188 protein-coding genes, 9 tRNA genes, 1 pseudogene and 1 riboswitch are annotated in these 190,216 nt (G+C 61.3%); of the genes and pseudogenes, 64 read left to right on the top strand and 134 right to left on the bottom strand.

All coding sequences use genetic code 11. The features are described from left to right. Positions 1-614 precede the first annotated feature (614 nt). Complete coding sequence (locus Q8X51_RS21430) at positions 615-1,466, top strand: GNAT family N-acetyltransferase (protein ID WP_407694365.1); 852 nt, start codon at positions 615-617, stop codon at positions 1,464-1,466. Between the two features lie 22 nt (positions 1,467-1,488). Beyond that, a complete protein-coding gene (locus tag Q8X51_RS21425; protein ID WP_407694366.1) occupies positions 1,489-2,202 on the top strand; it encodes a cupin domain-containing protein in 714 nt (237 codons plus the stop codon). A 1-nt stretch (position 2,203) separates the two neighbouring features. Here Q8X51_RS21425 and Q8X51_RS21420 read toward each other — a convergent pair whose 3' ends face one another. Next, complete coding sequence (locus tag Q8X51_RS21420) at positions 2,204-3,088, bottom strand: LysR family transcriptional regulator (protein WP_407694367.1); 885 nt, start codon at positions 3,086-3,088, stop codon at positions 2,204-2,206. 95 nt (positions 3,089-3,183) lie between these two features. Between Q8X51_RS21420 and Q8X51_RS21415 the strand changes: the two genes are divergently transcribed. The 4 genes from Q8X51_RS21415 to Q8X51_RS21400 all read left to right on the top strand — a co-directional run bounded on the left by Q8X51_RS21415 (position 3,184) and on the right by Q8X51_RS21400 (position 7,493). Beyond that, a complete protein-coding gene (locus tag Q8X51_RS21415; RefSeq protein ID WP_407694368.1) occupies positions 3,184-4,320 on the top strand; it encodes a DSD1 family PLP-dependent enzyme in 1,137 nt (378 codons plus the stop codon). Further along, positions 4,310-4,717: a RidA family protein gene (locus tag Q8X51_RS21410; RefSeq protein WP_065948053.1), complete on the top strand. Its 408-nt coding sequence runs from the start codon at positions 4,310-4,312 to the stop codon at positions 4,715-4,717. The genes Q8X51_RS21415 and Q8X51_RS21410 overlap by 11 nt, the downstream gene beginning before the upstream one ends. Then, positions 4,714-5,886 (top strand): NAD(P)/FAD-dependent oxidoreductase, encoded by a 1,173-nt coding sequence (locus Q8X51_RS21405; protein ID WP_407694369.1) that lies wholly within the window; start codon positions 4,714-4,716, stop codon positions 5,884-5,886. The genes Q8X51_RS21410 and Q8X51_RS21405 overlap by 4 nt, the downstream gene beginning before the upstream one ends. Positions 5,887-6,029: 143 nt before the next feature. Next, complete coding sequence (locus Q8X51_RS21400) at positions 6,030-7,493, top strand: aldehyde dehydrogenase family protein (RefSeq protein ID WP_407694370.1); 1,464 nt, start codon at positions 6,030-6,032, stop codon at positions 7,491-7,493. A gap of 207 nt (positions 7,494-7,700) precedes the next feature. Here Q8X51_RS21400 and Q8X51_RS21395 read toward each other — a convergent pair whose 3' ends face one another. After that, a complete protein-coding gene (locus Q8X51_RS21395; protein ID WP_065948050.1) occupies positions 7,701-8,189 on the bottom strand; it encodes an Hcp family type VI secretion system effector in 489 nt (162 codons plus the stop codon). Between the two features lie 187 nt (positions 8,190-8,376). Between Q8X51_RS21395 and Q8X51_RS21390 the strand changes: the two genes are divergently transcribed. The 3 genes from Q8X51_RS21390 (at position 8,377) to Q8X51_RS21380 (ending at position 10,852) form a co-directional block, all read left to right on the top strand. Next, positions 8,377-9,291: an NAD synthetase gene (locus Q8X51_RS21390; RefSeq protein ID WP_407694371.1), complete on the top strand. Its 915-nt coding sequence runs from the start codon at positions 8,377-8,379 to the stop codon at positions 9,289-9,291. Then, a complete protein-coding gene (locus Q8X51_RS21385) occupies positions 9,288-9,860 on the top strand; it encodes a hypothetical protein (protein ID WP_315872267.1) in 573 nt (190 codons plus the stop codon). Before Q8X51_RS21390 ends, Q8X51_RS21385 begins: the two co-directional genes overlap by 4 nt. A gap of 263 nt (positions 9,861-10,123) precedes the next feature. Beyond that, positions 10,124-10,852 carry a class I SAM-dependent methyltransferase gene (locus Q8X51_RS21380; protein WP_407694372.1) on the top strand — a complete coding sequence of 243 codons (729 nt, stop codon included), beginning with the start codon at positions 10,124-10,126 and terminating at the stop codon, positions 10,850-10,852. Between the two features lie 35 nt (positions 10,853-10,887). Here Q8X51_RS21380 and ribD read toward each other — a convergent pair whose 3' ends face one another. From ribD to Q8X51_RS21345, 7 genes are all read right to left on the bottom strand, one after another. Further along, positions 10,888-11,991 carry a bifunctional diaminohydroxyphosphoribosylaminopyrimidine deaminase/5-amino-6-(5-phosphoribosylamino)uracil reductase RibD gene (gene ribD / locus Q8X51_RS21375; RefSeq protein ID WP_256097778.1) on the bottom strand — a complete coding sequence of 368 codons (1,104 nt, stop codon included), beginning with the start codon at positions 11,989-11,991 and terminating at the stop codon, positions 10,888-10,890. Then, positions 11,988-12,644 (bottom strand): SAM-dependent methyltransferase, encoded by a 657-nt coding sequence (locus Q8X51_RS21370; RefSeq protein WP_074847278.1) that lies wholly within the window; start codon positions 12,642-12,644, stop codon positions 11,988-11,990. The genes ribD and Q8X51_RS21370 overlap by 4 nt, the downstream gene beginning before the upstream one ends. A gap of 17 nt (positions 12,645-12,661) precedes the next feature. Next, the gene (locus Q8X51_RS21365; protein ID WP_407694373.1) at positions 12,662-14,350 is read right to left on the bottom strand and encodes a WD40 repeat domain-containing protein; all 1,689 of its coding nucleotides are present in this window, start codon (positions 14,348-14,350) and stop codon (positions 12,662-12,664) included. A gap of 28 nt (positions 14,351-14,378) precedes the next feature. Next, the gene (ribA, locus tag Q8X51_RS21360) at positions 14,379-14,975 is read right to left on the bottom strand and encodes a GTP cyclohydrolase II RibA (RefSeq protein WP_027607438.1); all 597 of its coding nucleotides are present in this window, start codon (positions 14,973-14,975) and stop codon (positions 14,379-14,381) included. Between the two features lie 10 nt (positions 14,976-14,985). After that, on the bottom strand, positions 14,986-16,017 hold the full coding sequence (locus Q8X51_RS21355; protein WP_027607437.1) for a formylglycine-generating enzyme family protein: 1,032 nt from the start codon (positions 16,015-16,017) through the stop codon (positions 14,986-14,988). A gap of 76 nt (positions 16,018-16,093) precedes the next feature. Beyond that, positions 16,094-16,987: a VOC family protein gene (locus tag Q8X51_RS21350; RefSeq protein WP_407694374.1), complete on the bottom strand. Its 894-nt coding sequence runs from the start codon at positions 16,985-16,987 to the stop codon at positions 16,094-16,096. Then, a complete protein-coding gene (locus tag Q8X51_RS21345; protein ID WP_065927307.1) occupies positions 16,987-18,042 on the bottom strand; it encodes a class I SAM-dependent methyltransferase in 1,056 nt (351 codons plus the stop codon). Before Q8X51_RS21345 ends, Q8X51_RS21350 begins: the two co-directional genes overlap by 1 nt. Positions 18,043-18,385: 343 nt before the next feature. On the opposite strand from Q8X51_RS21345, the gene Q8X51_RS21340 reads away from it, so the two are divergent. Then, on the top strand, positions 18,386-19,039 hold the full coding sequence (locus tag Q8X51_RS21340; RefSeq protein ID WP_065927306.1) for a helix-turn-helix transcriptional regulator: 654 nt from the start codon (positions 18,386-18,388) through the stop codon (positions 19,037-19,039). 35 nt (positions 19,040-19,074) lie between these two features. Then, positions 19,075-19,812 carry a nitroreductase family protein gene (locus Q8X51_RS21335; RefSeq protein WP_065927305.1) on the top strand — a complete coding sequence of 246 codons (738 nt, stop codon included), beginning with the start codon at positions 19,075-19,077 and terminating at the stop codon, positions 19,810-19,812. Here Q8X51_RS21335 and Q8X51_RS21330 read toward each other — a convergent pair. The 22 genes from Q8X51_RS21330 to Q8X51_RS21225 all read right to left on the bottom strand — a co-directional run bounded on the left by Q8X51_RS21330 (position 19,779) and on the right by Q8X51_RS21225 (position 44,132). Continuing rightward, complete coding sequence (locus Q8X51_RS21330; RefSeq protein WP_407694375.1) at positions 19,779-21,221, bottom strand: efflux transporter outer membrane subunit; 1,443 nt, start codon at positions 21,219-21,221, stop codon at positions 19,779-19,781. The two genes, Q8X51_RS21335 and Q8X51_RS21330, sit on opposite strands and share 34 nt — an antisense overlap. Further along, positions 21,218-24,301, bottom strand: coding sequence for a MexW/MexI family multidrug efflux RND transporter permease subunit (locus Q8X51_RS21325; RefSeq protein ID WP_407694376.1), 3,084 nt, complete (start codon positions 24,299-24,301; stop codon positions 21,218-21,220). The genes Q8X51_RS21330 and Q8X51_RS21325 overlap by 4 nt, the downstream gene beginning before the upstream one ends. Before the next feature lie 21 nt (positions 24,302-24,322). Beyond that, positions 24,323-25,429, bottom strand: a complete 1,107-nt coding sequence (locus Q8X51_RS21320) for an efflux RND transporter periplasmic adaptor subunit (protein WP_065948042.1) — start codon at positions 25,427-25,429, stop codon at positions 24,323-24,325. A 36-nt stretch (positions 25,430-25,465) separates the two neighbouring features. Further along, a complete protein-coding gene (locus tag Q8X51_RS21315; RefSeq protein WP_323147364.1) occupies positions 25,466-25,966 on the bottom strand; it encodes a DUF2165 family protein in 501 nt (166 codons plus the stop codon). A gap of 224 nt (positions 25,967-26,190) precedes the next feature. Beyond that, positions 26,191-26,613 (bottom strand): RidA family protein, encoded by a 423-nt coding sequence (locus Q8X51_RS21310; RefSeq protein ID WP_027607428.1) that lies wholly within the window; start codon positions 26,611-26,613, stop codon positions 26,191-26,193. Positions 26,614-26,624: 11 nt separating this feature from the next. After that, positions 26,625-28,208 (bottom strand): flavin monoamine oxidase family protein, encoded by a 1,584-nt coding sequence (locus Q8X51_RS21305; protein WP_407694377.1) that lies wholly within the window; start codon positions 28,206-28,208, stop codon positions 26,625-26,627. A gap of 12 nt (positions 28,209-28,220) precedes the next feature. Continuing rightward, on the bottom strand, positions 28,221-29,144 hold the full coding sequence (locus Q8X51_RS21300) for an ABC transporter substrate-binding protein (protein ID WP_074847285.1): 924 nt from the start codon (positions 29,142-29,144) through the stop codon (positions 28,221-28,223). Positions 29,145-29,162: 18 nt separating this feature from the next. Next, entirely contained in the window at positions 29,163-29,936 is a 774-nt protein-coding gene (locus Q8X51_RS21295) for an amino acid ABC transporter ATP-binding protein (RefSeq protein WP_090406292.1), read from the bottom strand. Then, positions 29,929-30,894 (bottom strand): amino acid ABC transporter permease, encoded by a 966-nt coding sequence (locus Q8X51_RS21290; RefSeq protein ID WP_065927297.1) that lies wholly within the window; start codon positions 30,892-30,894, stop codon positions 29,929-29,931. Before Q8X51_RS21290 ends, Q8X51_RS21295 begins: the two co-directional genes overlap by 8 nt. Positions 30,895-30,909: 15 nt before the next feature. Further along, complete coding sequence (locus Q8X51_RS21285) at positions 30,910-33,303, bottom strand: TonB-dependent receptor plug domain-containing protein (protein WP_407694378.1); 2,394 nt, start codon at positions 33,301-33,303, stop codon at positions 30,910-30,912. 577 nt (positions 33,304-33,880) lie between these two features. Continuing rightward, on the bottom strand, positions 33,881-36,103 hold the full coding sequence (gene gspD / locus Q8X51_RS21280) for a type II secretion system secretin GspD (RefSeq protein ID WP_407694379.1): 2,223 nt from the start codon (positions 36,101-36,103) through the stop codon (positions 33,881-33,883). After that, positions 36,100-36,624 carry a DNA utilization family protein gene (locus Q8X51_RS21275; RefSeq protein WP_065927294.1) on the bottom strand — a complete coding sequence of 175 codons (525 nt, stop codon included), beginning with the start codon at positions 36,622-36,624 and terminating at the stop codon, positions 36,100-36,102. The genes gspD and Q8X51_RS21275 overlap by 4 nt, the downstream gene beginning before the upstream one ends. After that, entirely contained in the window at positions 36,621-37,232 is a 612-nt protein-coding gene (gene gspM, locus Q8X51_RS21270) for a type II secretion system protein GspM (RefSeq protein WP_024076406.1), read from the bottom strand. The genes Q8X51_RS21275 and gspM overlap by 4 nt, the downstream gene beginning before the upstream one ends. After that, positions 37,207-38,250: a type II secretion system protein GspL gene (locus tag Q8X51_RS21265; RefSeq protein WP_065948036.1), complete on the bottom strand. Its 1,044-nt coding sequence runs from the start codon at positions 38,248-38,250 to the stop codon at positions 37,207-37,209. Before Q8X51_RS21265 ends, gspM begins: the two co-directional genes overlap by 26 nt. Beyond that, positions 38,247-38,972, bottom strand: a complete 726-nt coding sequence (locus tag Q8X51_RS21260) for a general secretion pathway protein GspK (protein WP_065927292.1) — start codon at positions 38,970-38,972, stop codon at positions 38,247-38,249. The genes Q8X51_RS21265 and Q8X51_RS21260 overlap by 4 nt, the downstream gene beginning before the upstream one ends. Beyond that, positions 38,969-39,598: a prepilin-type N-terminal cleavage/methylation domain-containing protein gene (locus Q8X51_RS21255; protein WP_407694380.1), complete on the bottom strand. Its 630-nt coding sequence runs from the start codon at positions 39,596-39,598 to the stop codon at positions 38,969-38,971. Before Q8X51_RS21255 ends, Q8X51_RS21260 begins: the two co-directional genes overlap by 4 nt. After that, entirely contained in the window at positions 39,595-39,963 is a 369-nt protein-coding gene (locus tag Q8X51_RS21250) for a type II secretion system protein (RefSeq protein ID WP_074847292.1), read from the bottom strand. Before Q8X51_RS21250 ends, Q8X51_RS21255 begins: the two co-directional genes overlap by 4 nt. Beyond that, positions 39,960-40,391, bottom strand: coding sequence for a type II secretion system protein (locus Q8X51_RS21245; RefSeq protein ID WP_027607416.1), 432 nt, complete (start codon positions 40,389-40,391; stop codon positions 39,960-39,962). Before Q8X51_RS21245 ends, Q8X51_RS21250 begins: the two co-directional genes overlap by 4 nt. A gap of 9 nt (positions 40,392-40,400) precedes the next feature. Beyond that, on the bottom strand, positions 40,401-40,826 hold the full coding sequence (gspG, locus tag Q8X51_RS21240; protein WP_027607415.1) for a type II secretion system major pseudopilin GspG: 426 nt from the start codon (positions 40,824-40,826) through the stop codon (positions 40,401-40,403). A gap of 20 nt (positions 40,827-40,846) precedes the next feature. Further along, the gene (gene gspF / locus Q8X51_RS21235) at positions 40,847-42,049 is read right to left on the bottom strand and encodes a type II secretion system inner membrane protein GspF (protein ID WP_027607414.1); all 1,203 of its coding nucleotides are present in this window, start codon (positions 42,047-42,049) and stop codon (positions 40,847-40,849) included. Next, positions 42,046-43,776 (bottom strand): type II secretion system ATPase GspE, encoded by a 1,731-nt coding sequence (gene gspE, locus Q8X51_RS21230; protein WP_065927289.1) that lies wholly within the window; start codon positions 43,774-43,776, stop codon positions 42,046-42,048. Before gspE ends, gspF begins: the two co-directional genes overlap by 4 nt. A gap of 128 nt (positions 43,777-43,904) precedes the next feature. Next, positions 43,905-44,132 carry a hypothetical protein gene (locus Q8X51_RS21225; protein ID WP_065927288.1) on the bottom strand — a complete coding sequence of 76 codons (228 nt, stop codon included), beginning with the start codon at positions 44,130-44,132 and terminating at the stop codon, positions 43,905-43,907. Positions 44,133-44,639: 507 nt separating this feature from the next. Here Q8X51_RS21225 and Q8X51_RS21220 point away from each other — a divergent pair. Then, entirely contained in the window at positions 44,640-47,390 is a 2,751-nt protein-coding gene (locus Q8X51_RS21220) for a beta-glucosidase (protein ID WP_065948033.1), read from the top strand. 456 nt (positions 47,391-47,846) lie between these two features. Here the strand turns inward: Q8X51_RS21220 and Q8X51_RS21215 are convergent, their stop codons facing one another. Both Q8X51_RS21215 and Q8X51_RS21210 read right to left on the bottom strand, forming a co-directional pair. Further along, the gene (locus Q8X51_RS21215; protein ID WP_407694381.1) at positions 47,847-48,461 is read right to left on the bottom strand and encodes a TetR/AcrR family transcriptional regulator; all 615 of its coding nucleotides are present in this window, start codon (positions 48,459-48,461) and stop codon (positions 47,847-47,849) included. 29 nt (positions 48,462-48,490) lie between these two features. After that, positions 48,491-49,513, bottom strand: coding sequence for a LacI family DNA-binding transcriptional regulator (locus Q8X51_RS21210; protein WP_407694382.1), 1,023 nt, complete (start codon positions 49,511-49,513; stop codon positions 48,491-48,493). 209 nt (positions 49,514-49,722) lie between these two features. On the opposite strand from Q8X51_RS21210, the gene Q8X51_RS21205 reads away from it, so the two are divergent. From Q8X51_RS21205 to Q8X51_RS21195, 3 genes are read left to right on the top strand one after another with little or no spacing between them, the layout of a single operon-like run. Next, positions 49,723-51,906 carry a TonB-dependent receptor gene (locus Q8X51_RS21205; RefSeq protein WP_407694383.1) on the top strand — a complete coding sequence of 728 codons (2,184 nt, stop codon included), beginning with the start codon at positions 49,723-49,725 and terminating at the stop codon, positions 51,904-51,906. Further along, complete coding sequence (locus Q8X51_RS21200) at positions 51,899-53,239, top strand: LLM class flavin-dependent oxidoreductase (protein ID WP_407694402.1); 1,341 nt, start codon at positions 51,899-51,901, stop codon at positions 53,237-53,239. The genes Q8X51_RS21205 and Q8X51_RS21200 overlap by 8 nt, the downstream gene beginning before the upstream one ends. Next, positions 53,236-54,168, top strand: a complete 933-nt coding sequence (locus Q8X51_RS21195; protein ID WP_407694384.1) for a sulfonate ABC transporter substrate-binding protein — start codon at positions 53,236-53,238, stop codon at positions 54,166-54,168. The genes Q8X51_RS21200 and Q8X51_RS21195 overlap by 4 nt, the downstream gene beginning before the upstream one ends. 111 nt (positions 54,169-54,279) lie before the next feature. On the opposite strand, the gene fecE is transcribed toward Q8X51_RS21195, so the two are convergent. The 13 genes from fecE to Q8X51_RS21130 form a co-directional block, all read right to left on the bottom strand. Then, positions 54,280-55,071, bottom strand: coding sequence for a Fe(3+) dicitrate ABC transporter ATP-binding protein FecE (gene fecE / locus Q8X51_RS21190; RefSeq protein WP_407694385.1), 792 nt, complete (start codon positions 55,069-55,071; stop codon positions 54,280-54,282). 4 nt (positions 55,072-55,075) lie between these two features. Next, a complete protein-coding gene (locus tag Q8X51_RS21185) occupies positions 55,076-56,044 on the bottom strand; it encodes an iron chelate uptake ABC transporter family permease subunit (protein WP_407694386.1) in 969 nt (322 codons plus the stop codon). Further along, positions 56,041-57,030, bottom strand: coding sequence for an iron-dicitrate ABC transporter permease FecC (gene fecC / locus Q8X51_RS21180; protein ID WP_223015333.1), 990 nt, complete (start codon positions 57,028-57,030; stop codon positions 56,041-56,043). The genes Q8X51_RS21185 and fecC overlap by 4 nt, the downstream gene beginning before the upstream one ends. A gap of 2 nt (positions 57,031-57,032) precedes the next feature. Continuing rightward, on the bottom strand, positions 57,033-57,953 hold the full coding sequence (locus tag Q8X51_RS21175; RefSeq protein WP_065948026.1) for a Fe(3+) dicitrate ABC transporter substrate-binding protein: 921 nt from the start codon (positions 57,951-57,953) through the stop codon (positions 57,033-57,035). Positions 57,954-58,260: 307 nt separating this feature from the next. Further along, positions 58,261-60,666 (bottom strand): TonB-dependent siderophore receptor, encoded by a 2,406-nt coding sequence (locus Q8X51_RS21170; RefSeq protein WP_407693506.1) that lies wholly within the window; start codon positions 60,664-60,666, stop codon positions 58,261-58,263. 122 nt (positions 60,667-60,788) lie between these two features. Beyond that, positions 60,789-62,399 carry a gamma-glutamyltransferase family protein gene (locus tag Q8X51_RS21165; protein ID WP_065948024.1) on the bottom strand — a complete coding sequence of 537 codons (1,611 nt, stop codon included), beginning with the start codon at positions 62,397-62,399 and terminating at the stop codon, positions 60,789-60,791. 22 nt (positions 62,400-62,421) lie between these two features. Beyond that, complete coding sequence (locus Q8X51_RS21160) at positions 62,422-63,201, bottom strand: amino acid ABC transporter ATP-binding protein (RefSeq protein ID WP_053129053.1); 780 nt, start codon at positions 63,199-63,201, stop codon at positions 62,422-62,424. A gap of 2 nt (positions 63,202-63,203) precedes the next feature. Then, complete coding sequence (locus Q8X51_RS21155; RefSeq protein WP_027607402.1) at positions 63,204-63,980, bottom strand: amino acid ABC transporter permease; 777 nt, start codon at positions 63,978-63,980, stop codon at positions 63,204-63,206. 12 nt (positions 63,981-63,992) lie between these two features. Beyond that, positions 63,993-64,799 (bottom strand): ABC transporter substrate-binding protein, encoded by an 807-nt coding sequence (locus Q8X51_RS21150; protein WP_330214891.1) that lies wholly within the window; start codon positions 64,797-64,799, stop codon positions 63,993-63,995. A 64-nt stretch (positions 64,800-64,863) separates the two neighbouring features. Continuing rightward, positions 64,864-65,532: a GntR family transcriptional regulator gene (locus tag Q8X51_RS21145; protein ID WP_065927276.1), complete on the bottom strand. Its 669-nt coding sequence runs from the start codon at positions 65,530-65,532 to the stop codon at positions 64,864-64,866. Between the two features lie 255 nt (positions 65,533-65,787). Beyond that, a complete protein-coding gene (locus tag Q8X51_RS21140; RefSeq protein WP_065927275.1) occupies positions 65,788-66,225 on the bottom strand; it encodes a hypothetical protein in 438 nt (145 codons plus the stop codon). A 57-nt stretch (positions 66,226-66,282) separates the two neighbouring features. Beyond that, complete coding sequence (locus Q8X51_RS21135) at positions 66,283-67,566, bottom strand: HAMP domain-containing sensor histidine kinase (RefSeq protein ID WP_407693505.1); 1,284 nt, start codon at positions 67,564-67,566, stop codon at positions 66,283-66,285. Continuing rightward, positions 67,563-68,246, bottom strand: a complete 684-nt coding sequence (locus tag Q8X51_RS21130; RefSeq protein WP_407693504.1) for a response regulator — start codon at positions 68,244-68,246, stop codon at positions 67,563-67,565. Before Q8X51_RS21130 ends, Q8X51_RS21135 begins: the two co-directional genes overlap by 4 nt. A 196-nt stretch (positions 68,247-68,442) precedes the next feature. On the opposite strand from Q8X51_RS21130, the gene bamA reads away from it, so the two are divergent. The 9 genes from bamA to Q8X51_RS21085 all read left to right on the top strand — a co-directional run bounded on the left by bamA (position 68,443) and on the right by Q8X51_RS21085 (position 77,284). Further along, positions 68,443-70,809, top strand: coding sequence for an outer membrane protein assembly factor BamA (bamA, locus tag Q8X51_RS21125; RefSeq protein ID WP_065927272.1), 2,367 nt, complete (start codon positions 68,443-68,445; stop codon positions 70,807-70,809). Between the two features lie 165 nt (positions 70,810-70,974). Continuing rightward, positions 70,975-71,832, top strand: a complete 858-nt coding sequence (locus tag Q8X51_RS21120) for a lipopolysaccharide biosynthesis protein (RefSeq protein ID WP_407693503.1) — start codon at positions 70,975-70,977, stop codon at positions 71,830-71,832. A 353-nt stretch (positions 71,833-72,185) separates the two neighbouring features. Continuing rightward, on the top strand, positions 72,186-72,806 hold the full coding sequence (locus Q8X51_RS21115) for a DUF1566 domain-containing protein (RefSeq protein ID WP_407693502.1): 621 nt from the start codon (positions 72,186-72,188) through the stop codon (positions 72,804-72,806). A 59-nt stretch (positions 72,807-72,865) separates the two neighbouring features. After that, complete coding sequence (locus Q8X51_RS21110; protein WP_065927269.1) at positions 72,866-73,222, top strand: four helix bundle protein; 357 nt, start codon at positions 72,866-72,868, stop codon at positions 73,220-73,222. A 212-nt stretch (positions 73,223-73,434) separates the two neighbouring features. Further along, on the top strand, positions 73,435-74,595 hold the full coding sequence (locus Q8X51_RS21105; RefSeq protein ID WP_407693501.1) for an RNA-directed DNA polymerase: 1,161 nt from the start codon (positions 73,435-73,437) through the stop codon (positions 74,593-74,595). Between the two features lie 311 nt (positions 74,596-74,906). Further along, the gene (locus Q8X51_RS21100) at positions 74,907-75,152 is read left to right on the top strand and encodes a hypothetical protein (protein WP_065927266.1); all 246 of its coding nucleotides are present in this window, start codon (positions 74,907-74,909) and stop codon (positions 75,150-75,152) included. After that, on the top strand, positions 75,149-75,550 hold the full coding sequence (locus Q8X51_RS21095) for a hypothetical protein (RefSeq protein ID WP_256097777.1): 402 nt from the start codon (positions 75,149-75,151) through the stop codon (positions 75,548-75,550). Before Q8X51_RS21100 ends, Q8X51_RS21095 begins: the two co-directional genes overlap by 4 nt. Before the next feature lie 265 nt (positions 75,551-75,815). Beyond that, positions 75,816-76,217 (top strand): hypothetical protein, encoded by a 402-nt coding sequence (locus Q8X51_RS21090; RefSeq protein WP_256097776.1) that lies wholly within the window; start codon positions 75,816-75,818, stop codon positions 76,215-76,217. Beyond that, positions 76,103-77,284 (top strand): tyrosine-type recombinase/integrase, encoded by a 1,182-nt coding sequence (locus Q8X51_RS21085; protein WP_256098191.1) that lies wholly within the window; start codon positions 76,103-76,105, stop codon positions 77,282-77,284. The genes Q8X51_RS21090 and Q8X51_RS21085 overlap by 115 nt, the downstream gene beginning before the upstream one ends. A 69-nt stretch (positions 77,285-77,353) precedes the next feature. On the opposite strand, the gene Q8X51_RS21080 is transcribed toward Q8X51_RS21085, so the two are convergent. The 9 genes from Q8X51_RS21080 to thrS all read right to left on the bottom strand — a co-directional run bounded on the left by Q8X51_RS21080 (position 77,354) and on the right by thrS (position 84,809). Further along, a tRNA-Pro gene (locus Q8X51_RS21080) sits at positions 77,354-77,430 on the bottom strand. 90 nt (positions 77,431-77,520) lie between these two features. After that, complete coding sequence (locus Q8X51_RS21075; protein WP_003174972.1) at positions 77,521-77,877, bottom strand: MerR family transcriptional regulator; 357 nt, start codon at positions 77,875-77,877, stop codon at positions 77,521-77,523. Continuing rightward, the gene (ihfA, locus tag Q8X51_RS21070) at positions 77,858-78,160 is read right to left on the bottom strand and encodes an integration host factor subunit alpha (protein WP_002553164.1); all 303 of its coding nucleotides are present in this window, start codon (positions 78,158-78,160) and stop codon (positions 77,858-77,860) included. The genes Q8X51_RS21075 and ihfA overlap by 20 nt, the downstream gene beginning before the upstream one ends. 3 nt (positions 78,161-78,163) lie before the next feature. Next, the gene (pheT, locus tag Q8X51_RS21065; RefSeq protein ID WP_407693500.1) at positions 78,164-80,542 is read right to left on the bottom strand and encodes a phenylalanine--tRNA ligase subunit beta; all 2,379 of its coding nucleotides are present in this window, start codon (positions 80,540-80,542) and stop codon (positions 78,164-78,166) included. Positions 80,543-80,568: 26 nt separating this feature from the next. Further along, positions 80,569-81,585, bottom strand: coding sequence for a phenylalanine--tRNA ligase subunit alpha (gene pheS / locus Q8X51_RS21060; RefSeq protein WP_065927263.1), 1,017 nt, complete (start codon positions 81,583-81,585; stop codon positions 80,569-80,571). 109 nt (positions 81,586-81,694) lie between these two features. After that, positions 81,695-82,051 carry a 50S ribosomal protein L20 gene (gene rplT / locus Q8X51_RS21055; RefSeq protein ID WP_003174975.1) on the bottom strand — a complete coding sequence of 119 codons (357 nt, stop codon included), beginning with the start codon at positions 82,049-82,051 and terminating at the stop codon, positions 81,695-81,697. 29 nt (positions 82,052-82,080) lie between these two features. Continuing rightward, positions 82,081-82,275: a 50S ribosomal protein L35 gene (gene rpmI, locus Q8X51_RS21050; RefSeq protein WP_002553160.1), complete on the bottom strand. Its 195-nt coding sequence runs from the start codon at positions 82,273-82,275 to the stop codon at positions 82,081-82,083. 60 nt (positions 82,276-82,335) lie between these two features. Continuing rightward, a complete protein-coding gene (infC, locus tag Q8X51_RS21045; protein WP_015884933.1) occupies positions 82,336-82,887 on the bottom strand; it encodes a translation initiation factor IF-3 in 552 nt (183 codons plus the stop codon). Next, positions 82,887-84,809, bottom strand: coding sequence for a threonine--tRNA ligase (thrS, locus tag Q8X51_RS21040; RefSeq protein ID WP_048719014.1), 1,923 nt, complete (start codon positions 84,807-84,809; stop codon positions 82,887-82,889). Before thrS ends, infC begins: the two co-directional genes overlap by 1 nt. 367 nt (positions 84,810-85,176) lie before the next feature. Here thrS and Q8X51_RS21035 point away from each other — a divergent pair, with 367 nt between their 5' ends. Next, positions 85,177-85,491: a hypothetical protein gene (locus tag Q8X51_RS21035; RefSeq protein WP_027604109.1), complete on the top strand. Its 315-nt coding sequence runs from the start codon at positions 85,177-85,179 to the stop codon at positions 85,489-85,491. A gap of 289 nt (positions 85,492-85,780) precedes the next feature. Continuing rightward, entirely contained in the window at positions 85,781-85,993 is a 213-nt protein-coding gene (locus Q8X51_RS21030) for a cold-shock protein (protein ID WP_003234260.1), read from the top strand. 73 nt (positions 85,994-86,066) lie between these two features. On the opposite strand, the gene Q8X51_RS21025 is transcribed toward Q8X51_RS21030, so the two are convergent. Both Q8X51_RS21025 and Q8X51_RS21020 read right to left on the bottom strand, forming a co-directional pair. Further along, positions 86,067-86,387, bottom strand: coding sequence for an I78 family peptidase inhibitor (locus tag Q8X51_RS21025; RefSeq protein ID WP_027604108.1), 321 nt, complete (start codon positions 86,385-86,387; stop codon positions 86,067-86,069). 142 nt (positions 86,388-86,529) lie between these two features. Next, positions 86,530-86,835 carry a hypothetical protein gene (locus tag Q8X51_RS21020; RefSeq protein WP_065927262.1) on the bottom strand — a complete coding sequence of 102 codons (306 nt, stop codon included), beginning with the start codon at positions 86,833-86,835 and terminating at the stop codon, positions 86,530-86,532. Positions 86,836-86,989: 154 nt separating this feature from the next. Between Q8X51_RS21020 and Q8X51_RS21015 the strand changes: the two genes are divergently transcribed. After that, on the top strand, positions 86,990-87,202 hold the full coding sequence (locus Q8X51_RS21015; RefSeq protein WP_027604106.1) for a hypothetical protein: 213 nt from the start codon (positions 86,990-86,992) through the stop codon (positions 87,200-87,202). A gap of 26 nt (positions 87,203-87,228) precedes the next feature. On the opposite strand, the gene Q8X51_RS21010 is transcribed toward Q8X51_RS21015, so the two are convergent. Genes Q8X51_RS21010 through Q8X51_RS20980 form a run of 7 tightly spaced genes read right to left on the bottom strand, consistent with a single transcriptional unit; the run spans position 87,229 to position 94,196 of the window. Continuing rightward, entirely contained in the window at positions 87,229-88,257 is a 1,029-nt protein-coding gene (locus Q8X51_RS21010; RefSeq protein ID WP_407693499.1) for a nucleoside hydrolase, read from the bottom strand. 26 nt (positions 88,258-88,283) lie between these two features. Continuing rightward, complete coding sequence (gene rbsD, locus Q8X51_RS21005) at positions 88,284-88,688, bottom strand: D-ribose pyranase (protein WP_407693498.1); 405 nt, start codon at positions 88,686-88,688, stop codon at positions 88,284-88,286. After that, on the bottom strand, positions 88,685-89,602 hold the full coding sequence (gene rbsK, locus Q8X51_RS21000; protein WP_065927259.1) for a ribokinase: 918 nt from the start codon (positions 89,600-89,602) through the stop codon (positions 88,685-88,687). Before rbsK ends, rbsD begins: the two co-directional genes overlap by 4 nt. A gap of 23 nt (positions 89,603-89,625) precedes the next feature. Beyond that, positions 89,626-90,648 carry a LacI family DNA-binding transcriptional regulator gene (locus tag Q8X51_RS20995; RefSeq protein ID WP_065927258.1) on the bottom strand — a complete coding sequence of 341 codons (1,023 nt, stop codon included), beginning with the start codon at positions 90,646-90,648 and terminating at the stop codon, positions 89,626-89,628. Positions 90,649-90,651: 3 nt separating this feature from the next. Then, entirely contained in the window at positions 90,652-91,629 is a 978-nt protein-coding gene (locus Q8X51_RS20990) for an ABC transporter permease (RefSeq protein WP_065927257.1), read from the bottom strand. Further along, on the bottom strand, positions 91,626-93,179 hold the full coding sequence (locus Q8X51_RS20985; protein WP_137212876.1) for a sugar ABC transporter ATP-binding protein: 1,554 nt from the start codon (positions 93,177-93,179) through the stop codon (positions 91,626-91,628). The genes Q8X51_RS20990 and Q8X51_RS20985 overlap by 4 nt, the downstream gene beginning before the upstream one ends. Before the next feature lie 57 nt (positions 93,180-93,236). Further along, complete coding sequence (locus tag Q8X51_RS20980; RefSeq protein ID WP_027604099.1) at positions 93,237-94,196, bottom strand: sugar ABC transporter substrate-binding protein; 960 nt, start codon at positions 94,194-94,196, stop codon at positions 93,237-93,239. Positions 94,197-94,751: 555 nt separating this feature from the next. Between Q8X51_RS20980 and Q8X51_RS20975 the strand changes: the two genes are divergently transcribed. The 3 genes from Q8X51_RS20975 (at position 94,752) to Q8X51_RS20965 (ending at position 96,977) form a co-directional block, all read left to right on the top strand. Beyond that, positions 94,752-95,840 carry an asparaginase gene (locus Q8X51_RS20975; RefSeq protein ID WP_010209102.1) on the top strand — a complete coding sequence of 363 codons (1,089 nt, stop codon included), beginning with the start codon at positions 94,752-94,754 and terminating at the stop codon, positions 95,838-95,840. Between the two features lie 191 nt (positions 95,841-96,031). Further along, positions 96,032-96,283, top strand: a complete 252-nt coding sequence (locus tag Q8X51_RS20970; RefSeq protein ID WP_174562738.1) for a DUF1654 domain-containing protein — start codon at positions 96,032-96,034, stop codon at positions 96,281-96,283. A gap of 4 nt (positions 96,284-96,287) precedes the next feature. Further along, the gene (locus Q8X51_RS20965; protein WP_027604097.1) at positions 96,288-96,977 is read left to right on the top strand and encodes an endonuclease; all 690 of its coding nucleotides are present in this window, start codon (positions 96,288-96,290) and stop codon (positions 96,975-96,977) included. A 30-nt stretch (positions 96,978-97,007) separates the two neighbouring features. Here Q8X51_RS20965 and Q8X51_RS20960 read toward each other — a convergent pair whose 3' ends face one another. Continuing rightward, positions 97,008-97,373, bottom strand: a complete 366-nt coding sequence (locus tag Q8X51_RS20960) for an SPOR domain-containing protein (protein WP_407693511.1) — start codon at positions 97,371-97,373, stop codon at positions 97,008-97,010. Positions 97,374-97,635: 262 nt separating this feature from the next. Here Q8X51_RS20960 and csrA point away from each other — a divergent pair, with 262 nt between their 5' ends. From csrA to Q8X51_RS20945, 3 genes are all read left to right on the top strand, one after another. Then, positions 97,636-97,830: a carbon storage regulator CsrA gene (gene csrA, locus Q8X51_RS20955; protein ID WP_027604095.1), complete on the top strand. Its 195-nt coding sequence runs from the start codon at positions 97,636-97,638 to the stop codon at positions 97,828-97,830. A 212-nt stretch (positions 97,831-98,042) separates the two neighbouring features. Next, entirely contained in the window at positions 98,043-98,288 is a 246-nt protein-coding gene (locus tag Q8X51_RS20950) for a hypothetical protein (RefSeq protein ID WP_108574062.1), read from the top strand. A gap of 101 nt (positions 98,289-98,389) precedes the next feature. Then, positions 98,390-98,686: a hypothetical protein gene (locus Q8X51_RS20945; protein WP_027604093.1), complete on the top strand. Its 297-nt coding sequence runs from the start codon at positions 98,390-98,392 to the stop codon at positions 98,684-98,686. Between the two features lie 19 nt (positions 98,687-98,705). On the opposite strand, the gene Q8X51_RS20940 is transcribed toward Q8X51_RS20945, so the two are convergent. From Q8X51_RS20940 to Q8X51_RS20920, 5 genes are all read right to left on the bottom strand, one after another. After that, positions 98,706-99,383: an HAD-IA family hydrolase gene (locus tag Q8X51_RS20940; protein WP_065927253.1), complete on the bottom strand. Its 678-nt coding sequence runs from the start codon at positions 99,381-99,383 to the stop codon at positions 98,706-98,708. Positions 99,384-99,516: 133 nt separating this feature from the next. Then, positions 99,517-99,963 (bottom strand): anti-virulence regulator CigR family protein, encoded by a 447-nt coding sequence (locus Q8X51_RS20935; protein WP_065927252.1) that lies wholly within the window; start codon positions 99,961-99,963, stop codon positions 99,517-99,519. 62 nt (positions 99,964-100,025) lie between these two features. Continuing rightward, on the bottom strand, positions 100,026-100,631 hold the full coding sequence (gene pcp / locus Q8X51_RS20930) for a pyroglutamyl-peptidase I (RefSeq protein ID WP_065927251.1): 606 nt from the start codon (positions 100,629-100,631) through the stop codon (positions 100,026-100,028). A 7-nt stretch (positions 100,632-100,638) separates the two neighbouring features. Next, positions 100,639-101,589 (bottom strand): DUF979 domain-containing protein, encoded by a 951-nt coding sequence (locus tag Q8X51_RS20925; protein WP_407693497.1) that lies wholly within the window; start codon positions 101,587-101,589, stop codon positions 100,639-100,641. Further along, positions 101,586-102,302 carry a DUF969 domain-containing protein gene (locus Q8X51_RS20920; RefSeq protein ID WP_065927249.1) on the bottom strand — a complete coding sequence of 239 codons (717 nt, stop codon included), beginning with the start codon at positions 102,300-102,302 and terminating at the stop codon, positions 101,586-101,588. Before Q8X51_RS20920 ends, Q8X51_RS20925 begins: the two co-directional genes overlap by 4 nt. A 348-nt stretch (positions 102,303-102,650) precedes the next feature. On the opposite strand from Q8X51_RS20920, the gene Q8X51_RS20915 reads away from it, so the two are divergent. Beyond that, a complete protein-coding gene (locus Q8X51_RS20915; protein ID WP_407693496.1) occupies positions 102,651-104,081 on the top strand; it encodes a DHA2 family efflux MFS transporter permease subunit in 1,431 nt (476 codons plus the stop codon). A gap of 30 nt (positions 104,082-104,111) precedes the next feature. On the opposite strand, the gene Q8X51_RS20910 is transcribed toward Q8X51_RS20915, so the two are convergent. Next, positions 104,112-104,552, bottom strand: coding sequence for a hypothetical protein (locus tag Q8X51_RS20910; protein WP_065948011.1), 441 nt, complete (start codon positions 104,550-104,552; stop codon positions 104,112-104,114). Positions 104,553-104,716: 164 nt separating this feature from the next. Next, positions 104,717-104,793, bottom strand: a tRNA-Val gene (locus Q8X51_RS20905). Between the two features lie 184 nt (positions 104,794-104,977). On the opposite strand from Q8X51_RS20905, the gene Q8X51_RS20900 reads away from it, so the two are divergent. Next, positions 104,978-106,261, top strand: coding sequence for an NAD(P)/FAD-dependent oxidoreductase (locus Q8X51_RS20900; protein WP_065927247.1), 1,284 nt, complete (start codon positions 104,978-104,980; stop codon positions 106,259-106,261). Between the two features lie 157 nt (positions 106,262-106,418). Here the strand turns inward: Q8X51_RS20900 and Q8X51_RS20895 are convergent. From Q8X51_RS20895 to leuC, 19 genes are all read right to left on the bottom strand, one after another. After that, positions 106,419-106,495, bottom strand: a tRNA-Asp gene (locus Q8X51_RS20895). A 104-nt stretch (positions 106,496-106,599) separates the two neighbouring features. Beyond that, positions 106,600-106,676 (bottom strand) — tRNA-Asp (locus Q8X51_RS20890). Between the two features lie 55 nt (positions 106,677-106,731). After that, positions 106,732-106,807: transfer RNA gene (locus Q8X51_RS20885), tRNA-Val, on the bottom strand. A gap of 107 nt (positions 106,808-106,914) precedes the next feature. Further along, on the bottom strand, positions 106,915-107,679 hold the full coding sequence (locus tag Q8X51_RS20880) for an SDR family oxidoreductase (protein ID WP_027604081.1): 765 nt from the start codon (positions 107,677-107,679) through the stop codon (positions 106,915-106,917). 11 nt (positions 107,680-107,690) lie between these two features. Next, positions 107,691-108,902: an O-succinylhomoserine sulfhydrylase gene (locus Q8X51_RS20875; RefSeq protein WP_065927246.1), complete on the bottom strand. Its 1,212-nt coding sequence runs from the start codon at positions 108,900-108,902 to the stop codon at positions 107,691-107,693. A gap of 65 nt (positions 108,903-108,967) precedes the next feature. Continuing rightward, positions 108,968-110,473, bottom strand: a complete 1,506-nt coding sequence (gene purF / locus Q8X51_RS20870; RefSeq protein ID WP_027604079.1) for an amidophosphoribosyltransferase — start codon at positions 110,471-110,473, stop codon at positions 108,968-108,970. Between the two features lie 41 nt (positions 110,474-110,514). Further along, entirely contained in the window at positions 110,515-111,072 is a 558-nt protein-coding gene (locus Q8X51_RS20865) for a CvpA family protein (protein WP_003192538.1), read from the bottom strand. Positions 111,073-111,233: 161 nt separating this feature from the next. Continuing rightward, a complete protein-coding gene (locus Q8X51_RS20860) occupies positions 111,234-111,893 on the bottom strand; it encodes an SPOR domain-containing protein (protein ID WP_065927245.1) in 660 nt (219 codons plus the stop codon). Then, positions 111,877-113,184, bottom strand: a complete 1,308-nt coding sequence (gene folC / locus Q8X51_RS20855) for a bifunctional tetrahydrofolate synthase/dihydrofolate synthase (RefSeq protein ID WP_330216273.1) — start codon at positions 113,182-113,184, stop codon at positions 111,877-111,879. Before folC ends, Q8X51_RS20860 begins: the two co-directional genes overlap by 17 nt. Then, the gene (accD, locus tag Q8X51_RS20850; protein ID WP_027604076.1) at positions 113,181-114,101 is read right to left on the bottom strand and encodes an acetyl-CoA carboxylase, carboxyltransferase subunit beta; all 921 of its coding nucleotides are present in this window, start codon (positions 114,099-114,101) and stop codon (positions 113,181-113,183) included. The genes folC and accD overlap by 4 nt, the downstream gene beginning before the upstream one ends. Before the next feature lie 243 nt (positions 114,102-114,344). After that, complete coding sequence (locus Q8X51_RS20845; protein WP_074847320.1) at positions 114,345-114,977, bottom strand: phosphoribosylanthranilate isomerase; 633 nt, start codon at positions 114,975-114,977, stop codon at positions 114,345-114,347. A 64-nt stretch (positions 114,978-115,041) separates the two neighbouring features. Then, entirely contained in the window at positions 115,042-115,866 is an 825-nt protein-coding gene (gene truA, locus Q8X51_RS20840; protein WP_027604074.1) for a tRNA pseudouridine(38-40) synthase TruA, read from the bottom strand. Positions 115,867-116,006: 140 nt separating this feature from the next. Then, complete coding sequence (locus tag Q8X51_RS20835; RefSeq protein WP_407693495.1) at positions 116,007-118,568, bottom strand: FimV/HubP family polar landmark protein; 2,562 nt, start codon at positions 118,566-118,568, stop codon at positions 116,007-116,009. Between the two features lie 163 nt (positions 118,569-118,731). Beyond that, on the bottom strand, positions 118,732-119,742 hold the full coding sequence (locus tag Q8X51_RS20830; RefSeq protein ID WP_065947094.1) for an aspartate-semialdehyde dehydrogenase: 1,011 nt from the start codon (positions 119,740-119,742) through the stop codon (positions 118,732-118,734). Between the two features lie 247 nt (positions 119,743-119,989). Next, the gene (gene asd, locus Q8X51_RS20825; RefSeq protein WP_027604071.1) at positions 119,990-121,102 is read right to left on the bottom strand and encodes an aspartate-semialdehyde dehydrogenase; all 1,113 of its coding nucleotides are present in this window, start codon (positions 121,100-121,102) and stop codon (positions 119,990-119,992) included. A 64-nt stretch (positions 121,103-121,166) separates the two neighbouring features. Then, positions 121,167-122,249, bottom strand: a complete 1,083-nt coding sequence (leuB, locus tag Q8X51_RS20820) for a 3-isopropylmalate dehydrogenase (RefSeq protein ID WP_017530190.1) — start codon at positions 122,247-122,249, stop codon at positions 121,167-121,169. A 52-nt stretch (positions 122,250-122,301) separates the two neighbouring features. Next, positions 122,302-123,066, bottom strand: a complete 765-nt coding sequence (locus Q8X51_RS20815; RefSeq protein WP_065947093.1) for a class I SAM-dependent methyltransferase — start codon at positions 123,064-123,066, stop codon at positions 122,302-122,304. A gap of 47 nt (positions 123,067-123,113) precedes the next feature. Beyond that, positions 123,114-123,758, bottom strand: coding sequence for a 3-isopropylmalate dehydratase small subunit (gene leuD, locus Q8X51_RS20810; protein ID WP_065925092.1), 645 nt, complete (start codon positions 123,756-123,758; stop codon positions 123,114-123,116). 10 nt (positions 123,759-123,768) lie between these two features. Continuing rightward, positions 123,769-125,187 carry a 3-isopropylmalate dehydratase large subunit gene (gene leuC / locus Q8X51_RS20805; RefSeq protein ID WP_027604068.1) on the bottom strand — a complete coding sequence of 473 codons (1,419 nt, stop codon included), beginning with the start codon at positions 125,185-125,187 and terminating at the stop codon, positions 123,769-123,771. A gap of 140 nt (positions 125,188-125,327) precedes the next feature. Between leuC and Q8X51_RS20800 the strand changes: the two genes are divergently transcribed. Together Q8X51_RS20800 and Q8X51_RS20795 are read left to right on the top strand one after the other, a co-directional pair. Continuing rightward, a complete protein-coding gene (locus Q8X51_RS20800) occupies positions 125,328-126,218 on the top strand; it encodes a LysR family transcriptional regulator (RefSeq protein WP_065925091.1) in 891 nt (296 codons plus the stop codon). Between the two features lie 66 nt (positions 126,219-126,284). After that, positions 126,285-129,563 carry an EAL domain-containing protein gene (locus Q8X51_RS20795; protein WP_065947092.1) on the top strand — a complete coding sequence of 1,093 codons (3,279 nt, stop codon included), beginning with the start codon at positions 126,285-126,287 and terminating at the stop codon, positions 129,561-129,563. A gap of 3 nt (positions 129,564-129,566) precedes the next feature. On the opposite strand, the gene Q8X51_RS20790 is transcribed toward Q8X51_RS20795, so the two are convergent. The 13 genes from Q8X51_RS20790 to uvrB all read right to left on the bottom strand — a co-directional run bounded on the left by Q8X51_RS20790 (position 129,567) and on the right by uvrB (position 141,433). Further along, entirely contained in the window at positions 129,567-130,823 is a 1,257-nt protein-coding gene (locus tag Q8X51_RS20790; RefSeq protein ID WP_407693494.1) for a hypothetical protein, read from the bottom strand. 70 nt (positions 130,824-130,893) lie between these two features. Beyond that, positions 130,894-131,850, bottom strand: coding sequence for a hypothetical protein (locus Q8X51_RS20785; protein WP_330216266.1), 957 nt, complete (start codon positions 131,848-131,850; stop codon positions 130,894-130,896). A 97-nt stretch (positions 131,851-131,947) separates the two neighbouring features. Continuing rightward, a complete protein-coding gene (locus Q8X51_RS20780; RefSeq protein ID WP_407693493.1) occupies positions 131,948-133,303 on the bottom strand; it encodes a hypothetical protein in 1,356 nt (451 codons plus the stop codon). A 489-nt stretch (positions 133,304-133,792) separates the two neighbouring features. Beyond that, a complete protein-coding gene (locus Q8X51_RS20775; RefSeq protein WP_407693492.1) occupies positions 133,793-134,752 on the bottom strand; it encodes a tRNA dihydrouridine synthase in 960 nt (319 codons plus the stop codon). 55 nt (positions 134,753-134,807) lie between these two features. Next, positions 134,808-135,242, bottom strand: coding sequence for an acyl-CoA thioesterase (locus Q8X51_RS20770; protein ID WP_065925086.1), 435 nt, complete (start codon positions 135,240-135,242; stop codon positions 134,808-134,810). Between the two features lie 39 nt (positions 135,243-135,281). Continuing rightward, entirely contained in the window at positions 135,282-136,115 is an 834-nt protein-coding gene (locus tag Q8X51_RS20765; RefSeq protein ID WP_065925085.1) for an alpha/beta hydrolase, read from the bottom strand. A 14-nt stretch (positions 136,116-136,129) separates the two neighbouring features. After that, positions 136,130-136,669 carry a TetR/AcrR family transcriptional regulator gene (locus Q8X51_RS20760; RefSeq protein ID WP_027604060.1) on the bottom strand — a complete coding sequence of 180 codons (540 nt, stop codon included), beginning with the start codon at positions 136,667-136,669 and terminating at the stop codon, positions 136,130-136,132. A 182-nt stretch (positions 136,670-136,851) separates the two neighbouring features. Beyond that, positions 136,852-136,927 (bottom strand) — tRNA-Glu (locus Q8X51_RS20755). Between the two features lie 80 nt (positions 136,928-137,007). Further along, positions 137,008-137,083, bottom strand: a tRNA-Ala gene (locus tag Q8X51_RS20750). Between the two features lie 50 nt (positions 137,084-137,133). Beyond that, positions 137,134-137,209: transfer RNA gene (locus Q8X51_RS20745), tRNA-Glu, on the bottom strand. Positions 137,210-137,287: 78 nt separating this feature from the next. Further along, positions 137,288-137,363, bottom strand: a tRNA-Ala gene (locus tag Q8X51_RS20740). Positions 137,364-137,510: 147 nt separating this feature from the next. After that, positions 137,511-138,992 (bottom strand): glutamate--tRNA ligase, encoded by a 1,482-nt coding sequence (gene gltX / locus Q8X51_RS20735; RefSeq protein WP_065925084.1) that lies wholly within the window; start codon positions 138,990-138,992, stop codon positions 137,511-137,513. Between the two features lie 425 nt (positions 138,993-139,417). Beyond that, positions 139,418-141,433: an excinuclease ABC subunit UvrB gene (gene uvrB, locus Q8X51_RS20730; RefSeq protein WP_065925083.1), complete on the bottom strand. Its 2,016-nt coding sequence runs from the start codon at positions 141,431-141,433 to the stop codon at positions 139,418-139,420. A gap of 342 nt (positions 141,434-141,775) precedes the next feature. Between uvrB and Q8X51_RS20725 the strand changes: the two genes are divergently transcribed. Next, positions 141,776-142,972 (top strand): amino acid aminotransferase, encoded by a 1,197-nt coding sequence (locus Q8X51_RS20725; protein WP_065925082.1) that lies wholly within the window; start codon positions 141,776-141,778, stop codon positions 142,970-142,972. A gap of 101 nt (positions 142,973-143,073) precedes the next feature. After that, positions 143,074-143,283, top strand: a complete 210-nt coding sequence (locus Q8X51_RS20720; RefSeq protein WP_016970937.1) for a hypothetical protein — start codon at positions 143,074-143,076, stop codon at positions 143,281-143,283. Here Q8X51_RS20720 and ptrR read toward each other — a convergent pair. After that, entirely contained in the window at positions 143,280-144,152 is an 873-nt protein-coding gene (gene ptrR, locus Q8X51_RS20715) for a putrescine utilization regulator PtrR (RefSeq protein ID WP_065947088.1), read from the bottom strand. The two genes, Q8X51_RS20720 and ptrR, sit on opposite strands and share 4 nt — an antisense overlap. A 103-nt stretch (positions 144,153-144,255) precedes the next feature. Between ptrR and Q8X51_RS20710 the strand changes: the two genes are divergently transcribed. The 3 genes from Q8X51_RS20710 to Q8X51_RS20700 all read left to right on the top strand — a co-directional run bounded on the left by Q8X51_RS20710 (position 144,256) and on the right by Q8X51_RS20700 (position 147,543). Beyond that, entirely contained in the window at positions 144,256-145,647 is a 1,392-nt protein-coding gene (locus Q8X51_RS20710) for an aldehyde dehydrogenase family protein (RefSeq protein ID WP_407693491.1), read from the top strand. Between the two features lie 73 nt (positions 145,648-145,720). Next, positions 145,721-147,163, top strand: a complete 1,443-nt coding sequence (locus tag Q8X51_RS20705; protein ID WP_407693490.1) for an ATPase domain-containing protein — start codon at positions 145,721-145,723, stop codon at positions 147,161-147,163. Between the two features lie 23 nt (positions 147,164-147,186). Then, on the top strand, positions 147,187-147,543 hold the full coding sequence (locus tag Q8X51_RS20700) for a response regulator (protein ID WP_027604054.1): 357 nt from the start codon (positions 147,187-147,189) through the stop codon (positions 147,541-147,543). A 2-nt stretch (positions 147,544-147,545) separates the two neighbouring features. Here the strand turns inward: Q8X51_RS20700 and Q8X51_RS20695 are convergent, their stop codons facing one another. Next, a complete protein-coding gene (locus Q8X51_RS20695; protein WP_027604053.1) occupies positions 147,546-147,851 on the bottom strand; it encodes a protealysin inhibitor emfourin in 306 nt (101 codons plus the stop codon). A 14-nt stretch (positions 147,852-147,865) separates the two neighbouring features. Next, complete coding sequence (locus tag Q8X51_RS20690; protein WP_065925078.1) at positions 147,866-148,927, bottom strand: M4 family metallopeptidase; 1,062 nt, start codon at positions 148,925-148,927, stop codon at positions 147,866-147,868. A 129-nt stretch (positions 148,928-149,056) separates the two neighbouring features. Between Q8X51_RS20690 and Q8X51_RS20685 the strand changes: the two genes are divergently transcribed. The 4 genes from Q8X51_RS20685 (at position 149,057) to Q8X51_RS20670 (ending at position 153,105) form a co-directional block, all read left to right on the top strand. Further along, positions 149,057-149,986, top strand: a complete 930-nt coding sequence (locus tag Q8X51_RS20685; protein ID WP_065925077.1) for a DNA/RNA non-specific endonuclease — start codon at positions 149,057-149,059, stop codon at positions 149,984-149,986. 36 nt (positions 149,987-150,022) lie between these two features. Next, a riboswitch (cobalamin riboswitch) is annotated at positions 150,023-150,216 on the top strand. 116 nt (positions 150,217-150,332) lie between these two features. Then, positions 150,333-151,343, top strand: coding sequence for an ABC transporter substrate-binding protein (locus Q8X51_RS20680; RefSeq protein WP_065947085.1), 1,011 nt, complete (start codon positions 150,333-150,335; stop codon positions 151,341-151,343). Next, on the top strand, positions 151,340-152,344 hold the full coding sequence (locus tag Q8X51_RS20675) for a FecCD family ABC transporter permease (protein ID WP_065925075.1): 1,005 nt from the start codon (positions 151,340-151,342) through the stop codon (positions 152,342-152,344). The genes Q8X51_RS20680 and Q8X51_RS20675 overlap by 4 nt, the downstream gene beginning before the upstream one ends. Continuing rightward, positions 152,341-153,105, top strand: a complete 765-nt coding sequence (locus Q8X51_RS20670; RefSeq protein ID WP_330216258.1) for an ABC transporter ATP-binding protein — start codon at positions 152,341-152,343, stop codon at positions 153,103-153,105. The genes Q8X51_RS20675 and Q8X51_RS20670 overlap by 4 nt, the downstream gene beginning before the upstream one ends. A 527-nt stretch (positions 153,106-153,632) precedes the next feature. On the opposite strand, the gene Q8X51_RS20665 is transcribed toward Q8X51_RS20670, so the two are convergent. From Q8X51_RS20665 to Q8X51_RS20645, 5 genes are all read right to left on the bottom strand, one after another. Then, positions 153,633-154,085 (bottom strand): GNAT family N-acetyltransferase, encoded by a 453-nt coding sequence (locus Q8X51_RS20665; protein ID WP_407693489.1) that lies wholly within the window; start codon positions 154,083-154,085, stop codon positions 153,633-153,635. Beyond that, complete coding sequence (locus Q8X51_RS20660) at positions 154,082-154,621, bottom strand: hypothetical protein (protein ID WP_074847333.1); 540 nt, start codon at positions 154,619-154,621, stop codon at positions 154,082-154,084. Before Q8X51_RS20660 ends, Q8X51_RS20665 begins: the two co-directional genes overlap by 4 nt. Positions 154,622-154,829: 208 nt before the next feature. Continuing rightward, positions 154,830-155,756, bottom strand: a complete 927-nt coding sequence (locus Q8X51_RS20655) for an alpha/beta hydrolase fold domain-containing protein (protein WP_065946497.1) — start codon at positions 155,754-155,756, stop codon at positions 154,830-154,832. After that, positions 155,756-156,196, bottom strand: a complete 441-nt coding sequence (tspO, locus tag Q8X51_RS20650; RefSeq protein WP_065925072.1) for a tryptophan-rich sensory protein TspO — start codon at positions 156,194-156,196, stop codon at positions 155,756-155,758. The genes Q8X51_RS20655 and tspO overlap by 1 nt, the downstream gene beginning before the upstream one ends. Before the next feature lie 68 nt (positions 156,197-156,264). Then, positions 156,265-156,837, bottom strand: a complete 573-nt coding sequence (locus Q8X51_RS20645) for a nucleotidyltransferase family protein (protein WP_407693488.1) — start codon at positions 156,835-156,837, stop codon at positions 156,265-156,267. Positions 156,838-156,966: 129 nt separating this feature from the next. Here Q8X51_RS20645 and chrA point away from each other — a divergent pair, with 129 nt between their 5' ends. Further along, positions 156,967-158,175, top strand: coding sequence for a chromate efflux transporter (gene chrA, locus Q8X51_RS20640; protein ID WP_330216250.1), 1,209 nt, complete (start codon positions 156,967-156,969; stop codon positions 158,173-158,175). A 35-nt stretch (positions 158,176-158,210) separates the two neighbouring features. Here the strand turns inward: chrA and Q8X51_RS20635 are convergent, their stop codons facing one another. Continuing rightward, the gene (locus Q8X51_RS20635; RefSeq protein WP_074847337.1) at positions 158,211-158,444 is read right to left on the bottom strand and encodes a hypothetical protein; all 234 of its coding nucleotides are present in this window, start codon (positions 158,442-158,444) and stop codon (positions 158,211-158,213) included. Positions 158,445-159,126: 682 nt separating this feature from the next. Here Q8X51_RS20635 and Q8X51_RS20630 point away from each other — a divergent pair. Then, positions 159,127-159,951 carry a DUF6602 domain-containing protein gene (locus tag Q8X51_RS20630; protein WP_315872299.1) on the top strand — a complete coding sequence of 275 codons (825 nt, stop codon included), beginning with the start codon at positions 159,127-159,129 and terminating at the stop codon, positions 159,949-159,951. A 282-nt stretch (positions 159,952-160,233) separates the two neighbouring features. On the opposite strand, the gene Q8X51_RS20625 is transcribed toward Q8X51_RS20630, so the two are convergent. The 3 genes from Q8X51_RS20625 to Q8X51_RS20615 all read right to left on the bottom strand — a co-directional run bounded on the left by Q8X51_RS20625 (position 160,234) and on the right by Q8X51_RS20615 (position 162,554). Continuing rightward, a complete protein-coding gene (locus Q8X51_RS20625; RefSeq protein WP_174562739.1) occupies positions 160,234-160,920 on the bottom strand; it encodes a tetratricopeptide repeat protein in 687 nt (228 codons plus the stop codon). Between the two features lie 14 nt (positions 160,921-160,934). Continuing rightward, a complete protein-coding gene (locus tag Q8X51_RS20620) occupies positions 160,935-161,600 on the bottom strand; it encodes a hypothetical protein (protein ID WP_083221118.1) in 666 nt (221 codons plus the stop codon). Between the two features lie 345 nt (positions 161,601-161,945). Continuing rightward, positions 161,946-162,554: a LysE family translocator gene (locus tag Q8X51_RS20615; protein WP_065925066.1), complete on the bottom strand. Its 609-nt coding sequence runs from the start codon at positions 162,552-162,554 to the stop codon at positions 161,946-161,948. Positions 162,555-162,666: 112 nt separating this feature from the next. Between Q8X51_RS20615 and Q8X51_RS20610 the strand changes: the two genes are divergently transcribed. From Q8X51_RS20610 to Q8X51_RS20595, 4 genes are all read left to right on the top strand, one after another. Next, a complete protein-coding gene (locus tag Q8X51_RS20610; RefSeq protein ID WP_407693487.1) occupies positions 162,667-163,530 on the top strand; it encodes a LysR family transcriptional regulator in 864 nt (287 codons plus the stop codon). Positions 163,531-163,571: 41 nt separating this feature from the next. After that, positions 163,572-163,943 (top strand): hypothetical protein, encoded by a 372-nt coding sequence (locus tag Q8X51_RS20605; protein WP_407693486.1) that lies wholly within the window; start codon positions 163,572-163,574, stop codon positions 163,941-163,943. Positions 163,944-164,021: 78 nt separating this feature from the next. Then, the gene (locus Q8X51_RS20600; protein ID WP_065925063.1) at positions 164,022-164,453 is read left to right on the top strand and encodes a YeeE/YedE family protein; all 432 of its coding nucleotides are present in this window, start codon (positions 164,022-164,024) and stop codon (positions 164,451-164,453) included. Between the two features lie 2 nt (positions 164,454-164,455). Next, complete coding sequence (locus tag Q8X51_RS20595; protein WP_065925062.1) at positions 164,456-164,875, top strand: DUF6691 family protein; 420 nt, start codon at positions 164,456-164,458, stop codon at positions 164,873-164,875. Positions 164,876-164,913: 38 nt separating this feature from the next. Here the strand turns inward: Q8X51_RS20595 and Q8X51_RS20590 are convergent, their stop codons facing one another. Continuing rightward, a complete protein-coding gene (locus Q8X51_RS20590) occupies positions 164,914-165,636 on the bottom strand; it encodes a hypothetical protein (RefSeq protein ID WP_315872301.1) in 723 nt (240 codons plus the stop codon). Positions 165,637-165,778: 142 nt separating this feature from the next. On the opposite strand from Q8X51_RS20590, the gene Q8X51_RS20585 reads away from it, so the two are divergent. The 3 genes from Q8X51_RS20585 (at position 165,779) to Q8X51_RS20575 (ending at position 168,304) form a co-directional block, all read left to right on the top strand. Continuing rightward, positions 165,779-166,159 (top strand): cupin domain-containing protein, encoded by a 381-nt coding sequence (locus Q8X51_RS20585; protein WP_065925060.1) that lies wholly within the window; start codon positions 165,779-165,781, stop codon positions 166,157-166,159. Positions 166,160-166,321: 162 nt separating this feature from the next. Beyond that, a complete protein-coding gene (locus Q8X51_RS20580; protein ID WP_407693485.1) occupies positions 166,322-167,578 on the top strand; it encodes a hypothetical protein in 1,257 nt (418 codons plus the stop codon). A 99-nt stretch (positions 167,579-167,677) separates the two neighbouring features. Beyond that, on the top strand, positions 167,678-168,304 hold the full coding sequence (locus Q8X51_RS20575) for a glutathione S-transferase family protein (RefSeq protein ID WP_065925058.1): 627 nt from the start codon (positions 167,678-167,680) through the stop codon (positions 168,302-168,304). Between the two features lie 29 nt (positions 168,305-168,333). On the opposite strand, the gene Q8X51_RS20570 is transcribed toward Q8X51_RS20575, so the two are convergent. Next, on the bottom strand, positions 168,334-170,073 hold the full coding sequence (locus Q8X51_RS20570) for an OPT family oligopeptide transporter (RefSeq protein WP_407693484.1): 1,740 nt from the start codon (positions 170,071-170,073) through the stop codon (positions 168,334-168,336). A 131-nt stretch (positions 170,074-170,204) separates the two neighbouring features. After that, a complete protein-coding gene (locus tag Q8X51_RS20565; RefSeq protein ID WP_315872305.1) occupies positions 170,205-170,663 on the bottom strand; it encodes an REP-associated tyrosine transposase in 459 nt (152 codons plus the stop codon). Between the two features lie 421 nt (positions 170,664-171,084). Between Q8X51_RS20565 and Q8X51_RS20560 the strand changes: the two genes are divergently transcribed. Next, the gene (locus tag Q8X51_RS20560; RefSeq protein WP_407694976.1) at positions 171,085-171,624 is read left to right on the top strand and encodes a hypothetical protein; all 540 of its coding nucleotides are present in this window, start codon (positions 171,085-171,087) and stop codon (positions 171,622-171,624) included. Between the two features lie 160 nt (positions 171,625-171,784). On the opposite strand, the gene Q8X51_RS20555 is transcribed toward Q8X51_RS20560, so the two are convergent. Next, positions 171,785-172,693 (bottom strand): hypothetical protein, encoded by a 909-nt coding sequence (locus Q8X51_RS20555; protein ID WP_065946535.1) that lies wholly within the window; start codon positions 172,691-172,693, stop codon positions 171,785-171,787. 126 nt (positions 172,694-172,819) lie between these two features. Here Q8X51_RS20555 and Q8X51_RS20550 point away from each other — a divergent pair, with 126 nt between their 5' ends. After that, the gene (locus Q8X51_RS20550; protein WP_407693483.1) at positions 172,820-173,941 is read left to right on the top strand and encodes a lactonase family protein; all 1,122 of its coding nucleotides are present in this window, start codon (positions 172,820-172,822) and stop codon (positions 173,939-173,941) included. A gap of 59 nt (positions 173,942-174,000) precedes the next feature. On the opposite strand, the gene Q8X51_RS20545 is transcribed toward Q8X51_RS20550, so the two are convergent. The 4 genes and pseudogenes from Q8X51_RS20545 to Q8X51_RS20530 all read right to left on the bottom strand — a co-directional run. Next, entirely contained in the window at positions 174,001-176,058 is a 2,058-nt protein-coding gene (locus tag Q8X51_RS20545; RefSeq protein ID WP_065925053.1) for a methyl-accepting chemotaxis protein, read from the bottom strand. A 311-nt stretch (positions 176,059-176,369) separates the two neighbouring features. Then, complete coding sequence (locus tag Q8X51_RS20540; RefSeq protein ID WP_065925052.1) at positions 176,370-177,065, bottom strand: tRNA (adenine(22)-N(1))-methyltransferase; 696 nt, start codon at positions 177,063-177,065, stop codon at positions 176,370-176,372. 13 nt (positions 177,066-177,078) lie between these two features. Then, positions 177,079-177,789, bottom strand: coding sequence for a FadR/GntR family transcriptional regulator (locus Q8X51_RS20535; RefSeq protein ID WP_065925051.1), 711 nt, complete (start codon positions 177,787-177,789; stop codon positions 177,079-177,081). Between the two features lie 61 nt (positions 177,790-177,850). Beyond that, a pseudogene (locus Q8X51_RS20530) lies at positions 177,851-177,940 on the bottom strand (outer membrane lipoprotein carrier protein LolA); the annotation flags it as partial. A gap of 275 nt (positions 177,941-178,215) precedes the next feature. On the opposite strand from Q8X51_RS20530, the gene Q8X51_RS20525 reads away from it, so the two are divergent. Both Q8X51_RS20525 and gudD read left to right on the top strand, forming a co-directional pair. Beyond that, the gene (locus Q8X51_RS20525) at positions 178,216-179,577 is read left to right on the top strand and encodes an MFS transporter (protein WP_407693482.1); all 1,362 of its coding nucleotides are present in this window, start codon (positions 178,216-178,218) and stop codon (positions 179,575-179,577) included. A gap of 19 nt (positions 179,578-179,596) precedes the next feature. Continuing rightward, on the top strand, positions 179,597-180,922 hold the full coding sequence (gene gudD / locus Q8X51_RS20520; protein ID WP_065947638.1) for a glucarate dehydratase: 1,326 nt from the start codon (positions 179,597-179,599) through the stop codon (positions 180,920-180,922). A gap of 186 nt (positions 180,923-181,108) precedes the next feature. Here the strand turns inward: gudD and Q8X51_RS20515 are convergent, their stop codons facing one another. Together Q8X51_RS20515 and Q8X51_RS20510 are read right to left on the bottom strand one after the other, a co-directional pair. After that, entirely contained in the window at positions 181,109-181,498 is a 390-nt protein-coding gene (locus tag Q8X51_RS20515) for an addiction module antidote protein (protein ID WP_407693481.1), read from the bottom strand. Between the two features lies 1 nt (position 181,499). After that, the gene (locus Q8X51_RS20510) at positions 181,500-181,802 is read right to left on the bottom strand and encodes a type II toxin-antitoxin system RelE/ParE family toxin (RefSeq protein ID WP_407693480.1); all 303 of its coding nucleotides are present in this window, start codon (positions 181,800-181,802) and stop codon (positions 181,500-181,502) included. Positions 181,803-182,027: 225 nt separating this feature from the next. Here Q8X51_RS20510 and Q8X51_RS20505 point away from each other — a divergent pair, with 225 nt between their 5' ends. After that, positions 182,028-182,669, top strand: coding sequence for a hypothetical protein (locus Q8X51_RS20505; protein WP_407693479.1), 642 nt, complete (start codon positions 182,028-182,030; stop codon positions 182,667-182,669). A gap of 88 nt (positions 182,670-182,757) precedes the next feature. Next, on the top strand, positions 182,758-183,204 hold the full coding sequence (locus Q8X51_RS20500) for a hypothetical protein (protein WP_065925046.1): 447 nt from the start codon (positions 182,758-182,760) through the stop codon (positions 183,202-183,204). 14 nt (positions 183,205-183,218) lie between these two features. On the opposite strand, the gene Q8X51_RS20495 is transcribed toward Q8X51_RS20500, so the two are convergent. From Q8X51_RS20495 to Q8X51_RS20480, 4 genes are all read right to left on the bottom strand, one after another. Then, on the bottom strand, positions 183,219-183,461 hold the full coding sequence (locus Q8X51_RS20495) for a hypothetical protein (RefSeq protein WP_407694975.1): 243 nt from the start codon (positions 183,459-183,461) through the stop codon (positions 183,219-183,221). Positions 183,462-183,473: 12 nt separating this feature from the next. After that, positions 183,474-183,953, bottom strand: coding sequence for a hypothetical protein (locus tag Q8X51_RS20490; protein WP_065925044.1), 480 nt, complete (start codon positions 183,951-183,953; stop codon positions 183,474-183,476). 138 nt (positions 183,954-184,091) lie between these two features. Continuing rightward, complete coding sequence (gene msrA, locus Q8X51_RS20485) at positions 184,092-184,598, bottom strand: peptide-methionine (S)-S-oxide reductase MsrA (protein ID WP_407693478.1); 507 nt, start codon at positions 184,596-184,598, stop codon at positions 184,092-184,094. A gap of 93 nt (positions 184,599-184,691) precedes the next feature. Further along, positions 184,692-185,273, bottom strand: coding sequence for a CGNR zinc finger domain-containing protein (locus tag Q8X51_RS20480; protein WP_065925042.1), 582 nt, complete (start codon positions 185,271-185,273; stop codon positions 184,692-184,694). Positions 185,274-185,369: 96 nt separating this feature from the next. Between Q8X51_RS20480 and Q8X51_RS20475 the strand changes: the two genes are divergently transcribed. Then, positions 185,370-186,305 (top strand): alpha/beta fold hydrolase, encoded by a 936-nt coding sequence (locus Q8X51_RS20475; protein ID WP_407693477.1) that lies wholly within the window; start codon positions 185,370-185,372, stop codon positions 186,303-186,305. A gap of 443 nt (positions 186,306-186,748) precedes the next feature. Continuing rightward, positions 186,749-187,093, top strand: a complete 345-nt coding sequence (locus Q8X51_RS20470; protein ID WP_407693476.1) for a DUF6124 family protein — start codon at positions 186,749-186,751, stop codon at positions 187,091-187,093. A gap of 136 nt (positions 187,094-187,229) precedes the next feature. Here the strand turns inward: Q8X51_RS20470 and Q8X51_RS20465 are convergent, their stop codons facing one another. Then, positions 187,230-187,820, bottom strand: a complete 591-nt coding sequence (locus tag Q8X51_RS20465; protein WP_407693475.1) for a hypothetical protein — start codon at positions 187,818-187,820, stop codon at positions 187,230-187,232. Positions 187,821-188,190: 370 nt separating this feature from the next. On the opposite strand from Q8X51_RS20465, the gene Q8X51_RS20460 reads away from it, so the two are divergent. Next, positions 188,191-188,475: a DUF6124 family protein gene (locus Q8X51_RS20460; RefSeq protein ID WP_407693510.1), complete on the top strand. Its 285-nt coding sequence runs from the start codon at positions 188,191-188,193 to the stop codon at positions 188,473-188,475. A 214-nt stretch (positions 188,476-188,689) separates the two neighbouring features. Here Q8X51_RS20460 and Q8X51_RS20455 read toward each other — a convergent pair whose 3' ends face one another. From Q8X51_RS20455 to Q8X51_RS20445, 3 genes are all read right to left on the bottom strand, one after another. Further along, positions 188,690-189,025: a hypothetical protein gene (locus Q8X51_RS20455; protein WP_407693474.1), complete on the bottom strand. Its 336-nt coding sequence runs from the start codon at positions 189,023-189,025 to the stop codon at positions 188,690-188,692. A 4-nt stretch (positions 189,026-189,029) separates the two neighbouring features. Then, on the bottom strand, positions 189,030-189,605 hold the full coding sequence (locus Q8X51_RS20450; RefSeq protein WP_407693473.1) for a hypothetical protein: 576 nt from the start codon (positions 189,603-189,605) through the stop codon (positions 189,030-189,032). 135 nt (positions 189,606-189,740) lie between these two features. Continuing rightward, complete coding sequence (locus Q8X51_RS20445; RefSeq protein ID WP_407693472.1) at positions 189,741-190,022, bottom strand: hypothetical protein; 282 nt, start codon at positions 190,020-190,022, stop codon at positions 189,741-189,743. Positions 190,023-190,216 lie beyond the last annotated feature (194 nt).

Here is a 190,216-nt window from a genome sequence, read left to right as displayed (position 1 = left end):
TGGGTAACCCGGCAGGACGCCGGGTTAGCCGCGCTGGGCCATGGATGGCCCATCGCGGCGGCCCACGCTCCAAAGCCGGAGTGAGGGCACACCGAGCCTAGGCGAGGTGCCGAGTGTTGGGGCGAAGACCTTTTGGTTACTTTTGGGTCTTTCCAAAAGTGACCCGCTGTAAGAGCGGAACCATAGGTGGCCGTGACCGCAGCAACGGATATGTACTCCACCCCAAAAAAAGCGGTCGGCCCAAAGGCCGCCACGGAACCAAGCGCCCTCGCCACAGACCGCTGAAAAAAATTGTGCAGATACTTATGCCCCCGATGGCAGCAGCTCAGCTACAGATGCATCCACTGACACTGCCTCATCGGGGGCAAGTCGAACCGTCGCACCGCCCCTCCCACATTTTTAACCGTGTACCCCCGCCCTACTCCAGTTGGCTCCAACGCCAACCCCATGGCATTTGCTGCTGCCCCCCAACCCCAATTAAGTAGTAACTGTGGTCTCGCCCCGCACACCGCGAGGAATCTACCGAATATTCCCGGCCCTCTTGCCAGCCTCTAACCCAGGTGGGATACAAGCACCCTGACGCGACACAACACAACGCTCTACGGAGGCTCGCCATGTCCGCCCTGCCACACCCTGCTTACACCTACCGCCCAATGACCGCAGCCGACCTCCCGGCCGCCCACGATTTGTCGGTGCAACTCAAATGGCCCCACCGCCTGGAAGACTGGGCAATGTTGCAACGGGTCAGCGACGGCTTCGTGGTCATGGATGGCGAGCGGCTGATCGGCAGCGCGTTCACCTGCCCCCAGGGCGACTACGCCACCATCGGCCTGGTGATCGTCAGCAATGACTACCAGGGCCAGGGCATCGGCCGGCGCTTGATGGAGAAGGCCATTGCCGCCTGCGATACGCGCACGCCGGTCCTCAACGCCACCCTCGCCGGCGCGCCGTTGTATGCCAGCCAGGGGTTCGTCGAGTTCGGGCGAGTGCAGCAACACCAGGGCCAGGCGTTGGTGCCCGCCCTGCCGACGCTTGCCGACGGCGAAACCTGCCGGGCGCTTAACGCCGATGATCATGCCAGCCTGCTCGCGCTGGCCAAGGCCGCCAGCGGTATGGACCGCCGTGAAGTGCTGCGTGACCTGCAGGTGGAGCACGCCGTGGGTATCGAACGCGACGGCCGGCTACGCGGCTTCGGCCTGCTGCGGCCGTTTGGGCGTGGGCGTTGCATCGGCCCGGTGGTGGCGGAAAATATCGAGCAGGCCAAGTACCTGATCGCCACCTTGCTGGCCCAGGTGCCGGACACCTTTGTGCGCATCGACATTCCCGTCGCCTGTGGCCTCAGCGACTGGCTCGAACAGGCCGGCCTGAAGAACATCGACACCGTCGCGCAAATGGCCCTGGGTACGCCGCCCCAGGCCAGCCAAGGCGTACACCCCTTTGCCCTGATCACCCAGGCGATCGGCTGACTTTTCTCCCGGAGCACTCCCCATGTCATCTCCCCGTATCCTGCTGTTGGCACGCGCCGACGGCAGCCGCGTTGCCACGTCTTTCAACAAGGCCGCCTTGAGCGCGCTGGACCCGTTCGGCGACAGCCGCCAACTTGCCTGGATGGGCGACGATGGCGTGTCCGCAGGCGTGGTGTCCTTCAGCGGCGAAGCGGTGATCGAAGAGTTCCCTCACAGCGAAACGCTGGTGGTACATGCAGGCCATGTCGTGCTCAGTGCCGCGGAACAGACCTTGGAATTGGACGTCGGCGCCAGCGCCGTAATCGGCTTCGGCACACGCCTCACGGTGCAGGCCAGTGCAGGCAGCGAATGGGCGTTCTGCGCGGTCGACCAGGCCGATGCCCCGGTGTGCCCCGGCCTGACCCTGCTCGACCCGCACACCCTGCTCAACCCCTCCGCCGCGCCGGAACCCCAGATACTGATCGGCCCCACCCCGCAGTGCCGCGCATTCAACCTGTTCGACGATGCCGTGACCGAGCTGCGCGTCGGCATCTGGGACTCGACGCCCTACGCCCGCCACGGCCGCCCGCACAAACTGCACGAACTGATGCACCTGCTCGAAGGCCGCGTCACCCTGCAGGGCAACGAAGGTGGCGAAGTCACGGTGAATACCGGCGATACCGTGTTCGTGGCCAAAGGCGCGCCCTGCGCCTGGACCAGTACGGTGTACGTGCGCAAGGTCTACGCGGTGAAGTGACTCAGGCCTTCAACGCCTCTTCCAGAAACGTCACCAACGCCTGTACGCGCGGGCTGCGCAGTTTGCGCGACGGCACCAGCAGCAGCACCGGTGCGCTGTCAAAGCTCCAGTCCGCCAACACACGTACCAGGCTGCCGCTGGCCACGGCGTCACTCACGTCCCACTGCGAACGCAGCACCAGCCCCAAGCCTTGCTCGGCCCAACGCCGGGCAACGCTGCCATCGTTGCTCAACAACGCAGGTTCCACGCGCAGGGTCTTGCGGCTCTGGCCTTTGCGCAGGTGCCACAGGGTCACGTCCTCATCATTTTCGCGAATGCAGATGCAGCGATGGGACGCCAGCTCATCCGGCGCAGACGGCACGCCGTGGGCGTGCAGGTAGGCCGGGCTGGCGCACAACCAGCGCTCGTTTGGTGTCAGTTGCCGCGCGGTCCACAGGCTGTCATTCAGATGGCCGATGTGAACCACCGCATCGCTGTCATGGCGATCGGGCCAGGGCGTCTCGCGCAAATCCAGCTGCAAACACAGCTGCGGGTGCAGTTTGGCAAACCGCGCCAACAGCGGTGCGATGCGCTGGCGGCCATAGCCAAACGGCGCCGCCACCCTCAAGGTGCCCACCAGGGTTTCATCCTTGTGCCGGAACGACTCCGGCAGCGCCTCAAGCTGCTCCAGCAACAGCGCGCTCTCCCGCGAAAACCGCTCGCCATCCGCCGTCAGGCTGAGGCGCCGCGCATCGCGATTGGCCAGGCTCAGCCCGAGCAGCGTCTCCAACTTGCGCAGGCGCATGGACAACGCCGGCGGCGACACATTCAGGGTGCGGGCGGCGGCGCTCAGCGACTCCGAGCGGGCCAGGGTCACGGCAAGGCGAAGGTCTTCGATGGAAATCATTCAATTTTACTTAATGATTGATGAGCGCTGATTGAACCACACGTTAACAACAGCTGAGTAGAGTGCAGCCTGTCCCCCGCCACACGAGTTCCGCCATGTCCACGCCGATTGCTTCCCTCGACACGCCCGCCGCGCTCGTCGACATCCCGCAGATGCAGCGCAATATCCAGCGTATGCAACAACGCATGAGCAGCCTGGGCGTGCGTTTGCGCCCGCATATCAAGACCAGCAAGTGCCTGCCGGTGATCCACGCCCAGATCGCCGCCGGGGCCAGCGGTGTGACGGTGTCCACCCTCAAGGAAGCCGAGCATTGTTTCGCCGCCGGTATCCGCGATGTGTTCTACGCCGTGGCGATGGCCCCGGGCAAACTGCCCCAAGCCCTGGCCCTGCGGCGCAAAGGCTGTAACCTCAGCCTGCTCACCGACAGCGTCCCGGGCGCCGAGGCCATCGTCGCTTTCGCACAGCAGCATGACGCACGCTTCGACGTGTGGATCGAAATCGATTGCGATGGCCATCGCTCCGGCCTGGCCGCTCACGACCCGGTACTGATCGACGTCGCACGCATCCTCAGTGACGGCGGCCTGCACCTGCGTGGGGTGATGACTCACGCCGGTTCCAGTTACGAGCTCGACAGCCTTGAGCCCCTGCAAGCACTGGCCGAACAGGAACGCACACTGTGCGTGCACGCCGCAGACACCCTCCGCGCAGCCGGGCTGGCGTGCCCCGAGGTCAGCATCGGCTCCACCCCCACGGCCCTCTCGGCGCTGAACCTGGACGGCGTCACCGAAGTACGCGCAGGTGTGTATGTGTTCTTCGACCTGGTCATGCGCAACATCGGCGTGTGCCAGGCCGATGAGTTGGCGTTGAGCGTACTGACCACCGTGATCGGCCATCAGCCGGACAAAGGCTGGATTATCACCGACGCCGGTTGGATGGCCATGAGCCGCGACCGTGGCACCCAGCGCCAGCGCCAGGACTTCGGTTACGGCCAAGTGTGCAGCGAAGCGGGCGACTGGATCGACGGCGCGCGGGTCACCGCTGCCAACCAGGAACACGGCATCGTCACCCTGGGCGCTGCCCACAGTGACGCGCTTGTCACGCGCTTCCCCATCGGCAGTCGGCTGCGCATCCTGCCCAACCATGCCTGTGCCACCGGCGCGCAGTTCCCGGATTATCACGCCGTGGAGGCCGATGGCAGCGTGCACACCTGGAGTCGCCTGCATGGCTGGTAATCGCATCCACTCGATTCATAGCACCCACGCGGCACCGCCGGGCGGGCACTATTCCCAGGCAGTGGCACACGGCGGCGTGCTGTATGTATCGGGGCAACTGCCGGTACGCGCCAATGGCGAGCACAGCGCCGGGCAACCGTTCGCAGTGCAAGCCTCGATTGCCTTGGATAACCTGGTGGCGATCCTCGGTGAAGCGGGCCTGAGCCCCGGCGACCTGCTCAAAGTGACGGTGTACGTGGTCGGCATAGAACACTGGCCCGCCTTTGATCAAATTTATGCGCGCTACCTGGGTGAACATAAACCGGCCCGCGCCGTGGTGCCCGTGCCGGTGTTGCACCATGGCTACCTGATCGAAATCGACGCAGTGGCCCGTACCGCACAGGAGCAGCCTGCATGAACCCGCAAAAAAGCGCTGTACTGATCATCGGCGGCGGCATCATGGGCGCCTCGTCGGCGTTTTTCCTGCGCCGCCACGGCTGCTCGGTCACGCTGCTGGAACGCGACCAGATCGGTCAGTACGCCAGCGGTGTGAACTTCGGCAATGTGCGCCGCCAGGGCCGCTACCTGGGGCAACTGGAACTGGCCAACCGTTCGTGGGCGCTGTGGAAACGCCTGCCGGAGTTGATCGACGACGACCTGGAATTCATCCCCAGCGGCCACATGCGCGTGTGCTATCGCGAAGATGAAATCGCTGAACTGGAGGCCTACGCCGCCGCGCCGGAAGCCGCGCAACTGGACCTGAAAATCTATCGCGGCGCCGAGTTGCACCAGCGTTTCGGTTTCCTCGGCCCCGAGGTGAAAGGCGGCTCCTACGCGCCCCACGACGGCCACGCCAATCCTCGCCTGGCGGCACCGGCATTTGCCCGCGCCGCACAGCGCCTCGGGACGCGAATCGAGGAAAAAACCGAAGTCGCCGACGTGGAAAAGGTCAACGGCCTGTTCCACGTCACCACCACCGACGGTCAGTTGTTTGTTGCCGAGCAACTGTTGATTACCGCCGGCGCCTGGGCCGCGCGCCTGTCCGAGCGCTTCGGCGAGCCGGTGCCGCTGGAGCCCAACGGCCCGCAGATGTCGGTGACGGAACCGGTGCCCTACGCCTTGCCCACCGTGATCGGCGTGTTCACCAAGATCAAGGAAGAGGTGATCTACTTCCGCCAGATCCCGCGCGGCAACATCATCATCGGTGGCGGTGCCCGCTGCACGCCGGACATGCTCAACCGCCGCGCGTTTTTCAAGCCCGAGAGCCTGCTCAACCAGATGCGCCAGATGAAACGGCTGTTACCGGGCGCCGAGAAGCTGAACATAATCCGAGTGTGGAGCGGCATCGAAAGCTACACACCCGACTCCCTGCCGGTGATGGGCCCCAGCGGCAGCGTGGACGGGCTGTTTTATGCCTTCGGCTTCTGCGGCCACGGCTTCCAGCTCGGCCCGGGCGTGGGGGATGTGATGGCCGAACTGATCAGCACCGGCAGCACCAGCACCTTGATCAGCCCGTTCGATATCCGGCGCTTTACCCAACCTTCGACGGTGCCGGCAAACGCCCCCACCACAGGAAAACTCATATGAGCCTCACCCGCCTGCCGGATTCAGCAGATTATCCCTTGCAGCGTTGAATAACGGCATCTTTGCGCGGGAGCCTTTTGCTAGCTTATCCGGACACCGGGCCGTGCTGTTTGCAGCGCCTATTACCGCTCCAGGGAGCCAGTTGGATGACCACTCAATCTTCAAACAGCTACAGCGTTGATGCGCAAACGGCTCACCAGTTTTACATCAACGGTCGTTGGACGTCCCCGGCGATCCCGGCGACGCTGCCGGTGGTCAACCCGGCCAATGAAGCCGTGGTTGCCGAGGTGGCACGCGGGTCTGCCGAGGATGTCGACCGGGCCGTTGCGGCGGCACGCGGGGCGTTCGCCGGTTGGTCTGCGACCCCGGCTGCTGCGAGAGCCCAGGTGCTGGGGAAAATCCACGAACTGATCCTTGAGCGCAAAGAGCAACTGGCACAGGCGCTGTCCCTGGAAATGGGCGCGGCCATCGGTTTTGCGCGGGCGATGCAAGTGCCGCTGGCGGCCGAGCACGTCCGAGTCGCCCGGGACCTGCTGTCCAGTTATCGCTTCCAGACCGTGGAAGGCGGCACCGCCATCGAGCGCGAGCCCATCGGCGTGTGCGGGCTTATCACGCCGTGGAACTGGCCGCTGTATCAAATCACCGCAAAAGTCGCCCCGGCCATCGCCGCCGGCTGCACCGTGGTGTTGAAACCCAGCGAACTGTCGCCATTGAGCGCCCTGCTGTTTGCGCAACTGGTGCATGACGCCGGCCTGCCGCCTGGGGTGTTCAACCTGGTGAACGGCAGCGGTGCCGAAGTCGGCGCGGCCATGGCGGCCCACGTGGACATCGACATGATCTCCATCACCGGCTCCAACCGCGCAGGCGCGTTGGTTGCCCAAGCGGCCGCGCCGACAGTCAAGCGGGTCACCCAGGAACTGGGGGGCAAGTCGCCGAATGTGCTGCTGCCCGACGCCGACTTCGCCAAGGCTGTGCCGCTGGGGGTGATGTCGGCGTTTCGCAACGTCGGCCAGTCGTGCAGCGCGCCGACCCGCATGATCGTGCCGAGAAACCGCCTGGCCGAAGTCGAAGCCCTGGCGGCGGCTACCGCAAATGCATTGATCGTGGGCGACCCGCAATCGGAAGAAACGCAGTTGGGCCCGATTGCCAACGAAGCCCAGTTCCATCGCGTCCAGGCCATGATCCAGGCCGGCCTCGACGAGGGCGCCAAACTGCTGTGCGGTGGGCCGGGACGGCCGGCGGGTTTTGACAAGGGCTTCTATACGCGGCCGACGGTTTTCTCCGACGTGGACAACGCCATGCGCATTGCCCAAGAGGAAATATTCGGCCCGGTGCTGTGCATCATTGCCTATGAGACGGTGGATGAAGCCGTCGCCATCGCCAACGACACGGTCTACGGGCTGGGTGCTCACGTTCAGGGGCAGGACCTAGATGTTGCGCGGGCGGTGGCTTCGCGTATACGGGCGGGCCAGGTGCACCTGAACCATCCGGCGTGGAATCCGATGGCGCCATTTGGGGGCTACAAGCGCTCAGGGAATGGCCGGGAGTATGGTGTGCAGGGGTTCGAGGAGTATCTGGAAACCAAGGCGATTATTGGATTTGGCGAGTGAGTGATAGGCCTTTATCAAGATAAAAATAACTTATTGATTTTAAAGGGTTAAATTTTCACTCTAAAATCTTGAGTCTTGCATAAACAATTTCAGGCGACCGCATTCTTGTGGTGAGCGGGCTTGTCGAATCGTCGCACCGCCCGCTCACCACAGAGAGATGTGTCAGGGTTTGAAAGGCTGTGTGGATACCTATGCCCTCTCAGCGCATCACACCTTGACGTTCTGCCGGATATTCCAGCCAAACTTCACCGGCCCACCGTCCTTGGCGCCGTCGGCTTTCTGCGGCTGATAGCTGACGTCGACGGTGGCGAAGTTCAAGGCGATGCTGTCGTACAACACATCATCGGCCGTTTCAGCGCGGGTGCTGTAGGACACCACCATGACCTCCTTCAAGGTGATCACCAGATATTCCACCGGGCTGGCTCCGCCGGCCTTGCGCACCACCAATTTGGCTTCGGGGTAATGCTTGCCGGTGGCGCAGGCCATCATCAGGTTGGGGCTGGATTTATCCAGGGGTTTGGTCAGGTTCAGGTTGGCAAAGTCGGCCTTGCCCGAGCCGCCTCCCGTGCCGGAATGCATCGAGCCCGTTTGCGATAAACCCCAGCCCCAGTTGGTAATGTCGATCTCGTCACGATGGGCCTGGTCCCGCGATTCACCCTTGATATCGCCCAGTTTCAAAAACATATCGACTGCCATGTTGGCTCCTTGTCCTGTTGTGCGTCGGGAGTGACGTGGGGCGCACTGTTCCCGAATCGAGACGGTGCTCACAAGATGGCAAAGCGGGATCGGGAAGTGCCTGCCTTGAAATGGCGAAACGTCCGACATTAATTTGCGCCACTACGTCTTTACCCTCTCGACTCCCCAAAAACCCAGGAGTTAAGGAATGACGACCGCCTTGTTCAAGGATGGATTCCCCTCGGCCCACCGCACCACCCGCCAACGCATTGAAAGCAGCATCGACCTGCGTCGACTGTTCTTCGCCATCGACAGCGACCCGGTGCTGATTGGCGCGGGCGTGGTGTATATCGATGAGGACTTCAACGTGGTCACGCTGCGTGAGTTCCAGGCGATTTGCAGTGTGCGGCCGATTAAGGTGGTGTTGCGTGAGGCGCCCCGGTATGTGGGGGCGGTGGAGTTCAAGCGGATGTTGGAGCATGAGCCGCGGGAATCGCGGTTGGTGAGTGAAGCGTTAAATACGGCGGTGACGTGTGCGGGGGCGATACTGAGTTGGATGGTGGTCTGGAGCGGAGTTGCGTTTATGCCGTTCACTGCGGGGGCAAGTGTGGTGATTTCCTTCGTAGGCAAAGCAGCTGCTGTGGCCAGCTCTGCGCAATGTCTTATCGGATTAGGCAGAACCAGTGTTGAAGCATTCAGCCCGCAGACTATTGATCGTCTCGACAGCGAGGATTGGTATCAAGCTGCAGTCGCTGTACTGGACGGTATCGCATTGCTAGGAGTCGCTACATCTGCCTTAACGACAGTAAAAACTATCAATCTAAGTACGAAAGTAACGGGAAAACCCATTCAGCAAGTGTTGAGAGGGCTTACCCGGCAAGAAAGAGTAAAGCTGAATGATGCACTGCTCAGAATCCAGGACCCGCGACTGACAACGAAACTGCTCAAACTAAAAAAAGCCGCAGGAACCACCAGCAAGCGCATCAGTGCGGCACAAATAAAACAAGCCACCATCAATCACATAAGAGATTCATTGGCTGCGACCTCAGGGTTCATGAGCAGCGCGATGTCAGGCAATGTTCGTACGCTCACTGTCGGTCTCTATGAGGAGTTCGATCAATGAAAAAGCAAAGAGCGCTAAAGGCCCTGGAGAAGTTGGGCCATGACACCAGCGTTAGCTTGCCTGACTGGAAAACGATGAGTGGGAAGGATTTTTTCTACTCTATTTTTTATATAGAAGATCCACGACCGTGGCGCAAACGTTACATGCCAGTCATCGGAGGGTGGATGCTTGCCGGGTGTTTTAGCATTGCCCTGACTGGCGTCCTGATAATGGTTACCTATCTTTCAGGAGCCCCAGAAGCTTCTACGTTGCGTAATTGGTTTTTTGGCGGAGTAGCGATAAGCGCGGTGTTTTCCATTGCGCAAATTGAAGTGCTCTACGGCCGCATCCATTGGGTCTGGATAAACGTCGCGGTCTACCTCCTCTGCCTGCTGATATCCCTCCCCGCCATCCTCTGGCGCCCCAACACCTATCTCTATGCACTGGCCCTGCTCTGCCCACTTGTCGGCCTGCTCATTCTCAACAGCAACCGCTGCCGCGAACTGCGGCAAAAGTCGGTGGAGTTACGCCACAAACGCCTAGCCATTATCGCGACCCTGAAACAACAGGGCCGCTGGAAATGGTGGTGACCCTCAGGCCGCCTCGCTCCTTGCAGCCGTATGCCGATTCACCGGCACCGGCAAGCCCAGATGCCCACGAAACGTGCTGTGGCTGTACTCACTGCGAAACAACCCGCGCTCGCGCAACAACGGCAGCCCCTGGTCGGTAAACCACCCACTAAGCCGTTTGTTAAATCGAGGCGTTTCGCCTAATATCGCAAGCAACACCTTGCATAAAAACCACCAAGGCTTGCTCATCACCCAGCCCGCATATTCGAAGGAGTGGCATGCAGATGAAAGAATCCAAAGAAGTGTACGAACGCATCAGTGAACAGTTCGAGGATTTCACCGCCAGGGCCTCTCAGCGCAAGGTCGAGGTCGACACCTTCCGTAGCATGGTCGGCAATGTCGAGGGCCTGCATATCCTGGACCTGGCCTGTGGGCATGGTTTCTTCAGTCGCCAGTTGAAGGACTGGGGGGCAGCCAAGGTGCATGGCGTGGATATTTCCGAAAACATGATTTACCAGGCACGGCAAGCCAACGACGGTATCGCCTACGAAGTGCGGGATGTGGCGAAGATGGGCCGTATCGGTGCCTACGACATGGTGACGGCGGCCTGGCTGTTCAACTATGCCAGCAGTGTCGACGAACTGAGCAAGATGTTTCAGTCGGCCGCCGACAACCTGAAGCCCGGCGGCCAATTGGTGGCCTACACCGCCAACCCGTCGTTCGAACTGCAAAAAGGCAATTTCACTCGCTATGGGATTGAGGTGTTCGATGAAACCCCGGTCGCCGGCGGGTTTCGCTGCAACGCGCAGTTCATGTCATCGCCCCCCGCACCGTTTACCTACTATCGCTGGGAGCAAGGCGTGTACGAAGAAGCCGCACGGGTAGCCGGTTTCAACCAGCTCACCTGGGTCGCCCCGCTGATCAGTGAACACAGCCGCACCTCCATGGGTGCGGGGTACTGGCAACTGTTCGAGCGCAACAGCCTGCAGATCGGTTTGACCTGCCGCAAATAATCGCGCAGTGATCGTTTCCACGCGCGTGGGAACGATCACGCCAGGGCGCCGACCGGCCGCAATCGCACCCGGATGTCCGCCCCCACCAGGCATTGCTCGATGATCGACAACGGTTGCGCCTGCCCCAGATCGGTCAAGCCATCCAACGCCAGCAACGGCCGTGCATCACTGCCCAGGAACAGCGGGGCGATGTAGACCAGCCACTCATCCACCAGGCCTGCCGCCGCAAAGGCGCCACACAATACCGGGCCGGCCTCGACCTGGACCTCGTTGCACCCCTCCTCAGCCAGGACCGTCATGACCTCTCGCAGGTCAAGCCCTTCGCCGTCCACCCCGACCTGCCGGAAACGCACACCCGCAGGTGGTGGGTGCGCCGGCTGGACGCCGGGCCCATGAAACACCAGGGTCGGTGCCGCGCCATCCAGCACATGGGCCTGGGCATCGCCCTTGAGATGCTGGTCGAGCACCACCCGCAGCGGAACGGAAAACGCCGCGTGCGGGTCGGGCAGGCGCACCGTCAGGCGCGGGTTGTCCGCCAGCAGCGTGCCACTGCCGGTGAGCACCGCGCAGGCCCGGGCGCGCCACACTTGCACATCGTCCCGGGCCTCGGGCGAGGTGATCCATTTGGATTGCCCGTTACCCAGGGCCGTGCGACCGTCCAGGCTCATGGCCAGTTTGATCCGCAACCATGGCCGCTTGCGTTCGGTACGTGAAAAAAACCCCTGGTTCAACTCGCGCGCCTCCGGACACGGCAAGTGTTCGACCAGCACACCCGCCGCCTCAAGCCGCTCAATGCCATGATGCTCATGCTGGGAGCGGTCGACACTGGCAATCACCACCCGCGCCACCCCGGCCCTGATCAACGCGTCGGCACAGGGCGGCGTGCGCCCATGCCCGCCGCACGGTTCCAGGGTGACGTAGGCGGTGGCGCCCCGCGCATCGGCGCCCGCCTCGCGTAGGGCATTGACTTCGGCGTGTGCCTGCCCCGCCCACTCGTGCCAGCCCTGGCCAAGCAGCAAGTCGCCCTTGGCGATCACGCAACCGACCCGGGGGTTGGGTGCCGTGGTAAAGGCGCCCCGGTCGGCCAGTTTCAGGGCGAGCCGCATGAAGTGCATGTCGCGCGCCAGCGCCAGGCTCATGTGCGAACCAGCGCCAACAGGTACACCGCCTCACCATGCTGGCGCTCGATCACCACCAGGTCCTGCCAGGTGAAACCAAACGCTTCCAGGGTGTCGCGCACGCCCTGTTCGGTGAAGAAATAACCTTGACGCTGGTTATCCATCTCGCGCCAGCCCGGCTCCGGGTTGCTCGCGTCGACGCCGAAGACGTTGAGCCCGATCAGCGCGCCAGGGCGCGCGTACTGGCGGATATTGGCCAGGTAACGGCCCCACTCGTCCGGATGCTGGTGATGGAAGCAGCCATTGTCGAGTACACCGTCAAACGCCTCCCCCGCCGGTGGCTGCCAATCCTGCAGGGCACTGCACACCAGGCTGAGACGCTCGCCCCAGCGTTTGCGCAGCAGCGGCCAGCTGGAATTCTCGACGATGTCCAGGCCGGTCACCCGGTGCCCTGCCAGGATGAACTCCGAGGCATCCCGCGCACGGCCGACTCCCACGTCGAGGATATGCTGGTCCGGCGTCGGCCCCAGTGCCTCGAGGAAAACCCGGGCGGCCTTGGCCATGCCAATGTCCCAGGACCACTCATCTTCACCATGGCTGTAGCGGTGGACAAATGAGGTGTCGAGCGCCCGGCGGTACGTCGATACGTCCATGAATTGCGCTTGCTTGCTCATATCAGGCAGTCCTTGGGTCAAGAGGCGCGACGGGTGGCGATCCCGTAGATCTGGCCATCGTAGGAACTGGCCAGGAAATCATCGCTGGCCGTGCTGTGGGTGATGCAGGAGATACCACTGGCGGTGGGACGCTGTACTTGCTGCCAGGAACGGCTGGGCAAGTCGAACAGCGCGATGGTGCCGCTGTAGTTCGCGGTGGCAATCACTTCGCCGTCGGCCGAGGCACAAATGCACTTGATGGAATTGCGGTGCGGCGTGTCATAGACCTCGTCACCGGACTCCAGCCACAGGCGCAGTTTCAGGTCGCGACCAATGCTGGCGAAACCGCCGTCGACCCGGCAGCAGCCGTTGGAGATACGCGTGTGGGCATTTTCGATATGCCGCGCGCAACTGAAGTCGCTGATAGTGTGCAGGGCGGCGGCGGCCGAGGCGCATACGCTGAACAGGTGATGCTCGTTGGCCGCCACGCCTTTGATCGCGTTGTCGTGCATCAGGATCGACGCCACCAGCTCCAGGCTGTTATCGCCGGCGATGACAAACACCAGGCCTTCGCCGGTGTAGGTTCCGATCAATGCATGAAGCTGGCCATTGCGCTGGAACGTGGTGCCGCAATTGAGCGGCGAGCGATGTTGATACAACAGGCGCCCGCTGAGGGCGTCGAACACCTGGCCCATCTGCCCACCGGTCAGCAGCAGTGGACCGAACGGCAGCAGGAAGTTGCACAGGCTGCCGACGCCGCTCACGGGCTGGTTATCGCGAAACAGCAGGCCCGCGTCACCGATGCTGTATTGCCCGCCCTCGGTGGTCACCACGGCGTTGATGCTCACCGCCGGCTGAATGCCGTCCACGGTCCACTGATCGTGTTCATAATCCCAGGTGGCGTAGCGCGAGCCGAAGGTGGCGAACACCAAGGCGTCACTGCCGACGAACGCACAGCTGCGCGGCCAGACGATGCTCGGCAAATTGGTGCTGCGCAGGCGCTCCAGCTGCGTGCCATCGAAGCGCCAGAGGATCGCCAGGCGGTCATAACTCAAGGTCACCAGCAGCTGTTTTTCATCATTCCAGACAATGCGCTTGATACCAGCATCGTGGGCAGGAACGGAGCGGATCTCGCCTCCATGGATGATCGAGATACGCCCTTCGTCGTCACCGGCAAACACTACGCCGGCGCGGGTAATGGCGACGGTATCGGTCTCGACGCCACCGATGTCGACTTCATCGCATTGCTCGAAGGTGCTGGTGTCCCACTGGCGCACCGTGCCGTCGTCGCTGCTGGAAATCAGGCGTTTGCCATCCGGCGACCAGACCACGGAAATCACATCGGCCTGATGCCCGCGGCAGGTGCCCTTGAGGTTGCCGTCGAGGTCGAAGAGGCGCAGTTGATGATCGCGCGAGCAGGTCGCGATTGACGCACCGTCCGGCGAGAACACCGCCATTTCCACGTCGTCGTCATGCCCCGACAGCACGGCCTTGAGGCGCATGCTCGGCACTTCCCAGACGCGGGCGGTGTAGTCGCTGCTGGCGCTCACCAGGTACTTGCCATCGGCACTGAACGCGCACTGGTTGGCCAGGTGGTCATGGCTGACGCGGTGGATCGAATGCCCGGTCTGGGCGTTCCACAGAATGACTTGGTTGTCGTAGCCGGCGGTGGCGATGAACTCACCAGCATGGGCGGCGACGCCGCTGATAGGGCCTATGTGTCTCATCGAAAAGTCCTTTTCCTGGAGAATGAAATCAAAGCTTGATGGTGTGGCTCGACTTGCTGACTTTTGATCGCAGGTAGTTGTGGTTGTGCTTGGTCAGGAACACCCCGGTCGGCACTGAGCTGACCACGTCGATCCCGCCATCGCGCAACTGCTTGACCTTGTCCGGGTTGTTGGTCAGGAGCCGGCAGCGATGCACATCCAGGGCCCGCAGCATGGCGACCGCCGGGGCGAAACTGCGCGAGTCTTCCGGGTGGTTGAGCTTCACGTTGGCCTCGTAGGTGTCCATGCCGGCGTCTTGCAGCAGGTAGGTTTCGAACTTCGAATACAGGCCGATACCGCGACCTTCCTGGCGCAGGTAGATCAGGTAGCCGCCTTCGGCATCGAGCGCCTTCAGGGCTTCCTGCAGCTGCGGGCCGCAATCGCAGCGCTGGGAACCGAACACATCACCGGTGATGCATTCGGAATGCACGCGCACCAGGGGCACATCGGCATCGGGCTCACCGGCTCTGACGGCAAAGTGTTCATTGTTCTTGTCAAAGCCCTTGAACCCGTAGAAGTGGGCGTTGACCTCACCGCCAAGAATGGAGATGGGAACTTGCGTATGAAGCGTTACTGGAGTGTCCATGGCATAGCCTCTATGGAAGTGTCGCGTTCTGGCCAGAGTGGTTTTCTACCAAACGGAATCCCATGACATAGATGGGTCTTGGATAACGTCCATGTCGGCGCTGATTGCGCGCAAGATCCCTGAAGCGGGTGAAACTGCCGCCACGGGCTACCCGGTGCCTACCAACATCCAGCACCAGGTCATCGTTGATCTCAGGCCCGCCCGGATAGGCCCGATAATCGTCGGCAACGTACTCTTCCACGTTGCCGGCCATGTCCAGCGCGCCAAACATCGAGGCGCCCTCGAGGAACACCCCGACGGGTGTCGACGTGAGCAACCCCAACTCGATGGTGTTGGCGTACTCGACATTGAAGGTTTCGCCCCAGGGAAACTGAGAGCGCTGCGGCCCTGCCGCGGCGTATTCCCACTGTGCTTCGCTGGGCAGCGCAAACGCGCGCCCGGTGCGTCGGCTCAGCCATTGGGCGTAGGCGTCGGCATCCACGTCGCTGACGCTGTAGACCGGGTGGTTGGCCTGGTGCTGGGGAAAGCGGCCAAAGGCCCAGCCGGTCGGCAGGAACGGATAACCGGTATCCAGCAGGAAGGCGCGATATTCGCTGTTGGTGACCGGGTAGCGACCGATGCGAAAGCTCGCCAGGTCGACCCGATGGTTGGGGGTTTCTTTCTCGATCCAACTGCGGTCCAGGCCCAGCCCGGCGTAGGCGGTCATGACCGCGTCGACGCGCTGCGGCTCCAGGCCGATCTCGACCTGGGCGGCAGGAACGTCGCACATGGCGGGGCTGAACACGTCGATGCGCGGGTCGCCCTTGTAGCCCAGCACTTCACCGGCGGCGATACGCCGCACCAGGGGTTCGGCAACCGACTCGACCACCCGTAGCAGTTGCTCGATGGGCGCACTCATCAGCTGTCCGGTGGCGTCGGCGATTTGCCGGGTCAGTTCATATTCGACGTAAGCCTGCGGGTAGCCCATCAATACCCGATCAGACACGTTCTTTGGCAAAGGGCTCGGCAGCGTCGGCCAATGCCAACCGTATTGATTCGTCATAGGTACACCTTTATTCCGAGCGAACACATCCACGACCGAGCGCGAAACCGCTCGGCGTGTGGGGATCAGTCAGGTATCAGAGTCGGTCGAGCAGCAACCTTCGATTGGTCTCGATCATCTCGATTTCGGTGGAGTACACCTCAACCACCAGGCCATCGGGGTCTTCGAAGTACACGGCCGTGCGGACGTTGTCCGGACCGTGGTGATAACCCGGCGCGGGGCCATTGCCCTTGACCAGGGTGATGTTGTCGTCGGCAGCCACCTTGTCGGCGATGCGCTTGACATCCTCCGGCAGCGCACGAATGCCGATGTGGTAGCCCGGCGGGTAGACAAAGTCGGGATTGTGTTCGATGAAGAAGTCGAATCCATTCAACTCCATCACCACTTTGCGCGGCCCCAGGTTGTAGCAATAGTGGGCGCCGAAGATGTCGCGATAGAACGCCTGGGAGGCTTCCAGGTCGCGGGTGAGGATGTTGATATGGGTCAGTTGCGGGCGCTGGGACTCCAACGCGGCAGCCTCGATGGATACACCTTCCAGGGACCGCCACATTTTGATCGCGGCGGCGAATTTGGAGAAACCGGCCAACCAGTTTTTCACCGTGTCCGGGGATACGCCCGCGTCAGTGATCGCCAGGCCATGGGGGTAAATGAAACAGGCCGTGCGTTGCAGCAATGCCGCGTTAAGCGGATCGCCGGCAGGTTGCCCGGTGCGACCTTCGGCAAGGCGCACGATGCTGACGGCCTTGTTGTGGTAACCATCGGCCAATGCCGCGAGCCGAGTCGTGAGGGTGTCGAGGCTGTCTGCCGCCGACACCAACAGGATAAACCCGTCGGCCTGGGGTAATTGCGCGCCCTCCACGGCCGCGCACAGTTCAAAACCGGCGGCTTTCGCGCAGGTGTTCAACGGCTCGAGAAAGCCGTTCAGACGTGCGGCCGTGTCGGAGCTGTACAAGGTAATAAAGCGCAGCATCAGGCAACCCTCCCCTCGGTACGGCGACCTATCAACAGGCTGTAGCGCCCGATAGGTTCCTGCACCACCTCAAAGCCCTGGGCAACCATCTGTTCGGCAATCCAACGGGTGGGATGCAGTTCGCCGTGCACCGTGTTGACCATCATGTGCAGGGAGAAATCCGCCGACAGCGCCGGGTGAATTTCATCGTCTTCCAGGGTCATGCTCAGCACCAGCAACGAACCGCCGTCGTTGACCAACTGGGCAGCCGAGCGGATCAGCGTGCTGGTTTCTTCGCGGGTGAAGTAGTGCAGGCAGTCATTGACCATGATCACGTCGGCGCTTTCACCTTCGTAACGGGCCAGGTCCAGCAGGTTACGTTCCTTGAACGTCAGGCGCCCCGCCAACTGGTACTTCTCGACGGTGCTTTCGGCGGACTGGCGCGTGGCGGCCAGGTCCCAGATTTCGCCCTGGACCTGAGGGTGCCGCCGAGCGATTTCGGCGATATAGGTGCCGTGTCCACCGGCCAGGTCGATGACCTTGCTGGCGGTATCGAACACCGGCAATTCCTTGAGCACATCGACCATGGGTTGACTGAAGCGCACCATCGCATCGTTGAAGGCATCACGTGCGGCGATGTCGTGCTTGAAGCGGTTCTCCTGCTGGAAATCCATGGACTCGGCGCTGCTCAGGATCTCCCCCAGGCGTGGCCAGTTCTGCCACTGCAAGCGCTGGTGGGCAATGATCGGGCCGATGAACTCGGCGCTGCGGCTGACCAGGAAACGCTCGGCCAGGGGCTGGTTGGTATAGGTGTCGGCGGACTTTTTCAACAGACCCAGGGCAACCAGGCCATTGAGAAAGATCTTGGCCTTGTTGGGCACCCAGCCCAATTGCTGGCTGATTGCGTCGGCGGTAGCCGGGCGGGTGGTTTGATCGAAGAGGTGCTGCGCTACAGCGAAGTGAAGGATGGCGGATTGTCGATACTGGTCGGAGAGTTTCACCAGGTCGACCACGCTGGACAGAGCAGTTACTTCATCAGCGTGCTCATAGATGGTCGTCGGCTTTTGCGCATTCATACAGATTCTCTTCCTTGAATGTTTTTGTCTTCGCTGACGTCGGCAAGCAATCAGTGTTTGAGACGTAGCGTGTTTTCTAACGGTCCGGAGTCGTGTGCAAATGAATGTTCTGGAGCAGCTTCCAAAAAAGCTAGCTACGATCCTAGCCCTAAGTCCTACAAAAGCAAGTCAAACCTTTTATAATTATTCGCTATTTATAATTAATTATTAATTCATTTTATTTATTATTTTCCTGAGCGGCAAAAATGACTATGCTCATGCCCACTACCCCTTACGCAATGGATGGCGCCAAAGGTCGACGAACTCCAGTGATGCCCTCACTCCCCATGGTTACACGCGATTTATGACCTCCAAACCTGCCGACGATACCCAGTCATCCACCGCCGAACGCATCCTGTTTTTGCTCAAGACCCGTGGCCCGTTGAAAACCACCGAACTGGCTTCGCTGCTGGAACTCACGTTTGAGGCGACCCGGCAACAAATCCAGAAATTGCAGGCATCGGAGTTGATCGTCGGCGTTTCGGCACCCACTTCCGGGGCCGGCCGCCCTTCGTTGAAGTGGGCGCTGACGGACACCGCACACAACAAATTCCCCGATTCCCACAGCGTGCTGACCCTGCACCTGATCGAATCCATCGAGGGGGTTTTCGGCAGTGATGGCATCGAGAAAATCATCACCAGCATGGAAGCGACCAATCGCCAGGAATACGTCCAGGCGTGTTCGCAAGCCTCGTCCCTGGAAGAAAAAGTCGCCATCCTGGTGCGCATCCGCGAACTCGCCGGCTATATGGCGCACATGGAACCCGCGGGTGAAGGTTGGCTGCTGATCGAAAACCATTGCCCGATCTGCGCTGCCGCGCGCAAATGCCAGGGTTTCTGCCGCTCGGAGTTGCAGATATTTCGTGCAGCCATGGGCGACGACACCCTTGTCGAACGTTGCGAACACCTGATCTCCGGCGACCGACGTTGCGTCTATAACATTCAACCGCGCACCTGACCGCCCCACACCAACCGCCCTAAAGGAATAAGGCCATGACACCGACTATCGACTTGCTCGCCAACCACCGCAGCGAGCGCAGCTTCCAATCCACGCCCGTCAGCGACGAACACCTGGATGCCATCTTGCGTGCCGGTCACCTGGCGCCGACGTCCTTCAATGCCCAGCATATTTCCGTGGTGGTCGTGCGCGACGCAGGCACCCGCCAACGCATTGCGGCAATAGCTGGCGGCCAGCCCTGGATCGCGTCGGCACCGGTGTTTATCACCCTGGTGGTGGACTTTCACAAGACCGCCGTCGGTGCCGCGCTCAATGGCCAGCAACAGCAGATCCAGCGGCACTTGGAAGGGCTGATCGCCGCCAGCACCGACGGCGGCATTATCCTCAGCACCCTGATGATCGCCGCACGCTCATTGGGGTTGGGCGTGGTGCCGGTGGGTGGCATTCGTGCCAACGCTGAAGCGATGATCGAGCTGCTCGGGCTGCCCGAGCAGACCTTCGCCCTGTGCGGACTGGCCCTGGGTCATGTGCACGAGCCGGCGGCACAGAAACCGCGCATGGGCATCGAAGCCTTCCGTCACGACGAGCGCTACAACCGTGCCGCGCTGGCACCGGCGATCAGTGCCTATGACCAGCACCTGATGCGCCATTGGCAGATCATTGGCCGTGCGGACGGCCAATCCTGGTCAAGCACCGTGGGCCGCACGTATGCACGCAACTACCGGCCCGATCTCAAGGCTCAGTTGCTGGCCAATGGTTTGTCCGCTGATTGAGCCTGCTGCGCACCGCCACTGCCCCAGCCCAGCGCCTTGTATAGCGCGATGGCGTTGAGGTAGGACGCCGTCTCGGCATCGGCCACATCCTTCTTGATCAGGAAAAACGCGCGCTGGTTTTCCAGCACCGCCATGTAGGTGCCCGAACCGCTGCGGTAGCGTTTGCTGGCGATGTCGATCGCCTGCTCGGCATGGGTGGCGGACGCCAGCAACGCGCCCAGGCGGGTCTGGTCCTGCGCCAGGCGCATCAGCGCATTTTCCACATCTTCCTGGGCCTTGAGCAGCGACTGTTGATAGCGCGCCAGGGCACCTTCGGCCTGGGCCTGGGAACCGCGCAGGCGCGCACGCACGTTGCCCAGGCGAAACGCCGGCCAGTCCACCGACGGCGCCAGCTCATACGCGCGGGATGCGCTGCCCAGGTCGCCGCCGCGCAGGGCGAAGAAGCCAATGAAACCGCCCAGGTTCAGGCGTGGGTACAAGTCCGCCGTGGCCGCGCCGACGTCTTCGGTGCTGGCGGCCAGCAGGCGTTCGGCGCTGACCACATCCGGACGATTGCGGATCAACTGGTCGACATCGCCCAAGGGCAGTTGCCGGGCCAGGGGCGCGAGGAAATGCGCCTTGGCCAACGCCTGCTGTTGACGCGGGGGTTGGCCGGTCAATACGTCCAGGCGATAAGCGGTTTCCTGGATCCGCGTCAGCAACGGTGGAATCGCCGCCTCACTGAGCAGCAGGTTGGCGTGGGCGTTTTGCTGATCCTCGAATTGGCCGCTGCCGGCGCGCACCTGAGCGCTGGTCAGCGTGAGCGTTTCGCGCCAGGCACTGACCTGGGCCTTGGCCACCTCCAGGCTGCGGCTCAAGCCCTGCTGCTCGTAGTAATAACGCGCCACGTCGGCAGCGATGCTCAACTGCATCAGCGCCAGGTCCGCCTGCGCCGCCTGCGAGCGTGCCAGGGCCGAGGCCGTCAAGCGTTGCAAACGCCCGAACACGTCGATCTCCCACTGCACATCAAAGCCGGCGCGATAGGTCTGCGACAGCATCCGTTCGGGAGGCCCACCGTCGAACGGCAACTGCTGCTCCAGGCTGCGGCCATAGGCGGTACGGGCGGTGACGCCGGGATACTGGTCGAGCCGGCGGTCATCAAACACCGCACGGGAGGCCAACAGGTTGGCCTGGGCCTGGCGAATGTCATGGTTATGCGCCAGCGCCGTGTCGATCAGGCGATCGAGCTCGGCGTCGTCAAAAAACGACCACCACTGGGCCTGCACCGGCGCCTGTTGGGCGAACAAGGCCTTTTGTGCAGTGACCAGGCTGATCGGCGGGGTTATGGGCTTTTCGTAATGCGGCCCGACCATGCAGCCGTTGAGCAGAATCAGCGCCAGCACGGTGGTGACAGTTTTGCCGGGCTTCATGGTTCACTCCTCAGGGTTTGCGCCAGGGACTGGGCCCTCGGGGTCGCGGCCGCCACTGAATGCTTGCGGGCCAGCAGGGTGTAGACCGTCGGCAGCACGAACAGGGTGAAGCAGGTACCGATCAGCATGCCCGATACAATTACCACCCCCAGGCCATAGCGGCTGTTGGCCCCGGCACCCGAGGCGAACAGCAGCGGCACCAGGCCGACCACCATGGCCGCCGTCGTCATCAGGATCGGCCGCAAGCGAATCTGCGCGGCCTTGCGTATCGCCTCGGAACGGTCGAGGTGTTCCTGGGCCTGCAGGGCGTTGGCGAACTCGACCATCAGGATGCCGTGCTTGCTGATCAGCCCGATCAGGGTCACCAGGCCGATCTGGGTGTAGATATTGATCGTGGCGTAGCCCAGCGCCAGGGGAATCAGCGCGCCGCTGATGGACAGCGGCACGGTGATCAGGATGATCAGCGGGTCCATCAGGCTTTCGTACTGCGCCGCGAGTACCAGGTAGATCACGATCACCGCCGCCAGGAACGCCAGCAGCAGCGCATTGCCTTCCTGGGTGTACTGCCGCGCATCGGATTGCCAGTCGTAGCTGAACCCCACGGGCAACTCGGCGGTGACGCCTTCCAGGAACGCCACGGCGTCGCCCAGGGTGACCCCGGCAGCCGGCACCCCCTGGAAGGTCGCGGCGTTCTGCTGGTTGAACTGGGTCAGCTTGTTGGGTTCGACGTGCTCGGACACCTGGATCACCGTCGACAGCGGAATCAGTGTGCCGTCTTCCGTGCGCACATACTGGCGGGTCAGGGCTTCGGGCGTCAGTCGCTCACTGCCCGGGCTCTGGGCAATCACATCATAGGAGCGGCCCTCCAGGCCAAAGCGGTTGAGGTAGTTTTCCCCCACCAGCACCGCCAGCGATTCGCCGATGTCCTGCATGCGGATCCCCAGGCTGTTGGCCTTGGCCCGGTCCACTCGCACCTGTACCACCGGGTTGTTGTAGTCCAGGTCACTGTCGACCACGGCGAACAACCCACTGTCGCGGGCCTTCTGCTTGATCTGCTCCATGGTCTCGTACAGCACGCGGTAATCCTGGGAGCTGCGCAGCACCAGTTGCACCGGCAGGCCACCGGTGGAGCCCGGCAAGGCAGGCAACTGGAAGGCAAAGATGCTGGTGCCTTCCACGTCGTTGGTAGCCGCTTGCAGGTCGACCTGGATCTGCGCGGCGGTGCGCTCGCGCTCGCCCCACAACGTCAGGTTGATGCCGCCAATGCTCGAGGCGATGCCGTCGCTGCCATTGATGATCCAGGTGCTGACGGTTTCCGGCAGGCGCCCGTAGACCTCATTCAGCTTGGCGGAAAAGCGCTCGACGTACTCCAAATTGGCATGTTGCGGCGCCTTGATGGCGGTGAGCAGCCCGGCCTGGTCCTCGGTGGGCGCCAGCTCCCGCTGCGGCAACTGGTACAACCACGGCAGGCTGATCATCACCAGCAAGGCAAACAGCCCGCTGAGCCAGCGATGCCGCAGCGACAGGTCCAGCACCTTGGCATAACGCAGTGCCAGGCCGTCAAAGACGCGGTTGGCCAGGTGTGCCATGCGCCCTTCCGATTGCTTGGACTGCAGCAGGAACGAGCTCATGACCGGCGACAACGTCAGCGCCACCACGCCGGACACGATCACCGCACCGGCCAGGGTCAAGGCAAACTCACGAAACAACGCGCCCGTGAGGCCGCCCATCATGCCGATAGGCGCATACACCGCCGCCAGGGTAATGGTCATGGCGATCACCGGGCCCGCCACTTCCCGCGCCCCGACCAGGGCGGCCGCCACCGGGGTCTTGCCTTCCTCGATATGCCGGTGCACGTTCTCCACCACCACAATCGCATCGTCCACCACCAGACCCACAGCCAGCACCATCGCCAACAGCGTCAACAGGTTGAGGCTGAAACCGAACGCCAGCATCAGCGCCGCGGCCCCCAGCATCGACAAGGGGATGGTCACCACCGGAATCAGTACCGTGCGCAACGACCCCAGGCACAGGTAGATGACGATCACCACGATCAGCAAGGCCTCGAGCAGGGTCTTCATCACCTCGTCGATGGAGGTCTGGATAAAGCGCGCGGTTTCAAACGCCAGCTCGGCCTTGACGTCCGGCGGCAGGGTCTTGCGCACGTCCGGCAGGAGTTTCTTGATACCGTCGACAATCACCAGCGGGTTGCCGCCGGGCGTCGGGAACAACCCCAGGTGCACGGCCGAAACGCCATCCATGGTGGCGCTGGTTTCGCTGGACGCCGCGCCCAGCTCCACGGTGCCGACATCCTTCAGGCGCACCAAGCCGTTGCCATCGTTGCGCAGCACCAAATCGCGAAATTCATTGACGTTGGTCAGGTCGGTATTGACCCGCAGGTTGGCGACCACGAACAGGCCTTTGACCTTGCCCGGCGCTGCCTGGTAGTTGTTGCGGCGCACCGCGTCAGCCACATCGGCGGCGGTCAGGCCGCGCGCGGCCAGCCGTGCGGGGTCGATCCACAGGCGCATCGCCAGGGTTTGCCCGCCGAACACCTGGACCTTGGCCACGCCCTCGATGGTGCTCATCACCGGCTCCACCACCCGTGCCAGGTAATCGGTCAAGGCCGGGGTCGACAGGGTCGGGCTGGAGAACCCGATATAGGCCACCGCCGTCGACTCGCCGGACGAGCGCTCGATCACCGGGTCATAGGCCTGCTCCGGCAGCCGGAAACGCACCTGGTTGACCTTGGCCATGACTTCCGTGAGCGCCTGGGTCGAGTCACGGTTGAGCTCCATGCGCACCGTGACCACGCTGCGCCCCTGCACCGACGAACTCGACAGGTAATCCACGCCTTCCACCGATGACACCGCCTGGGCAATCGGTTGCGTGACGAAGCCCTGCATCAGGTCTGACGAAGCGCCGGGGTATTCGGTGGTCACGGTGATGGTGGAGCTTTCCAGCATCGGGTACTGGCGGATCGGCAGCTGCAACAAGGACATGATCCCCAGCAGCAGGATCAGAATACTGACGACAAGCGCGAGCACCGGCCGCCGAACGAAAATATCGGTGAAAGTCATGAGCGTTCTCTGGGCGAAGAATCAGATGCCCGTCACAGGCGGTTTGGACGCAGGCAGGGCCAGGGTGTCATCGGTCGCCTGCACCGCCATGCCGTCACTGAGCTTGAGTTGCCCGGAGGTCACCACCTGGTCACCCTCGTGCAAGCCTTCCTGGATCTGGACCCAACCGTCCTGGCGCTGGCCGATTTTCACCGCCACCCGCTTGACCACCAGCGTGGCGCCCTGGTCCGGGCGGGCAAGGAAAACGGTATCGCCATAGGCGGTGTAAGCCACCGCCGTTTCCGGCACGGTGAGCACATCGGCCACCTCGGTATCGGCCACTTTGACGCTGGCGTACATGCCCGGCTTGAGGGGGGCGTCCGGGCTCTCCAGCGTGGCCTGCACCTGCACCGTGCGTGAGCGGCCGATCATCGGGTCGACGGCACTGATCCGCGCCTTGAACACCCGGTCAGGGTAGGCGTCGATCAGCACGCCCACGGTTTGCCCGACGACCAGGCGGCGACTGAGCTGCTCATCCAGGGAAAAATTGACATAGAGCACCTGGGTGTTGACCAGGCTGACGATGCGGTCGCCGACATTGAGGTACTGCCCTTCGTTGACCTGGCGAATGCCGAGCACTCCGGCGAAGGGCGCGCGGATGGTCTTCTGGGCAATCAGTGCCTGGACTTTTTTCAACTCGCCCAAGGCCATGTCATGGGCGGCCCGGGCGTTGTCGAGCTGTTCCTGGGTCGCAGCGTTTTCCCTGACCAGCCCGGTCACGCGCTTGCGGATGATCTCGGCATTGCGCACCTGGGCCTGCAGCCGCAACTGCTCGGCCTGTTCCGGGGCATCGTTGAGCTTGACCAGCACTTCGCCAGCCTTGACCTGGCGGCCCGACTCAAAGTTGATCAACGTGACCCGCCCGCCGACCTCGGCGGAAACCTGCACCTGGGAGGCCGCTTCCAGCTCACCGACGCCGGCGAAATACACATTGGCCGGGCGCACTTGCACCGCCCCCAGGGCCACCTTGGTCAACGCGCTGGCGGGGGCATCGGCGGATTGGGCCTGGGACGGCGCGCGCGACATCATCACCACTGCGATGACCGCCACCGGAATCAACACCAGGCTGGTTATCTTCTTCTTGTTCATGGACGTCCTTATCACGATGAGTGCATTACACGCGGTTCACAGCCAGCTGTGGTTGAACAGGAAGAAGGCCAGTACCGCCCAGATCGTCAGCACCAGGTGCGTCAGTTGCAACCCCTCCTGGCGAATCCAGTAGCCGAACCACAAGCCCCCCAGCAGCATCGCGAAGACAAACGCCGAAAACGCACTCAGGGCCAGGTTGAGCCAGGGCCGTGCCGACAGCAGGCCGTCGCCGAGGATCAACTGATAGCTGCCGGTCCAGGCCGCGAGCGCGGCGACCAATTGCAGGGCCAGCACCACCAGCAGGGCCAGTTGGTGCAGACGGGGTGAACGCACGGCCCGCACCAGCAAGGGAATGTCGATGGCAGGACTCTGGCGCAACGGCTCCATGGCCATGGTCGCGCCTACCGCGCCTACCGAGCTGCGAAACGCTTGCCAGTTGTTAAGCACCGCAATGCTCAGCCACAGGCTCAAGCCGACGGCCTGTACGCCCAGGAACACCGACAACGAGTGACCCAGTAACCCTGCCTCCACAGTCATTCAAACCTCCGTATTTGCCGAAAGGGAAATCCAGCCTCAGGTATATACACAAGACATTGCTTGGATAATACGTCGCAGGCGTTTAAATACAAGATTTATCTTTGTGCGGGAGGGGCTTCAGGAAGGTTGGAAACGCTGTCTGACAGGCGCCCGCCGGGGCGTTCGGCGCAGTCACGCCGAAGCCCGGAAGCGGTTGTGAGGGGGGGGTTACTTGCGAGGGATTATCACGCCGTCCTGGCGGCGATGGCTTCGATTTCCACCAGTGCACCGGGCAATGGCAAGGCCACGACCTGCAACGCGGTGCGTGCCGGCTTGTTCGGCTGCTCGGGGGTGCCGAAGAACTGCGTATACCCACGCTGCAACCCAGCGAAATCCAGCTTGCCGCCCGTTTCCTCGGCGCCGACCAGGAATACCCGTAACTGCACGATATCGCCCAGGTCCAGGTCTTGCTGGCGCAGGATCTGGCGCAGCTTGTTGAACACCGAAACTGTCTGCACTTCGGTGTTGCCAAACACCCCGGGAACCGTTGGATCAACCAGGTCCGGCAAGGTCCCGCTGACAAAGATCAGGCTGGCGGACGCCGGTACGGTGACGGTCTGCGAGATCGGAAAATCGCCGACGCTGGTGCGTTGAATGCTGTCGCTCATGGGTGTGTTCCTTAGGAGGCGGCCACTGCCGCGAGGTGTGTTTGTCGGGTCACGCGTTCAGCCAGTTGCGCGACCACATGCCGCGCCGAGTTGGCCGCCGATTCCTGCCAGATGCCCACGCCGCTTTGCACCAGGCCGTCGCCGGCGAAGTACACGCGGCCGTGGCCCTCTTCGAGCAAGGCGCTGGCATCGGCGGGGAAGTGTTCACGTTGCAGCCACGGGCCTTCGCTGAAGGGGATCTGTTCCCAGGACACCGCCAGCGGGTGACGCAGGTGCCTGGAGTAGCCCGGATGCAGCAGCTCCACCGCTTCCTTGGAGGTGGCGTACTGCTGGTCGAACGGTCGCGCGCCAAACGCATCGGCGCCCTCCCCGGTCACGTAACCGGCCACCAGCAGGCCCTCGCGGGTGTTGAGGTCGTTGCTCGGGTACCAGAGCAGGCGCGCCGGGTGTTCGATCCACGACAGGCCGCCGTAGGTGCGGTAGTCGGTTTCCCAGAAGCGTGGGGACTGCCACGCCACTTTGGTGGCCTGGTCGCTGCGGGTGCTGAGCAAGGCGGCCTTGATCGGGTCGCTGAAGTCGGTGTCGAGCTTGGCCAGCAGCGGCAGCGGCAAGGTCGAGACCAGATAGTCGGCGCGTACCACCTGCTCGCGACCGCTGCGTTGGTCGTGGTAGGTCACGGCTACGCCGTTTTCCAACTGACGGATCTGGCGCACCTGGGCACCCAGTTGCACGTGATCGCTGACGCGCCGGTAGAAGGCATCGGTGATGCGGTCCATGCCACCCACCGGCTGGAACATGGTCGCCGAGAATTCCGGGAATTCGGTGTGCAGCAAGGCGCCCCACAGTTCGGGGTGCAGCAGTTGGTCCAGCGCCAACGGGCTGCGGCTGGCGGGCAAGGCGCCGGGATGTGCCGGGGACTCCAGGTGCCCTGAACGGATCGTGCCCTCGAAGGCCAGCTCCTGGGACAGGTCGCCATACACGTGCAAAAACGCCAGCAAGCGCGTGCGTTCCTCGGCGCTCAGCACATCGTCGAGGGCATCACGCTGCACCGCTTTGGCCAGCAACCCGGACAAATGCCCGCGCGCATCGTTGATCGCCTGGCCGACGGTGAAGGCCGGCTGGTTCACATCCGGCCGCACCTGGGCGCCATGGCTGCTGTTGACCAGCACTTCCAGCGGCACCCCCAGCTCACTGCAATAGTCGAGGATCGTGCGGTGCTGGCTGGGAATCCGTGCAGGCCCGGCGTTGAAGTAATGCCCCGGCTCGAACGCGGCGGTCTGCGTACGGCCATCCTTATAGTCCACGCGGTCGCCATGACGGATTGTCCAGGTGCGGCCGCCGACTCGCCCACGGGCTTCCAGCACCTGCACGCTGAACCCGGCGCGGGTCAGTTCCAGGGCGGTGACCAGCCCGGCAATCCCGGCACCCAGCACCAGCACGCGGGTGCCCTGCCCCAGACCGTCCTTGAGTTTCAACGGTTGCGGTCGGCGGTGCGATGACGGCCCGAGGCCGAGTACCGCGAGTGCATCCTTGACGGCTTTTTCGCCGCCTACCGCAGCGATGCTCGACAACGCTTCACGTCGTGTCAGTCCCATGTCGATTGCTCCTTAATCCGGCAGGCCCGGTGGGTTGATCAGCGACTTGTCGACGCGCTCCACATCCAGGCCCCAGCGTTGCAGCACCTGCTCGTACTGGCCGCCGGCAATCGCGCCTTCCAGGGCGGTGTGGATCGGCTTGACCAGGCCGTTGTCCTTGCGGGTGGTCACGGCAATGTCCGCCTGCAATGGCCAGCCACCGTTCACCGTGCCGACGCGCTTGATGCCGCCGGTAATCGCCGCCGAATAGGCGTACACCGAGTTGGGCCCGAACAGCGCATCGCTGCGCCCCGATTGCACCGCCAGTTGCGCGGCGGCCTGGTCGTCGAAGTACTGCAACAGCGCGGGCTTGAGGCCGGCCTTTTCGTTGGCCTCGTTCCAGGCCAGCAGGACTTTTTCCTGGTTGGTGCCGGAGCCGACGATGATCTTCAGCCCGGCAATATCGGCTGCCTGCTTGATCTCGCTGATCTTGCTGGTGGTCTTGACGTAGAAGCCGAGCACATCCTGGCGATAGGTGGCGAAGTCAAAGCGCTTCTTGCGCGCCTCGGTCACGGTGACGTTGCTGATCACCGCGTCGTACTTGCCCGAGCTGACGCCCAGGGGCCAGTCTTCCCAGCTGGTCTGCACCACATTGAGTTGCAGGCCGAGGCTGTCGGCCACCAGTTGCGCGGTGTCGGCTTCGCTGCCGATGGTGGTCTTGTCGTCGCTGGCCAGCAGCGCCAGCGGCGGCCCGGCCACGCCGGACACAGCCACGGTGAACTTGCCCGGCTGGGCGAACTTGAAGCCCGGCGGGATCTGCGCAATCGCCGCTTCGTTACGCGGCACATGGATGCGTGGGCGGTCAGGGCTGAGGTCGACCTGTTGCACGGCGAATGCGCTTTGCGCGGTGCTGACGGCCAGCGCCAGCAGGGCCACGCGGGTGGTGTTGATGAACATGGGCAGTCACTCCTTGAACTAAAGCACCTTGCCGAGAAAGGCTTTGGCGCGGGGATGTCGGGGTTGGCGGAAAATCTGTTCGGGCGGGCCCTCTTCGATCAACTCGCCGTCGCAGAGAAACACCACGTGGTCGGCCACTTCGCGGGCAAAACCGATTTCGTGGGTGACGATCACCAGGGTCACGCCCAGCTGGGTCAGGCCCTTGATCACGTCGAGTACTTCGCCCACCAGTTCCGGGTCGAGGGCCGAGGTGGGTTCATCGAACAGCAGCACCTTGGGGTCCAGCGCCAGTGCGCGGGCAATCGCCACGCGCTGTTGCTGGCCGCCGGAAAGCTGGCGTGGGTAGGCATCGACCTTGTCCGCCAGGCCAACCTTGGCCAACAGTGCGGTGGCCTTGGCCTGGGCGTCGGCCTTGCTCCAGCGCTTGTGCGCCAGCGGCGCCTCGGCGACGTTTTCCCAGGCGGTGAGGTGCGGGAACAGGTTGAAGTTCTGGAACACAAAACCGACGTCGATACGGCGCTTGAGAATCTCGCGTTCCTTGAGCTCGTAAAGCAGGTCGCCCTTGCGTCGATAGCCGACGTATTCACCGTCGATGGTGATGTGCCCGCTGTCGATCTTTTCCAGGTGGTTGATGGTGCGCAGCAAGGTGGACTTGCCCGAGCCGGACGGCCCGAGAATCACCGTGACCTTGCCCGGATCGATGGTCAGGTCGATGTCTTTCAACACCTGTTGATTGCCAAAGCGCTTGCCCACGCCCTGGATCTGGATACGGCCGGCACGGGCTTCACTCATGGGTGTTCTCCTTCAGCCAGCGGCGCACGCGTTGCAATGGAGTGGGCGGCAGCACCCTGGCCGTACCCCGGGCGAAATGACGCTCGACGTAGTACTGGGCGCTGGTGAGCACGGTGGTGATGATCAGGTACCAGACGGTGGCGACGATCAGCAGCGGGATCACCGCCTGGGTGCGGTTGTAGATGACCTGCACGGTGTAGAACAACTCCGGCAAGGCCAACACGTAGACGATGGAGGTGCCCTTGACCAGGCCAATGATTTCATTGAACCCCGACGGCAGGATCGAGCGCAGCGCCTGGGGCAGGATGATCCGGAAGATGCGCCGCGAGGCCGGCAAGCCCAGGGCTGCCGCCGCTTCATGCTGGCCGGCATCCACACCGATCAGGCCGCCGCGAATGATCTCCGCCGCGTACGCCGCCTGCATCAGGCTCAGGCCCAGTACGGCCACGGTGAATTGGCTGAGCACGTCCACCGTCGACCACTCGGCGAACACCAGGTCGGTAAACGGCACACCGAGGACAATGTGGTCGTACAGGTAGGCGAAGTTGTAGAGGATGATCAGCACCAGCAGCGCCGGCATCGAGCGGAAAAACCAGATGTAGCCCCAGGCCAGGGCCGCCAGCAGCGGCGAGCCCGACAGCCGCGCCAACGCCAGCGCAGTGCCGAGGATGGCGCTGAACACCGTGCTCAGCAGCGTCAGCAACAGGGTCTGGCCGAGGCCACGCAGCACCGACGGCGAGAAGAACCACTGGCCGAACACGCCCCACTCCCAGCGCGGGTTGGTGGCCAGGGAATGCCCGATGCCGAGCAGCACCAGCGCGGCAAAGATCGACCCGGCCCAGCGCCAGGGGTGCCGCGCGGGCACCACCTGCAGGGCTTTGATCGGTGTGGACACTCGCGCCTGGCGCAGCGCGCCGGGCGAGTCAATCAGGTCATAGGATTTGGCAACGATGGGCATGGTGTATTCCTCGGCCTAGAAGGCATAGGTCAAGCGGGTGTAGTAGTACCCGCCGGTAAAACCGTAGGGCGAATAGGTGCCGTAGCTGCTGACCATGGTGCTGCTCGGTACACCTTGTTTTTTCGGGTAGACGTCGAACAGGTTCTTGGCGCCGATGGCCACGTTGAGGTCTTTGGTGAGGGTGTAGCCAAGGTCGAGGTCGGTGATCCACTTGGCGCTGTAGACCCGGTCGAGGCTGCGGTCGGCGGAGACGTTGACCTCTTTGTAAGAGCCGTAGCGGGTCAGGGCCAGGTTGAGGTTGAAGCGCTCGATGCTCCAGTCGCCACCGAGGATCAGCTTGGTGCTGGGCTGCACGCCGGTGATCAGGTTGCGTGCCTCGCGGTCCATCAGGTCATAGGCCGTGCCCAGGATCGTGGTGGATTCCTTGTAGTTGAGGATTCTGGTCTGGTTCCAGTTGAACGCGGCGGTCCATTTCAGCGCGCCATAGGGGCCGAGGTCCTGGCTGTAGTTGCTGACCAGGTCCAGGCCTTTGGTGCGGGTGTCGGCGCCGTTGATGAAGTACTGGCCGCCGGAGGTGGAGGTGATGCCATTGCCTTGCAGCACCTGGGTGATTTCCGGGCCGAGCAAGGTGCCCGTGAGGGTGATGCGGTCGCGCAGGTTGATCACGTAGGCGTCGGCGGTGAAGCTCAGGCGATCGGTGGGGGTGAGGGTGAAACCCAGGCTGAAGTTGGTGGAACGCTCGGGTTTCAGTTCCTGCGCCCCCAGAGCCTGGGCAGCGGCTGAACCTACCGGCAGCACGCCGTAGTTGATCGACTGGTACACGCCGTCGACCACGCCATAGGTGGTGGACCGCGCACTGAACAGGCTGTTGGCCAGGGACGGCGCACGGAAGCCATTGCTCACGGTGGCGCGCACGGCGAATTGCGGGGTGAAGTCGTAGCGGGTGGTCAGCTTGCCGCTGCGGGTAGCGCCCACGCCCTGGTTGTAATGCTCGTAGCGAAACGCGGTGCCCACGTACCAGTCCGGCACCGGGTTGAAGCCCACGTCGACGTAACTGGCGAGGCTGTTGCGCGAGGCGCTGCTTTCTTCATCCGGCGAGATGCCGTTGGTGACCTGGGCCCCGGACGACGCACAGTTACCCGGTGCCACGCAGTAGCCGCCGTTGGCATAGGACTCATAGTCACCGGCCTGCACCTCGTAGGTGTCGCGGCGATGTTCGAAACCGTAGCTCAGGTCCAGCGGCTTTTGCAGGCCGATATCGAAGCCGCGCTTGAAATCGAGGTTGGTGGTCAGCTCGGTGGAAATCCAGGTGCCGGAGGTGAAGCTGTTCGGCGTGGCCTCGCCCAGGGAGGGGTTCTGGTTATGGGTGGTGCCCTGCTCCGCCGCGTTGCGTCCGTAGGTGGTGGACAGGTCCCAGTCCCACTCGCCGACGGTGCCTTTACCGCCGAATGCGGCCTGGAAGTCGTCCTCGTCGATATACCAGGTCGGCGTGTAGCCGCCGGGGTAACCGTTAGGCCCGGTGGTAATGGTGTTGGTGATGGTCGGCAGGCGGAAGTTCTGGCCCTGCTCGGCCTTGCGCCGCGAATAGGTGGTGAAGGAATACAGGCTGAAGCTGTCGTCGATCGGCAATTCGGCGTTGTAGCCCAGGGTCAGCAGGTTGGTCTTCGGTGTGCCGTAGCCGCCATAGGTGGAGCGGCCGGCCTGCTCAAAGGCCTGGGCATAGGTGTAGCCGTTGGCGCTGGCCTTGTTGTCGTCGTTCTGACTGCGCGCGTCCAGGGCCAACTGCACGATGCCGCCGTTGCCGATCTCGAAGCCCTTGTTGAGGCTTTGCTGCACGGTCTGTTTCTTGCCGTCGTAACCCTGGCCGACATTCGTCACCGACGTGCCGCTGGTGTCGGCCTTGAGGATTACGTTGATGACCCCGGCGATGGCATCGGAACCATATTGGGCAGCGGCGCCATCGCGCAGGACTTCGACGTGGTCGATGGCGCTGATGGGGATCAAATCCAGGTCTGCCGGCGCGGCGCCGGTGTTGATGCCGTTGATGTTCAGGGTGGCCGCGGTGTGGCGGCGCTTGCCATTGACCAGCACCAGCACCTCGGCGGCACTCATGCCGCGCAGGTTCGGCGCACGGGCGATGCCGCTGGCGTCCCAACCGGTTTTTTCCGGCAGGGTCAGCGACGGGATCACCGCGCTCAACGCCTCCATCAAACCGGGCTTGCCGGTGCTTTGCAGTTGCTTGGCGCTGACCACATCGATCGGCACCGGGCTGCTGGTGACCGTGCGTTGTTCGGCGCCACGGTTACCGGTGACCACCACGGTGGACAGGGTGCTGTCGTCCTGGGCCTGGGCGGTGTTGGCCAGGACTGCCAGCGCCAGGATGGCGGTCGGTTGTAAGACTTGCTTCATAGCCACTCCAGACATTCCAAATCGCGAAGTCGGGCAGTCACGCGGGCGGGCGCGGTGCTCGATTTTTTCAGGGGCGTTGCGGCGATTGGGGACTAGGTCTGGGGCAGTCGAGGGGTTTGAGTCGGCAACATACGTTGAGCTCCCTTCCAACGATTCTGCCGCGGGGCTATCACCCGGTTATGGCGCGCAGAATCTGAATCACGCTGGGTACCATCCGAGGTCAGGGGTAGGCTGTTGCGATCAAACATAACGGAATGGGTTTTGAAAATATAATGCTGTTTTGGTATAAGCTAATATTCTCTAATTTTATTATTTTTTAGTTTTTTTATTCATATAAATAATGTCTTTTTGAAGTTGGTCTTTATCTCAGGCCCAGATCTATCTGATATCGGGATATCAAACTGTGGGAGGGGGCTCGCGTACATCGCCTCCTGTAGGAGCGAGCTTGCTCGCGAAAAACGTCAACGATAACGCGTGCCTCCTGAATGAACGTGGCGCCTGTGAGTTTTTCGCGAGCAAGCTCGCTCCTACAAAAAGCCTTAACTGACTGGCATTAGGGCAAGCCCCCTCCCACATTTCAGTTAGCCGGCTTCAACAACTGCATCTGCTGGCGATAGTCATCCGTCACCTGCCGCGCCTGGCTGCTGCTGGTAATCACCCTCGGGGTAATCAGCACAATCAATTCCGTGCGGTCCTTGGACTTGCTGGTATTGCCAAACAACCAGCGCAACCCCGGAATCTTCCCAAGGTAAGGCACCGCACTGACACTCTCCGCGTTGTCCTGCTTGATCAACCCGCCCAGTAGCACTGTCTGCCCACTCTGCACCGCGACCTGGGTGGATACCGAGCGCGTGGAGATACGTGGGTTGGCCTGGGTGTCGTTGCTGGACGCCTGCGGGTCCTGGGCATCGCTGACCTGCTGCTGAATGTCCATGTACACCAAACCACCCGGATTGATGCGTGGCACGACGTCGAGGATCACCCCGGTCTGCACGTATTCAACACTGCTCAAGGTGGTGTCGGAAGTGCCGGTGTTGACCGTGGTCTGGCTGATCGGGATGTTGTCGCCCACCTGGATCTGCGCCGGTTGGTTGTTCATCACCACCAGCGACGGCGCCGACAGCACCTGGGTGCGGCCGTTGGTTTCCAGGGCGTGCAGGGCCACTTGCAGGTTGGAGCTGACGAAGGAGTAGAACAACGAATCCGTCGCGCCCAACCCCGCACCGCCGCCGCCCAAGGCACCTTGGCTGCCGGCGGTGTTACCCACGGTGGTGCTGGTGGAATTGCCCGCGAGGCGGCCGAGGTACCACTGCACGCCCAGGTCCAGTTCGCCGGTGAGCTTGACCTCGAGGATGCGCGTTTCGATCTGCACTTGCAGCGGTGGGTTGTCGAGGCGTTTGATCGCCGATTCGATCTCTTTCCACTGCACCGGGCGGGTGCGGACCAGCAGTTGGTTACTGCTTTTCTGTGCGGTGATGCGGGTGCCGGCGTCGAGGCTTTTGGCCGGGGCGTCTTCGCTCGCGCCCTGCTCGGCGGTGTCCTGCTCGGCCTCGGGCTCCTGCTCCTCATCCTCTGCGGCGGGTGGGTTGCCATTGAGGTTGTTGCTCAGGCCACCGGGCGTGCTGCCGGAGGTGCTGTTGGTGCCCGGCGAGGACAAGGTCGCGGTGCGCAAACCGGGTGCGACCTTGGCCGGGGTGTCGTCCTTGATCGCGCCCGTGCCGTAGATCTGGCGCAGGTACTTGGCGAGGTCGGTGGCCTTCATGTTGCGCACGTCGTAGACATACATCTGCGGCTCGTTGCCGCCGCCTTCGTCGATGGTGTGGATCCAGTCGCCGACTTCACTGAGGTACTGCGGCTGCGACGAGATCGCCACCACCGAGTTGGTCCGCTCGATGGGCAAGAAGCGCACCATGCCCGCCAGGGGCATGCCGCTGTCGGGGCCGAACATTTTTTGCAGTTCGGGCATCAGCTCGGCCACCGACGCCCGTTGCAGGCCGAACACGCCCACCGACATGCCCTTGAGCCAGTCCACGTCGAAGGTGTCGATGGTGTCCTGGTAATTGGCCAGTTCCTCGGGGGTACCGGCCAGGCTCAGCACATTGCGCGCCGGGTCCACCAGTAGGAACGCATTCTCGCGGGCGAACGGCTTGAGCAGTTTCTGCATCTCGGTGGCCGAGATATAACGCAACGGAAACAGGCGTGCCGACAAACCGCTGGAGGGCTGCGACACGCGCATCTCCGGCACCAGCTTGCCCGCCACCGCCTGGTTGGCCGGCAGGATCACATAGCGGTTGCCCTGTTTGATCATGGCGTTGTCGGTCCACGACAACAGGGTCTCCAGAATCGACAAGGCCTGCTGTTTGTTCACCGGCTTGGACGTGGAAAAGCTGACATTGCCCTTCACGCCCTGGGCGATGCTGTAGTTCTCGTGCAGCAGGTCGCCCATCACGCTGTTGATCACCGCTTCGATCGGCTGGTCGGCGAAGTTGAACACGATGTCGCCGCTGCCCTCCTCCTTGGCGGCCGAGACCGCTGCCGGTTGGCGCACGAACTGCTGGTTGCCGCGTATCAACTGGCGCTGGGGCGGTGTCTTCGCCTGGGGTTGGCCGCTGTCGACCGGCGCCTGTTCGCTGGCCGGGTCCACGGGTGGGCGTTGCGAACCGGAGCCCTGCATCGCCTCATGCAGCAGGGCCTCGTCCGGGTCGAGATGCTCGGGGAAGGTGCCGCAGCCACCGAGGGAAACGGCGGTGGCCAGGCACAACACGGTGGTGCGCAAGGCGCCAGGGAAGGTATCGATCAAGGGGTGGACTCGTGAGGAAGGGTAATCGGGGGTGTGGTGGACGGCGGCGGCAAACGCAGGGCCCGCAGGCTCAGGGTTTGCGTGCGGCCGTCGAGTACAAAGCGGGCATCGCGGGGCGTCAGCTGTTCCAGGCGCCAGCCATTGGGCAGGGTCTGGCCCTGCTGGACTTTGAGCGGCGGGCCATCGGCACGCTTGAGCAGCGCCACGCGCAGGTCGCCGTCGAGGACGATACCGGTCAGTACCAGGCTCGACAGGCTGGAAACGGCAGCCTGGCCCACCGCACGGTCGGGGCTGCGGTCGGGGCTGAACAGCGGCGCTTGCCAGGTGCCGGCCAGGCTTTCGAGGGTCGCGCTCGGCGCCACCAGCACCTTGGCGGCGGTAGTGGCGCGCGCATCGGGGTCCGGTGCCGGCAGCCACTGCGGCGCATCGCCGATGCTGCTGAGGATGCCGACCATCAGCAGGCCCAACAGCCCGGCCACGCCGAGCAACAGCCATTCCAGGGGACGCAATGCATGGATCATCGTTGCACCTGCCGGGCGGCGGCCGGTTGCAGGTAACCGCGCACCAACAGGTGCACCACCAGTTGCCCGGCGCCGCCACTGGCCGGTGCGTTCGGTGGGCGGCGAATGCTCATCTCATCGACAAACAGAAACGGCCGCTGGTACTCCAGCTCATGCAGGATCGCGGTCAAGGGTTCGATGGCGCAGTTGAGGGTCAGGCTGACCTTGACCTGGCGATAGGGCTCGGCGTCGTCCTGCTCCGGGGTGATGGGCATGCGCTGGGTCAGGCTGCAACCGCCACCAAGGCCGGCGCGGCTGTTGATCAGGTCGGCGATGCGTTGCATCAGGTCCGCCGCCACCGCACTCGGGTCGTCGCCGGGCAACAGGCTGGTGCTGCTGGCCGGGTCCTGCCGCGCCTGTTCCAACTGTTGGCGCAGGCTGTCGCCCTGGCGCAACACGCCGGCGTAGCGTTGCTGCTGTTCACGCAGTTGCTCGGCCTGCTCGCCCATGCTGCGCAAGGGGCCGGCGAACCAGCTGTCGATCAACAGCCAGTAACCGGCGCCGAGCACCAGGGCCAGGGCGATCAGGGCCGCGCCACGGCGTTCACGGGGTGTCAGTGGTCGGCGCATCAGCGGCCTCCTGGTGCAGGTGGGCGCGCAAGGAAAATTGATCCTTGCCGGTTTGCGCATCGGGTTGGATCACCCCTTCGAACTGGGCGTTTTCCAGGCTGTGGCAGCCCTTGATCCGGGTGATCAGGGCACTGGCCTTGGCGCTCTGCCCGGAGAAGGACACGTCGGCGCCGTCGTTGACTTCCAACTGGTCGAGCCAGGTGTCCGAGGGCAGGCACGCGGTCAGCTCGTTGAGCAGCGCCGCCAACGGCGGTTGGGCGGCCTTGCGGCGAATCAGGTACTGGGCGGCGCCACGGGTATTGAGCAATTGCTGGCGCAGGGCCTGGATCTCGGCGACCTGGGCTTTCTGCTCGCGCACGCTGTGTTGCATGGCATCGAGCACGCGCTGGCGGTCGTTGAGCCACAGCAGCATCGCCGCAATCAGCAAGGCCCCGCACAACCACGGCAGGCTGCGTTGCAGGCCCTTGCCCTGGGGGCGCTGACGGGGACGCAACGGCGCCGGCAGCAAGTCGATGCCCATGGGTTTGCCTGCGCTCTCGGCGACATCCACGGCATGGGGCTGCAAGCCGAGGGCCGCGCAGTCATTGAGGATCTGGTCGAGGCGCTCACGCAGGATCGCCACCAGCGTGACGTGCAGGTGCGTGGGGGTGCGGCGCTCCTGGCGCGCGACAAAGTACAACTGGGCGGCGTCGAACGGCGTGAAGCGGTCCAGTTCATAGCCGACCACCGTCGTCAGGTTACGCGCCGCCGCCGGGGGCAATTGCAGGGTTTGCACCAACACCGTTTCAGGCGGCAGCAGCAGCACCTGACGCGCTTCGCCAGGCAGCTTTTCGACCGGCGCGGTCAGCGGCCAGGCGTAGACATGCTCGGGGATCTCGGCAAACGACAACCATGCCGGCAGGCAGCCACGCAGCTCCTTGAGCCACAGGCGCCAGCCCAGTTGCAGCAGGCTGCCGCGCCAGCGCTGGGTGATGGGCTGCGCCAGCGCCTGAAGCCGTGCGGGTAACTGTTCGTTCATTCTTGCCAACGTAAGACTCGATAAGGTTGTGCGCTGCCTTGCGCGGGGCTCAATAACACGGTGGCCTGCACCTGGGCGTGGTAACCGCCGGGGCGTTGGGCGCGGCTGCTGACCACCAGCACGTCGCCGGGATCGGCACCCACCGCATTCTGATGCGGCAGGTTCAGTGCGCGGCGCATCAAGGCACTGGCGAATGCCGGATCGGGCCGGTCCAGGCCGCTCCACAGGCTGATCTCGGGCACCAGTTCGCTGTACAACGCCTGAGTCATGCCCGGCAGTTGGCGCACCTCTTCCACCACCCGAAACGGCGCCAGGCCCTGGTTGCGCCGCACTTCCAGGGCCCTGGCGAGTTGGTTGGCCTGGGCCTGGGTCGCACCGCAGGCCAGGGCCAGGCGGGCAAAATCACCCACCTCGGCGCTGTTCAAATACAACTTGCCGCGCTCGCTGTGCAGGCTGACGCGCAGCTGCGCATCGTCGAACACCAGCGGGATTTCACGCCCGTCGGCAATCCACTGCTTGCGCTGCAACGGGTCCGCCACGGCCTGCATCGCCAGCGCCACCCCGGCCTCGGCCGCCAGCACCGCCTGGGTATGCTGGCGGTGCCAGGCGGCCTGGCGTGTTTCCAGTTGCACCCAGCCGGCCAAACCGCCGAGCAACAGGCTCAGCAAGGCCAGCACCCACAGCACCAGCAGCAGGGCCACACCGCGTTGATGCCGGATCATTCGGGCGCCCCGCCGGACAGGTTCAGGCGCAAGGCAACCACCTGGGTCACCCAAGGCACCGGCCCGTTCACCCGTGCGTCAATCCGTACTGCATAAGGCAGGCGTTTGGTCCACGGCCACTCACTGATCCAGCCAGTGGCCTGGCCCTTGGGCGACACGCCGCGATAGCTGAATTGCAGGTCCTCGATACCCTTCAACAACACCTGCGGCTCACTGCGCGCCGCCGGAACACTCACCTGTGCCTCAGACTCAAACCGCGCGAACGCCACCTGCAAGTCGCGCTGCGATTCAGGGCCCACCAACTGCAAGGTGAAGCGCTGGATACCGCCGCCGAGCACACCCGGCAAGGTCGCGACAAACTGCATACGCTGGGGCCCACCGGCGAAAAAGCCATCGGTCTGGCTGTCGTCCTCGGTCACATCCAGCGGCAACGCCTCGCTGATGGCGGTGCGCAAAAACTGCTGCGCGGCACGCATTTCATCCAGGCTGACCGTGTAGCGCTGGGCCTTGAGCACGGCACGATTGGCGCCCAGCAATGCACCGCCGACCAGGGTCAGCAACACCCCAAGCAGGCTCAGTACGATCATGATCTCAAGCAAGGTAAAGCCCTGCTGACGCGCCGTCACAAGCCGGCCCCGACGCCGGCAGCACGCAGTTTCAAGGTGCTGAAACTGGCCTGGCGCGGGCCTTCGCTGACGGTGAGGTCCAGGCGAAACAGATGGGCCTGGCCGACGCGGCTGGGTTGCTGGGCGATGCGCAGTTGCCAGGCGATGCCGTCCAACTCGCCCTGGCGTGTGCCGCTGGCCAACGGCCCGGTGCCTTCCTGATCCATCACGCTCATGGCGGCATGGGTCAAGCGGTCGCTGTGGGCCACCTGCAACAACGAGCGCGCGCTCTGGCCGAAGGCAACCAGCAGCACCGTGCTACAGATCGCCATCAGCGTCAGCGCGGCGAGCATTTCCAGCAGGGTGAAACCCGCCTGGCGCTTCATGGCAGGGCCTTGGATTCGACGCTGCCGGTCAGCCAGCCGATGTCGATGCGCCAACGCCGACTGCCGTTGGCCAGCAACACGTGGCCGCCGGTGGAGCTGCCATCGGGGTAGAAATCCACCGCCGCGCCGGCTTGCTCGGCAGTGTGCAGGGTCACTTGCAGCCCGGCCGGCCAATACTTTTTCGGACGGCCCGGCGCCTGCACGCTGAGGTTGCGCAAATCGAACACGGTGCTTTCGGTGGTGCCACTGACAATCGCCCGCGCCCGCGTGCTGCGCAACGCCTCGACCACCTGCCCGACGGCCTGGCGCTCTTTGGCGGCGCGCAGGCCTTGTTGCAGGCCAAACCCTACCAACCCGGCCGCGATGCTGATCAAGACGATCACCACCAGCATCTCCAGCAGGGTAAAGCCGCGTTGGGCGTTGGCCATGGTCGTGGGTTATTCCCAGTTGCCCAGGTCGGCGCTGTAGCCTTCGCCGCCGGGCTGGCCGTCCTGACCGTAGAAAATCAGGTCGAACGCACCGTGCTCACCGGGGAAGCGATAGCCGAAGGCATGGCCGAACGGGTCCTTGAGGTCCGACGGCTTGGCATACGGGCCGGCCCAACCGGCGCTGTTGCCCGGCTTGTCGACCAGTTGCTGCAGGCTCTTGGGCGGCGAGCCGACGTCCAGGCCGTAGCTTTCGATCTTCATGCTCAGGCTGGCCAACTGGGCCTTGCCCGCGCCGTATTTGCCCTTGTCCACATTGCCGCCGACCTGGCGTACCACGATGGTCGCGACAATGCCCAGCAGCACGATCACGGCGAGCATTTCCAGCAAGGTAAAACCGCCCTGGCGGCGGGCGGGCTTGAATCGGGTATGGCGCATCAGCGTGTTTCCTTAAGGGTTCATATATTGCTGGTCAGGCTCATCAGCGGCAGCATGATCGCCAGCATGATCACCGCCACCAGCACCGCCATGACCACGGTCAGGGACGGCACCAGCGCGGCGAGCAGGCGGTCGATGCCGCGTTTGGCCTCGACGTCGAACACCTCGGCGACTTTGAGCAGCATGCTGTCGAGTTCGCCGGCCTGTTCGCCGACTTCAATCATTTGCAACGCCAGGTCGGGCAGCAGCGGCTCGCTGCCGAAGGCGCTGGCCAGGGTGCCACCGCCCTTGACCGACTCGGCGGCCTGGGCGACCTGGGCTTGCAGGGCGCGGTTGGTGCAGACCTGGCGGGCAATCACCAGCGCTTGCAGCAGCGCCACACCGTTGCTCAGCAGGGTGCCGAGGGTGCGGGCCAAACGGGCGGCTTCGACCCGTTGCAGCAACGGGCCGATGATGCGGATGCCCAGCACGCGGCGGTCATAGCGTTCGCGGCGCTGGGGATCGCGCAGGCGCGCAGCCAGAGCCCATGCGCCGACAATCAACCCGGCCAGCACCGCCAGGCCGTAGGCCCCGAGGAATTGGCCGAGGCCCAGGATCACCTCGGTGATCAGCGGAATCGGCACGCCCAGGTCCTTGAAGATCGGCACGAACTGCGGCACCACATAGGCCAGCAGCAACGCCAGCGAACCGAGCACGCCGACCACCAGAAACGCCGGGTAGATCAGCGCGTTGATCACTTCGCCCCGGAGTAACTGGCTGCGCTCCAGGTAATCGCTGAGCTGGCGCAGGGTGTCTTCGAGGGCGCCGCCCGCCTCGCCGGCGCGGACCATGCTCAGGTACAGCGGCGAAAACTGGCTGCCCTCCGCCTCCAGCGCCTTGGATAACGGCTGGCCGGCCTTGACCTGTTCGCGGATGCGCTCGATCAGCGCGCGGGTCTGGGGCTGGCCGGGCTGCTTGAGCAGGATGCCCAAGGAGCGTTCCAGCGGCTGGCCGGCGCCCAATAGCGTGGCCAATTGTTGAGTGAAACTGACCAGCGCCGCGCCGTTCAACTGGCCCCGGCCAAAGGCCTTGCGCAGGCCCTGGGCGCCCGCCACCTCGATCTGCAACAGCAGCAAACCGCGCTTGTGCAGCGCGGCGACGGCGGCATCCTGGTCCTTGGCTTCGAGGGTGCCGTTTTGCGCCTGGCCCTGGCTGTCGAGGGCGCGGTATTTGAACAGGCTCATGCGCCCTCTCCCCGGGTGACGCGCAGCACTTCTTCAAGTGAGGTGACACCGGCCACGGCCTGGCGCAGGCCTTCTTCATGCAAGGTGCGCAGGCCGCCACGGCGGGCGGCCTGTTCGAGGGTGGCGGCGTCGGCCTGGCGCATCAACAGGCTGCGCAGTTCGTCGTTCATCACCAGCAGTTCGGTGATCGCACTGCGGCCGTGGTAGCCACCGCCCGGCGCATCGGCGTGGGGGCGATAAAGCATGATCGGGCGCTGCTCGGTAAACCGGTCGAGGCCGTGTTCGGCGATCAATTCCGCCGGTGCTTCGAAGGCTTCGCGGGTGGCCGGGTCCAGGCGCCGCACCAGGCGCTGGGCAAGGATGCCGTTGACGGTCGAGGCAATCAGGTAGCTTTCGACACCCATGTCCAGCAAGCGCGTGATACTCGCCGCCGCGCTGTTGGTGTGCAGGGTCGAGAGCACCAGGTGGCCGGTGAGGGACGACTGGATGGCGATACGGCAGGTTTCCAGGTCGCGGATTTCACCGATCATGATCACGTCCGGATCCTGGCGCACGATGGAGCGCAGCGCACCGGCGAAGTCCAGGCCGATAGCCGGTTTCACCTGGATCTGGTTGATGCCCTCAAGCTGGTATTCCACCGGGTCTTCGACGGTGATGATCTTGCGCTCGGCGGTATTGAGCCGCGACAGCGCGGTGTACAGCGTGGTGGTCTTGCCCGAGCCGGTGGGCCCGGTGACGAGCAGGATGCCGTGGGGCCGCTCGAGCACTTCGAGGAAGGTTTCCAGGCGCTGGCCATCAAAGCCCAGGCTCTGGAAATCGAACTGCACGGTCTGGCGGTCGAGCAACCGCATGACCACCGACTCGCCAAAACTGGTGGGCACCGTGGACACCCGCAAGTCCAGCTCCTTGCCCTGGATGCGCAGCATGATGCGCCCGTCCTGGGGCAGGCGCCGCTCGGCAATGTCCAGGCGCGCCATGATCTTCACCCGCGAAATGACCGCTGCCGAAGAGCTGGACGGCGGCGCCTCGGCGTCGTGCAGCACGCCGTCGATGCGGTAGCGCACCTTGAGCTGGTTTTCGAAGGGTTCGATATGAATGTCCGAGGCGCGATGTTCCACCGCGCGCTGCAGGATCAGATTGACCAGGCGAATCACCGGCGCTTCGGAGGCCATGTCCTTGAGGTGCTCGATGTCTTCGAGGGCACCGCCCTGCTCGTCGAGGTTTTCGATCAGGGTGCCCATCGCCGAACGACCCTGGCCGTAGTAGCGCTCGATCAGGGTTTCGACTTCGTTGCGCGGCCCCACGGCCAGCCACACCGGCACGCCACAGGCATAGGCCATGGCCTGGAACGGGTAGACCAGCGACGGGTTGGCCGCCAGCACCCGCAGGCCGCCCTGGCTCCAGCCCACGGGCACCACCTGGTAGTGGCGCATGAAACGCTCGGTCAATACCGGCAATGGGTCCAACAGCGGCGGCGCAGCATCGGCCAGCAGCAGCGGTGCGCCGAGCAGGTCGGCCCAGGCACGGGCCAGCTCCACTTCCGAGACCAGCCCCAAGCGCGTGAGCAGGCCGAGCAACTCGGTGTCGCCGCCCTCCTGAGAGAGGCGCCGGGCACGCTCCAGGTCAACGGTTTTCAAGCCGGCATGTTGCATCAGCCACGCGCAGACCTGTTCGGTGTGCGGGATGTGCAGTTGGCAGGCATCGATGGGCGTTGAAGGGCTGGGCATGGGTAAAAATCTGAGGGGCTATATGAGCCCCCTGTAGGAGCGAGCTTGCTCGCGAAAAAGGTACATCCGACGCCGCGATGCGCTTGGAATACTTTCGCGAGCTAGCTCGCTCCTACAGGGGGTCAGGCTTACTTGGTTGGCGCTGTTTTAGAGGTAGCAGATTGGCTCAGCGGCCGCCCACCCTTGGTGGTTTCAGCCTTCTGTTTTTTGACGGCCTTGGCATCGTGGGCCTGGGTCAACACCGTGGAATCGGCGGCGCCGGATTTCGCATCGGCGTCCGTGGACTCCGCCGCCATCGCCGCGCCACTTAGCGCAACGCCCAATACAACACCGGCACCCAACAGGGAAATCTTCATCAACTTTCTCCAGATCAAAAACAGCAGATAGCCCAAGTGGCGCCTTGAACTCGATCAAGACCCTACACCAAAGCGTTGTGTATGACAGCTTGTGTAAACATGGCACTTTGAAACTACCGAGCTATGCCACTAGTTAGCCACGACTCGATAAATTTTCTTAAACCAATCGACTGGTAGGTTTAGCCTTAGTTCCGAAAGGTAAGAAAATATTTCTTATTTCACGCAAAAATTAGCTTTCGTTTGACTTATAACCGCAAGAATTGCCTTAATTATGCGGTTTTTGCGGTTCAAAATGCCATCTCGTGATATCGCTTAGACACTATCCACAACAATAACTAATACAATTATTACATTTATAAAACTGCGAAATTCGCCAAATAGTTGCAATTAGCCATCGGTTAAAAATTGCGATCACGGGCAACTATTGCCCAGAAAAAAGTGACGAGGTGCAGTGCAACACGCACTTCTCGGCGCGCCCTGTTTACTGAACTGTTGTCGGAGAGACCCATGAATAAACGCAAAATGATCGGTGCACAGTCGGCTTTCGCCCTGCTGGCACTGGCCGTGTCCCAGGTGCATGCGGCCACCAGTCCTGCCCTGGATGAAGGTCGGGTAAGCCGCGCGGAAAAAGCCGCGGATAAGACCCTGGCAAAGATGACCCTGGAAGAAAAACTCGCCTACATCGGCGGCACCGGCGGCTGGGACGTCAAGCCACTGACCCAGTACGGTATCCCGCAGATCCACGGCGCCGATGGCGGTGTGGGCGTGCGCTACACCAGCGAAGGCAACGCCCAGGGCGTGGTCTACCCGTCGGGGCCGAACCTGGCCGCCAGCTGGAACCCACGGCGCGCCATCGACCTGGGCCGTGCCCTGGGCTATGACACCGCCAGCGGTGGTTATCAGTTCGTCACCGGGCCTGGTGTGAACCTGTACCGCATGCCGTACAGCGGCCGGGCGTTCGAGTACCTGTCCGGTGAAGACCCGTTCCTCGGCGCCAGCCTGGCGCCGGCCGTGATCAACGGCATTCAGTCCCGTGGCGTGTGGGCCAATGCCAAGCATTTCGCCGCCAACGACCAGGAAAGCAACCGCTTCCACCTCAATGAAATCATCAGCGAACGCGTGCTGCGCGAGATGACCCTGCCGCCGTTCGAGTCCGCCTCGAAGAACAGCAAGGTCGCGATGATGATGTGTGCGTTCCAGAAGGTGAACGGCGAGTTCGCGTGCCAGAACAAGCACCTGATGCGTGACATCCTCAAGACCGAATGGGGCTACCCGGGCTTCGTGCAGAGCGACTACAACGCGGTGGTCGACGGTTTGCCGGCGGCCCAGGCGGGTACCGACCTGGACATGATGGGCTACCAGATGAACAGCACCATCCTCAAGCCGTACCTGGACAGCGGCGAGCTGAGCAGCGCGACCATCGATGACAAGGTGCGCCGCATCCTCAAGCAGATCTACCTGTACAAGTTCGACAGCAAGGCGCCGCTGACCAGCCACAACATGAACAGCGCCACCAGCAACCGCGTGGCCCTGAACGCCGCCCGCGAAGGCATCGTGCTGCTGAAAAACCAGAACAGCCTGCTGCCGCTGGACGCCAGGAAGGTCAAGCGCATCGCCGTGGTCGGCACCCTGGCCAAGTACGCGCCGCCTACCGGTTTCGGCAGCGCCAACGTCATGGCCGCCAACTACATCAGTGAGCTGAGCGGCTTGCAGCAACTGGCGCCAGGCGCCAAGGTCGAGTTTATCGACGGGCTGTCCCTGGACCCGGCCACCTCGACCTGGACCCATGCCGACGGCAATGGCAACAGTGTCAAAGGCTTGAAGACCGAGTTCTTCAGCAACACCAACTGGTCCGGTGACCCGGCCGCCAGCCGCACCGACACCCATGTCGACCTGGACTGGTCCACCGACAGCCTGCCGGTGAACGGCGATACCGCCGCCACCTCGATTCGCTACAGCGGCCAGATCACCCCGACGGTCAGCGGCGAGCAGGTGTTCAAGGTGCGTGCCGACGGCGCCGTGCGCCTCTACGTCAACGGCAAGAAAGTCCTCGACAACGGCGACGGCAAGCCGCTGCCGAACAACAGCATTCCGCCGACCATCCCGGTGTTTGCCAAGGTCAACCTGGAAGCTGGCAAACCGGTCGACATCAAGCTGGAATATTCACGCCGCAACGGCTACCTGTCGACCATGGGCGGCCTCGTCGGTGTGCAGATGAGCTGGGCGTCGCTTGTGGCACCGCAGGACCTGGCCAAGTACGACGCGGTACTGGTCGCGGCCGGTAACAGCAATGAGTACGAAGGCGAAGGCTTCGACCACAGCTTCGACCTGCCCGAATACCAGAACCTGCTGATCCAGAGCATCGCCAAGGTCAACCCGAATACCGTGGTCACCCTGCACGGCGGTACCGGCCTGAAGATGAGCGACTGGATCGACCAGGTACCGGCCGCGCTGCATGCGTTCTACCCTGGACAGAACGGCGGCCAGGCCTTGGCGGAGATCCTGCTGGGCAAGGTCAACCCGTCGGCCAAGCTGCCGATCAGCATCGAGCGCAACATCGAAGACAACCCGATCTACGCGACCTTCCCCACGTTCGACAACCAGGAAACCCTGGCCGAGATGAGCTACAAGGACGACCTGTTCCTGGGCTATCGCGGCTACGAGAAAAAGGGCATCAAGCCGCTCTACCCGTTCGGCTATGGCTTGTCGTACACCACCTTCGGCTACAGCAACATCAGCGTGACCCCTGGGGTGGCGGTGGCCGGTGCGCCGATCAAGGTGTCGTTCGACCTGGCCAACACCGGCAAGGTCGCGGGCGCCGAAGTGGCCGAGTTGTACGTGGGCCAGAACAACCCGAAAGTCGAACGCGCGATCAAGGAACTCAAGGGCTACAAGAAGGTGTTCCTCAAGCCGGGCGAGAGCAAGCGCGTGACCATCGAGCTCAACGATCGCTCGCTGGCCTACTACGACGTAGCGAGCAAGCAATGGGTGGTGGATGCCGACAGCTTCAACCTGTCGGTGGGCGCGTCGTCCCAGGATATTCGCCTGAACGCCAAGCTGGTCAACCCGTTCCGCCAGGAACTGTCGACCACCACCAGCAACCCGCTGCCACGCTCGGCGCTCAACTCGACGCTGCGTGAATCGACGGTGAAGACCGGCGGTGTGCTGCATCAAAACGAAGGCGACAGCGGCACCAGCGACGGTGATGGCTATGACATGAGCGATGACAGCAGCCAGGGCAGTGCTACCGGCAACTGATCCCTGTGGGAGGGGGCTTGCCCCCGATGAGCATGGGTATCTACACAACTGTGTAGCAGCCAACGCTAACCACGATGCGAAGCGAGCCGCCCTTGATCTTGATCTTGATCTCAGGCGCCCCGTTAACCACGCTGGCCGGAATTCGATAGTGATTTGGGGGGTAAACCGGCAGGGATGCCGGTTTAGCCGCCCCGCGCCATGGATGGCGCGTGGCGGCGGCCCCCCACATCACTGTCGGATTACGGGCACACCGAGCCTGGGCGAGGTGCCGAGTGGTGGGGCGAAGCGTTTTTGGTTACTTTTGGCGCTCTTCCAAAAGTGACCCGCTGTAAGAGCGGAACCCTAAGTAGCCGTTACCGCAGCAACGGATATGTACTCATTCCAACCCCAGCACATGGCCGGCCCAGAGACCGCCATCGGGGGCAAGCCCCCTCCCACATGTTGACTGTGTTCAACTCAGGTTCTGATGGCTGCCTCGACCCGCGCGATGTAGCTGTCAAACCGCGCCACCAGGTCCACCTGCTCGGGAAAGCGCAGCCACTGGATCTGCAGGCCATCCATCATGGCCAGGATTTCTTCCACCAGCCCGTCGATGTCCACATCGCTGCGCACCTCCCCCGCCGCGACCAGGTCGGCAAACTGCCCCTGCATGCGCTGGTGAATCGCCGCATAGCGCGCCTGGAACCAGGCCCAGGCCGGATGGGTGTCCAGCAGGCTTTCGGCATTCAAGATGGTAAACGCGCGCACCACGCCCGGTGCCGTGGCATTCGAACGATTGATCGCACGCAGGCTGCCGAGTAAGCCATTGAGGGTTTTCTCCGCACGAACCTCATCGGCAATCCGTTGATTGACCTCATCGCGACGCTGCAACACCCCCATCAACAGCGAGATCTTGCTGGGAAAATGATGCAGCAGCCCGGCCACCGAAATACCCACGATCGCCGCCACCTGGGCCATCGAGGCGCCGCTGTAGCCTTCCAGGGAGAACACCTGCAGGGCCGCGTCCAGCAGCTCTTCGCGGCGTTTTTCACCTTTGGGGGCGCGGCGGGTCTTGGGGGCGGGTTCGGTCATGGGCAGGTCCTAGTGGGCGGTAAAAAAGCTCAGGCGCTTTCCCGTTCGATCAAGCGGCAATCCAACAGGTTCAAACGCTGTACGGCATCCGGCAACACGCCGAGGCTTTCCAGCACGCGGGTTGCCGCCAGTACGCCGATCTCCAAGGCCGGCGGTTTGATCGTACTCAGGCTGGGCAACAACATTTCGGCAAACGGGTAGTCACCGAATCCAAGCACCGCGCACTTTAACCCGGAACGCTGCCCCGCCAGCAAACCACCGGCGGCGAGGTTGTCATTGGCGAAGAAGATCGCGTCAGGTGGGGTGGCGTGGTTCATCAGGGCTTGCATCGCCTGCTTGCCGGCTTCGAAGGGCGCGCTGTCGGCGTCCGGGACGAAGACCCGGGGCTGTACACCCAGTTCGATCAGGGTTGCGGCAAACCCATCACCCCGTTCCAGCGCGCTGAAGTCGCCCGTGGCGCTGTTCTGCACGAAGGCGATTCGCCGATAGCCCTTGCCATACAGGTAGCGCGCGGCCGTGACGCCGACTGCGTAGTGGGAAAAACCGATCTGCACCGGCGCGCGTTCGGGCACGTAGTCCCAGGTTTCCACCACCGGGATATCGGTGTCGGCGATCATCTTTTCGGTGCCTGCACTGTGGAAGCGACTGGTCAGCACCAGCGCTGCCGGCGACCAGCCGAGGAACGCGCGCACCGCGCTTTCTTCCTGCTCGGCGCTGAAGTAACTGGACGCCAGCAACAGCTGATACCCATGGCGACTGAGGGTGTCGCTGAAGCCCTGGATCGTGTTGGCAAAGATCGGCCCCGAGATGTTCGGGATCACCATCGCCACGATCCGCCCCCGCGCCGACGCCAGCCCGCCGGCCACCAGGTTGGGCACATAACCCAGCTCGGCCACCACCTCGGCAATGCGCTCGCGACGCTCGGGCGAGACCTGCTCCGGCTGGTTGAAATAGCGCGACACGGTGATCGCCGACACCCCGGCCTGCCGGGCCACGGTGTTCAAGGTGACGCGCCCGGCGCCACGGCGCTTGCGCGGTTTGTCTTCGCTCACGGGATCATCCTGCTAACAACCAAAAAGAATATAGGGATAATTTTTAAGTCTTTGACGCTCTAAACCCGAGCTACCAATAATGCCGATGTTAGCGCTAACAAAGCGCGCTGTCTGCTACTCGCTCAAGCGAATGCCCAAGGCAGTTTCCACAGGCGCTGACGGTCGTAAGAACCGCAGCGGTTCAGGGCATTTTTTCGAGCGAACACACCATGCACAGGCACACGCACTTATTCCTTCTCGCCGGTCTGACCGCCCTCCCCGTGCCCGGCGCCTTTGCTGCCGACGAGCAGGAACCCACGCTCAAAGCGGTGACGGTCACCGCCACCCGGCGTGAAGAATCCCTGCAAAAAGTCCCGGTGGCGGTCTCGGTGCTGGACGGCGAACAACTGGAGCGCGACAACCGCAACGGCGTGGCCAGCATCGCCCAGCAAGTGCCGTCGCTGAACTTCCGCACCGGCGCCTCGAACAAGGACACCTCGCTGTTCGTGCGCGGCGTGGGCACTATTTCCACCTCTCCTGGCGTGGAGCCGACGGTGGCCACGGTGATCGACGGCGTGGTCTACGCGCGCCCCGGCCAGGCCACCCTCGACCTGCTGGACCTGGAGCGCATCGAAGTGCTGCGCGGCCCGCAAGGCACCTTGTTCGGCAAGAACGCCTCGGCCGGCGTGCTCAACATCACCAGCAAGCCGCCCAGCGCCGAGACCCATGGCTATATCGACCAGGCGTACTACAGCGGCAACGAAAGCCGCACCCGTTTCGGCATCGGCGGCAGCCTGGTGCCGGATGTGCTCAAAGGCTCGATCAGCACGCTGTTCGGCAGCTACGACGGTAACGTCGATAACCAGCACAACGGCCAGGAGGTCAACGGCTACAACCACAAGGGCATCCGCGGCAAGCTGGAATTCACCCCCAACGATGACGTGAAACTGACCCTGATCGCCGACTACATGCAGTCCCACGACGACGCGCCGAATGGCGTGGTCAGCAAGTCCCTGAGCCCGGCCTTCAGCAATGCCTTGAGCCCGGTGCGCGCCTCCAGCGACAACCGCGACATCAACACCGATACGCGCAGCCATGTCGAAGACACCAACAAAGGCTTGTCCGCTCAGTTGGACTGGAACCTCGGCGACTACACCCTGACCTCGATCACCGCCTGGCGCGGCTGGGACAACACCCAGTACCAGGACGGCGACCGCCTCGGCACGGTGACCGCCGCCTTCCCCGGCACCGCCGACAAGGGCGAGCTGGCCTTCGACCAATACTCCCAGGAACTGCGCCTGGCCTCGCCCAAGGGTGAGTTCCTGGAATACGTCGGCGGCCTGTTCTACATGCACGGCAAGGACGAGGAAACCTATCAGCGCACGCTCACGACCACCACGCGCACCGACCGTGGCATCGCCGACTACAGCACCACCAGCGACAGCTACGCGGTGTTCGGCGAGACCACGCTGAACTTCACCTCACGCTTTCGTGGCATCGCCGGCCTGCGCTACACCCACGATGAGCTGAAATACGATCACCGCCGCGTCTCTACCTCGGCCACCACGGTCAGCGGGATTCAACCGGTCACCTCCAGCTCCGGCTCGGTGGACGAAGACGGCTGGTCCGGTCGCCTCGGGGTGCAGTACGACCTCAGCGACAGCGTCACCAGCTACCTGACCTACTCGCGCGGCTACAAGGGCCCGGCCTACAACGTGTTCTTCAATATGCAACCGCGCGACACCGATGCGCTCAAGCCGGAAACCTCCAACACCTGGGAAGCCGGGATCAAGGCCACCGCTTGGAACAACCGCCTGACCACCAACCTGGCGGTATTCCACAGCGACTACGACAACTACCAGGCGAACTTTTTCGACACCGTCGCCGGCCAGGTCGTGACCCGCCTGATCAACGCCGGCAGCGTCAGCACCGAAGGCGTCGAGCTGGATTACGCCCTGCAGGCCACCCAGCAACTCAAGCTCTCCGGCGCCCTGGCCTACACCCGTGCGCGCATTGATGAGTTCGCCTGCCCGGCCGGTGCAGCGGCGACGTGCAACGTGAATGGCAAGCCACTGCCCTTCAGCCCGGACTGGAAAAGCTACGTGCGCGCCGACTACACGATCCCGCTGGATAACGGCCTGGACATCGAACTGGGCACCGACTACAGCTGGCAGAGCGAAGTACAGTACGACATCAGTCAGAACGTCGACACCAAGCAAGGCGCCTATGGCATCTGGAACGCCAGCGTGGCCCTGGCCGACTACACCAACGGTTGGCGCGTGGCGTTGCTGGCCAAGAACCTCGCCGACAAGTCCTACTCACCGCTGCTGGCCAGTGGCGGCAACTACATCTACCGCGCCGTACCCCGTGACGATGAGCGTTACTTCGGCGTGCAACTGCGCAAGGATTTCTAGCATGAGCCGTCAACTGAAACTCGGCGCCTTTCTCATGGCCAACGGGCACCATGTCGCCGCCTGGCGCCACCCGGACGTGCCGGCGGATGCCGGGCTGGATTTCGCCCAATACAAACACCTGGCACGGGTGGCCGAAGCGGCGAAGTTCGATGCGCTGTTCGTGGCCGACAGCATCGCCGCTGCCACTGGTGAGATCGCCAGCCATATGGCGCGCTCGGATCATTTCGAGCCGCTCACCCTGCTCTCGGCACTGAGTGCGGTGACCGATAACATCGGCCTGATCGCCACGGCGACCACCAGCTACAACGAGCCCTACCATGTGGCGCGCAAGTTCGCTTCGCTGGATCACCTGTCCGGCGGGCGTGCGGGCTGGAACCTGGTGACCTCGGACAACGCCGCCGAAGCGCAGAATTTTGGCCGCGACGAACACCTTGGCCATGGCGAACGCTATAGCCGCGCCAAGGAGTTTCATCAGGTGGTGACCGGGCTGTGGGACAGCTGGGAAGACGATGCCTTTGTGCGCGACAAGGCCAGCGGCAACTATTACGACCCGGCGAAGCTGCATGTGCTGGACCATGTGGGCGAACACTTCCGAGTCAAGGGTCCGCTGAATGTGGCGCGCTCGCCCCAGGGCCAGCCGGTGATCGTGCAGGCCGGCTCGTCCGAAGCCGGCCGTGAGCTGGCCGCGCAGACCGCCGAGGTGGTGTTTACCGCACAGACCTCGCTGGCCAATGCCCAGGCGTTTTATGCCGACCTCAAGGGCCGCTTGAGCCGGTACGGGCGCGGGCCGGACTCGCTGAAAATCATGCCCGGTGTGTTTGTGGTGGTCGGGGCGACCGAGGCCGAGGCCCAGGCCAAATTCGAGGCATTCCAGGATCTCGTCGAACCTGAGGTGGGCGTCGCGTTGCTGGGGCGCATGCTGGGCAATTTCGACCTGTCCGGCTACCCGCTGGACGGGCCGTTGCCGGCGCTGCCGTTGACCGACAGCGGACAACGCAGTCGTCAGCAACTGCTGAGCGACTTGGCCAACCGTGAGCAACTGACCCTCGCGCAATTGGGTCGGCGAATTGCCGGTGGCCGCGGGCATTACAGCCTGATCGGCACGCCTGCGCAGATTGCCGATGAGCTGCAGAACTGGTTCGAAAACGGCGCGGCCGATGGCTTCAATATCCTGGTGCCGCACTTGCCGGGTGGGTTGGAAGACGTCGCGCAATGGGTGGTGCCCGAGCTGCAGCGGCGCGGCCTGTTTCGCACTGAATACAGCGGTTCCACCTTGCGCGAAAACCTCGGCCTGGCGCGCCCGGCCCATCGATTTACAGAGGGTAAAGCATGAAGTTTCCAGCACTGCTCCTGGCCTTGCTGGCGGTGACGCAAACCGCCCTGGCCGCCGACCCCGCCACCTTGCGTATCGGCTACCAAAAAGGCTCCATCGCGCTGGTCCTCGCCAAGCAACATGACCTGCTGGAAAAGCGTTTCCCGAAGACGGAGGTGAAGTGGATCGAGTTCCCCGCCGGCCCGCAGATGCTTGAAGCGCTGAACGTGGGGGCACTGGATGTGGGTTCCACCGGCGACATCCCGCCGCTGTTCGCCCAAGCCGCCGGGGCCGACCTGGTCTACATCGGCGCCGAACCGCCCAAGCCGAGCGCCGAGACGATCCTGGTGCGCAACGATAGCCCGCTGCATTCGGTGGCGGACCTCAAGGGCAAGAAAGTGGCGTTCCAGAAGGGTTCCAGCTCCCACAACCTGATCCTGCGCGCGCTGAACAACGCCGGCCTGAGCTACAAGGACATCCAACCGGTGTACCTCCCGCCGGCCGATGCGCGAGCGGCGTTCGAACAAGGCAGCGTCGATGCCTGGGCGATCTGGGAACCCTACTCGTCACTCGCCTTGAGCCAGAGCCCCAGCCATGTGCTGGCCAATGGCGAAGGCTTGGGCCTGTCTGGACCGGTGTACAGCGCGCGGCGCGAGTATGCGCGGGACAATGGGGCCTTTATCCATGACCTGCTCGACGAGCTCACCGCCGCCGAAGCCCTTACCCGCAGCCAGCGCGAAGACAGTTTGAAAGTACTGACCGAGTTCATGGGCCTGCCCGCCGACGTGGTTGCACGCTACATGGACAACCGCCCGCCTTCGCCGATTTTGCCGATTGATGAAGGGATCATTCAGGCGCAGCAGGCGACGGCGGATCTGTTTTTCCAGAATCGGTTGTTGCCCAAGGCCATCGAAGTGAAGAAGGCCGTGTGGAATTCCAAAGCCGACTGAGATCCTAATGTGGGAGGGGGCTTGCTCCCGATGGCGGTGGGTCAGTCAATGCATGAGGTGACTGACCCACTGCTATCGGGAGCAAGCCCCCTCCCACATTTTTTGACCGAGTCAGGCTTGGGCTCGGGTGCTTTTTTCGATCAGGCACATGGGGGTGCCGGCCACCGGTTCGCTCACGATCTGCACCTGCACCTCAAACACCTGGCGCATCAATTCGGCACTGATCACCTGTGCCGGCGCGCCATCGGCCACCAGCTTGCCGGCGTGCATCACCGCCAGGTGGTCGGCGTAGCGGCAGGCCTGGTTGATGTCGTGGAGCACGGTGATCACGGTCTTGCCTTCGGCGGCCAGTTCGCCCATCAGGTCGAGCAGTTCGACCTGGTGGCTGATGTCGAGGTAGGTGGTGGGTTCGTCGAGCAGCACCACGGGGGCATTCTGTGCCAGGACCATGGCCAGCCAGGCGCGTTGACGCTGGCCGCCGGACAGGTCCGCCAGGGCGCGGTCGGCCAGATTGTCGAGCTCCAGGCGTTGCATGGCTTGGGTCACATGGGCCCGGTCATTGCCGCTCAGGCGTCCCCACAGCGAGTTGTGCGGGCTGCGGCCGTAGGCGACCAACTGGCGCACGCTGACGCCTTCGGGCACCGGCAGCACTTGGGGCAGGAATGCAATGTGCCGGGCCAGTTGGCGGGCGGACAGGCTGGCGTAGGCCTGGCCATCCAGGCTCAGCTCACCTTGCGTGGGCTTGAGGATGCGCGCAAACGCCTTGAGCAAGGTGGACTTGCCGCAGCCATTGGGGCCGATTAACGCGGTGACTTTTCCCGTCGGCGGCGTAAACGACAGCCTCTGCACGATGGGTGTGGCGCCGTAGCCGATATCCAGCGCGCGTGCTTGAAGAATACTCATGTCATCAGCCCTTGAACCGTGCCAGCAACCAAAGAAAATACGGTGCGCCAATCACCGCCGTAAGCACCCCGGCGGGGATTTCGCTGGGCGCGATCAGCGTGCGCCCGAGGGTGTCGGCCAGCACCAGTAACAGCGCGCCGATCAGCATCGCCGCCGGCAGCAGGTACTGGTGATGCCCACCGACCAGGCGCCGTGCCATATGCGGTGCGACCAGGCCGATAAAGCCGATCGGCCCGATCACGCCCACGCCCAGGCTGGTGAGCAGCACCGCGCAGGCCATCGCCAGCCAGCGTGTGCGGTTCAGTGCGATGCCCAGGCTGTGGGCCGCCTCATCGCCGAGGGCGATCAGGTTCAGCGGTTTGGCCAGGCACAGCCCCAGCGGGATCAACACCAGGAACGGCAGCACCAGCGCTACATGGTGCCAGTTGCGGCTCCACAGGCTGCCAGTGAGCGCGAGCAAGGCGGTGTTGATGTCCAGCGGGTGGGACAGGATCAGAAACTCGGTGACGCTGGACAAGGTCACCGCAATCGCCACCCCGGACAGCGCAAAACGCACGCCGGAAAAACTCACACCGGTGTTGTACAGCGCCAACAGCAACGCACCACCGGCGCCGCCCAGGCAGGCCACCAGGGGCAGCCAGGCAATCGGCAGGTGCGGCCAGCTGATGATCGCCACGGTCAGCGCGAGCCCCGCACCTTGGGTGACACCGAGGATCTCCGGCGAGGCCAGCGGGTTGCGAATCACGCCCTGCACAATCGCCCCGGCCAGGCCGAATGCGCAGCCGGCGAGGATCGCGATCAGGCTGCGTGGCAGGCGGTGGTTCCAGACTTCAAAGTCGAGGGCGTCATGGGCCAGCAGGCGCTCCAGCACGGTTTCGGGCGTGAGCCACAGGGTGCCGGCGCTGAGGCTGACGAAGGTCGCCAGCAGCAACAAAACGAGCAGCAGCCAAAGGCGCAATCGTGGCTGGGTCATAGGGCACGCCTGGCGAGAAAGAGGAAGAATGGTGCACCAATCAGTGCCGTGACCACCCCGGCCGGGGTTTCCACCGGGAACGCCACGGCGCGGCTGAGCAGGTCGGCACCCAGCACGATCACTGCGCCCAAGGCGGCACTGAGTGGGATCAGCCAGCGGTAGTCATTACCGAGAAACTGGCGAAGGATATTCGGCGCGATCAACCCGACAAAGCCGATGGGCCCGACCGCGCAGACACTCGCCCCCACCAGCAACAGGCTGGCGACGAACACCTGCAAACGCAGGCTGGCAATGCCCACGCCCAACGAGCGCGCGGCGTCTTCGCCGAGGTTGATCAGGTTCAAGCGCGGCGCACACCACAGCGCCCACAGGCCGCCGATCAAGGTGCACGGCCAGAGCAATTGCACCTGGGCCGCACCGACGTTGGCCAGGGAACCGGCCAGCCAATTGAGCACGCTTTGCGCCTGGGCCTCGACCAGGATCACCGTGAGCCGGGTCAAGGCAGCACACAACGCGGCGACGGCCACCCCGGCCAACACCAGGCGACCTTGGGCCGTGGCCGGCGACCAGGCGCCACCGAGGCTGAACACTGTGATCCAGGCCAGTGCGCCGCCCAGGCAGGTCATCAGCAAGGCAGCGCCGGCAAACGGCGGTGCGACCAACCCGGTGGAAAACAACGCGAGCCCCAACGCCGCGCCTGCCGTCACGCCGAACAGCGACGGCGATGCCAGACGGTTGCGGGTGATGCCCTGCATCAGCGCCCCGGCCAGGCCCAGGCAGGCGCCCACCAATGCCGCGCACACCGCACGCGGCACGCGCAACTGGGCGACGATATAGGCCATATTGCCGCCCACGCTGCCCTGATGCACCAGCCCATTCCAGGCGTCGGCCGCCGTGAGAGTGAACGGCGACCAGCTGTACAACGACAGCCAGAACAACACGGCACCCAGCACCACGATGCCGGCTGCGGCCAAACCACGGCCCATGCTTATTGGCTCAGTACGGCTTTGCCGCCCTTGAGGATCGCCAGGGCGTCCTCGGCGATCTGCTCCGAGGCCAACACACCACGGTTGCGCGCCCAGCTGTCACCGTCCACTTCGGCCACCTGCTGGTTGCGCACCGCGCCCAACACTTGCCACAGCGGCTGCTTGCTCCAGCTGTCGACGATGCTCGGGCGGCGGTAATGGCCGACCAGCAGCCAACCCGGATCGAGGGCGAGCAGTTGTTCGAGGCTAACGAATTCGGTCGGCGCGGCGTTGGCGCGCACCGACGGCACTTTCAGGCCGATGGCTTGCAGCACGCTGCCGGCGTAGGAGTCCGGGCCGTGCACGGAGAAGCTGTCTTCACGGGCGACACCGAACAACACGCTGGCACCGGCGGGGATCTGCTGGGCGATTTTCTTCAGGTTTTCGCGGTTTTGTGCGATGCGGGCTTCCATCTGCGGGCTTTTGCCCAAGGCCTTGCCGATCAGCTCAGCGGACTTGAGGCTGCCCTCGTAATCCTCACCGCGCGACGGCAGCAACAGGGTTGGCGCAATACTCGCCAAGTCGCTGTACAGCGCCTGGTGGCGGTTGAGGTCGGCCACGATCAGGTCCGGCTTGAGCCGCGCGATTTCCTCGATGCTCGGTTGCGAGCGCAGGCCCACGGATTTCCACTGGCCGATGGCCTGACGCACGCGCGGCAGCACGCGCTTGGCGTCGCCATCATCGGCGGCGCCGACGGGGGTGACGTCCACGGCGGCGAGGCTGTCGAGAAAAGAGAACTCCAACACCACCACACGCTTGGGCGCATCGGGCAGATGCACCGCGTGCTGGCCGTCATTGAGGTCGATGGGGGCAGCGCTCAGCAGGCTGGAAGAGAACGCCAGCAGGCAGGCGGCAAGGGTGGGGATGGAGCGCAGCAATCGCATGGAGGTACCTCGGCGTTAAAACACCCCAACTGGACGGGCTGGGGAAAACGGCGGGTACTATTCCATATCGGGGCGACGTGATCAAAAAACATTCTCATTTGTGGGAGGGGGCTTGCCCTAATGCCAGTCAGTTAAGGCTTTTTGTAGGAGCGAGCTTGCTCGCGAAAAACTCACAGGCGCCGCGTTCATTCAGGAAGCACGCGTTATCGTTGACGTTTTTCGCGAGCAAGCTCGCTCCTACAGGAGGCGATGTACGCTTAACTGACTGGCATTAGGGCAAGCCCCCTCCCACATTTTTAATCCGCGTCTAAAAGTCGACCGTGGCAGACAGCAGGTAGGTGCGCGGGGTCGACAAGGTCAGCCCCGGCTCGCTGTCATCCGACGCGCCGGCCGAACTCCAGTAGCGCTTGTCGGCGACGTTCTCCACATTCGCCCGCAGGGTGATGTGCTTGTCATCGACCTTGAAGGCGTAGCGGGCGCCGACGTCGATGCGGTTCCAGGCGTCGATTTCCTTGACGTTGGACTGGTCCAGGTATTGGGAACTGGAGTGGATGCCCCGGCTGGTCAGGGTCAGGCCTTCGAGGGTCGGGACATCCCACTCGGCACCGAGGTTGACGTTGTACTTGGGCGTGGCCGGCGCGCGGTTGCCGTCCCAGGCGCCATTGGTGGTGTCCTTCAATTTGCTGTCGATGTACATCACGCCGCCGAGCAGGCGCACGCCCTTGAGGGGTTCGCCGAACACGCTCAGCTCCGCACCGGTGTTCTGGCGTTTGCCATTGGGACCGAACAGCCGCGACGTGGCGTTGGTCTCGTAGGCCGGTTGCTTGATGCGGAACACCGCGGCGGTCACGGCGAAGGCGCCAGCGTCGTACTTGGCGCCCACTTCCACCTGGCGGCTGATAAACGGCGGGAAGATCTGGTCTTCGTTGCGCGACGTGGACGGTGCGATCTTGCCCTGGCTCAACCCTTCCATGTAGTTGGCGTACAGCGACAGTTTGTCGGTGGCTTTGAACAGCAGGCCACCCGAAGGCGAGATCTTTTCTTCGTCGTAGTTGGTCTTGCCTTTGATGCCGTCGCTCCAATCGTCCACGATCACGCGCTGCCAGCGCGCACCGAGGGTGAGCAACAGGCGGTCATCGAAGAAACCCAGGGTGTCGGACAAGGCCACGCCACTGAACTTGTTCTCGGTATAAACCTTCGCATCCTGGCGCGTGGCCACCGACGGCGTCGGGGTTTGCACGGGGTTGTAGAGATTGCTCGATGCGTTCGCATAACGCGCACCGCCGTTGGTGAAGTCCATATAGAAGTAGCTGGCGGCCAGGTTGACCTCATGGCTCACCGGCCCGGTGTGGAACCAGTTACGCACGCCGGCCGTGGCGGTGCGGACGTTTTCATCGCGGGTGAAGTCCCGAGGCTGCACGGTGAAATCACCGGCCGCATTGGTCACCGAAACAGCATGGCGCAGGAACTCATGGTTACTTTTACGCGCGCCCACACCGCCGTAGAGCATCACCGAATCGCTGAGGTCATATTCGGCATTCAGCGTACCGAAGGTGTCCTTGGTGCGCGCCTTGCTCCAGGACTGCGCATAGTTGCGGCGCACATCGTTGGCGCTGGGCACCGGCGCGGCAGCCGCGACTTGCACACGCTCCTGCGGCGCATCGGTGTCGCGCTCGGTGCGGCCGATATCGCTGGAAAGGCGCAGGCGCTCGCCACGAAAATCCAGGCCCAGCACGGCCATCTCACGGTCGACGCTCTGGTGGTCCCATTCGGTATCGCCGGACTGCTTCACGCCGTTGAAGCGCAGGCCGAACTTATTGTCTTCGCCAAAGCGCCGGCCCACATCCACCGCGCCCCCGGCCTGGCTGTCGGAGGCCCAGGTGCCGGTGAACGAGGTGATGTCCTTGTCGGTGGCGCGCTTGGGCACCACGTTGATCCCACCGCCGACGCTGCCGCGCGGCGAGATGCCGTTGATCAACTGGGTGGGGCCTTTGAAGATGTCGACGCGGTCGGCCATTTCCATGTCGATGGTGTAGGTCGGCAGCACGCCGTACAGGCCGTTGTATGACACATCACTGTTGAACAGGCTGAAACCGCGAATGGTGAACTGCTCGTAACGCCCACCGGCCGGGTTGGTGGCGCGTACCGACGGGTCGCTGGCGATCAGGTCGCCGAGGGTGCGCGCCTGTTGGTTTTTCACCGCGTCCTGGGTGTAGGTGGTCATGCTGAACGGCGTTTCCATGAAGTCACGGGTGCCCAACAAGCCTTGCGAACCACGTCGCGCCACCTGGCCACCGGCGTAGGTGTCGCCGTCGTACAGGCCGGTGGTACCGAGAATCGACGTGGGCGCCAGTTCCAGGCTGCCGCCCTCCGGCATCGGCACCAGCATGTACGCTTGCTCGCCCATGGGCTGCAACTGCAGGCCGGAGCCTTGCAGCAAGCGGGCAAAGCCCTCTTCCACGCCGTATTCGCCGGATAAACCGCTGCTGCTGCGCCCGCTGACCAGCGCCGGGTCCACCGACAGGTTGACCCCCGACAGCCCGGCAAAACGGGTCAACGCCGCACTCAGGCTGCCGGCCGGCACCTGGTAGCTGCGGCGCGCGGCGCTGTCTTCGGCATAGCTGACGGGGACGAACAAGGGGCTGGCGCTGAGGCTCAGCATCAGGCTCAGTTTGAGCAACGGGCGCAAGCGCAAGGGTTGGACTGCGGGCATTGGAAGAAGCTCTCGATTTTGTTCACTTGCCTGGAATGACAGGCGAGGTGAAAAAAGGGGACAGGCTTCGACCAACTTTTTTCAAAATGGCAGGGCAATGGCGGCGCCATGCCCTGCTTTGGCTACCATACCGCGATATGGGAATCCGCACGCGGTTCGGTACCGCCGCACAGCACGCCGCTGACCGGATCGCGCAGGATGATCTGCCCACGGCCGTAGTCGGTGAGGTCGCTGGCGATCTGCACCTGGTGACCACGCCGGGCCAGGGCATTGGCCAGGTCGCGGGAGGCGCCCTGCTCGATGCCGACCTTCATGTCGCCCAGCCATTGCCAGCGCGGTGCATCCAGTGCGGCCTGGGGGTTGAGGCCGAAGTCCACCAGGTTCATCACCATCTGTACGTGACCCTGGGGCTGCATATAGCCGCCCATCACGCCGAACGGGCCAAGGGCCTGGCCGTCCTTGGTGAGGAAACCGGGGATGATGGTGTGGAAGGTCTTCTTGCCTGCTGCCAGGCAGTTGGCGTGGGCCGGGTCGAGGCTGAATTCCTGCCCACGGTTCTGCAACGCAATGCCGCTGTCGGGCAACACCACGCCGGAGCCGAAGCCGTGGTAGTTGCTCTGGATGAACGAGACCATATTGCCTTCGGCGTCCGCCGTGGCCAGGTACACCGTGCCGCTGGCGTGCGGGTCACCGGGCTTGGGCGCCTGTGCCTGCTCGCCGATCTGGCTGCGACGGCGCGCGCTGTAGTCGTCGCTGAGCAGGTCGGCCACTGCCACGCGCATGTGCAGCGGGTCGGTGATGTAGTGCAGGCCGTCGCTGTAGGCGAGCTTCATGGCCTCGAGCTGGCGGTGCCAGGTCTGTTGGCTGTCGCGGTGATCGAAGGTGAAGCCTTCGAGGATGTTCAGCGCCATCAGCGCCACCAGGCCCTGGCCGCTCGGCGGGATTTCCCAGACGTCGACACCGCGATAATTGATGTGGATCGGGTCCACCCACTGTGCGCGGTAGTCCTTGAGATCACTGGCGCGCAGGTAACCCCCGGTGGCCCGTGAGTGGGCGTCCAGGCGTGCGGCCAGGGCACCGCGATACAGGCTTTCGCAACGGCTGGCGGCCAGTTCTTCCAGGGTCCGCGCCTGGGCCGGGTTGCGGAAGATCTCGCCCGCTTGGGGTGCGCGCCCATCGATGAGGAACGTGTCGAACCAGGCTTGCAGCACTTCATCGCGGTGCGGGCTGAATTCGTTCAAGGAGATCTGCCATTGGTGGGCAACCACCGGTGACAGCGGGAAACCCTCGCGGGCCAGGCGGATGGCCGGTTGCAGCAGCTCGTCAAACGCCAGCTTGCCGAAGCGTTGCGACAGCTCCGCCCAGGCCGATGGGCAGCCGGGCACGGTCACCGGGGTCCAGCCGTACAGCGGCATCCGATCGTGCCCGGCAGCCTTGACCGCCTCGACACTCAAGGCGCCCGGCGCGTGGCCATTGCCGTTCAGGCCATGCAACTGGCCCTTGCACCACACCAGGGCAAACGCATCGCCGCCCAGGCCGCAGCCGGTGGGCTCCACCACCGTGAGCGCGGCCGCCGTGGCGATGGCCGCGTCGATGGCGTTGCCGCCCTTTTGCATGATCTCGATACCGGCCTGGGCGGCCAGGGGCTGGGACGCGGCTACCATGCCACGACGGGCAAATACGCTCTGGCGCTGCGACGGATAGGGGTACTCGTGGGCAGAAAATTTCAACATGGCAAAGGCTCTTCAAAAAAAGTCATAACACACGGCTGAGAAACGCCCGGGTACGGGGATGGCTGGGGTGGCTGAAGATCTGTTCCGGCGGCCCTTGTTCGATGAGTTCGCCCTGATCGAGTACCACCACGCGGTCTGCCACTTCCCGGGCAAAGCCCATTTCATGGGTGACCACCACCATGGTCATGCCCTCCTCGGCCAGCTCTTTCATCACCTGCAGCACTTCGCCGACGGTTTCCGGGTCGAGGGCGCTGGTGGGTTCGTCGAACAGCATGGCCTGGGGTTTCATCGCCAGGGCGCGGGCGATGGCGACCCGTTGCTGCTGGCCGCCGGAGAGCATCGACGGGTAATGGCTGGCCTTGTCCGCCAGGCCGACCCGCGCCAGCAGGCCACGGGCCTGTTCCAGCGCTTCGGCACGTGGTGTGCCGAGGACCTGGATCGGCGCTTCAATGATGTTTTCCAGCGCCGTCATATGGGGGAACAGGTTGAAGCGCTGGAACACCATGCCAATGTCGCGGCGCTGGCGGGCGATGTTGCGCTCCGAATCGCGCACCAGGCTGCCGTCGCTGCGCTCGCGATAGCCCATGGCGCGGCCGTTGACGCGGATGCGCCCGCCCTGGATGTCTTCCAGCAGGTTGATGCAGCGGATAAAGGTGGTCTTGCCCGAGCCCGAGGCGCCGATCAGCACCACCACTTCGCCGCGCCGTACTTGCAGCGAGATACCCTTGAGGATCTGCAACTCGCCGAACGACTTCTGAATATCCAGTGCCTCAATGATCAGCTCTTCACTTTGGTGCGCCATGGTTATCGTCCCCTCAGCAGTTTCAGGGTGCTGCGCCCGAACATGCGGCTGGCTGCCGGTGGTGGCGCGGAAGGCCGGTCGGACTGGCTGAAACGGGCTTCGAGCCAGCGCTGGAAAAAGCCCCAGAGGGTGGTCAGCGTCAGGAAATACAGGGCGACCACCAGGTACAGCTCAAACACGCGGAAGGTCGCCGAGGTGATCATCTGGGTGCTGAGCAGCAGCTCCTGCACACCGATCACGCTGACCAGGGTGGTGTTCTTGAGCATCACGTTGAACTCATTGCCCAGCGGCGGCACGATCACCCGGAACGCCTGGGGCAGCACGATGCGCCGCATCAACTTGGCGAAGCCCATGCCCAGGGAGCGCCCGGCTTCATATTGGCCCTTGTCCACCGCGCCGATGCCGGCACGGATGATCTCGGCCATATAGGCACCTTCGTTGAGGCCCAGGGCAATGATCGCCGCCTGGATATTGCCGGGGACGATCAGGCCGAACAGTTCAATATCTTCGAAGCGGAAAATCCCGCCCGCCGCCAGTGCCGTGTACAGAAACACGATCTGTACCAGCAGCGGCGTGCCGCGCATCAGCCACACGTAAAAACGCACCGGCAGATGCAACAGCGGGTTCTTCGACAAGCGCAACAACGCCGCCGCCAGCCCCAGCGCGCAGCCCAACAGCATCGCCAGCACACTGATCAGGCACGTCAGCCACAGCCCCGTGAGGTAGACCCCGCTGGGCTGCAGCAGGTACTGCCAGAACACATCCCAATTGAAATTCATCGCAGGTACGCCTCAGTCGAGTGTGTCGCTGCTGACATGCCATTTGTCCAGCAACTGCACATAGCTGCCATCGCTGCGCATATCGCTGATCACCTGTTGCACGGCGGCGGTCAGTTGCGGGTCGTCCTTGCGTATGCCCAGGCCGGTGAGGATGCGGCTGAACGCCGGCACGCCTTCCTGGAACAGGTCCGGGGCCATTGCTGCGTAGTAACCGGCGGTTTCCACGGTGGTGCCGTAGGCGTCGACCTGGCTGATACGCAGGGCCTGGAAGGCATCGGTGTCGGTGTTGTAGACCACCAGTTTCATCGGGGGCTTGCCGGCCTTGGCGAGGCTTTCATTGTGGGCATCGAGCAGGGTCTTGATGGTGGAGCCGTTGAGCACCGCGACCTTGTGCGCGGACAGGTCATCCAGCGCCTTGATGCCCTTGGGGTTGCCCTTGGGCACCACCACCGACTGGCTGGAATACATGTAGTTGACGATGTCGATCACCTGGCGCCGCTCGGGTTTGTCGAACAACTGGTCGACGATCATGTCGCACTGCTGGGCGAGCAACGCCGGCACCAGCCCAGAGAACGGAATCACCCGCCATTGCACTTGCTTGCCGCCCAGGCGCCTGGCGATTTCCAGGCCCAGGTCAACGGTGAGCCCGCGCGGTTTCTGGGCTTCGTCGAAGGACACCAGGGGCGGGGAATCCATCCCCGAGCAATAGACAAGTTTGTCGACTTTTTGCAGACGATCCGGCACTTGAGGCGCAGCAAAGGCCCCCTGTGCGCAGAGACCGAAGGAGACAGCCACCAGCAAGGCGCGGCATTTATGCATGACCAGACACTCCAGTTCGTTGAATAACGGGGCAGGACTAAAGTCAAAACACAGCGGGTGTTTCTTATTGTTCGGTTTGCAGGAACTGGATCAGTGCCGGCACGGTGCCTTCGATGTGTTCGCGCACCACGGCTTCGGCGCGGGCGGCATCGCCGGCGCGGATCGCATCAAGGATCACTGCGTGTTCCTGGCGGGCGCTGAGGGGTTTTTCGCCGTGCTGCAGCCACAAGCGCATAGGTGCCTCGACCAGCGAGTACAGCGCCGAAATCTGCTTCATCAGGCGCGGGCGGCCGCTGAGGCTGCACAGGTATTCATGGAACGCGCGGTGCCGACTGACCCACGCGGCGCCTTCGTCACGGTAGTCGTCCATCTCATCGAGCATGCGCTCCAGGGCCGCCAGTTGACGCTCGCCGATACGCCCGACGGCAACGCGTACCGCCAGGCCTTCAAGGGCGCTGCGCATCTCAAACACTTCGTGCAGTTCATCAATATCCAAACCGCTGACGACTGCGCCACGGTTGGGCCGCAGGGTCACCAGGCCCTGGGCGTCCAGGCGGCGAAAGGCCTCGCGCACCGGCATGCGGCTCATGCCGATCTCGCTGGCGATGTCTTCGGCGATCAGCCGGTCACCCTTGCGGTAGCGGCCGCCGCAAATGGCATCGAGCAGAAAGTTGTAGGCCTCCTCCTCGGCGGTGAGGGGCTGGCGGTCAACGTAAGCGGGAGCGAATTGCATCGGCAGCACCTTTTGAATTTTTGTATCCAATTATCCACGAATACAAAAAAGCAGGATGCGTGCCAACGGCTTGGGACAGGAGCCAAGTGATTGATTCAGATCGGATAGAAGGGAAAAAGCTGGGGCTGGCGTTGAAAAGTCGCGTGGGAATTTGCTACCCAATGGCGCAGAAGACGCCCCATTGGTGGGCGGAAGTAACAAGCGGACCGTGGGCGAGATGCTTTTGCTTGAGGCGAATCCAGCCCACCGCTGGCGTTATGGCTCGACCGAATAGATGACGGTTTGCGCGCTGTTTTCGCCGACCGCCCGGCGGGTGAAATAGGTGTCGCCTTCGTCGGTGAGGATCTCGTAGTCGGCCTTGCGGGCCGGACTGGCGTGCTTGATGATTTTCAGCACGCGCTGGAACTTCACGCTTTGCGTGCCGTTCTGGTTGGGCCCGGTGAGCACATTGACGCTTTGAAACCAGCCGGCGTGCCGCTGGTTGCTCACCAGCGCGTGGCTCATCGCCTCGAAACGTTCCAACCGCGTGAAGCCCCATAGGGTCTGTTCTTCGACGGTGGCGCCCGGCGTAGCGGCGCCGGTAAACACAAACAGATTGATCGCCGGGCTGTCTTCGCAAAAAAAGTCGTAAGGGACCAGGCCGTCGACCATTTTCCTGCCGGGCACAAAGCCCTTTTTATGCACCTGAAACATCGCCACCTCCACTCAATCAAGGGTGACAAGTCTAATCAGGCGCGACGTACAGGGCGGTCAAGCCAGTGTAATGTCGTGTAAAGATCGCGCGCTGTGCAGGGTGATCTCCACTGTCAGCCCTCCGCCTGGCTCGTTGCGCGCGAGGATGTGGCCGCCGTGCATCTGGACGGCCCTCGCAGCAATGGCCAGCCCCAGGCCAAACCCCACGCTGGCATCGCCCACCCCACGCTCGAACGGCTGGAAAATGCTGTGCAGCCGGTCATTGTCGACGCCCGGCCCTTGGTCGGTGATCTGTACCGTGAGGCGGTTCGCATCGTGGTTGACCTGCGCCGACACGCACACGGTGGTGTCCGGCCGGGTGTAGCGCACGGCATTGCGAATCACGTTCTCGAAGCAGCGGTACAACAACTCACCGCTGACGCAGGCGATAAACGGCGGGCACACCTGCAGGTGCACGCGACAGCCTTTGATGCCGGCCTCAAACTGCGCATCTTCAACGATCATCGCCAGCAATTCGACAATATCCACGGGCTCGCGCTCGATACTTTCCGGACGGCCTTGCAGGCGCGCCAGGGTCAGCAACGCCTCGATCAGGGTGTCCATGCGCTCGGATTCGCGCTCGATGCGTTCGAGCATTTCCAGGCGGGCGGCGTCCTGGCGCAACAGGCCGATGGCCGCCTGCATGCGCGTCAGCGGGGAGCGCAGTTCATGGGAGATGTCGTGCAGCAGCTGTTGCTGGGCCTCCACCAGCACCTTCAACTGGTTGGCCATGCGGTCGCAGTCTTCCGCCAGGTCGACGATCTCGTCGCGACGCTTGCCCATGGCCGGCTTGACCCGGGTTTCGAAGCGTCCCTGGGCCGCGTCGCTCATGGCGCGCTTCAGGTACGCCAGGGGCCAGGCCAGGTAATAGGCCATGTAGCCGCTGAACAGCGCACTCATCAACGTGCCGATGATCAGCGGGATCTGGTGCCAGGGCCGGCCCGGCGGGTTACCGGGCGCGTGGGTCGACCTGATCGACAGCGCCAGGCCTTCCTTGCTGACGACCGCTCGCTCATAGACCGGCTGCGTCACCGGCCCACCTATCAGCAATTGACCGGCACTGTTGTAGACGCCGATGGCCTCATCCGCCGGGCGCTCCCACACCGCCAGGAGCTGGCCGCCCGCCTCGACACCGAACGTTTGCAGCAGCTTGTCTTCGGCCGCCAGCATGGCTTCCACATGCGGGTCATTCGGCTGGAAACGGCCCAGTTCAAGCACGCCGACGCCCACCAGGAAGGTCAAGGTGGTCGCCAGCCAGAAGGCCAGGAACAGTTTCCAGAACAGCAGGCTGGGCTTGGTCATTCGGCAATCAACAAATAGCCGAGGCCGCGCACGCTCTGGATCCAGGCCTTGGCGTCCGGGCGCGGCCCGAGCTTTTGCCGGATGCTGCTGATATGCACGTCGATGCGCCGGTCGTAGCGGGTCAGCGGGCAGCCGAGGGCATTGAGTGACAGATCCTTTTTACTCACTACCTGGCCGGCGCTGCGGGCCAGTTCTTCCAGCAGGCTGAACTCGGTGCTGGTCACGCCCAGCTCGAGGCCTTTCCACAGGGCCTGGCGCTTGCCGGGCCACAACACCAGCGCGCCGGTCGTGATCACTTCGGTGGTCGGCTGGCCCACCGGCTGCACCCTGCGCATGATGGCGCGCAGGCGCGCGACCAGTTCGCCGGGGGAGCTGGGCTTGGGCACGTAATCATCGGCGCCGAGTTCCAGGCCGGTGATGCGGTCGATGTTGTCGCCACGGGCGGTGAGCAGCACTACGGGTACCTGGCTGACGACGCGGATGCGCCGGAGTACCTCGATGCCCGAGCGCTGGGGCAGCATGACGTCCAGCACCACAATGCTGTAGCGCCCCGACAGCGCCTCCTCCTCGCCCTCCTCCCCCGTGTGCACGGCCGTGGCCTCAAAGCCTTCGCGCGCGAGGTATTGGCTCAGCATGTCAGTCAGTTCCTGGTCGTCGTCGACCAACAGTACGCGGATCATCTCGGGCTCGTCAGTGGGGGGTTGCGCATTATCGACCCGGCATTGGCATCCCAGACCAAACTTTACCTAACTTGACATTCGGTTAACCGCACCAAACGCCCCTCGCTCGTATGCTGGATGTTCACCAGTCCGGCCGCGCGGCGAGTTGTCCATGCGTGCCGGCGCTGCTTGTCGATGTGTTCTGGAAAAGATCTTGATGAATTTTTCGCGCCTGCTCTGCTCGGTTGCGCTGCTGCTCAATACCTCACTGGCACTCGCCCAAGGCTTCAAAATCTCGGATATTCGAATCAACGGCCTGCAACGGGTCTCTGCGGGCAGCGTGTTCGGGGCATTACCCCTGAACGTCGGCGACGAAGCGGATGACCGGCGCCTGGTGGACTCGACCCGCGCGCTGTTCAAGACCGGTTACTTCCAGGACATCCAACTGAGCCGCGAAGGCGATGTGTTGATCATCAATGTAGTCGAGCGTCCTTCGGTTGCCAGTATCGAATTCGAGGGCAACAAGGCGATTGCCACCGATGACCTGATGAAAGGCATGAAGCAATCGGGCCTTGCCGAGGGCGAGATTTTCCAGCGCGCCACCCTGGAAGGGATACGCAACGAGTTGCAGCGCCAGTACGTTGCCCAGGGCCGGTACTCGGCGTCGGTCGACGCGCAGGTGGTGGCTCAGCCGCGTAACCGCGTGGGCTTGAAAATCAAGATCGACGAAGGTGAAGTGGCGTCGATCCAGCACATCAACGTGGTGGGCAACACGGTGTTCGCCGACGACGCCCTGATCGACCAGTTCACCCTCAAGACCAGCAACTGGCTGTCGTTTTTCAAGAACGACGACAAATACGCACGGGAGAAGCTGTCGGGCGACCTTGAACGCTTGCGCTCCTATTACCTGGACCGTGGCTATATCAACATGGATATCACCTCGACCCAGGTCTCGATGACCCCGGACAAAAAGCACGTCTACATCACCGTGAACATCCACGAAGGCCAGAAATACACGGTACGCGAGGTGAAGCTCAGTGGTGAGCTGAAAGTCCCGCAGGACCAGGTCCAGTCCTTGCTGCTGGTGCAGAAGGGCCAGGTGTTCTCACGCAAACTGATGACCACCACCTCGGAGCTGATTACCCGTCGCCTGGGCAACGAAGGCTACACGTTCGCCAACGTCAACGGCGTGCCGCAGGCCCACGATGAAGACCACACGGTTGACGTCACGTTCTCCGTCGACCCCGGTAAGCGGGCCTACGTCAACCGTATCAACTTCCGTGGCAATACCAAGACCGACGACAAGGTGCTGCGGCGGGAAATGCGCCAGATGGAAGGTGGCTGGGCGTCGACGTACCTGATCGACCAGTCCAAGGTGCGCCTGGAGCGCCTGGGGTTCTTCAAAGAGGTGAACGTCGAGACGCCTGCGGTGGCCGGCCTCGACGACCAACTGGATGTGAACTACGCCGTGGAAGAACAAGCGTCCGGTTCGATTACCGCCAGTGTCGGCTTTGCCCAGAGTTCGGGCCTGATCCTCGGCGGCTCGATCACCCAGAACAACTTCCTCGGCACCGGCAACTACGCCAGCCTGGGGCTGACCCGCTCGTCCTACCAGAGCAAGTACAACATCGGTTTCACCGATCCCTACTTCACCACCGACGGGGTGAGCCTGGGTTACAACGCGTTCTACAGCAAGACCGACTACAACAAGTACTACGATGACGGGGTGTCCTATTACGCCATCAATAGTTTTGGCCTGGGCGCCACCCTCGGTTACCCGATCAATGAAACCTCGCGTTTGAGCTTTGGCCTGACGGCGCAACACGACAGTATCGAACCGGGCACCTACAGCGCCGACGAGATCTACGACTTTATCGAGCGCGAAGGCAAGGAATTCACCAACTTCAAGGCCAACCTCGGCTGGTCGGAATCGACCTTGAACAAAGGCGTGCTGGCGACTCGCGGGCATTCGCAAAACCTCAACCTGATGGTGACGGTGCCCGGCAGCGACCTGAGTTTCTACAAAATCGACTACACGGGGCAGACGTTCCTGCCTGTCAGCAACAACACGTCACTGCGCTTTCACACCAAGCTCGGCTACGGCAGCGGCTACGGCTCCACGGACGGGCTGCCCTTCTATGAAACCTACACCGCCGGCGGCGAAGGCACGGTGCGCGGCTTTGAAAGCGGCACCCTCGGCCCGCGCAACACCCCGGCAACCGGTGCCTACGCCAGTGCCGGGCAGGCGTACTACTCGGACCGGGACACCGAATCGCTGGGCGGCAATATCCTGATAACAGGCGGCGCGGAGTACTTATTCCCGGTGCCGTTCATCAAAGACAACAAATCCGTGCGAACCTCGTTGTTCTGGGACGTGGGCACGGTGTATTCGGACAAGTGCTACCTCAGTACCACCCAAGGCTGCGGCAGCGTGGACCTGGGCCAGATGGCCAGTTCGGTGGGGGTTGGGGTGACGTGGTACAGCCCGCTGGGGCCGCTGAGTGTGAATTTGGCATACCCGATCCGCACGCCGGAGAACGCGGACAAGCAGGTGTTTCAGTTCTCCATGGGGCAGACGTTTTAAAGGGTGTGGCGTGTTGATGCGTTTCCCCCTTCTGGGAAAGGCCCTACACAAATACCGGACGTCTGGCGAAGCCGCGTTTATGTATTGTTTTTTATAAGGGAACTCTGCTGTCAAGCCTTGGTCGGCTGATGTGTGGATTTTCCTTTCACTACGCGGATAGATCGGATGAAACAGATGCCCTTCGTCGAGGCCAAGCCTGTTGCCGACAAAAAGCTGGCTTTGTTTGCACCCGTGTCAGCGCCATGGCGTTCAAGCGCAAGCCCGATGCACCTGCACGATTTTGCTGCCTGTCGGAATGTCGAATCAGGCGCGGTTTTTATTATCGCTTCCGGCCTGTCAGCCAAATCATTCCCCCTCGAAAAGTTTGCGCACGTGCCCATGATCACCATGAATGGCGCCATTTCGATGTTTATGAACACCGATATCAAGCCGAGTTTTTACGCTTGCACGGACAGAAGCTTTTCCAAACAGCAGCCGGATTTATTCAATTACGCCATGGCTGTCAGCCAAAGGGTCGCGCTATGGGAAGACCACGCGCAATCCTCCCATGCTCGTCCAACCGGGCAGCTCTACCCGCTGGCCAAGGCTCCAAAACCGTCGTGGATCGATGTGGCGCTCGGAAGATCAAAAGAGCTGGTTACTGATCACTCCTTGATCGCCTTTCGGAAACGGTCCATCGGGTTCAGCAAGGACATGAGCCAGGGCTTTTTTGATGCCCGAACCGTGGCCTACCTGGCCATCCAGCTGGCATTCCACGTCGGGTTCTCCAAGGTTTTCCTGGTGGGCGTCGACCTGGACGAAAAGTCGGGGAGGTTTTACGAAACGAAAAACTCCACAAACTCCCCCTGCGGGCTCGACCAACACTATTACACCCGCATACTGCCGTCGTTCGAGTTGATGTCCAAAAAGGTCATGGGGGATGACTTCATGGTTTACAACTTATCCGATATTTCGAAGATCCCGGACAGCGTCATTGCGCGTGTAACCGTTGCGGAAGTGGAAGCGATGCTCCAAAGGTCATGAAGCAAGAAGGGTTGACGCGAGCCCTTAGCGACTGCTGCCCTTTCACATACCTTTCACAGTCGAGCGTCTAGGGTTGACCCAGCTCCTGATGAACATCCCTTTAAGCCCGCACTCCCCATCGCGGGCTTTTCTTTGCCTGGGATTTAACCGTGTGAAACCAGGTCAGTGCCGGGCTTCTTGCATCTGCCTGCCGCTGCAACCTGGCCCCTATCAGGGCTTCTACGCCAAGGACAGCGAGCTCCGTGTCCGCCCCGTCCGCAGATTCTTTATTTAATCCTTCATCCATTCGTTCTTGATCCGGCACACCAAGGCGCACAGCGCCTTTTTTGTTGCCTTCGAAAAGAGGAAGCATCATGTCCGCAGTTGAGAAAGCAGCACCAGCAGTCACCACCCCGGCTATCGGCCAGGCCTACGGCGGCGGCTTCGTCACCGGCATCATCCGCGACCCGATGACCGGCAAGCGCTCTCTGCACATCACCGCCGGCGCGGCGCATGAGCTGGTCGGCAAGTGGGGCGAGTACGGCGAGAAGATCGAAGGCGCCGACAGTTTTACCGAAAGCCTGGCGAACACCCAGGCCATGGCGGCGGCAGGCAGTGAGCTGGCAGCGAACGTGCTGGCGCTGACTATCGGCGGACATGCCGACTGGGCTATCCCGGCGCGCGATGTCCAGGAGCTGCAATACCGCCACTTCAAGCCGACCACCGAAGAGAACTGGGAGAACTCGCGCAATGGTGACAACCCGCACAGCGAACCGGTAGGCCAGATGTATAGCGCCGAAGACCCGCTGCAAACCGTACACACCGCCTTCCAAGAAGGTGGCGCTGAAGCCTTCCGTGATACCTGGTACTGGAGCAGCTCGCAGCGCTCAGCCAACAACGCATTCTACATGTACTTCGGTGATGGCAATCAGAGCTACGTCGTCAAGTACTTCGAGCTCCGTGTCCGCCCCGTCCGCAGTGAATTTATCGATTAATTCGCTTATTTAATCCGGCCGCGTGCGGCCGGTTGCTTTGCTTATGGAGCTGTACCGCAATGGGAATGCACACCGATCTGTCGATCTACCGGTCGGCCATGGGCCTCTTACACATGGCAACCATCCTGACTCGCAATATCCCGCGAGACCTCAAGCAATCGCTGGGAAAGCGAGTGATCGACGAATGCATTGAGGTCGTGATGCTGATCGCCCGTGCAAACGCAACCCAGGACAAACGCCCGCACCTGACCCTGTTGGTCGAGAGGGTTCAAGTGGTCGAATTCCTGATGCGCCTATTCAAGGACAGCCGATTTATCAGTGTCGAACAGCATGCCAAGGCGATCGAGGTAACAGCCTCCGTCGGCAAGCAGGCCAACGCCTGGAAACGCTCTACCCCAACCGCGCCCGCTACCTGAAGGTTACGGCTTTCTGGTCTGTGCGAATTGAATCTGGTCGTGCCGCTGACCTGATAGGTCACCGCCATGCGCATCAGAGATACCGACGGTCTAAAGCGTCCGCGCAGGTCTCGCGCAGTTTCCTTGCTGATCGGCTTTGCCTTCGGCTCGGTGACGCAGATAGCACGATAGGTCGCAGCGCTCAGCCAACAACGCATTCAACATGAACTTCGATGATGGCAATCAGAACAACAACGACAAGAACAACGAGCTCCGTGTCCGCCCCGTCCGCAGATTCGACTTTGGGTCCCTACCCGTTTCAGGATCTGGTTCAGGCCTATTACGACTGCCGACGCACCAAGCGCAACAGCGACAGCGCGCTGGCCTTCGAGATCGACCTGGAGCGCAACCTGATCCAGCTGCACAACGACCTGGTCACCGGCAACTACCGGCCAGGCCGATCTATATGCTTCGTGGTTACCCGACCGAAAGCCCGCGAGGTGTGGGCGGCAGCCTTTCGGGACCGCGTCGTCCACCACCTGCTGTACAACCATGTGGCACCGCGCTTCTACGCCAGCTTCATAGCGGACAGTTGCGCATGCATTCCAGGGCGCGGCACGCTGTACGCCGCCACCCGGCTTGAGTCGAAGATACGGAGCGCCAGCGAGAATTGGTCAAAGCCACTTTTCTACCTCAAGTGCGACCTGGCCAACTTCTTCGTCGCCATCGACAAGGCGGTGCTGCGCAAGCAATTGGAGGCCAGGATCACCGAGCCCTGGTGGTTGGCCCTGGCTACGCAGATCCTCATGCACGACCCGCGTGAGGATTACGAGACCCGCAGCCCGGCGCACCTATTCAACCGGGTGCCGCAGCACAAGCGCCTGGTTGCACAGCCTGCACGCCTTGGCTTGCCGATCGGCAACCTGTCGTCGCAGTTCTTCGCCAACATCTACCTCGACGCACTGGACCAGTTCGCCAAGCACACGCTACTCGCCAAGCACTACATCCGGTATGTCGATGACTTCGTGTTCCTGCATGAGTCGCCGCAACAGCTCAACCAATGGCTGGCCCAGGTCGAAGCGTTCCTGCCCAGGCTCGGCGCCAAGCTCAACCCGACCAAAACGATCCTTCAACCGGTAGACCGCGGCGTCGACTTCGTTGGTCACGTCATCAAGCCCTGGCGACGAACCACCCGCAAGCGATCCTTGGCCCAGGCACTGAAGCGCACCGCCGCGGCGCCGGCCAAGGATCTGCGCGAGACAGCCAACAGCTACTTCGGCCTTCTCAGCCAGGCAAGCCACAGCCACGCAGACCGGGCAGCCCTTGCACGAGTCGTGCTGAAGCGCGGCAACAGCGTCAACGCCGCGCTAACCAAGACCTACCAGAAGAAGTAACCCCAACCCATATCAACGAATCACGCCAGCCGCCTTCGCCCTAACGCTTTTTGTTCGTATCGGGAATAAAGCTACCCAAGAAAAATACAGTCGCAGGCCCTATGAGCCAAGCGGCGGTCATTCCGGGACTGACTATTGGTACGACGATGGCTGTTGCAAACAGGCCTACCCCTGTCCATAGCCTCTTACGCGGCGTGAACCACTCGCGGAACGCTTCAAGCTTTTTACCGGGCATTACCACCTCCTTGTTTGATAAGCAGCAAAGCATATCACCCACTTAAACGAATCACGCCAGCCGGCGAGGATCCTCTATGAATACGTATCGACACACGTTCGCCGCGGTATGCCCGTCTGACGGCGAAACCATTGTTTATCGCCTTGAGTTGAAATCCTTGTCGATGATCCATGTCGAGCATATCCGGGCGGCCACAGCGCTGATTAAAAAAGGCTGGCATGAACAGATCGCCGATCGTCTTGCGGAATCCCTGGGCGGCGACCAAACCATCATTGCTACCCACCAGGGCGTCGAGATCGAAACAGTGAGGCTTAGCGGATGATCCATTACCACGGCACGCCTGTCGGCGGTAAGCGAGAGGATGCAGCAAAGTTCCTGGCCGGCCGGCACGCGCTGGTGCCGTTCCCGCGCAAGGACGATCTTGGGATCGTCGCCGATGTGTGCAAATCGTTTGTTTTCGATAACGGCGCGTTCACGGTATGGAAAAAGGGTGGGCAGGTTGATGTCGAGGGCTACACGCGATGGGTAGAAGACTGGCATCGACACCCCGGTTTCACTTGGGCACTCATTCCGGACGTCATCGACGGCGACGAAGAGGCCAACGACGACCTTGTTCGGCAGTGGCCAGAGGAGCTTCGCGGCGTACCTGTCTGGCACTTGCACGAATCGACTGAGCGCCTGCAGCGGTTAGCGAGGTGTTGGCGAACGGTTGAAGATTGAGGCCGCGCTCAATCGTGAGTCGGCGCCGGCAGCAGTGGCGGAATTTGCAGGACTCAAAGTGGTGCCTGACCCATCCCTACCACCTGGGCAGATCCGAATGTGCAACTGCAACCAAGGCCGCCTGCCCTGCACCTGTAAGACCAGCGCCTACGACGGCTTCGACAACGGCGTCGACTGAACACCAAATCCCGATAGGAGTACATCCGTACTCCATCCCGAAATTACCCAATCAATCCACCCGGCAACGGCGTGGCGAGGCATTCCCATGTCCAGAACAAACGCGGCACAGGCCGCAGCACCCGCGCCGCGCTTCATCCGGGCGTCGGCTGCACCCGCCTACCTCGGCATGTGCCGGGAAGAATTCAAGAACACCGTCCGGCCCCACGTCCGCGAATTCCCCATTGGAAAACAGGGCGTTGCCTTCGACCGTCATGAGCTGGACCAGTGGGCAGACGCCTACATCGAACGCATGGCAATTGAAAAGCAGACCGATCAGGACAACAATCCGCCCCGCAGTGGGCGCCAAGGAGAAAAACAATGGCGCGAAAAACAATGTCGGGCCTCTACCAGAGGAACGGGATTTGGCACATCGACAAAGTCGTCAGAGGTAGCCGACTTCAAGAAAGCACTGGAGCAAGCGAGAGGGAAGAAGCCGAGCAGTATTTGATTCATCGGCTGGAAAAGTTGCGGCAGGAAAAGATTTACGGCGTGCGCCAGGTGCGAACCTGGCGCGAGGCTGCCACCCGGTTCCTGGTCGAGTTCAAAGACCAGGCATCAATCGGCCTTTCTGCTTCCCACATCGAACAGCTCGACCCATACATCGGCGATCTGCCGATAACGCACATCGATGATGGGAGCCTGGCTACGTTCATTCGTGACCGGCAGCGGCCGAGCAAGACCGACAAAGGAAAGGTCAAGCCAGGCGTATCGAACAGGACGGTCAATATCGCCCTACAGCGAGTCGTCAGGATCTTGAACCTGTGCCACCGCAAGTGGCGCGATGCTGAAAAGCGGCCGTGGCTGGAGAGCGTGCCGATGATATCGATGCTTGAGGAAAAGAGGTCAGCCCGGAAACCCTACCCGATGTCCTGGGAAGAGCAGGCAATACTGTTTCCCGAGCTACCCGACCACTTGTTGAGGATGGCCCTTTACAAGGTAAACACCGGGTGCCGGGAGCAGGAAGTTTGCAAATTGCGGTGGGATTGGGAGATACGGGTGCCGGAACTGAACACCAGCGTGTTTCTGATACCTGCCGGATTCGGCGGGCGAAGTGACAAAGCAGGGGTGAAAAACGGCGATGAACGCTTGGTGATCCTGAACAGGGTGGCCATGAACATCATCGATAAGCAGCGAGGCCTGCATAAAGACCTGGTGTTCCCATACGGGCAACCGGATCAGTTCGGGCCAACGCCGATTGAACGGATGAACGATACGGCCTGGAGGAAAGCCAGGAAGCGTGCGGCGGACAAGTGGGAGAAAGCCCACCAGTCGCCGGCGCATCCCGGATTCAGGTCATTCAGGGTTCACGACTTGAAGCACACCTTTGGCAGAAGGCTACGTGCAGCAGGCGTGACAGAGGAAGATCGGAAGGCATTGCTTGGACATAGGAACGGCAGCATTACGAGCCACTATTCTACAGCGGAATTGCAGTACCTGATTGAGGCTGCAAACAAAGTGTCGGCAACCGACTCTCGCGGGCCAGCGCTGACCATCTTGAGGAGAAAAACGGGATGAGCCCCCGCAAAAGTCCCTACACGTAAAAAAGCCGAACTGGCTAGAGTTCGGCTAAGTCACTGAAAAATATGGTCGGGACGGAGTGATTCGAACACTCGACCCCTAGCACCCCATGCTAGTGCGCTACCGGACTGCGCTACGCCCCGACTAGGCGTGTTACTGGGTTAGCTTCGCAACGAAGCGATCAGGAATATACCGCAAGCTTTTGAAATGTGGAAGTATTTTAAAAGCCCGTATCACTTCTTCAAAACCACCAGCACATCTTCCAGTTCGGAGATCATCTGGCGGATCAGTTGCTTGTACTGGGTGGTGTCGTCTTTGGCTTCATCACCGGACATACGCTGGCGCGCGCCGCTGATGGTGAACCCCTGGTCATACAGCAACGCACGGATCTGTCGGATCATCAGCACATCCTGGCGCTGATAATACCGACGGTTCCCAGTGCGTTTGACGGGGTTGAGTTGAGGAAACTCCTGCTCCCAATAGCGCAGCACGTGCGGTTTTACCGCACAGAGCTCGCTGACTTCACCAATGGTGAAGTAGCGTTTGCCTGGGATGACGGGTAGCTCGTCGTTATGACTTGGTTCCAGCATAAGCCTCAACTCGGGCCTTCAACTTCTGCCCTGGACGAAAGGTGACCACACGGCGAGCCGTGATCGGGATTTCTTCTCCCGTTTTTGGATTGCGGCCAGGCCGCTGGCGTTTGTCCCGCAGATCAAAATTGCCGAAACCGGACAATTTGACCTGTTCGTTGTCTTCCAGAGCGTGTCTGATCTCTTCAAAAAACAGCTCGACCAATTCCTTGGCCTCGCGCTTGTTCAGACCCAACTCTTCGTACAGACGTTCCGCCATCTCAGCTTTCGTCAAAGCCCCCATACGTCACTTCCTTAACGTGGCGTTTAACCTTTGTTCGAGCGAGGTGAGGATATTTTGTGTCGTGGTATTCACCTCATCGTCATTAAGAGTGCGCGATGGATGCTGCCAGGTCAAGCCAACTGCAAGGCTTTTTCTATGCGGATCAATGCCTTTACCCTGATAGACGTCAAATAGCCTGAGGTCTGTCAGCCATTCCCCTGCATTTTCACGGATTACATCCAGAACGGCAGTAGCGGCGACTTCACGATCGGCGATCAGGGCCAGGTCGCGACGCACTTCAGGGAAGCGCGACAACTCGCTGAATTTAGGCATCTTGCCCGAGGCCACTTCGGCCAGGACCAGCTCGAAGACGAAGACCGGGCGGTCGAGCCCAAGGGTTTTCGACAGTTCCGGGTGGATGGCCCCGATGAAGCCCACCAGACGACCTTCGCGCTCGATACGCGCAGTCTGACCAGGGTGCAACGCCGGGTGGTTGCCTGGCACAAATGTGAAGTCGTCCAGTGCACCGGCAAAGCCCAGTACCGCTTCCACGTCCGCTTTAACGTCGAAGAAGTCCACGGCATCCCGGCCTTGCGCCCAGCCTTCCGGCAAGCGACTGCCGCAAACAACGCCGGCCAGCATTGGCTCTTGCTTCAGGCCGTCGAGTTGCCCGACAAACCGCAGGCCGCTTTCGAACATGCGCACGCGGTCTTGCTGACGGTTCAGGTTATGGGAAAGGGCTTTCACCAGGCCCGGCCACAGGGATGAACGCATGGCGGCCATGTCGTTGGAGATCGGATTGGCCAGCAACAGCGGCTCGACGCCCGGGTTGAACAGTTCGAACTGCTTCGGATCGATGAAGCTGTAGGTCACCGCTTCCTGATAGCCACGGGCAACCAGCAGACGGCGCAGCTCAGGCAGGTGCGCACGCGCTTCTGCCTTGGGTTGCGGTGCCAGGCGCGCTTGCGGGTAACGAACCGGCAGGCGGTTGTAACCGTACAGGCGAGCCAACTCTTCGATCAGATCGACTTCCAGGCTGATATCGAAGCGATGGCTTGGCACGTCAACATGCCACTGCCCTTCCCCACCCGCAGAAATGTTCAACCCGAGGGCCGACAACAATTGCTCGATTTCAGCCGGAGCGATGACCAGGCCAAGCATTTGCTCGACACTTTTGGCGCGCAGGGTGATCGGCGCAACGGACGGCAGATACTGTTCACTGACACTCTCAGTGATCGGGCCGGCTTCGCCACCGGTGATTTCCAGCAGCAGGCCAGTGGCGCGCTCCATGGCTTCACGGGCGAGCTTCCAGTCCACCCCGCGCTCATAGCGATGTGAGGCATCGGTGTGCAGGCCGTAGGAGCGGGCCTTGCCAGCGATGGCAATCTGGTCGAAGAACGCGCTTTCAAGGAATACATCGCGCGTGGTCGCGGACACACCGCTGTGCTCGCCCCCCATCACACCGGCAATCGCCAGGGCGCGGGAATGGTCAGCGATCACCAGGGTGTCGGCGCGCAGGCTGACTTCCTGGCCGTCGAGCAATACAAGCTTCTCGCCTTCTTCGGCCATGCGCACACGGATGCCGCCATTGATTTCGGCGAGATCGAAAGCGTGCAGCGGCTGGCCCAGCTCAAGCATCACGTAGTTGGTGATGTCAACGGCAGCGTCGATGCTACGCACGTCGGCGCGGCGCAGACGCTCAACCATCCACAACGGGGTTGGCTTGGACAGGTCAACGTTGCGGATCACGCGCCCCAGGTAGCGTGGGCAGGCGTTTGGTGCCAGTACTTCGATCGGACGCACTTCATCGTGGACCGCAGCCACTGCGGCAACCACTGGACGAGTGACTGGCGCGTTGTACAACGCGCCCACTTCACGTGCCAGGCCGGCCAGGGACAGGCAGTCGCCACGGTTCGGGGTCAGGTCGACCTCGATACTGGCGTCTTCCAGCTCCAGGTAGACACGAATGTCCTGGCCCACAGGTGCATCGGCCGGCAGCTCCATCAGGCCATCATTGCCCTCGCCTACTTGCAACTCCGCCTGGGAGCACAGCATGCCGTTGGACTCGACACCGCGTAGCTTGGCTTTCTTGATCTTGAAGTCGCCCGGCAGTTCGGCGCCGATCATGGCGAACGGGATCTTCAGGCCGGGGCGCACGTTAGGCGCTCCGCACACGACCTGGAAGGTTTCCGTGCCATTGCTGACCTGGCACACACGCAATTTGTCGGCATCGGGGTGTTGCTCGGTGCTCAGCACCTCACCCACGACTACGCCACTGAAAACACCGGCGGCCGGCGTAACGCTATCGACCTCAAGACCGGCCATCGACAGACGCGCAACCAACGCATCGCGATCTACCTGCGGGCTTACCCAGCCGCGCAGCCATTGTTCACTGAATTTCATCCTGCTCTCCTAAAGATTCGTTACGACTAGCGAAATTGCGCGAGGAACCGCAAGTCGTTGTCGAAGAACAGACGCAAGTCGTTCACGCCGTAACGCAGCATGGCCAGACGCTCAACGCCCATGCCGAAGGCAAAGCCCGAGAACTCTTCCGGATCGATCCCGGACATGCGCAGCACATTGGGGTGAACCATGCCGCAGCCCATCACTTCCAGCCAGCCAGTCTGCTTGCAGACGCGGCAGCCTTTACCGCTGCACATCACGCATTCCATGTCGACTTCTGCGGATGGCTCGGTGAACGGGAAGAATGATGGACGGAAACGCACCGCCAGCTCTTTCTCGAAGAACACTCGCAGGAACTCTTCGATGGTGCCCTTGAGGTCGGCGAAGTTGATGTCGCGATCAACCAGCAGGCCTTCGACCTGGTGGAACATCGGCGAGTGGGTGATATCGGAGTCGCTGCGGTACACACGGCCTGGGCAGACAATGCGGATCGGCGGCTTGTTCGCTTCCATGGTGCGGACCTGTACCGGGGAGGTATGGGTGCGCAACAGCATGTTTGCATTGAAATAGAAGGTGTCGTGCATCGACCGGGCCGGGTGATGGCCTGGGATGTTGAGCGCCTCGAAGTTGTGATAGTCGTCTTCGACCTCAGGGCCTTCGGCAATGCCGTAGCCGATATGGGTGAAGAACTGCTCGATACGTTCCAGAGTCCGGGTGATCGGATGCAGACCGCCCGAGGCCTGGCCACGACCAGGCAGGGTTACATCAATGGACTCGGCGGCGAGTTTGGCTGCGAGATCGGCCTCCTCCATGGTCGCCTTGCGCGCATTGAGCACCTCTGTGACACGCTCCTTGGCAACGTTGATCAGCGCGCCGAATTGCGGGCGCTCTTCAGCCGGCAAATTTCCCAGGGTCTTCATCACCTGAGTCAATTCACCCTTTTTGCCAAGGTAGTGAACCCGGATTTGCTCCAGGGCATTGATATCTTCAGCGCTTTGCACAGCCTCAAGAGCTTGAGCGACGAGCGCGTCCAGGTTTTCCATGTACAGACTCCAGATACAAAATAGGGGAAGAGCTTGAAGGCTCTTCCCCTATTTATGACGTTTACCACCTTGGGCTACAGGCGCAGCCCAGGGTGACTGTCGGGGGTACTTAAGCCAAGGTGGCTTTAGCTTTCTCGACAATCGCAGCAAACACCGCTTTTTCGTTCACGGCCAGTTCAGCCAGAACCTTACGGTCGATTTCGATGGACGCTTTTTTCAGGCCAGCGATGAAACGGCTGTAAGACAGACCGTTAACACGTGCACCAGCGTTGATACGAGCGATCCACAGAGCGCGGAACTGACGTTTTTTCTGACGACGGTCGCGGTAGGCGTATTGGCCTGCCTTGATTACCGCTTGCTTGGCAACACGGAATACGCGTGAACGCGCGCCGTAGTAGCCTTTAGCGAGTTTCAGAATTTTTTTGTGACGTTTACGGGCAATGACGCCACGCTTTACACGAGCCATGAGTTACTTCCTCTATTCTTGATCCAAAATTAACGAAGGCGCAGCATGCGCTCGACTTTTGCCACGTCAGACGGATGCAGCAAGCTGCTACCGCGCAGTTGACGCTTACGCTTGGTCGACATTTTGGTCAGGATGTGGCTCTTGAAAGCGTGCTTGTGCTTGATACCGTTAGCAGTTTTCAGAAACCGCTTAGCAGCACCACTTTTAGTCTTCATCTTTGGCATGTTCGGATACTCCGCATTCAGTTGATAAACATAATCAGAAGGCCTGCCGTGCCCTGTTGATTACTTCTTCTTTTTCGGGGCGATGACCATGATCAGCTGGCGTCCTTCCATCTTAGGATGCTGTTCGACCGAACCGTACTCGAGCAGGTCAGCTTCAACCCGCTTGAGGAGTTCCATCCCCAGCTCCTGGTGGGCCATCTCACGGCCGCGGAATCGCAAGGATACCTTGGCCCTGTCCCCATCACTCAGGAAACGTACCAGGTTGCGCAGTTTTACCTGGTAATCCCCTTCCTCCGTCCCTGGACGAAACTTGATTTCTTTTACTTGAATCTGCTTCTGGTTCTTCTTCGCCGCGGCAACCTGCTTCTTCTTTTCGAAGATCGACTTGCCGTAGTCCATCACCCGGCAAACGGGTGGGATTGCATCGGCGGAGATTTCCACCAGGTCCAACTTGGACTCTTCTGCAATACGAAGCGCTTCATCAATCGAGACGATGCCAATCTGCTCGCCGTCAGCGCCAATTAACCGAACCTCGCGTGCCGAGATATTCTCGTTGATCGGGGCTTTCGGTGCAGCTCGTTTATCTTGTCTCATTTCACGCTTAATAATAATTACTCCGAATCTGGGCGACCACGCCGGGAAACCGCTTGCGCGAGGAACTCAGCGAACTGGGCGACGGGCATCGAGCCCAGGTCAGCACCTTCACGAGTACGCACAGCGACAGTCTGCATCTCGACTTCCCGATCTCCGATAACCAAAAGATAGGGAACCTTGAGCAAAGTATGCTCGCGGATTTTAAAGCCGATCTTTTCATTTCTCAAGTCGGACTTGGCACGAAATCCGCTTTCGTTGAGAGTTTTTTCAACTTCAGCAGCAAAATCCGCCTGTTTATCAGTGATATTCATGATCACTGCCTGAGTCGGAGCCAGCCACGCAGGGAACGCACCCTCGTAGTGCTCGATCAGGATACCGACGAACCGTTCGAACGAGCCGAGGATCGCCCGGTGCAGCATAACCGGGTGTTTACGACTGTTATCTTCGGAGACGTATTCGGCTCCCAAACGGATCGGCAGGTTAAAATCGAGCTGCAAGGTACCACATTGCCAGACACGGCCAAGGCAATCTTTCAACGAGAACTCGATCTTCGGCCCGTAGAAGGCCCCCTCACCCGGCTGCAGATCGTACGCAAGGCCCGCACTGTCTAGCGCTGCGGCCAGGGCCGCTTCGGCGCGATCCCACAGTTCGTCGGAACCGACGCGTTTTTCCGGACGAGTGGACAGCTTCATCTCGACTTCGGTAAAGCCGAAATCACGATAAACGTCCATGGTCAGCTTGATGAACGCGGCGGATTCGGCCTGCATCTGCTCTTCGGTACAGAAGATGTGGGCGTCGTCCTGGGTGAAGCCGCGTACCCGCATGATGCCGTGCAACGCACCCGATGGCTCGTTACGGTGGCAGGCACCGAACTCGGCCAGGCGCATCGGCAACTCGCGATAGCTCTTCAGGCCTTGATTGAACACCTGCACGTGGCATGGGCAGTTCATCGGCTTGATGGCGTAGTCGCGGTTTTCCGACTGGGTGGTGAACATATTGTCGGCGTAGTTGGCCCAGTGCCCGGATTTCTCCCACAGGCTGCGATCAACGACCTGTGGGGTCTTGATCTCCAGGTAACCGTTGTCGCGCTGAACCTTGCGCATGTACTGCTCGAGCACCTGGTACAGGGTCCAGCCGTTCGGGTGCCAGAACACCATGCCCGGCGCTTCTTCCTGGAGGTGGAACAGGTTCAGGCGCTTGCCGATCTTGCGGTGGTCGCGTTTTTCGGCCTCCTCAATGCGCTGGATATAGGCGGCCAGCTGCTTCTTGTCAGCCCAGGCAGTACCGTAGATGCGTTGCAGCTGCTCGTTCTTCGCGTCGCCGCGCCAGTAGGCACCGGACAGCTTGGTCAGCTTGAAGGACTTGAGGAAGCGCGTGTTCGGCACGTGGGGACCACGGCACATATCGACGTATTCTTCGTGGTAGTACAGGCCCATGGCCTGCTCGTCCGGCATGTCTTCCACCAGGCGCAGCTTGTAGTCTTCGCCACGCGCAGTGAACACGTCGATCACTTCGGCGCGCGGAGTGACTTTCTTGATGACGTCGTAATCTTTTTCGATCAGGGCGTGCATGCGCTGTTCGATAGCGGCCAGATCGTCCGGGGTGAAAGGACGCTCGTAGGCGATATCGTAATAAAAGCCTTCGTCGATGACCGGGCCGATTACCATCTTCGCAGTCGGATACAGCTGCTTGACCGCATGGCCAATCAAGTGCGCGCAGGAGTGGCGAATGATCTCCAGCCCCTCTTGATCCTTGGGCGTGATGATTTGCAGGCTGGCATCGGAGGTGATCAGGTCGCTGGCGTCAACCAGCTTGCCATCGACCTTGCCGGCCACGGTGGCCTTGGCCAGGCCAGCACCAATGGATGCGGCGACCTCGGCTACGGAAACCGAATGATCGAATGAACGTTGACTGCCGTCGGGAAGAGTAATAGTTGGCATGGCGCCTCCTCTCCTAGTGGTGACCCCTACCAAAGGTCACGTGGGTTGGGATGAGCCAGTACAAGATCCAACACCAGGCCGTTCAGTGATGAACGCCTGCCTTACAGCGGCAGGAGCCTTTCGGCCAACCGATAATCGAACCACAGTGACTGGAGTGAGCTGAAAAGAAACATGGCAAGGCGGCAAATGGCGCGCCCGGAATTAGCCAGGCCGAAGATGCTAGCACAGATGAACGGTCATCGCGCCGGCAGTATCCGCTGCAAAGACAAATTCCAGCCTTTATAGCTGCAAAAGTGAACTTGAGCTGTACGCCACACCTCAAACCCACTGAGAATCGCCGTTCGTCCTCGAATCAAAGGAGCATCCCATGATGCGTTTTACCTCGACCCTCGCTTTCGCCGCTACCCTGAGCCTCCTTTCCCTCGGCGCGCAGGCTGCCGCTCCATCCAATTGGCCAGCCGGTGCCCGTGACAGTTTCGTCAGCGACTGCAGCGCGGCCGCCAGCCAGAACGTAGACGTCAAGACTGCCAAGGCCCACTGCGAATGTGGCGCCGACAAGATCAACGCCGAATTGAGCACTGCGGAAATCAAAGAGCTCATGACTAACCAGAACGCCAGCCCGGAGCTTAAAAACAAGGCAGTCGCGGCTATTTCGTCCTGCAAAGTCGTGAAGAAAAAGTAAGATCGGGCCTTGATCAGACGGCCGTTTTGGCAGGAAAACAGCCTGAAAACTGCCATTTCGCACAAATTACGCAGCTTTTACGGCTTTTTTTACCAGCTGATATTTCGCGCCGAAGCCCCGTAGATCGGGGCTTTCAGCCGACACAAGTAGCAAACGCAACGCTATTGATTAGCAAACAATGCCTTGGGGGGGCTCCCAAGCCGAACATTTCGACTATGATAGCCCAGTGTGCCCAGTTGGCCTGAGCAGCACAGCACTACTGAAAATATATGTTTCTTGGAGATACACCATGTCTAATCGCCAAACCGGCACCGTTAAATGGTTCAACGATGAAAAAGGCTTCGGCTTCATCACTCCTCAAGGTGGCGGTGACGACCTGTTCGTACATTTCAAAGCTATCGAAAGCGACGGTTTCAAAAGCCTGAAAGAAGGCCAAACCGTTTCCTTCGTGGCTGAGAAAGGCCAAAAGGGTATGCAAGCTGCACAGGTTCGCGGCGAGTAATTCTCCGCTGAGCTAAAAAAACCCCGTCCATGTGACGGGGTTTTTTATGGGCGTTGCAAAAGCCTGGAAACGATCAGCCGCAATTAACGCGTGTGATCACCAGGTTGTCATCGGTGTTCAGGTTCAGGCGGTCGGAGCGGTATTCCAGCGTGATCATATCGTTGGGCTTGAGGATCCGCGCGTTCTGTGCGCCAGCACGGGTACGGGCCTGCTCCAGCAACTGCGGCGAGGCTTTCTGGCCAATGCTGAATTCGGCGGCCTTCGACTCACAGCGGCTATGACCGGCATCGGTCACGGCGGCGTCTTTGGCTGGCTCAGAGGCACCCGGGGTGCTGCAACCCGCCAACGCGAGTGCTGCCAACAAAGTACCGAATGATGCGAGCTTCCAAGGCATGAAGCCTCCTATTGAAAAATGAACAGAGATCGTGCGACAGCGGTCTGGCTGATAGGTTTCAAAACGTAAACCGCCGATAGGTAAGTCTGCCCGACTATCAGCAGGCATTCGCCCGATCAATCGTGACCAAATATGAGCGCAATCAGTAGACGTCGATGTAATCAAACGGCGGCTTCGGCCAGTTCTGCTTCAGCGCATTGAAAATCTGTGTAACCCAGACCTCGTCGCTGGCCGCGACATTGCCGACATAACCGGAACCCTTGGCCCAGGTCTCCAGGCGGAACAGCAGGCCATCGATGTCAGTGCCTCCCACCACCCCAGAAGATATGTAGGCAATTCCGGCCCTGGTTACACGCAACTGGGTATGCTCGTCATCACTGGCACTGGCGATCAGTTGACGCACGGCGGCCAGTGTCAGGTTCTCGGGGTTATTCAAATCGATCTGCACGCGGGGTCCCCCGGCAATTAAACAGGAGGACAGTGTCGCACAGCACCTGCTTCATGCCTAAGTAGCAGTGCCAAACCCCGCGCAAAATGATTAACTGCGCCGGTTAGAGCCGCGTTCCAGCGCATTGCCCAGCATTTCAATCCGTGAGACTTCCATGACCACCGTAACGCTCCAAGCCGACATCAAAGCCAAATGGCCCCAAGGACAAAGTTCCTACAGCCCAGGAAGCCCGGAGGAACTGGCAATCATCGGTATCGACCTGCTGGTCAAGGAACTCGGCACCCAGGCGGCACAGGCGTTCATCGGCCAGGTATTCGAAAAATACCCGGCCGATCACATGGGGGCACCAGACCCCGAGCGCGAATAAGAACCGGCTGGCGAACGTCGACCGGGTTACTTCAAGCGTGCTAGGCGCTCGGTGAGCAGATCGAAGAAGCCCTGGGCGTCGCCGTTCTCAACCCAGAACACATTTTTTGTCTGCTTCAGGCCGTCGTACCAATCAACGATGGTCTGGCCGAAGGTCGGGCCTTCGCGGCTGTCCACCACCATATTGGCCTGACGCCCTGTGAACAAGGACGGCTTGAGCAGATAGGCGATGACAGTGGCATCATGTACCGGGCCGCCCGGGATGCCGTAGTGTTCCATATCGCCCTTGATGTATTCATTGAGAATATCGCCGACGACCTTGCTCGCGTTGTTGTTGATGTCGGCGATCTTCTTCAGGCGCGCCTCGCTGGTCAGCACCTTGTGGGTCACGTCCAGCGGCAGGTAGGTCAGCTTGACGCCACTCTTGAGCACAATCTCGGCTGCAATCGGATCGGCGAACAGGTTGAACTCGGCAACCGGGGTGATATTGCCGCCGTTGAAGTGCGCGCCCCCCATCACCACCACTTCCTTGATGCCTTGGGTGATTTCCGGGTCCTGGGTCAAGGCCAGCGCCAGGTTGGTCTGCGGACCGAGCATGGCAATGGTGATGCTGTGAGGCTTGGCCGCACGCAGGGTCTTGATCAGGTAATCAACGGCGTTGCCTTCGGCCAGGCCCTTTTTAGGCTCATGGACGGTGACGCCGGAAATACCTTCTTTGCCATGGATGTTCTCGGCATAGATCGGTGTGCGCAACAGCGGCTTGGGTGCGCCGCCGTACACCGGGATTTCTTCACGCCCGGCCCACTCGCGGGCCAGGCGCGCGTTACGCGAGGTCTTGTCCAGGCGCACGTTGCCGGCGACGGTGGTCAGTGCACGAATGTTCAATTCGTCCGGGGAAGCCATGGCGAAGAGCAAGGCCACCACGTCGTCGGCACCTGGGTCAGTGTCGATGATCAAGTCGATTTTTTCCGCCGCTTGGGCGCTGGCAGCAGTGAGTGCGGACAAAAGCAGGACACTCCGAAACAGGTTTTTCAGGGTTGGCAGACCACGTTGCATAAAACACTCCTTGTCGTTGGGAAACTCTAGAAGGTTACGCCGGAGACCAGCGCGATATTGCAGTAAGGCTGGCACTCGCCGGTACGCACGACAGCGCGCGCGCTACGGCTCAGTTGCTTGAATTGTTCATGGCTGAGCAGACGTCGCTCGCCGAGGGCGGCCTGTTCAGCCAAAGCGTTCAGCTCCGTCAGCGCGGATGGCTGCTTGAGCAGGATTTCTTCCGCCAGCACGTGGCTTTCCACCTGCATTTCACTGAGCACGATACGCAAGGTGCTGATGAAGTCGGGAATGCCCTGGGTCAGCGCCAGGTCGATTAACTCGACCCCGGGCGGCACTGGCAGGCCGGCGTCGCCGATCACCAGGATGTCACCATGGCCCAGGGATGCGATCAACCGCGACAAGGCGATATTGAGCAGAGGCGTCTTTTTCATAAAAGCACAAAACCTTGAACGTCATGCAGCGTAGGAATGGAGGGTTGCGCACCAGCACGGGTGACTGACAAGGCTGCCGCGACCTGGCCGAAACGGATGGCCTCGGCTTCACTTTTGCCACTGGCCAGTGCTGCGGCAAAACCACCGACAAAGGTATCGCCGGCAGCGGTGGTATCCACCGCCTTGACCTTGGGCGCCACCAGGTGCTCAAAGCCCTGGCCATCGGCAAACAACGCACCTTGGGCACCCAGGGTAATAATGACTTTGCCAGCTCCCGCCTGGATCAACCGTGTCGCCGCGACCTTGGCACTGTCGAGGGAGTCGACTGTCACGCCGCTCAGTGCGCTGGCTTCGCTTTCGTTGGGAATCAGGTAGTCGACCGAGGCGTACCAGTCGGCGGGCAACGGGCCGCTGGCCGGCGCCGGGTTGAGGATCACGGTCTTGCCCAGTTCACGACCGCGCTTGAGGGTGTAGCCCACGGTATCCATCGGCACTTCCAGCTGGCAGATAATCACATCGGCAGCCTGCAGCACCGCATCGGACGCCTGCAGTGAGGCGGGTGTCAGCTCGCCGTTGCTGCCGGCAACGATCACAATCGCGTTCTGGCTGCTGTCGTCCACCACAATCAAGGCCACGCCACTGGAACCGTCCACGGTGCTCACCGCCTGGCAATCGATACCTTCCACCAGCAAGGCGCCACGCAGTTCAGTGCCATAGGCATCGCTACCGACACAGCCGATCATTGCCACATCCGCACCCAGTCGCGCCGAGGCCACTGCCTGGTTGGCGCCCTTGCCGCCAGGCACCGTGGAAAACGTCTGGCCGACCAGGGTCTCACCGGCACGGGGCAGCCGACTCGCGCGGGTGACCAGGTCCATGTTCAAGCTGCCTATTACCACTACTTTTGCTGGCATACATCAGTACTCATCAATTCGGTTCAGCGGTATTGGGCGAACACACCGGCGACGGGCGCCGTCGATTCACGCAACACGATGCTCGGCGTCACGATGCGTTGATCGATCGGCAGTTGGGGGGTTGCAATTCGTCGCAGTAAAAGCTCGGCCGCGGTCTCGCCCAGTTGCAGGATCGACTGCCCGACCGTGGTCAGCGCCGGGTACACGTAGCGGCCCATTTGAATGTCATCGAAACCGATCACCGACAGTTCACCGGGCACGCGGATATTGCGCTCCGCCGCCGCGCGCAACACGCCGAAGCCGATCATGTCGTTGCTGGCAAAAATCGCGCTGGGCGGGTTCTGCGCCAGCAATTGCACGGCAGCAGCATAACCGCCGGTGCTGGTGAAGTCGCTTTCCTGGATGCGATCGGCCACCACCGCCACACCGGCTTCATGGAGCGCACGCTGGTAACCCGCCAGGCGCATTTGCGCGACGCGGGTGTGGGCCGGGCCGCCGATGCAGGCGATGTCCCGATGCCCCAGCTCAAGCAAGTGCCGGGTCGCCAGGTAGGCGCCCTCCTCGTGGTCGATGCGTACCAGGTCGACATCGATGCCATCCAGAGCCCGGTCGACAATCACCATGGGCGTGCGCACGGCGCTCAAGCCTGCGGCGAGGCCGCTGTCATCACCGCCTACCGAAGTCACGATCAAGCCATCGACGCGCTTCTCCAGCAACACCCGCAAATAGCTGCGTTGTTTTTCCGCGTTGTCGTCGGAGTTGCAGAGAATCACGCAGTAGCCGTTACGCTCACAATAATCCTCGATGCCCCGGGCCAGCTCGGCAAAATACGGGTTGAGGCTGTTGGGCACCAGCAATCCGATGGTGGCCGTGGTCTTGGCCTTGAGCGAACGCGCGACGGCACTGGGCACGTAGTCGAGCTGTTTGATCGCCGCTTCAACCTTGATCCGTACCGGCTCGCTCACCGGGCGCGTCTTGTTCACCACATGGGACACGGTGGTGTAGGAAATACCTGCAATCGCGGCCACATCCTTGATCGTTGCCATGGTTCAGCCTCGCCGACTGGCACGACGGCTGCGATAAGTATCCAGGACCACGGCGATCACGATCACGGCACCGGTGATGATGCGCTTGGTGGGCTCCGTGGCACCGATCTGCGCCAGGCCGGCGGCCAATACCGAAATAATCAACACACCGAAGAAGGTACTGATCACCGAACCACGCCCGCCCATCAGGCTGGTGCCGCCGATCACCACTGCGGCGATCACTTGCAGCTCGAGGCCGGCACCGGCATTCGGGTCTGCCGCTTCCAGGCGCGAAATCTGGAACAGCGCCGCCACACCGGCCAGCAGGCCCATAAGACTGAACACCAGAATCTTGTACGGCTTGGGATTGATCCCGGCCAGGCGTACGGCTTCTTCGTTGGTGCCGATACCGATCAGGTAACGACCGAATACGGTGCGGGTCAATACCAGCTGGGCGGCAATGATCACCAGCAAAGCGATGATAAACGACGGCGAAATGCCGAAGGCGATCGGGTTGGACAGCCAGGCAAACGAATCGCCGATATAGGCCGTGCGCGAGCCGGTCATCTGGTACGCGACGCCACGGGCCATTTCCAACACGCCGAGGGACACGATAAACGATGGAATGCGCCAGGCCACCGTGATCGAGCCGGTAATAGTGCCGGCCAACGCGGCGCAGCCCATGCCGAGCAAGGCAGCCGGCAAGACACTCCAGCCCCACCCGAGAATCGCCACGCTGACCGCCGATGCCGCCAACGCCAATACCGAGCCCACCGACAGGTCGATACCGCCGATGATCAGGATGAAGGTCATGCCCACCGCCAGCACCATCAGGTCAGGAATCTGGTTGGCCAGGGTGCTGAACGTGTCATAGGACAGGAAGTGATCACTGAGCACCGAAAACAGCGCGATCATCGCCAGCAATGCACCGGCCAGCCCCAGGTAGGTGCCCAGGCCGTAGAAGTTGCCGCCGGTTTTACCGGGGGAAGTTGTTAGTTTCATGGGGTATCCCTAAGCACTGCGTCGTTGAGCAGCGCATCACGTTTCTGATAGCCGGCAAAGGCGGCGGCGAGCAATTCGTCCTGGGTCCAGCTGTCGCGCTCGAAGGTCTCGATCAAGCGCCCGGCGGACAGCACGCCGATGCGGTCGCAGATCAGCATGAGTTCACGCAGGTCGCTGGACACCACCACCAGCGCCTTGCCCTGGCGAGTCAATTCACCCAGCAAGGCATAAATATCGAACTTGGCACCGACATCAATGCCACGGGTGGGCTCGTCGAACAGCATCACCGAGCAGTCGCGCTCCAGCCAGCGGCCGATCACCACTTTCTGCTGGTTGCCACCGGACAGTTCGGACACCAATTGCGCCGGGCTGGAACTGCGGATCCGCATGGCATCGATTTGGCGCTTGGCCAAGGCAGTTTCATCGCGGCTATTGACCAGGCCGCCAGCGGAAATTTCCGGCATGTTGCCCAGTGCGATATTCGCACTAATCGACTGGGTCAGCAGCAGCCCTTCGCCCTTGCGGTCCTCGGTGATCAGGGCAATGCCATGACCCACGGCATCCACCGGCGAGCGAATATTCACCACCTGGGCCGGCGAACCCAAAGCTACAGTGCCGCTGTCGGCCAGGTCGGCACCGAAGATAAGCCGCAGTAACTCTGTACGACCGGCGCCGATCAGGCCGGAGATGCCATATATCTCACCGGCACGCACTTCAAAGGATACGTCGCGGACTTTGTCCGAGCGGGTCAGGCCCTTCACGGTCAGGGCTGGGCCGCCGATGTTGCGCGGCCCCAGGTCGATGTGTTCTCCCAGCTCCCGGCCCACCATCAAGGTGACCAGTTGTTCGCTGTTGTAATTGGCCATCGGCTCGACGCAGACCAGCTTGCCGTCGCGCAATACCGCAATGCGCTGGGCGACACGGGCCAGTTCTTCGAGCCGGTGCGAAATATAAATGATCGCCACGCCCCGGGCCTGCAGGCGGGTGATTTGCTCAAACAGCATCTCGACTTCGCGGGCCGTGAGCATCGCGGTGGGCTCGTCGAGGATCAGCACATGGCAGTCGCCGATCAGGTTGCGGGCGATCTCGACCATCTGTTGATGGCCGATGCCGAGGCTACCGACCAGAGTGTCCGGGTCGATGGCGTCCAGGCCGACCTGGGCCATGGCCTCGATCGCGGCTTTGCGCAATTGCTTGCGGCTGATCCAGCCACAGTGGCTGGGCAGGTTATCCAGAAACAGGTTTTCGGCCACGGTCAGCGTCGGCAGCAGATTGAGTTCCTGCATGACCATGCGCACGCCCAACGCTTCAGCCTGGGTACGGCTGGCCGGACGGTAATCCTGCCCCTGGAATTGCATGTGCCCGGTGGTCGGGGTGACCAGCCCGCCGACGATCTTCGACAAGGTACTCTTGCCCGCGCCGTTTTCACCGGTCAGCGCCAGTACTTCACCACGGTTAAGCGTGAGGGTAATGTCGGCCAGAACCGGTTGGGCATAGGTCTTACCGATACCGCTGACCGAGAGGACAGCGTTCGGAGCGGAAGATGACATAGGAAAATCTCCAGGCGTCCGCCCAGGACGGGCGGACGCTGTTGGGTGCTGCCAGGATTACTTCTTGAGGACGAGTTCGACCGGGGTTTCGATCATGCCGTCCTTGGCATCGACTTTCTCACCCTTGACCAGCTTGAGGGCGTTCTGGATACCGAACACCGCTTGCTGCGCAGCCGCCTGGTCGGCGGTCGCCAGCACACGACCGTCCTGCAGCATCGGCTTGATGGCGTCGATGTTGTCGTAACCCACCACCAGCACCTTACCGGCCTTGCCTGCAGCACGTACGGCGGAGACTGCGCCCAGGGCCATGTTGTCGTTACCGGCCAGCAGCGCCTTGAGGTCCGGGTGTTCGCTCAGCATGGCCGAGGCCACTTTCTGGCCCTGGTCAATTTCCCAGTTGCCGGATTGGGTGGAAACGATCTTCATACCGGCAGCGTCCATCGCATCCTTGAAGCCCGCGGTGCGCTGCTGGGCGTTGGTGGTGGTCGGTACGCCTTCGATAATGCCGACCTTGTCGCCGGCAGCCAGTTGCTTGGCCAGGTAGTCGCCCACCAGTTTGGCGCCTTTGCGGTTGTCGGGGCCGACGAAGGGAATATCGAGGTTTTTGCTTTTCAGCACGTCCGGGTCCAGGCGGTTATCGATGTTGACGATCTTGATCCCGGCTTTAGAGGCATCCTCCAGCACTTTTACCAGTGCCTTGGAGTCAGCAGGCGCGATAACGATGGCATTGACCTTGGCCAGGATCATCTGCTTGACGATACCGATTTGCGCGCTGGTATCGGTTTCGTCCTTGATGCCGTTGGTGATCATGTCGAAATCGGCGGCGTGATCTTTCTGATACGCCTTGGCACCGTCCTGCATGGTCACGAAAAATTCGTTGGCGAGGGATTTCATCACCAGGCCGACCTTGGGTTTGGCGGCAGCGTCATCAGCGAATGCAGGGGAGAAAGGTAAGGCGGCGGATGCGGCAGCAAGCACAGCGACAGCAAGAAGACGTCCAGCGAATGGCAGCTTCATGGGTTCACTCCGATCTTATGATTATTGTGAGCAACGCGTGCACCGAAGTGTGCTTCGGCGGCCCTCCCACCCGGGTGGCTGATACGAGCTGACAGGAGACTCTAATCAAGGGTCTCATGAAACATCTAGCAAACGTTTGCGTTAGCCAAACTATGAGAACCTTGTCGAGATTTGTCAACGGTAGAACATGGCCTTTCATGCAAGACCTCCAGCCCCGGCTCTCCCGTCCTGCGAAGGCCGCTCTTAAACATCTGCCACGTTCGGTCGTTCTCTGAAACGACAGGTTTTGGCGCGGCACTCAGGATTCTTTCGTCATAACTTTCGGACAACCGAACGCCACACCTCAGGTTGTTCGGAAAGCCGGACATCCAGCAAGCAAAACCTCATCGCTCAATCACTAAAAATTTATATATATCAACAAGTTAATTTATATGCTCGAACATATTAGGCATGGTACAGATCCTGCTCCTACACAGCGCCTGGAGGCATTCAGCAATGCCCAGGTGTTCTAGATGAACCTGCTACAGCACTCATCAAAAACCAGAGAGAAAAATAATGAAATCTGCATTGAAGAACTTTGTTCCGGGGGCGTTGGCCCTTCTGCTGCTATTCCCCGTTGCCGCCCAGGCAAAGGAGGTTGAATCCAAGACCAAACTGTCCAACGTGGTGATCCTCGCCACCGGCGGCACCATTGCCGGCGCCGGCGCCAGCGCCGCCAACAGTGCGACGTACCAGGCTGCCAAAGTCGGTATCGAGCAATTGATCGCCGGTGTTCCTGAGCTTAGCCAGATCGCCAATGTGCGTGGCGAGCAAGTGATGCAAATTGCGTCCGAAAGCATCAACAACGAGAACCTGCTGCAACTGGGTCGCCGCGTCGCCGAACTGGCCGACAGCAAGGACGTGGACGGCATCGTGATCACCCACGGTACCGACACCCTGGAAGAGACCGCCTACTTCCTGAACCTGGTGGAAAAAACCGACAAGCCTATCGTGGTGGTCGGCTCCATGCGCCCAGGCACCGCCATGTCGGCCGACGGCATGCTCAACCTGTACAACGCCGTCGCCGTGGCCGGCAGCAAGGACGCACGCGGCAAAGGCGTACTGGTGACCATGAACGACGAGATCCAATCGGGTCGCGACGTCAGCAAGATGATCAATATCAAGACCGAAGCCTTCAAGAGCCCATGGGGCCCGCTGGGCATGGTCGTTGAAGGCAAGTCCTACTGGTTCCGCCTGCCGGCCAAGCGTCACACCATGGACTCGGAGTTCGACATCAAGAACATCAAGAGCCTGCCCGATGTTGAAATCGCCTACGGCTACGGCAACGTGAGCGACACCGCCTACAAGGCACTGGCCCAGGCTGGCGCCAAAGCCATCATCCACGCCGGCACCGGCAATGGTTCGGTGTCGTCCAAAGTGGTTCCTGCGCTGGTGGAATTGCGCAAACAAGGTGTGCAGATCATCCGTTCTTCCCACGTAAATGCCGGGGGCATGGTGCTGCGTAATGCCGAACAGCCGGACGACAAATACGACTGGGTCGCCGCCCTCGACCTGAACCCGCAGAAAGCGCGGATTCTGGCAATGGTCGCCCTGACCAAGACCCAGGACAGCAAAGAACTGCAACGGATGTTCTGGGAATATTGATTCCTGCTGACATCTCTGTAGGGGCGGGTTTACCCGCCTCTACCTCCTGCGTAAATCCCGCAACCAACACCTCCCCGCCTTACATCAACTCGCCTAAATTGCCGTCAGACGAACTTATTGAATTTTAAGCAGTTGCGAAATTGCCTACAGTTAAATACTGTATGCACGTACAGCTTATTAAGGAACACTCCGTGGCAAAGTCCTCTTCCGCAGCCCTAACCCCACCTGATGCCTACGAACGCCTGGCCATTCGTGTGCAAAAGATCATCAACTCCACCAACGCCCAAAAAGCCAAGGCAGCCTTGATCTTCCGCTTGCCGGACGAGCCAGAAGACGAGTGGCAGCGCTTGCTGGAGGAAATCGCGGAGAACGACAACGTCACCCTCGCCTATCGGGATGACGGCGGCGTGCAGATTTTCTGGGTTGTGCCGAAGGAAGATTGATTCAATGAGTGCCCGTTTTATTGCAGTGTGCTGCCTGCTTTTTGCTGTCACTGCCCATGCCCAGGCGCCCCGAACCTTCAGCGAAGCCAAAAAGGTCGCCTGGAAGCTGTACGCGCCACAATCCACCGAGTTCTATTGCGGCTGCAAATACACCGGCAACCGCGTTGACCTGAAAGCCTGCGGCTACATCCCACGCAAAAACGCCAACCGTGCCGCGCGCATCGAGTGGGAGCACATTGTTCCGGCCTGGCAGATCGGACATCAGCGCCAGTGCTGGCAGGACGGTGGACGCAAGAACTGCACCCGCCATGACGACGTATTCAAGCGTGCCGAAGCGGATCTGCACAACCTGGTGCCGAGCATCGGCGAGGTCAATGGAGATCGAAGTAACTTCAGTTTTGGCTGGCTGCCGGTGCAAAGCGGGCAGTACGGTTCGTGCCTGACCCAGGTGGATTTCAAGGCCAAGAAGGTCATGCCGCGCCCGTCCATTCGCGGGATGATCGCACGCACGTATTTCTACATGAGCAAGCAGTACGGCTTGCGCCTGTCGAAACAGGATCGCCAGTTGTACGAAGCCTGGAACAAGACCTATCCGGTACAAGCCTGGGAGCGCCAGCGGAACCAAACGGTGGCGTGCGTGATGGGGCGCGGCAATGAGTTTGTCGGCCCGGTTAACCTGAAAGCCTGCGGTTGAACAGGGGCGGCAATGCCGCCCAATCAGCGGTTACTGCGCGGCCTTGTGCTCGATGATCTCGGACACCGTGTCAGTTTTCTTGGCCCGCGCCATCTTCTCGTTGAGCAGCGTCTGCTTGGCCTCGGCCTCGGCCCTGGTTGCAAATGGCCCCAGCAGCACTTCGTCCTTGCCGTCGACCTTCACGATGTAAAAACTGAACCCGTGTTCGAGCAACCAGGCGGTCAGGTCGGTGATTGCCTGCAGCTTGTGGTCCGGCGGGCCTACTCGCAGGTCCCATTCCTGGGCAGCAATCGCGCCGGTTTGTGGCTGGCTTTCGGTTACGGCAAGCTTGGCCTTGGGGGCATCGACGCTTTTGCCTTCACCGCAACCGGCCAATGCCAACACCGCAATTGCCATCGCTACTTTACGCACTGCCCTGCTCCTTCAACGGATAAAGAGGCGACTTTATCATTCACTGTCTATTCTGGCCGTCATAAACGTTGGCTTAAACAATGCGAATGATGTATCCCAGACCTGTATGATGCCGCCATGGGAATTAATGTCGCCTCTATGCGTCCTAAAAGAGGCAGTCACAGGGACGCGCTTAGCAGTAAGCTACACACATACGACACCTGCCCTGTCTGAACATGTGTCCTTAAAAGTAATCAAGGAGAAGTCCATGCTTATACTCACCCGCAAAGTCGGTGAAAGCATAAACATCGGTGATGACATTACGATCACCATCCTGGGCGTCAGCGGCCAGCAAGTACGAATCGGCATCAACGCACCCAAGGATGTTGCCGTGCATCGCGAGGAGATTTACCAGCGCATCCAGGCCGGTCTGTCCGCTCCGGACAAAAACCAGACGCCTTGAAGCGCCCTCAGTAGCCAGCCCTTTCGTTCACTGTAACGGCTGGCGAAAACCTCTTTGGTCTGCTTTTGTCTCTGTTGCGCGAAGCGCTTTTTGCCGCATGCCCATCCATGCATCAAGATGAAACTATCTTCACGCCTGGAACTTATTACACCCTTTGCAACCGAATCCTCTGACTGATATCCCGCCATCCGTGTGCACTTAGGAGCACGTCGATGCTGCCAGGCAATGCCCAGCCATTTTTCTCCAGATCCTGGATGATCGCCCTGCTGACGGGGCTGGTCTTTGTCGGCTTGGAATATGGCCTGAAGCTTGAAATAGAGGGCGCCGAAGCGCCCCGTTCGCGGCTGGACCTGGTACTGCTGCTGTGTGGCTACCTGTTCATGTTCTGCCTCAAACCCATCCAGATAGCCGTGCAGCGCAAGTTGTGCCAACGCATCGTGCGCAAAACCGTACGCTGACGCCCACCCCCGATTCGCTTTCAGATCGCTGGTATTTACAGCCTCGCAGCAGGACCTATCCTTGGGTGTGTTTGCACAGTCAGTAGAAGGTGCCGGTACAGATGGACACGCTCACTAAAACCCAAATCGAATCTGAATTGGCAGCCCGCCTGCCCAGCTACACGGTCACCTGTACGCTGCACGCCGACGGCACCCTCTCGGCCGTGCTCAGCGGTCCGGAGACCGACCACTTCGCAATCACCGGAATCGTGCGCGCGCATTATCGCGGTGCCGAAGCGATTGCCCGGCTCGCCAACGAGATTCTCAGGGAGATGGTGCTGTCACGCCAAGGCATGCGCAGTGATCGAATGCAGGCGTCGCCTGATCCAGCCACCCGCGAAACAGGCCGAGTCCGGTAGCCGGCTCGGCCTTGCTGCGTCAGCCCGTCGCGCGCGCCAAGTACAGCAAGCCATCAGCGCTGCGTTGCACCTGCAGCTGTTCATACCCATCGATCGAAGGATGCTCCGTCGCCATGGGCTTGAGGTGCGTCGAGGTCACGACCATCACATCCGCGCCAGCCGCCTCCCCTGCACGGATCCCCACCGTCGCATCCTCAAACACCAGGCAATCCTGCGTCGACACCCCCAGGCGCTGCGCACCGAGCACATAACAGGCAGGGTTCGGCTTGCCGATAGCCACGTCTTCAGCCGTGACCAGCACCGCTGGCGGTGTAATACCTGCCGCTTGCAGTCGACGCAACGCCAGTTCCCTGGGTGCAGAGGTGACCAGCGCCCACTGATCGCCGGGCAAGCGGTTCAGAAACTCGACGGCACCGGCAATCGCAACGACACCTTGCACATCATTGATTTCAGCCTCGGTAATCCACTGCGCTTCAACCTCCGGGTCGACGCCGGGCAAGGCCTGGCGCGTGATGGTGTCGATCGCCCGGGCGCCATGGATCGTGGCCAGGAACGTCGCCACCTCCAGCCCATGGCGTTCAGCCCAGATACTCCATACCCGCTCGGCCGCGGCAATCGAATTGAGCAGAGTCCCATCCATATCGAACAGAAAGGCGCGGTAAGGGCGGGCAAATACGGCTGAACCTCGGATGGACACTGCGGGGTTTCCTCGTGAGCTGAAACGAATAATCGACGCAATGCAATCTACGGATCACCTGGCGGCTTGTAAACGCCAACGACGCCGGCAATAACACGGCGGCGTCGAGCGCCATGCGGGCGACACCGCCAGCTCAATCGAGGGCGCCATTGAGGACTTCGTAGATGATGCCCGTCGCGATGGCCACCAGTATCAAGTCGGTGCCCGCCTGCTGCCACTCGTACCCATCGTAATGGGGCAAGCGGCCCAACAAACGCCCGTCCAGTTTCTTGGCAATGCCCGGCGGCAGCGGCTTGCCGCGGGCCAGGTTCTTCTGGATGCCAGGCGGCAAGGCGGGCCCCGGGCTCCAGTAGTCGCGATAACCGCCCAACACATTCAGCACGCTGCCACGGTCTACACTGGGGCCGCGACTGCCTGCTGCACCCTTGCCCTTGGGCTTGTCATGCCCCTGTCCGCCGTGACCATTGCCTTTATCGTTGCCTTGCCCCTTGCCATTGCCTGGATCAGCCAGGGCCATACCGCCAGCGGCAAACAACACAAGCGAAAGCGCAACAGACACGAATTTCGGGCACTTGATCATGGCGATTATCCAACACAGGAATGTAGCTGAACTGTAGTCGAGGTTATCGCACCCGTGGGACGTCAACTCACCTGACCGCCCACTTCCAGCACATCCACCGGGGTATTCCACGCCGTCGACACCGCGGTGCGCAGCCCATCGACCAGGCCCGCTCCCAGCTGGTTCGGCACGTGGATAAAACCACTGCGTACACCGGTGCCCGCGAGTTCGTGCTGCAAGCGGTAGAACACCTGGTTGCACACGAATGTGCCCGCCGTCTGCGATACCGACACCGCAATCCCTGCCTCGCGCACCGCCCTGGCCATGGCCTTGATCGGCAGCGTCGAAAAGTACGCCGCCGGGCCGCCGACCACCACCGCCGTGTCGATGGGCTGCTCCCCCAGATTATCGGGGATGCGTGCATCGTTGACGTTGATCGCCACCCGCTCGATGGATATTTCGCTGCGCCCGGGGGCCAACCCAGTGGCGATGACCATCGCCGGACGCAGTTCACTGATCAGTTGGAGCAGGCATTCACCCGCCGTGGCAAACGCACAGGGCAATCGGCGCGCAACAATGCGCACATCATCATCGAGTTGCACGCCATCCAACTGGCGCACCGCTTCCCAGGAAGGATTCACTAGGTCTTGATCAAAGGGCTCGAACCCCGTCAGCAATACAGTTCGCATCGTCGCCTCACATCAACACATAAAGCAGGACAATATTGACCACCAGCATCATCAACGCGGTCGGCAGTTGCGCCTTGATCACCGCGTTCTTGTCCGGCAACTCCAGCAACGCCGCCGGCACGATATTGAAGTTGGCCGCCATCGGCGTCATCAGCGTACCGCAGTAGCCGGAGAACATACCGATGGCGGCCATCACCGCCGGGTTACCGCCGTAGATACCCACCAGCACCGGCACGCCGACGCCCCCGGTCATCACCGGGAACGCCGCGAAGCCATTGCCCATGATCACCGTAAACAGCGCCATGCCCAACACGTACACCATGACCGCCACCAACTTGAAATCCAGGTTGATGTAGGTGGTGGTGACATGGGCGACAGCCGTGCCGACACCGGCTTCATTGAACAGCAGGCCAAGCATCGCCAGCATCTGCGGCAGCACCATGGCCCAGCCCAGGGCCTCGGTGAGTCGCCGGGATTCGCGCAAGGCTTGCACCGGGGTATCACGGGTCAGCCAGCACGCCAGGCCGAGGGCGATCAGGCAGCCGATGCCGAGGGACACGAAGGTGGTGTTTTTCGGATCCAGCAGCGGTACCCCGCCAATCTGGGTGTGCTTGAGCAAGACCGAACCGATCACGGTGGTCAGGGGGATCGCCAGCGCCGGGATAAACAGCTTGTGCCCGAGGCGGCCGGCACTGGCGCGCGAAGCCTTGTCATGCAACTCAGCCTGGGTGCCACGGCCGACGCCGCCCAGGCCGGCGATCAGCGCCATCACCACCACTCCCGCACCGACCACCACCGAGGGCAGGCGCTCCCCCACCAGGAACGGGATGGCGAACAGCAGCCAGAACAGTGCGCTGGACCAGCGCTTGGGATGGGTTCGATCCAACAGGATCATGCCGGCGGTGATCAGCAGCAGGACCCCGGCGAGCCAGTACAGGTATTGGATAGAGATGATCATAGCGCGGCCTCCACAGGGGTCGCGGCGGTCGTCATCTCGCGGGTTAGTCTTCGGTCAAACCGATGAAGTCGGAGCGCGTGAATGATAAAGGCGCAAATCGCCGTAGGAATACCCCACACCGCAATGTGCAGCGGCTCCACATCAATCCCCGAACCGAGCAGGAAGGTATGCATCAACGCAATCGCACCAAAGGCGACGAAGATGTCCTCACCAAAAAACAGGCCGACGTTATCGGTGGCGGCGCACATGGCCAACACCTTGTGACGCAGTTTGTCCGGCAGTTTGCCGTAGCGCTTTTCCGCCGCGCCTTCGGCCATCGGGGCCAGTAGCGGGCGCACCATCTGCGGGTGCCCGCCGAGGCTGGTCAAGCCCATGGCTGCAGTGGATTCGCGTACAAACAGATAGATGATCAGCAGGCGTCCGACCGTGGCGCGCTCAAACCGCGCAATCCAGTTCTGCGCGTGCAGGCGCAAGCCGTGGCGCTCCAGCAAACCGATGACGGCGAGGGGCAACAACAGGATCAATTGCAGGGCGCGAGTCTGTAGGAAACCATCCCCCATAGTGGCGAGGATTTTCTCCAGCGGGAAGTGGGCAGCGAGCCCGGTGGCGATAGCTGCGGCGGTGACCACCAACAGCGGATTGAAACGCAAAACAAAGCCAACCACGATCACAAGTACGCCGATCAACGGCCATAAGTTCACAACAGTTTGCATGGCGGAGAGGTCCTTAAGTGCGCGCTGCGGCGCCATTACAGCAGGATGTGAACAAAGGGTTCACAGCAGGAAGTGGCGTGCAGTCGGCTCGGTTTTTTATTGTTGGCCCGTCAGGGCGAGCGTCAGTGGCGGCAACTGTGCTGCCTGGGAGCGGGAGGTGTCCAACAAGAAAAATTGTTGCTGCAAACCAATAAATTTTGTGGGTAATTGAGTAGTCCACAAGTAACAAGACGTGGACAAACCATGAAGGATTCGCTCATCTTAACGCCGCCCGTTTATCGTGCGCGGCGCATCAGGCAGTTGGTCAGCCTTCTTCATCAAACCGTTCACTGAAAAAGGGCAGCACCGGTGAGCTCAGCCACTCCAGATTCCGCCGCGCAAAACCGCCTCAGCCTACAAACCAGTCTGATCGCCCTGGTGGTCGCCGTGACCTTCTTCATGGAGAACCTCGACGCCACGGTTATCGCCACCGCGCTGCCAACCATGGCATCGGCCTTTGGCGTGACACCGGTCGACATGAACATCGGCATCACTGTCTATATCCTCGCCGTGGCGATCTTCATACCGCTGTCCAGCTGGGTCGCCGACCGCTTTGGTGCGCGCCGGGTATTCGCTGGCGCAATCATCCTGTTCACCCTCGCTTCGCTGCTCTGCGGGCTCAGCCAAAGTATCGAGATGTTCGTGTTCGCCCGCGTCCTGCAGGGCATCGGCGGCGCATTGATGGTGCCCGTGGGGCGCCTGGCCGTGCTGCGTAATACGGATAAGAAAGACTTGGTGAAAATGATCGCGATCATTACCTGGCCCGGCCTGGTCGCGCCGATTCTGGGGCCGCTGGTCGGCGGCTTGATCGTGACGCATGCATCGTGGCCATGGATCTTCTACGTGAATCTGCCGCTGGGTGCGCTGGCATTGGCCGCCGCACTATGGCTTGTACCGGAAGACCGTGAAGCCAGCGTGCGCCAGTTCGATGCCAAGGGTTTTGTACTGCTGGCAGGCGCCTGTGTGGCCCTGCTGGGCGGGCTGGAATGGCTGGGTAACCAGACCGGTGAACGCCTTATTCCAGGCGCCGTGCTGGTCGCGGCAGGCATCGCGCTGGCAGTGTGGGCCGTGCACCATTGCCGCCATGCCAGCGACCCGTTATTGCCGCTCGAGACCCTGTCCATCGATACATTTCGTGTGAGCATCTATGGCGGCTCGCTGTTTCGCCTGGCCATCAGCGCCCTGCCGTTCCTGCTGCCGCTGCTGTTTCAAGTCGCCTTTGGCTTGTCCCCGGTGGACGCAGGCTTGCTGGTGCTGGCGGTATTCGCTGGCAATCTGGCGATGAAGCCGTTCACCACGGCCATCATGCGCCGCTATGGGTTTCGCCGGGTCTTGCTGGTGAACGGGATAATCGGCGTGGTGTCGATAGCCGCTTGCGCGCTTTTCACGGTGCAGACCCCATTTGTGCTGATCGCGGCCGTGTTATTTGTGGGAGGGTTGTCCCGCTCGATGCAGTTCACCTGCTACAACTCGATCGGCTTCGCGGATGTGCCCAAACCGCGCATGAGTGAGGCCTCGGCACTGTTCAGCATGTCATTCCAGCTGGCCATGGGGATGGGCGTAACGGTGGCGGCGCTGCTGCTACGAGCATCCATGACCCTGCAGGGGCATGAGATGCAGGCACAGGTCGGGGATTTTCGCGTGGCGTTCGTCGGCGTGGCGCTGCTGGGAGCGTGGGCGCTGGTGGATGTGTATCGCTTGACGGTGGGAGCGGGAGAAAGTGTGTTGAATCGACAGTGAAGGCTGCGACTCAACACACTGTTGCCAGTATCAGGCGGTGGTACTAACCATCGAACCCGACGTGCTGTTGCCCTCATCGGTGACTGCCTGCAACAGTGCGGAAGTCACTGTCTGCAACGCCGCCGCAGTGCCGGCGATCTGCATCTGCGCCGCCGCTACTGCCGCCGCTTTGGCTTCTGCACTCTGGTTGCTGGACTGAGCTTTCTGCAAGGCTTGCTGCTGCGCTTGAAGCTGCTTTTGCAACTGCTCGATCTGCTTCTTCAACTCTTTGACGGTATCGGACTCCTTCGAGAGCGAGGAGGCTTGGCCACCGCCACCGCCACTTACACCTGCCGCACCATTGGAATCAGCGTGCATGTTGACGGTCGTGCCGCCTGCGCTGCTTGTGCTTTCCTTGGTCGCGGCAGCCGTCGAGCTGACAGTGCTTGGAGTGCTTGCTACGGAGGCGGTAGTGCTGATGTTGATAAGCATGCCAAGTGTCCGAGAGTAAGAGATTTGCGATCTCTATCGGCCTGGGTGTCGATTACTTTAGGCGGGGGGTGGGAAGATTTTCGGGTAGTAATAAATCGCATGAACAAAAAAGGGCCCACCTTTCGGTGAGCCCTTCTAGACCGCCCAGCAGAGCGGATTTTATTTGGTAGGCGCGATTGGACTCGAACCAACGACCCCCACCATGTCAAGGTGGTGCTCTAACCAACTGAGCTACGTGCCTGCTGTGAGGCGGCATTCTACGGAATTCACGAGGGGTGTCAACATCTTTTTTGCAGCTAACCCTATGAATATGCGAATTATTTATTTGCAGCCGGCGCACCGCACTTTTTGGGGTGGCTGGCAGGCAATTTTCAACTCAGGTAGGATCAGGGCACTCGTAAAAAATATAAAACAGAGGTTCCAGGATGGCGAACACCCCCTACCCCCAGTCGTATTACGCCGCTTCCGCCAATGCCGTTCCGCCGCGCCCAATGTTGCAAGGCGACGTCGAAACCGATGTGTGCGTGATTGGCGCCGGCTATACCGGCCTATCCAGCGCGCTGTTTCTACTGGAGAACGGTTTTCGCGTGACGGTGCTGGAAGCTGCCAAGGTGGGTTTTGGCGCGTCGGGCCGCAATGGTGGACAGATCGTCAACAGCTACAGCCGTGACATTGATGTGATCGAGCGCAGCGTCGGCCCCCAGCAGGCGCAGTTGCTGGGGCAGATGGCGTTCGAGGGTGGCAGGATCATTCGCGAGCGTGTGGCCAAATACCAGATCCAGTGCGACCTGAAGGACGGCGGCGTGTTCGCGGCACTCAACAGCAAGCACATGGGCCATCTGGAGTCGCAGAAGCGCTTGTGGGAGCGCTACGGCCATACACAGCTGGAGTTGCTGGATGAGCGCCGCATTCGCGAGGTAGTGGCCTGTGACAACTATGTCGGCGGACTACTGGACATGAGTGGCGGCCACATCCATCCACTCAACCTGGCGCTGGGTGAAGCGGCAGCCGTGGAGTCCCTGGGCGGTACGATCTACGAACAATCGGCGGCGGTGCGCATCGAGCGTGGCGCCAACCCGGTGGTCCATACGGCAGAAGGTAAAGTCAGGGCCAAGTTCATCATCGTCGCGGGCAATGCCTACCTGGGCAACCTGGTGCCGGAGCTGGCGGCCAAGTCGATGCCCTGTGGCACCCAGGTGATCACGACGGCGCCACTCGGGGATGAGCTGGCCAGGACACTCCTGCCGCAGGATTACTGCGTAGAGGACTGCAACTACCTGCTCGACTACTATCGCCTCACCAGTGACAAGCGCCTGATCTTCGGCGGCGGCGTGGTGTATGGCGCGCGCGACCCGGCGAACATCGAAGCAATCATCCGCCCGAAGATGCTCAAGGCCTTCCCGCAACTCAAGGATGTGAAGATCGACTACGCCTGGACCGGCAACTTCCTGCTGACCCTGTCGCGCTTGCCGCAGGTTGGTCGCCTGGGCGACAACATCTACTACTCACAAGGCTGCAGCGGCCATGGCGTGACGTACACCCACCTGGCGGGCAAGGTGCTGGCGGAAGCGCTGAGAGGCCAGGCAGAGCGCTTCGATGCGTTTGCCGACCTGCCGCACTACCCATTCCCGGGCGGGCAACTGTTGCGCACACCGTTTGCGGCACTGGGAGCTTGGTACTACGGGCTGCGGGATAAGCTGGGCTTCTGACAAATCAATGGGGGCCGGTTCGCCGGCTCCCGCAAAAAATTGCCAAATTGCAGACACAAAAAACCCCGGTCTTTCGACCAGGGTCTTTGCTATCGGATCAAAGTAGCCAGTGGCTTTCTTTGTGCTTCAAGGCGTTCAGCGGTCCTTGAGGCAGATATGGCGCAGCGGACGGGACTCGAACCCGCGACCCCCGGCGTGACAGGCCGGTATTCTAACCGACTGAACTACCGCTGCGTATCGCTTGACCGGCTGAGCAAACCGCCTCAACCGTCTTTGAACATCTGATTGATTAGCTTGGCTGTTCAACCTCAAGCCCGATAAATCGAACCTGGAAAATATGGCGCAGCGGACGGGACTCGAACCCGCGACCCCCGGCGTGACAGGCCGGTATTCTAACCGACTGAACTACCGCTGCGCGTCGGTGCAACCTTTAACGTTGCGTCCTGCCCGAAGGCAAAACTCTCAAGAAGTGGTGGGTGATGACGGGATCGAACCGCCGACCCTCTGCTTGTAAGGCAGATGCTCTCCCAGCTGAGCTAATCACCCTTTGCTTCGTTGAGGCCGCGAAATTTACGCAGGTAGCGGACCTAAGTCAATAGCCTGCTTGAAGTTTTTCTGAAAAAGACAAAATGGCTTCAAGACGGCTACCCGTCCTACTCGCTGTAAATCATCTTCTTGCTCATGCCACCGTCCACCACAAACTCTTGCCCGGTGACAAACCCGGCCTGGCGCGACAGCAACCACGCCACCATCGCTGCCACGTCCTCTACCGTACCCACCCTGCCCGCCGGATGCTGGGCATGATCGGCATCGGTCAAAGGCTCGGCACGCCGCGCAGCTGGATCACGGGCATCAATCCAGCCAGGACTGACCGCATTCACCCGCACTTCCGGCCCGAGGCTGATCGCCAAGGCGTGAGTAAGGGCCAACAGGCCACCCTTGCTCGCCGCATAAGCCTCGGTATCCGGCTCCGACTGACGAGCCCGGGTCGACGCCAGGTTGACGATGGCGCCGCCGTGGGCACGCAGGTAAGGCGCACAGTGCTTGGCCAGCAACATCGGCCCACTGAGGTTAACGGCCAGCACGCGATTCCAGTAAGCCAGGTCAAGGCTTTCCAGGGTGATGTTGTGCGGGTCGGCCACCGCAGCGTTACAGACCAACGCGTCCAGGCGACCGAATTGCCCCAGGACTTCGGCGACCCCCTGGGCCACCTGTTTCTCGTCAGCCACGTCCATGGTGATAAACCAGGCGTTTTCGCCCAGCACCTTGGACACCTTGGAACCGCGCTCGCGGTCGAGGTCGGTCAAGACCACCTGCCAGCCTTCGCTGATCAGCCACGCCGCAATCCCGAGACCAATACCCCGCGCCGCGCCCGTCACCAGTGCGACGCGCCCATTACTGGCCGCCGCTGCCTCCAGGGACCACTCGATCACAAGGCAGCCAGCCCGCGAGCCAGGTCAGCCTGCAGATCCGTGACATCTTCCAGGCCGACCGCGATGCGGATCAGGCTGTCCCGGATACCGGCCGCCTCACGCTCCTGCGGCGCCAGGCGTCCGTGGGACGTGGTGCTCGGATGGGTAATGGTGGTCTTGCTGTCGCCCAGGTTGGCCGTGATGGAGATCAGGCGCGTCGCATCGATAAAGCGCCAGGCGCCCTCTTTGCCGCCCTTCACTTCGAAACTTACCACGGCGCCGAAACCACGTTGCTGGCGCTGGGCCAACGCGTGCTGCGGGTGGCTCTTGAGGCCGGCGTAATGCACTTTTTCGATACCGTCCTGCTGCTCCAGCCACTCGGCCAAGGCCTGGGCGTTGGCGCAATGGGCTTTCATGCGCAGGCTGAGGGTTTCCAGGCCCTTGAGGAAGATCCAGGCGTTGAACGGGCTCAGGGTCGGGCCGGCGGTGCGCAGGAAGCCCACCACCTCCTTCATCTGCTCGCTGCGACCGGCAACCACGCCGCCCATGCAACGGCCCTGGCCATCGATAAACTTGGTGGCCGAGTGCACCACAATGTCCGCGCCCAGCTTCAGCGGCTGCTGCAAGGCAGGCGTGCAGAAACAGTTGTCGACCACCAGCATCGCGCCTTTGGCGTGAGCCACTTCGGACAACGCGGCGATATCCACCAACTCGGCCAACGGATTGGACGGCGACTCGACGAACAGCAGCTTGGTGTTGGACTTGATTGCCGCACCCCACCCGGACAGATCCGCCAGGGGCACGTAGTCCACTTCGATACCGAAGCGCTTGAAATACTTCTCGAACAGGCTGATGGTCGAACCGAACACGCTGCGCGACACCAGCACGTGGTCGCCGGCACTGCACAGGCTCATCACCACCGCCAGGATCGCCGCCATGCCGGTTGCCGTTGCCACCGCCTGCTCTGCGCCTTCCAGGGCCGCAATACGCTCTTCGAACGCGCGCACAGTCGGGTTGGTGTAGCGGGAATAAACGTTACCCGGCACTTCGCCAGCAAAGCGCGCCGCGGCGTCGGCCGCTGTGCGGAACACGTAGCTGGAGGTGAAGAACATCGGGTCACCGTGCTCACCTTCCGGGGTACGGTGCTGGCCGGCGCGCACAGCCAGGGTATCGAAAGCTACGCCATCGAGGTCGCTGTCCAAGCGACCGGCATCCCATTCCTGACTCATGCTGCGACTCCTTACTCAATTCTTTATTTAAGATACAAAACCGGCCCCTCAGGGCCGGTGTCTACTCAGTTGTTGTACAGATCGATGATCGCGCTGACCGCCTGGGTCTTGATCTTCGACGAGTCGTTACGCGCCTGCTCGATCTTGTTCAGGTAGGCCTCGTCGACGTCACCGGTCACGTACTTGCCGTCGAACACGGCGCAGTCGAACTGCTCGATCTTGATCTTGCCACCGCCGACCGCTTCGATCAGGTCCGGCAGGTCCTGGTAGATCAGCCAATCGGCGCCGATCAGGTCGGCCACGTCCTGGGTCGTGCGGTTGTGGGCGATCAGTTCGTGGGCGCTCGGCATGTCGATACCGTACACGTTCGGGTAACGCACGGCAGGCGCTGCGGAACAGAAGTACACGTTCTTCGCACCGGCCTCACGGGCCATCTGGATGATTTGCTTGCAGGTGGTGCCGCGTACGATGGAGTCGTCCACCAGCATCACGTTCTTGCCGCGAAATTCCAGTTCGATGGCGTTGAGCTTCTGGCGCACCGACTTCTTGCGGGCCGCCTGGCCCGGCATGATGAAGGTGCGACCGATGTAACGGTTCTTCACGAAGCCTTCGCGGAACTTGACGCCCAGGTGGTTGGCCAATTCCAGCGCAGCAGTACGGCTGGTGTCCGGGATCGGGATCACCACGTCGATGTCGTGCTCGGGACGCTCGCGCAGGATCTTGTCGGCCAGCTTCTCGCCCATGCGCAGGCGCGCCTTGTACACCGACACACCATCGATGATCGAATCCGGACGCGCCAGGTAGACGTGTTCGAAGATGCACGGGGTGAGTTTCGGCGCGACAGCGCACTGACGGGTGTGCAGTTTGCCGTCTTCGGTGATGTACACCGCTTCGCCCGGCGCGAGGTCGCGGATCAGGGTGAAGCCCAGCACGTCCAGGGACACGCTTTCGGACGCGATCATGTACTCGACGCCTTCGTCGGTGTGACGCTGGCCGAACACGATCGGGCGAATACCGTGGGGGTCACGGAAGCCGACGATGCCGTAGCCGGTGATCATCGCAACGACGGCATAACCGCCGACGCAACGGTTATGCACGTCGATCACGGCGGCGAACACATCTTCTTCGGTCGGCTGCAGCTTGCCGCGCTGGGCCAGCTCGTGGGCGAACACGTTGAGCAGCACTTCCGAGTCTGAGCTGGTGTTGACGTGGCGCAGGTCAGATTCGTAAATCTCCTTGGCCAGTTGCTCAACGTTGGTCAGGTTACCGTTATGCGCCAGGGTAATGCCGTAAGGCGAGTTGACGTAGAACGGCTGAGCTTCGGCCGACGTCGAGCTACCGGCGGTCGGGTAACGCACATGGCCAATGCCCATGTGCCCGACGAGGCGCTGCATGTGACGCTGATGGAACACGTCACGTACCAGGCCATTGTCCTTGCGCAGGAATAACCGGCCGTCGTGGCTGGTCACAATACCGGCAGCGTCCTGGCCGCGGTGCTGGAGGACGGTTAGCGCGTCATACAGCGCCTGATTGACGTTCGACTTACCGACGATACCGACGATGCCACACATGCGACGCAACCCCTACTTAATGAATCTTGACTGAACACAACTTACTGCGGCGTTTTGGCCGGCAAGAGGTGTTCCTTGAACGGAAGATCAGCGGGTACGCTGATTCCGCTGGCCAGCCACTGACTGCTCCACCCCAATATGAGGTTCTTGGACCAATCTGCAACCAATAGAAATTTTGGCACGAGTACCGACTCCTGCCACCACGAATCCTGCTGTACCGGCCCCAGGCTCAACAGCCCGACCGCCACGACCACCAGCAACGCACCACGCGCGGCACCGAAGGCCATGCCGAGAAATCGATCGGTCCCGGAGAGGCCGGTGACACGTATCAACTCGCCAATAAGATAATTGACCATTGCCCCCACCAGCAGCGTGGCGATGAACATGATGGCGCAGCCCGCGATGACGCGAGCCGAAGGTGTCTCGATGTATCCGGCCAGGTAGACCGACAACGAACCGCCGAACATCCAGGCTACGACTCCTGCGATGATCCAGGTCAGCAACGACAGTGCTTCTTTTACGAAGCCGCGGCTTAGACTGATCAAAGCGGAGATGGCGACGATTGCAACGATCGCCCAGTCAACCCAGGTAAATGGCACGTTTGAGCCTACGGACGGATAAGGCGGCGCATTTTAGCAGAGCGTCGGGCTGTCGGTAAGCTGTGATTGCGGCTGCTTTGCAAATCAATAGATTGTGGCGGGCCGATCACATTTCAACCTCACCACATTTGATTGGACTTCAGGTTTAAACCGATGCGGGCTCAGCCGCGCTCAGGCTGGAAGCGGGTCACGAAGCCTTTCAGGTTCTGCTGACGGTCCAGCAAATCCCGCAGCCGGTCGGCCTCGGCGCGCTCGATCAGCGGCCCGATAAACACCCGGTTCTTGCCGTCGGCGCTACGGATGTAGGCGTTGTAGCCCTGGGCACGCAGCTTCTTCTGCAAGGCGTCGGCGCCTTCACGATTGCCCAGGCTGGCCACCTGGATCGACCAACTGATCGGCAAGCCGTTCGGGTCGATACGGCTCTGCCCCACATCCGGCTTGCCCGGCGCAGCAGGCTGTGGCGCTACAGGTTTGGGCGCAGGCGCAGGTGTCGCCGGCTTGGCGGCGACCGTCGGAGCAGGTGTCGGCTTGACCACCGGCACGCTTGGCTGCACCGGCATCGACGGCGCCTGCTGCGCGGCCACCTCATCATCGGTCGGCACCGGTTCTTCTTCCGGCAACGCCTGCGGTTCAGGCACCACCACCGGCTCCACCTGCACTTGGGGCACTGCCGGTGCCTGGGGCGCAGCCGGAGCCTCGACGACCACCTGGCGCTGCTCGTCCTGGCGGGAAAACAGCATCGGCAGGAAAATCACCGCCAATGCCACCAGCACCAGGGCTCCAACCATTCGCTGCTTGTATGCGCTATCCAGTAATGCCATCTGCAGCTTCCTCCGTGGAGCGCCGGGCCAACCACTCAAGCGCCTCGGCAACACAATAAAATGATCCGAACAACAGAATTTCGTCCTCGGCCGTCGCCACCGCGCACTGAGCCTCCAGGGCGGCAGTCACGCTTGCATACGACGCCACGGGCGCACCAAGGTTCTGTAACGCGATCTCAAGCTCATGGGCCGGACGGCTGCGGGGCGTATCCAGCGGCGCTACCGCCCAAGCCTGGACGCTGTCCAGCAACGGCGCAACTACGCCCTCCAGGTCCTTATCGGCGAGCAAACCGAATACAGCCAGGCGACGCCCCACCGGCGGCGTGCGTGCCAGGCGCTTGGCCAGGTATTGCGCTGCATGGGGGTTATGCCCCACATCCAGCAACAGGTTCAGGCGCTTGCCGTGCCAGTCGAACACCCGGCGATCCAGGCGCCCGACCACGCGGGTCGCCAGCAACGTCGCAGCAATCTGCTCAGCCTGCCAAGGCAGGTCCAGCAACAGATAGGCTTGCAGCGCGAGTGCGGCGTTCTCCATCGGCAGGTTCAGCAAGGGCAGATCACGCAGCTCCACAGCCTGCCCATGGGCATCCCGGCCGCGCCACTGCCAGTGCCGGTCACCGATTTCAAGATTGAATTCGCGGCCACGCAGGAAGAATGGGCAGCCCAGCTCACACACCTTGTCCAGCAAGGGCTGCGGCGGATCCAGGTCACCGCACAGCGCAGGCTTGCCCGGGCGGAAAATCCCGGCCTTCTCATAGGCCACGGACTCGCGGGTATCCCCCAGGTAGTCGGCATGGTCCACGCCAATACTGGTGACCAGCGCCAGGTCGGCATCCACCACGTTGACGGTGTCCAGGCGCCCCCCCAGGCCCACTTCCAACACGACCACATCCAGCTGCGCACGCTCGAACAGCCAGAACGCCGCCAGGGTGCCCATTTCGAAGTAAGTCAGGGAAATCTCACCGCGCCCGGCATCGAGTGCGGCGAAGGCTTCGCAGAGTTGCTCATCGCTGGCTTCGACGCCATTGAGTTGCACCCGCTCGTTGTAACGCAGCAAGTGCGGCGAGCTGTACACGCCGACTTTCAGCCCCTGGGCCTGCAGCAGCGCGGCAACAAAGGCACAGGTAGAACCCTTGCCGTTGGTGCCGGTCACCGTGATCACACGCGGCGCCGGCCGGCCCAACCCAAGGCGGGCCGCTACCTGTTGCGAGCGCTCCAGGCCCATGTCGATGGCGGACGGATGCAACTGCTCGAGGTAGGCGAGCCATTCGCCCAGGGTACGTTGGGTCATAGGTTCGCAGGCACCGGCGGCACAACGATCGGCTCGACTTTAGGCGCGACGTAAACAGGTGTCGGCAGGCCCATCATCTGCGCCAGCAGGCTACCCAGGCGTGGACGCAGCTCACCGCGCGGAATGATCAGGTCGATTGCGCCGTGCTCCAGCAGGAACTCGCTGCGCTGGAAGCCTTCCGGCAGTTTTTCGCGCACGGTCTGCTCGATCACGCGCGGGCCGGCAAAGCCGATCAGGGCTTTTGGCTCACCGACAATCACATCGCCCAGCATCGCCAGGCTGGCGGAAACACCGCCGTAGACCGGGTCGGTCAGCACGGAGATGAACGGAATGCCTTCTTCGCGCAGACGCGCCAGCACCGCAGAGGTCTTGGCCATTTGCATCAGGGAGATCAACGCTTCCTGCATCCGCGCACCACCGGAGGCGGCGAAGCAGATCATCGGGCAACGGTTTTCCAGGGCGTAGTTGGCCGCGCGCACGAAGCGCTCGCCGACGATGGCCCCCATGGAGCCGCCCATGAAGGAGAACTCGAACGCCGACACCACCACCGGCATGCCCAGCAGCTTGCCGCTGACGGAAATCAGCGCGTCCTTCTCACCGGTCTGCTTTTGCGCAGCGGTCAGGCGGTCCTTGTACTTCTTGCCGTCGCGGAACTTCAGACGGTCGACCGGCTCCAGGTCGGCGCCCAGCTCGTTACGGCCGTCGGCGTCGAGGAAGATATCGATGCGGGCGCGGGCGCCGATACGCATGTGGTGGTTGCACTTGGGGCAAACATCCAGGGTCTTTTCCAGCTCGGGGCGGTACAGCACCGCGTCGCAGGATGGGCACTTGTGCCACAGACCTTCAGGAACCGAGCTTTTCTTCACCTCGGAACGCATGATCGAAGGGATCAGTTTGTCTACTAACCAGTTGCTCATGCTTTCTTTCTCCAGTACCGGTGGCTTGAACACAGCCCCGCGTATGCCCTTGAGCTAAATTCATATGTGGCGATGACGCAGGCTGGACGGGGTCAGACGTTCGACCTGCCATTTCCAGCCTGCATCCTCAGCCTTCCAGACAGCCTGCCTGCGCAGGTTGCCACTTCATTTCCGGGCCGCCCTCAGGCGGCGCCGGGCTGTTTTACACAGTGGTAGTTATGGACGGCGGCAGACTGCCAGCCGTCACATCCCGCCACAGCTGTTGCGCACCGCGTGCATGAATGCGCGAATCCTGTCGTGATCCTTGATGCCCTTGCCTTGCTCTACCCCACCGCTGACATCCACGGCATACGGCCGGACCTGTTGAATCGCCGCACCGACATTCGCTGGGTTGAGCCCCCCGGCCAGGATGATCGGCTTGCTCAATCCTTCGGGGATCAGCGACCAATCGAACGCTTCACCGGTACCACCGGGTACGCCTTCGACATACGTGTCCAGCAGAACGCCACGCGCGCCGGAATAGGCCGCGCAGGCCCTCGCTATATCGTCACCCGCCTTGACCCGCAACGCCTTGATATACGGGCGTTGGTAGCTTTCACATTCATCCGGGGTTTCGTCGCCGTGAAATTGCAGCATATCCAGCTGCACGGCATCCAGGGTTTCGTTGAGTTCGCAGCGGCTGGCGTTGACGAACAAGCCCACGGTGGTCACGAACGGCGGCAGCGCCGCAATGATCGCCCGCGCCTGCAACACATTCACCGCCCGCGGGCTCCTGGCATAAAACACCAGGCCAATGGCATCCGCCCCCGCCTCGACTGCCGCCAGCGCGTCTTCTATGCGGGTAATCCCGCAAATCTTGCTGCGAACGGCAGGCATGTCGTAGAAACCTCAGGGGTTGGACCGATAAAGTCCCGGATGGTAACAAAAGCTTTTCCGGGCGTCAGCCGCCAAGTTCACTGAACCCTGTGAGGAAGTGTGGCCCGATGAAACGCTGCGGCAGCTCGAACTCGTCTCGGTACTCCACGTCCACCAGATACAGGCCAAACGGATGCGCCGTGACGCCGCCCGTGCGGCGAATGCGGCTTTCCAGCACTTCCCTGGCCCATTCCACCGGGCGCTCGCCGGTGCCGATGGTCATCAATACGCCCGCAATGTTACGCACCATATGGTGCAGGAAGGCGCCGGCGCGGATGTCCAGCACGATCATCTTGCCGTGGCGAGTCACCCGCAGGTGGTGGACTTCCTTGATCGGCGACTTGGCCTGGCACTGGCCGGCACGAAACGCACTGAAATCATGCACCCCTACCAGATGCTGCGCAGCCTCGGCCATGCGTTCGGCATCCAGCGGACGGTGGTTCCAGGTGATTTCTTCGTTGAGGTGCGCGGGACGGATCTGGTCGTTGTAGATCACATAGCGATAACGCCGGGCAATCGCCTTGAAGCGCGCATGAAAGTGCGCAGGCATGACCTTGGCCCAACTTACGCTGACGTCATGGGGCAAATTGATATTGGCGCCCATCACCCAGGCCTTCATCGTGCGTTCGGCCTGGGTATCGAAGTGCACCACCTGGCCGCAGGCATGCACACCGGCATCGGTACGCCCGGCACACATCAACGACACCGGGGAGTCAGCCACTTTCGACAGCGCCTTCTCCAGGGTTTCCTGCACCGTCAGCACGCCTGACGCCTGGCGCTGCCAGCCGCGATAGCGCGAGCCTTTGTATTCCACGCCGAGGGCGATGCGGTAAAAGCCAGCGGCCGCCATTTCGGCGGCCGGGTTATCTATATTTGCCAAGAACTGAGAGCCTGATGAGTTGCGCGAAGGCGGCCATTATAAATGCGCCAGCTGCGTGGCGTGCGCTTTTGTTGGGGATTGACCTTCCCACACCGCACCTGCATCAACCTTCAGATTTTGCCGAGCATTTCCTTGGCCTCGCCGCGCTGCGCCTCATCACCTTCGGTGAGCACTTCAGAGAGAATGTCCCGCGCGCCGTCGGCATCCCCCATGTCGATATAGGCCTGGGCGAGGTCTAGCTTGGTGGCGACTTCATTCGTACCGGACAGGAAATCGAACTCCGGTTCATCATCGCCCAGCGCCGCGTCCTCAGCGGTAAAGGAAGGTTCGATGGGCGGACTTTCCAGGCTCTGGGACAGGCGATCCAGCTCGGCGTTGACATCGTCCAGCTCCGAAGCGAAGGCATCCGGCTTGGCGGCTGCGTCTGGTTCGTCCGCCAGGGACAAGTCGAAATCCTCCGGCAAATCGAAGTCATCCAGCGCCGATGGGGTCAGCGTCGGCGGCTCCACGGCAGACACATCCTTCATCTGGTCCTCAAGACCGGAAAGGAAGTCGTCGTCGGATTGCTCGGACGCCGGGTCATTGAGTTGCAGGTCCAGGTCGAAGTCCGACAGGTCTTCCTCGCCGGCCTTGGGCGCCGATTGCTGCTCCAGGAGCGCTGCAAACGTCTGCTCGTCGTCCAGGCTGGCTGGCGAAGCCGCCTCCAGCTCATCCAGGCTCAGGTCGAAATCGGTGTCGAGTGCATCGGGCTCGGCGGCCGGGGCAGCCGGCTTGTCTTCCAGCAGGTCCTTGACGTACTGAGCGTCAAGGGCCGCGGCGGCAACCGCGGCACTGACGCCCGCCGCCAATACCGCCATCGCAGGAAAGCGCGACTTGAGCTGCTCGACCTGGGCATGGTTTTCACCATTGGCCACCAGTTGACGCTCCTGGGTCACGAAACCGTCCTTGTCGCTTTGCAGGCCGTAGACTTCCATCAGCTTCAACCGCAGGTCGCTGCGCTTGGGCTCGTGCTTGATCGCTTGCTCCAGCACATCGGCGGCCTGGTTCAGATGACCACGGTCGATATGGGACTGGGCTTGCGCCAGGGCATCGTTGGCGTTTTGCGGGGCCACGGCAGCGGCCAGCGGCGCGAGCACGGAGGCAACCGTCGGAACCGCTACCGCCGGCGCAACCACTGGAGCAGGTGCCGGAGCGGCTGCCAGCTTGACGTTCGGCGGCGGCACTTCGAGGCCTTCGAAACTGTCCGACGGCAGGTCCTGTTCGATGCTTGAGGTAAATTCCGGCTCTTCAGCCAGCGCCCGCGCCATGCGCAAGTGCTTTTCCTCTTCACGGCGGGCGTTGCGATGGCGCGCCCACAACAGCAGGAGCAGCAACACCACCAGGCCAGCCGCACCGCCGATCACACCGAGGACAACCGGATTGGTCAGCAGATCATTGAACTTGCCTTCCGTGGTGTCAGGTGCCGTGGCCGGCGTAGCTGCCTCAGGTGCCGGCGCCGCCGGGGTTGGCGTTGGCGCGGCGGCCTGTGCAGCGGGTGCGGCCGGCGTGGCGGCCGGGTCGCTTGCCAGCTGTGCGGGCATCGCTGCCGTCGCCGCTACGGCCGGGGCACCTTTGTCTGCCTGCAAACGGGCCAGTTGATCGTTTTTCAGTTGAATCAACTTTTGCAGTTTATCCAACTGGCTTTGCAGATCTGCCGCACGGCTCTTGAGTTCTTCGTTATCGCGGCGGGTGGTGTCCAGTTGCTCCTGGGTCATCGCCAGCTTGTCACTCAAGACCTGGCTGTCACCGGCCTTGCCCTTGCCGCCCTTCCTGGCTGCTTCAGCCGAGACCAGGCTCAGGTTGTCCTGGGTATTGGTGGTCGACGGCGCATTGCCGGCCTGGGCACGCTTGGTGGCGTCCAGTTGCTGCTTACCGGCCGCCTGATTGGTCGCCCCGCGCCGACCCTGGCGCCAGGCGGCATTTTGTACCCTCACTTCGGCAATTGCCTGAGGCTGCGGCAACGCCGTGCTTTGTACGGTGTCCGGCAGGCGCAGCACCTGGCCGGTTTTCAGGCGGTTGATATTGCCGTCGATAAAGGCGTCGGGATTGAGTGCCTGAATGGCCAGCATGGTCTGCTGCACCGAGCCGCCATTGCGGTGCTTCTGCGCAATTTCCCACAGGGTGTCGCGGGAGGTGGTGGTGTGCTGGGCCGGCTTGCTCACAGCGGGCGCACTGCGGCCGGGCGTTCCCACGCGCGGTGCAGGTGCTGCGGGGGTCGAAGCCGACTGGTCGAACTTGGCAGGGTCGAGCAACACGCTGTAGTCGCGCATCAAGCGGCCATTGGGCCATTGCACCTGCAGCAGGAAACGTACGTAGGAATCCGGCAGCGGCTTGCTGGAGGTGACGCGCACCACGCTGCGACCGCTGGGATTGATGACCGGGGTAAACGTGAGGTCATCGAGAAACGCCTGGCGATCGACGCCCGCGTCCACGAACGCCTGGGATGAGGCCAGGCTCGGGGTGATCTCGGACGCCGTGAGGCCACCGACATCGAGCAATTCGATTTCCACCGACAACGGCTGGTTCAACTTCGACTTGAGGGTCATTTCCCCCAACTGGAGCGCCTGCGCCATACCGGAGGACAGCGCCGAGGCGGCCGCTATTGCTAACACCAGTTTGCGAACTTGAACCATAGCCTCATCCTTTGTTTGAACACTCCCCGGCCTGCGAGAAGGTTGGTAACCGCTTGCCATAAGGCATGGCGAGCCGATAGGTCACCGACGCGCAATTGTTCCTGCTTGGGGCCAAGCATAGCGCCTGGTTAGAATCAATCTACAAATTGCCGCCAAGTATCTTTTACGCAAGGCGTTTTATCAACAACTGCGCCAGTTGCACGGCGTTAAGGGCGGCGCCCTTGCGTACGTTATCTGACGTCAGCCACAGATTTAGTTCAGCCGCGTCATCCACTCCCGCGCGCACCCGGCCTACATAGACCACATCCTGGCCCACTGCGTCGCCCACGGCTGTAGGGTAATCCCCCTCTTCTACCAGCTCGATACCCGGCGCGGCCTCCAATGCGCGGTTGACGGCGGCAAGATCGACCGCCGCACCCAATTGCAATGACACAGTCAGGCTATCGCCAAAAAACACCGGGGCTTGAACGCAAGTTGCGGAAATCTTTAGCAAAGGTAATTCCAGGACTGCGCGCAGTTCGTGAACCAGGCGCTTTTCCAGGGTGGTATGCCCTTGGGCGTCTGGCGTGCCGACTTGTGCCAACAGGTTGAAGGCCATTTGCCGGTCAAAGAACTTAGGTTCCAGAGGGCGCACATTCAGGAGCTCGGCGGTCTGACGTGCCAATTCGCTGACGGCTTCGCGGCCCTGGGCAGACACTGCCAGGCTGGCAGTGACGGCGACACGCTGGATGTCCAGCAAGCCGCGCAACGGCGCCAGCACCACCGCCAGGTTGGTGGCCGACGGGCTCGGGCTGCCGAGCTGGAACGGTTTTTCCAGGCCGTCGAGGACGTGGGCATTGGCTTCCGGCACCACCTGGGGCGCCTGCTCGGCGGGCAAGGCTCCCGACAAGTCGATCACCGAGCAACCCGCCGCCGTGGCTCGCGGCGCGAAGCTCAGGGTGACTTCCGGGCCTGCGGCGAAGAAGGCCAGTTGCACCTTGCTGAAATCGAATTCGTCGACCTCCTTGACCCGTACGTTCTTGCCGCGAAACGGTACCGAGGCGCCAGCAGAGTTACTGCCCGCCAGCAGGTACAGGGTGCCCACCGGGAATTCCAGCTCTTCGAGAATCTGCACCAGGGTTTCACCAACGGTGCCGGTGGCACCGATCACGGCAATTTCAAAGGTCTGGGTCATGGGGGCTGCCTCGGGCATTGCGGGGGGAGCGGCACTTTACCGGGTGGCCGGGAGCGAGGCAATTAACCTGGGTCTGGTGAAGTGGCTGATGGCCCTATCGGGGGCAAGCCCCCTCCCACATTCAACCGAGTTCCAACCTTGAAATGCTGTTTACTGTGGGGGGGGCTTGCCCCGTTAGCGCCCGAAAGAACAATAAAAAACCCGCGCCTGTCACCAGAACGCGGGTTTCTATTATTGCTTCAAGCGATCAACGCTCCAGCAAGATCCGCAACATGCGACGCAACGGCTCGGCCGCGCCCCACAGCAGTTGGTCGCCGACGGTGAATGCGCCCAGGTACTGGGTGCCCATGTTCAGCTTGCGCAGACGGCCCACTGGTACATTCAGGGTGCCGGTGACCTTGGTCGGGCTCAGCTCCTGCATGCTGATGTCGCGGTTGTTCGGCACCAGCTTGACCCAGGGGTTGTGCTGGCTGATCAGCCCTTCGATATCGGCGATCGGCACGTCTTTGTTCAGCTTGATGGTCAGCGCCTGGCTGTGGCAGCGCATGGCGCCGATGCGCACGCAGATGCCATCCACCGGGATCGGGCTCTTGAACCGGCCGAGGATCTTGTTGGTCTCGGCCTGGGCCTTCCACTCTTCGCGGCTCTGGCCGTTCGGCAGCTCTTTGTCGATCCACGGGATCAGGCTGCCGGCCAATGGCACACCGAAGTTCTCGGTCGGGTAGGCATCGCTGCGCATGGCTTCGGCCACACGGCGGTCGATGTCGAGGATCGCGCTGGCCGGGTCGGCCAGTTGATCGGCGACGGCGGCGTGGGTCGCGCCCATCTGCTTGATCAACTCACGCATGTTCTGCGCGCCGGCGCCGGACGCCGCCTGGTAGGTCATGGCGCTCATCCACTCGACCAGGCCGGCTTCGAACAGGCCGCCCAGGCCCATCAGCATCAGGCTGACGGTGCAGTTGCCGCCCACATAATTCTTGGTGCCGGCATCCAGTTGCTGGTCGATGACCTTGCGGTTGACCGGATCGAGGATGATCACGGCGTCGTCCTGCATGCGCAGGCTCGAGGCGGCGTCGATCCAGTAACCCTGCCAGCCGGCTTCACGCAGCTTGGGGAAGACTTCGCTGGTGTAGTCGCCACCCTGGCAGGTGAGGATCACGTCGAGGGTCTTCAGCTCTTCAATGCTGTAGGCGTCCTTGAGCGGGGCAATATCCTTGCCCACGGACGGCCCTTGGCCACCTACGTTCGAAGTGGTGAAAAACACCGGCTCAATAAGATCGAAATCCTGCTCTTCCAGCATCCGCTGCATGAGCACGGAACCGACCATACCGCGCCAACCGATCAGACCTACACGTTTCATCGCAACTACACCTTGTTAAAAAGTGGGCCGCCTTGCAGCAACAACTGCAAGCGGGCCCGAGAGATTACAGATTCCGCAGCGCGGCGACTACTGCGTCGCCCATTTCCTGCGTACCCACCTTGGTGCAACCCTGCGACCAGATGTCGCCGGTGCGCAAGCCCTGGTCCAGCACCAGGCTCACGGCCTTCTCGATCGCATCCGCGGCGTCGCTCAGGTTGAAGCTGTAACGCAGCATCATCGAGACCGACAGGATGGTCGCCAGCGGGTTGGCAATGCCCTGGCCCGCGATGTCCGGCGCCGAGCCGTGGCAAGGCTCGTACATGCCCTTGTTATTGGTGTCCAGGGACGCCGACGGCAGCATGCCGATGGAACCGGTGAGCATCGACGCCTGGTCGGACAGGATGTCGCCGAACAGGTTGTCGGTGACGATCACGTCGAACTGCTTCGGCGCACGGACCAATTGCATGGCGGCGTTGTCGACGTACATGTGGCTCAGTTCGACGTCCGGGTAATCCTTGGCCACTTCTTCGACGATTTCGCGCCACAGCTGGCTGGAGGCCAGGACGTTGGCCTTGTCCACCGAGCAGACCTTCTTGCCGCGTACACGGGCCATGTCGAAACCGACGCGGGCGATACGGCGGATTTCGCTCTCGCTGTACGGCAGGGTGTCGTAGGCCTGGCGCTCGCCATTCTCCAGCTCGCGCACGCCCCGTGGCGAGCCAAAGTAGATACCGCCGGTCAGTTCACGCACGATCAGGATGTCCAGGCCCGCCACCACTTCCGGCTTCAGGCTCGACGCATCGGCCAGTTGCGGGTAGAGGATCGCCGGTCGCAGGTTGCCGAACAGGCCCAGCTGTGCGCGGATTTTCAGCAGGCCGCGCTCAGGGCGGATATCACGCTCGATCTTGTCCCACTTCGGGCCACCCACGGCGCCCAGCAGCACGGCATCGGCGGCGCGGGCGCGGTCCAGAGTTTCGTCGGCCAGGGGCACGCCGTGCTTGTCGATGGCAGCGCCGCCGATCACGTCGTGGCTCAATTCGAAGCCCAGGCTGTACTTGCTGTTGGCAAGCTCCAGGACCTTGACCGCTTCGGCCATGATTTCCGGACCAATACCGTCGCCAGGGAGAATCAGAATCTGCTTGCTCATGGGTTCCTCATTTCATCGAGCGACCTGCCCGTGGGCAGGTCGGGAAAATTAATCAGCGTTCGGCCCAGACCACCAGCACGTCGGTGCTGAAGGTGCCGTCGGCCTGAATCTCGTAGTAATCGCGCACTTCCTGGCCCATCGCCTGCTGCAGCTGCAGGATCGCGGCGCGCAGCACTTGCGGTGTGCGCATGCGTTCGACCCACGAGGTGTATTCCAGGCGCAGGCGCTGGCGGCTGCTGTTGCGTACGTGCAAACCGGCTTCGCTGAGCTGGCGCATCCATTCGGCGGCGGAGTAGTCACGCACGTGGCTGGTGTCGCGCAACACTTCGACGGTTTGCAGGTAAGTGTCCAGCAACGGGCTGCCCGGTGACAAGACATCGACAAACGCCGCCACGCCGCCCGGCTTGAGCACGCGGCGCACTTCGCGCAGGGCCACGCCGAGGTCGCTCCAATGGTGCGCCGAATAACGGCTGAACACGAAGTCGAATTCGCCATCGGCAAACGGCAGGCGCTCGGCGGCGCCGTTTACGGTGCTGATATTGGTGAGACCGCGATCTTGCGCAGCGGCGGCCACCACATCGAGCATCTGCTGGGACAGATCGTAGGCCACCACTTCCTTGACCAATGGCGCCACATGGAAACTCACATGACCGGCACCGCAGCCCAGGTCCAGCAGTCGTGCACCGCCCTGCCCGGCCAGTTCGGCCTGGAGCAGCGCGAATTCGGTGCCTTGGGCGTGCACGGCACTGCTCAGGTAGGCAGACGCCTGTTCGCCGAATTGTTTTTGCACGACTTGGGTGTGGGCGGTGCTGGTCATGGTGGCATCCTTCAAGGGTTGTGTTGCTGGTACCGGCCTACATCAATTTATGCGTCACGAAACAACCAGGGCTGGCTCACCCGGTGCCTGGCTTCGAACGCGGCAATCGCATCGCCGTCCTGCAAGGTCAGGCCGATATCGTCCAGGCCGTTGATCAGGCAGTGCTTGCGGAAGGCGTCCACCTCAAAGTGGTACACCTTGCCGTCCGGACGGGTCACGGTTTGCGCAGCCAGGTCGATGGTCAGCTGGTAGCCCACATCGGCTTCCACTTGCTTGAACAGTTCGTCGACTTCTTCGTCGGTCAAGATGATCGGCAACAGGCCGTTCTTGAAGCTGTTGTTGAAGAAGATGTCGGCATAGCTCGGCGCGATGATGCTGCGAAAGCCATATTCTTCCAGGGCCCACGGCGCGTGCTCGCGACTGGAGCCGCAACCGAAGTTTTCCCGGGCCAGCAACACGCTGGCGCCCTGGTAGCGCTCGGCGTTGAGCACGAAGTCCTTGTTCAGCGGGCGCTTGGAGTTGTCCTGGTAGGCGTAGCCCACGTCCAGGTAGCGCCATTCGTCGAACAGGTTGGGGCCGAAACCGGTGCGTTTGATGGACTTCAAGAACTGCTTGGGGATGATCTGGTCGGTGTCGACGTTGGCACGGTCCAACGGCGCGACCAAACCGGTGTGTTGGGTAAAAGCTCTCATCGGGTTTTCCTCAGATCAATTCGCGAACGTCGATGAAACGACCGTTGACGGCAGCGGCGGCGGCCATGGCGGGGCTGACCAGGTGGGTACGGCCACCGGCGCCCTGACGCCCTTCGAAGTTACGGTTGGAGGTCGACGCGCAATGCTCGCCCGACTCCAGGCGGTCCGGGTTCATCGCCAGGCACATCGAGCAGCCCGGCTCACGCCACTCGAAACCGGCTTCGAGGAAGATCTTGTCCAGGCCTTCGGCCTCCGCCTGGGCTTTAACCAGGCCCGAGCCTGGCACCACGATGGCCTGCTTGATGGTCGAAGCGACTTTGCGGCCCTTGGCGATCACCGCCGCAGCGCGCAGGTCTTCGATCCGCGAGTTGGTGCAGGAACCGATGAACACGCGATCCAACTGTATGTCGGTGATCGCCTGGTTGGCCTTCAAGCCCATGTACTTCAAGGCGCGCTCGATGGAACCGCGCTTGACCAGGTCGGCTTCCTGCGCCGGGTCCGGCACGTTCTGGTCGACGGCCAGGACCATTTCCGGCGAAGTGCCCCAGCTGACCTGCGGCTTGATCTGGGCAGCATCGAGTTCAACCACGGTGTCGAACACCGCATCGGCGTCTGACACCAGGTCTTTCCAGGCTTCAACCGCGGCGTCCCAATCGGCGCCTTGCGGTGCAAATGGGCGCCCCTTCACGTATTCAACGGTTTTCTCGTCCGCCGCCACCATGCCCACGCGAGCACCGGCTTCGATGGACATGTTGCAAATGGTCATGCGGCCTTCGATGGACAGGTCGCGAATGGCGCTGCCGGCGAATTCGATGGCATGGCCGTTACCGCCGGCGGTGCCGATCTTGCCGATCACGGCGAGCACGATGTCCTTGGCGGTCACGCCGAACGGCAAGGTGCCTTCGACACGCACCAGCATGTTCTTCATTTTCTTGGCGACCAGGCACTGGGTGGCGAACACATGCTCCACCTCCGAGGTGCCGATGCCGTGGGCCAGGGCGCCAAACGCACCGTGGGTGGAGGTGTGGGAGTCGCCGCAGACCACGGTCATGCCCGGCAAGGTGGCGCCCTGCTCCGGGCCGATCACGTGGACGATCCCTTGACGCACGTCATTCATCTTGAATTCGGTGATGCCATATTCGTCGCAGTAGTCGTCGAGGGTCTGCACCTGCAAGCGCGACACGGTGTCGACAATGGCGTCGATCCCGCCCTTGCGCTCCGGGGTGGTCGGTACGTTGTGGTCCGGGGTGGCGATGATCGAGTCGACGCGCCAGGGCTTGCGCCCGGCCAGCCGCAGGCCTTCGAACGCTTGGGGCGAGGTCACTTCATGGATGATGTGACGGTCGATATAGATCAGCGACGAGCCATCGTCGCGCCGTTTCACTTCATGGGAATCCCAAAGCTTGTCGTAAAGCGTTTTGCCGGCCATCAGTCGGTCCTCATCAGCGGTGTTTCTATGCGCCGGGCTTTTCAATAACCCTTTGGCTTGTGAGGCTGATGGTATGGCGCTACATTAAATAACTCAAATTCATATTTTTTATGCTTTGGATTACCAACTGGAATACACCCATGGACCTGGCCAACCTCAATGCCTTTATTGCCATCGCCGAGACCGGCAGCTTCTCAGGTGCCGGTGAACGCCTGCACCTGACCCAACCGGCCATCAGCAAGCGCATCGCCGGCCTGGAACAGCAATTGAAGGTGCGACTGTTCGATCGCCTGGGCCGTGAAGTCGGCCTGACCGAAGCCGGCCGGGCCTTGCTGCCGCGCGCTTATCAGATTCTCAACGTGCTGGACGACACCCGCCGCGCCCTCACCAACCTCACCGGAGAAGTCAGCGGCCGCCTCACTTTGGCCACCAGCCACCACATCGGCCTGCATCGTTTGCCTCCGATCCTGCGTACCTTCACCCGGGAATACCCGAATGTGGCGCTGGATATTCAGTTTCTCGATTCGGAAGTGGCCTACGAAGAAATCCTCCACGGCCGCGCCGAAGTGGCAGTGATCACCCTGGCGCCCGCCCCCCATCACCTGGTACGCGCCACCCCGGTGTGGGACGACCCGCTGGATTTCGTGGTGGCGCCGGAGCACAGCCTCACCGGCAACCGCGACGTCAGCCTGGCCGATATTGCCGGCCACCCGGCGGTTTTCCCTGGCGGTAATACCTTTACCCACCATATTGTCAGCCGACTGTTCGAGGCCCAGGGCCTTACCCCGAACATCGCGATGAGTACTAACTACCTGGAAACCATCAAGATGATGGTCTCCATCGGCCTGGCCTGGAGCGTGTTGCCGCGCACCATGCTCGATGATCAGGTGGCGAGTATCGCTTTGCCAGGCATACAACTCAGTCGCCAGCTAGGCTATATCGTGCACACCGAAAGGACGCTGTCGAACGCTGCGCGGGCGTTCATGAGCCTGTTGGATGCACAGGTGGATCTGCCAGTGATACCGGTATGACGCCGTGCGGCCCCAGGTTGTGAATAAAACCGCGCTGTTTGCCCATCGAGCCAAGGCCCTTTGATAATGCGCAACCCTGTCGACCCTCTGCCTCCCCTGCCCCGTATCTACGCCCTGGACCCCCAGCAGGCGGAACAAAGCTGGGACAGCGCCCCGCAACTGCTGGCAGCCCTGAATGCTGCCCGGCTGGGCGCGTGGTGCTGGGAAATCGACACGGGCCGTATCAGCTGGTCACGGGGCACCCAGGCGCTGTTCGGCTTCGACCCGCGCCAACCACTGCCCAAGGACCTGGACTACCTCGACCTGCTGGCGCCCTCGGATCGCTCCCGGGTGGTGCGAGCCTTTCATGCGGTACTGGCCGGCGAGCCGTTCGAGCAGGCCATGCACCATCACATCCAATGGCCGGACGGCACCCATCACTGGTTGGAGATCAACGGCAGCCTGGCACCGGACAAGGCCGGTCGGCGCCGCATGATCGGCGTGATCCGCGAAACCACTCGCCAGCGCGAGCGGGAGCACGCCCTCAGCCATTCCGAAAAACGCTTCGCCACGCTGTTTCACCTGTGCCCGAACATGGTGTTGTTGACCCGCCAGTCCGACGGCCTGATCAGCGAAGCCAACCAGTATTTCGAGATGCTCTTCGGCTGGCCGGTGGCCGATGCCATCGGCCGCAGCACCCTGGACCTGGGCCTGTGGAGGCACCCCGAACAACGTGCGCAGCTGGTCCTGGCCACCCAGCGCAAGGGTGAACCCATCACCATGGAAGTGCAGTTCTGCGCCAGCAACGGCCAGATCCACGATGGCACCCTCAGTGCACAAAAGGTCGAACTGGAGGGCGAGGCTTATTTGCTCAGCACCTTTCTCGACACCACCGAGCGCAAAAACGCCGAAAATGCCCTCAAGGACAGCCAGGAGCGCCTGGACCTGGCCCTGGACTCGGCGCAACTGGGCACCTGGGACTGGCATATCCCCACCGGCATGCTCTACGGCTCGGCCCGCGCCGCTCAACTGCACGGCCTGCCACCCGAGCCCTTCCATGAATCCTTCGAGGCGTTTTTCGAGGGCATGCCCAGGCAAGAGCGCGAGAACATGCGCAACGCTTATCGCACCCTGCGCGAAGGCCCGGCCGGCAATTACCAACTCACTTACCGCGTGCCAGTGGAAGACGGCAGCTCGCGCTACCTGGAAAGCCGCGCCCGCCTCTACCGCGACGAGCAAGGGGCGCCGCTGCGCATGGCCGGCACCCTGCTGGACATCACCGACCAGGTGGAACGCGAACAACGCCTGACCGCCTCCGAAGAAAAGTTCGCCAGCCTGTTCCAGGCCAGCCCCGATCCCATCTGCGTGACCTGCCTGGACAGTGGCGGGTTCATCGAGATCAACCCCGCCTTCACCCAGACGTTTGGCTGGACGGCGGCCGAGGTGATCGACAAGAGCGCCGAGCAGATCGGCCTGTGGGACGAGTCAAGCAAGCGCCTGCAGCGTATCGAACAGGTGATTCGCGACCAGGCGTTGAGCAATGTGGCCATCGTGGTGCACCACAAGAACGGCCAAACCCTGACCTGCATGATTTCCAGCCGGCTGATCAAGGTGGGCGACCAGCCGTGCATCGTCACCACCTTGCGCGACATCACCCAGCAACAACGCTCGGAGGCCGCGCTGAAGGCCAGCGAGGAAAAATTCGCCAAGGCCTTCCATTCCAGCCCCGACGCCATCTCCATCACCGAGCGCGACACCGGCCGTTATGTGGAGGTCAACGATGGCTTCTGCCGCCTCACCGGCTACCGTGCCGAAGAAGCCATCGGCCTGACGCTGTACCAGATCGGCATCTGGGCCGATGAAAACCAGCGTTCCGCCTTGTTGGCCGAATTGCAGATCAAAGGGCGCATCCCTCACCTGGAAATGCTCTGGCACAACAAGCGCGGCGACGTATTGGCGGTAGAAGTCTCGGTCGAGCCGATCACCCTCAATGAAACCCCGTGCCTGCTGCTGACCGCGCGGGACGTGAGCCTGCTGAAAAACGCCCAGGCGCAGATCCGTCACCTGGCCTATCACGACCCGCTGACCAACCTGCCCAACCGCGCGCTGCTGATGGATCGCCTGAGCCAACAGATCGCCTTGCTCAAGCGCCATAACCTGCGCGGTGCCCTGCTGTTTCTCGACCTCGACCATTTCAAGCACATCAACGATTCCCTCGGCCACCCGGTGGGCGACACCGTGCTGAAAATCGTCACCGCGCGCCTGGAAGCCAGCGTGCGCATGGAGGACACGGTGGCGCGCCTGGGCGGCGATGAGTTCGTGGTACTGCTCAGCGGCCTGGATGGTACGCGCACTCAAGTCAGCACCCAGGTGCAGGAACTGGCCGATACCCTGCGCGAATTGCTTTCGGAGCCGATGTTCCTCGATGGCCATCGCCTGCAGGTCACGCCAAGCATCGGCGTGGCGTTGATTCCCGACCATGGCACGACCCCGGCGGACCTGCTCAAGCGCGCCGACATCGCCCTGTACCGGGCCAAGGATTCGGGGCGCAACACCACGCAGATGTTCCACAACAGCATGCAAAAGGCCGCCAGCGAGCGCCTGCGCATGGAAACCGACCTGCGCCTGGCCCTGTCACGCGGCGAGTTCAGCGTGCATTACCAGCCCCAGGTGGATGCGCGCGGCAACAAGATCGTCGGCGCCGAGGCCCTGGTGCGTTGGCAGCATCCGCAGTTGGGCGCGCAGTCGCCGTCCGAATTCATCAAGGTCCTGGAAGACAGCGGCCTGATCCTCGAAGTGGGTACCTGGATCCTCGACGAGGCCTGCGCCGCCTTTGCACAGCTGATTGCCGAAGGCTTGGTGGACCCGTTGAATTTCAGCCTGTGCGTGAACATCAGCCCCCGGCAGTTTCGCCAGAACGACTTTGTCGAACGGGTGGAGCGCAGCCTCAAGCGGCATCAACTGCCCTGCAACCTGCTGAAACTGGAAATCACCGAAGGCATCGTGATTCAGAACCTGGACGACACCGTGGCGAAGATGCGCCGCCTGAAAAAGCTCGGTGTCAGTTTTGCCATGGATGACTTCGGTACCGGCTACTCATCGCTGACGTACCTCAAGCGCCTGCCGGTGGATGCGCTGAAGATCGACCAGTCCTTCGTACGCGACGCGACCCATGACCCCAACGACGCCGAAATCATCCGCGCCATCGTGGCCATGGCCCGCAGCCTGAACCTGACGGTGATTGCCGAAGGCGTGGAAACCCCGGAGCAATTGGCCTTCCTGCAAAAGCTGGGCTGCCATTTGTTCCAGGGGTATTTGCACAGTCGGCCACTGCCGATCGAAGGATTTCGGCGGTTGTTGGGCTAGCCCTTACACCAGCTTCAACGCAGTGAGCGTTTTGCGCCGCCAGGGCGACTCGTTCAAGGCGTACTTTTGCCCATACAGGTCCAGCATCCCTTTGACGACCACCACGGAATGCCAACCGTCTGCAATCGTACCGATTGCACCGTTGACCAACTCCTCGACAGTGCTGTTACGGATGTAACCGAACAGGCCCAGGCGCTGGAGAGCCTCACCGGGGTATTCGCCATTGTTGAGGGTTTCCAGGGCCGCCGAAAAGCTTCTCCCCGCACGGAAATCGTTGTTCTCCAACTGCGCCCGCTTGGCGCTGCAGGCATAGAGGAAGTTGGCGTAATCCAGCAATACCGGGTTGCTGCCATAGAAGTTCGACGCGGCGGTAGCCTGCCTCAGTTCCTCATGGCTCAAGCGCAACCGGAAGCCATCACGCATGGTCACTTCGCATCCGGCTGGCGTTCTGTAGATGGCCGTGTAGATGCCTTCGGGGAAACGGGTGATAGCCGCCTTGATCGCCGACACCGTCACGCAATTGCCCTCCACACCTTGATAAAAACCGCTCCAGATATCGGCGTGCCGGATACTTTCCGATACGTGAGCCAGGCCCCTGTCACGCTGCGGTGGCGTCTCACGATCATCAAATAGCACATAACCGTAACCTTCGCCGTGCGTGTGATTGGCGCCGCCCACCACGAGCGCCGCTCCGAAGTCATGGGTCTGGCGGACCCAGGCCAAATCCCTGCCGACCATGTCGCGGGCGGCAACCCATCGCGACAACCCATACACGCCCATTCCCTCCAGGCAACGCTTGCTTGTCTCGCCCTCAAGGGTCTTCGCCAGGGCAGCACCGAACGTCGCGTAGCCGCCCAGTTGCTGCTTGCGCTTTACAAAGGCCGCCAACATGAAGTTGGCGTGCTTCAGCGCATCAGGGTCCTGCCCTGTGAACCTTGACGCCCGGGTGACCTGCTCAAGCTCTGCCTGGGACACATGCACCCTGTATTGATCCTTCATGGTGACGGCATAACCTTCACCCGCTTGGGTTACCTGCTGGAAAACATCGGAGGGACGCGGGCCGAGGGTCATCATCATCAGTTTGATAACCGCCACGTGAGTACTGCAGTCCCTATTTTCGCCGAATCGACGCTCGGCGGCAGCGAATGCATTCACGGGCCCATCAAGGCTCATCCCGGCCCCGGAGCGGACAATACTTGAACCATGCTCAGGCAGCCGTTTTGCCATGACCGTGCGATGCCCCTCAATCAAAGTGTTCATCGGACTGCTCACTCAAGGCTGGACGAAAACGTACAGCCAGGGCACTGGCCGCACCTCTTGCACGCGCACATCACACCAATGCGATGGCGTCCCCACGGGTCGGTGCGGAACCCTGGCGCCCATACATCTCTTCGCGGCCATTGATCACCGCCACGGAATGGAAGGCTCGATTGCACATGCCCAGCTGCCCCCTGGCGAGATCTCGCACACTCACCCTCTTCATGTGCTTCCTGAGGCCCAGACGCAGGAAACCCTCGCCAGGCCCATACTCATCCTCACCATTGTTCAAGCTTCTCACTCCGGCGGTATAACTGCGGTTCGCCCAGCCGTCGTTGTTTTCCATCTGTGCACGCTTGGCACTGACGGCGAACAGGAATTGCGCGTCCTTGAGCATGCCTTTATCACGGCCGATAAAACGCGAAGCCGCGGCGCCAATTTTTAACTCTTGATCCGTCAAGTTAAGTACAAAATCATCGCGCATCGTCACCCGGTAACCATCACTTGTCTTGCTCACCTCTTTATAGATATCCGTTGGACTTTGGCCGAACTTGTACATGGCTGCCTTGATGGCCGATACCGTGACACAGTTACCATCCGGGCCTTGACGAAACCCACTCCAGATATTGTCAGGTTTTGCGCCATTACGTTTATCCGACAGGTTCGGTATAGGCACATACTGTTTGGGTTGCGGCTCCGGCGGCACGACGGGCTCGACGGTCGGATTTACCTGAGGGCGCGGCGTACTATCGGGAACCAACTTATCCGTTTTACTCGTTAGAAGATTAAATAACTGCGTAAAAAACGAAGTGAACAACGTAATAACGCTGGCAGCCGGATCTGGATCGGCTCCTATCGCCGCCTGACCGCGTGGCCCGCCTGCGGTAACAGATGCAGCGCCTGTGCCAAACTCGATAGATTTAAATCGATAGGAAGGTGCAGGTTCGTTAACGGCCGCCGGCAAGTTTCTGTTATACGCCAGACGAACATTCACTACGCGCGCAATATTATGAATCGAACAATACGACATGGTGTTCACTCCACTTTCTGAGTATTTCTCCAAGCGCTGTGCCGCCCGGAGAAACACCGTTTTATTTATCCAAGAAGTTTCGACGCAATGGCAGGAATCAGTTTCCTAACCGACGACGGTTGATAAAGGCCCACCCCTTGAAGTCAGTCTCATTTTCAGCAGGGCCAGGACTGGTGACGTCCGCTTCGGGCTTTGGCTGATCGGGAATATCCTTCTGCCTGTTATCGGTCGAGGTCAGGGTGTTTGTGTCAGGTCGCGGTGTAGTTCCGGGCAGGGGCGTCGATTCAAGCCGGTGCAGCGCGCCAGGATGGATGCCTGAAGACTTGGCTTTGGAGGGTGGTGTCACCTTGGCGTCAGGAGCCTTGGTGTCCGGCACCTTGGTGTCCGGCACCTTGGCGTCCGGCACCTTGGCGTCCGGCACTTTGGCGTCCGGCACCTTGGTGTCCGGCACCTTGGCGTCTGGCACCTTGGTGTCCGGCACCTTGGCGTCTGGCACCTTGGTGTCCGGCACCTTGGCGTCTGGCACCTTGGCGTCTGGCACCTTGGTGTCCGGCACCTTGGCGTCCGGCACCTTGGCGTCTGGCACCTTGGCGTCTGGCACCTTGGCGTCCGGCACCTTGGCGTCCGGCACCTTGGCGTCTGGCACCTTGGTGTCCGGCACCTTGGTACCGGGCAACTTGGTGTCCGGCAGCTTCGTATCCGTCGCCCTGTTGTCCGGCATCTTGGTGTCGTGCCGTGGAGTCACGTCGAGCCTGTGCACCGGGTGAGCATTAAGCCGTACCTCAGGCCTGATGGGCGGCACCTTGGCATCGGGTTGTGGAGTCACCCCGGGGGTGGGCACCGAAGGAGGATTGACCCGTCCTCCGTCGCGCTCCACATGGGTATCAGGACAGTGACAATTGCCGATATTGAGTTCCACCTTGACCTGCGCATTCGAGTCGTTGCTCACGTTGACACGGGGCACAGGGACCGACTGAAGCGTCCCTTTGTCGACTTTCACTGTCAGCTGATTCGTCGTATCCGATGTAGCCCTGGGCGCTGTGCCTGGTCCCCCCTTCACTTTCAATTGGGTCGCCAAGTCCGGGGTGGTCCCTGGCAACTTGGCTGGTTCCGCCTTTGCTTTCAGCAGGGTCGTCATATCCGGCGTGTGCTTGGGTGTTTTATCGGAATGTGTGGTCAGGGCAGGCGTCATGTTTCTCACCGACACCATCTCACGCATGGTTTTGAAGACTTGCTCAAGCATGTCGAACAATTTTGAAAATGCTCCGGCGTTGATCATCATTTCACCGTGAGGCGCTCGGGCGACGTCAGGCCGAAGCGCAGGCGAAATCCATACTGGATCCGCCTTGGAAGAACTCAGCGGTTCATTGGTTTTAAGAGGTGTCGATGGCAGCAAGTGGTGACGCGGGGTCTCAACCTTTACAGAGGGTGAACCATTAATCGAGATGGACATAAATACGCTCCTTAGTGGGCGCCCCTCCCCGGCGGTTAACACCAGGAGTGGCGATAGGATTTATAGATACTGGAAAACAACAGCGCTGCCTTACAGTCCCTACTTCGTGGAGCGTGAGACTATCGAGTTCCAGAAATCGCGCCTCACATAAGGAAACCAACGCGAACTTTCAGACTTTACCCCATGGTCATTCCAAGAAAACCTTGATTCATCGCACACCGGCGCCGCACTAACAGACATACCCACTCATAAAGTGCTGGACATGCAATTAAGAGACATAACTGAACACACCACTAATAGTTGAACTGTGATAATTCACACGCACAGAACATCCACCCGCAATCATCAAAGCGTCGCAGGAACAGTCACCAGAACGAGCAGAATGATTCAGTCATTATCCAAAGACTTTGAAACGCAGAAGGCTCCTTGTCTTTCGACAAGGAGCCTTCTGTGAAACATATCAGGCGTTCGACACAGCGCTTTAAGAGGTCAGGCTGCGACCGGAGTATCCATCCCCAACAACCGGCTGACCTGCTCCAGTTCGGTCTCGCGGCGCAACGCGGTAAACAGCGCGACAGCTTCGGGGTAGTTGCGCGTCAGCATTGCCAGCCACTGCTTCAACCGGCCAGGGGCCTGGCGCTCGGTCAACTGTGCGACCGACTGGGTCCAGAAGTCCTGGAGTATGGGTTGCATTTGCGCCCAGGTCATTTCCACGACGTCTTCGCCTGCACGCGCGGCGGCGATTTGCCGGGCCAGGTCCGGGCGCGCCACCAGGCCGCGACCGAGCATAATGTCTTCGACACCACTGATCTCCCGACAGCGCCGCCAGTCTTCGACGCTCCAGATATCGCCGTTGGCGAACACCGGCACCTTGACCACCTCCTGCACACGCGGAATCCACTCCCAGTGGGCGGGCGGTTTGTAGCCATCGGTCTTGGTACGCGCATGCACCACGATATGCGCCGCACCGCCTTCGGCCAGGGCCGTGGCACACACCAGCGCGCCATCCGGGCTGTCGAAGCCCAGGCGCATCTTGGCGGTCACCGGGATATGGGCAGGCACGGCACGGCGCACGTGTTCGACGATCCGGTTGAGCAGCTCCGGCTCTTTGAGCAGCACCGCACCGCCGCGGGATTTATTGACGGTCTTGGCCGGGCAGCCGAAGTTCAGATCGATCACCTCGGAACCCAGCTCGCAGGCCAGGGCGGCGTTTTCCGCCAGGCATACCGGGTCGGAACCGAGCAATTGCACGCGCAACGGCACACCGGCTGCGGTGTGGGCGCCGTGCAGCAGTTCCGGGGCGAGCTTGTGGAAATACGCGGGGGTGAGCAAGCGGTCGTTGACGCGGATGAACTCGGTCACGCACCAGTCGATACCGCCCACGCGGGTCAACACGTCCCTCAGGATGTTGTCGACCAACCCCTCCATGGGCGCCAAAGCAATTTGCATGGAAAACACTCAACAAAAATCGTGGCGCAGTTTACTGGGTTTCCCGCGGCAACCGTTAACCCCCTGTCAGGGCGGGACCATAACCGTCGAGAAATTCGGCCGGCATGCGCTTGGGCCTGCCGCTGGACAATTCGATGCAGACAAAGGTGGTGTGAGCCCGCAGCAAGGTGGCACCGTCACGCGGGCGTACCAGCTGGAAACGACGGGTCATCTTCAGGCGCCGGTCCCAATCGACGATCCAGGTGGCCAACTGCAGCTCGTCGCCTTCGTAGCCTGCCGCGAGGTAATCGATTTCATGGCGCACCACGGCCATGGCACGGTCCAGGCGGCGGTACTCGGTGAGGTCCAGCCCCAGACGCTGCGAATGGCGCCAGGCGCAGCGCTCGAGCCAGGACACGTACACCGCGTTATTGGCGTGCCCCAGGCCGTCGATGTCTTCAGGGGCGACCTGCAGATCGATGATAAACGGCGTTGCCAAATCCCAGCCCATGCCTTGCTCCAGTCGATTGATGTCGGCGGGAGCAGTGTATCAGGCGGTTTGCCGGTCCTGTAGACGACGGCCGGCCAACAGCGCCAGTACGCCCTCGATTACCCGGGGATCGGCCAGCACTTTCTGGTGCCCGCCCTGCTCCAGGCGCAGCAGGCGGCTGTCGAACCAGGCTTCGTGGATGGCTTGAGATGCCTTGACCGGAACAAAGGTATCGTCCTCGGCGTGCACGACCAGGCCAGGGATGTTCATTTGGTAGTGCGCCACATCCAAGTGCTTGAGCGGCATTCCGAACGCCAGCTCCACCTCCTGGATAAACGCCGAGCGTGCCCGCGCCGGCAGACCGACCATCGTGGTAAAGCCGCGCAGCACATCCAGGAAGCGCGACGGGGCGGCGATGCTCACCAACGCCTCGGTACGCAGCCCCAACTGCACTGCCAGCATCGCACTGGCGCCGCCCATGGAATGCCCGATCACGGCGTGCAGCGGCGGCAGTTCGGCAGCCGCCTCCAGCATGGCTCGGGCGAACAGCAGCACGTGAGCTTCCCGTCCCGGCGAACGACCATGGGCCGGACCGTCCAGGGCAATCACGGCGTAACCGTTGCCTACCAACGCGGTGATCAAACTGGCGAACTGGGTTGGCCGGCCTTCCCAGCCGTGCATCAACAACACCGCAGGGCCTTGGCCCCAGCGCAGGGCCGACAGACCGAAACGCAAGGTGATGCGCTCCGATTGCGCCAGCAGCGGCAGCTCCCAGTCACGTGGCGGCAGGTCGCGCGGCGTCATGAAGGCACGCCGCATCTTGTTGGCCACGGTTTGCGGTGCCAGGTGTCCAACGGTGCCGTTGAAGCGACGAATCCAGGTTAACGCGCCCATCCTCGCACCCTCTTCTAACGCACAGCCGACTTGGCCGCGCGTAACACTCGGTCCGACAACTCGCCCGGCCCCAGGGCACGCGCCAAGGCCAGCCCGCCGATCATCAACGCCATATCAGCCAAGGCTTTGTCAGTGTCTTCGGGACTCGCGGCAAGCTGGGCCGCCATCAGTTCCACATGCTCGCTCAGCGCCTCGCGGAAGGCGTCCGGCAGCCGCGCCATCTCGCCCACTGTGGCCGGTATCGGGCATGCCTGGACTGTTGAATCGCGGTGCTTGCGTGACAGATAAAACGCCGCCACCAGGCCCCTGCGCTCTTCTCCCGTCAGCTGTGCGTCCATATCGTCGATAGATGCACGCCGCCGCGCCAACAACTGGGTGAACGCCTCCAGCATCAAGGCGTCCTTGCTTTCAAAGTGTGCGTAGAAACCACCGACGGTCAGCCCCGCCGCGCCCATGACTTCGCCCACACTAGGCTCGGCCGGACCACGCTGGGTCAATGCAGCGCTGGCGGCTTGCAGAATACGTTCGCGGGTTTGCGCTTTTTTATCGCTCATCGTTGCCTCCGACTTTCATGGGTTGAATATTATTACCATAATAATATTTGGCAAGCGACAAGCATGACCACTGGTCAGCAAAGCAAAGGGAATGGGGGGAGAGAATTGGCCAAACGCCAGACAAACAAAAGGGCCATTCAATAATTGAATGACCCTTAAAAATCCCGCAGAGCGGGTAATCGTGGCGTCCCCTAGGGGACTCGAACCCCTGTTACCGCCGTGAAAGGGCGGTGTCCTAGGCCACTAGACGAAGGGGACACAAACCTTCTATACACCTGATCAGCGCTGAGAACTGATCTGATTCAAGGACGGTGTGGCCAGACCTTGAACCTGTAAATTGGTGGAGCTAAACGGGATCGAACCGTTGACCTCTTGCATGCCATGCAAGCGCTCTCCCAGCTGAGCTATAGCCCCGGATTTTTCGCCTCGCGGCGCAGCAGACCTTTCGAACTGCTTGTTGAAACTGGCGTCCCCTAGGGGACTCGAACCCCTGTTACCGCCGTGAAAGGGCGGTGTCCTAGGCCACTAGACGAAGGGGACAAAACCTTCTGTACAACTGACCAGCGCTGAGAGCTGATCGATTCAAGGACGGTGTGGCCAGACCTTGAACCTGTAGATTGGTGGAGCTAAACGGGATCGAACCGTTGACCTCTTGCATGCCATGCAAGCGCTCTCCCAGCTGAGCTATAGCCCCTCATCGGTGAGGACGGGGCGAATCTTAATGGCGGTTTGGAAAGGTGTCAAATTTATTTTCAACATTTTCCAAAATTTTTTGCCGGGATAACAATCACTTACCGACGAAACCCCGGAAAAGCTGGGTTTCGTCGCTGCAATGGACTGCTTAAGCGATAGCGCCCAACAGCTTTTCCCACTCTTTGTTTTCTTTCTTCGATACACCACCAAGCAAATCAAGGGCTTGGCGCAGGCGGAAACGGGTCAGGTCCGGGCCGAGAATTTCCATCGCATCCAGCACCGACACCGAACTGGCCTGCCCGGTGATCGCGGCAAACATCAGCGGCATGGCATCGCGCAATTTCAACTCAAGGGACTCCACCACCGCCTGGATCGTCGCAGTGATCGCATCCTTCTCCCACTGGCGCAGGCTTTCCAGCTTCCACAGGATCAGTTGCATCAACTGGCGCACCTGATCGCCCGAGAGCTTCTTGGATTCGAACAGCCTGGTATCCGGGTTCACACCACCGGCAAAGAAGAAGCTGGCCAACGGGGCAACCTGGCTGAACGTCTCCACCCTGCCCTGCACCAGTGGCGCGATCTTCATCATGTATTCAGGGTTCAGCGCCCATTGCTGCACGCGGCTGGCGAATTCTTCCACCGGCAGATCACGCAGCCACTGGCCATTGAGCCACGAGAGTTTCTCGATATCGAAGATCGGCCCGCCCAGCGACACGCGGGACAGGTCAAAGTTATCGACCATTTCCTGCAGCGAGAACTTCTCACGCTCGTCCGGCATCGACCAGCCCATGCGGCCCAGGTAGTTGAGCATCGCTTCAGGCATGAAGCCCATGCGCTCGTAGAACGTCACCGAGGTCGGGTTCTTGCGCTTGGACAGCTTGCTCTTGTCCGGGTTACGCAGCAGCGGCATGTAGCACAGCTGCGGTTGTTCCCAGCCGAAGTATTCGTAGAGAAGGATCAGCTTCGGCGCCGATGGCAGCCATTCTTCACCCCGCAATACGTGGGTGATGCCCATCAGGTGGTCGTCGACCACGTTGGCCAGGAAGTACGTCGGCAGGCCGTCGGTCTTCATCAACACCTGCATGTCCATGCGGTCCCACGGGATTTCGACATCACCGCGCAGCATGTCCGGCACCACGCACACGCCTTCGCTCGGCACCTTCATGCGGATAACGTGAGGTTCACCGGCGGCCAGGCGGGCAGCCACCTCCTCTTTCGACAGCAGCAATGCGCGGCCATCGTAGCGCGGGGTTTCGCCACGGGCCTGTTGCTCCGCGCGCATCTGGTCGAGTTCTTCAGCGGTGCAGAAGCATGGGAACGCATGGCCCATGTCGACCAGTTGCTGGGTGTACTGCTTGTAGATGTCGCTGCGCTCGCTCTGGCGATACGGACCGTGCGGGCCGCCTACGTCCGGGCCTTCGGCCCAGGTAATGCCCAACCAGCGCAGGGCATCGAAAATCTGCTGTTCCGACTCACGGGTGGAGCGCAGTTGGTCGGTGTCCTCGATCCGCAGGATGAATTCACCGCCGTGCTGCTTGGCAAAGCAGTAGTTGAACAAGGCGATGTAGGCAGTGCCGACGTGGGGATCCCCAGTAGGCGATGGCGCGATGCGCGTGCGGACGGTGGTCATGGCAGGTCTCGAATGGGCGATATAACTGAAATTGAAACAAGGGGCGAATGGTAACAGCCTGGGTGATTTCTGGAAAACCGAGGCACAACCATCGGGGTGTAGCCCCCTCCCACACTTTGACTTGTGAACACCGTCAAATGTGGGAGGGGGCTTGCCCCCGATGAGCATGGGTATCTACACAACTTCCAGTGAATACGGAATCTATGGCAATTAGGCTTCTGTGGTGAGCGGGCTTGCCCCGCGCTGGGCTGCGAAGCAGCCCCAAAACCAGCCTCTACAGAGTGCCTGATACACCGCGTTCTTCTTTACTGGGGCTGCTTCGCAGCCCAGCGCGGGGCAAGCCCGCTCACCACAGAGTTATGTGTCAGCCTTTAAGAGTTGTGTAGATGCCTATGCCCCGATGAGGCCAGTCTAGTCACCGCAGATCAGACAGCCAGCAACCGCTCACGCAACTTGCCAATCTCATCCCGAGTCTGCGCCGCAGCTTCAAACTCCAGGTCCCGCGCCAACTGGTACATTTTCTCTTCCAACTGGCGAATCCGCTTGGTGATCTCACTCGGCGAGCGCAGTTCGTTTTCGTACTTGGCGCTTTCCTCGGCGGCCTTGGCCATGCCCTTGCGCTTCTTGCTGCGCGAGCCCGGCACGGTGGCGCCTTCCATGATGTCGGCAACGTCCTTGAACACGCCCTTGGGCGTAATGCCGTTTTCCAGGTTGAAGGCAATCTGCTTGTCGCGACGGCGTTGCGTCTCGCCAATCGCCCGCTCCATGGAACCGGTGATGCGATCCGCGTAGAGAATCGCCCGGCCATTGAGGTTACGCGCCGCACGACCGATGGTTTGGATCAGCGAGCGTTCAGAGCGCAGGAAGCCCTCCTTGTCTGCATCGAGGATTGCCACCAGCGACACTTCCGGCATGTCCAGGCCTTCGCGCAGCAGGTTGATGCCCACCAGCACATCAAAGGTGCCCAGGCGCAGGTCGCGGATGATTTCCACGCGCTCCACGGTGTCGATGTCCGAGTGCAGGTAACGCACGCGCACGCCGTGGTCGGCGAGGTAGTCGGTCAAGTCTTCGGACATGCGCTTGGTCAGCGTGGTGACCAGCACCCGCTCTTCCAGGGCCACACGTTTATGGATCTCCGACAACAGGTCATCCACCTGGGTCAGCGCCGGGCGGATTTCGATTTCCGGGTCGACCAGGCCGGTGGGACGCACCAGTTGCTCGATCACACGGCCGGCATGCTCGGCCTCATAGTTGCCCGGCGTGGCCGACACAAAGATGGTCTGCGGGCTGATGGCTTCCCACTCGTCGAAGCGCATCGGCCGGTTATCCAGTGCCGACGGCAGGCGGAAGCCGTACTCCACCAGGGTTTCCTTACGCGAGCGGTCGCCCTTATACATCGCGCCCACTTGCGGCACGCTGACGTGGGACTCGTCGATCACCAGCAGTGCGTCGTCTGGCAGGTAGTCGTAGAGGGTCGGCGGCGGCGCGCCGGACTCACGGCCCGAGAGGTAGCGCGAGTAGTTTTCGATGCCGTTGCAGTAGCCCAGCTCGAGGATCATCTCCAGGTCAAAGCGCGTGCGTTGCTCCAAACGCTGGGCTTCCACCAGCTTGTTGTTGGCGCGCAGGTACTCCAGGCGCTCGGCCAGCTCGACCTTGATACCCTCGATGGCGCCCATCAGGGTTTCGCGCGGGGTCACGTAGTGGCTTTTCGGATAGAAGGTGAAGCGCGGCAGCTTGCGGATCACTTCGCCGGTCAACGGATCGAAGGCCGACAGGCTCTCGACTTCATCGTCAAACAGCTCGATGCGGATCGCCTCCAGGTCGGATTCGGCCGGGTAGATGTCGATCACATCGCCACGCACACGGAAGGTGGCGCGGGCAAAATCCATGTCGTTGCGGGTGTACTGCAGGCTGGTCAGGCGGCGCAGCAGCTCGCGCTGGTCGAGTTTGTCGCCGCGGTCGACGTGCAGCACCATCTTCAAATAGGTTTCCGGGCTGCCCAGGCCATAGATGCACGACACCGTGGTGACGATGATCGCGTCCTTGCGCTCCAGCAACGCCTTGGTCGCCGACAGCCGCATCTGCTCGATGTGGTCGTTGATCGACGCATCCTTCTCGATAAAGGTATCGGAGGACGGCACATACGCTTCGGGCTGGTAGTAGTCGTAGTAGGAAACGAAGTATTCCACCGCGTTGTTCGGGAAGAACGCCTTGAACTCGCCGTACAACTGCGCGGCCAGGGTCTTGTTCGGGGCCAGCACCAGCGTGGGGCGGTTGATCTGCGCAATCACGTTGGCGATGCTGAAGGTCTTGCCCGAACCGGTCACCCCGAGCAGCGTCTGGTGAGCCAGGCCGGCCTCGATGCCTTCGACCATCTGGCGAATGGCCTCGGGCTGGTCGCCGGCAGGTTCAAAGCGGGTGACTAGTTGGAAATCCGACATAACGTACCTCTTGAAGTCACCCCAGACTGTAAACCCGTCGGGGACGAAAAAGACCACAACCCGCGAAGTTTCAGAGCGGGTCGTAGGAAAAAACCATGATAGCTGTAGAAGTGGTGGCGAATGTGACGGGTTTCAAGGCAATCGTCCTGTCTGCCGTGGTTGATCAATGTTGCAATAAGACTAACGGTCGGCAAATAAACCGAAAAACTTGGCCGAAAAGCCGTTTCGGTTGTCGCCCTCAGCGGTGATGGCCTCTATACTAGCTCCCCGTTTGTGCACCGCTCTAGTGCATTCGGCTGGAGCGCGACACGTCCCTCCCTTCCCCCATAGAGCTGCCGCAAAATGAGCCTGTTCTCCGCTGTCGAAATGGCACCACGCGATCCAATCCTGGGCCTCAACGAAGCATTCAACGCCGATACACGAACCACCAAGGTTAACCTTGGCGTGGGCGTTTACTGCAACGAGGAGGGGAAGATTCCACTCTTGCGTGCCGTTGCCGAAGCGGAAGCCATTCGCGTGGCGCAACACGCCGCCCGTGGCTACTTGCCGATCGACGGCATCGCCGCCTACGACAAGGCCGTGCAGACCCTGCTGTTCGGCGCTGAATCGCCACTGCTGAACGCTGGCCGCGTCACCACCGTACAAGCGGTAGGCGGCACCGGCGCCCTGAAGCTGGGTGCAGACTTCCTCAAGCAATTGCTGCCAGGCGCCGTCGTTGCGATTAGCGACCCGAGCTGGGAAAACCACCGCGCCCTGTTCGAAACCGCCGGTTTCCCGGTGCAGAACTACCGCTACTACGACGCCGCCACCCACGACGTGAACCGTGCCGGCCTGCTCGAAGACCTCAACGCCCTGCCGCCCCAGTCCATCGTGGTGCTGCACGCCTGCTGCCATAACCCGACCGGCGTCGACCTGAGCCCGGCCGACTGGCAGAACGTGCTGGACGTGGTCAAGGCCAGGAACCTGGTGCCGTTCCTCGACATGGCCTACCAGGGCTTTGGCGACGGTATCCACGAAGACGCCGCCGCCGTGCGCCTGTTCGCCGAATCGGGCCTGACCTTCTTTGTCTCCAGCTCGTTCTCCAAGTCGTTCTCCCTGTACGGCGAGCGTGTGGGCGCGTTGTCCATCGTCGGTGACTCCAAGGAAGAAAGCGCGCGCATCCTGTCCCAGGTCAAGCGCGTGATCCGCACCAACTACTCCAACCCGCCAACCCATGGCGCAGCGATTGTTGCCGCGGTGCTGAACAGCCCTGAGCTGCGCGCCCAGTGGGAAGCCGAACTGGCCGAGATGCGCCTGCGCATCCGTGGCATGCGTGAGCAGATGGTTGCCGAGCTGGCCAAGGCTGCTCCGGGCCACGACTTCAGCTTCGTCGGTCGCCAACGAGGGATGTTCTCCTACTCGGGCCTGACCGTTGAGCAAGTCACCCGCCTGCGCAGCGAGTTTGGTATCTACGCGCTGGATACCGGGCGTATCTGCGTGGCGGCGTTGAACCAGTCGAACATTGCTGCGGTAACAAAGGCGATTGTTCAGGTTCTATAAGCCTGACGGCGTCATACGAAGGGGGAAGCCGATGGCTTCCCCCTTTTTATTGGCGAACCCACTAGACTGAACCCTGATTGCCCCTTTGCTGTGAGAGCCCTATGAGAAACGACGACCTGGACCTGCGCGCCGACCGCGACGAACTGCACGACTACACCCCGCGCGCGCCCCAAGCCAAGCGCCAGAAAAGCCTGGTACTGCAAGTGGCGCTGGGGGTGTTCCTGGGCGGTTTGGCGTTGTGGCTGGTGCAATTGGGCGCGACGGCAATCATGGCCAAGCTGGCCATGGGCACCTTCCAGTTTGGCGGCTAGGCCGACGCCACACCCTGCTCTTCCAGCAACTTCACAAAACTGTTCAAACTCTGCGACACGGTGCCCCGGCGCCAGATCAGCCAGGTATGCAGGGTGCGAAAACTGTCCGTCAGCGGCCACACGCTCACCGTGGTAAACCCCGGCATGCTTTCCAGCATGCTGCGTGGCATCAGCGCCAGGCCGGCCCCGGCGCTGACGCAGGCGAGCATGCCGTGGTAGGACTCCATCTCGAAGATCCTCCCCGGCACCGCGCCGTCCTGTGCGAACCAGCGCTCGAAATGGTGCCGGTAGGAACAGTTGGAGCGAAAGGTGTAGATGCTCTCCCCGTTCACATCCTGCCCTCGCGTGATCGGACCGTGGTGCAACGGCGCAATCACCACCATCTCCTCCTCGAACACCGCCACGCCTTCCAGGGTGGCATGCAATACCGGCCCATCGACGAACGCCGCCGCCAGCCGTCCCGACAACACGCCCTCGATCATCGTGCCTGAAGGCCCGGTGCTCAGGTCCAATTCGACCTTGGTGTGCTTCTGGTTGTAGGCCGCGAGCAGCGCCGGGATGCGCACCGCCGCCGTGCTTTCCAGGGAGCCGAGAGCAAACGCGCCCTGGGGCTCCTCCCCCGCCACCGTCGCGCGGGCTTCCTGCACCAGGTCGAGAATACGCCGCGCATAGCCGAGGAAATTCCATCCGGCGGGCGACAGGCGCAGGCGACTCTTCTCGCGGATAAACAACTCCACGCCCAAATCCTGCTCCAGTTGCTTGATGCGCGTGGTCAGGTTCGACGGCACCCGATGAATCAACTGCGCGGCGGCGCTGATGCTGCCTTGCTCGGCAACGGCCTTGAAGATTTCCAGCTGCACCAGATCCAAGTCATTCTCCAATCGTGAACGTATTGCTCAATATTATTCAGTTTCCAGAAAACATGCATCCCCGTAGGCTGAACCCATTCCACTCATTCAGCCGGACGGTGCCATGAACGCTATTTCCCACCAGACCCACGCCCTGTCGATCAACCCCGCCACCGGCGAAACAGTCGGCAGCTACCCCTACGAAACCGCGTCGCAACTGGACGCCGCCCTCGACCGTGCCACCGCCGCCTTCCGTACCTGGCGCCGCCAGCCGGTCAGCCAGCGTGCCGAATTGCTGCTGGCCCTGGCCGGCGCCCTGCGCGATCAAGCCGAAGAAATGGCGCAGATGATCACCCTGGAAATGGGCAAGCCCATCACCCAGGCCCGCGCCGAAATCGAAAAATGCGCCCAGCTCAGCGAGTGGTATGCCGCCCACGGCCCGGCCATGCTAGCCCCGGAACCCACCTTGGTGGACAACGGCAGCGCCCACATCGAATACCGCCCGCTGGGCCCGATCCTCGCCGTGATGCCGTGGAACTTCCCGGTATGGCAAGTGCTGCGTGGCGCCGTGCCGACCCTGCTCGCCGGCAATACCTACGTGCTCAAACACGCGCCGAACGTGATGGGCAGCGCGTACATGATGAAAGCGGCGTTGCAGAAGGCCGGATTCGCTGAAGGCCTGTTCGAAGTGATCAACGTGACCCAGGACGGCGTATCCACCGCCATCGCCGACCCGCGCATCGCCGCCGTCACCCTCACCGGCAGCGTACGCGCCGGCATGGCCATCGGCTCCCAGGCCGGCGCTGCGCTGAAGAAGTGCGTGCTGGAACTGGGCGGCTCCGACCCGTTCATCGTGCTCAACGACGCCGACCTCGACGCCGCCGTGCAGGCCGCCGTCATCGGCCGCTTCCAGAACAGCGGCCAGGTCTGCGCCGCCGCCAAGCGCCTGATCATCGAAGCCGGCGTGGTGGACGCCTTCACCGCCAAGTTCGTCGAAGCCAGCCGCGCGCTGGTGATGGGCGACCCGACCTCGGCCAGCACCTACGTCGGCCCGATGGCGCGCTTCGACCTGCGCGACGAGTTGCACGGCCAGGTCCAGGCCACCCTGGAAGAAGGCGCCACCCTGCTGCTGGGCGGCCACAAAGTTGCCGGTGTCGCCAACTACTATGAGCCGACCGTACTGGCCGACGTCACCGACCAGATGACCTCGTTCAAGCAGGAACTGTTTGGCCCCGTGGCGTCGATCATCACCGCCCGCGATGCCGACCACGCCGTGGCCCTGGCCAATGACAGCGAGTTCGGCCTCACCGCCAGCCTCTTCACCACCGACCCGGCCAAGGCCCGCGACATCGCCAACCAGCTGGAAACCGGCGGGATCTTCCTCAATGCGTTCAGCGTGTCCGACCCTCGGGTGGCGTTTGGCGGCGTGAAGAAGAGCGGGTTCGGGCGCGAGTTGTCGCATTTTGGCCTACGCGAATTCTGCAATGCGCAGACCGTATGGCTGGATCGCAAGTAGCAGCAGTGAACAAATGGCGTTAGCATTCTGTCCACTCGGCTTAACAGCATGTTTTTAGGGTCAGGATCGCACTGTGGAAAAGCTAAATCGCCTTCAAAGCGGAATCGAAGGGCTGGACGCTCTGCTCAAGGGAGGGCTGGTGTCTGGGGCGTCCTACATCATTCAGGGCCGCCCCGGCTCAGGTAAAACCATCCTTGCCAACCAGCTGGGGTTTCATCACGCGCGCAATGGCGGCCGAGTCCTGGTTGCCACGCTGTTGGCGGAATCCCACGACCGCCTTTTCCAGTTCCTCTCTACCCTGAGCTTTTTTGACGCCTCCCGTGTCGGCGCCGAAATCCAGTTTGTCAGCGCCTTCGACACCCTGGAAAACGAAGGCCTCGACGAAGTGGTCAAGCTGCTCAGGCGTGAGATCAGCAGGCAGAGGGCCACCGTCATGGTGGTGGACGGCTTGTTGAACGCGCGTTCCAAGGCCGACTCGCCGATCGACACGAAAAAATTCATTTCAGAACTGCAAGGGCATGCCGCCTTCGCCGGTTGCACGGTGTTGTTCCTCACCAGCTCACGCCTGGATGACGGCAGTCCCGAGCACACCATGGTCGATGGCGTGATCGAAATGGGTGAGGAACTGTTCGGCACCCGTTCCGTGCGCCGTATCCAGTTGCGCAAGACCCGCGGCAGCGGCGCGCTCACCGGCCTGCACGAGTGTGAAATCAACGACGACGGCCTGGTGGTGTACCCACGCCTGGAAAGCCTCTATGGCCGGCCGTCCGCACCCGACAGCGCCGACCTGACGCGCATCGCCAGCGGTATCGGCTCGTTGGACGGCATCCTCGGCGGCGGGCTGCACAGTTCCAGCGTGACCCTGGTCATGGGGCCGTCGGGCATAGGCAAGACCACCCTGGGCCTCAAGTTCCTCTCGGAATCGACGGTAGACGCTCCGGGCCTGCACTTCGGCTTCTACGAAAGCCCTCAGCGCCTGCGGCTCAAAGGCCAATCCCTGGGCATCGATATCCAGGAGATGGAAGACAGTTGCGCACTGACCATCGCCTGGCAGCCCACTACCGAAGGCCTGCTGGACGGGCTGGGTGCGCGATTGCTGCGCCTGGTCGAGGAAAAGGGCATCAAGCGGCTGTTCATCGACAGCTTGAGCGGCATGACCCGCGTCTCCAACAACCCGGCGCGGATCACCGATTTCTACAGCGCACTGATGAACGAACTGCGTGCCAGGGGCGTCACGGTGTTTGCCACGTGGGAGATGCATGACCTGTTCGGCTCGGAGGTCACTTCCCCCGCGTCTGAACTGTCGAGCATTGCCGACAACCTCATGCTTATGCGTTTCTTCGAGATTCAGTCTGAACTTAGAAGGACGCTTTCCATTCTTAAGGTCAGAGACAGCTTTTATGACCCCTCATTATTAGAGGTGGTGATCCGTGACCAAGCCGTTGACTTAAGAAAGGTTTCAACAAATGCCCCCTCAGTTGCATCCAATTCAGCGCTGCCTGGTTCAGCTTTTTAAGTCTTTGGGTAGGTTGAATTGACATGGCCACCATCCTGGTCGTCGATGACGAGTACTTGATCGCCGATATCCTTGCCTACGCACTGGAAGATGAGGGGTTCATGGTCGTCACAGCTGGCAATGGGAAAAAGGCGCTGGAGGTGCTGGAGCGAGAACGGCCGTCGCTGATCATCACCGATTTCATGATGCCGGTGATGGACGGTGAGGAGTTCGCCGAAGCGGTCCGTGCACTGCCGGCCGTCAAGCACCTGCCAATTATCCTGATCAGCGGCGCGCAGGCCCATATCGGCATGCAGCGCTCGGACCTGTTCGATGCGGTGCTGGATAAGCCGTTCGACATCAACAAGCTCATTACCAAGGTGAAGGAACTGCTGGGGTGACCTCAACTGCGGATATGCCGGCGCACACACTGCACCAGCCCATCCAATGCCTGCGACTTCACCGGCGCGAGCACGCACACCGTATGTTCCTGCTGGCCTTCCTTCACGGTCAGGGTGTAGTGCACCTGGCCCGGATTTCCGGGCTCTGGCGTGGTGCTCTGCGGCAACTGAAAGAAGTTTGAAGCCTCGATCAGCTGCCGCAACTCTTGTTGGTCCGGCTCGGGCAACGTGTTCAACTCCACAGTACGAGGCTTGGTCAAACCCGGAAAAAACGCCGGCCCGCCGTTTTCCTTGATCGAAATTTGCATGGCTGTTCCTCACGTCAGACGTTAATGCCAACCGCTTTCCAGCCCTCCTTGACCGCCTTGTGCTCATCCTTGTTCGCGCCGTAGAGACGGCCGGCGATATCGTAGGTTATACGCGCAAAACGTAAAAACCCCGAGTTCGGCCGCAACCGCGCATCGCGCAGCGCGTCATACCAGATACGTCCTGCACGCTCCCAGGCAAACCCGCCAATCCGGGTCGCCACCTGATAGAACGCATGGTTGGGAATGCCGGAATTGATATGCACCCCGCCATTGTCCTCGTAGGTCTGGACAAAATCATCCATATGCCCTGGCTGAGGGTCCTTGCCCAGCAGCTTGTCATCGAACGCGGTGCCGGGGGCCTTCATCGAACGCAGGGCGACGCCTTTGATCTTCTTGGTGAACAACCCTTTGCCGATCAGCCAATCGGCGTCTTCGGCGGTTTGCTTCAACGCATACTGCTTGATCAGTGAGCCGAACACGTCCGAGAGTGACTCGTTCAAGGCACCGGACTGATTGAAATACATCAGCTTGGCCTCGTCCTCGGTGACGCCGTGGGCCAATTCATGGCCAATCACATCGAGGGCCACCGTGAAGCGGTTGAACAACTGCCCATCGCCATCGCCAAACACCATCTGGGTCGAGTTCCAGAACGCATTGTTATAGTTCTGGCCAAAGTGCACGGTGGCATCCAGGGCCATGCCGGCGTCGTCAATGGAGTTGCGGTCGAACACCTCTTCGAAAAAATCGAACGTGGCACCCAAGCCGTCATAGGCTTCGTCCACGGCGGCGTCGCCACTGGCGGGCTGGCCTTCACCGCGGACCAGCTTGCCCGGCAGGCTGTCGGTGCCTTCGGCGGTGTAGATCGAGCGCCGTTTGCCGGCGCCCATGACCAGGGCCATGTGGGCCGGCCCCTTGGCGGGCACTGCGACCATGCGCAGCGAACGGAACGTGCTGTCCTTGGCGCGGGTGCGCAGCGCGATGTCGCGCTGGGCCTTATCACCGTGACGCGCGATCTGGTCGAGCATATACGGCGGGATCAGGCAGAAAATCGGGTTGCGGTGGTGGCGATCACACATTAGCTGGCTCCCTGTTGGCATATGGTGTAGCTCCGGTAACCGTTTGAGGATAGCCCCCCAGGGTTAACCCGTGTCATCAATTGTCATCAATCTATGTTGCAGTCGTGTTTATCCAAGGAGGACTTACCCATGCCAGCCCGCAAAGCCAAAATCGATCTTGCGCACCGCCCACGACTCGCCGATCTGCGCCCGTTGATCGCGACCAATCCCACCCTGATGGAAGCCCGGGCGGCGACGCCCCGTGTCACCGCGGCCAAGGATCTACAGGACCGACAGGGCTACGCCGAGGACTTTCTCAGCAGCTTCGCAGTGCCCTGGCCCACCGCCGATGAGGCATTGGCGGACGACGTCCAACCGCTGCGCCTGGACTACACGCATTTCTCGGTGACGATGTCCCGTTCCCGACGACTGGCGCTCTACGTGGGCGTCAATATCGACGGCGGGCAGCATGTGGAGATTATCCGCAGCAACGACACCTGGGCCTACGATGGGCGCCTGCCGATCAGCGCCCAGGTGGGCGAAGAGCTCTATGCCAGCAATGGCCTGGATCGCGGTCACCTGGTACGGCGCCAGGATCCTAACTGGGGCGACGCGGCAAACACCGCCAACCTCGACACCTTCCACTTCACCAACTGCTCGCCGCAGATGAGCGGGTTCAACCAGAAGACCTGGCTGGAACTGGAAGACTACATCCTCAATAACACGCAGCGCTGGAAAGCCCGGGCAACGGTGTTCAGCGGCCCGGTGTTCGCCGACGACGACCGCCTTTACCGTGGTATCAGAATCCCCAAGGCGTTCTGGAAAGTGGTGGCCTACCTCAGCGATGACGGCAAGCCCTCCGCCAGCGCCTACATGATCGACCAAAGCCGCGAGCTGGGTCAGCTCGACCTGATGTTCGGCCAGGTCAGGACCTACCAGCGCAGCGTGATCCAGATCGAACAATTGACCGGCATCCGCTTCGCCAACCTGGCGGACTACGACGGCTTCAGCAACGAAGAGCGCGCTACGGGCACGCGAATTGAAGCGCTGATCCGCGGCCCCGAGGATATTCGTCTCTGACCGGGCGCCCTTCGGGCTGTATCGCCTCGCCCTAATCAACTACCATACCGCGCCGGTTCCCGAATGGGACTAATAGGGAATCCGAAGCGCGGTACACCGCGTCAATCGGAACTGCCCCCGCAACTGTAGATGCCGAGCCTGCTCCCCACTGCCACTGGACCGCGTCCGGGAAGGCCGGAGCGTGGCGACGACGCATCAGTCAGGAGACCTGCCGGCCCAGCACAATCACTCACCGGCGGGGTGTCCGGGAAGGACATCCTTGCCTGCCCGTTCGCCGGCGTTCGAGGGCGTATTTCCGAACCGTACCTGCCCTGTTTCCACGTACGGTCCACACGGAGATCGCCTCATGCTGCCACGCGTTACCGCCCTGATCAGCGGCCTGGGTTTCTGCGCCCTGGCCCACGCCGCGCCCACGCACTACCCGCTGACCCTGGAAAACTGCGGCAGCACCCTCACCTTCCCGCAGGCGCCCGCGCGCAGCGTGACCATCGGCCAGGCCGCCACCGAAATGCTCTATGCCCTCGGCGTGGCTGACCGCGTGGTGGGCACCTCGCTGTGGTTCAACAGCGTGTTGCCGCAGTTCAAGGCGCAGAACGACAGCATCGAGCGCCTGGCCAACAACGAGCCCAGCTTCGAAGCGGTGATCGCCAAGCGCCCGCAACTGGTGGCCGCCGAGCTGGAATGGGTGGTGGGCCCGCAAGGCGTAGTCGGCACCCGCGAGCAGTTTCACGACCTGAAGATCCCCACCTACCTGCTGCCCTCCGACTGCGAAGGCAAGGACAACCTGGTGGGCGCCGACGGCACGCGGCTGGAGCCGTTCCGTATCGAGACGATCTACAAGAGCATCCGCCAGCTGGCGCAGATTTTCGATGTGCAGGATCGCGGCCAACAGTTGAACGATGAGCTCCAGGCGCGCCTGGCCCAATCCGTGGCCACCGTGCAGAGCAAAGGCCTCAAGCAGGCCAGCGCGCTGGTGTGGTTCTCCAGCGCAGAACTGGCTAGCGACCCCTACGTGGCCGGCCACAAGGGCATTCCGGAGTTCATGCTCGAAACCCTCGGCCTGCACAACGTGGTGCAATCCGATGAAGAATGGCCCGCCGTCGGCTGGGAAACCCTCGCCAAGGCCAACCCGACCTTCCTGGTGATCGCCCGCATGGACCGTCGCCGCTATCCCGCCGACGACCATGAAAAGAAACTCGCCTTCCTGCGCAGCGACCCGGTCACGCGCAACATGGACGCGGTGAAAAACAACCGCATCATCATCCTCGACGCCCTGGCGCTGCAGGCCAGCATCCGCATGTTCGACGGCCTTGAACACCTGGCCACGGCCATCGACGGCTACGAACTGCCGCAATGATCCGGACCTTACTCGCCCTGGCGCTATTGCTGATCGCCGTGCTCGCCGGCGTGGCCATCGGCGAAACCGCCATCTCGCCCCAGGTGGTGCTGCAGGTGCTCGCGAACAAACTGTGGGCGGCCGGTTACGTGCTGGACCCCATCGATGAAGGCGTGGTGTGGAACTACCGCCTCACCCGTGCCCTGGTGGCCGCCGCCTGCGGTGCCGGGCTGGCCACCTGCGGGGTGATTTTGCAGTCGTTGCTGCGCAACCCGCTGGCCGATCCGTACCTGCTGGGCATCAGCGCCGGCGCTTCGACCGGCGCGGTGCTGGTGGCGTTGATGGGCGTGGGCGGCGGGCTGATTTCATTGTCGGCCGGCGCCTTTGTCGGCGCGATGGCGGCGTTTGCCCTGGTGATTTTGCTGGCGCGGGCCAGCGGTTCGTCCAGCGGCACCGGGCAGATCATCCTCGCGGGCATCGCCGGATCGCAGCTGTTCAATGCGCTCACGGCGTTCCTGATCACCAAATCAGCCAGCTCCGAACAGGCGCGCGGCATCCTGTTCTGGCTGCTGGGTAACCTCAGCGGCGTGCGCTGGCCGTCGGTGTGGCTGGCAGTGCCGGTGGCGATCACGGGCCTGGTGGTGTGCCTGTGGCATCGTCGCGCGTTGGATGCGTTCACCTTCGGCACGGATTCGGCCGCGTCCCTGGGCATCCCGGTGCGCCGCGTGCAGGTTGTGCTGGTGGGTTGCGCGGCGCTGGTGACGGCGGTGATGGTGTCGATTGTCGGCTCCATCGGCTTTGTCGGCCTGGTGATCCCCCACGCGGTGCGCCTGCTCCTCGGCACCGGGCATTCGCGCCTGCTGCCCGCCAGTGCGCTGGGCGGCGCGTTATTTTTGATTGCGGCCGATGTGTTGTCGCGCACCTTGATCAAAGGCCAGGTGATCCCGGTCGGCGTGGTGACGGCGCTGGTGGGCGCGCCGGTGTTTGCGCTGATCCTGATTGGCCGGAGGAATGCGCGATGAGCGTACTGAGTTGCACCGGCCTGGGCTTCAAGGTGCGTGAGGCGGAGTTGCTGCGCGATATCCACCTGGAGGTTCAGTTGGGTGAAACCCTGGGGATTGTCGGGCCCAACGGCTCCGGCAAATCCACCCTGCTCAAACTGCTCGCTGGCTTGCGCACGCCGGCCAGCGGCGACGTGCGCCTGGGCGGCCAACGCCTGGGCGAGCTGTCCCGCCGCGCCATCGCCCAGCAGCTGGCGGTGGTGGAGCAACAGGCCGACACCGACGACGCCATCCGCGTATTCGACGCCGTAGCACTGGGCCGTACACCGTGGCTGTCGGCGCTGAGCCCGTGGTCCGGCGACGACGACGCCATCGTGCGCCAGGCCCTGCATGATGTGGACGCCACCCACCTGAGCCACCGCGCCTGGCGCAGCCTCTCCGGCGGCGAGCGCCAGCGCGTGCACATCGCCCGCGCCCTGGCGCAACGGCCGCAGATACTGTTGCTGGACGAGCCGACCAATCACCTGGATATCCAGCATCAACTGGCGATTTTGAAAGGCGTGCAAGGTTTGCCGGTGACCACCCTCATCGCCCTGCATGACCTGAACCAGGCGCTGACCTGCGATCGCCTGGCCGTGCTGGACCGTGGGCGCCTGGTCGCGCTGGGCAAGCCGCTGGAGGTGCTGACGCCACAACGACTACAGGAGACATTCGGGGTACAGGCGCATTACCTGACGGACCCGTTTGATGGGGCGCAGATACTGCGGTTGCGGTCTAACTGAACACCACAATATCGACTCCACCCGAGATCCTAATGTGGGAGGGGCTTGCCACCGATAGCGGTATGCCAGTCGACATATGCATCACCTGACAGACTGCTATCGGGCATAGGTATCTACGCACCGTTGGCTAAACGCTGAACGCTGGACAGATAGGGCTGTTGTGGCGAGCGGGCTTGTCCCGCGTTGGGCTGCGTAGCAGCCCCAGTCAAGAAGAACGCGGCGTATCAGACGCTCTGTGTAGACTGGTTTTGGGGCTGCTGCGCAGCCCAACGCGGGACAAGCCCGCTCGCCACAGGGAGATTTGTCAGAGTCTCATCTTTATGCGGTCAGGAAAACCTGGGTGACAGTCGACTCGGTAACGCTTGATCCCACGCGCGGCAAGCTCATCGTCGGGCAAACCAAACACACTGAGAAATGGACCGGGAGCAAGGCCCGTAATGCGGAAGTTCATGGTGGGCGCCTCTTAGGGTGAGCCCCATGAGACGAGCACCTGGACAGCGGTGGCTATCCGATTCTTGCGGTGATATTCACGGGCGGCTGGCTCGCTCGTAGCAAAGGTAGTCGTTCGAATCTGTGCCCACACAGACAAACCCGGCGCGCTCATACATCAGCCGGGCAGGGTTATCGGAACGTACGCTCAATCGCAACTTCAAGAAGTCATTCTGCCCAGCCGCCGCCGCGTAAGCGTCCAGCAACGTCCGACCGATCCCCTGGCGTCGGTGAACGTCACTGACGTTGATCGTACAAAGCTCGGCAACCCCCTCCTCTGCAGTCCACAGCGAATAACCGGCCAACTGCCCGCCCAGCATCGCGATCGTCAAGCGTTCGAAGTTATCGACCCAGCGTGTAAGGTGGCGCTCCAACTGGAGCCGCCAGGCTGCTTCGTGGTCGGGCTCCCAGCGGCGGATGTAGTCCTGCTCTCCCCGATAGATCGACGGCAGATCAGTCACCGTCGCCGGCCTCAACGTCAGCGCGTTCACTCACGCAACTCACACACAGCGCTGCCCTTCATACCGGAGGCATGCACGCTCACATGGCGCACGGAAAAACCGGGCTTGTCGACGAGCTTCCTCTCTTCCCAGGCCCCACCGCTGGCGACCTGATAACCAATGGCGCCGTCCGCTTGCCAGGTCAGGCGCAACGTATACACACCGCGTTGGTCGGGGGCCCGATGGAAGAAGGTGTCGATGACCGGCTTGGCTTTGTTGAAGGTGCGCAGTTGGAACAAGCGCTGGTCGCTGTCGGCTGGCGTGTAGCTGGAAAGAAACAGGGTGTCGTCCTCGGCAGCGTCCTCGGCCGCCGCAAGAATCACCGACGGCACCCACTTTTCGCCGCGGTCCTGGTTGTCGGTGGTGACCTTGCAGGTCAACTGGCCTGTTCCGGTGACGTTCTGGCGCAGAACGGTTTCATACATCCCATAGGGCACATCGAACGTCAGTGTTTTTTCGGTGACCTGGCCACAGCCTGCCAGCAGATACAGCGCCGATAGACCGATGGCTCCTTGGAGAATCTTCACGTGCTTTCCTTTGCTTGGGGGGAATGTTTGGAGAAAAGAGGGTACCCGGCCTGCTGATAAAAGATAAGGCGATTGTAGTGAATCGGTGCTTTCTGTGGGAAGCGGGCTTACTCTGCACTGGCTGGTTTTGGGGCTGCTTCGCAGCCCAACGCGAGCAAGCTCGCTCACCACAGAGGAATGGGTGAGCCTTAGAGAGGCGCCTATACAGTTATGCCTGTTCGCCATCAATGCACTGAGTGATCCACTGTCGGCTATAGGCCAACACCCCATCCGCCATCGCCACCGGAAAATGAATAAACCCATGGGCCGACTCCGGCAACAGGTGTGCTTCAGCGTGGGGCCACCGCTCGGCAATCAGCAGCGTGTCATCCTTAAGCGGGTCCAACTCCCCCACAAACATCAACGCCGGGGGCAGCCCTTCAAAGTCGCCATACAACGGCGACAACGGCGGCTGTCGGCGCTCATCATCACTCAGCCCCGGCGTGAGCATGCGCAACGCCTCCACCATCCCAGGCCCATCCAGCAACAACGTTTCAGGCCCCGCAGCGCGTACGCTCGGTGTGCCGGTCAGGTCGTAAACGCCGTAATACAACACCGCGCCGCTTATGCGCTTGAGCAGTTCAGGCCATTGCTTGAGGGCCAGCAACGTCGCCGCCGCCAGATGCCCACCGGCCGATTCGCCTACGACGATGACCGGCAGGCCGGCAAACTCATCGGCACTGAGTAACCAGCGCGCCGCCGCCAAACAATCCGCCATCAGCCCCTCGACCGGCGTGTCGACCGCCAACCGATAATCCACCGACACCACCGCCACGTCGCACGCCTGCAGCATGCCCAGGTTGAGGTCGTCATCCATCTGCGCATTGCCGATCACCCAGCCGCCGCCGTGGATATCCAGCACTACGCCCTTGGGCTTGCCGCTTGGCCGCAGGATGCGCACCGGGACGTTGTCGACAACCCTGCTTTCAGCCGGTGTGGCGCGCTTGAGCGTTTGACTGACGCGCAACAGCGCCTGGATCAAACGCGGCGTAACGCGATTGCGGATCTTGAAGCGCGGCAGCCAGGCGAGCTTCTGATTGAAGCGGCGCATCTGGGCCAGTTCCGCCTCGTTGGCGGGCCACGGTTGGTGAGCCATCAGCGGTTATTACGCAGGATCGAGAAATTCAGCGCCGCCGCCACACACAGCCACGCCAGGTACGGGAACAGGATCAGGCCGGTGATCAGGTCCAGGCGCACGGCCAGTACCACCATCGCCGCCACGGTGATCCACAGCAACACGATGATCACCATCCCGGCCAGCAGGCGATGCGCGCCGAAAAATACCGGCGTCCACAGGGTATTCAGGGCAATTTGCGCAGCCCACAGCGCCAGCACCATTTGACTGCCGGGGATCAGGCTCAAGCGATAGCCGGCCCAGGCCAGCAGCAGGTAGATGATCGTCCAGGCCACCGGAAACAGCCAATTGGGTGGGGTGAAGCTGGGTTTGACGAGGGATTCATACCAGGCGCCGGGTTTGAAAATGACGCCGGTACTGGCGGCGGCGGCGCAGGCAAGCAGGAAGATAAAGAAGGTCATCGTCTGTCCTTGGCGGGAGTGATTTGAAGCTTGGACGTGCGACACCTACCTAAAAGTTCAGCGCCAATTCATTCCGGTACCTCCACCCCGACAATCCTCAGCCAAGGCCACCGCGCCTGATAACTGCGCGCCTTCTGCTCAAACAACGCCTGCTCCGGATGCAGTGGATTAATCCGCAAAATCCCCAGTTCCACATCCTCCAACCCATACGGCGCATACACCTGGCCCGTGGCAATCTCCAAGCCGATGCACGTACCGGCCACCAGATAACGGTCGACCCCGTCGCGCGCCGACTGCAACTGCGGGTAAGGCCGACCAAAGCGTTTGCCGTACCAAAGGTGCACCCGCGCCTGGTTCTTGACCTCGACATTCACGCCCAGGTCTTTGAACAGTTCATCCGCCGCACGAATTACCGCATCCTCCGCCTCGTAGGACAGGTCGGTATCGAAGTAAAAAACGTCGTAATCCTTCACGCCCTGATCAGCCGGCAGATTCGCCTGATGATTCCACACCGCCTGGAACAGGCAACCCGCCGTGAGCATGCACTGGTCCACCCCGAGGTCGGGCAGGCGCGCAGTGATTTCGGCGTTGATGGGGTTGGCCATGGCCAGTTCGAGCAGGGTATCGACAGTCAATGTCATGCTGACTCCTTCGTCATCGGTACGGTCCAGGGGAGCAACGGTACAACATTGAGCGCTGGCGCCGCTTCTTCACGTCATCAAAATTCGCTAAGGTGCCGCGATGCCCTGCCCTCACCGAGACCGCCCGCCTTGGCTGACTCCCCAGCAAATCGACGCGAAAGCCCCTGGTCAGTGTTCCTGATTTTCCTGCGCCTGGGCCTTACCTCCTTTGGCGGCCCGATTGCGCACCTGGGTTATTTCCGGGACGCGTTCGTGACCCGGCGACGCTGGCTGAGCGAGCGCAGTTACGCGGACTTGGTCGCGCTGTGCCAATTCCTGCCCGGCCCCGCCAGCAGCCAGGTCGGCATCGCCCTCGGCCTGTCGCGCGCGGGGTACGGCGGCGCATTGGCGGCGTGGCTCGGGTTTACCCTGCCGTCCGCCGTTGTGCTGATCCTGTTGGCCTTGGGCATCACCCGGCACAGCACCGCCATCCCGCCCGGCGCGTTGCATGGCCTTAAAGTGGTGGCCGTCGCCGTGGTCGCCCAGGCCGTGTGGGGCATGGCGCGCAACCTGTGCACCGACGCCCCGCGCGTGGCCGTGATGCTGCTCGCCGCCTGCGTGGCCCTGCTGCAAACATCGGCGTGGGGCCAGGTCGGCGTGATCCTCATCGCGGGCATGGCCGGCCTGCTGCTGTTCAAGCCCACACCGCCCACCGCGCACGACGCCCTGCCCGTGACCATCAGCCGTCGCGCCGGGGCGCTATGGCTGTCGCTGTTTGTGCTGTTGCTGGCCAGCCTGCCGATCCTCGCCCAGTTGATGCCCAACCCAACCCTGGCCGTGACCGACGCCTTCTACCGCACCGGCGCGCTGGTATTCGGCGGCGGCCACGTGGTGCTGCCCTTGCTGCAAGCCGAAGTCGTGCCCCGCCACTGGGTGAGCAACGACGTGTTCCTCGCCGGCTACGGCGCCGTCCAAGCCATGCCCGGCCCGCTGTTCACCTTCGCCGCCTTCCTCGGCGCCTCGATGACCCAAGCGCCGAACGGCTGGCTCGGTGGCCTGCTCTGCCTGCTGGCGATCTTCGCACCGTCGTTTTTACTGGTGCTGGGCGCACTGCCCTTCTGGGAAAGCCTGCGCCGCAGCCCGCGCACCCAAGCCGCGCTGGCGGGCGTGAACGCGGCGGTGGTCGGCCTGTTGCTGGCGGCGCTGTACCAACCGGTGTGGACCAGCGCCATCTTCACCGCCCAGGACGTCGCCCTGGCGCTGATTGGCCTGGTGGCGCTGATGGTGTGGAAACTGCCACCGTGGCTGGTGGTTGTAGGAAGCGGCGCGGCGGGATGGTTATTAAGTCTTACGGTGTGAGCCGCGCAGCCACCGTGCCTTGCTCCGGCTGATGATCAGCCTTTCAACTCACCCGCCCGATGACCCGCCGCATCGTCGTAAGCCACATACAACGACTCGGCGATTTGGCTTTTGATGGCCTTGGTGGACTCCAGCCCCAACACAAAACCTTCCGCCTTACCGCCGGCACGGTTGAGTTCTTCGGGGGTGGACGCGCCGGTGATGGCGTCAAGCAGCTTGATGGCGTGAGGGCCTACACCCTTGGGAAGGCTGATTTGGTCGATGGACATGGGCGATACCTTGAAAGAGAGAGATCGGTAGCGCGTGGAACCACTGCCGGGGGTGGCATGGTAGACCGTTATACGCCGCAAGGGGCTGTTTTCCGGGTGAGCCTGATGCCCCCCTTCAAACTCAAGATGCCTTAATCATGTCATTTAGCTATCATGCATCACCCCGGCCTCGCGTCATCGCGCGGGGCCCGCACACTTAATCCAACAAAGACCAGGGACAGGCAATGCCGCCATTCAAGACACTGCTCGCCGCCAGCCTGCTGCTGCTCGCGTTCATGCCGGGGGCCTCAAAGGCCAGGAAGCCCAAGATATGCGGAGCATCATCCGAGTGGTGCGCTTGACTCACGCCAACGACACACCGAGCCAAGCCTTCACAACTGAATACGACCGCGGCCTGGCGCTGAGGGCCAAGAAGCATGCGGCAGCAACAACGAACTGACCAAGGCAAATTCCCTCACCGGAAACTCATCAGGGTCAGCTCACATCTTAAACATCGTTCAAACGTAGTGTGAACCGGATGTTCCATCCAAATCCAAAACAACACACCCAACGGCTTTAAAAACCACTTTTACTGATTGACTATGAACAGGATATAGACCATCGCCCGCACACCGAAAGCAAACTCCAACATTATCTCCAAAATAATTATCGCCCACACTTTCACATCAGGATGTAATGACACATGTCAAGCCAGACAAAGAACATAAATATTAAAGAAATATTCAGACTGATATCAAAACAAATCAAAGTCGAATATGAAGAACTTGCCTCCCAGATCCCCCACTACGGAGAGCGCGGCGAGGGTCGCGAAGAAGTTGTAAAAAACTTACTAAAAAAATATCTTCCAGAGAGATTCGGGGTCAGCACAGGCTTTGTAATGGACATTAATGGGGCCATCTCCCAACAGTCTGACATAATAATATTTGACCGTTTTGTAGCGCCAAAATTTAAAATTGCAGGTGACAAATATGTATACCCATGCGAATCCGTTGTTGCTGTTGGAGAAGTCAAAAGCTTCATGGACAAAATCGAATTAAAAGATGCACTGACCAAGCTAACAAAAATACGACAACTCGACAGATCCGCAAACAACAAAAATAAAACCCGCCTTGGATACCACTTCAAAAACAATCACTCACTGATCTCACCAAAAAACAACAACTGCGACTCAATATGGACCTTCATATTCTGCTCAGACAGCCCAAAGCTAGATACAGTTACAACCAACCTAGCCAATGAACTAAAGTCATTAGAAAAGCATCTCTGGCCCAACATGGCATGCATTTTAAACAAGGGAATCATATCCTACTACTCACACTCTGGTTTAACAACAGACCCCAGAGAAGCTGTCGGCCTGTACTACAGCACTGAAGACGAATCAGAATACTCACTACTTAAATGGTTCATGCTCTTATGCAATGACATTTGCGACAACCAAATAACTACAATCGATTCAATAAACTACCTTAAATCACCAAACACAAAAAACATAAAACACCAACTATAAGACTAGTAAACACTACCGCTCTTTTAATACCTGAAAAAACAGGGTGGATTTAATTGAATACGAGCGCTAGAAGCATGCGACAGCAGCCGCGAACTGACCAAGGCAAACGCTCCCCCTTGTGGCGAGGGAGCTTGCTCCCGTGGGGCTGCGCAGCAGCCCCCAACCATTCGCAGCACAGATGAACCACAGAGCCTGGCCACCCTGTTCCACTGCCTGTGCTTTCTCAGAATCCGTCGAATTATCCAGACAACGTGCACATTCGCCCCTAAGCGGGTGCTCCAATTACGGCATGGAAATCCTGTATTCGGCGAGCTTGGCCTTGTTCTCCTGCTCCAGGTACTTCTTGTCGACGATCTGCGAGAACTTCATGAAGTCGGCCTTGGCGTCTTCCCTGTTGCCCAAATGGTCGTACGCGATCCCGCGCGCATAATAGGCCCAGGCGTAGTCCGGCTGGCGCTGAAGGCCGGTACTGAATGCTTCGGCGGCCTCCCGGTACTGACCCAGGTCTGTCAGTGCGAGGCCCAGATGATAGTAGGTCGGCATATTGAAGCCGGCCCCCTTTCCTGCTTCTCCCATTCCGTTGTCAAGGTTGAACTGCACTAGCTCAAGGGCTTTTTTCGGGTTACCAGCGGCGCGATACATGGCGCTCAAGTCCAGGTAGGCGCGCGGCTCAGGCTTGACCACCAGTTGCATGGATTTCTCCTTGGCGGCCAAGGCTTCGGGAAAGCGCTTGAGGTTGAGGTAGGCGTCGGCCTGCACCGCATAAATCAAACTATGCAGCGAGGCAGGCAGCGTAGCTTTCTGCAGGCATAGATCACCTTCCTGCAGCACCAAGGGGTAGTTTTCGGCTTTGGACGCCTTTAACTGATTAGCGCAGTGGGCAAGGTTGGCTTTTTGCGGGTTCTGCATCCCTGCACAACCGGTGAGGAGGGCGGAGCAGGCAATCAGTGCGAGCCAGCGAGTATTCATGATCAGCATCCTTGTCAGTCGAGCAGATGAGCGTTGAGGTCAGGGCGATAGACCTGCAGGAGCGGCGCGGTCACGGTGCCTTGCAGCGAGCAGAACACGGTGGTGTGTCCCACGAGCGACGGTGACGTGTCGCCCGCGTCGACCATCAGCACGCGGTCTACGAAACCAAACGGCGTGGCGACACCAGGACCGGTCAGCCCTTCGGTGCGCCATTGGCCGATCGGGTCACCGACACGGCGGATTTCGGCGCGGGTAATGGCTTTGCCCTGACTGACAAAACGTGCGTTATCAACGATCAGCGGCTTGAGCTTTGCGGCCACCTCTTGCGGCGAGCCATCGGTTACAAACCCCCAGAACAGAAAATTGCCGACGTCCTTGATGGTTTGGGCCTGGTTGTAATAGCCGACCATACGCACGCCGTTAACGATCAGGGGCGTTTCGAAGTGTTGGTAAGTGCCACCTTCCTGCAGCGGACTCATGATGGTCGGTGCCTTGACCGAACCGTAGTCACTCAGGCGCAAGGTACCTGCTGGCAAGCGCGCATCGCGCAGGCTCTCGAAGAAATGTGCATCGCAACGAGAGAACTCGGTCAGCAGTTGTTCGGGCGTGGTGACGGTACGGGCTTGGGCAGTGCAGGCGACGGCGAGCAATGCAACGCCGGAAAAAAGAGAGCGGAACATTAAAATCATCCGTGAAGTGGGAACAAAAGCTGTCGGCGGGTGAGTGGGAAACTTTAGCAATACGGGCGTGCGTTGAAAATATCCGTGTGCCGCTGGTCCCGCCCCCCCTGACTACTGCCACCCGCTTGCGCACACTGCTAACCTGCGGCCTTTATGCCTGCAAAAGGAAGGTTTACATCGCCATGGAGATTCAGGAAATCAAGCACCACCTGGCCCGCCCTGCCGTGAAGTTTGTGGCTGGCGGCTCCAGTTGCTCTTCAGCGCCGGTAAGCTTCGTGCCAAAGGCGGGTGCGGATTCCGGATTTTGTACAAATTGGGGCGACAAGCTCCAAGGCAGCCTTGCCTTCAACTATGCACCGGCAAGGCCAACCCAAACAGTACAAAAAAACCACCGCAGACTTTATTGAATCGGCGCCCGGTGCGGGCCAGCCAGGGCCGGATGCGGTTGGCTGCGCTGGCCACCAGGTACTCAACGACGAATTCCACCACGGCGTAGGTCAGCGCGATGGCAGCCGTCTGCGCGATGATGCTTCTATGCGGGTCCAGAAACGGTGGGATAAACGCGGTGAACAGCAGTAGTGCCTTGGGGTTTGAAATCGCCGAGACCAGCCCTTGGCGGAACAGCGACCAGCGCCGCAAGCTGATTGTGCCGCTGGCCTCAAGGCTGACGGGGGGCGCGCGCCACAGGCCGAAACCGAGCCAGATCAGGTAGAGCCCGCCGGCCACCTTCAAGGCGGTGAACCCACTGGCCGATGCCTGGATCAGTGCCCCCAGACCCAGCGCGCACAGCGTCAGCACCAGGGCAAAACCGAGCACGCCGCCGCTGATGGTGAACAGCGTCCGGCGACTGCCGTGCAGGGCCCCATGGGTCAGCACCAGTAATGCATTGGGCCCTGGTACCACGGCGATGCCGAAGCACGTCATCAGGTAGAGCAACCAGGTATCAAAGGGCATGATCCACTCCAGCAGGTGGGTATTGAGGCCAGTATCTTGCGAGTGAAGAAAAGTCCTGAAAAGCGCATTATTCACGTTGCAGCCATTCGATTAACGAATAAAGGAAACCGCCATGCCCTCCAGCGATTTGCAGATCGATTGGCTCAAGTGCTTCGTGGCGGTGGTAGATGCCGGTTCGCTGTCGGCTGCGGCCCATGAGGTCAATCGCTCGCAGTCCGCCGTCAGCATGCAGATGAAGAAGCTCGAAGCCGCCCTTGGACGCCCGCTGTTGAGCCGTGGCCCAAGGCATCTGCAACTCACCGATGACGGCCAGGCGCTGCTCGGCTACGCCCGCCGCATGCTCGCACTGCACGCGGAAACCCAGGCGGCCTTTAATGGGGAAGCGATCACCGGGCGAATCCGCCTGGGCGTCGCGGAGGACTATGCGGCGAAATACCTCACGCCGCTGCTGAAGCGTTTTTCACCGCGCTACGCCGGTGTGGAAATCGAGCTGACCTGCGAGCAGTCGACCACGCTGATCCCGCGTGTGCGCAGCGGCGATCTTGATCTTGCGCTGGTGTCCAGGGACTCGCCCCACAGCGGCACCTTTCTGTTCAAGGAACCCATGGTCTGGGTGGGCTCGCCCCAGTTCGAACTGTGGCGGCGCGACCCGCTGCCTATCGCCGTCTACGAAAGTGAAAGCCTGGCGCGGCGTTATGCGGTGCATTCACTGGCCCAGCAAGGGCGACAATTCAAGGTGGTCTACAACAGTTCCAGCCTCGCCGGCCAGGTGGCCGCGGTGGAAGGTGGGCTGGCGATTGCCGCGATCACGCATTGCACCGTGCAGCCATCACTGCAGGTGTTGAGCAGCGAGCATGGCTTGGGAAGCATTGCGCCCATGGAGGTTTCGATTCTGCGTAGCCGAGCTTCTCGGGGGGCCAAGGCGGTTAATAGCCTGCATGCGTTTATCATCAACGCGCTAAGAGTTCAGGTGTAGCTGGTTTAATACACACGCTGAACACCCACCTGGAGCCCTTTATGCCAACCACCCCACGCGACAACGCCCGGCTTGAACGTCGCCTCATCGCCGCCCTCAACGACGCCTGCGAAACCGCCAAAGCCGAAATCCCCGGCTTCGACTGGCTGACCCACACCGTCGACTACAGCGTCTTCCCCCAAAGCCTGCGGGTGATCTGGGTGTTCGACAGCCGCGCCAACAAGGAGCACGCCCTCTCGACAGGGGCAGACACACGCATGCGTGAGCTGACCGCCGCCGCGCTCAACGACGCCGATGTACACGTCGCGCCCATGGAGCGCTGCGTACACTTCGACTCCGACGAAGAATGCCGCCTGCGCCATGACGGCGATTGGCGCGTACGCCTGGCCAAGGTGCATACGGCCAAGGTGTAAGTGCGCATCGTCACTCGTTGGGTTCATGGATAAAACTGTGGTATCGATGCACGTAGTCCAACACACCCAGGCCCCACCATGACCCTCTCCGCCCAGTTCACCCCCTGGACCGCCCTGCTCGGCGGCGCCCTGATCGGTTTGTCCGCAGGCCTGTTCATCCTGCTCAACGGCCGCATCGCCGGGATCAGCGGCCTGCTCGGCAGCCTGCTCTCCAGGCGCGGCGAAGGACGTGGGGAGAAACTGCTGTTTGTGCTCGGGCTGCTGGTCTCGCCCTGGATCTGGTCGTTGTTTGCCAAGCTGCCTGAGTCATCGTTCCAGGCCGGTGGCTACGCGCTGGTGCTGGCCGGGTTATTGGTCGGCATCGGCACGCGCTATGGCGCCGGTTGTACCAGTGGGCATGGCATCTGCGGGCTTTCGCGGTGGTCGCTGCGCTCGCTGGTAGCGGTCGGTTGTTTCATGGGCAGCGGGTTTGCCGGTGTCTACTTCATCCGCCACGGGCTGGGAGCCTGAGCATGCGCAAATTCATGGCATTGATGGCCGGTCTGATCTTCGGCCTGGGACTGCACCTCAGCGGCATGACCAACCCGGAGAAGGTGCTCGCGTTCCTCGATCTCGCCGGCGATTGGGACCCTTCATTGGCCCTGGTCATGCTCGGCGCCCTGGTGGTGAGCAGCGTGCCCTTTTACGTCGTAAGGCATCGTCAGGTTTCGCTGCTGGGCGCACCGATCCAGATGCCGACGCAACGCACCCTCGACCGCCGCCTCGTGCTGGGCAGCCTGGTGTTCGGCATGGGGTGGGCGATTGCGGGGTTGTGCCCCGGACCGGCAGTGGCATTGCTGTTGACGGGGCAATGGCAGGTGCTGGTGTTCACGCTGGCGATGGTGACGGGCATGCTGGTTTTTGCGGGGATTGAATCGCGCAGGCGGGGTTGAACCGCCTGCACGGCTTCATTTTTACCCCACACAGTAGGTCAGGCCTGCGTACTGAACCGCTGCACTCCACGCCGCTCAAACATCGCCGCTTCCGTCTGTTGCGTCGCCAGTTCGCCTTTGGAGGCCAGTTGATTAATAAAAATCCGATCCCTGGACCCTTTGAAGTCAGACGGGTCGAAGTCTCTTAAGAGCGGCGCCAGATCAATGGTCTTGGCGAAGTTTTCGTTAGTCAGGCTGTAAAACCCCAGGCCAGACCAGACGGAATCGGCGTCCACCGTGTCGATGGCGGCATTGCGGTAGGCAATGGCTGCGGTTTTCAGGCCCAGGGATCGGTTGAGCAAATCCGTCAGCCGCTGGGTATCCGAGCTGCTGAGCTGGCCGGCCGAATCCAGCACTTTCAGGCGGCCATCGGCTTCGACGGTGAAGCCGTATTTTTTGCCGGCCAAGTCGGGAGCGGTGGTCGACAGCGCTGACTCGAATGCCTTGAAGGATGCCTTCAGCGTATTGAGCGCGCCGGTGGAAATTTCGACGAGCCGAGGGTAGTCTGGCGACTGAGTCCGACCGACCCAGACGTCGACCACCTCCGGCGGTTCCACCGTGGTGCTTGCTGATCCACTGGGATGGTAGACGGCCGCCGGGGCGGCGTTTGCCAACACTTCCTTCGCGGCATCTGTCAGAGGCTGGGCCACGAGCTTCTGGTCGGAAGGTGTAAGGCTGGTGTTGGCCGGCGGGAGATAGGCAGCGCTGACGGAAAGAGCCATTTAATCGGTCCATGATTGGCGGGTTCATACAGGTTATCGACGGAAATCGGCCGAGCTTTAGACGACCAACCTGCAGGATCGTACAAGCCAGGCGCTCCGCGGTCTCGATAGTCTGGCCGTCTTACCTACCAGAGGATGGATCATGGCTACGTCACAGCACTCGGCACAACCGGTAAACCTCGCGCAAAAGGCATCGCTCATCGACGCGCAGTGGAGCCCCAGGGTCGTCGCCGAAATGAACGACTACCAGTTCAAGGTGGTGCGCATCGAAGGGGAGTTCATCTGGCACTCGCACCCGGAAACCGACGAAGCGTTCCTGGTGCTCGAAGGGACGCTGCGTATCGATCTACCGGAAGGCCCGGTGTATGTGGCGGCGGGCGAGCTGTATGTGGTCCCGCGTGGCGTTGAACATCGGACCGCCGCCGAAGGTGAGGCGAAGCTGATGATGATTGAGCCTCGGGGCATTTTGAATACCGGCCATGAAGGCGGTGAACGTACGGCCATGAATGATCTGTGGATCTGAAAAGTGGCGCGGGTGAACCCATAGCCTTACAGCGTGAGGCTTTTGTAGTGAGCGGTGGCAGCCGTCAAAGGTGTGTAGATACTCTCCGTCATTGAACCGAGCCTTTAGCGGGTAATTTCTGGATAATGCCCAGCTCCCGCTCCCGATACGGACATCCCCTCGATGAAGTTGCCCACCGCCGCCCTCCTCCTCGCCTCTGCGCTGCTGCCTTCCATCGCCCACGCCGACGACGCCGCGCTGACCGACACGCTCAAGGCCTTCACCCGCTGCGACGCGACGTTCTTCAGCCGCCTGAACAGCCACCGCGACGCCTGGCAGCCCTACGCACCGGTCAAGCAGGACAAAGACTTCGCGTGGATCGCGGTAGTCAACCGCGCGGACCGCAAGGCCAACGCGGTGCCGGTCAGCACGCCGCCCATCGCCGGCTTGAAGCTGTTGTCGTACGCCGACGAGGCCACCGACCTCGGCAACCTGGGGCTCTACTATTACTGGGGCTTTGTTGTGCAAGGCACTATCGACGAGGTTGCCCAACGCCTTGCCCCGCTGCTCGACCAACCTGCTCGCCTGCAAAAGGGCGACGGCGCCTACATCCGCAGCGAGCTCAAGGTCGGCGACCGCTGGCAGGCCATCAAGCCACGGCCCGGCGTCGCGCCGGGCACACGCGAAGTCGAGCGCGTGCTGCTGGTAGAACCGGAGGGCAGCGACGGCACGCAATCGCGCATCAGTTGTTCGTTGCAGGGCGGTGTCGATGCGGCGCTGCTGGCCTGGTCGCGTCCGGACATCCAACCGGTTGACTACCCGCGCACCATCGTAGAACCAAGCATCAACGACGTCGCCGTCCCCGCCAGCGTGCTCCAGCGCCTCGACTCGGCCCTGCTGCAGCCGAAGTTCAAGACGTTGAGCTACACGTACCTGTCGAAAAAAAGCGATGGCAGCAACGACAGCCCCACCTCGGTGACCTTCACGGCGGTGGGTGGCTTGCTGAACAAGAACGAGATCTACAGCGACACCTTCCATGTCGAGCGCCTGGTGCAGGCGGACCTGATCCAGTTGAAGTCGAAGATGAACGGCGTGGGCGACGGCCAGGTGCTGCTGACCCGCGAAGCCGAGCTGAGTATTCCGAGCAGTTGGACGCCTGGCCAGACGCTGAGCGCCAACCTGCACATGGCGAACGTGCCCGGCAAACCGACCGATACCCCGCTCGAGACCTCCGTGAGCTGCAAGGTCGGCCAGCGCTTCCCGGCCCGACAGGTGTTTGCCTCGTTGACCGGCGACGCCATCAAGCTGGAGTGCGAGCAAGGCGACTACAAGACCTCGCGCGCGTTTATCGAAGACCTGGGCATTGCCGTGACGCTGGCAACGACCTCGAGCAAAATGCGCTCGGCGTATGAATACACGGCGTTCGAGGTGGTGCGTTGATCGAAGGGGCGTTTGCCAAGCAAACATCCCGCTGATTCAGGGCACTCTACGTTGTCGCAGCAGTCTGTTCCTACACACCCCATGCCCCGCGGAGTTCCCATGATCATTGTCCATCACCTCAACAACTCACGTTCGCAGCGCATTCTGTGGCTGCTGGAAGAGCTTGGCCTGCCGTACGAGATCAAGCGCTACCAGCGCGACCCGAAAACCAACCTTGCGCCGCCGGAGCTCAAGGCGATCAATGCGCTGGGCAAATCCCCGGTGATCGAAGACGGCGCCAACGTGGTGATCGAGTCCGGCGCCATCGTCGATTACCTTATCCGCCGCCATGGCGACGGTCGCCTGCAACCGGACCCGGCCACGGCCGCCTACGACCAGTATGTGCAATGGCTGCACTTCGCCGAAGGCTCGGCCATGCTGCCGCTGATGCTTAACCTGTACGTCGGGCGCCTGGGCGATGCCGGTGCACCGCTGCATCCGCGTATCGAATCGGAAGTGGCCAATTACCTCGGTTACCTCAACGAGGCGCTGGCACATACGCCGTATCTGCTGGGGGATGACGTGAGCGGCGCGGACATCCAGATGAGCTTTATCGGCGAAATCGCCAAGGCCCAGGGCAAGCTGGCGGCGTACCCGCACCTGGCGGCGTGGGTACAGCGGTTCCAGGCTCGCCCGGCTTACCGCCAGGCGCTGGAACAGGGTGGGGAGTATGCGTTTGCCAAGTGAGTAGCTTGCCCTCGACCGCGTGACAGAGGCTAAGGCGCCGCCATCTGCCACAGCGAAGCGCCCACGCCGGTGATGCTCTCCCCCGCAATCAACCCCGCCGCTGCGGTAATCGCAAACCGCTCGGTGAGGCTCGGCCAGCGGCAGCTCACCAGCCAGGTGAGCACCGCACCCAGGGCCATCATCAGCGACACCGAAGCTGGCAGCACAAACGCCAGCCCCAACGCAGCGGCACTGGGCAAGTAGCGGGCGCGATGGGCGGGCAACAGGCTGTCGAGCACGCCCAGCAACACCCCGACCAGCCCTGCGATACCGATCGCCCAGCGAATGCTCGCCGACAATGAATCCAGCCCATGGGTAAGGGTTTGCGCCACGGCTTTCCAGGTTGCGACCGCCGGCGCCGGCCACTCCTCGGTGAGCAGCATCGATTGCGGATCAGGAATCAGCGCCAGGTACGCAAACACCCCGACGATGCTGCCAATGAAAATCCCCAGGATCTGGGCGATGACTTGCTTGTACGGCGTGGCACCAATGGCCTTGCCGACCTTGAAGTCGTTCATCAGGTCGGTGCACTGCCCCGCCGAGCCGCCGGCGGTGTTGGCGCTCATCAGGTTGATCGGCACCTGCCCCGGCGCGACGATGCCGAAGCTCAGCTGGGACAACTGCCCGATGGCGCCAATCGGCGGAATACCGGTGGCGCCCACCACGCGGGCGGCGACGGCCGCCAGGCAGATCGCCAGGGGAATGGTCAGCAACGCCATCCACAGGTTGATGCCGAACAACAGCGCCTGCAGGCTCACCACCAATACGATCGACAGCACAAAACCAGCGGCCGGCCCGGGTTTGGGTACGCTCCAGGCTTGCCCGCCGGCGGACTTGGTCGAGGTGTATAACGCCCACAGACGAATCGTCAGCGACGCCAAGGTTGAGCACACCATCAGGCTCACTCCCGGCCACAGCAACCACTCCACCAACGCCGCAAATTGCGGGCCGCTGCTGCCGGCCGGCAAGGTCACCAGGCCTTGCGCCAGCAACCACGGGCCCAGGCCGCCCCAGGCGAGCAAGGCGCCGAGCAGCAGGGTCAGGCCGACGCGAATGCCGATAATGCCGCCAAAACCCAGCAGCAACAGCGAGGGGTCGGCGGTGAAGGTCAGGCGCTCCAGCTGGGCGGATGGCGACCAACGCGGGAAGGCCCACACAAAGGTGTCCACCCACTTCACCAGCCCGGACAGCAACGCCGCGCTGAGCAGCACCTTCAAACGCGTCGCCGCTTCGCGCCCATGGTTGTAGATATGCAGCAGGGTTTCCAGGGTGGCCATGCCTTCGGGAAATTTCAGCGCCTTGTCATTGAGCAACGAAGGCCGCAGGTACCAGGCGATCCAGATGCCCAGGAAACTCACCGAGAACACCCAGGCGATCATCGGCAGCGCGTCCAACTGGTTGCCGGTCAGCAGGGTATAGGCCGGGATCGGCGCCACCAGCCCACCGGAAATGATCGAAGCAGCGGCCGAGGCGACGGTCTGGTTGATATTGCTTTCATGCAGCGTCCACGGCAGCTGCTCCGACGACCGCTTCGCCAGGCCCTGCCAGATCGCATACCCCACCAGCAGGGCAATGATCGACATGTTGAACGACCAACCGATCTTCAACCCGGCGTACACGTTCGAAGGGGTCAGCAGGATACCGAGCAACGTGCCGGTGATGACCGCGCGCAGGCTCAGTTCGCGTTCGACGGGGGGATGAAGGGGGACCGTTGATGAGGTGGCATGCATGCGGATTCCTTTCGGCTGGGGAACAGGGCGACATAACAAGTGAGCCCCTCAAGGCCTGAAGGTTCCTGTGCGGCAAGCGGGCGCCTTTTTGTGATGAGCGGGCTTCAACCACTACACCATCAATTACTCAATCAGAGCCATGCAGCATCCCATAACGAATAATCCCCTACCTGCGCCACCAACCCGGCCCGCAAGGGGTTGGCAATGATGTAGCGAGCCATCTTGCGAACATCATCCTCCGCACGGACAGCCCTATCGTGATAACCGGGTTGCCAGACACGCTCCTTGCTTTGACGACGCCGGTTGATGGTCCGCGTGCTACGCGACTTCATACGCCGCACCACGTCGGGCAACGTCTTCTGCTTCAGCTCAAACAACCAGTGAATGTGGTCAGGCATGATGACCCAGGCCAGAGAGTCGACCAATCCCAGCTCATGAACCTGCCGGAATTCGGCCACCAACAGACGCCCCAGATAAAGGTCGGTGAATAGGCGCTGACGGTGATGCACTACAACGGTAATGAGGTAACTGCGTCCGTATTCAGAGTAACGACCGTGACGCAGGCGATGGGATTGGGGTGTGGGGCGCATTCCGATGCTCCTGGGGACCGTCCTGAAGAGCATTAACACTAGCGCGCCGTAGCTGGCGAGCCAGTGTCATCGGGTGACTGAATGTATCCAGCCCGGAGTGACCTGGCTTTTGTGGTGAGCGGGCTTGCCCCATCACAAAAGATCATCCCATTGCAGAAAACCCGTCATCGGGTGCCTGAATGTATCCAGCCTGGAGTGACCTGGCTTTTGTGGTGAGCGGGCTTGCCCCGCGCCGGGCGGCGAAGCGGCCCCAAAAGCTGTTATCAGGATTTACCTGGAAAAACGCGGTGTTCTTGATGGGGCCGCTTCGCGGCCCAGCGCGGGGCAAGCCCGCTCACCACAAAGAGCTCGTTCACCACTACGCGGGTGCACCATCACAAAAGATCATCCCATTACAGAAAACCTGTCATCGGGTGACTGAATGAATCCAGCCTGGAGTGACCTGGCTTTTGTGGTGAGCGGGCTTGCCCCGCGCCGGGCGGCGAAGCGGCCCCAAAATCTATCATCCGGGTTCACCTGGAAAAACGCGGTGTTCTTGATGGGGCCGCTTCGCGGCCCGGCGCGGGGCAAGCCCGCTCACCACAAAGAGCTCGTTCACCACTACGCGGGCGCCCCATCACAAAAGATCATCACAGTGCAGAAAACCCGTCATCGGGTGCCTGAATGTATCCAGCCTGGAGTGACCTGGCTTTTTTGTGGTGAGCGGGCTTGCCCCGCGCTGGGCTGCAAAGCGGCCCCAAAAGCTGTTATCAGGATTTACCTGGAAAAACGCGGTGTTCTTGATGGGGCCGCTTCGCGGCCCAGCGCGGGGCAAGCCCGCTCACCACAGAAGCCCGCTCACCACAAAAAGTCCGTTCACCACTACGCGGGTGCACCATCACAAAAGATCATCCCATTACAGAAAACCTGTCATCGGGTGACTGAATGTATCCAGCCTGGAGTGACCTGGCTTTTGTGGTGAGCGGGCTTGCCCCGCGCCGGGCGGCGAAGCGGCCCCAAAATCTATCATCCGGGTTCACCTGGAAAAACGCGGTGTTCTTGATGAGGGCCGCTTCGCGGCCCAGCGCGGGGCAAGCCCGCTCACCACAGAAGCCCGCTCACCACAAGAAGTCCGCTCACTACTAAGCGTGCGTAAAACCCGTTCCCCCGGCCACCTCGCCATCGGCTTGCGCCTTGTCCAACAGTTGCTGCACCCACGGCGCGTTCCGGGCATTGACCACGCCATAGCGGTCCGGCGGGAAAAACGCCCAGTGATGGGCGATTGCAGTAAGGCGCTTGAGCTCATCGGCCGCCAGCCAATACCCGGTGTCCAGCAAGGGCAGCGGTTCGCCGTCGAAACGTCGGCCCAGCATCAGGTTGGTGCCGGGGGCAAAGGTAAAGGCCAGGTCCTGGCAGGGTTGCAGTTGTTTGTCCGGGGCCGGCATGCTCCCGACGCGGTTGTAGGTGAAGTCGCCGGGGTATTCGTCCTTGAATACCAGCCAGTGGCCCGCCGTGGTCTTGGCGACGATCCATTGCGATACCCCGCTGCTCTGGGTGCGTTCGAGCTGGCCGTTTTTCCATTGCATCAGGGCGTTGCAGTCGGGATCGTAGTCCGAGGCCCACAGGCTGGTGCCCGACACCAGCGTGTGGCGCTCCAGCTCGACCACCCCCTGGTCCGGCATGGCCTGCCAGTAGCGCTTGATGGGGTCACGGGTATCACGCAGGTAGTTGCGCAGCCCCCAGGCCGCCGTAAAGACCACCGCCGCCAACACCTGCCAGGCAAAGGTGTTGCCGATAACTCGGTCCACGTCCAGGCCAGGCGCGAACGCGGCCCCGTACAGCCACACGCCCAGCATGAACACCAGGCTGGGCAGGAACACACCAAAGCACAGCGGCGGCAGCAGCACTTCGATCCAACTGAAGTGATGCCCGGCTGCATGCTCCCGTGCCCAGGCCTGCTCCTCGGCGAGCATCGGCGCCTGTTCGCGCGGGCCGATGCCGGGATCGGGGGCCTTGAAGCGCCAGTAAAGTGCCACGGGGTCGTTATTCATGCCGCGCATCATGCCCTTGGCGCGGGCAGAGATACAGCGCCCCGACCACCGATAAAACAATCATTGCCGAGACCCGCCTACAGTCATACGATGACTGATCACACCAATAACAATAAAGGATCACCCGTGAACAAACCTTTGCTCCTGGCCGCCGCCGTTGTCTGCGGCCTCAGTGCCCACGCCCACGCCACCACGTTTGCGTATATCTCCAGCCCCGGTGACGGGCTGATTTCCCAGTACCGCCTCGACGAAAGTAACGGCGCCCTGAGCCTGGTCGAGCAAGTGACGGCCGGCGATCAGGTCAACCCCATGGCCCTCAGCCCCGACGGCAAGACCTTGTTCGCGGCGTTACGGGTCAAGCCGTTTCAGGTCCAGGGCTTCAGCATCGACCCGACTACCGGCCGCCTGACGCCGCAGTCCAAGGCGCCACTGGCCGAAAGCATGGCGTACCTGGCCACTGACCGCGCCGGGCGCTATTTGCTCGCGGCGTCCTACGGTGCCGACACCCTCAGCGTCCAGCCCATCGACAAGCCTGAACCTATCCACACCTACAAGACCGGCCTGCATGCCCACTCGCTGCGCACCGACCCAAGCAATCGCTTTGCCTACGCCGGCAACCTGGGCACGGACCATGTGCTGCAATACCGCTTCGACGCCGCCACCGGCGCACTCACCCCGATCGGCAGCGGCTACGTGAGCGTGCCAGCCAACACCGGGCCTCGGCACCTGGCGTTTTCGGCCGACGGCAAGTACCTGTATGTGGTCGGTGAAATGAGCGGCACCGTCACCGCGTTTGCCATCGATGACGGCACCGGCGCGCTGACCCAGATTGGCGTGGCCAATGGCATTCCCGAGCGTTTGAAACTGGCCCATGGTGAAGTGCGTGACGCGCGCAACAATGACCTGAAAGACGACCCGACACCGCGCATCTGGGCGGCCGACCTGCGCCTGTCGCCGGACGGCAAGCTGTTGCTGATGAGCGAGCGCACCAGCAGTTCGGTGTCGGCGTTTGCGGTGGATACCGCCACCGGCGGCCTGCGCTTTGTCGACAACTACCCGGTCGAGGAGAAGCAGCCGCGCAATATCGCATTCTCCCCCAACGGGCATTGGCTGCTGGTGACCGGTGAGAAAAGCGACAAGGTCGGCACCTATGCAGTCAGCGCCAACGGTGCGTTGAAGCGGGTGGGGGAAGCGGCGTCGGGCAAGGGGGCGCTGTGGATTGAGGTGCTGCATACCTCGGCCAACTGACCTGAACCTGTGGGAGGGGGCTTGCCCCCACAGGGTTGGATCTTGAGGGTGTACAGGCCTCAGCTCAGGCGAAACCGTGCGGTGTTATCACTCAACGCCTGGCTGCCCTTGCTCAAGGTGTCTGCCGCACGGTTTACCGCGCGGGCGCCGTCCAGCAGGCGCCCGGCGGCCTGGTCGACTTGCTGGATATTGCCGCTCACTTCATCCGCCGTCGCTGCCTGCTCCTCCACTGCCGTGGCGATTTGCGCCAGGGTGTCGGTGACGTTCTGCACCGCGCCGGCAATCTCGCCCAGGCGCGTGCCCAGGCCGGTGACGGACTCGGCATCGGTCAAGGCCTGCTCGCACGCGGCGCCCATCAGCGTCACCGCCTGGCTCACGGTGGCGCGCAGACTGTCGACGGTGCCGGCGATCTGCGCCGTCGAGGCCTGGGTGCGTTGCGACAGGCTGCGCACTTCATCGGCGACCACCGCAAAGCCCCGGCCTTGCTCGCCTGCGCGTGCGGCTTCAATGGCGGCATTAAGGGCCAGCAGGTTGGTCTGCTCGGCAATGCCGCGAATGGTGTCGACCACCGATTGAATCTGCTGGCCTTGCTGGCTGACCTGCTGCAAGGCGTCCGAGGTGTCGGTCAGGCGCTGGTTGAGCTGTTGGATGCTGGCGGTGGTGCGCTGGCTGTCGCGGCTGCTGTCTTCGGCGATGCGCCGGGTTTGCTGGGCACTGCCGGAGGCCTGTTCGCAGCTGCGCGCGACGCCCATGGACGTGGCGGCCAACTGCGTGGCGGCGGCGGCGATCTGGCTGATCTGGTGCTGCTGGTCTTCGACTTCGCTGAGGGTGCTGCCCGATTGCGAATTCAGGGTAAGCACCGCCGAGCCAAGCTGCTGGGTTTCGTGATTGACGCCGAGCAGGCTGGTGCGCAATTGCACCACCGCGACGTTCAACGCGGTGCTGATCGCCGCGAGTTCGTCGCGCCCTTCTACCGTCACGGCCACGCACAGGTTGCCGTCGCGCAGAGACTCGGCCAGCGTAGTGATGCCGCTGGCGCTGCGACGGATGGACGCTTGCAGGCACATGAACAGGTACAGCGCCGCCAACGCCAACAGGCTGAACGTTGCCGCCATCGGTATGAATTGCGTGTTCGCGTGCTCGTGGTAGTAGTCCAGGCGCGCATCCATCGACGTCAGCGACTGAACACGCAACGCGCCAAGCGAGGTGAGCATGGCGTCGATACTGCGCTCGAAACCGGCTGTATCCAGCTTGATGCTGCCGCCGAACACGCCGTCGTCGAGCACTTTGAGTTCGTTATCCAACAACTGCAGGCTGGTGTCGTATTGCGCTGTCCACGGTTCCATCCCGGCGTATTGCTTGGCCTTGAGCGAAGCCGCAGCCTTGACCAGTTGATCCCGCGCATCGCCGATGCGGCTGCGCAAGTCGCGCATCTGCAAACGGCTCTGCAAGGTGAACTGCCCCGAGGAAATCGAGGACTGCCCCACACTGGCCATCCGCCCGATACGCTCGATCAGGTCGGGCGTTTGCTGGGTGCCCATCTGCATGAGCATGTAGGTTTCCAACCAGGGATCGAGGATCAGGCCGGCGTCGAGGGTGATCTGTTCGCGCAGGGCCTGCATCGCCGTCAGCGCGGAGGTGAAGCGGTCGTAGCCATCCGGCCACCAACCCACGGTGCGCAGGGACGCCGAGTCCATGCCCTTGACCGTGGCCTGCAAAGCCTCGAAGCGGGCCAGGACGTCAGCGCCGGCGTTCTGGGTTTTCAGGGCATCACCGAGGGCCTGCAGGCTTTGCAGGATCAGTGGGAAATTGGCATCCACCTTATCCATCGCCGCCTTCGCCGCTGGCGTCGGGGCATGCAGGATGTCCGCCGCCTTCCAGCGCGCAGCCAGGTTACGTTGGGCGGTCAATTGGCCATCCAGCGCGTCCAGGGCCAACAGTTGACGAAGGCCGGACTGCTCAGCGGAAATCACGCTTAATTTGTCGCGATAGTCCTGGCCGATCATCCACAGGCTGCCCGCCAGGGGCAGCATGAACAGGAAGAACAGGATCTGGAACTTACGCGCGAAGCCGAAACGTCCGAGCAGGCGGATACCGGGTGATAAAAGGCTGTGCATGTCCACTCCCAAAAACAACCCACGCGTTAGACGGCAGGCGAAGCCTTGAAATGACTAACGGCAAAATGCCATGTCATTGATTAGGTTGGCACTAGCAAGATACGGGCCGCTGCTGCACAGCCCTGAAACAGGGCACGCGACGCGCCAAAGCGGCCCGAGGCGTGCGCGAAAATGGGGCAAAAGCACTCAGTCGCGACACAGGCATTGTCACCCGCAGAGACGACTGCCCGAGGCGCGCGCTGAAACGCCCTCAATCACCACAGCCTATCGGCCGCCCATGGGGAGAACTTGAAGGGAGTCCGGCGGCCTATTTACGCCAGCAGTCGGGTAATCCACTGGACCTGCTGGGCGATGGCTTGCGCCTTCGCCTGCGGCACCCGCTGCCGAGCCTGCTCAAAGCCCGCCAGGGTGCGTTTTTTCAGGCGCAACGCACGCTGCCACTTGGCGAGGAACGCCGGGCTGCGGGCCTGCAGGTGCAAGGGGCCGAAGTACAGCTCCTCAGCGCTGTACACCACGGGCTCGGCGCGCTCGGCCATGATGATTTCATAGTAGAAGCGGTTTTCGTGCAGCAACTCCTCACTGAGGATGCGGTAGCCATTGCTCATCAACCAATAGCGCAACGGCTGTTCGCCGCCGTTGGGTTGCAGGATCAGACGTTCGCGGCCGCTGAGGTGGGCCTTGCCGCTGTCGAGGATGTCGCGGATCGTCTCGCCGCCCATGCCGCACACGCTGATCGCGGTGATCGCGTCCGCTGGCTCTATCGCCGCCAACCCATCGGCCAGGCGCACCGTGACGTGCTGCTCCAGGCCATTGTCGCGCACGGTGCGCTGCGCCGCGTGGAACGGCGTGCTCGCCACCTCGCCCGCCACCGCCGCCTCAATCACGCCACGGCGCATCAAGGCCACCGGCAGGTAGGCGTGGTCCGAGCCGATATCGGCCAGCCGCGCGCCCCTCGGCACCTGCGCGGCCACGCGCTCCAGGCGCATGGACAAGGTGTGTTCGTTCAACCTGTGTTCCTTTTTATTCGCCGGAAAATCGATCCCGGCTGTTGGTCAGATGCAACACCATCGCCGCCCTTGCGGCATCCGGGTCCTGGCGCTTGATCGCGTTGAAGATCGCCTCATGCTCCAGGTTCGCCAGTTGCCCGAGCTTGGCAAAGTCCGCCCCGCCGCGCTCGTCACCCTTCACCTGGGTACGCGGAATCATCGCATTGCCCAGGTGCTGCATGATCTCGGTGAAGAACGTGTTGCCGGTGGCTTCGGCGATCAACTGGTGAAAACGCTTGTCCTCTTCCACGCAGCTGTCGTTGTTGGCCAGCGAGGCCTGATAGTCGTCGAGAGCGGCGCGCATGTGGGCCAGCTGCGTGTCGGACCTACGCACGGCGGCCAGCGCCACCGCCTGCACTTCCAGGCCCAGGCGCAGCTCGAGCATGTTGCGCACGCTGGCGACGGTGTCCACATGCAGGCGCAAGCCTTGCTGGGCCCGTTGCGCCAGCACAAAGGTGCCGATGCCATGGCGCGTCTCCACCAGCCCCGAGGCTTGCAGCTTGGACAGCGCCTCGCGCACCACGGTACGGCTCACCCCATGCTCGAGCACGATGGTGGATTCGGACGGCAGTTTTTCACCGGGCTTCAACTGCCCAAGCAGGATGCGCTGGGTCAGGGCGTCGAGCACGCCTTGGGCCAGGTTGTTGGAGCGTCTACGGACGGGAGGTCCGCTTTCAATGGGCATAGTTACGAATCCACGGGGTTGGGCAGGAACGAGCTTAACATCCCGCCCCACGGCGTAACCCCACTGTAGGAGCGAGCTTGCTCGCGAAAAACCTGAGGGCGCCGCGTTTATCCAGGATGCCCGCATTATCGTTGACGTTTTTCGCGAGCAAGCTCGCTCCTACAGGTTAGGGCGCGAGTGAAAAAAGCGCCAAACTTGTATGACAACTAATATTTATGGCCGCCAGCCCCACCCTTTCCAGAAGCCTCCTCAACCTTCTTAAAAACCCACACAGACCCGCAAAATAACCAGATCATCACTAAAACCTGGCCCTTACAAACACAAAAACATCATCACCGCATTGCGAATCCAAGAAACTCACTTGTATGATGTCTATCAACAAAACACGCAAACCCGCATAAAAACAATCAGGGGGAGTTTTGAATTGTGAACAATTCAAGCCATGCATCTGCCGCACCAGAAAGTGATCCGGTCCTCGCGCGCGCCGTGAGCAAAGTGAAGGGCCATGTGCTCCCACTGTTCGTGATCATGTTCATCCTCAACTACATCGACCGGGTCAATATCGGCTTTGTGCGCACGCACATGGAACATGACCTGGGCATCGGCGCCGCGGCCTATGGCTTCGGTGCCGGGCTGTTCTTCATCGGCTACGCGCTCTTTGAAGTGCCCTCCAACATGCTGCTGCAAAAGGTCGGCGCGCGCATCTGGCTGACCCGCATCATGTTCACCTGGGGCATCGTCGCCACGCTGATGGCGTTCATCCAGAACGAAACCCACTTCTACATCCTGCGCTTCCTGCTGGGCGTGGCCGAAGCCGGCTTCTTCCCCGGGGTGATCTACTACTTCACGCGCTGGTTGCCGGGGGTTGAGCGCGGTAAGGCCATTGCGATTTTCCTCAGCGGCTCGGCGGTGGCCTCGCTGATCTCCGGCCCGCTGTCAGGCGCGCTGCTGCAGATCGAAGGGTTCGGCTTCCACGGCTGGCAATGGATGTTCGCCATCGAAGGCCTGGCCTCGGTAGTGATCGGTTTCTTTGTGTGGTTCTGGCTCGATTCCAAGCCCCACGACGCCAAATGGATGACCCGCGAAGAACAGGATGCGCTGGTCAACGCCATCGACCAGGAACAGCGCGAGCGTGAAGCCCTGACCAGCGTCAAGCCGACCCTCGGCAAGCTGCTCAGGGACCGTCAGATCCTGCTGTTCTGCGCCCTGTACTTCTGCATTCAACTGACGATCTACGCGGCGACGTTCTGGCTGCCCAGCATCATCAAGAAGATGGGTGACCTGAGCGATGTGCAGGTGGGTTTCTTCAACTCGATCCCATGGCTGATCTCGATCATCGCCATGTACGCCTTCGCGACGCTGTCGGGCAAATTCAAGTTCCAGCAGGCCTGGGTTGCGGCTGCGCTGTTGATTGCCGCAGCAGGCATGTTCATGTCCACCACCGGCGGGCCGATCTTCGCGTTCGTGGCGACCTGCTTTGCGGCCATTGGGTTCAAGTCGGCGTCTTCGCTGTTCTGGCCCATCCCACAGGGCTACCTGGACGTGCGCATCGCCGCAGCCGTGATTGCCTTGATCAACTCCATCGGCAACCTGGGTGGCTTCGTTGCACCGACCACCTTCGGCTTTCTGGAGCAGACCACCGGCTCGATCCAGGGCGGCCTCTACGGCTTGGCCGGCACCTCGGTGCTCGCCGCTATCCTGGTGTTCTTCGCCAAGACCTCGCCCGCTGCCGTATTGGCCTCGCCGGGCGCCGTGCCCACCGGCGCTGCCATCAGCAAATCTCTCTGAGCCTCTTTAGGAATTAGCCATGAATACTCCCGTCATCACCCACTTCCAGGTCATCCCGGTGGCCGGTCACGACAGCATGCTGCTCAACCTCAGCGGCGCCCACGGCCCTTACTTCACGCGCAATATCGTGATTCTCAAGGACAGCAGCGGCAACACCGGCGTCGGTGAAGTGCCCGGCGGCGAACGCATCCGCGAAACCCTGGAAGACGCGCGCAGCCTGGTGATCGGCCAACCCATCGGCCAGTACCAGCGCGTCCTCAACCAGATGCGCAGCGCCTTTGCCTCACGGGATTCGGCGGGCCGTGGCCTGCAAACCTTTGACCTGCGCATCACCATCCATGCCGTCACCGCCATGGAAGCCGCCCTGCTCGACCTGCTGGGCCAGTTCCTCGAAGTGCCGGTGGCCGCCCTGCTCGGCGAAGGCCAACAGCGTGATGCAGTGAAAATGCTCGGCTACCTGTTCTATGTCGGCGACCGCAGCGCCACCGACCTGGCTTACCGCAACGAAGCCGACAGCGACGACGCGTGGTTCCGGCTGCGCCATGAACCCGCCCTGACCAGCGAGGCCGTGGTGCGCCTGGCCGAAGCCGCCAACGCCAAATACGGCTTCAACGACTTCAAGCTCAAGGGCGGCGTATTGAGCGGCGACGCAGAGATCGAAGCCGTCACCGCCCTGGCTGAACGCTTCCCCGATGCGCGCATCACCCTCGACCCGAACGGGGCCTGGTCATTGAAAGAAGCCATCCGCCTGTGCCGCGACCAGCACCACGTGCTCGCCTACGCCGAAGACCCATGCGGCGCCGAAAACGGTTACTCGGGGCGCGAAGTCATGGCCGAATTCCGCCGCGCCACGGGCCTGAAAACCGCCACCAACATGATCGCCACCGACTGGCGCGAAATGGGCCACGCGATCCAACTGCAATCGGTGGACATCCCCCTGGCCGACCCGCACTTCTGGACCCTGCAAGGCTCGGTGCGCGTGGCGCAGATGTGCCATGAGTGGGGGCTGACCTGGGGCTCGCACTCCAACAACCACTTCGATATTTCCCTGGCCATGTTCACCCAAGTGGCCGCCGCCGCCCCGGGCGACATCACCGCCATCGACACCCACTGGATCTGGCAGGACGGCCAACGCCTGACCCGCGAACCGCTGAAAATCGAAGGCGGCTATGTGAAAGTGCCGGCCAAGCCCGGCCTGGGCGTGGACATCGACATGGACGCCGTGGCCAAGGCCCACGAACTGTACAAAGGCATGGGCCTCGGCGCACGGGATGACAGCGTGGCGATGCAGTTCCTGATTCCGGGGTGGCGTTATAACAACAAGCAGCCTTGCCTGGTGCGCTGAAGCGCTGGGTTCTGGGGGCGGCTCGGTCTCCAGAACACCATCAATCCCATGTGGGAGGGGGCTTGCTCCCGATTGCGGTGTGTCAGCCAGCCATGTATCGACTGACACTCCGCCATCGGGGCAAGCGCCCTCCCACATGGGTCCTCGGTGTTTTACAAGGGTTGTGGTCGCTCGCTAAACCGCGCGTCAGGCTTTACCGGCCAAAGCCCGCTTTGCTCTTGCAGTTTTCTTGACTGCCACCGCCGCAATCGGCTGCACAGTCAGTTCCACGCCTAACGCCAGCATCAACTTCTGAATCGTCTCATAGCGCGTTTTAGAACCGCCTTTCAGCGTTTTATATAGGCTCTCGCGATTAACCCCCGCAGACTCCGCCACCTTGTTCACGCCCTGGGCCTTGGCGACCTCGGCAAGCGCTTTCATGAGCACCTGCGGGTCTTGAGATTTCATGCTCTGCGCCAGATAAGCGCTGATGGTTTCCGGGCTATCGAGGAAGCGCGACGCTTCATAGACGCTGGTACCGGAGGTATCAAGATCGAGGATCGGCATGTCCTCTGGTTTGAATTTCGATTCGCTCATTTCATCTACCTCTCAGGGCATCAAGGATCTCTTTTGCCCGTTTGATTCCTCTGTTCTGGTCGGTTTTATCACTGCCCCAGAGCATCAGGTAAGCAGTGATGCCCGTACGCACAAAGTAAATTCTGTAGCCGGGCCCGACAAACACACGCATTTCACTCACCCCATCGCCTACGGGTGCACAATCGCCGAAATTGTTTTCCTCGGCTCGGTCTAACCGTGTGAGGACAGCGGTTTTTCCACAAATATCGCTCATGCCGTCGAGCCATGTATCGAACTCCGGCGTCCTGCCGATCAGATTGGTCACAGAATTTTTTGTAGCCTACTGGCTACTTCTTGTCGATGCCAGTGAATTTTGAGTCCGGAATACTCCGGAAGAAAAATCCTAGTCCAGCGCTCGCATGAGCAGCCGATCGATACTATTAGCGCCTGTGTCTAACCTTCACCACACCTCAGCACCTGCGCATTCGCCCGCTATCACGGTGGCTGACACTCCGCCATCGGCGGCAAACTGAGGCGGCAAATGATAGAGATGAAGCCCAAAGAAAACGTCCTGCACAGCCGCTTCACTTTGCGTAAAATGCGAGCCGTTCTCGATCAGGAAAACTCAACCCAGGAGGGGTACCGCTTGAAACCGCTTGACACCCACGCGCCACAACACGCCGACACGGCCGTCACACGACTTAAGCTCAAAGACCAATTGGCCGTAGACCCTTACAAGGCATTGGCACTGCTGGAAAGCACCCTCCTCTGTTTTGTAACGACGGCTCTTATGCTGTTCGTTGCACACAGCGTCGGCATAACCGACACATTCAAGAGCAACGTCCTCTATGGCGGCACCCTGGGTGCATGCATAGGGGCGACCTACAGGATGTACCACGATGCCGCCCTTTCCGAGTGGTGCATGGCCAGCCCTGTCAGCCCTGCGGCGCTGCAAAACGCGATGCTTGCCTTGAAGTATTCCGAGACGCAGGAAGGCGTTTACTGCCCCAAGAAACGTATGTTCACCCCATTCCATCGGTGCGATTCAGAGCGGATCACGCTCACCACACTGGATGGAGGCACACGCTTCACAGGCCCCTATTTCAAGCTGAAAGCGCTGTCGGCCACGCAACTTGCTGATGCGCCCGAAGCGCAAGAAACCGACCTCACGCCACCAACGGCGCACGTCTGATCAATTTCGCAGGTTCATGCCCCGCACCACTGACTCTGTGAGGCCGTCGCGCCGCCACTGCGGACCTCAAACGCAAGGAAACCAGGACATGGCAACAGCAAAAACCAAAAAGGCGTTTGTGTATTCGGCATGGGGGCTACTGTTTTTGAGCCTGGTCGGGGTTTTAGTCATACAGGCCTTCCAGGAAACACCCCAGCCCAGTAAAACCACCTTCCTCAGCGACCTCATCATCGTGACCGCGCGAACGACGCCCGGGAATCGAAAGATCGACGAGCATCTAACCTTCGTTCGCGCGGAAGCGGCCAACAGTCACGCCCTCAAGTTCTATTACACGTTGGTCGATTACGATACCCATCCCGAGGACGTTGACTTGGGCGTGATGAAATCAAGCATCACCAAGGCTGTCTGCGCCGCGCAAATGCCAAGGGACCAGTCCATCATTTCATTGGGTGGCACCTTCATTTACATATTCGGCAGCAAAAACGTAAAAGAGGTTGGACGGTTCGAAATCAACAAGCAGAGCTGTAATGGCTAATGAGCTGGCCCCCTTCAACCGACTCGCTCGAACCGCCGCCGCTTCAGGAACAACCCCACCCCCAGCGCCACCGCAAAGAACGACAGCAACCCCAAGTCAGCCCCCCATGGACGGACCTGGCTCGCCGCCACGCAGCCGACCGCCCCCGCCACCACCAGCAGCCCACCCAGCCACGTGCGAAGCAGGTACGGTTTGACAAACCGATCGAGCAGAAAAAACAGCACCAGGGCCAGGACCAACTGGGTAATGTCAGACATGTGCTTCTCCCGTCAGGTCTTGATGATCAGTGTCGAGGCGCTGCGTTGCGGGCCGATGCCGCCGTTGACCTGCGCTTCGATGCTGACCAGTACGTCGCCGGCATGATAGGTGGGCAGGATTTCATTGGCATACATGCGCACACCCGCGCCAACAGGAACACCCACGTAAGGGGAAGCCACAGCAGAAGTGGCGCCAGCGAAGGCACTGGCGGCCAGGTTAGCGATCCTGGTGCGCTGGGCATTGAGGGCGTCGCCCTGTTGCCGCGTCAGTGGCTTGGAGATGCCGATCATCATCACGCACGGCAGGCTCTTGGCCAACATCTTGTCGTACACCTCGACGACCTTGCTGTTGACCTCGTAGTGGGCACTTTTCGCCTCGCCAAAATGCAGCTCGCGCAGGCGTCCGCGTTCACTATCGGTAAGGGTGATCTGCGAAACGTTGAACACGATCCCGTGATTGCCCATGTATTGGAACGTCCCTTCGAACTTCATCGCACGCATCCTTTCGAGCCAAAGGCGGGGATTCTCTAGAAGGCGGGCAGTGGATTCAAGGCAAAAGAAACGAAATGAGGAAACGGAGGGCAGGCCGACCTCCCCTGTCGCGACCTTTGCCCCCGCCGCTACTCACGCTCACGCCCGCGTGGGCAACTTCCAGTTCGGCCGGATGAAGTGGCAGGTATAGCCGTTGGGTATCCGCTCCAGATAATCCTGATGCTCCGGCTCCGCCTGCCAAAACTCCCTGGCGGGTTCAATTTCCGTAACCACAGGCCCCGGCCACAGCTTGGAGGCATCCACGTCAGCCGCGGTATCTTCGGCAATCTCCCGTTGCTGCTCGCTCAGGTAGTAAATCGCCGAACGATAGCTTGGTCCCAGATCATTGCCCTGCCGATTCGGCGTGCTCGGGTCATGGATCTGGAAAAAGAACTCAAGGATCTGCCGGTAGGAAATCACCGCCGGGTCAAACACGATCTCAATCGCTTCAGCATGGTTGCCATGGTTGCGGTAGGTGGCATTCGGCACATCGCCACCGGTATAGCCGACACGCGTGTGCAGCACGCCGGGGTAGCGTCGCAACAGGTCCTGCATGCCCCAGAAGCAGCCGCCGGCGAGGATGGCGGTTTCGGTTGGGTTGGTCATGGTCTGTCCTTGCGGTTAATGGAGACAGGAGTAGTTATGGGGCAATGCTGGGCAATACCAAGTTCAATCAAAGAAAACTGCCCCCCTATCGACTCAAGGTTTATTCCTGGAACGAAACGCCGCGACCTTCATCCGGTTGCCGCACGTCGCCATGCTGCACCAGCGGCGGCGGTGTGATTTGCTCAGGTCATGGAACAGCAGCACGCAGTCGTGGGCCTCGCACTGCCGGACGAATTCAAACTTATCGTTCGTGACCAAGCCCACCAGCGACTCGGCCACCGGCCCAAGCAGGCTGGCCGGGCTGCTGTCCCGAGGACGCGTGGCAAGCCGAAATGCCTTGTTCTCCTGCGCCCATTCCAGCCTGCTCACCGGGCGACCCGCTTCAAGCACCTGGTTGATCACCGCGAGATCGACGGGAACGCCTGTCATTGCCGCATTCACCACCGCCCTTGAACTCGCACGAAGCGTACGAGCGAGGGCCAGCAGCCCACTCGGCGCCTTCGGGTCAAGCTGCTCGGGCAACAGGCCCGCCTGGGTCAGCCAGCTCATCACGCTGTGATCATCGGTGAAGCAGTCATGGCGCTGATCCCCCACCCCGTACTCGGAGTTGATGAAATCAAGGGCCAGGTTGTCGGCTAGAAAAAGTGCGCCTGCGGCAGTGCTGTTCGGATTCATGGGCGGCCAGTAACCAATAAAATATGTTTGACAGGTTACCAAACCCAGGCATAACCTTCAAACACCAACTTTAACGGTTACACAGGAAGCCACATCATGACCACGTCCAACGCCACGGCCGCTGCCGGACTCACCGCCGCCTTGCTGATCAGCGGCGCGGCCCATGCAGACAACACAGTGCATTACCGCTACGAGCAGGTCGGCGACGTAAAGGTGTTCTATCGCGAGGCGGGCGACCCCAGCGCGCCGACCGTGTTGCTGCTGCACGGCTTCGCCGCCTCATCCTTTATGTTCCGCGAACTCATGCCCGAGCTTGCCGACCGCTACCACGTCATCGCGCCGGACCTGCCGGCATTTGGCTTCACCGAAGCCCCACCACGCGGCGAATACGCCTACACCTTCAGCCAACTGGCGAAGACCATCGGGCAGTTCACCGAACAGCTCAAACTCGATAAATACGCGCTGATGGTCCACGACTACGGCGCCCCCGTAGGCTGGCGCATGGCCGTCGCCCATCCGGAGCGAGTGACCGCGATCATTTCCCAAAACGGCAACGCCTACGAAGAAGGCCTGGGCGCCGGCTGGGCCCCTATCCAACGCTACTGGCACGCCCCGACCCAACAAAACCGCGACGCCCTGCGCGACTTCCCAACCCCCGCCTCGATCAAGTGGCAGTACCTGGAAGGCGTGGCCGACAAAAGCTCGGTTTCACCCGATGGCTACACGCTGGAAGGGCTGCAAATATCCCGTCCAGGCAATGCCGACATCCAGCTCGACCTGGTGCTGGACTACGCCTCCAACGTCGCGATGTACCCGGCCTTCCAGTCCTACTTCCGCCAGTACCAGCCACCGCTGCTCGCAGTGTGGGGAAAGAACGACCCGTTCTTCCTGCCGGCCGGCGCCGAGGCGTGGAAGCGCGATATTCCCAAGGCGGATATTCGTTTTTATGACACCGGGCACTTTGCGCTGGAAACCCATGGGAAGGCGATCATTCCGGTTATACGGGCGTTCCTGGACAAGAACCTCCAGTAATCAACGCAACCCTATGTAGGAGCGAGCTCGCTCGCGAAAAACGTCAACGATAACGCCGCGACTCCGGTTTCACGCGGCGCTCCAGGATTCTTCACGCATCAGCTCGCGCCTACCTTGTGGACATGTCCTACAGCAAGCTGCAGCGCCTTGCTCCGTTACCTACAGTTGCGTCAGAATCCGCCGGCTTGTGCGCTTGAGTGGGCGTCTCTAAGGTGGCCCGGTCGCTGACAACTCAGTGATCGGGTTTAGTAGCCCGAGTGACAACATAAAGTGCATGAGCCTCATCGATCAGATGTTCTTGTCTGTACTTGATGGTAGCTGTGCGCAGGGCGCCCTCGGGCGCGCCGGCTTTGTGTGTTTCCCCGGTCTACTAACCTGCGTACAGCCGCCACCCTCTCGTTTAGTAGCGAAAAGGTGTTGGCCCTAAAACAGGTACAACACACATGTACAAAGTCACGCCTAACCCTCCGAACGGTCCCGACCTGAAACTGAATCAGGCGGCGCATCGTGCGATTGATCACTACCTCAACGCGGGCGCCGAACCGCCCGGGCCGCCTCCTCCACCTTCGACTACGCTGTTCAGCGTTGCGGACGATGTCAGCAGTGAAGTGCTGATTGCCAATAGCTATGAGACTTTTTCTTCGGTGACTGCGTTGTTGCTGGACCTGTCGGATGAGCTGACGGGGAAGCAGCGGGATGTGGCGTTGGCGATTCACCAGTTGAGTGAGTTGGGGGTTTTGTTGGTGGATAAGTTGATGGAGCGGGAGGGGGCTGTGGCCGGCGGCTAAGTACTCGCTATTATCACACGGCAGATCATCGAGTCGTTGTAAGTCCCATGCATCGACTCGGTGATTTTTTTCCAACAATCTAACTAAGGAGTCGAAGACGCTCTTGGAGATGCGAGAAAACTCCAATTTCAAATACTCACCCAAAGAGGAATGGAAACTCTGCCTGGCAGCCATTTCTTAACTTCTTGAAAAGGGCATTGGCTTTCTCTCCTACGCCTTCCTCGTGAGTGGCTAAGTCCAAATAGTAATTTCTATTTTCGTATTTGGCATATATGAGCCAATCGCCAGTAAGACCTCTTGCAGCACGCTCTTCGAATCCGCCAATGATCAATTGGTTCACGAGATAGCTCGGCCAGGCGTCAGGATCGTCGCCATGCTGCTTGGCCACCTCATCGAACAGTTTATCTAAATCTCGATTGCCGCCATTGGCCATACCCCATCGAATGCTAAGATTTTTTACTAAATGTCGCGCGGAGAAAAAATGTTTATGCCAAAAAGGAAAAAGTGGTAACTTTTTAAATTGCTCCTCACACTTAGTTTTCGAGGACGGCTTTATGCCCTCTAAATAGTCAATTTCATCAAGCACGTGGAATGGACTAAATTTGGGATTTGATGAATCTAAAAGCCGACAGGTCAGAGCCAAACTGATTCGATCCGAACAATCCCTACCGCAAACTGCCTCAGCCTTTATTTTAACTAACTGATCTTTATCAAAGCTTACTTTCACGAAATTTTCTCTGTCATATGACAAAACCCAAATATTGAAAAACAGTCTAATACCAACCTTATGCGCATTCAGGCGTCATCGCTCACTCCATTTTCTCTGTGCAGTTAGTCGCGTTAACGCACAGTGTAAATCGTATGACGTAAATTAGGTCACACCACGTTTTAAGTAATTATCCAAACGTGGCCTGACCCTGATTACGTGCTGATTACCCTTTTCCTGCTCACTCTTTTTCTGAAATTCAACTTACCTATTCTAAGTTCAATCTAAGCATTAGTTTTAAACTCAGTCAGAAAACGGGGTCAGACCACCAGAAAACGGGGTCACAGAAAACGGGGTCAGACCACAATTGATTAATGGTGGTCTGACCCCAATTATTCTCCAATTATTCTACCTCAATGCGGGTGCCGAACCGCCAGAGCCGCCCCCACCAACTTCGACGACACTGTTCAGCGTTGCGGACGATGTCAGCGGTGAAGTGCTGATTGCCAATAGCTATGAGACCTTTTCTTCGGTTAGTGCGTTGTTGCTGGACCTGTCGGATGAGCTGACGGAGAAGCAGCTGGATGGGGCGTTGGCGATTCACCAGTTGAGTGAGTTGGGGGTTTTGTTGGTGGATAAGTTGATGGAGCGCGAGGCCGATTTAACTGAAAGCTAGCCTTTAAAATTTCGTCCGACAGATAGCCGAGTAGTCGTACCCTGTACGACTACTCATCGGGAATTTTTATAGCATCCGTTCCAGCGATACCCGATCAACAAAGCATTCAGTCCCATAGGCTTGAGTTATTTTAGCTTTGAGCCCCTTTAATAACTGCCTAGCGCCCATAGCAACTTCCGGCTCAACCGACTCATCAATAAGTTAAGGCATGAGCTCAAAATTTCAACCTAACAAGCATTGCGACTCCAACACCAAAAACACCGATGGTTACCCAAGGCAAGTCGAATGAAGAAAATGCTATCAATGTAACCACAAGGCATATCGCCAAAGCGAGCACCACGATTTTTATCACCAATATAGATAATTGCCCGGCCTTGGCCGTCAATGATCTTCGAAAAATTTTAGCTAAATTGAGTATATGAGAGACCCCAGGAAGAGTTTGAGCCTCTTGTGCACTGCGAACTAATATATTATTTCGACCATGCTTATTGAAATCCAAAACCAGAGGCACTGAAAGAATCCCAAACGTGAAGAAGAGTATAAAAAGCATCTTATTATCCTTTAGCCACTAAAATTAGAACGTAGGCACCCAAAAAAACCGCACCTATCACGCTATTTAAAAACGAAAGAAAATTAGGACGAACGGCTTTATCCAACTTGATTGCTGCTGCAATTCGCCCGGTAAGGAGCATTGCACCTAAAGTAGCAACAAACATTAGCAATAGCTGATTACTTCTATTTACAAGCGGATCTGAATTAAGCACAAAGGGAAATAGAGCTTGCAACCCGGGAAATAGGTCGACCGATGAAAGATGCTGAACAGCCAACGCCGTCAGCAAGGCACCGAAGGCAACAACACAGTTATCATAACCAAACTTATAGAACAGAAATTCACCAGCAACCATATCACCAACTATCGTTTTAACTACCAGTCCGCCGGCAGTACATAGGAGAATGAACACAGCCTTCTCTGCCAAAGGAGATAAATACCCGAATCTTGCAGCTATCACAGGCGCCACAACCACAAGTACGATAGTTAGCGCAACCCCTGCAATAACTTTATAGATATTGGAATTTCGATTACTTACCGAGGGAACTGAAGGAACTGCCACTGTAGTATTTTCGGCCATTACAATCACCATAAAAAGTAACTCGGGACAGGCCACGTTATAAAAGATCGCCTAACCAGTCCAATCCCGATCACACATCAAACAGATGGGCCATCATCCATACAGCCCAAACTTAAAAACAAATCACACCAACCACTATAAACGATGGATACTATTTGTCTTATAGTCAGCGCCCATAATCAACCTTCCTATCCTCTTCGAAAACTCATTCATTTCCTCTTTTGACTTTAGCTCCCCTCTAAATACGTACTTATCAGCACCAACAACTATAGCGAGTTTAAAGCCATCAAAACCACTCACCGAAGTATTAATAACTGCATTACTACTAACAACATAAGCTCTTTCGGATTGAACATCTACGACAACAACATAAAATGAGCCGTTTTCTTCACGCTCTTCCACGCAATCGAAATACATAAACTTCCTTTTTTATTAACTTCCAACTGTAAACCCAAATCAAACTTTTACTCTTTGACTCTTCCCATCACCTAGCCCTGAACTCAAAGTTAAAGCACGACAAGCTCAACACCGGACGGCCCAAGCACGATAGCACAATAGCATCACTTTCAGCATTGCATTTTGAGACTATGGCTACTTGGTTAGAATATGGA

The sequence above is a fragment of the Pseudomonas sp. Yb2C2 genome, from assembly GCF_052112325.1.
In the GTDB taxonomy this organism is placed as follows: domain Bacteria; phylum Pseudomonadota; class Gammaproteobacteria; order Pseudomonadales; family Pseudomonadaceae; genus Aquipseudomonas; species Aquipseudomonas marginalis.
This window is presented reverse-complemented; position numbering and strand designations above follow the sequence as displayed.

What these genes read in the sequence shown, in the direction of transcription:
- Q8X51_RS21430 (WP_407694365.1), top strand. Translation starts at nt 615, where the DNA reads ATGTCCGCCCTGCCACACCCTGCTTACACCTACCGCCCAATGACCGCA.
- Q8X51_RS21425 (WP_407694366.1), top strand. Translation starts at nt 1,489, where the DNA reads ATGTCATCTCCCCGTATCCTGCTGTTGGCACGCGCCGACGGCAGCCGC.
- Q8X51_RS21420 (WP_407694367.1), bottom strand. Translation starts at nt 3,088, where the DNA reads ATGATTTCCATCGAAGACCTTCGCCTTGCCGTGACCCTGGCCCGCTCG.
- Q8X51_RS21415 (WP_407694368.1), top strand. Translation starts at nt 3,184, where the DNA reads ATGTCCACGCCGATTGCTTCCCTCGACACGCCCGCCGCGCTCGTCGAC.
- Q8X51_RS21410 (WP_065948053.1), top strand. Translation starts at nt 4,310, where the DNA reads ATGGCTGGTAATCGCATCCACTCGATTCATAGCACCCACGCGGCACCG.
- Q8X51_RS21405 (WP_407694369.1), top strand. Translation starts at nt 4,714, where the DNA reads ATGAACCCGCAAAAAAGCGCTGTACTGATCATCGGCGGCGGCATCATG.
- Q8X51_RS21400 (WP_407694370.1), top strand. Translation starts at nt 6,030, where the DNA reads ATGACCACTCAATCTTCAAACAGCTACAGCGTTGATGCGCAAACGGCT.
- Q8X51_RS21395 (WP_065948050.1), bottom strand. Translation starts at nt 8,189, where the DNA reads ATGGCAGTCGATATGTTTTTGAAACTGGGCGATATCAAGGGTGAATCG.
- Q8X51_RS21390 (WP_407694371.1), top strand. Translation starts at nt 8,377, where the DNA reads ATGACGACCGCCTTGTTCAAGGATGGATTCCCCTCGGCCCACCGCACC.
- Q8X51_RS21385 (WP_315872267.1), top strand. Translation starts at nt 9,288, where the DNA reads ATGAAAAAGCAAAGAGCGCTAAAGGCCCTGGAGAAGTTGGGCCATGAC.
- Q8X51_RS21380 (WP_407694372.1), top strand. Translation starts at nt 10,124, where the DNA reads ATGAAAGAATCCAAAGAAGTGTACGAACGCATCAGTGAACAGTTCGAG.
- ribD (WP_256097778.1), bottom strand. Translation starts at nt 11,991, where the DNA reads ATGAGCCTGGCGCTGGCGCGCGACATGCACTTCATGCGGCTCGCCCTG.
- Q8X51_RS21370 (WP_074847278.1), bottom strand. Translation starts at nt 12,644, where the DNA reads ATGAGCAAGCAAGCGCAATTCATGGACGTATCGACGTACCGCCGGGCG.
- Q8X51_RS21365 (WP_407694373.1), bottom strand. Translation starts at nt 14,350, where the DNA reads ATGAGACACATAGGCCCTATCAGCGGCGTCGCCGCCCATGCTGGTGAG.
- ribA (WP_027607438.1), bottom strand. Translation starts at nt 14,975, where the DNA reads ATGGACACTCCAGTAACGCTTCATACGCAAGTTCCCATCTCCATTCTT.
- Q8X51_RS21355 (WP_027607437.1), bottom strand. Translation starts at nt 16,017, where the DNA reads ATGACGAATCAATACGGTTGGCATTGGCCGACGCTGCCGAGCCCTTTG.
- Q8X51_RS21350 (WP_407694374.1), bottom strand. Translation starts at nt 16,987, where the DNA reads ATGCTGCGCTTTATTACCTTGTACAGCTCCGACACGGCCGCACGTCTG.
- Q8X51_RS21345 (WP_065927307.1), bottom strand. Translation starts at nt 18,042, where the DNA reads ATGAATGCGCAAAAGCCGACGACCATCTATGAGCACGCTGATGAAGTA.
- Q8X51_RS21340 (WP_065927306.1), top strand. Translation starts at nt 18,386, where the DNA reads ATGACCTCCAAACCTGCCGACGATACCCAGTCATCCACCGCCGAACGC.
- Q8X51_RS21335 (WP_065927305.1), top strand. Translation starts at nt 19,075, where the DNA reads ATGACACCGACTATCGACTTGCTCGCCAACCACCGCAGCGAGCGCAGC.
- Q8X51_RS21330 (WP_407694375.1), bottom strand. Translation starts at nt 21,221, where the DNA reads ATGAAGCCCGGCAAAACTGTCACCACCGTGCTGGCGCTGATTCTGCTC.
- Q8X51_RS21325 (WP_407694376.1), bottom strand. Translation starts at nt 24,301, where the DNA reads ATGACTTTCACCGATATTTTCGTTCGGCGGCCGGTGCTCGCGCTTGTC.
- Q8X51_RS21320 (WP_065948042.1), bottom strand. Translation starts at nt 25,429, where the DNA reads ATGAACAAGAAGAAGATAACCAGCCTGGTGTTGATTCCGGTGGCGGTC.
- Q8X51_RS21315 (WP_323147364.1), bottom strand. Translation starts at nt 25,966, where the DNA reads ATGACTGTGGAGGCAGGGTTACTGGGTCACTCGTTGTCGGTGTTCCTG.
- Q8X51_RS21310 (WP_027607428.1), bottom strand. Translation starts at nt 26,613, where the DNA reads ATGAGCGACAGCATTCAACGCACCAGCGTCGGCGATTTTCCGATCTCG.
- Q8X51_RS21305 (WP_407694377.1), bottom strand. Translation starts at nt 28,208, where the DNA reads ATGGGACTGACACGACGTGAAGCGTTGTCGAGCATCGCTGCGGTAGGC.
- Q8X51_RS21300 (WP_074847285.1), bottom strand. Translation starts at nt 29,144, where the DNA reads ATGTTCATCAACACCACCCGCGTGGCCCTGCTGGCGCTGGCCGTCAGC.
- Q8X51_RS21295 (WP_090406292.1), bottom strand. Translation starts at nt 29,936, where the DNA reads ATGAGTGAAGCCCGTGCCGGCCGTATCCAGATCCAGGGCGTGGGCAAG.
- Q8X51_RS21290 (WP_065927297.1), bottom strand. Translation starts at nt 30,894, where the DNA reads ATGCCCATCGTTGCCAAATCCTATGACCTGATTGACTCGCCCGGCGCG.
- Q8X51_RS21285 (WP_407694378.1), bottom strand. Translation starts at nt 33,303, where the DNA reads ATGAAGCAAGTCTTACAACCGACCGCCATCCTGGCGCTGGCAGTCCTG.
- Q8X51_RS21275 (WP_065927294.1), bottom strand. Translation starts at nt 36,624, where the DNA reads ATGATCCATGCATTGCGTCCCCTGGAATGGCTGTTGCTCGGCGTGGCC.
- gspM (WP_024076406.1), bottom strand. Translation starts at nt 37,232, where the DNA reads ATGCGCCGACCACTGACACCCCGTGAACGCCGTGGCGCGGCCCTGATC.
- Q8X51_RS21265 (WP_065948036.1), bottom strand. Translation starts at nt 38,250, where the DNA reads ATGAACGAACAGTTACCCGCACGGCTTCAGGCGCTGGCGCAGCCCATC.
- Q8X51_RS21260 (WP_065927292.1), bottom strand. Translation starts at nt 38,972, where the DNA reads ATGATCCGGCATCAACGCGGTGTGGCCCTGCTGCTGGTGCTGTGGGTG.
- Q8X51_RS21250 (WP_074847292.1), bottom strand. Translation starts at nt 39,963, where the DNA reads ATGAAGCGCCAGGCGGGTTTCACCCTGCTGGAAATGCTCGCCGCGCTG.
- Q8X51_RS21245 (WP_027607416.1), bottom strand. Translation starts at nt 40,391, where the DNA reads ATGGCCAACGCCCAACGCGGCTTTACCCTGCTGGAGATGCTGGTGGTG.
- gspG (WP_027607415.1), bottom strand. Translation starts at nt 40,826, where the DNA reads ATGCGCCATACCCGATTCAAGCCCGCCCGCCGCCAGGGCGGTTTTACC.
- gspF (WP_027607414.1), bottom strand. Translation starts at nt 42,049, where the DNA reads ATGAGCCTGTTCAAATACCGCGCCCTCGACAGCCAGGGCCAGGCGCAA.
- gspE (WP_065927289.1), bottom strand. Translation starts at nt 43,776, where the DNA reads ATGCCCAGCCCTTCAACGCCCATCGATGCCTGCCAACTGCACATCCCG.
- Q8X51_RS21225 (WP_065927288.1), bottom strand. Translation starts at nt 44,132, where the DNA reads ATGAAGATTTCCCTGTTGGGTGCCGGTGTTGTATTGGGCGTTGCGCTA.
- Q8X51_RS21220 (WP_065948033.1), top strand. Translation starts at nt 44,640, where the DNA reads ATGAATAAACGCAAAATGATCGGTGCACAGTCGGCTTTCGCCCTGCTG.
- Q8X51_RS21215 (WP_407694381.1), bottom strand. Translation starts at nt 48,461, where the DNA reads ATGACCGAACCCGCCCCCAAGACCCGCCGCGCCCCCAAAGGTGAAAAA.
- Q8X51_RS21205 (WP_407694383.1), top strand. Translation starts at nt 49,723, where the DNA reads ATGCACAGGCACACGCACTTATTCCTTCTCGCCGGTCTGACCGCCCTC.
- Q8X51_RS21195 (WP_407694384.1), top strand. Translation starts at nt 53,236, where the DNA reads ATGAAGTTTCCAGCACTGCTCCTGGCCTTGCTGGCGGTGACGCAAACC.
- fecE (WP_407694385.1), bottom strand. Translation starts at nt 55,071, where the DNA reads ATGAGTATTCTTCAAGCACGCGCGCTGGATATCGGCTACGGCGCCACA.
- Q8X51_RS21185 (WP_407694386.1), bottom strand. Translation starts at nt 56,044, where the DNA reads ATGACCCAGCCACGATTGCGCCTTTGGCTGCTGCTCGTTTTGTTGCTG.
- fecC (WP_223015333.1), bottom strand. Translation starts at nt 57,030, where the DNA reads ATGGGCCGTGGTTTGGCCGCAGCCGGCATCGTGGTGCTGGGTGCCGTG.
- Q8X51_RS21175 (WP_065948026.1), bottom strand. Translation starts at nt 57,953, where the DNA reads ATGCGATTGCTGCGCTCCATCCCCACCCTTGCCGCCTGCCTGCTGGCG.
- Q8X51_RS21170 (WP_407693506.1), bottom strand. Translation starts at nt 60,666, where the DNA reads ATGCCCGCAGTCCAACCCTTGCGCTTGCGCCCGTTGCTCAAACTGAGC.
- Q8X51_RS21165 (WP_065948024.1), bottom strand. Translation starts at nt 62,399, where the DNA reads ATGTTGAAATTTTCTGCCCACGAGTACCCCTATCCGTCGCAGCGCCAG.
- Q8X51_RS21160 (WP_053129053.1), bottom strand. Translation starts at nt 63,201, where the DNA reads ATGGCGCACCAAAGTGAAGAGCTGATCATTGAGGCACTGGATATTCAG.
- Q8X51_RS21155 (WP_027607402.1), bottom strand. Translation starts at nt 63,980, where the DNA reads ATGAATTTCAATTGGGATGTGTTCTGGCAGTACCTGCTGCAGCCCAGC.
- Q8X51_RS21150 (WP_330214891.1), bottom strand. Translation starts at nt 64,799, where the DNA reads ATGCATAAATGCCGCGCCTTGCTGGTGGCTGTCTCCTTCGGTCTCTGC.
- Q8X51_RS21145 (WP_065927276.1), bottom strand. Translation starts at nt 65,532, where the DNA reads ATGCAATTCGCTCCCGCTTACGTTGACCGCCAGCCCCTCACCGCCGAG.
- Q8X51_RS21140 (WP_065927275.1), bottom strand. Translation starts at nt 66,225, where the DNA reads ATGTTTCAGGTGCATAAAAAGGGCTTTGTGCCCGGCAGGAAAATGGTC.
- Q8X51_RS21135 (WP_407693505.1), bottom strand. Translation starts at nt 67,566, where the DNA reads ATGACCAAGCCCAGCCTGCTGTTCTGGAAACTGTTCCTGGCCTTCTGG.
- Q8X51_RS21130 (WP_407693504.1), bottom strand. Translation starts at nt 68,246, where the DNA reads ATGATCCGCGTACTGTTGGTCGACGACGACCAGGAACTGACTGACATG.
- bamA (WP_065927272.1), top strand. Translation starts at nt 68,443, where the DNA reads ATGAATTTTTCGCGCCTGCTCTGCTCGGTTGCGCTGCTGCTCAATACC.
- Q8X51_RS21120 (WP_407693503.1), top strand. Translation starts at nt 70,975, where the DNA reads ATGAAACAGATGCCCTTCGTCGAGGCCAAGCCTGTTGCCGACAAAAAG.
- Q8X51_RS21115 (WP_407693502.1), top strand. Translation starts at nt 72,186, where the DNA reads ATGTCCGCAGTTGAGAAAGCAGCACCAGCAGTCACCACCCCGGCTATC.
- Q8X51_RS21110 (WP_065927269.1), top strand. Translation starts at nt 72,866, where the DNA reads ATGGGAATGCACACCGATCTGTCGATCTACCGGTCGGCCATGGGCCTC.
- Q8X51_RS21105 (WP_407693501.1), top strand. Translation starts at nt 73,435, where the DNA reads ATGATGGCAATCAGAACAACAACGACAAGAACAACGAGCTCCGTGTCC.
- Q8X51_RS21100 (WP_065927266.1), top strand. Translation starts at nt 74,907, where the DNA reads ATGAATACGTATCGACACACGTTCGCCGCGGTATGCCCGTCTGACGGC.
- Q8X51_RS21095 (WP_256097777.1), top strand. Translation starts at nt 75,149, where the DNA reads ATGATCCATTACCACGGCACGCCTGTCGGCGGTAAGCGAGAGGATGCA.
- Q8X51_RS21090 (WP_256097776.1), top strand. Translation starts at nt 75,816, where the DNA reads ATGTCCAGAACAAACGCGGCACAGGCCGCAGCACCCGCGCCGCGCTTC.
- Q8X51_RS21085 (WP_256098191.1), top strand. Translation starts at nt 76,103, where the DNA reads ATGTCGGGCCTCTACCAGAGGAACGGGATTTGGCACATCGACAAAGTC.
- Q8X51_RS21075 (WP_003174972.1), bottom strand. Translation starts at nt 77,877, where the DNA reads ATGCTGGAACCAAGTCATAACGACGAGCTACCCGTCATCCCAGGCAAA.
- ihfA (WP_002553164.1), bottom strand. Translation starts at nt 78,160, where the DNA reads ATGGGGGCTTTGACGAAAGCTGAGATGGCGGAACGTCTGTACGAAGAG.
- pheT (WP_407693500.1), bottom strand. Translation starts at nt 80,542, where the DNA reads ATGAAATTCAGTGAACAATGGCTGCGCGGCTGGGTAAGCCCGCAGGTA.
- pheS (WP_065927263.1), bottom strand. Translation starts at nt 81,585, where the DNA reads ATGGAAAACCTGGACGCGCTCGTCGCTCAAGCTCTTGAGGCTGTGCAA.
- rplT (WP_003174975.1), bottom strand. Translation starts at nt 82,051, where the DNA reads ATGGCTCGTGTAAAGCGTGGCGTCATTGCCCGTAAACGTCACAAAAAA.
- rpmI (WP_002553160.1), bottom strand. Translation starts at nt 82,275, where the DNA reads ATGCCAAAGATGAAGACTAAAAGTGGTGCTGCTAAGCGGTTTCTGAAA.
- thrS (WP_048719014.1), bottom strand. Translation starts at nt 84,809, where the DNA reads ATGCCAACTATTACTCTTCCCGACGGCAGTCAACGTTCATTCGATCAT.
- Q8X51_RS21035 (WP_027604109.1), top strand. Translation starts at nt 85,177, where the DNA reads ATGATGCGTTTTACCTCGACCCTCGCTTTCGCCGCTACCCTGAGCCTC.
- Q8X51_RS21030 (WP_003234260.1), top strand. Translation starts at nt 85,781, where the DNA reads ATGTCTAATCGCCAAACCGGCACCGTTAAATGGTTCAACGATGAAAAA.
- Q8X51_RS21025 (WP_027604108.1), bottom strand. Translation starts at nt 86,387, where the DNA reads ATGCCTTGGAAGCTCGCATCATTCGGTACTTTGTTGGCAGCACTCGCG.
- Q8X51_RS21015 (WP_027604106.1), top strand. Translation starts at nt 86,990, where the DNA reads ATGACCACCGTAACGCTCCAAGCCGACATCAAAGCCAAATGGCCCCAA.
- Q8X51_RS21010 (WP_407693499.1), bottom strand. Translation starts at nt 88,257, where the DNA reads ATGCAACGTGGTCTGCCAACCCTGAAAAACCTGTTTCGGAGTGTCCTG.
- rbsD (WP_407693498.1), bottom strand. Translation starts at nt 88,688, where the DNA reads ATGAAAAAGACGCCTCTGCTCAATATCGCCTTGTCGCGGTTGATCGCA.
- rbsK (WP_065927259.1), bottom strand. Translation starts at nt 89,602, where the DNA reads ATGCCAGCAAAAGTAGTGGTAATAGGCAGCTTGAACATGGACCTGGTC.
- Q8X51_RS20995 (WP_065927258.1), bottom strand. Translation starts at nt 90,648, where the DNA reads ATGGCAACGATCAAGGATGTGGCCGCGATTGCAGGTATTTCCTACACC.
- Q8X51_RS20990 (WP_065927257.1), bottom strand. Translation starts at nt 91,629, where the DNA reads ATGAAACTAACAACTTCCCCCGGTAAAACCGGCGGCAACTTCTACGGC.
- Q8X51_RS20985 (WP_137212876.1), bottom strand. Translation starts at nt 93,179, where the DNA reads ATGTCATCTTCCGCTCCGAACGCTGTCCTCTCGGTCAGCGGTATCGGT.
- Q8X51_RS20980 (WP_027604099.1), bottom strand. Translation starts at nt 94,196, where the DNA reads ATGAAGCTGCCATTCGCTGGACGTCTTCTTGCTGTCGCTGTGCTTGCT.
- Q8X51_RS20975 (WP_010209102.1), top strand. Translation starts at nt 94,752, where the DNA reads ATGAAATCTGCATTGAAGAACTTTGTTCCGGGGGCGTTGGCCCTTCTG.
- Q8X51_RS20965 (WP_027604097.1), top strand. Translation starts at nt 96,288, where the DNA reads ATGAGTGCCCGTTTTATTGCAGTGTGCTGCCTGCTTTTTGCTGTCACT.
- Q8X51_RS20960 (WP_407693511.1), bottom strand. Translation starts at nt 97,373, where the DNA reads ATGGCAATTGCGGTGTTGGCATTGGCCGGTTGCGGTGAAGGCAAAAGC.
- csrA (WP_027604095.1), top strand. Translation starts at nt 97,636, where the DNA reads ATGCTTATACTCACCCGCAAAGTCGGTGAAAGCATAAACATCGGTGAT.
- Q8X51_RS20950 (WP_108574062.1), top strand. Translation starts at nt 98,043, where the DNA reads ATGCTGCCAGGCAATGCCCAGCCATTTTTCTCCAGATCCTGGATGATC.
- Q8X51_RS20945 (WP_027604093.1), top strand. Translation starts at nt 98,390, where the DNA reads ATGGACACGCTCACTAAAACCCAAATCGAATCTGAATTGGCAGCCCGC.
- Q8X51_RS20935 (WP_065927252.1), bottom strand. Translation starts at nt 99,963, where the DNA reads ATGATCAAGTGCCCGAAATTCGTGTCTGTTGCGCTTTCGCTTGTGTTG.
- pcp (WP_065927251.1), bottom strand. Translation starts at nt 100,631, where the DNA reads ATGCGAACTGTATTGCTGACGGGGTTCGAGCCCTTTGATCAAGACCTA.
- Q8X51_RS20925 (WP_407693497.1), bottom strand. Translation starts at nt 101,589, where the DNA reads ATGATCATCTCTATCCAATACCTGTACTGGCTCGCCGGGGTCCTGCTG.
- Q8X51_RS20920 (WP_065927249.1), bottom strand. Translation starts at nt 102,302, where the DNA reads ATGCAAACTGTTGTGAACTTATGGCCGTTGATCGGCGTACTTGTGATC.
- Q8X51_RS20910 (WP_065948011.1), bottom strand. Translation starts at nt 104,552, where the DNA reads ATGCTTATCAACATCAGCACTACCGCCTCCGTAGCAAGCACTCCAAGC.
- Q8X51_RS20900 (WP_065927247.1), top strand. Translation starts at nt 104,978, where the DNA reads ATGGCGAACACCCCCTACCCCCAGTCGTATTACGCCGCTTCCGCCAAT.
- Q8X51_RS20875 (WP_065927246.1), bottom strand. Translation starts at nt 108,902, where the DNA reads ATGAGTCAGGAATGGGATGCCGGTCGCTTGGACAGCGACCTCGATGGC.
- purF (WP_027604079.1), bottom strand. Translation starts at nt 110,473, where the DNA reads ATGTGTGGCATCGTCGGTATCGTCGGTAAGTCGAACGTCAATCAGGCG.
- Q8X51_RS20860 (WP_065927245.1), bottom strand. Translation starts at nt 111,893, where the DNA reads ATGGCATTACTGGATAGCGCATACAAGCAGCGAATGGTTGGAGCCCTG.
- folC (WP_330216273.1), bottom strand. Translation starts at nt 113,184, where the DNA reads ATGACCCAACGTACCCTGGGCGAATGGCTCGCCTACCTCGAGCAGTTG.
- accD (WP_027604076.1), bottom strand. Translation starts at nt 114,101, where the DNA reads ATGAGCAACTGGTTAGTAGACAAACTGATCCCTTCGATCATGCGTTCC.
- Q8X51_RS20845 (WP_074847320.1), bottom strand. Translation starts at nt 114,977, where the DNA reads ATGCCTGCCGTTCGCAGCAAGATTTGCGGGATTACCCGCATAGAAGAC.
- truA (WP_027604074.1), bottom strand. Translation starts at nt 115,866, where the DNA reads ATGGCGGCCGCTGGCTTTTACCGCATCGCCCTCGGCGTGGAATACAAA.
- Q8X51_RS20835 (WP_407693495.1), bottom strand. Translation starts at nt 118,568, where the DNA reads ATGGTTCAAGTTCGCAAACTGGTGTTAGCAATAGCGGCCGCCTCGGCG.
- Q8X51_RS20830 (WP_065947094.1), bottom strand. Translation starts at nt 119,742, where the DNA reads ATGACCCAGACCTTTGAAATTGCCGTGATCGGTGCCACCGGCACCGTT.
- asd (WP_027604071.1), bottom strand. Translation starts at nt 121,102, where the DNA reads ATGAAACGTGTAGGTCTGATCGGTTGGCGCGGTATGGTCGGTTCCGTG.
- leuB (WP_017530190.1), bottom strand. Translation starts at nt 122,249, where the DNA reads ATGAGCAAGCAGATTCTGATTCTCCCTGGCGACGGTATTGGTCCGGAA.
- Q8X51_RS20815 (WP_065947093.1), bottom strand. Translation starts at nt 123,066, where the DNA reads ATGACCAGCACCGCCCACACCCAAGTCGTGCAAAAACAATTCGGCGAA.
- leuD (WP_065925092.1), bottom strand. Translation starts at nt 123,758, where the DNA reads ATGAGAGCTTTTACCCAACACACCGGTTTGGTCGCGCCGTTGGACCGT.
- leuC (WP_027604068.1), bottom strand. Translation starts at nt 125,187, where the DNA reads ATGGCCGGCAAAACGCTTTACGACAAGCTTTGGGATTCCCATGAAGTG.
- Q8X51_RS20800 (WP_065925091.1), top strand. Translation starts at nt 125,328, where the DNA reads ATGGACCTGGCCAACCTCAATGCCTTTATTGCCATCGCCGAGACCGGC.
- Q8X51_RS20795 (WP_065947092.1), top strand. Translation starts at nt 126,285, where the DNA reads ATGCGCAACCCTGTCGACCCTCTGCCTCCCCTGCCCCGTATCTACGCC.
- Q8X51_RS20790 (WP_407693494.1), bottom strand. Translation starts at nt 130,823, where the DNA reads ATGAACACTTTGATTGAGGGGCATCGCACGGTCATGGCAAAACGGCTG.
- Q8X51_RS20785 (WP_330216266.1), bottom strand. Translation starts at nt 131,850, where the DNA reads ATGTCGTATTGTTCGATTCATAATATTGCGCGCGTAGTGAATGTTCGT.
- Q8X51_RS20780 (WP_407693493.1), bottom strand. Translation starts at nt 133,303, where the DNA reads ATGTCCATCTCGATTAATGGTTCACCCTCTGTAAAGGTTGAGACCCCG.
- Q8X51_RS20775 (WP_407693492.1), bottom strand. Translation starts at nt 134,752, where the DNA reads ATGCAAATTGCTTTGGCGCCCATGGAGGGGTTGGTCGACAACATCCTG.
- Q8X51_RS20770 (WP_065925086.1), bottom strand. Translation starts at nt 135,242, where the DNA reads ATGGGCTGGGATTTGGCAACGCCGTTTATCATCGATCTGCAGGTCGCC.
- Q8X51_RS20765 (WP_065925085.1), bottom strand. Translation starts at nt 136,115, where the DNA reads ATGGGCGCGTTAACCTGGATTCGTCGCTTCAACGGCACCGTTGGACAC.
- Q8X51_RS20760 (WP_027604060.1), bottom strand. Translation starts at nt 136,669, where the DNA reads ATGAGCGATAAAAAAGCGCAAACCCGCGAACGTATTCTGCAAGCCGCC.
- gltX (WP_065925084.1), bottom strand. Translation starts at nt 138,992, where the DNA reads ATGACCACCGTCCGCACGCGCATCGCGCCATCGCCTACTGGGGATCCC.
- uvrB (WP_065925083.1), bottom strand. Translation starts at nt 141,433, where the DNA reads ATGTCGGATTTCCAACTAGTCACCCGCTTTGAACCTGCCGGCGACCAG.
- Q8X51_RS20725 (WP_065925082.1), top strand. Translation starts at nt 141,776, where the DNA reads ATGAGCCTGTTCTCCGCTGTCGAAATGGCACCACGCGATCCAATCCTG.
- Q8X51_RS20720 (WP_016970937.1), top strand. Translation starts at nt 143,074, where the DNA reads ATGAGAAACGACGACCTGGACCTGCGCGCCGACCGCGACGAACTGCAC.
- Q8X51_RS20710 (WP_407693491.1), top strand. Translation starts at nt 144,256, where the DNA reads ATGAACGCTATTTCCCACCAGACCCACGCCCTGTCGATCAACCCCGCC.
- Q8X51_RS20700 (WP_027604054.1), top strand. Translation starts at nt 147,187, where the DNA reads ATGGCCACCATCCTGGTCGTCGATGACGAGTACTTGATCGCCGATATC.
- Q8X51_RS20695 (WP_027604053.1), bottom strand. Translation starts at nt 147,851, where the DNA reads ATGCAAATTTCGATCAAGGAAAACGGCGGGCCGGCGTTTTTTCCGGGT.
- Q8X51_RS20690 (WP_065925078.1), bottom strand. Translation starts at nt 148,927, where the DNA reads ATGTGTGATCGCCACCACCGCAACCCGATTTTCTGCCTGATCCCGCCG.
- Q8X51_RS20685 (WP_065925077.1), top strand. Translation starts at nt 149,057, where the DNA reads ATGCCAGCCCGCAAAGCCAAAATCGATCTTGCGCACCGCCCACGACTC.
- Q8X51_RS20680 (WP_065947085.1), top strand. Translation starts at nt 150,333, where the DNA reads ATGCTGCCACGCGTTACCGCCCTGATCAGCGGCCTGGGTTTCTGCGCC.
- Q8X51_RS20675 (WP_065925075.1), top strand. Translation starts at nt 151,340, where the DNA reads ATGATCCGGACCTTACTCGCCCTGGCGCTATTGCTGATCGCCGTGCTC.
- Q8X51_RS20670 (WP_330216258.1), top strand. Translation starts at nt 152,341, where the DNA reads ATGAGCGTACTGAGTTGCACCGGCCTGGGCTTCAAGGTGCGTGAGGCG.
- Q8X51_RS20655 (WP_065946497.1), bottom strand. Translation starts at nt 155,756, where the DNA reads ATGGCTCACCAACCGTGGCCCGCCAACGAGGCGGAACTGGCCCAGATG.
- tspO (WP_065925072.1), bottom strand. Translation starts at nt 156,196, where the DNA reads ATGACCTTCTTTATCTTCCTGCTTGCCTGCGCCGCCGCCGCCAGTACC.
- Q8X51_RS20645 (WP_407693488.1), bottom strand. Translation starts at nt 156,837, where the DNA reads ATGACATTGACTGTCGATACCCTGCTCGAACTGGCCATGGCCAACCCC.
- Q8X51_RS20635 (WP_074847337.1), bottom strand. Translation starts at nt 158,444, where the DNA reads ATGTCCATCGACCAAATCAGCCTTCCCAAGGGTGTAGGCCCTCACGCC.
- Q8X51_RS20630 (WP_315872299.1), top strand. Translation starts at nt 159,127, where the DNA reads ATGTCAAGCCAGACAAAGAACATAAATATTAAAGAAATATTCAGACTG.
- Q8X51_RS20625 (WP_174562739.1), bottom strand. Translation starts at nt 160,920, where the DNA reads ATGAATACTCGCTGGCTCGCACTGATTGCCTGCTCCGCCCTCCTCACC.
- Q8X51_RS20620 (WP_083221118.1), bottom strand. Translation starts at nt 161,600, where the DNA reads ATGTTCCGCTCTCTTTTTTCCGGCGTTGCATTGCTCGCCGTCGCCTGC.
- Q8X51_RS20615 (WP_065925066.1), bottom strand. Translation starts at nt 162,554, where the DNA reads ATGCCCTTTGATACCTGGTTGCTCTACCTGATGACGTGCTTCGGCATC.
- Q8X51_RS20610 (WP_407693487.1), top strand. Translation starts at nt 162,667, where the DNA reads ATGCCCTCCAGCGATTTGCAGATCGATTGGCTCAAGTGCTTCGTGGCG.
- Q8X51_RS20605 (WP_407693486.1), top strand. Translation starts at nt 163,572, where the DNA reads ATGCCAACCACCCCACGCGACAACGCCCGGCTTGAACGTCGCCTCATC.
- Q8X51_RS20600 (WP_065925063.1), top strand. Translation starts at nt 164,022, where the DNA reads ATGACCCTCTCCGCCCAGTTCACCCCCTGGACCGCCCTGCTCGGCGGC.
- Q8X51_RS20595 (WP_065925062.1), top strand. Translation starts at nt 164,456, where the DNA reads ATGCGCAAATTCATGGCATTGATGGCCGGTCTGATCTTCGGCCTGGGA.
- Q8X51_RS20590 (WP_315872301.1), bottom strand. Translation starts at nt 165,636, where the DNA reads ATGGCTCTTTCCGTCAGCGCTGCCTATCTCCCGCCGGCCAACACCAGC.
- Q8X51_RS20585 (WP_065925060.1), top strand. Translation starts at nt 165,779, where the DNA reads ATGGCTACGTCACAGCACTCGGCACAACCGGTAAACCTCGCGCAAAAG.
- Q8X51_RS20580 (WP_407693485.1), top strand. Translation starts at nt 166,322, where the DNA reads ATGAAGTTGCCCACCGCCGCCCTCCTCCTCGCCTCTGCGCTGCTGCCT.
- Q8X51_RS20575 (WP_065925058.1), top strand. Translation starts at nt 167,678, where the DNA reads ATGATCATTGTCCATCACCTCAACAACTCACGTTCGCAGCGCATTCTG.
- Q8X51_RS20570 (WP_407693484.1), bottom strand. Translation starts at nt 170,073, where the DNA reads ATGCATGCCACCTCATCAACGGTCCCCCTTCATCCCCCCGTCGAACGC.
- Q8X51_RS20565 (WP_315872305.1), bottom strand. Translation starts at nt 170,663, where the DNA reads ATGCGCCCCACACCCCAATCCCATCGCCTGCGTCACGGTCGTTACTCT.
- Q8X51_RS20560 (WP_407694976.1), top strand. Translation starts at nt 171,085, where the DNA reads ATGAATCCAGCCTGGAGTGACCTGGCTTTTGTGGTGAGCGGGCTTGCC.
- Q8X51_RS20555 (WP_065946535.1), bottom strand. Translation starts at nt 172,693, where the DNA reads ATGAATAACGACCCCGTGGCACTTTACTGGCGCTTCAAGGCCCCCGAT.
- Q8X51_RS20545 (WP_065925053.1), bottom strand. Translation starts at nt 176,058, where the DNA reads ATGCACAGCCTTTTATCACCCGGTATCCGCCTGCTCGGACGTTTCGGC.
- Q8X51_RS20535 (WP_065925051.1), bottom strand. Translation starts at nt 177,789, where the DNA reads ATGCCCATTGAAAGCGGACCTCCCGTCCGTAGACGCTCCAACAACCTG.
- gudD (WP_065947638.1), top strand. Translation starts at nt 179,597, where the DNA reads ATGAATACTCCCGTCATCACCCACTTCCAGGTCATCCCGGTGGCCGGT.
- Q8X51_RS20515 (WP_407693481.1), bottom strand. Translation starts at nt 181,498, where the DNA reads ATGAGCGAATCGAAATTCAAACCAGAGGACATGCCGATCCTCGATCTT.
- Q8X51_RS20505 (WP_407693479.1), top strand. Translation starts at nt 182,028, where the DNA reads ATGAAGCCCAAAGAAAACGTCCTGCACAGCCGCTTCACTTTGCGTAAA.
- Q8X51_RS20500 (WP_065925046.1), top strand. Translation starts at nt 182,758, where the DNA reads ATGGCAACAGCAAAAACCAAAAAGGCGTTTGTGTATTCGGCATGGGGG.
- Q8X51_RS20495 (WP_407694975.1), bottom strand. Translation starts at nt 183,461, where the DNA reads ATGTCTGACATTACCCAGTTGGTCCTGGCCCTGGTGCTGTTTTTTCTG.
- Q8X51_RS20490 (WP_065925044.1), bottom strand. Translation starts at nt 183,953, where the DNA reads ATGAAGTTCGAAGGGACGTTCCAATACATGGGCAATCACGGGATCGTG.
- msrA (WP_407693478.1), bottom strand. Translation starts at nt 184,598, where the DNA reads ATGACCAACCCAACCGAAACCGCCATCCTCGCCGGCGGCTGCTTCTGG.
- Q8X51_RS20480 (WP_065925042.1), bottom strand. Translation starts at nt 185,273, where the DNA reads ATGAATCCGAACAGCACTGCCGCAGGCGCACTTTTTCTAGCCGACAAC.
- Q8X51_RS20475 (WP_407693477.1), top strand. Translation starts at nt 185,370, where the DNA reads ATGACCACGTCCAACGCCACGGCCGCTGCCGGACTCACCGCCGCCTTG.
- Q8X51_RS20470 (WP_407693476.1), top strand. Translation starts at nt 186,749, where the DNA reads ATGTACAAAGTCACGCCTAACCCTCCGAACGGTCCCGACCTGAAACTG.
- Q8X51_RS20455 (WP_407693474.1), bottom strand. Translation starts at nt 189,025, where the DNA reads ATGCTTTTTATACTCTTCTTCACGTTTGGGATTCTTTCAGTGCCTCTG.
- Q8X51_RS20450 (WP_407693473.1), bottom strand. Translation starts at nt 189,605, where the DNA reads ATGGCCGAAAATACTACAGTGGCAGTTCCTTCAGTTCCCTCGGTAAGT.
- Q8X51_RS20445 (WP_407693472.1), bottom strand. Translation starts at nt 190,022, where the DNA reads ATGTATTTCGATTGCGTGGAAGAGCGTGAAGAAAACGGCTCATTTTAT.